The sequence below is a fragment of the Acinetobacter tjernbergiae DSM 14971 = CIP 107465 genome, from assembly GCF_000374425.1.
GTDB classification, from domain to species: Bacteria; Pseudomonadota; Gammaproteobacteria; order Pseudomonadales; family Moraxellaceae; genus Acinetobacter; species Acinetobacter tjernbergiae.
The window spans coordinates 1-186,284 of the sequence record NZ_KB894357.1; the positions used below are offsets into that span (position 1 = coordinate 1).

Genomic DNA, 186,284 nt, shown 5'->3' on the forward strand with positions numbered 1-186,284 from the left:
AATACTAGTTACAATACAGACCAATTATCTAATCCGTTAATAACTCTTTGGTTCGTAAGTAAGGCATACATTATTAAGTAATGTGAATAAGACCCCAAAGCACCACAACAGTTTGCTGGCGACAATAGCAAGAGTGAACCACCTGATCCCTTCCCGAACTCAGAAGTGAAACCTCTTCGCGCTGATGGTAGTGTGGCGTTTGCCATGTGAGAGTAAGTCATCGCCAGCTTTTAAACTCTAACACCCCCTAACCTAGCGGTTAGGGGGTGTTTTTTATTGGGGCAGAATTAAAAATATATTATATTAATAAAAAAATTATTGTGAATTGATATTTAAAACTCTCGTAAATGCTCATTTTAATAAAATACTTTGATTAAGTTCGCTTTAATATTTTTTACTTAAAGATAAAGTATATTTACATAAAAGCGATAGTATGATTACATTAGACATATTTTTATAATTAGAAATCTTATCCTGTTTTAGGTTAGATTGGGGATATAAAGGAATGATGATGAATAAAAAACAACTTACTTTAAAGTTGTCTACAGTTGCTATGTCAGTAATCTTAGCTAGCTGTGGTGGTGGTGGTGGATATTTTGATAATTCAAGTGGATCAAGTTCTTCAGGTGGCGGAGAGACAACTACTCCGAATCAGATATCCGCGGAATTATTATCTGTAGGGCAGAGTAAAAGTAGTCTAAATGCAGGTGGTCAAGATAGCTTAGATTTGACGATTCGAACATTGGATAAGACTGGCGGTATCATACCTAAAGCAAATATCAAAGTTGAAATTAAAGATGCTGAAAATTCTGGCGCAAGTTTAAGTACTAAAAGTAATCTTGTAAGTGATGAGAATGGATTAACTAAAACAACATTGTCTTTAGTGAACACCACGCTTAATCAACAAATGAATAGAACAATTACTGTTGTTGTAACATCTGGTCAAACAAAACAAGAATTAGCTATTCCAGTGAATGGTACGGCTATTACTATTTCTTCAGATATGAATTTATTAGAGGAAGGAGCTACTGCTAATATTACATTAATTGGATTGGATGCGGTTGGTAAACCATTAAGCGGAGCTAAAGCAAGTTTAGTTGATGCATCAGGAAAAACTGTTTCAGATGTAATTGCAACAGATCTAAATGGTCGTGCTATTTTTAAAGTCCCTTATGCGACTGTTTTAAATTCAACAAATCATAAATTGAGTTTACTTGGTAAATTGACAGTTGAAGGTTCCAATCAAACAGTTACAAATATTTTGACAACTGATGCTGTTGTTTTAACTGCAAATGTTGCAAATAATGCATTACAGTTAACTTCAAATACAAATCCAGTTGGTGTTGATATACCTAAGCTTCTTACTTTCAAAGTAAGTGCAGCTACTCAAGCAGAATTAAGCGGAAAAACTGTTAAATTTGCAACAACAAATGGCACAGTTACTTCTCAAATTGCCATTACTAATATTAGACAAGAAAATGGTATGTGGGTCGGTGATGCTACTACTACTTTCTCAGGTGCTATAGCATCTATAGCAACTATATCTGCAACTTTTGGTACAAATGTTGTATACGTTGCCCAACGAGTGAGTCCTGGTGTGCCAGCCATGATTTCAATACAATCTGAGTCTAGTGTGTTGGCACCGGGCGCAAATACTAAAGTAATTGCTTTGGTTAAAGATAAAAATGGATCCCCAATACCAGATACAGAAGTATCTTTTAATATTATTAAAGATACTTCATCAACGGGTCAAATTTCTCAACCAACAGCTATTACTGATAGCGCTGGACGTGCAACAGTCATTTATACAGCTGGCGCTGCACAGACACTAGGTGGAGGGGTTGAGATTAATGCTTCCGCTGGTGATGCAAAAGTTCAGCAACCAGTCTATTCTCCAACTCTCAAATTGACGGTTGCAACTCAATCAGCATATATTACAATTGCTCAAAATCATTTAGTCAGTACTGATCCTGATAATAATACATATTATAACAAAGACTTTTCAGCATCTGTTGTTGATACTGCAGGAAATCCTATTCCTAACCAAAAAATCAGTATTTCATTAGAACTTGTGAGTTTTATGAAAGGGCAATTTAACTGGGTGCGTGACTATACATATGCACAAACTAGTGATGGTATGTGGTCATGGCTAGGTATTTGGCGTTGGTCTCGTGATTATACTATTTATGAGAATAGCCTTCCAAAACGAATTACTACTTTTGTTGAATGCCCATCGAATGAATATGCAAGTAATCTTGCGATTTTAGGTATGAATAATTCACCTCTTGGAACTAAAGCCACTTTTATTACTGATTCACAGGGTAAATTTGATTTTAAAGTTCGTTATGGTAAGAATTATTCAAATTGGTTACGTGTAAATCTAAATGCATCAACTACAGTATCAACCAAAGATAATACTATGGCACTATCTTTTGTACCTCCTGTTGCAGCGGTTGATGTAGATGATACAGATGGAAAATGGAGACCGGATGAGACTAGTCCATTTGGTACAGATATCAGCACTTGTAATAATTATAAGTAACGATCTGACATACTATTAGTACTTGAAGTACAATATTATGCTTTTTATATAATAAAAGACCCAGGCTTCTAAGCCTGGGTCTTTTATAAGTATTCAGTTCACTTTAATATATTAATCTGAATATTAAATGAATAGTTTATTGGCATTTTATTGACTTAGTAAAGAGCAGATTTTTATCTGAATTAAAAATACATACGTTTATTAGTTGGTGCCGTGTAAAATATATTTTATATCAAATTGGGCTCTTAGTAAGTTAAGCATATTAAGAAGTATCGTAACTTCCTTATATGAAAGTAAAAAATAGATACTATTCCCATTCAAGAATCACAGAGACAAAACTCAGGAAAATCATTCGCTTTTTTGCCATGGATTGTAGTGCATCTGATAGTGCTAAACTTAACAATATTTCTGTTCGCTCCATCAATACAATTTATATCAAATTGCGTAAAAAGATTGTTATCCAATGTGAAGAAATATCTTTCTTCAATGGTATCGTTGAGCTGGATGAAGGTTGCTTTGGTGCTCGTCGTAAGCGAGGTCGTGGGGCAGCAGTAAAGACTATTATATTTGGGCTGCTCATGATGGAAATTGTACCAAATTGCTCAAAAATATTCTGAAAGTCATTATCCGTGCGCATGTAGAACTTGATTCAGTCATCAATACAGATGGATGGAGAGGATATGATGATTGAGTTGATATTGGCTTTGATAAGCACTTAAGAGTAAATCAAAGTGATAATCAATTTGTCTGCAGAGAACGTCATATTAATGGCATAGAATCATTTGAGGGGGATGCAAAAAAGCGATTCAATAAGTTTACAAAATTAACAAGTATATAGATGTCTATTTTCATCAAAGTTGGACACTTTAACTACCTTATTCGTAAATAAAAGTGTCGTTTAACTTGGATAAGATTCAAAATTAAAAGACTTTTTTCCCTATTTAACTTTCTAAGCCCCTATTCATTAATAGATAAGTCTTTATTTATCATAATGATGCGAATCTTTATTATGCAACTCGAGGTTTTTGTAGTTTATTAAAAATATAAAGTTTTGTTTTAAGGGCACATTTATAGATAAGTTAATAGTATTTAGAGATATTTTTTTACTTTGAATTATGCCAAGCGCTTGCTTGGTTTTTCTGGTTTTGATACCTTAGTACTCATAGAAATATTTTAAAACAATGATCAATAATTGCTAGGAAGCAGAAAATGCAGCTTAATCCGATCTACTATAATGAACAACATCAAGCTTTCGCGGATAACGTTCGTCGTTTTGTACAAAAAGAAATGGCGCCATTTGTAAATGAGTGGGATGAAGCAGAGACATTCCCACGAGAACTTTATAAAAAAGCAGCAGAGATTGGCTTATTGGGACTAGGCTTTGGTGAGGAATATGGAGGTATTCCAGATGCTGATCCCTTTTATTCGTTATTGGCTGGTGTTGAAATGGCGAAGGCTGGCTCAGGTGGTGTGCATATTTCTTTGATGGTGCATACGATTGGCGCCCCACCAATTCAGCATTTTGGTCGTGAAGAATTAAAAGCTAAGGTGTTACCAAGTATTATTTCAGGGGAAAAAATTTCGGCTTTAGCAATCACTGAACCAGGTGGTGGGTCGGATGTAGCTGCATTACAAACTAAAGCGATTCGTGATGGTGATGATTATATTGTTTCAGGTGAAAAGACTTTTATCACTTCTGGTATTCGTGCGGATTATTATACGGTTGCGGTACGAACTGATCCGACAAAGACTGGTGCTGAAGGTATTTCAATGTTGTTGATTGATGCGCATAGTGAAGGGATTACAAAAACACCTCTAAAGAAAATGGGTTGGTGGGCATCGGACACAGCCCATCTTCATTTCGATCAAGTTCGTGTCCCTGCATCGAATTTGCTTGGCCGAGAGAATGCTGGTTTTAAAGTGATTATGAATAACTTTAATATGGAGCGTTTTTTCTTAGGTGTTATTGCTTATGGATATGCGCAAGTCTGTTATGAAGAAGCTTTAGATTGGGCACAACAGCGTAAAACGTTTGGTAAGCGACTAGTTGATCATCAAGTGGTTCGTCATAAGCTTGTAGATATGGCAACTCAACTTACCACGACACGAGCTTTACTCGAAGAAACCGCTTGGAAAATGACACAACCACAATTGCAAGGTGCTGAGCTAGTTGCACAGATTTCAATGCTCAAGAATGTGGCAACACGTACTATGCAATTCTGTGCTGATGCTGCTGTGCAAACTTTGGGTGGCATGGGTTTTATGCGTGGAACGAAATCTGAGCGTATCTATCGTGAAGTCAAAGTGAATATGATTGGTGGTGGTGCTGAAGAAATTATGAAGGATCTAATCAGTAAGCAGCTAGGCTATTAATACCTTCATGACGAATAAAAAGTGCGGTTTATTTCCGCACTTTTTATTTTCAAATTTATTCTAGTTCAGCTAATTCTTCTAAAGAGATTTGGCGGATTTCAAATATGGGTTGTTTCAAAAATGAGTTCAAAGTTTTTATATCGATAAATTTTATATTATCTAGGGCAATACCCTCGATGCTGTCTTTTTCAGCATCGTAACGAATATCTGGAGTTTGTTCGATAAATTGTTTGAATAACAGCGGACTATCACTTAACTCTGCAAGTGGTTTGTCCATCAAATCTTCAAACTCATAGTCCATCGCATAAATATTGGCTTCCCACGACACATCACTAAAGTTTTCATCTTGGCTAGAAATGATGCTGCCAGTTTCATAGCCTGAAAAATAATCTTCTTCAGAGTTGATCCAGAGTACATAGCAAGGTTGGGTTGCATCAACTTCCAGTAGCTGATACCAGACAATACCTGAAATTTTGGCAAATTCAAAAGCATCATCTTCATCGAGCTTTGGAATTTCACCATCTTCTATATCAAATTTTTTGCCCGTTTTTTCTAATACAAGAGCTTCAAGTTTTTCATAGATTTCATCACTTACTTCGCCATTACCGATGTCATAGTTACATAGTTCATCATAATATAAGCCTTCGATAACTAAGCTCTTGTATGCCTTTTCAGCTTCCGCTTTATCCGTATAAATCTGCTTGATAGCCCCAGTTGAAACGCAATTGGTCAGATGCCATTCATCATTGTAAGCAAAATCATTTTGGCGAATCACGTATTGGATATTGCTCATGTTTATTTCCCCTTTAATTAAGCAATTTTAGTTTTTAATTCTTGCAGTTTGGCTGCACTTGGCGGGACGGCCATTCCATTGTCCATCCAAAGCTCAAAACGCATCGGATTGAAAAAGAAGTCTGGACTAATATCAAAATCAATAAATTTAGCTTCACCTTTTCCCATCATTGGAAGAATGGTATTGATAAACCAACTATTGTGAGTGATTAGTAAAGATTTGAGTTGTCCTGTCACAGATAATGGAGAGAGTAATGTTGCTGAGATTTTTGGGTCATTAATCACATCTGAGTGGAATTTTTCGAGGCGTTTAGCCAGCCCATCTGTAGGAATATCCTGCATTGCAGCAACGAAGTCTCCAATCGTTGGAATAAAGCGATGGTGGAAATCCACCAGTAAATGATCTTTTTCACAAAGGTCTTTAACTTCAATGCTGTTCCCAGCACTATTTTCAAAGTGATGTCCAAAAATCGGAATGATCACCTCTTGAACGCTCCAAAAGGTATGCAAGATACGATGACGGTTGTCGGTACAAAGCATTTTGGTACTGTCGATTAGAGCATGAATATCAATATAATCTTCAAGCTCGCCCCCACGACGTTTCACCGAAATATTGGCATGTTGGACTGGATTCATTTTTACTATTTCTTTTAATATTTTGATGTTTAAGCAGAATAGCAGTTTTTAATTTGAACGAGAATAGATGAAAAAGGTGAGGCGTTAAGTTGTGTCGTTGGAAGACGATGTATATTAAATTACAGGCTATTTTTATTTAGATTAAGATCTTTTAAAGGCTAATTTCTTTTGTAAAAATATCTAAAATACGAGTTTGAGAATTCTCTAATGTGATTAATATCTGAGACAGAGAAATTTGTTGAAGATCTTCAATCCACCATATAGAGGGTGGGCTTCTATGTATTTCAAAATGTTGAGAACTTTTTTGATCATATTGATAAGGGGTAAATGGTTCTTGAATAAAGTAAATGATTAGTCCGCATCCCCCTATTGCACACCACTTCTCATTTTGATCAATAATAGCGATTTCTGGATTGCCATAAAAATCACCTATCTCGATGTATCCATTTATACAGTTAGATTGTAAAGGTGCTATGTATACGCTTTCATGAATATGAATAATTTTGTAGTTCTTAGATTGGGTCATCTGAATATAACCGGTATTCATAATTATAAGATTAGTACTTAGTTTTATATAATTGATAGTTAATGAATTTGTGCTAGTAAGGATGCATAGTATTCTATATTTTTCAATACTTGTTCTGGCTCTAGATCAAATCCTGTGGCTGTTCTTCCTGTCCAATTAGTTCCTACGAGTAATTTATCCTGTCTTAAGCCAGATAGCCATGAGGTTTGAAATTTGTTTAAATCAATCGAGCTAGATTGAAATTTATGATAGGCAGGAACATTACGAATAATATTTTCTGCTCGTGTTTGAGATGACCAAAAAGGCATTGTTCTTCTCCCATCAGTTCCCAAAGGTGCTGGAAAACCACTGTCATCTTTAATTGTCCAAACTACCCCATATTTGGTAATTTCAGTGAAGAACTGTATAAGTTGAGCAGAAGATTGAGACATTTCTATTTAGCCTATAATTAGTTCACTTTAAAATTTATTTAAGCGCCATTTCCCAAACCATTTCAGTTAGTTCATCCACTTTGACTTTACCATCTGGGTTATACCATGTGACCGACCAAGAAATAGAGCCACCGACTAAACGACGCCAAATAAAGGCATCATGTTTGACTTTGCCTTGAGCACATAATTTTTCAATTACATTGAGCCAAACTTGTTCATATTCATTACGCATCTTCAGAAGATAGTCTTGTTTTTCTTTTGATAGGGCAAACCACTCATGAACGAGTACTGCCATTGCTGCGCCTGTATCGCCTGTAATAGAAATCAGTTCAGCTTTGATTAAATCACGTAATTGTTGTTCTGGTTCGTTTGAACGTTCGGCTGCTTCTTTTAAACGGGCAAAATTATAAATAATGGTTTGTTCCATGACAGTCGCTAGAATGTCATCTTTGCTTTTGAAATGATGGAAAAGACTGCCAGACTGGATACCAATAAATTCACCGAGTTGGCGAACTGTGGTTTTGTCATAACCTTGTTTATAAAATAGATAAGCAGCACCAAGCAATAAACGCCCACGTGGACTATCGTCAAAACATACAATTTTAGGTATTTGCTCAATTGAAGTTGCGATCATGCCAGTCCGTCTATCCTATTAAATCTAGTCAGCATTGTAACAAAATTCATTTCATGAATTGTCTTATCTTTTTATAACAAGCATTTGCTTGAGTTTGTCTATTTTTGCCAATACAGCATATCATTATGTACTTTACAAACCAAGCACTTGCTTGGTAATGTTGGAGCAACTTAGAAATAACAATGAGAAAACTCATGACAAGCGTCAAGCAAGATGATCAGAAGGTAATCAAGATTGGGTGTGCATCAGGTTTCTGGGGCGATACCAATACAGCCGCTTTTCAGTTGGTGCATCTGAGTGATATTGATTATTTAGTCTTTGATTATTTGTCAGAAATTACTATGTCTATCATGGCAAAGGCAATGATGACTGATCCAAATCATGGTTATGCATTGGATTTTGTTAGCCGTGTGATGTCACCTTTGATCAAGAAAATTGCTGAGAAAAAAATCAAAGTCATTAGTAATGCAGGGGGTGTTAATCCTCTAGCTTGTCGTGATGCTTTACAAAAAATCATTGATGAAAAAGGATTAGATTTAAAAGTTGCTGTGGTACTTGGGGATGATGTGCTGCCAAAGCATGCGGAGTTACAGCAAAAAAATATTAGAGAAATGTTTAATGATGAAGTTTTACCACATGATGTAGCCAGCAGTAATGCCTATTTAGGAGCGGTTGCGATCCGCGATGCCTTGGATTTAGGTGCAGATATTGTGATTACAGGTCGAGTGGTTGATTCGGCGGTGGTACTTGCACCATTACTGCATGAATATAAATGGTCATTGGATGATTATGATAAGTTGGCTCAAGGCTCATTGGCAGGGCATGTGATTGAATGTGGAGCTCAATGTACAGGTGGGAACTTTACTGATTGGCGCTTAGTACATGGCTTTGACAATATGGGCTTTCCAATCGTTGAAGTCAGTGCAGATTCCTCTTTTGTTGTGACTAAACCACAAGGTACAGGTGGTTTGGTATCGACTGCAACGGTCGCAGAGCAAATCATTTATGAAATTGGTAATCCGCAAGCTTATTTACTTCCTGATGTGATGGCTGATTTTAGCCAAGTTCATTTAGAGCAAGTCGGTGAAGATCGAGTAAAAGTTACAGGTACAACAGGTCGTGCGCCAACGCAGCAATACAAAGTCAGCGCCACTTATGCGGATGGTTATCGTGTTTTAGTGAGCTTCTTAATTGCAGGTCGTGAAGCACCTGAAAAAGCTCAAACCATTGCCAATTCAATTCTGAATAAATGTGAACGTGTATTGGCTTTACGTTCCGTTCCGCCATTTAGTGAAAAATCGATCGAAATTCTGGGTATCGAAAGTACCTATGGTCCGCATGCCAAAGTGAAAGATAGCCGTGAAGTGGTCGTCAAGATTGCTGTGAAACACATGTTTAAAGAAGCTTGTATGTTTTTTGCTTCGGAAATTGCACAGGCATCGACAGGTATGGCACCTGCATTAGCGGGCATTGTCGGTGGTCGTCCTAAAGCATCTGCAGTCGTGAAATTGTTCTCTTTCCTTATTGATAAAGATCAAATCAAGGTTGAGGTCGATTTTGCAGGCCAACGTCATCCAGTTCAGATTCCAACAGGCTTAGCTCCACAAGATATTAACCTGCATTCAGTGGGTGAAGTTGCAATCTATCAAGGTGATGAAATTGAAGTCCCTTTGATTGAAGTGGCACATGCACGTAGTGGAGACAAAGGAAATCATAGCAATATTGGAGTGATTGCACGAAAGGCTGAGTACTTACCTTGGATTCGAGCAGCACTCACTGAGGAAAATGTTGCTGATTATATGCAGCATGTTTTAGATGCTGAAAAATCAAAAGTGATTCGTTATGAATTACCTGCTATGAACGCATTGAATTTTATGCTTGAAAATGCACTGGGTGGGGGGGGAATTGCTAGTTTGCGTATCGATCCACAAGGTAAGGCTTTTGCACAGCAATTGTTAGATATGCCAGTCAAAGTGCCTAGAAAAATAATTGTCTGATCATCAATATCAACTAGTATATGAGTTTCGCTTGCACGAGACATTGCAAGCGAAATCAATACGTCTTTTTATAGTATGTCTAGTCCACAAGAAATGAGATAGTTATAGATTGAGTCATAGTGCTTTTGAGGTCTTGTAGGGTCTGTTCCATCTACAGCCGGAATAAAAATAACCATACCTTGTCGAGCCCGAGTCAATAGCACTCTATAAGCATTGAGAAGGTAATTCCTAGTCGAGTCTTTATTAATATTTTGCCACTTTGAGCCTTTAAAACTTTGAAATTGCCAATTTTCATCATAATAAAGATTAATATCCCAAGTTACGCAGGTATAGTCGATTTCAAGCCCTTGGATATCGAACTCAGTCGCAATATCCTCTAAATAATAAGATGACCGAGTATCATCCTGATGATTTAAGAACCAATCAGTTGGAGATATATCATTTTTAACATAGATACCTTCTGCTTTTAGTCTTTTAGCGCCTGAACTTGCAATAAGCCCAATTCTTTCAGAACCTCTTGCTTGATTTCTTAACCAGGTTTTTGCCTGGGCTAAGTCTCTGGTAACTTTAATTGGATAATTATGTTTGATTTCTTGATAAATTTTAGTGGCTTGATCATTTTGATTTTCTAAAATAAATTGGATTAATGACGCAACTTTTTCACTCCGAAATGAGCGGACAGATGTCGATAAATGTAGATCGCTTCTTTGATGCCCGTGTTCTCTGACCCAATTCGATAAATCTAAATCATTCAGGTAGGTATTTGGTTCAGCCAAAATCTTATCGGAGTAATAAATATCCCAAGCTTGATATTTTGTTTTTAGCGACTCGATCCACTCTGAGACACCAGCTTCACCAGTATTAATTTCTTGACCACCGCCGATTAAACATATAATTGTGCACCAGTCATCATGTCGATTCATCACACTGATTAGATATTCTGGTTCAGACATATCAAAGTTTGGAATTCCTTTTTTCTGTTGCATGAACTTGGAGACTTGTTCTTTTTGCCAAGCTCTTTGTGCTTCATCGAAAACGACAACCTTTTCAATAGGAGCATGAGGTGTTCTTAAATTATCATCTCTAAAATGATGAATGTTTTGAATAAAAGCCTTGGCTTTTCGTTCAGCCTCTGTACGTGAAACTCTCTGGCCACTTTTTTTAGCAGATTCTACGGAATCTCTGGTGAGGGCTTCTCGCAATACATCTACCAATGGGCCATTGCCAGATAAAAATACTGAATGTTCTGATTCATCTGTTTTAAGTCGTTCATTCGCGATATTTAGGCCAGCAAGAGTTTTCCCGGCCCCGGGAACACCTGTCAAAAAGCAGATTGATTTTTTATGTTGGGTTTTAGAGTCTTCGATAATTTTATTTATTAAATGAGAGGTATTTGATAGGTTAATTGTACCAGCATCACTCCTTGAAATTTCTTTAACACTATGACCTTTATATAAGGCTTGAGCAGCCTCAATAATCGTTGGTGTCGGCTTATAAACGCTATTTTCCCAACTATGAATATCTAAGCTTTCTGTAGTTTTTGCTTGGTCTAAAATTTGAAGTAGTATCTCTTTAAAATTTTCTTTATTGCATAAAATGCAATGGGTCAAGTTCATTGAGCCATTTATATCAGATGGCTTACTGGGAGCATTTGTAGCAATAAGAATGGGAACAATCGTCTTATTATGGCTGCCTTCATGAAAATTCTGTAAGTCGAGACAATAGTCGATTGTCTGATTCTGAGCATAGTTTGAATAACTTCTGTCACCTACTTTGAACTCAATTACACAGATCAAATTATTAATAATTAAGATGTTATCTACTCGTTTTCCCATTCTGGGAATAGAAAACTCGAAATATAAATGTCCACAAATATCATTAAGCTCTTGTTGTAGAAATTCAATTTGTTCTAGCCAAGCATTTTTCTGCAAATCTTCTAAATCATGTTGGTGGTGGCGTGCCAGTTGTCCAAAAATTGTATTTTTATTTTCAGTTAAAAAAGAATCTATCGAACTTTGATAATAACTTGTATTCATTGTGAGTTTTTAAATTTTAAAAATCTTAAATTGAACAATATCTTAGCATCAAAAATAATCAATTACTTAAAATACTACGACTTCTGCTCTGAGTCACAATATGCACTTTACAAACCAAGCACTTGCTTGGTAGTGTATAGGCATTCAAAAATAATACATGAATGGATCTTATCAAAATGGCTTACCAATCAATTTTCAGGGCAGATGCATTTGCTGACAAAGTGATTATCGTGACAGGCGGAGGTTCTGGTATTGGTCGTTGTACCGCACATGAACTAGCATCTTTGGGTGCACAAGTAGTGATTACAGGGCGAAAAATTGAAAAGCTAGAAAAAGTCAGCCAAGAAATTTTAGAAGATGGTGGCAAAGTCCATTGTATCGTCTGTGATAATCGTGATGAAGAACAAGTCAAAAACATGATTGCTGAAGTTATTGAAAAATTTAGCAAATTGGATGGCTTAATCAATAACGCAGGTGGACAATTTCCATCTGCGCTTGAAAGTATTTCTGCCAATGGCTTTGATGCTGTAGTACGTAATAACCTGCATTCAACTTTTTACCTGATGCGTGAAGCCTATAACCAATGGATGGCAAAACACGGAGGTAGCATTGTTAATATGGCTGCTGATATGTGGGGTGGTATGCCGGGAATGGGACATTCTGGCGCAGCACGTTCAGGTGTGGATAACCTGACCAAAACCGCTTCAGTTGAATGGGGACGTTCAGGCGTTCGGGTCAATTGTGTCGCACCGGGTTGGATTATTTCTTCTGGTATGGATAACTACAGTGGTGACTTTGCCAAATTCATTATTCCAAGTTTGGCTGGTAACGTCCCTTTAAAACGTATGGGGACAGAATCTGAGATCTCTTCAGCGATTTGTTATTTACTCTCTGATGCTGCTGCATTTGTTTCTGGGGTGACATTAAGAGTTGATGGCGCTGCTTCACAAGGAACACGGATGTATCCGTTAGCAGATGCAAGCAATAGTCAATCTTTTAATGGCTTCCACCGTGCATTTATTCCTGATGTACTCAAAGATCAGATTGGAAAAGCAGAGCAACATTCTGCCCAAGCGCAAGATGCAAACAAGGATTAAGCCATGACCATTCTTCAATCTGAAATTGCAGTCGGTACTGAACAATACCAACAAAATCGAGACGCTTTATTAAGCCAAATTGCAGAAGTACGTGCCGTACAGCAAAAGGGCATTGATAAGTCTTACGCAGCAAAACCAAAGTTTGATAAGAAAGGCAAAATTCTGCCACATGAGCGAGTGCGTTTACTACTTGATGCCGATTCACCTTTTGTCGAGCTATGTGGTCTAGTTGGTTACAACATGCATGATGATAAAGATGGTTCTGAAGCGGGTGGAGGTATTATCGCGGGAATTGGTTTTGTCAGTGGCGTTCGTGCTTTGGTCACTGCCAGTAATAGCGCAATCAAAGGCGGCACCATGTCACCGATGGGGGTACAGAAAACCTTACGCTTGCAAAAGATTGCGCTTGAGCAAAAATTGCCGATTGTGACATTGACCGAAAGTGGCGGCGCAAATTTAAATTATGCAGCCGAAGTGTTTACTTATGGTGGTATGACTTTTGCCAATCAGGCACGAATGTCTGCTGCAGGAATTCCACAAATATCAGTTGTACATGGTAATGCCACCGCAGGTGGTGCATATCAACCAGGTCTATCTGACTATGTGATTGCCGTCCGTAAGCAAACAGAAATGTTATTGGCTGGTCCCCCATTATTGTTAGCAGCAACAGGTGAAGTGGCAACGGCTGAGGAACTCGGTGGTGCTGAAATGCATACTCAGGTTTCTGGTGTAGCTGAATATTTAGCTGAAAATGATGCTGATGGCATTCGTATTGCTCGTGAAATTTTTGAGCATTTGAACTGGAAAGAACAAACCAAAAGTCTCGATCAGGATTATAAAGAACCTCGTTATTCTGCCGAAGAACTGCTCGGCATTATTCCCGCTGATCCAAAACAGCCACTGGATATGAAAGAAATCGTGGCACGGATTATTGATGATTCAGATTTTCTGGAATTTAAGCAGGAATACGATGCTTTAACCGTGTGTGGTTGGGCAAAAATGGGCGGTGTGCATGTTGGCATCATTACCAATAATGGCCCAATTACGCCACAAGGTGCAGTGAAAGCTGCACAGTTTATTCACCTTTGTGAACAAACTCAGCGCCCACTTTTATTCTTGCATAATACTACGGGCTTTATGGTCGGAACGGATGCTGAACAAAACGGCATTATCAAACATGGCTCAAAGCTGATTCAAGCAGTTGCCAACGCCACTGTGCCCAAAATTTCGATCATTGTTGCTGGTTCTTATGGAGCGGGTAACTACGCCATGTGCGGACGTAGTTTATCGCCTAACTTTATTTTTGCATGGCCAAATTCGCATGTGGCGGTGATGGGTTCAGCGCAGGCAGGAAAAGTGTTGCGTATCGTGGCTGAGGGTAAACAGAAAGCTTCAGGTATGGAACCGAATCCACAGATGTTGGATTTTCTAGAACAAAGTACTGCGATGAAATTGGAACAGCAATCGACGGCTTTATTTAATACAGCGATGTTGCATGACGATGGCATTATCGATCCTAGAGATACACGTAAAGTATTGATCTTCTTGTTGCAAACTATTTATGAAGCACAACAACGTGAGTTGAATCCAACGCGTTTTGGTGTGTCTAGATTTTAAGAAATCTCTCCTGAGGAACATCGTTCCGCAAGTCTCTTTAAAAGAGGGGGAACTCCTCCCTTTGAAAAAGGGAGGTTGGGAGGGATTTATAAATATTTAATGTTTAAGGAACAAAAACAATGAAATTTACCGCAGAGCATGAAGCATTACGCCGTACCGCACGTCAGTTTGTAGAAAATGAACTCAACCCTTTCATTCCTGAATGGGAAGCAGCGGGACGTTTTCCGATTCATGACGTCTTTAAGAAAATGGCAGATTTAGGTTTGCTAGGTATTTGTAAGCCTGAAGAAAATGGGGGACTTGGTTTAGATTATTCGTATAACCTCGTGGTGGCAGAAGAATTAGGACGTGCAGCATGTGGTGGTGTGCCGTTGGCGATTGGTGTGCAAACCGATATGGCAACACCTGCACTTGCTCGTTTTGGTAGTAAAGAACTGAGAGAAGAGTTTCTGAATCCTGCGATTCGTGGTGAATATGTGGCATCAATTGCAGTTTCAGAAGTACATGCAGGTTCAGATGTTGCTGCAGTCAAAACCACAGCAAAAAAAGAGGGCGATGATTATGTGATTAATGGCAGCAAAATGTGGATTACCAATTCACTGCAAGCAGACTTCTTTTGCCTGCTTGCCAATACCTCTGATGACAAACCACATGTCAATAAATCGATGATCATTGTTCCTGCGAAGACTGCAGGCATTAGTTTCTCAGAACCATTGAATAAGCTAGGAATGCGTTCAACCACAACCGCCCAAGTTTATTTTGATAACGTTCGTGTACCACAGCGCAATCTGGTGGGTGCTGAGGGTATGGGCTTCATGATGCAGATGATGCAGTTTCAGGAAGAACGTATGTGGGCATGTGCAAATGCTGTCGGTGGTTTGGAAAATGTGATTCAACAAACGATTGATTACACGAAAGAACGTACCACCTTTGGTCAGCCACTGATTAATAATCAATATGTACATTTCCGTTTTGCTGAGTTGATGACTGAAGTTGAAGCATTAAAAGCGCTGACTTATCAAGCTTGTGAACAGCACATCGCAGGGGAAAATGTCACGATGATGGCTTCGATGGCAAAACTTAAAGCAGGTCGTTTAACACGTGAAGTCGCAGATAGCTGTCTGCAATATTGGGGCGGTAATGGCTTTATGTGGGATAACCCTGCTTCTCAACTTTATCGTGATGGTCGTCTAGGTTCGATTGGCGGTGGTGCCGATGAAATTATGCTGGGAATTATTTGCAAACTTATGGATATTTTGCCAAAGAAACAGAAAAACTAGCTACGTTGCTCTTGCAGCGTTAAAAATTGGCTCAAAATGCTCAAATATGAGCAAGGAGATAGCGAAATATATTTCGCCCTTGCGCAAGATATTCTGCGCTTTTTCGCCAATTTTATGCCTTGCAATAGCTACCTCGCTATACGTTTTTCTTATTGGATTTAGGACTTATAAAAATGCTAAATAATTTACAAGTAGATGAAAGTATCCAGCTTGAACAACAAGGCAGTATTTTAACGCTGTGGCTAAATAGACCTGAGAGTCGAAATGCCATGAGCCTCAATATGGTCAATGCGATTCAACAGGTTTTTACCCACATTGCAGATGATGTATCGATTCGTGCTGTGATTTTGCGTGGTAAGGGTGGGCATTTCTGTGCAGGTGGTGATATTAAGGATATGGCGGCTTTGCGTGTTGAAGCGGTGAATGCAGGTAGCCTACAACCCTATGTGGATTTTAACCGCCGTTTTGGCGCCATGATTGAACAAGTTGATCAAGCTCCGCAAACGGTTGTTGCAATTTTAGAAGGGGCAGTGCTTGGCGGTGGTTTTGGCTTAGCTTGTGTCTCTGATATCGCGATTAGTCGAGACAATGCCCAGTTTGGTCTACCTGAAACAGGTCTTGGGGTATTACCTGCACAAATTGCACCGTTCGTGGTGAAACGGATTGGACTGACTCAAGCGCGTCGTTTGGCGTTGTTAGGTTCACGTTTTAATGGTGAGACTGCGCAGAAGTTAGGTGTAATACATGAAGTTGTGCGTGATGACGTTGAGCTTGAGCAATTGCTTGCTGATACCATTCAACAGATCAAACGTGCTGCGCCGTTGGCATCTCGAAATACCAAAGCATTGCTACATCGAACTTTAAATGAGCCTTTAGATTCTTTACTTGACGATGCTGCACAGCAGTTTGCTCAAGCGGTTGGCGGAGTAGAGGGTCAAGAAGGTACGATGGCATTTATTCAAAAACGTTTACCAACTTGGACTGAGCAATAATGAAATTTTCAAAAGTTTTAGTCGCAAATCGTGGTGAAATCGCAGTTCGTGTGATGCAAACGGCCAAAGCAATGGGTTATCAAACTGTTGCGGTGTATTCAGATGCAGATGCAAATGCACGCCATGTTCAAGTTGCCGATGAGGCGGTTTATATCGGCGCATCTAAAGTTTCAGAATCTTATTTGTCGATCGCCAATATTATCGAAGCCTGCAAAAAGACAGGCGCAGATGCAGTTCATCCTGGTTATGGTTTCTTATCTGAAAATACCGATTTTGCCCAAGCTTGTACCGACAATGGTATCACCTTTATTGGGCCAAACGCCGCTGCGATTCATTTAATGGGCAGCAAACGTTTATCCAAAATTGCCATGATTGCAGCAGATGTGCCGTGTGTGCCTGGTTATGAGGGTGATCAACAAGATATTGAATACTTGGCTGAGCAAGCAGAAAAAATTGGTTTCCCATTGATGGTCAAAGCATCTGCTGGTGGTGGTGGGCGTGGCATGCGCTTGGTACACCAGTCTGTTGATTTGTTGGAAGCTTTAAAAACAGCACGCTCTGAGGCTGAAAATGCCTTTGGTTCAGGTGAATTAATTATTGAAAAAGCGGTGATTGCACCTCGTCATGTGGAAATCCAAGTGTTTGGTGACACACATGGCAACTATGTTTATCTATTTGAACGAGATTGTTCAATTCAACGCCGTCATCAAAAAGTGGTGGAAGAAGCGCCTTGTCCAGTGATGACACCTGAGTTACGTCAAAAAATGGGAGAAGCTGCGGTGGCGGCAGCAAAATCCTGTGATTATATCGGCGCAGGTACAGTTGAATTTTTACTGGATCAATCAGGTGAGTTTTATTTCCTTGAAATGAATACTCGTTTGCAAGTTGAGCATCCTGTGACAGAAATGATTACGGGACTAGATTTAGTTGAATGGCAACTCCGTGTCGCCAATGGTGAAACTTTACCCTTGCAGCAGCATGAGCTTACTTTAAATGGACATGCGATCGAAGTACGCTTATATGCCGAAGATCCACGTCAGGATTTCTTACCACAAACAGGCAAAGTGTTGCGATGGCAACCTGCTGAATTACCTAATGTGCGTATTGATCATGGCATGTTAGAGGCGGGCGAGATTAGCCCATTCTACGATCCAATGGTGGCGAAGGTGATTGCTTATGGCAAAACTCGTCAGGATGCAATTCGTCTGTTAGCTCGTGCAGTAGATGATTGTGTCTTACTCGGTGTAAATAGCAATAAACAGTTTTTGGTTAATTTATTACGCCATCCAATTATTGTGGCAGGGGATACCAATACCGCATTTATCCAGCAGCATTTTCAGGATGACGTCAGCCTACATCAACAAGTTCCAACCCTTGAAAGTCTAGCGATTGCAGCAACACTATTTGCGCAACACAAGGCTTCAAAAACGGCATGGCAAACAGGTATTGCAACGCCGCTACCTTTAAAGTTGAAATGTGCAGATCAACAATTGTCACTACAAGTCGATATGGATCAGCAGCAAGTCACCGTACGATTATGTGATCAACACTGTACGATTCAGGTTGTAGAAATAACTGATACTCAGATTATCTATAACGTTGATGGTGTGCGCCGTAAATTGAGTTATGTACTTGATCAAAATCAACTCTATTTAGATGCAGCAAATGGTAATTTAGTGATTGAAAATATCACTTATGCCGCACCTGAAGCTGCTGAAGTAGTAGGGGATGGTAAAATCCGTGCACCGATGGATGGGGCGATTGTGAATCTATTGGTTAATGCTGGAGACACTGTTAGCAAAGGGCAAACCTTATTGATTTTGGAAGCCATGAAAATCCAACAACAAATCAAGTCGGATGTTGATGGTGTAGTGGATGAGCTGATTGGTCAAGTCGGTCAACAAGTGAAAAAACGACAATTACTGTTAAATGTTGTGCTTTCATAAAGCATATAAATTAAAAAGCTAGGTTCTATGCCTAGCTTTTTAATAGTTTTTCAACCGCGACAAGTGAGCTTGTCGAATTTCCCTTTAATTCTTGGGTTGCAAATTCAGCTAGTGCTTGCTCATGTGCCAATAAATATCGAAGAAATTCTTGAGTCGTTGCATCGGCATGTTGATTCATTCGCTCAAACGTTTCCATAAAAGGTTTTGTACCTTGTTTGAGTAAATGCATTGCAACTTTCCAAGGAAGCTTTGCCATCGCAATACCTGATGCTTTCGCTTGCAACTTAATGTGTGGTCGAATTGAAGCAGTATGACCCTGTTGCACTAAGAAATCTTCTAAACGTTGAAGTGTTTGAGTTTCCAGTTGTGCCAATGTTTTCCATTTTTGCTGCTGTTCTATAGAACGAGCATGTTGAGCAGCATTCAGAAAAATTAATTCTCCTAAGATTTCTGATTCAAGTGCAATATTTAAGTCATGTTGAAATTTTGGATAATTCATTCCTTTGATTTCCATCAATAATCTTAGTTTTCCTTCTTATAAATATCACAATATTTGGTTAAAACGTATATTAAACCATCCGTGTTCATGACATAGATGGTTATTAAAAATAATGATTAAGAAAACATCTTGAGACGTAAATCTTGCAAACGGGTTTCATATTGTTTTTGCCATTCTGCATCAGAAAGCTGTGATTTTAAGGGCTGCATTTGTTGTTGGAGCTGTTGCACGGCTTGCTGATATTGATTAACCTGCTGCTGCTGTTGAACTTCACGTTGATCACGAAGTTGAATATCGTGTCGTTCTTGTTCGGTTAAATACTGCTGCTGCAATTTTTGTTTCAAACTTGCAATCTCAGCGAGATTATTTGAACTTTGATTCAGTAATTGAATCGCTTGTTCATAAAGCCCCATTTTGTTTTCCTGTTTCGTTGCATCAGGATATTGACGCTGTAATTCCTCAAAAGCTTTTAGACGCTGTTCCGCACTCAGATTTTGATTCTGAACCAAATCATTATAGGCAAAACGATAGTCTGCATAATTACGTTCTTGCCCAAAACCAAGCATTGCTTCGGCTTGCCCTAAAGTCTGTTCTCTGAGTTTCCACAATGCTTCGAAACGTTGTTTAGGCGATAAAGAAGTCGATAAGACTGTACTTTGCATTTGTTGCTCATATTGCGGCATACGCTTAAGTAAATTTTCAACTAAATGCGCAAACGCTTGATCAGGATAATTGGCTAATGCTTTTGCTAAAGCTGCATTACAATCAGTCACTGTACAATTCGCCTTAAAATTATTAAGGAATTCTGTGATATTGCCAGGCTGCTGCTGTAATACTTTCAGTTGCTTTAATAAAGCGTCTTGCAGCAATTCATCCTTATTTTTATTTGACATATTTGCATCGTTCATCTGTACAGATGAATTTTCAGATGATGAGGTGGATTTGGTTTGCTGAATTGCAGCGGAAGAGGCGGTGCTCTTCCAAACTACAATTCCGACCAAGACCACTAAAACAATAATAATTGTCAGCAATAGTCTTTTATTCATACAGCATCCTGCTTATGGACTGTAATTAAATTGTCCCATTACAGGGAAATGGTCTGAGAGATCCCAAGTCATGTATAAAGGATCAGCTGTGGTACGTAAAATACGAACATCGTTACGAGATTGTGTAGGTTGGCGATGTGTATTGGAAGCCACCACATAATCTAAATATTCAACGGCAGTGCCACCTGAACCAGCCGCACCTGCTAATTTATTGACACGTGGATCAAATGTCGATGCGGTATAACCTGTACTTGGCGCTGCTGTTGCGTTGAGATTAGTCAGCATATTTTGATAATCTTGAGGCCATAACAGCTTATTGACATTGAAATCACCACCCATCAATACTGCATCAAAACTTGGAATATTTTGTTGATTGACTAACTGGCGAATTTGCTGGAATTGGACTTGGCGAAGGGCACGTGCTTCATCGGTATCAAATGATGCGGTGTGTGTTGAAGTCACATGATAGGCTTTACCATTTTTAATGATTTCAGCATACAACACACCTTTATCAGCAAAACAATCCGTTCCTGTACAGTCTGGATAGATTAATTGTGCAGTTTTCACGATTGGGTAGCGGCTGACGATCACGAGACCACTATCAAATAAGTTATATCCTGAACCCACAGGGATATGAGTTTGATATGGATATTGCTGAGCGAGTTGATTCAGCATACCTGTACGAGAAGAAGCAAAAGCCTCTTGCATCATAATCACATCGTAACCATTCAAATGATTCGGTAGTTCAGCTAAACGCTCACTAATTTTGCTTGCGACCATCGGCAGAGCATAAACATTATAAGTCAGTACTTTTAATTCATCTGCGCTACTGGATACAGGTTCTTGCACTGTATTTTGATGAATCGTGTAATGGAAGTCATCATATCCACCTGTATATTCAGCTTTCACAGCAGCTTGTGCAGATAACCCCGCATAGTTGGTATTGATACGATGCACATCACGATCTGAATACCAAGGAGATGTGGTGGTCGCTGTTTGAATCCCATGTTTAATCGTACTGCCAGACCATGTACCTGTCATGGTTTGCTTTAAGGTTACTTGGGAATTACCTGTACTCACGACAGTATCGAAATTATAAGTTTTTCCAGACTTTAGACCCGTATAACGATTGATACGCAACACACGCTTGGTTTCGTATGGAGCAATTTGTGTTGCTTCCTGTGCCCATTCATTCCCTTGTTGTAAAATATGTGTACCTGTTTGATTAATTTGAACAGATACTGTTTGTGGTGTGGTATTGGTCACAAATACATAAGAATCAGCTAAAGCATTTTGCGTTGCAAAACTTCCTACCAGTAGCGCTACTCCAGCGCTAAGTTTTAAGCTCGTCAGCCCCATAATACATCTCTCCATAGTGCATAATTTTTGATGAACAAAGGACAATTGATAATTATAAAATATTCATTTTCGAAAATTTAACGATTGTTATTTGTTCAAAATAAATAATAATGAAAATATGTTGCTAACGCATGTAAATAGCTAACCATCTGTCTGAACTTATTGTTAATTATTTGGTTTTATTTTTTATTAACGAGACTTTTATCAAAGTATGTGGATAAATTGATGAGTTAATATAGTGCTATTATTTTCTTAAATGAAATAATTTGGTGCTATTTTGAATTATGGTGGTGCGTTTTTATTATATGGACATAACTAAAAATATATGTTTAAGGCAATTATAACCATAAGAATTTGGTTAGATTGAATGTTCTACTCTGAAAATGAAAAAATCTGAAAGGATTGATCACTTTCAGATTTCTATAAGAGGAAAATTAAGCTTGATCTGCATCAACAATTGCTGCACTAGCTTGTTTTAAGCTGTAAAGTAACTGTCCTAAAAGAACATCTTTATTACTTAGTGTTACCATCACCATCGGGTGGTGAGGTGCGGGAATGGAGGTCAGAATTGCTTTCCCATTTTCAGCATCAAGGGTAATACTTTGACATCCTGTCAGTTGGATTTCATTTAGGAATGCACTGACCATTGCCAAAATAGAACTACTAACAGCTGCTAGTTTTGTGCTGTTGTAAGGATTCTTTTTGTAAATAGAAGCGAGCTCAAATCCATCTGTCGAGCAAAGCATAATATAATCAATACCTCGGATATTGGTTAATATTTCGCTTGCTTGAGCTTTTGCCAAATGAATAAGTTCTTTTGGCGCTGTACGTTGTTGACTTGGAATACTGAACATAATTCTTCTCTTTATAAAGTTATTAATTAGTTGCTCGTAAATTCACTTCCAGAGCTGCAATCAGTGATTCGACCATAAGTAAAATGTGTTCTTGTTTTCGTGCATCAATAAAAAATAAAGGATATTGATACTCATTTTGGATTAACCAATCTCTGTAAATTGAGGTTGCTTGCCCTTTGTTCTCATCAATATGAGTAATACCAATTGATATGTTTTTTGTATAGTCTTTAAATGTATCTAGATATCCTTCGAGTTCTTCAAGTGCAACCTTACTGTTATGGTCAACCAAAATAATTGCGCCTAAGGCACCTTGGCAAATCACAGGCCAAATAAAGTCAAAACGTGCCTGACCTGGTGTTCCGTATAGTCCAATTTTCGCACCGTCATCAAGTGTAATTTCCCCATAATCAATACCTACTGTCGTTTGCATTTTATTATGAGCCTGACTGTCCGTATTAAATGCTTCAGTTGCGAGTACAGGGACTTCTGAAAGTGACTTTATTGCCTCAGTTTTTCCTGCACCCATACTTCCAGCAAATACGATTTTATATTGTTGTAGAATCATAGAGTTCCTTAAAGCCCAAATCGGCGTCTAATTTTGCCGAAAAATTTATTCAAAAAATTATCTTGTTCAGTGGGTTGTTCAGGAGCTTCTGATTTTAAATAATGGCTCTCTATTGCTGGAATAATACCACCATTATTAGAAATGATGCATGCAGAAACAAATTGCTGAACCGTTTGTATCGGGAGTTTTAATTGTGTTGCCACCTGAGAAATCTGAGCTCCTTGTATAAAACATGCTGAAAGTAGCAATGTGATTTTTCGATCTACACTTTGAGTTGGTTGAGGCCAATATTCAATTTTAAAATATTCGTTTTCATGAGGTGCAATCTGTTGGAACTCTAAAGAATGCCAAAATAAATTCCATAACCAGTCTTGTAGGTCATATTCAACTTTACGCGAGACCTTAGTGAAATCAAAAGTAGTCGCAAATTCATAATTGAAGCTATGGTTAGTTTGGGTTTGTGTGCGTGTTGGTTCCAACCAAGCAATTTGACTACGGGTATCAATAATCGCTAAAGTTCCGTGATCATCAAACACATGAAGTCGTGCATTTTCAGGATTTAACATTTCTGTTAAGAACTTTTCATTTATAGCATTGTGTGTTGATGTTGTTTTAATTTCAGTTTGTTGTGCCTGTTGATGTGAAAGATAACTAAGAAGCCGAAGATGAATCCAGTTTTTTAAGGCATCTGTTTGTTGAAAAGGCAGGTAGAGCGTATTATTTTCCTCTATATTGCAAACACCGTGTCCTTTTGAAACTCTTAAACAAGGTAGTTTTTTTTGCTCAATTAGGCGTTGAATACCATCAGTATCGAAAAAATTTTCATTTATTAATAATAAGTCTATATTTGGATCGGCAATGTTAATCCAGTTAATGCCAAATTCATTCGGTATTGTTTTTCTAAGTTCTATTTTTAATTCATCTGAAACTTTTAAACTTATACCTGAAATTGCGATATTAATGCAATGTCCATTCATAGTATCACTTTAATATTTTATAAAACATTGGAATGTAAAAAATTAGTCTTAACCTTAGAGACTAATAATAGACCTCTTGTAAATTTTTATTTATTTTAGTTAAATATAAAATATACAAGAAGTCTAATATATTAAAGATCTTACAGTTGCTAATTAAGCAAAGTCTAATTCTTTTTCGAATGTTTTCAGTTCGTGACGAGCCATTGCTAAATTTGATTTACTGCGGTCTAGTACGAGGTAAAGGAAGAGATTACCATTGCTTTCCAATGGGCGAATTAAGTGATATGCCTTACCAAGTGTAATAAGGATATCTTCAATATCATCGTTAAGTTTAAGTGAGTTTGCAACACGGCGTTTTGCTCGAATAACTTCGGTATTACCCGCTGCTGCTAGTTCTAAGTCGATTGAACCCCCACCTTGGGTTGCCAACGCTAAGCCGCTTTCCGTGTCTACTAACGCTGCTGCGACGAAACCATCAATATTTGTTAAGCTTTCTAATGAAATTTTAGCCATGATATTATCTCTACTTATGCATCTTTGTTTATGAATTTATATTCCCTACTTTTGCTTTAGATTATTTTTCAAAAGTAGTTAATCTCATTATAGGAAACTCTTTTATTAAATCAATAATGCTTTTTTATGATTAAAAGAAAACGAGTGCTAGTAATTGACAATTTTTGTCAAAAAAATAATTTAAAAGACGAAGTAAGGATGGTATTTTGTTTTTATTGTGATTTTTATCACATTAATCGGTTGTTTTGAATGGTATTTTGGATTGTAAATAAATGTAAAATATTTTTATTAATATGATTTAAAAAATATTTTATTAAATTTTAAATGGTAGTAAGTTAATGATAAAGAAAGGTTTTGATTTCCTTTATCATTTTGGTGAAATTTAGTTTGTAATCAATTGGGTGTACGAACAATATAAAAATAAAAGGATGAGTAATGCAACGAAGGGTGCAGCAATGCAAGACCATATAGGGGTAGTTTGTTTTTCTTCTTCAAATGCTAACGTATACTCAGTGTTAGGCTGCGCATGTTGTACCATTTGATTAAACTCCTGCATTGTCGATTCTAAAGAAATTTCTTGTTGTACAGATGGTTTTGAACCAATCAGCTCAGTTAACTGATTGGTTGACCATACCCAATCTTCGGCTTGCCCTGACAAGTGTTCAATTTGTCCTAGAAGTAATTCAGTTAAACCTATTTGACCAAAGCTTCCTGTTTTATCAAGCTGGTTTAATTCTGAGAATTGAAGGGCTAGTACTTCTGAAATCGTTGACTCTAGTTCTGAAGCACTCAAAGTAGATTGATTATGCGCGGAAGTGGTCAGGTGGCGCGCAATCCCTTGAATATAAAGTGGATCAGATGTTTTAATTTCTTGGTACAATTTATTCTTATCTTGCTTCCATAGGCTGATGAGCTGCCCAAGTACAAGCGTATTTACTTCATCAATAAACAACAGCTTTTCTTTGCTAGAATATTGATTGAAGAGTTGTGGTTTTTGAATTTTAATTTGTTCTGAAAAATATTGAACTAAGTCAAATGCCATCGTATATATCCTCGTTTTAATCTAGAATTCTTAGAGAAGGTTTTTTCTTACTTGGTTTAACTTCTTTTTCTATTTCGATGGTTTGAGTCTCAGGTAAAGTTTGAATATCGACATATTCATTTGGTTCAAAAAATAGACCTTGACCATTTTCCCTTGCGTATATACCTAGAACAGCACGAATAGGGACATAAATTTCTTTAGATACACCGCCAAATCGAGCTGAAAAAGTAATTGCTTCATTACTCATATGTAGTTGATGAACTGCATGAGGTGCGAGATTTAAAACAATTTGCCCATCTTTTACGAATTGTTGGGGTACTTCGGTATATGGTTGGGTTGCATCAACCAATAGATAAGGAGTGAGTTGGTTATCGCAGATCCATTCATAAATGGCACGTGCAAGATAGGGGCGTGTAGGCGTGAAGGTTGGTTGCTCAGACATGATGTATAAACTAACTAAATCATTGAAATTAATTCATTGTAGCTGTTTTTTTCTTGTGCTGTCATTGATTTAATAAAAGAGGGGCGGTTAAAGATACGATGACAATACAAGAAAATAGGGCGGCAATGCTGTTGAGGAAGATCAATTCCCATGCTTTTTAGGCGTATAAAAATAGGTGCTAACATACAATCCAAAATAGAAAATGTCTCGGACATGAAAAAAGGGAAATGTTGAAATAATGGAGTGAGTGAAATGAGAGTATCTCTTAGTTCTTTTTGAGCTTTTTGCTTTTGTTTGAAATCTAGAGTATCAGAATGTCTAAGCATTTGATCAGCGAGCTTGAACCAATCTTGCTCAAATCTCCAAATATACTGACGTTGTTCCGCTCTAGCCATAGGTGCATCAGCATAAAGCTTATTTTGACGATAACGATCATCTAAATATTCAGCAATGACATTACTTGAAAATAATTTTAAGTTTTGTTCAATCAACATCGGAAGTTGATTGTATGGGTTGAGATCGGCTAAATCCTCATCTTCGTGATCTGTAATAATCAGTTGATATTTGATTTGTTTTTCTGCTAATAAGAAACGAATCCAGTGTGAGCGGAAATCATCTGCATGACTGTAAAGCGTAATGCCTTGAACTTGCGTATTTTCAACCGATGACATATCACAAAGCTAGAGATATAAACGGTTTAGCATACTAAAAAAATGCCTGAAAAGCATCTTAGAATTATTAAAGTTATCTAAAATAAAAAACCTCGGAAAAATCCGAGGTTTTTGTCCAATTCGTAAAACGATTAACGTTTAGAGAATTGAGGACGTTTACGTGCTTTACGTAAACCAAGTTTCTTACGTTCAACTTCACGAGCATCACGAGTAACGAAACCAGCTTGACGAAGAGCAGGTTTTAAAGTTTCGTCAGCAGCGATCAATGCACGAGTAATACCGTGACGGATTGCGCCAGCTTGACCACCGATACCACCACCTTTAACAGTGATGTAAAGGTCAAATTTTTCAGTAACTTCTAAAAGCTCTAAAGGCTGACGCACAACCATACGAGCAGTTTCACGACCGAAATATTGCTCAAGTGTACGGTTGTTAATTACGAGTTTACCTGTACCAGCTGATAAGAAAACACGTGCAGTTGCGGTCTTACGGCGACCTGTACCATAATTAGTAGCCATGTGCTGTATCCCTTAGATGTCCAAAACTTGTGGCTGTTGAGCAGTATGTGGGTGCTCAGTACCAGCGTACACTTTCATTTTTTTGATCATTGCATAACCAAGAGGACCTTTTGGTAACATACCTTTAACAGCTTTTTCTAAAACTGCTTCAGGTTTATGAGCAATTAACTTTTCGAAGTTAGTCTCACGGATACCACCAGGGAAACCAGTATGGCGATAATATTTCTTATCAAGCGCTTTTTTACCAGTCACTTGAACGTGTTCAGCATTGATCACAACGATATAGTCGCCAGTGTCAACGTGAGGAGTATAAGAAGTTTTGTGCTTACCGCGTAAACGACGAGCGATTTCAGTCGCAAGGCGACCTAAAGTTTTGCCAGAAGCATCAACAACATACCAGTCATGTTGAACTTCAGCTGGCTTAGCGCTGAGAGTTTTCATTAAACCACTACCTATTATAGTTGGTTTGGACGGTGGAATCTGTCCAAACAAAAGGAGACGAAATTCTATATTAATTTATAAAAGCACACAAGGAAAATTCACGCTAGACGCCATAATTTGCTCTAATGTGACTGTTTTGGTAAATAAGACGACCTTAATTTTAGGCAACATTTTTCACCTTGTGAGTGAACCTAATTTCCCCTATTATTTTTCTACCAATTATTTGAAATAAATAGAAGTATTTACCTCTTCTCTCGGGGAATTTGATGGATTTGTCGTTTTCTACAAAAATTGTTGTAGTGACATTGCTAATAGGGGTTTGTTCTACACAGACAAACGCACGACGATTATATAAATGGGTCGATCAGGGGAGTGTCACCAATTATTCAGAATTTCAGCCTAAAGAAGGATCAAGCCGTAAAGTTGAAGTATTAGAAAGTCGTGGGGAACATGTTGATCCAGCCATGATGGTGACAGCAGAGATGAAAGCAATAGAAATTCCGGACGATCAAACTAATTTACTAGGGCAGCCGTCTAATCCTACGGCTCAACATGCACAAACACCGCAACCTACAACACAGACAGTGGTAAAACAAGGGGTAATAGCGGCGACGCCTTATGCACGTCCACAAAATACCGTGGCTCCTGTAACACCTACAACAGAAAAGAAAGAGCCACAGCAAGTAGCGCAACAGCTTCATCCTGTTGAAAAGAAAGAAGTCGTTGCGAACCCTTTCATTGAAAAGCCAAGTAGCACAGTCGCTGCCATTGAAAAAAAAGAAGAAGTTGTCGTTGCTGTACAGCCTGAGAAAAAGGTGCAACTTAAAATTAACCCTTGGACACGTCAGGTTGAATTTGTACCTTCTAATCTAGTACCAGAAAATTTGCCAAAGACTAAAAATCATCCATAGTGTCATGCAGTTCTAAAAAGGAAAAGCTATAGCTGATTTTAGATTTTCGTTACACTATGCAGAAATCAAAAAATGATTGGCGGTTTGTATGCTTCCTTTGTATGTCACGTCAGGTGAGCCTGCTGGAATTGGACCTGACATTTGTCTGAGTTTGGCAGAGCGCGTAGATTTACGTCCTATTGTTATTCTTGCTGATATGGAAATGTTGCGGCAACGTGCGTATCAGTTGGGGCTAAATGTTGAATTGATCCCTTATCAAGGACAGGCCGAATCTAGTTTGCAAGGACAATTATTGGTTGAAGATGTTCCTTTAGCTGAAAAAGTTATATTAGGACAATTAGATTCTGCAAATGCAGCCTATGTACTCGAACAATTGCGTCGTTCCGCAGATTATGCGATGTCAGGGCGGAGTGTTGGTGTTGCAACAGCACCAGTACAGAAGTCGATTATTAATGATGCAGGCATTGTATTCAGTGGACATACTGAATATTACCAAGAGTTTGCAGATGTTGATCGTGTTGTGATGATGTTGGCAACCAAAACGCTTCGTGTTGCCTTAGCCACAACACATTTGGCTTTGCGTGATGTGCCTGATGCCATTACCAAAGAACGCTTACATCAAGTGATTGATATTCTGATTCATGATTTAAAAACCAAATTTAAAATTGCTGAGCCACGTATTTTGGTTTGTGGCTTAAATCCACATGCAGGTGAAGATGGTTATTTAGGGCGTGAAGAAATTGATGTGATTAATCCCGTCTTAGAAACCTATCGGGCGCAGGGGGTTCATATGAGTTTGAGTTTGCCTGCTGACACCTTATTTACTCCCGAAAACCTAAAAGATGCTGATGCCGTTTTAGCGATGTATCATGATCAAGGCTTACCTGTGCTAAAATCACAGGGTTTTGGTGAAGCAGTAAATATTACTTTGGGCTTGCCATTTATTCGAACTTCTGTCGATCACGGTACGGCCCTTTCTCTTGCAGGCACTGGACAAGCAAAAGCATCGAGTTTGCATGTTGCGGTGGATTTAGCACTTGATTTAGCAAGAACTTCCTTTACGAAGCTATAATCGCTTCTCACCTCTTTATAAAAGAGGGGGGATTAAGTTTCAAATATTGAGTATAAATGTATGTATCAAATTAATGCCCTAAACCCTAAAGATGAAGGGCATCAGGCTCGAAAACGTTTTGGTCAAAACTTTTTACATGATCAACGTGTGATTGCCAAAATTGTACGCTCAGTGAATCCACGTACAGGCGAGAATATCGTTGAAATTGGTCCTGGTTTGGCTGCATTAACCTCTCCATTAATTGGCGAGTGTGACGCTCTGACTGTGGTTGAACTTGACCGTGATTTGGCAGCAGGTTTACCAGGTCGTGTGCCACATCCTGAACGTCTAACTATTATCGAAGCTGATGCATTAAAATACGATTTCACTGCGCTATTTAAAGATGGTCATCCACTTCGTGTTGTCGGTAATCTGCCTTATAACATTTCTACGCCTTTGTTGTTCCATCTCTTGGAGTTTGGTGACAAAGTCAAAGACATGCATTTCATGTTGCAGAAAGAGGTGGTAGATCGCATTACGGCTGTACCCAATACGAAAGAATACGGTCGTTTATCGGTCATGATTCAGTATTACTGTAAACCAACATTTTTGTTTGAAGTACCACCAGGTTCATTTAATCCACCACCTAAAGTGACCTCTGCGGTCTTCCGTTTAGAGCCTTATGCAATCAAACCGATTGTGGCAAAAGATGAAAAGGCATTAGCTCGTTTGGTTGGACATGTATTTACCCAGCGCCGTAAAACTTTACGCAATAGCTTAAAGGGAATGTTGGCTGAAGATGGCTTTGAAAAAGCAGGGGTTGATCCGATGGCACGACCAGAAACCTTGAGTTTGGCTGATTTTGTTGCCCTATCTGATCAGATGGTATCTTAACAATGTCTAAACGCTATAACTATGTCATTGGTGATGTTCAAGGCTGTTTCGACGCATTAAAAGTGTTATTGAAAGAAATACGTTTTGACCCAGACCAAGACTTTTTATGGTTTGCGGGTGATTTGGTTGCACGTGGTGAAAATTCGGTAGGGGTGCTGCGCTTTGTTAAGAAGTTAGCAGATCGTGGGACTGCGGCAACCGTTCTCGGCAACCATGATTTGACCTTGATTGCCTGCGCCCGCGGATTCAAAAAAGCCAAAGCCAAAGATCATACTCAGGATATCATTGATGCAATTGATGGCGATGAGTTGATTGATTGGCTGCGTAAACAGCCATTGAGTTTAACCCCAAATGAACAAACTTTGATTACCCATGCAGGTGTTCCATGTATTTGGAATGCAGAAAAAACCATTGCGCTTGCTCAGGAAGTTCAATACGCGGTAGGACATGAGGATTTATCTGTTTTAGATGCATTCTTGGTTGAAATGTATGGTGCTCAACCTGATTTGTGGTCGGATGATTTAACAGGCTCAGCTCGTTTGCGTTGTATCACCAACTATTTAACACGTATGCGTTTGACGGATGTTGATGGGCGGCTAGAGTTTGAATTTAAAGATGCGTTAGACGCACCGATGCCAACAGGGTTTAAGCCGTGGTTTGAGTTTGAAAGTCAAGCAGCCCAAACCCATCAACTGATTTTTGGACATTGGGCGGCGTTGCAGGGCAAAACCATTAGCCAGAAAATTCAAAATGTCGATGGTGGTTGTGTTTGGGGGCAACAATTGGTGGCTTATCGTTTAGAAGATCAGCAGCTTTTTGCAGTTGATAATCCTTTAGTAGAATAAGAGTTTGAATTATTATTTTATTTAATGCCCCATCTAGATTTTTAAGATGGGGTCTTTTTATTTGGATTGTCAATAAACTGTCATGTGCTGATCATTAAAGTGTCAAAAAACATTTATAAACTAAAAAGTATGAAAATAACGACACAAATGGATGGCGATATGCAAAGTACATACGCGACATCTCTATTAAAGAAAGGGGAGTTTCCTGATAATTTTAAATTTTACTTTAAAAGGAAACAACTTAAAAATACACTAAATGAATTATCTGAACTTCGTGATTTAGTTCGTCCTCGTTTAAGAATTGCAATCGTCACTGAAACATGGCCGCCTGAAATTAATGGCGTAGCTCTGTCAATGATGCAGTTATGTCAGGGCTTGCAAAAACTTGGGCATAAAATTTTATTGGTACGACCTGTACAAAAGGAAGAGTGCACGGAGTTTCGTCCAGAACAAGAATGTTTGGTGCTGTCTCAGCCCATTCCTAAGTATCCGAGTCTTCAATTTGGTTGGCCGCAATATCTTAAAATTTCAAAAGCTTTTGAAAAGTTTGCTCCAGATGTGGTGCATATCGTCACAGAAGGGCCTTTAGGACTGACTGCTTTACAGGCAGCTAAGAGCAGAAAAATATCAGTATCAAGTGGTTTTCATTCTCCATTTCAGGATTTTAGTCGATTCTTTGATTTGGCATTTTTAGTAAAACCAATTCAACGCTATTTAACATGGTTTCATAACAGTACCGATGTGACCTGTGTTCCTAGTCAATATACTGAACAAGCTTTGCGTAGTTTTGGTGTGACTTGTCCTTTGGTCGTAGTTGGTCGTGGGGTGGATACCGTTAAGTTTTCGCCAAAGTATCGTTCACAACAACTACGACAACAGTGGGGTGTCGATACCAATACGCGTGTGATGTTGTATGTCGGACGTTTATCACCAGAAAAGGAAGTGGATGTATTAATCAAAGGCTTCCATGCATTACAAGCACAACAAGGTACAAATATTAAGTTTGTGATTGTCGGGGATGGGCCTGATCGCGTTCGGTTGAGCAAATTGACAACATCTCATGATGTGATTTTTACAGGAAGCCTGAGCGGTCGTGAACTTGCAATGGCTTACGCAAGCGCAGATGTATTTACCTTTGCAAGCCAAGCAGACACGTTTGGTAATGTGGTTTTAGAGGCAATAGCGAGTGGTTTACCCGTGATTGCCTATGATTATGTATGCGCGCATCAGCATGTTAAGCAAGGCGTGACAGGGTGGTTGACGCCACTCGGGCAGACTGATGCATTAATTCAATCCATTTGCGATCTTCCTGAATTGCCACAATTGAGGCAAATGGGGCAACTGGCGAGTGAAAGTGTGCAAGAAACCAGTTGGCAGTTTCCTGTACAACAATTAGAACAAGCGCTTTATCAGGTGGTGAAGGAGTCTCCCATGACTTTTACCTGACGTATCCTCAGAAAGGAGAACAGTATGAATTTTCAGAATGCAAAAATAAAAATACTCGATCTTGATTTAAAATGGTGCGTATACCTCAATCATCTCTCACAGTCGCAACGTGTCGCCTTGTTTTTTAAAACGATTAGTCGTTTAGGTGATGGGCCATTTTGGTATGCCATGTTGTTATCAGTCTGGATAAAGCAAGGTTTGGCATACGGTCTGCAAATTTTATATTTGCTGGTTGCTGGTTCTGTTGGCACGGTGATCTATAAATTTTTAAAACATCAAACTACACGTCCAAGACCTTATCAGGTTCATCAAGTGATTATCTTGGGCGATCGACCGCTAGACCACTTTAGCTTTCCATCAGGTCATACTTTACATGCGGTAATGGTCACCATTACTTTAGGTTATATCCAACCATTTTTACTTACGTTAATGTTGCCATTCACCATCTTGATTGGGTTGTCACGTATGGTTTTAGGTTTGCACTATCCAAGTGATGTTGTCGTTGGTGCAATGATTGGGGCATCGGTTGCAAGTGGAATTATTTTATTCGCACCGAGTTTGAATATCATTCTATAAGTGTTTTAACGAAAATTTAGTCATAGAACACTATTTCTTAAATCTTGTGATTTGTTAAAGTACGCTCAATCACACTCATTTATTTAGGTTGTTGTATGGGCTTACGTTGGACAGATACGATTGATATCGCAATCGAACTTACTGAAGCACACCCAGATGTTGATCCACAATGGATTCGTTTCACTGATTTGCATGCATGGGTTTGTGCTTTGCCAGATTTTAAAGATGACCCAAATAAGTCGACGGAAGGTTTGCTTGAAGGCATTCAAATGGCTTGGTTGGATGAAGTTCGTTAAAAAATTATCAGAAATCGCTGAACTTTTACAGATTCAAGCTGATTATTAGCGATGACATCGGTATAATGCGGCAAATTTTTTAGTTTACCCATAAATAGGAGTCAATCATGGCGATTGAACGTACTTTATCTATCGTAAAACCAGATGCAGTTTCTAAAAACAACATCGGTGATATTTTTGCTCGTTTTGAAAAAGCGGGTTTAAAAATTGTTGCAACTAAAATGAAACACCTTTCTCAAGCTGATGCTGAAGGTTTTTATGCTGAACACAAAGAACGTGGTTTCTTTGGTGATCTAGTTGCATTCATGACTTCTGGTCCAGTTGTTGTTTCAGTTCTTGAAGGCGAAAACGCAGTTCTTGCTCACCGTGAAATCTTAGGTGCTACAAACCCTAAAGAAGCGGCTCCAGGTACAATTCGCGCTGACTTCGCTGTAAGCATCGATGAAAATGCTGCTCACGGTTCTGACTCAGTTGCTTCTGCTGAGCGTGAAATCGCTTACTTCTTTGCTGATAACGAGATCTGCCCACGCACTCGTTAATCCAAAGTATTCAAGCCAGATAAGTGGTATACTACTTATCTGGTTTTTTATTTTTTATAGATTGAGTTGTGTGAAAACTGCACAACATTTTCTAGCGCTGATATCGTTTAGGTAAATATACATGAGTTCTGTAGTGGTCGTTTCATCAGAAAATTTAGATGAAAAACAACAGTCTTTAACTACGTCTGTCGTTCAAGCTGCCGATAAGAAAGTAAATTTACTTGGCATGTCGCGAGCTGAACTAGAAAAATTCTTTGAAGACTTGGGTGAAAAGAAGTTTCGTGCGAGTCAAGTCATGAAGTGGATACACCAGTTTTTCGTAACTGATTTTGCTGAAATGAGCAATATTTCAGGCAAGTTACGTGAAAAATTAGAAAAGATTTGTGAAATTAAAGCGCCTGAAGTTGTACACCGTAATTATTCTAAAGATGGTACACGTAAGTGGGTGTTCCGTGTTGGTGAAGGTGAAGGCTCTTTAGTCGAGACGGTACTGATTCCCGCAGAAGATAAAACAGGTGCGCGTAAAACCTTATGTATTTCTTCGCAAGTGGGCTGTGCGTTGGATTGTTCATTCTGTTCGACTGGAAAGCAAGGTTTCCAACGTGACCTAACTCCCGCAGAAATTATTGGTCAACTTTGGATGGCAAATTATTCCTATATGGAAGATGTGCCCGTTGCAGAGCGTGAACGTACAGTGACCAATGTGGTGATGATGGGTATGGGTGAACCTTTACTTAATTACGATGCCGTACTCAGTTCAATGCGGTTAATGTTAGATGATTTTGCCTATGGCATGTCTAAACGCCGTGTAACTTTATCGACTTCTGGCGTTGTTCCAAAGATTGATCAGTTGGCACAAGATATTGATGTCGCTTTGGCAATTTCGTTACATGCGCCAAATGATGAATTGCGAAATGAACTTGTTCCAATCAATAAAAAATATCCATTACAACAATTGATTGCTGCTTGTCAGCGTTATTTAACCAAAGATGGTAATGAAAGTGCACGCCGACATGTCACGATTGAATATGTGATGTTGGAGGGGGTGAATGATCATCCAGAACATGCACAGCAACTGTTAAAATTATTGAAAAATTTACCAAGTAAAATAAATTTGATCCCATTTAACCCATTTCCACATGCACCTTATGGGCGTTCAAGTCGTAACCGAATTATTGCATTCCAAAAAACTTTGTCGGATGCAGGATTTGTGTGTACGATTCGTCAGACACGTGGTGATGATATTGATGCGGCGTGTGGTCAATTGGTAGGGCAGGTTGCTGACCGTACTCGCCGTGCTGAACAGTGGCAGAAGAAAGTGGCGCAACGACAAGAAATTTTGCGCACACAAGGATAAAACTTGGGGATAAAGCGTTGAATACAACTCGACTAAAATCGATTATAGCACCAACTGTTGTATTTACAGTATTAGGCTTAACAGCTTGCCAATCTACAACATTAAAGAAAGACCCTGAAAAGGCAGTACAAGTTCGCACTCAACTCGCTGCTGAATATATTCGTACCCGTGAATTGGATTCAGCCAAGCGTTCTCTTGATCAAGCTCTAAAAATTGATTCGCGTGATGCAAATGCCAATATGATGATGGGAATTTTACTGCAGCAAGAAGGCAGTAAGCTAAATATGGAAAAAGCAGAAGCTTATTTCAAGCGTGCCATCTCATCTGAACCCGATAATGCTCAAGCTCGTAATAATTACGGTACATATTTGTATCAAATGCACCGTTATAATGAGGCAATCGAGCAGTTTAGCCACGCAGGTGCAACCTTGGGTTATGATCAGCGATTCCAATCACTGGAAAACCTTGGGCGAATTTATTTGAAATTAGGCGATGTTGCGAATGCTGAAAAGTCATTCAAGCAAGCATTGCAAGCGAATCGAAATGCAACGATTTCAATGTTAGAGTTGTCAGAAATTTTCTATTTGCAGCAAAATAATAGAGATGCATCGCAGCTATATGAACAATATGTTCGTAGTGTGGGACAAAAAAATCAAGGGGCGAGAGCACTTTGGATTGGCTTGCGCATTGCTCGAGCGAATGCGGATCAATTAGGAATGCAAGTATTGGTAAATCAATTGCGTGCATTATTTCCTGATAGTCCAGAATATCAACGTTATTTGCAATTACAGCACAGTACTGAGGCCGTATGGAAATAAATCCAAATTCACATCAGCCAACTGGTTCAAACTCATTTTCTTCAACATTAGGGAATATTCAACGACCTGGTGAATATTTGCGTCAAATTCGTATTGCACAAAAGAAAGAACTTGAAGAGATTGCAAACCTACTGAATATGCCGATTAAAACTTTGACGGCATTAGAGCAAGATGATTATAAGTCATTACCGGAAGCAACTTTTATCAAAGGCTATTATCGTGCCTATGCGAAATGTTTAAATGCTGATGCGAGTGCTATTATCCAGCGTTTTGATGAAATTTATGTCAATGATACTGGATTAAAAGCGAATCATGCCTTAAATAATTCTCCTATTAAAATTATGGGGAAATTGTCTGGTTCGAAAAGTGTACGTAACCGTAAGTGGTTGAAACGTATTTCTATTTTTGCTGTTATTGTGATTCTTGGTTGGTTGGCAGTCATGGCTGTTCAGAATTGGACATCAAGCCATAAAGATGAAGCGGATGTTCCAAAGGTCAAGAGTTCAGATGTTGAAATTCTTCCAATCGGAAATAGCTCAACAGTAACATCAGGTGATCAATTAATTTTGAATTTTAGTCGACCAACCTCGGTGCATATTGTAGATGCAACAGGTAAAGTATTGGCAACAGGTCGTCAAGCATCTACATTAACTTTGAGTGGTGAGTCACCATTCCAAATTCGTTTAGATGACGCAACAGCCGTATCCTTGACTTTGAATCAGGAGCAGATATCTTTGGCTCCATATACTGTCAATGGAAAAGCAGAATTCCGTTTGTCTCGTTAATGCCAAAGAGTAGAGCTATACGATGATTGTGAATCCAATTAAACGCCGTCCAACTCGTAAAATTCGAGTGGGTTCGGTGTATGTCGGTGGTGATGCCCCGATCAGTGTCCAAAGTATGACCAATACTGAAACCTGTGATGTCGATGCAACAGTGGCGCAAATCCAGCGTTGTGCAGATGCGGGCGCAGATATCATGCGCGTGTCTGTGCCGTCAATGGAAGCCGCAGAAGCATTTGGTGCAATTCGTAAACGTGTTTCGGTACCTTTGGTTGCAGATATTCATTTTGATCATCGTATTGCACTCGCTGTAGCTGATTATGGCGCAGACTGTTTGCGGATTAACCCTGGCAATATTGGCTCGGATCAGAAAGTACGTGAAGTGGTTGCCGCAGCCAAACATCATGGTATTTCGATTCGTATTGGGGTCAATGCAGGGTCATTGGAAAAAGATTTACAAGTCAAATATGGTGAGCCAACAGGACAAGCTTTGCTTGAATCTGCAATGCGCCATATTGATATTCTAGATCGTTTAGATTTTCATGAATTCAAAGTTAGCGTCAAAGCATCAAATGTGTTTTTAACCATGGACGCCTATCGTTTATTATCTCAACAGATTGATAATCCATTGCATTTGGGTGTCACTGAAGCTGGGATTTATCGTACGGGTACGGTGAAATCAGCGATTGCGTTAGGTGGATTATTGATGGAAGGCATTGGAGATACCATGCGTATTTCGCTTGCTGCTGAACCTGAAGATGAAATTAAAATCGGTTTTGATATTTTAAAATCGTTGGGCTTACGTTCCAATGGTATTAACTTTATTGCTTGCCCAAGCTGTTCACGTCAAGAATTTAATGTGATTCAAGTGATGCAGGCTTTGGAAGAGCGTTTAGAAGATATTCGTACGCCGATGGATTTATCTGTCATCGGATGTAAAGTGAATGGTCCTGGTGAAGCGAAGGAAGCGGATATTGGGATTGTGGGGGCTTCTCCGCGTTCACTGGTCTATAGAAATGGTGAGAAAAGCCATTTAATTGATACAAATCAGTTGGTTGATGAAATTGAAACAATGGTTCGTCAACGTGTTCAAGAGCTTGAAGAAGCTAAATCTAAAGAAATTATTCGTAGTTCATCATGAGTTCAATCGTCGCAATCAAAGGTTTTAATGACACCCTTCCAACACAAACTGCTGCTTGGAGAAGTCTTGAACAACAATTGGCATCTTTGATGGATGCTTATGGCTATCAACAAATTCGTTTACCGATTGTTGAGCAAACTAACTTATTTAAGCGTGCGATTGGTGATGCCACTGATATCGTTGAAAAGGAAATGTATACCTTTTTCGATAAAGGTACGCCACCAGAATCATTGACCTTACGTCCAGAAGGTACGGCAGGGTGCGTGCGTGCAATGTTGGAACATAACTTACTCCGTGGTGCAACGCCGCGAGTGTGGTATGTGGGTCCAATGTTCCGCTACGAAAAACCACAAAAGGGTCGTTATCGCCAGTTTCACCAATTTGGTGTTGAAACTTTTGGCGTCGCAACGCCGGATATTGATGCTGAAATCATTTTAATGACAGCACGTTTATGGAAACGTATGGGTGTTGCAGCCAATGTCCGTTTAGAACTCAATACGTTGGGTGAAACGGATGAGCGTGCTGAATATCGTGCCGCTTTAGTTGAATTCTTGAATCAACATAAAGATGCACTGGATGAAGATTCACAACGCCGTTTAACCACCAATCCATTGCGTATTTTGGATTCTAAAATTGAATCAACGCAACAGATTTTAGAAAATGCGCCGAAGTTGCATGACTTCTTAAAAGAAGATTCAATCAATCACTTCCAACAGTTACAACAGTATCTCACTGATGCGGGCGTTGAGTTTGTGATTAACCAAAAACTAGTCCGTGGTTTGGACTACTATAACAAGACTGTTTTTGAGTGGACAACAACGATGTTGGGTTCGCAAGGAACAGTTTGTGCGGGTGGTCGTTATGATGGTCTGGTTGGACAGTTAAAAGGTAAAGCTGATCAATCTGTTCCTGCTGTTGGTTTTGCAATGGGTATGGAACGACTATTGTTATTGCTTGAGCAAGTCGAACAAACTAAAGACGTGCGTGATTGTGAAATCTTCTTATTGGCTGAACCTGCATATCAAGCAAAAGCCTTGGTTTTGGCAGAGCAAATTCGCGACCAGCTAGAAGCTGCAAATAGTAAGATCCGTTTGAAAACAGGATCTCAAGGCAGTATGAAAAGCCAGATGAAAAAGGCTGATCAATCTGGTGCGATTTATGCTGTGATTTTGGGTGAGCGTGAGTGGGAATCACAGCAGCTTTTAGTCAAAGAGCTTGCAACTGCTGAACAGGCGCAAGTATCTTTGGCTGAACTTACGCCATTTTTTATCGAAAAATTTAAACAATAAATTGTAAAATATTTAGGAAAAGGACAGTCACATGAGTTTAAGTGATGAAGAACAATTCGACCAATTAAAGTCGGTTGCTAAAAAATATGGTTCTGCCATGATTAGCGGGATTCTCATTGCATTGATTGCCTTTTTTGGGTGGGAATACTGGCAGCAGAAAAAACTTGCTGATGCTCAGAATGAAACAGCCAAAGTACAGAAGTTAATGGATGAAGCTAAAGTTGCATCTGGTCAACCAAATGCTTTGGCAACAGTTTCTGAAGCAGCCGATAAGATTGTGAAGGATGATGCAAATTCGGTTCACGCAATTCAAACCCAATTTATTTTGGCGAAGCTTGCTTATGATAAACAAGACTATGCTGCTGCTGAAAAAGCATTAAAGAAAGTTGAAAACTCAAAAGTCAAAGATGCGGGTCTATTGCAAATTGTCAAAATACGCTTAGCAGATTCACAATTAGCACAAAAGAAATATGATGAAGCACTGAAAACCCTATCAAATGTAACCGAACCTGCATTTAAGGCAACAACAGAAGAGCTACGTGGTGATATCTTTGTTGCGAAAAAAGACACAGCATCAGCTCGAAAAGCGTATCAAAGTGCATGGGATAGCTTGATTGAACGGAAACAAGAGCGTCAGCTTTTACAAATTAAACTCGAAAGCGTTGGTATTTTAGTAGATGATCCTGAAATTGAACGCCCGATCTTAAATACCAAAGTGGATGAGTCTTAATGCAGAATAAACTAAAACTACCTTTGGCAATTGCAATTGCGTCAGCTTTATTGGTTGGATGTTCAACCAATAAAGTAAAAGAAGCGAAACCTAATCCATTGCCAAAAATTGCCCAAGCACAAAGTTTAAACCTTGTATTTTCACAAAGTGTTTCGTCGACTGATGCAGCAGAAGCTTTACGCTTGCAGTTGGATACAGACAATGGTGTAATTTTTGCGATTGACCCTGATGGTCAGGTTTCTGCTTATAAAGGCAAACAACGTCTTTGGAAAAGTAAAATTACCAAACAAGAACTTACTGCTGGTGTAGAAGCAAGCCAAGGGATTGTGGTGATTGGTAATCGTAAAGGTGAGTTATTTGCTCTAGATCAGGCAACAGGGGCTCAAAAATGGACTGCAAAATTATCAGGTGCCATTTTATCTCCATCTTTGATCCAAACTGGGCGTGTGATTACGATTGCGAATGATGGGACGGTATTTGCTCATGATGCGGTAACAGGACAGCAAGTTTGGGCATATAAACTTCCCAATGTTCAGTTTAGTTTACGTGGTCAACCTGCACCTGTTCGTTTAGATGATCGTACGGTTATCGTTGCCTCTGCGAATGCTTATGTTTATGCATTGGATGTGATTAGTGGCGTACCACGTTTCCAACGTCGAGTTGCAATTAGCGATGGTCGCTCAGATATTCAACGTTTGATTGATATTGTTGGTGATCCAGTCGTTTCTGGGCAATATCTAGTAACAACAAGTTTCCAAGGTCAGGTTACGGTGACTGATCTCGCAACACAGCGTGTGGTGTGGAGTGAAGAAGCGAGTAGTACCAATAGCCCTGAAGTTGTAGGCGATAAAGTATTTGTTTCGACCACTGATGGTAAATTGAATGCTTATAACTTAGCTACCGGTGAACTACTTTGGCAAAATGAAGAATTACTCAATCGTCAGCTGAGTAATCCAGCAGCACTTGGGCAAAACCTTGTTGTAGGGGATTTAGATGGTGTGATCCATTTGATTGATCCAAGCTCAGGCAAGTTGATTGGTCGTGCTAAAACCAGCGGCGAAGTTCGTTCATTGCGTGTGATTGACAATCAGCTTTATGTCGCAACTCGAAAAGGTACACTAAGCATTTGGCAGAATCGTTAATTTTGCCTTAGCTTGTGCTAAAATGCTTAATTAGCTATTGCTAATAAAAGAATGATCGGGGTATTTGTTTAAACAAAACCCCGAATTTTTATTGTGATCCATTCATCACAAAAATCTTCCATACTGTTTCTGATACGATGTCATCAACGATGGCTCGTCTGAATTAAGGTTAATTTATGAAACCCGTTATTGCGCTCATTGGTCGTCCAAATGTCGGAAAATCAACGCTATTTAACCAAATCACCAAAAGTCGTGATGCTTTGGTTGCTGACTTCGCTGGTTTAACACGTGACCGCAAATATGGTGATGCGGTTTTTCAAAATAAATCTTTTATCGTTGTTGATACGGGCGGTATTGGTGAAAATGAAGGTGGCATTGACACCTACATGGCAGAGCAGTCAAAAACTGCGATTCATGAAGCAGATATCATTATTTTTGTGGTTGATGCGCGTGCTGGTTTGTTGGCTTCGGATGAACAAATTGCACGTGAACTGCGTACACTCGGTAAAAAAGTTTACTTGGTTGCCAATAAAGTGGATGGTGTTCATGCTGAGGCTGCGCTAGTTGAATTTTACAAGCTTGGAATGGGTGAGCCTTTGCAAGTGGCGGCGAGTCATGGTCGTGGCGTGCAACAGATGCTTGAAGATGTTTTGGCTGAAGTGCCAGAAGATGAAAACCCAGAAGAGCATAATAAAAATACAGGTTTACGTTTAGCGATTATTGGTCGTCCGAATGTAGGTAAGTCGACATTGGTTAACCGTTTATTGGGTGAAGATCGTGTGGTTGCATTTGACCAACCTGGTACAACACGTGACTCGATTTATATCCCTTATGAGCGTGATGGTCGTCAATATACGTTGATCGATACTGCAGGTGTACGTCGTAAAGGTAAAGTCGATGAAATGATTGAGAAGTTCTCAATCGTGAAAACATTACAAGCCATTAAAGATGCACATGTGATTGTGGTGGTGCTTGATGCGCGTGAAGGGGTGGTTGAACAAGATTTACATTTAATTGGTTATGCGCTTGAAGCTGGGCGTGCCATGGTGATCGCCATTAATAAATGGGACAACATGACTGAATATGACCGTAAACAATGTAAGTTGGATGTCGATCGCCGTTTTGACTTTATTCCTTGGGCGAAAGTACATTTAATCTCGGCATTACATGGTACAGGTGTTGGTGAATTATACCCAACTATCCATCGTGCTTATGATTCATCACATTTAAAAGTTTCACCAGCAAAATTAACTCAAATCTTAAATGACGCCACAGAGGCACATCAACCGCCAATGATTGGTGGGAAACGCATTAAAATGCGTTATGCGCATATGGGTGGACAAAATCCACCAACGATCGTAATTCACGGTAATAAAGTGGATAAAACCCCTGCTGATTATCGTCGTTATTTGGAAAATGTGTTCCGTAAGGTATACAAACTGGAAGGAACGCCAGTTCGTGTTGATTTTAAGACCTCTGAAAATCCATTTGAAGGTCGTAAATCGATGGTAGATGAGCGTGTTGCCGCACGTAAGCGTCGTTATGTACAGAAGTTCAAAAAAGCTGAGAAAAAAATGAAGCGTTAATTTTTTCAGCTAGTTAAAAGCCCAAGCGTTGCGTTGGGCTTTTTTTTACTCAAATTTTAAGTGGTTTAGTTTAATAATAATTATCATTTGTTTAGATTATCTTAATATTTATAGTTGTTACGATATTTATTTCGTGAATTTTCTCTTTAAGATTATGATATTTAATGGGAATTATTTTTTGTGAAATGTGGTGCGAGTGCTATAATGCCTGCGCAAAAAGATCATTATTTGTATATTTTTACACCAGATTTGGAACTTGCATTGCATGTTAAAGTTACATCTAACGCAGCCTCAGCTTGTATATGCTCAGCAGAATTATGCTGCGCTCGAAGCGATTCCTGCAATGCAACGCCGCCGTTTATCTTCGCTAGCAAAAATGGCATTGCATAGTGCTTTGGTGAGTTTAGATGGGCAGCCTGTTGATTATATTGTGTGGGCGTCTAAGTTTGGTGATGAAGAAAAAACACTGAGTATTTTACAAGACGTACTCAAGGCTCAAGTTCCTTCGCCAACACAGTTTTCAACCTCTGTGCATAATGCGATTGCAGGCTTGTACTCTATCTTATGTCAGGATCATACACCTTCGACGAGTTTAAGTTGTGAATGGACTGAGGCTTTGATTGAGGCTTATGCGCTTTTAAAGTCACAACCTCGTGGGAAACGTGTATTGGTTATTGCCTATGATCAAGCCTTACCCAAACTTTATGCTGATGCGCATGATTTCCCGGCATACGCGCTTTCAACGATTGTGAGTTTAGAGCAACCGAATTTAGAGATTGTCGCGTTATCGGGTTCTGACTCAATGGAAAGTTTGGACTTTTATGCGTTTTGGCAATCTACGCAGCTCAATCAAGTTACACCGAGATGGAAGGGCAGAGTAAAACTTGAAGTGCGACATAAACCACCTAATTAATTTAAAGGGTTTATGGAGTATATAAAATTGTCATACCATCATCTGAATTTTGAAGATCGTACTGCATTAATGCTTGAGTCAAGAAAAGAAGGCTTTTCAGCCAGAAAATTTGCTGAACTCATTAAAAGACATCCTAGTACGATCTATCGTGAGCTTAAAAGAAATAGCATCAATGACGTTTATCAAGCTCGATATGCTTCTGATAACACCTTCGCTAGACGTAGACGTGGTCACAGAAAACTCAAAATCGATTCAATCCTCTGGAAATTTATTGTTGAAGCGATCCGTTGTTTATGGTCTCCTCAGCAAATATCAAAGCGTTTAAAGAGATTTCCTGATTTGGATCAAACAATGAATGTAAGCCATACAACAATTTACTCAACGATACGAGCATTACCCAAGGGCGAGTTGAAAAAAGACTTATTATCCTGTCTGCGTCATGAAAATAAAAAGCGAAAAGCTAATGGTGAACCTAAAAAAGATTCTATATTACAGGATATTAAAACTATTCATGAGCGCCCAGCCGAAGTTCAAGAAAGAAAAATACCGGGTCATTGGGAAGCCGATTTAATTAAAGGTAATATTATGATGAGCAATAACTTTGCCTTTGGCGGAATTAATACCTCACTTATTTTTAAACGCTTTACATAACAAGGAGCACAATAATGTCAATTAAACAATTATTTTTGGTTGCGGCACTTGCAACAGGTTTTACAGCATCTGTTCAAGCTGCCGATGTAACACATAATTTCGATTTTAAAGCAGCAGTCGATCGTGCTGTGGCAGATGGAACTTTAGATGGTACGGTCAAATTTTACCTCAAAGGAAATAAGTCTGGCGGTAAAGTTCTAGAGCAAGATATTGTCACCAACCAAAAAACCAATGGTTTTGGTAAATCTGCTGAAACATCATGTGACTGGGTACTTCGCTCGGCACTTCTTCAATTAGACAAAGCAGCAAAAGCACGTGGTGCAAATGCGGTGACGAATATTGTGAGCTACTACAAAAAGAATGAAACCAAAAGTACGACAACTTATGAATGTCATAAAGGTGTAGCGGTTGCAGGTGTTGCACTGAAAGGCGATCTTGTTAAATTCTAAAAATTTTTATAAGCCACTGTTTTATTAAATAGCGGCTTACTGAGTGAAGCTGATGATGACACGTAAAATTGAAATACATATTCAAGCATTGGCTTCACTTCTTAAACGAGATAGAACAGAGTTTTCAGATTTTAGATCATTCAACGATTATAAAAAACAACAGATCAGAGCCTATCGCAATCAACTTTTGGCAGATCAATTAAAGTGTTTAACTACGGATTTACAGTTTTCAAAACATGAATATGGCAAGCCATTTCTAAGCTCTCATACCTTGGAATTTAACCATTCACATAGCCAACAATACTATGCTTTGGCGATGAGTGAGCGTATGAAAGAGGTTGGTGTGGATGTTGAGGAATTAGATCGTAAAGTCCGTTTTGATGCCTTAGCGCAACATGCTTTTCACGCAGAAGAATATCAAACTTGGCAGCAACAAGATCAAGATCCTGAATACTGGCTACGTGTATGGACAACGAAGGAAGCAATTTTAAAAGCTTCAGGTCTAGGAATCCGCTTAGACTTAAATAGTTTAAATACTCAAGTTCATGCCACGAACTATGGTGGAATGTGTTCCCATCCCTTGATTGGGACGTTTGCTTACCAAAACTTTATTTTAAATCAGAAAATTGTGCTCACTGTGGCATGGCGATCAGAACAATCTTGTCGCGGATTTCAGTTTCCACAGATTCAAATTGTTCAGCATCAATAAACGTGCATAAATGATGCATGCTGCTTTGCTCCAATCGTAATAAAAAATGCCAGCATATTGCTGGCATTTTGTTTGAATCTAAAGCAGGGCGAGATTAAGGAATCTCTTCTTCATCAAATTCAGGTTTAACTTGGACAATAAAATCTTGACGGTTTAGACCACGCCATAAAGCAAATGCAGTACCGATATAGATAGATGAATAAGTACCGATAAAGACACCTACACACATAGCAATAGAGAACCAATGCAAACCATCACCACCTAAGAACATCATTGCAAGTACCACGAGCAATAAGGTCATTGAGGTATGAATGGTACGACGTAAAGTTTCTGTTAAGGCAATATCGACAATTTCACGAGGTGTTGCACCGCGAATTTTACGGAAGTTCTCACGGATACGATCCGATACAACGATGTTATCGTTGAGTGAGAAACCCATCACCGCGAGTATCGCTGCAAGTACGGTTAAATCAAACTGCCATTGAAATAATGCAAATGTTCCGATGATAATCACGATATCGTGGAATAATGAAATTACCGCACCCATCGCAAGTTTGAACTCGAAACGAATGGTCACATAAATCAGCATTAAGATCAAAGCAAGTGCCAGTGCGCCAGCAGAGCGGATATAAAGCTCATTACCGACTTGCCCACCAACGGCATCTACTTTATGAACTTCTGCTGCATTATTCGGTAATTGAACCGCTTTGGTGATGGTATCACTCAGATCATCAACTTTCAGATCTTCTTGAACGGGCATACGTACAATCAGGTCTTTGTTACTTCCCAATGTTTGTACTACGGCATCTTTAAAGCCCGCACGGTCAAGTGCTTGAGCGACTTGGGCTGGTTGAACTGCTTGTTTATAGTTCAACTCGGCAGACACACCACCTGTAAAGTCCAAACCGAGGTTTAAGCCTTTGGTCACAATAAAGAAAACACTCGCAAGGGTAATCAATATTGAGAAGATTGCAGCAGGCTTAGCAATCTTCATAAATGGAATGATTTTTAGATCATCTGGGCGACCGTATTGCTTTGAGTCTTGTTGAGTCAGATCAGTCATGTGAATCTCCTTAAATACTCAACTTGGTCAAATTACGGCGTTTGCCATAAATGAGCTGTACGATGGCACGGGTCACGGTAATCGCAGTAAACATTGAGCAAACGATACCGATCATTAATGTTACAGCGAAGCCTTTGATTGGACCTGTACCAATTGCGAACAAAATAAATGCCACGATAAAGGTGGTTAAGTTCGAGTCAAAAATGGTGTTATAAGCACGGTCATAACCCGCAACAATCGCTTGTTTCGGTGATGCACCCCAGAGCATTTCCTCTCGGATACGCTCACAGATCAGTACGTTGGCATCGACTGCCATACCAATACCAATCACAATACCTGCAATACCAGGTAGGGTGAGAGAAGCACCGAGCCATGACATTACAGTTAAAATCATGGCAAGGTTAAAGACTAATGCAAAGTTTGCGATTAAACCGAATAAGCGGAAGAATGCCACCATCCAAATTGCAACAAGTAAGAAACCAATTTGAGTTGATAAAACACCTGCATCAATATTTTCTTGACCAAGACTAGGACCAACCACACGTTCTTCCACGAAATACATTGGTGCAGCCAAAGCACCTGCACGAAGCATCAATGCAAGTTCAGCCGCTTCTTGTGGGGAGTCCAAACCTGTAATACGAAATTGAGAACCTAAAACCGCTTGAATGGTTGCAGCATTGATCACCAAAGACTCTGTATAAGGTGTACGAACTTCAGTTTGTGCACCTGTTTTAGGATCGGTGATATGAGTGATTTTTTGTTTATTCTCAATGAACAATACAGCCATACGTTTGCCAACAGCATTACGTGTTGCATCTGCCATGAGCTTGCCGCCCGCAGTGTCTAAGGTAATATTAACTTCAGCACCACCAGAGTCTTGGCTAAAGCCAGAGCTAGCATTTTGAACACGTTCACCAGTCAAGATACGATTACGATTGAGTAGTAATTGACGACCATTCTCTAAAGATTCATAAGCAAAAACTTCTGTACCTGGTGGAAGTGGTTGACCATTATATTTACCTGAATATGGATCAATATACTGATCATTACTATCTGCTACTAAACGGAATTCTAAGTTTGCTGTACGCCCTAGAACACGTTTTGCCTCAGCAGCATCTTGTATCCCTGGTAATTCAACCACGATACGATTACTACCTTGCGTTTGTACCAGTGCTTCGGCCACGCCAAGTTCATTGATACGATTACGTAGTGTCGTTAAGTTTTGGTTGACGGCATAAGACTGAATTTCTTGACGACGAGCATCGCTATAATTCAGTTTTAGGGTTGCACCTGATGAGGTTGCAACAGCTTGTTGTGTAAACTCATTCCCGTTACGACGTAAAAAATCAATCGCTGCATCACGGTCTGCATTATCAGCAAACTGGATGGTAATGGTGTTATTGTTTAAAGCAAGATTATTAAACTTAATTTTGTTGTCACGAAATTGACGACGCAAATCAGTTACAGATGTTTCCATGCGTTGACTGATTGCTTTATCCATGTCGACTTCAAGCAAGAAATGTACACCGCCACGTAAGTCCAAACCAAGTTTCATTGGTTTAGCCCCAATCTTTCGCAACCATTCTGGTGTTGTTGGTGCAAGGTTGAGGGCAACCACATAGTCTTCACCTAAATCACGGCTGAGTACTTCTTTAGCTTTTAATTGTGCTTCAGAGTTACTTAAACGTAATAAAGCCGCATTGTTAGCGAAGCTATTGTTGTGACTGCTGATGTTGGCAGTTTTTAAAATCTGCTCAGCTTTTTGCACCATGGTCTGATCTATTTTTGTGCCTGCTTTTGCCCCTGAAATTTGGACAGCAGGTTCATCTGGATACAAACTTGGAAGTGCATATAACGTACTGATCACAAGGACAACAAGGATCAGTAAATATTTCCATGCAGGGTAACGCATTCGCTTTCTTCTTAAATGAAAAAGTCGTGCTTAGGCACGACTATCTTATGATTAAAGGTTATTTAGTGTGCCTTCAGGTAATACTGAAATGACACTCGCACGTTGAATTTTTACATCGACACCACGGCTGAGTTCAACTACTGCAAAGTCACCATCAAGTTTGGTGATTTTTCCCATCAAACCGCCAGCAAATACGATTTCACTGCCCACACCCAAGCTTTCGATTAAAGAACGGTGTTCTTTGGCACGTTTTGCTTGTGGTCTCCAAATCAAGAAATAGAAAATTGCGATAAATACCGCGATCATCAATAAGTTTGTCATCAGGCTAGGGCCTTGTGCAGCCGCAGGGGCAGCGTGAGCAGTAGAGATTAAAAAGCTCATTTCGATTTCCTAAAAGTAAAAAGTAATAATAAATTCCAATTCGTTTTGCAATGTACCTTGTCTTGCGGTCAGGCGCAAATCTTGATGCAATTCATTCACATTAGTCTTCAGGACAGGCTGGCACATCTAAGCCACGACGTGAATAAAAGTCCTGAACATATTCATCAAATGTGCCGTTATCCAAAGCATCACGCATCCCTTGCGTTAGGCGTTGGTAGTAACGCAAGTTATGAATGGTACCAAGCATGGATGCCAGCATCTCACCGCACTTCTCTAAATGATATAAATAGGCACGCGTAAAGTTTTTACAAGTGTAGCAATCACAATGAGGGTCTAAAGGTCCTTTATCATGGCGATATTTACTATTACGGATTCTTACCAGACCATCCGTGACAAAATAATGACCGTTACGCGCATTACGGGTTGGCATGACACAGTCGAACATATCGACACCACGGCGAACCGCTTCAACGATGTCTTCTGGTTTTCCAACACCCATTAAATAACGTGGTTTGTCTTGTGGCATCTTGTTCGGTAAATAATCAAGTACTTTGATCATTTCATCTTTGGGTTCACCCACCGATAAGCCACCAATTGCATAACCATCAAAGCCAACGTCTAATAAACCTTTAAGTGATTCATCACGAAGGTCTTCATACATTCCGCCTTGAATAATGCCGAATAAGGCATTTTTATTCTTAAGCTCATCATGGTGATGTGTTTTACAACGTTTTGCCCAGCGTAAAGAAAGCTGCAATGATTTTTGCGCCTCCTCATGGGTGGCAGGGTAAGGCGTACACTCATCAAAAATCATTACGATATCTGAATTGAGTACTTGTTGAATCTCCATTGAAATTTCTGGAGACAAAAACACTTTTGAGCCATCAATAGGAGAGCGGAAGGTAACACCTTCCTCTTTGATTTTACGCATTGCGCCCAAACTAAATACTTGGAAACCACCTGAATCGGTCAAAATCGGTTTATCCCATTGGATAAACTCGTGTAAACCGCCATGCTCTTTAATCACTTCCAAGCCTGGACGTAAATATAAATGGAAGGTGTTACCTAAGATAATTTGTGCCTGAATTTCTTCAATGTCACGAGGTAACATACCCTTAACCGTACCGTAAGTACCCACGGGCATAAACACAGGTGTTTCAACCACACCATGCTCTAACGTAAGTCGACCACGACGGGCACGTCCCGACTGACCTAATTTTTCAAATTTCATGACACATCCTGAGCAAGATCGAAGCACTGCTTTGAGCGCAGCGCAAGGCGAAAAAACAGTTCGCTGATCAAAAGCGGCTATTTTCCTTGATTATGGCGTGTAGTTCTACTACTAAATGTAGCTAGAAATGAAATTGATAAAATTTTAATTTTCTTTCCGATAATTAAAAAAAGTCATAACCTCAATATTTTTCCAAGAAAAGATATCTTTTGTATAGGTAGACCTTACTTTTCAAGGATGAAAAGTAACAAAAATCCTTTGTAGGGCTGACGGTATGTCCATATACCGCAGCCCTACCAGCGGCATCCATGCCGCTTCACGATAGCGAATACCTTATGACGATAAGAGGAGGGCTTTGTTTGATATTTAAAAATTCGGTTTATAGTCAAAATTTTCAGTTGCCAGATTATCCTTAAATGGACGAATAGCTTTTTTAGATAAGGTTAGGGTATTGATCAGATTGTTGGGGAACACTTCGATCTGGTTATTAAACAATTCTACGTTACGGTTAAAGATCGTGATTGCCGCACCGACATTTTCGTTTTGTTCTTGAATATCGTCCATCATTTTGCTATACAGTGCATCAGCTTTCAGTTCAGGATAGTTTTCCACCACTACATTGAGGCTACGAATCAATTCCTTACTCATTTTCTCAATCTGTTGCAACTGAGAAATATCGGTATCATTGACATTCAGATTCAGGATTTGTTGACGTAATTCGGTGACTTTTTCCAAAGTTGATTTTTCAAACTGCGTGTATTGATCTAATGTCGCTTCCAATGCTTCTAAGGTTTTTACTTTTTGACGCTCAAAGTTAGCCACTTCTGACCAAGCACGTTTGGTAGCATTAAAATAACGGACAATGTTGTTGCGTGTATAAATCGCCCATACCACGATTACAACAAAAATCCCAAAAAAGATCAGTAAACCTGTCATCGCCATTCCCCTTATTGTTATTTCCCTTAAATACTCTCTTTGCTAGAAAGAGGGATCTATTGAATTAGATTGAGCATCAATTGTTGAAATTTATGATATTGCGGCATGGTCATGGTGCGTAAATGTCCACGTAATGCAGAAATATCATCAATGTCGCTGCGTTTACTGGCGGTTTGGAAAAGATTTTGTTCACCGAGGTAACACAGAATTTGCTCTTGATGATGATAAATTAAATCACCTGTAAAATGTTGAAAAAAATCATTGAGCTTCAATGTGCGGCTTGGACTAATTTCTTTCGCCAACTGATGTTGATCCAACCCGAAAATATTCAATTCTTGGTTAATTAAAATATCGCTACTTTGCCATGAACTGGTATAAGGCTCAAAAAAACGTGAACGTTTATTGCTGACTGCGATTCCTAATGAAGGTATTTGAAAAACAAACGCTCCCCATAAATCTTTATGAATTTCTTTGGCAATTTTCTGATTGCTATTTTCTTCCTGAAAAATAGGGAGTTCATTGACATAGTGATATTGAAACAATAAAACTTGATGCTCTGTCGTGCCATCATGCCAAGTGGTTGACGCATATTGGCTGATTTCGTTAGATTCCGTTCCACGATTAAACAATGGAAAGAATTGCTTTAATTTACTGATCACCAATAATGGTTGTGCCTGAATCGGTAAATAAGCAGGTAGTTGTTGAAACTGTAAACCATAACGCAATACCGTCATGCGCTGTTCGAGATACGTGATGACCTGTGTGAGTGGTTCTTCGGGTTCATAGAGCAGATAAGCCAAAAATCCAGTTAGAAAGGCTGCGAAAAGGCTGAAGATATACTGAACATGTGGGTGAAGAAAATAGCCAAAGACTAAGGTACACACACTCACAAGACCTAAAAGATAGGGCAGTACATTAAAAAAACGTAGGCTATGATCATCACGCCACGGGTGTAGGGCATCCAGTAAATCTTGATCGCTATGCGATTTCTGCCCGACTTCCCAAAGCCGAGCAATATTGCGAAAAACCTGCGCATTTTTTTTTCGTCTTATATGTAAGGCTTGTTCTACAGTATCAATCGGCATCGTTTTATTTAAATCAGGCGTTTAATTGATCCACTAGCATAGCATCACCATAGCTAAAGAAACGATAGCGTTGTTCAACTGCATGTTGATAAGCCGCTAAAATATGATCTCGATTCGATAATGCAGAAACCAGCATCAGCAGGGTTGATTCGGGTAAATGGAAATTGGTAATCAAGCGATCGACGATACAGAATTGATAACCAGGGTAGATGAAGATTTGTGTATCACCTGTCCAAGCTGCAATTTGTCCTTGATTGGCCTGTGCAGCACTCTCTAAGGCACGGGTCGCAGTTGTTCCCACCGCAATCACTTTGTTACCAAGTGCCTTGGTCGCTAAGATGAGATCAATCGTGGCTTGTGGTACGTCACACCATTCACTGTGCATAATGTGGTTGCTAATGTCCGTGGTACGAACAGGCATAAAAGTTCCTGCACCTACATGCAAAGTCACAAACGTTTTTTGCACGCCTTTAGCTGCTAACTTTTCTAATAAGTTTTGGTCGAAATGTAAGCTTGCAGTCGGGGCAGCAACACTGGCAATTTTTTCAGGATCATGAAATACGGTTTGATAACGCTCGGTATCAATCTCTTCGGCTTCACGATTGAAATAAGGTGGGATCGGCAACTGACCATATTGATCCAATACCGATAAAATTGGTTGTGAAAACTCCACCACAAATAGGTTTTCATGGCGACCTTGTACCGTTACAGGAATGGCATCTGCGCCAATATATAGCTCTGCGCCTGCTTTGGGTGAGTTGCTCGATTTGATATGGCAATGTGCTGTGTGGGTATCCAACATCCTTTCAACTAGAACTTCGATTGCACCGCCTGTAGCTCGTTTACCTTTAAGCCGTGCTTTCATGACTTTAGTATCATTGAGCACTAGCAAATCGCCATCTTCGAGTAAATCGAGAATATCTGTGAAAGCATGGTCATGATACTGACCTTGAGCATCGATATGGAGCAGGCGAGATGCGCTACGGCTGTCTAATGGGTAGCGAGCAATAAGTTCATCAGGGAGATCAAACGAAAAGTCGGAGAGTTGCATACATCTAAAACATCGCAAAAATTGGGCGTAGTATAGTCTTTTTTGCATTTTCTCGCTGAGTTCGTGTGTTTATTGATATAAAAATATCTGAATGATTTAAAAGTGAGCAATAAGCTGGAGTTAGGGTTTGACAATAAAATCAAACAGGTTATTATACGCAACACAAAGCATCGCACTCTTCCCGAGGTGGTGAAATTGGTAGACGCGGCGGACTCAAAATCCGCTGTCAGAGATGACGTGTCGGTTCGAGTCCGACCCTCGGGACCACAGATATAAAATTATATGCCAACATACAGCATATAAGCTTCGAAAGCCCTGATAATTCAGGGTTTTGTTGTTTTTAAATGCCGAAACATACAAACATATACCACTATACAGCGTAAAATAATAAGGATACATTTGAGGATATATCCACTGCGGTCAACTTCCGTATCCTCATTCGGAGTGAAATCCTTATGGCTAAACAGATTAAGCCACTTTCTTCTACTCAATGTGATAGCGCAAAACCTAAAGAAAAAGATTACAGCTTATATGATGGGCAAGGGTTAATTTTATTCGTCCGTAAGAATGGCTCGAAAGTTTGGCGATTCAAATATAAAAGACCTAATGGTAAAGATGGATTAATGACATTAGGTAACTATCCAGCATTAACACTCAAAGAAGCTCGGGAACGTAGAGCCATTTATTTAAATCAATTAGCCAATAACATTGACCCAATAAATCAAATAAAAATTGAAGAAGCCAAGAATAGTGATGAGTTCAGTTTTGAACGTATTGCACGTGATTGGCATGAGGCTTATGTAGCTACTGGCAAGTGGAATCAAGCTACGGCAAGAAAAGCCTTAAGTAATTTTGAAATGTACGTTTTCCCAGTTATTGGTAGCAAGCCAATAGACACGATTAAAACCCGAGATTTGTATAATGTCCTGAGTAAGATTGAAGAAAAGGGCTATTTAGAAATCGTGAGTAAAACACGCCAAAGATTTTCGGGTATTTTCGCTTATGCCATCACTAAGGGTTATATCGACCTTAGCCCAGCCGTGGCATTGAGTGATGCAATCACGATTACAAGAAAAACTAAGCATTATCCTAAATTACCATTGGCACGATTACCTGAGTTTTTCAGCCGTTTAAGAAATGATGGAGGCAACCCAATTACTAAGTTGTGCTTAGAATTTGCCTTACATACTTTTGCCCGATCTAGTGAGCTGCGCTTTGCACGCTGGACTGAATTTGATTTTGATAAAAAGATATGGACCATCCCGCCTACAAGGGAATTGATTGTTGGATATAAAGATTCTCACAGGGGCGCAAAGATGAAAGAAACGCATTTAATTCCTTTATCTCCCCAATCTTTGAAGTTAGCTAAAGAAACTCACGTTTATAGTGGTATTTCTTTAAATGTATTTCCTAATAGCGTGGATATGGGCGGTTTTCTCAGTGAAAACACGGTCAATGACATGATTAGACGCATGGGATATAGCACCCAAGAGGATGTATGTATTCATGGCTTTAGAGGTATGGCTTGCGGTGCATTGATTGAAAGCACTTTATTTACTGAGGATGCAGTCGAGAAGCAAATGAGCCATCAAGAACGTAACGGCGTTAGACAGGCTTATATTCATCATGCGGAGTTTATGGAAGAACGTAGGATGATGCTTTGTTGGTGGAGTGACTATTTAGAGGCTAACCAAGAGAAATTTATAAGTCCGATGGAATTTAGCCTTACTTTAATTGAGCAAGCCAAACAAGGAATAATCAATATCAAATATGCAAGGCTGATTAAATTGAAATTAGCCGAAATGACAAATTCATATATCGCCTAGTGGACATAGGCAAGAAAAGATTTTTTATTATAAATTTTGCCCAAACTCTAATTTTTATGTTTTACGGATATAGTGTTTTTTTGAGTGTTACAGGTGTTACTAGGTTACATCATTGTTTTATAATGGTTTAATTTTTAAAAGCTGTAACACTTTTTATTCTATAGGTTACACATTTGTTTTTATTGAATTATTTTGAATTTTAAAGCCTTTGTTTTGTGGCTGTAACCTACTTTTGAACAGGGTTTTGCAGCATAAAATAAATGTATTTTGTTTTGTAAGATGTTGTTTTGTAATTGGTAAAATTAAGATTGAGACTGTAACCACTTTTGTAGCCTATTTTTTCTGAATTTTGTATAGGGTGAATGAGTTACTAGATAAGATATTGCCAGCCATATGAATGATGGAACATCTAAATGCTTGGATGAATAATGAATTGATTGACCAGAATGACATTTTAGAATGTGAATTGTTTATAGGCAGCATAGGCAATATGGGTGATTTAATTTTTTACTGAATATATCCAATCTATGCCACTATACCGAAATAAATTTATACTATTTATCGTTAAAACCGAGTATCAATACTGATGGAAATTTTAACTAGAGAAGAACAAATTAATTTAATTAATGACCTACCCGATGAACTTTGGATCGAGTGGGTTTTATTGATGGGTGATATAACTAGTTTTTATTCTGGGCTAGACTCCATGAGACTCACCAAAGTAGGTGATAAAAGCATTGATGATGGGGTCTTTAGAATCCTATCGTTACTCCATATGAATGAAGCCAACTTAAATATTGATTTTTTTAGAGATTTTTTTAAACACGAGGTAGAGAGTATTGGTGGTAAATTCAAGAAGTTAAAACCATTTCCCACATATTATAATCCTAGAGATAAGTTGCTATCAAAAAGTGAAGATATTGAACTAACATTCTATTTTGCTGTAAAGAACTGTATTTTATATAAAAATAGTAAAGATATTTATAATTTACTGACAGCAACACGTTTACGAGGTTACGCGGTTGGATTGAGTGGTATAAAGGGATTACTTTTACCCAAATATCATGATGATATTAAAATACACGACTTAGGAGGGCAAGCAGTTGCAAATAAAGCAGATTTAGCTAAACAGCAAGTAATAGCTTTATGGCTAAACAGATTTGATAACCCTAAATTAAAGCCTAAACATAAGAAATTTAAAGCACAACTGGCACAATGGATAATAGAAAACCCACAAATCATTATTGATCAGCAAGGTAGTCCTCTTACTAAGAATAATGGTGAAGCTTGGTATACGGATAAAAATACTATTAGTGGGATTTTAGTTGGTTATTAAATACCTGAATGGCTAGCCTTTCATAGGACACTCTAGTTATTCACGTCACAAGCAAGCCTCTCTATTTTTATTATTAAAAATCAATAACAAAATAGCCTCATAAACGATATGAGGGCTTATAAATGCAAATTCATGCTTTACCTACTCATGCACAACCGCTACGAGTATCCCAAAAAACTACTTGTCAGATGCTAGACCTTACAGCAGAGGGGCTGCGCAAACTGATAGCAAAAGACCCGACATTCCCTAAGCCTTACAAAGCTGGAACTACACGCCAAGCCCCTGTTTATTTTGATTATGTGGAATTGGTGCAATGGCATAACAATCAAAAACAAGCACATGATGCGCAGTCGGTTTAGGTCGGGGAGTTGTCATGATTGAAAAAAATCAGATCATTGAAAACCCACAGGCTAAGGAGCATTTTTACCGTATGAGCGACCTTGCCAATATTCCTGAACGCCCTGCACGTATTCATCAATATAAATCAGGTATTAACAAGGGCAGAACCCGAGTGATTGGCGAACGCAGAGCCAGCAAGGGGTTAATCGGCGTATCTGAAAAAACATTATGGGAATGGGTGCGTAAAGGTGAATTTCCCCAGCCAATCAAGCTGAGTCCGACCATTACCGTATGGCGAGCAACAGATATATCTGAATGGATGAAATCAAAAGAAGTGGAGAATTAACTATGACTATTTATTTTCCTTCAGATTACAACCCAAGTTTACATAAAGAAATAGTACCAATTTATTGCCCTCATAAGTTTTCATGGCTAACGATTATTTGTTACCACCAAACTGATGAAAATAATAATCGTAACCCACTCTTAAATGTGGATGGTGACATGCTTTTTATTAGAGATGTAATCGCAACAGATCAATATATTGACTTGAAGCCATTGATTGAAAGCTATACTGAACACAATGATGTTGTATTTATCTCTTTCAATGCACTTATGTTGAGATATATTTCACTCATAGCGCAAATTAAACCAACAGGAATAAAAATACTTTGTGCGAATAAAGACTTTAACGAACAAACCCCTTATTTAACTATTGATGGACGTGATATGGAGTTTTATTGCCAAGAAATCACGCCTGAATGCTTTGATTTTAATAAAGCCGTTGATTGGTTTAAGGGTAAATATAGTTCAGCAAGCATCATTGAATTCAGTGGATTAGCAATACGCCAATTGGTAGCACTTGGCAAGCAGATTAGTGAGGGTTGCCATGAAAACAATCCTTTTTAAGTTCAATGATCTTGCAAATCAAGTTAAAGCTTTATATCCTAAATATGCCCAACAAAAAGCAGTTGGGTTAGCTTTGGTCGGCTATCAATTCTCAAAGCGCACAGTCCGCTATAAGGACTTTTTTTGTGCGTACAATCTCTATGCTTTTTGCATCTCTATGGTGAAGCTGGGGAGGGACACATTTATGTGTGCAAGTGACTTTGAGAGCTTGTCGACCAACCCTTTTCAGCTTTGCCACCCTCATTTGGTCGTGAATGGTAAAGCTCTTTTAAATCTCAAAGGAGCGCATAATCATGCCTAATCAAACCATTACTACTCAAAATAAAATATTTCAGGTCCTTTCAGAGCTGGATAAACCAGTTAAAGATTATTTCTTTTGCTTGAAGGAAATTCAGGCTTTACATGATGCTGTGATCTATTCCATAGGCTGTGAAAGTAATCACCAGTTTAAAAATGAAATCAAAACAGCACATTCAGTTTTATATGCTTCACTTCAAATTATTAATCCGTGGATTATCCAATTAGATGAGCGAGCAGATGCTATTAGTGATCTTGCAAAAAATGACAATCCAACAGCTTTAATTCACACCATTCTGAATGATTTTCAAAAACTTGATGTCGATGCACAGCATTTGATAAATCTTGCCAAAATCGCTTGTGATCAATCATTACAGATTGATCCAGCAACATTTAAAATTTCGGGGATGGGTTTTAGCACTATTCAACTTATGATCAGTGCAATCCAACGCATGACCATCCAATTACAATCCGATATTTTCGCTGAATGTGATGTTTTAGGTGAGCTATACCCTACGATTTTTAAAGTAGAGGTGTAGTCTTATGAAAAAAGCGCACCCTACGCTAGGGAAACACCGAAACACCAATACCGATAAACCAAAGAAATTTGGCTTAAATCGGGCACTACTTCCTGATCCTATCGAATATTTAAATGCTAGAGGCTACGCCGTAAAAGGTCGTGGCGAATGGCGAGAAATGATTTGTCCTTTCCATGATGACAGTACCCCAAGCCTACGCATAAACAGCCGTAAAGGTTGTTTCAAGTGTATGGCTTGCGAAGCCAAAGGCGGTGATTTGATTGCATTTCACCAACTGCTTACAGGCAAGTCTTTTATCGAGGCGTGTAAAGACTTGGGCGCATGGGAGAATGACAAATGACTGAATTTTTAGATTATCAGGAAGTACAGGAACAAGCTTTTATCCATGCTCAAAAGCTGGCAGAGCGTGAGGTTAAAAACGGTTATCAGTTTGAGTATCTATTCAGCTATACCAATGGTCACGGCATGCCTGTTTATTGGAAAGTGAGAGCCAAAAATCACCATACTGGTGATAAATGGATACGTGTATTCTCAAGTGGTGAACGTGGTTTTAAATTTGGTGATCCTAATTTCACGGAATTGTACCCAATAGGGCAAGGTAAAAAGCCCTTATATGCCTTAGAACAAGTGCTAAATATCCCCGAAAAGCAGCCTATTTATATCGTTGAGGGTGAACAAAAAGCCGACTTTATCAATTCATTGGGCTTAACTGCGACCACATGCGGAGGCAGTGGCAACACGGACAAAACCGACTTAAAACCACTTGCGAAGCATTCAATTATCATATGGGCAGATAATGATAAGGCTGGGACCAAGTTTTTTAATGAAATTGCCCAGCAACTTGATGTATTGGGCTGTGATGTTCGATATATCGTTTTAGATGGGCTGAATTTGCCCGAAAAAGGCGATGTAATGGATTGGGCAGAGTTACGCAAGCAACAAGGGCTAAATACCACGGCAAGCGATATTGCAGCCTTAATCACAGCACATTATCAACCACCATCACCAAGCGATAATTTACCTGATGGTATGCTTGCAGAGCCAATGGAGTGGGAAAACGGCAGTTTTGAGGTACACGATAAAGGCGTGTTCTATATCGAAAAGCTAAAAAATGGTGAATATCGGGAACGCTTTATATCCAGTCCAATTCTAGTAACAGCCAAAACAAGGGATAACACCAGTAATAACTGGGGACGTTTATTGCAGTGGCAAGATGATGCTTTCATTCACCACAATTGGGCTGTGCCGAATGAGCTATTTCAAGGTGATGGCACAGAGTCACGAAAAGCACTATCTAATCAAGGCGTGATTATTACGCCTGACCGCAGAGGCAGAGAGCTTTTTCAAATTTACCTTATGAGCTATCCAGTCGATAAATTTGCTTTATGTGTGGATAGTGTCGGGTGGCATGGTCATCGTTATGTATTGCCGACTGAAACTTATAGCAATCCAGCCACTAAACATGATGAAGTGATCGTTTATCAGCGTACAGATGGACTGGATAACCGCTTTCAATTCAAAGGTGAATTAGAGACGTGGAAAAATGGTGTAAGTCTATTACTTGAAAGCCATTCTAAACTTGTATTTAGTGTGGCATGTGCCTTTGCTGGGCAATTGCTAGAACCATTGAATCAACAAGGTGGTGGCTTTCATATCAATGGCACATCATCAAAAGGCAAAAGTACCGCTATTTACCTTGCATGTAGTGTATGGGGGCATCCTAAAGAGTATTACCGTACTTGGCGATCTACAGGCAATGCATTAGAACAAACAGCCTTTATGCACAATGATGGTTTTTTGGTATTAGATGAAATTGGCGAAGCCAGTGCAAAAGATATTGGGCAAACCGTGTATATGCTTGCCAATGGTCAAGGTAAGGCACGTATGGCAAGAACAGCGATTACCAAAGCTCCACAGCAATGGCGTGTTTTGTTTTTATCCAGCGGCGAAAAGACTTTTAAAGAGATTCTAAACGAGATTGGGCAAACAGCTAAACTTGGGCAAGAAATTCGATTACCTGAAATTAGCTTAGATGCTTGTGAATATGGCGTATTTGATCTTGTGGATTTTGCCCCTGATGCTTCACAGCAAGCCAATATGCTGTATGAAAATTCAATCAATGCTTATGGTGTAGCTGGTAAAGCATGGCTTGAATATTTGACCAATGATAAAGGTCAAATGACTGAAACAGCTTTAAAACTGTATCAACAATATAAAGCAAAACTTACTCCCGATAATGCACAAGGGCACATTGCTCGAGTGGCTTCACGTTTTGCTGTTGTCGCCGTGGCTGGCGAGCTGGCAACACAAGCCAATATTACAGGCTGGAAAAAGGGCAGGGCTTTAGAGGCTGTAATCAGTGTATTCAAGACATGGTTAAATAGCTTTGAAATGGTCGGGGACTTCGAAGATCGGCAGATACTCCAGCAAGTTAGAGCATTTTTTGAGGCGAACGGAAATAGCCGTTTTGATACCTTAATTGAGGGTAATAAGCGGGCAAGCTATGGCAATTCAGATCATGCCGATGATGCAAGCACCGATACCAAGAGCTTTAGAGAAAAAACCATGTATCGAGTGGGCTATAAGGTTGTAAATGCCCAACAGCGTGAAACCTTGCGTTATTTGTTCTTTAAAGAGCAATTTAAACAGGAGCTTTGCACTGGTTTTGATCCTAAAAAAGTAGCAAAAGTGCTTAAAAAACACGGCTGGTTAGACTGTGCCAATGGCAAAACAACCAAACAGGAACGTACTCCTGAAAGTAAGAATCCAGTTTGGCTATATGTGTTCAATACTTCAATGTTTAGCTATGACATTGAGAAAGCCACCAATCCATATACGGATGACGTAAACACAGGCACAACCTTAGATATTTAACTCAATTACAGGCTGTACGAGTGTTTAACGCCGTGCAGTCTTTTTATTGGTGATCTTAAATAATGAATATTGCACAGTTAATTAGCCAAGTTTTACAGCACTATGGCGCAAGTCTTGAGTTAATCAATAATCAAGTTTTACGTTTACATCATTCTGATGATATACCCCAGCAAAGCACAGACCTTGTACGTAAATACAAACCACAGCTAATACACCGTTTACTGCTTCAATCATGTTATGAGCTATTGGAGCATATCCAGCAAGAGGGTGCAGAAATAGAGCTAATAGACAGTCAAACCGTGCGTTTACATCATGCAGAGCGCATCACAGATATGGACATACAGCGAGTAAAGCAGTCTAAAACGGAAATTATCGAAATACTGAGTAATTCGACTGCATCAAATGCAGAAAGCTTGGACCAAGATATACAGCAAGAAGTTATACAGACCTATTTTGATCGACTGGAGCGATACCGTAGCAACTTGCGTAAAATTAATAATCCTGTAGAAAATGCCCTTGTTAAGCCTGAGCATGTACGACAAGACCTGATACAGAAATTTCTAGTGAATCAAGAGCAAGCCCAGCATTTTATTAATGCCTTAATTGAACAGAACATCTTTTATTACGACAGCAATTTTAGATTCTATTTATTCCCTAATTTCACCCATCCAGCAATGACTGCTTTTCAGCACCACAACCACTTTGCCCAAGCTAACTAAAAACAATTTTAGTTGAAAATTTGCGCTGTGAGGTGGCAAGGGCGAGGTTACTCATTCCGAAATTTTGGCACTGTTTTGTAATGTAGTTTACAAGCCCAGTTATGCCAGCCATGAAAGTACATCAAATTTATTCAGAATCGCCAAAATATAAACTATTCAGCCTAAATCACTTCAATGTTTATTTACTTTTACCCTAAACAGGAATTTTTTTATAAATGAGAGAGAGGGCGGTGTCCGCTATATGGCGAAATGTTAAGTTTTTTTAGTCCCCCCATGCCCTGAGCTGTACCCCATGTAACAGTATTCAATGCCGAAATTTGTTACAGATAATTTTATATAAAACAATGTTGTAACCTATGTAACACTTGTAACCACTCATAAATAGTGGTTATGGGTATGGAGATAAATATAATAAGAATTAAGTAATGTAAGATATTGATATATATGATATTAATTAAAATAAAATAGTTTTTATATCCTATTGATATTCATAGTGATTTATAGATAAGTAGTGAAAAATTAATATAAAACAGTCTTGTACCCTATGTAACACCTGTAACATCATCAAAATTGGTGATTTTAAATAGTGGCAAAACATGCCATTTTTTTAGTGATTCTATATTTTTGCACCAATGTAAACCGCAAAAATGATACCCCCTCCCTACGACTTTTGACCAAGAGAAAATTTCATGGGGGGACGGTCTTTTTATATGTGAGGTTAGCGACTTTTGACCCCATATCCCCTTGATCGGTCAATCCAATAGGTGTGCTGGGTAAGTGCATCACAGTCAAAAAATTTGGAAAGGTATTTCCCCTTGCCAAAGGGAATACCATGGCAAAACATGAATGCTTATATAGGGGTGAGCATTGGCAGTAAATATTTTGAAATCTGAACTATAATTCAAAGTAATTATTAAAAGAGATGCATTGATGACATTAATGAATAAAGATTTAAATAAAGAACTTCCTATGAAAAAGAAAAATAAGTACTCAAAGAGAAGTGCTCGACTATGGCTTGAGCAAGCGATTGCATACTATGAGAGTTCTAAATTACTAGTAGATTCAGGGCTAGGGTTGGCGACTTATCCTATTATTACATTGCAAGCTTTTAGTATCGAGTGTTCACTTAAATGCTTACTTCTTTGTTGTAATGGAGAGCCTGAATCAGGGCATCATCTAATTAAACTTTTTAGAAGTCTGCCTAACAAGGTTCAAGCAAAAATTTGCAATGATTTTCACACTACACATCATTATGAATTTGTTAAATGTATTAAATTAATTAGCCGTGATTTTATGGACTCAAGGTACTTTATAGAAAAGCTGGAGGAAAAAGGTAAAAGTAGGGCTTTTTATTCAGGATATATTGAGCTGATTGGAATCTTTCTAATCGAATTTGCAAAGCAGAATGAATATTTTTTAAGATCATTTAATAAAAACTAATTTAATTAAGCCTATCATTAGACTATACCCAAAAGATAATTTGATAATTATATTTGGTTATCTATCATTTAACCTATTTACTTGGTTAAATGATAGTTTTATCATAATTCATATTAAATGATAGCTATATGATAAAGGCTAATGATATGACAATTAGAATATATGTAAGAGCAAGTACCAAAGATCAAGATGCAGAACGAGCATTGAGTGATCTTGTCTCATTCAGCCAAAGCTATGGCGATCAATACAACACATACATAGAAAACTATTCGGGTACGAAGCTAGAACGCCCAGCATTAAACCAATTACTTACAGAGGCAAATAAGGGCGACGTTCTTTTAGTTGAAAGTGTGGATAGACTTAGCCGACTATCACAGGATGATTTTGCAATTCTAAAAGATAAGATAAAGGCTAAAGGTTTACGTTTGATCGTTGCAGATCTGCCGACCACACATACAACCAATGGCGGAATGACAGGTGAGATATTAAATGTCATCAATGCAATGCTCATTGATCTATTAGCAACAATGGCGAAGTTAGACAATGACAAACGCAAGGAGCGTATTAAACAAGGTTTAGCACGCTCGGGATATGTACCGACTGGAAAGAAAGCCAATACAGCGAAGCATGAACGAATTAAACAATTATTGAGCAAAGGTGATATGACCAAAGAAGAAATTGCAAAGGCTGTAAGTGTAGGAATTGCAACGGTTTATAGAGTTTCAAAAGATGGGAAATAAAATAATGCAAAGAATGAATAAATCCTTTGATTTTCACACTACTTTAATAATTATTTATCTAGCTTTGGTTGCGGTATCCATTGCTTTATATGCCCTAATACAAATTTTTGTTGATGACAAATCAACCGCATCAAACTTATTGGGATGGTCTGCTACATTATTTGCAACCATCGCTTTGCTTTATACATTCAATACTTGGAGAGAGCAAAAAGGAAGCGAGGCATTATCTAAATTAAGTGAAAATCTTTACTCAGATCTAATTGATTTAAACAAAAAAATTAATCAGTTACATCGAGAACTCTCTGAGAGATTCCCAGTTATTGCCGTTAATAAGGAGACAATGCAGAAGTTTCCTATAGTCAATCGAGAGCTTGAAGAGTTTGGAGGAAAGCTCAATATAATAGTTACATATAAAAATGATGAAATCCTTGAACAGCAATTGAGCTTCATAAAAGAATTAATAGAGATGAATCAGGAAGTTTTAAGCAAGTGGGTTGCTGATAATGATGATTTAAATAAATATAATAGTGATTTAAATCAACAGATTGTAAAGTTTTTTGAGGAATTTAATGCTTTTAAAATGAGAGTAGATAAAGTGCTGATGGACTACATTTTTCATAAAAAGTAATAAGGATATGGTTAAGGATATAACTTTATTGGTATAGATATAGTTTATAAATATCAGTTATTTATTGATATTGCCGAGTCCGACCCTCGGGACCAAGATTCAAAGACCCCAAGCTGGTATTAAAGGCTTGGGGTTTTTTAATGGCTCATAAAAAGTAAGAGTGTATTGGGCTTACTCAATGATTTTTTAAACTCAAAAACCTCTTTTGCTATAGCTTCATCTTTGGTCTTACTCCCTTTACTTCACAAATCTACTCTATAATCAAACTACCATTTTTAACGTAGGTAATAGCAGTAGCTTTTCCAACACATTCAGCAATCCTTCAATTTCATCTAAAGTTGCAGTTCTAATGTTTAGCTTGGTGTTGAGACGTTGTAATAGAAAGGTTTAAATAATCCACTAGATATGCTTAATCAGAACAGTGGTGGCACTTATTGTTGAAGTCTTAGTCACTTTCATTTCAGGAAGATTATTTCTGAGTTTGGACGTATTGATTGAGATATATGATGATTTGAAAGTTCAGCAAATTTCCAAAAATTAGATTCTCTACAGAATTTACTTAAGTTTAAATTTAATGAAATTTCACGTTTTGTTGCGAATTGATTGAATCAAGAATTGCCTTTTATGTTAAAGTTTGTTAATACTAGGTGATGGTTTTGATCTTTTTTCTTAATAAAACGTAAACAACCGTATAACGATAATATTCGAGAGGCGGGCATGGCGATTCAATTATTAGAATTACAGCAAGCCGATAAACTAAGTGCTTGTAAGATTTCACTTTCTTTAGGCTTAAACTCTGAGCAGAATTTGCTTAAACAATTTTTACAGTTCAATCATAAATTGATGCAAACGGGTACTGCTTTGCTTGCATTTCACCAAGAACCTTATATTTGGCATTTTTGCCCTGAAAAACTACAAGCCGTTGATGTTTCAAAGATTGCTAAAAGCTTAAATACGCTATTTGTAAATGGCGACTTAATTGATTGTGAACATCCACAATATCAAACCTTGTTGGCTTTTTTAAGCCCTTTCAGTCGAAAAATACACACTGCAATTGCAGTGCATCTACGACATCCTGACCAAACATCACTTGGCTATATTGTTTTATTTGATGAAGTTGCACAAAGTTTTACTGAACTGCAAAAACAATTGCTTCAAGCCCACTGTCGCAATTTTATGCAACAACTTGAGTTGAAGCTTAATCATGATGAATTAAAAGAATTATACGAGCAAGAAGCAGCACTTAATTTTAGCAAGACTAAATTCTTTTCGATTATTTCTCATGATTTACGTGCACCGTTTCATGGTTTATTGGGCTTCTCTGAGATATTGGCAAAAGAGCGTGATACGTTAGATGAGTCTAGTATTCAGAATATTGCAGATTATCTTTACGATACTTCACAATCGACTTATAACTTATTGGAAAGTCTGTTGAATTGGGCGATGGCAGAGGGTGGGCGCTTTGTCTACCATCCAATTAATTTTAAGTTACGACAGATCACTAATATTGTTACTGATATTCTAAAAACATTGGCAATCAAGAAAAATATCCAACTGGTTAATGAGGTGGATGAAAACTTAAAAGTTTATGCTGATATCAATATGATTACTTCGGTAATTCAAAATTTAGTCTCGAATGCACTGAAATTTACCGATGTTGATGGTTTTGGAAAAGTCTATATTCAAGCACAGCATAAAGGGACTTATGTTGAGATTTACATTAAAGATACAGGTTTAGGTATGACACCAGAACAGATTGAAAATCTGTTTCACCCGCGTATTACCATGAGCTTGAAAGGTACGGCAGGGGAAAAAGGTGCGGGTTTAGGTCTGACTTTGTGTAAGCGGTTTGTGGAGATGAATCTTGGTGAGATTAATGTGACCTCACATGAGGGTGAGGGGACTGTTTTTACCGTACTTCTGCCGATTGAGCGTGAGCATGCTGATTTATGTACCGAACAGCATAAAAGTAAAGCGAAATTAGTCTAAAGAAATTTTAAAGATAAGCTTGTAACTGATATAACTAATCTAGATGACATCAGTCGAGCCTTTTTATGAATGCGGAACAGCTACAAAAAACCTTAATTGCAAGTCAATATGCTGAACAAGTCTTAAATTTATATCAAATACAATTAGAACAAGATTATGGTGAAGATCAATTTCTTCAATCTCTTTCTACAGAAAATATTCATCAAAAAGTTCAGGATGTGCTTGCCAACTTAACAGATGAACAGGCTTGGATGAAAGCTTTACGAGCTTTACGTGCCAAGTTGATGTTTCGTTGGATTTGGCAAGATGCCAATCAACTCACCAATGTGGTGACATTAACGCGTGAACTCTCTGACTTCGCCGATGCGAGTATTTGCGCTGCAAAGGCTTTTGCATTACCACCGCTGTTAGCCAAACATGGCGAACCGATGGGTTATTCAGGTCAGTTTCAAGATTTAATCGTGATTGGTATGGGGAAACTGGGGGCGCAGGAACTCAATCTTTCCAGTGATATTGATCTAATTTTTGCCTTTGATGAGCAAGGTGAAACCAATGGTCGTAAATGTATTGATGTACAGCAGTTCTGCATTCTATGGGGGCAGAAGCTGATTTATCTGCTTGACCATATTACTGCGGATGGTTTTGTATTTCGTGTGGATATGCGTCTACGTCCGTGGGGAGATGGTTCAGCCTTAGCGATTAGCCACAGTGGTTTAGAAAAATATTTAAGTCAGCACGGCCGTGAATGGGAACGTTATGCTTGGATCAAAGCACGTGTGATTACAGGTGATCAAGCAGGCGCAGATTTATTGGATATGTCACGTCCTTTCGTATTCCGTCGTTATGTTGATTATTCTGCCTTCGCTGCGATGCGTGAAATGAAAGCGATGATTGAGCGCGAAGTCATGCGCCGTAATATTGAAGATGATATTAAACTCGGTGCAGGTGGTATCCGTGAAATTGAGTTTATTGTTCAAGTTTTTCAGTTGATTTACGGTGGTTCAAAACGTGAATTACAAGATCGTCAATGTTTGGTGAGTCTGCATCACTTAGGAAATGCTGAATTACTTGATCAACAAGCTGTGATTGATCTTGAAGATGCTTACTTATTTTTAAGGCGTGTCGAGCATGCGATACAAGCATTGAATGACCAGCAAACGCAATCTCTCCCAATCGAAGCTGAATTAAGACAACGGATGTTGGATACGCTGGGCTTTAGCGATTGGTCATCATTCTTAGAGCGACTTAATCAAAAGCGTGAAAAAGTTAAAGTTCAATTCAAGCAACTCATTCAAGAAAAAGAATTCTCAGCACCGATTGATGATTTTGTGGAGCTTGAGCAAAAACTGAATACCGTATTGGATGATGGTGCAAAGAATCTAATTCAAAATTTTTGGCATGGGCAAGCCTTACGCAAAATACCAGCCAGTGCTTTAGAGCGTTTAAAGAAATTCTGGCCACATTTGATTGAAGCGATCTTGCAGTCTGATCAACCACAAGTTGCTTTGTTGCGTTTGATGCCTTTGGTTGAATCTGTACTTCGTCGTACCGTATATTTGGTCATGCTCATGGAAAGTCGTGGTGCTTTACAACGATTGGTCAAAATGGCGACGGTCAGTCCGTGGATTTGTGAAGAGTTAGCGCAATACCCCGTTCTATTAGATGAATTTCTTTCTATGGATTTTGGTTTACCGCAGCGTAAAGATCTAGAAGATTCGCTACGTCAACAATTATTACGCATCGAAATTGATCAAGTTGAAGATCAAATGCGAGTTTTGCGTCTATTTAAGAAGAGTAATGTTTTAACCGTTGCTGCAAGCGATGTCTTAGCTGAAAGTCCATTAATGAAAGTATCTGATGCACTGACAGATATTGCTGAGGTCAGTGTTCAAGCGACTCTTAATTTAGCTTATGAAGCGGTTGCTGAGCGACATGGCTATCCTTTGGGGAATAATGGTCAGCGCTGTAGTTTAGACAACAAAGGCTTTGCCGTGATTGGATATGGCAAGCTTGGAGGAATCGAATTAGGTTATGGTTCAGACCTAGATCTGGTTTTTATCCATGCTTTTGAAGAACATAGTGAAACTGATGGTCGTAAGAATATTAGTGGGGCTGAATTTGCAATTCGTGTGGCACAAAAGTTTATGTCTTTGATGACGACACAAACTTTGGATGGGCGTGTTTATGAAATTGACACTCGATTACGTCCATCGGGTGAAGCAGGCATGTTAGTCACTAGCTTAAAAGCCTATGAACAATACCAACAAAAAAGTGCGTGGTTATGGGAACATCAAGCCTTAGTTCGTGCTCGTTCAATTGCAGGTGAGGCAGAATTATGTCAGCATTTTGAAAAAATCCGTTGCCAAATTTTGACCCAAACCCGTGATGAAAATGTTGTACGTGATGAAGTGCTGAAAATGCGTCAAAAAATGAAAGACCATTTGGGATCGTCTTCTGAGCAAAAAAAACATGGCATTTTTCATTTAAAACAGGATGCAGGTGGTATCGTTGACATCGAATTTATGGCACAGTATGCAGTGCTTGCATGGGGTGGGAGAAATCAAGATCTCGCCCATTATTCTGATAACGTAAGAATTCTTGAAGATGCTGCTCGAGCAGGCTGCTTATCCAGTGAAGATGCCACAGCACTCATCCATGCTTATCTCCGTGAACGAGCTGAGAGCCACCGTTTAGCGCTTGCAAATCAATCTATGCAAGTCAATGCTGCGGATTGGCACGATACCCGAGAGATCGTTTGCAAGTTATGGCAAAGGTTAATTGATCCAACTGCAATAGCATTGGAAAGTGAATGATTGTGTAAAAATTTGGAGTATGTGCCATGAATTTGGCTGATCGTGATGGTTTTATTTGGCAAGATGGAAAATTAGTTGATTGGCGTGATGCAAAAATTCACGTCTTAACACACACATTACATTACAGTATGGGTGTTTTTGAAGGCGTCCGTGCTTATGAAACCCCAAATGGTACAGCAATCTTCCGTTTGCAAGACCACACTAAACGCTTATTAAATTCAGCAAAAATTTATCAAATGAATGTACCATTTGATCAAGCGACTTTAGAGCAGGCACAAATTGATGTCGTGCGTGAAAATAAATTGGTTTCAGCTTATTTACGTCCTCTCATTTGGATTGGCTCTGAGAAACTAGGAATTGCTGCAACAGATAATACCATCCATGCTGCTGTAGCGGCTTGGTCGTGGGGTGCATATCTTGGTGAAGAAGCGATGGCACATGGTATTCGTGTTAAAACTTCATCATTTACTCACCATCATCCAAACGTGACGATGTGTAAAGCAAAAGCATGTGGTAACTATACCGTATCGATTTTGGCACACCAAGAAGTTGCGCGTTCAGGTTATGACGAAGCAATGTTGCTTGACCCTCAAGGCTTTGTTTGTCAAGGTGCAGGCGAAAACGTATTCTTAATCAAAGATGGCGTTTTGCATACACCTGATTTAGCAGGCGGTGCATTAGAAGGGATTACTCGTCAAACCGTAATTACCATTGCCAAAGATCTTGGTTATGAAGTGATTGAGCGTCGTATCACGCGTGATGAATTCTACATTGCAGATGAAGCATTCTTTACCGGTACGGCTGCGGAAGTGACGCCAATTCGTGAATATGATGACCGTGAAATCGGTTGTGGTTCACGTGGCCCGATTACCACTGTTATTCAAAAAACCTTCTTTGATGCAGTACAAGGTCGTAACGATAAATATGCACATTGGTTGACTTACGTAAAATAAGATCAAACCAGATCAATTAAGCGAAGCTCAGGCTTCGCTTTTTTTATTGCTGAACTGTCAATAGATTGCAACTAAATCATCATCAATCTTTCATTTAACTTGATTACGGTGAACTTTAAGTGCAATTAAAACAATAGAGAAGCAATGAAAATTACTGTCGTAGGTGCAGGTTATGTCGGCTTATCCAATGCTTTATTATTTTCAAAACAACATGATGTGATGGTCTTCGATATTGATAAAACACGCGTAAAGAACATAAATCAGCGCGTATCACCGATTAGCGATACCTGTATTCAAAGCTATTTATCTGAATCTAATCTTGAAGCAACTTGTGATCAAGAGCTAGCTTATCAACATGCCAAATTGGTCATTATCGCAACCCCCACCAACTATAACCCTGAAACAAATTACTTCGATACATCGAGTATTGAAACTGTTATTCATGATATTCAAAAAATAAATCCTAAAGCGTTGATACTGATCAAATCTACAGTTCCAGTCGGCTATACCAAGGAACTTTCTAAAAAACTTGCCTTAAAGAATCTTATTTTTTCTCCTGAATTTCTAAGAGAGGGGCAAGCTTTACAAGATAATTTATACCCGTCACGAATTATTGTGGGGGAAAAGTCAAAGCGAGCTGAGAAAATTGCCAAGCTTTATTTGAAAGCAACCATAAAAAAAGATGCGGTACTGTTATGTGTTGACTCAACGGAAGCAGAAGCAATTAAGCTGTTTTCAAATACTTATTTGGCGATGCGCGTTGCTTTTTTTAATGAGTTGGATACCTATTGTCTAAAAAATAAATTAAGTGCTTTAGACATCGTTACAGGCGTTGCTTTAGACCAGCGTATTGGTGATCACTATAACAATCCATCCTTTGGTTATGGCGGTTATTGTTTGCCGAAAGATACCAAGCAGCTTTTAGCTAACTATCATGACACACCACAAGAGTTGATCTCGGCAATTATTCGTTCTAACCAGACTCGCAAACATGCCATTATTGAAGATATTCTGAGTCGTAAAGTATCGATGGTGGGCGTATATCGCCTCACGATGAAGGCAGATTCTGATAATTTTAGAGAGTCAGCCGTGCATGATGTTTTACAAGGATTAGCTGATCAGGGTATTCAAATTATTATTTATGAACCAACTTTAGACGTAAAAGAGTACTTGGGTCACCCAGTTGAGTCTAGTTTGCAAAAATTCAAATCTAAATCAGATTTAATTATCGTCAATCGTATGGTGCCGATGTTCAGTGATGTCATGGAAAAAATATATACACGAGATTTATTTGGGATAAATTAGAGCTGTAATTGTTAAACAAAACTATAAACAATCATCCTTGTTTGGTGAATTAATAATAATTTTTTTGATAACGCCTATGCTAAGATACCCCGATATTCAGTGCATATTGTTTTAAAACACTTGGTACGAAAATCGCAACGCGAAAAATAATATCTAAGGCATTAAGGTTATCAGATGGCAGACATTCAACAAGATTCAGCAACTCATGAAGACAATATTATTTTGTGCATGAAATGGGGAACGAAGTACGGTCCAGAATATGTTAATCGTCTGTATAACATGGTCAAACGTCATCTGACCTTACCTTTCAAAATGGTTTGTTTGACGGATCGTAGCGAGGGCATTGATCCAAATGTCCAGTGCTTTCCGATACCACCTTTAGATTTGCCTGCAGGTAGTCCAGAACGTGGTTGGAACAAACTTTCCACTTTTGAACCAGATTTATATGGTTTAAAAGGTAATGCTTTATTCTTAGACCTTGATGTTGTGATTGTGGATAACATTGACTGCTTTTTTCAAGAGAAAGGCGAGTTTTTAATTATTCATGATTGGAAGCGACCTTGGCGTATCACGGGCAACAGTTCTGTTTATCGGTTTAAATTAGGTAGTTTTCCTGAAATTCTGCCGTATTTCCGTGAGCATTTTGATGAGATTCGTCAAAAATTCCGTAATGAGCAAGCCTATTTGTCATGGTTTGTCGATTCACATGGTACTTTAAGTTATTGGAATGAAGATTGGTGTAAAAGCTATAAATACCATTGTTTACAGAAAATTCCATTGGCATATTTTAAGCCACCTGTAAAACCGAAAGGTGCAAAAATTATTATTTTCCATGGGGAAATTAATCCACCTGATGCTGTAAATGGTGGCGGTGGTAAATGGTATCGTTATGTATTGCCTTCAGATTGGATTAAAGAGGCTTGGCAGTAATTTTATGTCGTCTGTATTAAATCAACAACCTCGACCATTCCGCTTAAGCGTCGTGATGATGGTAAAAAATGAGGCAAAAAATTTAGCAATATCATTACCTGCGTTAAAAGGCTGGATTGATGAGCTTATTGTTCTTGACTCTGGTAGTACTGATCAGGGGCAGCAATTGGTTGAGTCTGCTGGTGGTCAATGGTTTGTAAATACAAATTGGCAAGGTTTTGGCAAGCAAAGACAATTGGCACAGAGCTATGCAACAGGTGACTGGATTTTAGCACTAGATGCAGATGAAGAAATCACTCCTCAGTTGAAGCAAAGCATTCTTGAGGTGATTGCACATCCACCTGCCAATACAGTTTATGGTATTAAACGAATCGATTGTATCTTTGGTCATGAAATTGATAATTCATATTGGGCATTAAAAGCACATTGGCGTTTATACCCAAAGACGTTCCAATATAATGATAACTTAGTACATGAGTCAGTTGAACTGAATGGTGCAGTAACACAAACCTTGAAAGGAACAATGTTACACCATACGGCAGATACACCTCAGTTTTGGCTAGATAAACGTTTACAGTATGCAAAAGCATGGGCTGTTGATCGACATCAACGTGGCAAAAATGTTTCAATATTTTCTGTTATATTACATGCAAAGTGGGCGTTTATTAAACAATACCTGATTGATGGTCGGTTTTTAAAAGGTCGATATGGTTTTATTTATTCATTGTTGTTTACGCAATACACATTTAATAAATATGCCATTTTATACGATTTAGAAAACAACCAAGCGGAACAGGCATTTCAAGAATCAATTAATTTATATAAAAATTTAGTACCTATTGATAAATATAACAAGAAATCAACATTATCTTTGGTTATGATTTGTAAAAATGAATCTAAACATTTGTCTGCATGTTTAGAGACAGTTAAAGATATTGTTGATGAAATTATAATTTTAGACTCTGGAAGTACAGATCAAACACAACAAATTGCTGAAGAATATGGTGCAAAATGGTATGTCAACTTGGATTGGCAGGGTTTCGGTAAGCAAAGACAATTAGCTCAGACTTATGCGACTGGAGATTATGTTCTTGTCTTAGATGCGGATGAGCGTTTAGATCAGAACTTGCGTAGAAGTATTGTAGAAATATTGGAACAACCTGTTCAAACAGATAAAGTGTTTAGTTTTGCAAGAATAAACTATTTTTCTGGGATTCCTACACATTTAAGAGGGTGGTATCGGGACTGGGAGAATCGAATGTATGCTCGCAAAACTTTTAGTTATTCGGATTTAGAAGTGCATGAGTCTGTTAATACATTTTCCGCCAAAATTATCAAATTAAAAGGTTTGCAATTACACTTTACAAGCGAAAGTTTATATCATTATCTTGTGAAGAGGATTCGTTATAGTGAAGACTGGGCTATTGAAAAATATAAATGTGGAAAGAAAATCAGTTTGTTGGGAATCTTGTTCCGCATCTGGTTCTCTTTTATACGTGAATATTTAATACGTGGTGCATTTCTTTATAGTGCCTATGGGTATATTTCTTCAATTGTTTTAATGTGGTATACCTTTAATAAATACTTAATTTTATGGTATAGCTGTAAGATAACGGATACAAATGATTCGGTTTAACCAAAAATTTTTCCTTTAAATTTTGCCCAGAATGTGGTCTTTGGTGGATTGGCAATACTGTCTTCTCCACCAATATGTTGACAAATATTTTCTTTTAAAAATAAATTATGCATATTTTTTTTGCGCAAATAACGTGACACATGTCGTTCCTTTTTAAATTGTGAGAATCCTCCTATATCTTTCCATAATTGTAAGGAGGTAATATGTGGATTAAAGGTATAACCATACCATTGTTCATGTAAATTCGTTAAGATTGCTGTTGCAATAGGTTGTGTTTCTTGAAACTGAATTTTCTCTTTTTCTTCGAGAGAGTGAGGAAAGTCATTTAATTTTCTTAAACAGAGAGCAGTGGCTTTTTCATCATTTTCTAAAAGCTGAATGTACTGATCAATATATAAAGGTTGATCAAAAAACCAATCATCCTCACAATGAAATATATATTGGGTTTTCACTTGAGAATACATTATATCTACAGCTTTATGATGACCTACTTGTTCATTGAGATTAATAAGTGTTCCTTGTGGGCAAAGCTCTCTGAAAACTTGATTTGTTTCTTCATCTCTAAAATCATTAATTGCAATAATATCTGCGAATTCGACTTTATCTAGTAAGCTCTGTAATGTTTGGCGTAACAATTCTGGGCGCCGACCAATAGTTAAGCAAAGTGTTAAGTTACATGCTTTCACAATGTGATCCTTTGGTGGAGAATGACGTAAATATTACCAATTATATTCGAAAAAATAACCAGTCTACAGATTCATTTAGTGTTTTCTTAACAATATCATGCATTGCTGACCATTTAGCATACTGGAAACGATGGCATGCAGTAGGAAATAATATAAAGATAAGTTTATAGAATATAACTTTAATTTTAGATTTTAATAATAACCGTTTAATGAGTTTTTGAAATTGGGTCTCATCAAAATGTTTATAAGCAAAAAGTAGCTGAGATTTATACCAGCGGAAAAAAAAGTCATAATTTTGATAAGGTTCACTAGCTCCTCCCTTATGATAAATTTTAAGTTCATTTAATTTGATTAAAGGGTATCCTCGTTTTTTGATGCGTAAACACAGATCTTCATCTTCGCAATACATAAAAAAATCGGGATCAAATCCAGCAACTTCTTGATAAACTGCTTTTGAAATCAATAGTAAAGCACCACTAAACCAGTTTGTTTGGTTGTTCCAACCAAAAGTTTCATGAAATTCAAAAGTGTAAAATTCTGATTTATCTTCATTTAAATCATTAATTAATTGTGTAGTTATAATTCCATAGGTATGGATTTGAGCTTGTGCTAATAACTTTTCCAAATAATCCGTTTGCATCATACGCAAATCAGGATTTGCAATTAAAATGTGTTGCCCTTGAGCGTGTTCAGAAGCAAGATTCATTGCTCGACCAAAGCCAATATTTTGTTCGGACTGAATAATCACTATGTTTAATTTTTGTGATAAATTGAGGTCGTCTAATATGTCCTTTAAAATGTTGTTTTGCACATTATTGGTAATAATAATTTCATAATTATCAATAGTTAAGGTCTGAATTGATAGGTCTTGTAAAAAATTTGCAATAAATTGTTCAGTATTATAATTTACCATTAAAATAGATATTTTCATAAAATAGAAGCACAGCTAACAATAGAAATATAGTATTATTAAGCCTAACATTTTTTTGTGAATGAGTCAGTACAGAGTCTATAAATGGCAGTAAATTTGTATCAACTTCAATATGATGATGAAACGTCAGCCTTGCCAGAGTCTGGTTTTTTAACATATGACTGTAGAGCTACTCCTGAGTTCTTGAAGCGAGAAGTTGCTCATTTGATACGTTTTTATGATGATGTCGTGGTTGATGCAGATGTTAATGATTATTTTGCATTGTTATCCCCAAAATTTAATTATAAAACGGGATTGACAGCATCAGATATTACAGCATTTATTCGTGAGAATGATCAGCAGGATATTTATTTATTCAATCCATATCCTATGCATGTATACAATTTTATGAATGTATGGGAACAAGCTGAAGTTAATCATCCAGAAATTATTTCAATAGTTAACTATTTATTTTGTCAGGCTAGAATTGGTTTTAGGGCGAGTGACTTACATAGAAATAGTTTGAATCAAGTTGTCTATTGTAATTATTGGGTTGCAAAAAAAAGTTTTTTAGATGAATTTATAAAATTTTTAAAAAAATTAGACCATACTATTGAATTAATGCCTAGTTGCCAAAAAAATATTTATTTCAATAGAACAGAATACAAAGTAGATGCTTGTTTCTATCCATTTGTTTTTGAACGTATGATTACTACTTTTTTATTCATTAATCATCAATATAAATCCCTGTCATATATTTATGATAGGAACTTTAATGGATATAATACTTTGAATCGTATTGAAAGAAAATTCTACTATGGGGAATCTAGAAAAATATTTGACCTTTGGGAAAGTAATAATGAAAGAGGTGTTGAGGAAATAGAGAGGATTGTAAATATTCTTTCTAATGTTTTTCAGCCAAAGATATATGTTCCATATGTTGGGAAATTATTACGTTCATTGGTTAAAACTTTAAATGTATATCGAATTGATAATATTGTTAAGGAAAATATAAAGTCATAATTTTTAGGTATTAAGAAAATTTTGAATTATGGTTTTAGGTTGAAGGTAATTGTTTAATATTAGGGTTTTTTGATGAATATATTAATTACAGGTGGGGCTGGTTTTATTGGATCAGCAGTAATTCGTCATGTTATTGAAAATACAGAGCATTATATATTAAATGTAGATAAGCTTACCTATGCAGGTAATCTTGAGTCTTTAATATCAATCTCAAATAATGAACGTTATCAGTTTTCTCAAACTGATATTTGTGACCGTGCTTCTTTAGATCAACTTTTTGCAGAATTTCAGCCTGATGTAGTGATGCATCTTGCTGCGGAATCACATGTAGATCGTTCGATCACAGGTTCGGCAGCCTTTATTGAAACAAATATTTTAGGAACATATCATCTTTTAGAAGCGACCCGACATTATTGGAATTCACTCGATGATATAAAGAAAGTAGCATTCCGTTTTCATCATATTTCGACTGATGAGGTCTATGGTGACTTAGAAGGAACAACTGATTTATTTACAGAGCAAACATCTTATTCACCAAGCTCACCATATTCTGCTTCAAAAGCAAGTTCAGACCATTTGGTTCGCGCATGGTATCGTACTTATGGATTACCAGTAATAATAACGAATTGCTCGAATAATTATGGTCCATACCATTTTCCTGAAAAATTAATTCCATTGGTCATTTTAAATGCATTAGCAGGAAAGGCTTTGCCTGTATATGGAAATGGTGCACAAATTCGTGACTGGCTATATGTTGAAGATCATGCACGTGCACTATATCAGGTAGTAACTAAGGCAGCAGTTGGAGAGACCTATAATATTGGTGGGCACAACGAACAAAAAAATATTGATGTGGTACATGCCATTTGTCAATTGCTTGAAGAACTGGTACCAAATAAGCCCGAAGGTGTTACCTATTATCAAGATTTGATTACTTATGTAACAGATCGTCCAGGGCATGACTTACGTTATGCGATTGATGCAAATAAAATTAAAAAAGATTTGGGTTGGGTACCACAAGAAACATTTGTGACAGGCTTACGTAAAACGGTTGAATGGTATTTAGCAAATCAAGAATGGGTAAAACATGTGCAAAGTGGCGAATACCAAAACTGGGTGAAGCAACAATACCAACCTGAACAAGCTTAAAAAAATAGCGGATAAATTTGATGAAAATTTTATTGTTGGGTAAAAATGGTCAAGTCGGTTGGGAGCTGCAACGAGCATTACAACCACTTGGTGAAGTTATTGCATTAGACCGTTATGTAAATGAAGTTGGACTATGTTGTGATATTGCTAATTTTGCCACAATGGAGCAAACACTATCTTCTATTAAGCCAGATATTGTTATTAATGCGACAGCCTATACTGCGGTAGATAAAGCGGAAAGCGAGCCTGAGCAAGCAGATTTGGTCAATCATCTTGCAGTTCAATCTTTGGCTGAACAATGCAAACAGCGACAAGCTTTACTCATCCATTATTCAACAGACTATGTGTTTAATGGTGAAGGTCATATACCTTGGCGAGAAGATGATGCAACTGCACCACAAAATGTTTATGGTCAAAGCAAACGTAAGGGAGAAATTGCACTAGAACATAGCAATGTCAACTTTATTAACTTTAGAACCAGTTGGGTTTACGCAGCACAAGGTAATAATTTCATTAAAACCATGTTGAAGTTAGCAAAAAGTAAAGATGAATTGAGTATTATTGCCGACCAAATTGGTGCACCAACAAGTGCAGCATTGATTGCTGATATAACGGCACAAGCTATTCGCTATTATCGTTTGCAGAGTACGGAACAGCAAAAAATATTGCATGGTCATTATCATTTAGCAGCGGCAGGTGAGACTTCTTGGTTCGATTATGCTAATTATATTTTTGAACAAGCGAAAGCATGTGGATTGGAATTACAGCTTCAGCACGTTCATGCAATTGCAACGGCTGCATACCCAACACCAGCAAAACGTCCATTAAATTCACGCTTAAATACCCTAAAATTACAGCAAAATTTTCAGCTACATTTGCCAATGTGGCAACAAGGTGTAGCACAAGTAATTAAAGAGATCATTCAATGACACAAACAGTAAAACGTAAGGGAATTATCCTTGCAGGTGGTTCTGGTACACGACTTTATCCGATAACGATGGGCACATCTAAACAACTGTTGCCAATCTATGATAAGCCCATGATTTATTATCCATTGTCAGTGCTCATGCTAGCAGGGATTAATGAGATCCTTATTATTTCGACACCTGAAGATTTGCCGAACTTTGAAAAATTACTAGGTACAGGCAAAGAATTAGGTTTAAAGCTATCTTATAAAGCTCAACCATCTCCTGATGGACTGGCGCAAGCTTTCATTCTGGGTGAAGATTTTATTGGTACTGATAATGTCTGTCTCATTTTAGGGGATAACATCTTTTATGGGCAGAGTTTTGGGCAACAGCTTAAACGAGCTTCAGCGCAAGAATCAGGTGCCACAGTGTTCGGTTACTATGTAAATGATCCTGAGCGTTTTGGTGTTGTTGATTTTGATCGTGATGGATGTGCTCTGAGTATTGAGGAAAAGCCTAAAAATCCAAAATCTAATTATGCTGTTACAGGTTTATACTTTTACGATAATAGTGTCGTTGATATAGCAAAGGCAGTTAAACCTTCAGAGCGTGGTGAATTAGAAATTACGGATGTAAATAATATTTATCTAAAACAGCAGCAATTAAATGTTGAAGTGCTTGGGCGTGGTTTTGCTTGGTTAGATACAGGAACGCATGATTCTTTACTTGAAGCTAGTCAATTTGTGCAGACTATTGAACATCGTCAAGGATTAAAAGTTGCATGTTTAGAGGAAATCTCATTTCATAATGGTTGGATTAATAAGGACCAATTATTAGAACGTGCTGAATTTTTTAAGAAAACAGGTTATGGGCAATACCTGTTAAAATTACATCAAGAACAGTGATTTTTTATTTTAGGTTTAAAAGATGAATATTGTTGAAACAAAGATTCAAGGTTTATTAATTATAGAGCCAGCGATATTTGAAGACGATCGTGGCTGGTTTATGGAAAGTTTTAATCAGCAAAAATTTGAAGCTGCATTATTAGATCGAAACCAGCCAGTACCAAATTTTGTTCAAGATAATCATTCTTTTTCTAATAAAGGTGTATTGAGGGGATTACATTATCAAATTGCTCCTCATGCACAAGGGAAATTAGTTCGAGTAGTTCAAGGTCGGGCTTGGGATGTAGCTGTTGATATTCGGAAAGATTCTAGTACATTTGGGCAATGGGTTGGAGTTGAGTTGACAGAGCAGAATCATAAACAATTTTGGATTCCTGCTGGTTTCGCTCATGGTTTTATTGCATTAGAAGATAATACGCAATTTCTGTACAAAACAACTGATTACTATTCTAAAGAATGTGAACGTAGCATTATTTGGAATGATGAAACCTTGGCTATTGATTGGAAGCTTGAAGAGGGTATTGAGTTGAGATTGAGTGATAAAGATCAGCTAGCAGAGTTATTTGATATATTTAAGAAGAAATAATGATGCATATCTTCATTTATTGCTACCCTTATAATGAAAACTCTGGTGGTGTGATTGCCTTACATAGATTATGTCATTTAATTAATGAGGCAACATGCCATAAAGCATATCTTGTACCACATCGTAAATTCGGTCTTAGGCATGATATAAAGAATATTTTTAAAAAAAAGGAATTTAATTTACATGGTGAATGGAATACACCTATTTGGCGTAAATTTTTTTTTCCAAATAAGTCGAGTTGTATAGTTATTTACCCTGAAATTGTGAGTGGTAATCCATTAAGAATTAACCGAGTTGTACGGTGGTTTTTACATAATCCTGGATATTTTACTGGTGAAATTAATTATGGTGAAAATGAACTATATTATAGATACTCATCAGGATTCTTTTATAAGGTAGAGCATAATTCCACGCTATCTAACTTAATTTTAAATGTTAAATATACCCCATTTGATATATATTTTGAGAATATAATAAATACAAAGGATATAGAGTCATGTCATATGGTAAGAAAGGGAGGGGGGAAAAAGATTGTACACTCCAATGATAGTATTTGCCTAGATAATAAAAATCATAAAGAGATTGCAGATATTTTTAGGCGCGCAAAAAGATTTATTTCATATGATCCTTATACCGCATATTCTCATTTTGCAGTTCTTTGTGGATGTGAGTCTATAATTGTACCAGATGAAGGTGTTTCAGTGAATAACTGGTATTCGGATACCTCTGATAGATTTGGTTTATCTTATGGGTTTGATCAAGACCAGCTTAACTGGGCTTCTAATACTCGACAAGACCTAGTGGATAAATTAAAAGCATCTGATTCTATGTGTGTTGAGTCGGTGAAAGAATGTTTAAATGAAATGTTAAGTCATTTTAAATAAATTGCGATTATATTTATTAGGTATAGTTTTAGTATGAATGATTTTATATATGTAACACAACCATATCTTCCTGATTTAAAAGATTTTATTCCTTATCTTGAAAAGATATGGGAAAATAAAATATTAACTAATGGTGGTCCATTGCACTTAGAGTTGGAAAAACAGCTTGAAAATTATTTGAATGTTCCATATGTTACATTATTTAATAATGGAACGAATGCATTAATTACGGCAATTCAAGCCTTAAATTTGAGTGAAGGGCAAGTTATTACTACGCCTTATAGTTTTGTAGCAACAGCTCATGCAATATTGTGGAATAATTTAGAACCAGTATTTGTTGATATTGAACCTTATTCACCAAACATTAATGTTTCTGAGATAGAAGCCAAGATTACAGATAAGACTGTCGCGATCTTGGCAGTGCATTGCTATGGTATACCTTGCAATGTAAAAGAGATAGAGGTTTTGGCTGAGAAATATAATCTTAAAGTAATTTATGATTCAGCGCATGCATTTGGTGTTAATATCAATAATAAAAGTATACTTGAATTTGGTGATCTAAGTGTAGTTAGTTTTCATGCTACAAAAGTTTTCAATACTTTTGAAGGTGGTGCAGTAATCTGCCATACTAAAGCAATGAAAGAAAGGTTGGTTCAACTTAAAAATTTTGGTATTGTTGACGAAGATACGATTTATGAAATTGGTTTGAATGGGAAGCTAAGTGAAATACATTCGGCAATGGGGTTGCTTCAATTAAAGTCTTTTCCTGTTATATTATCTCAAAGAGAGAAAATTGACTCGTTTTATAGGAATGCTATAAATAATATTAAAGGAGTTCAATGTATTAATAGAGGATTTGTTTCTCAAGATAATTATTCATATTTTCCAATAATAGTAACTTCTGAATATTCTTTAAGTAGAGATCAATTGTTTGAGAAATTAAAATCAAAAGGAGTTATTGCTCGTAAATATTTTTATCCTTTAATTAGTGATTTTGAAATTTATAGTAAATATAATTCATTTACTCCAAATGCTAGCGATTTAGCAAAATCAGTTTTGTGTATTCCATTATACCCAAATTTAGAAATGAATATTTGCCAAAAAATCATTGATATAATCATAGAGGGATAAAATGAATAAATTAATAATCATCGGAGCTGGAGGCATGGGAAGAGAAGTTGCTTGGCTTGCAAGAAGATGTAATAGAAAAATTGTTGGTTTTTTAGATGATACTATTGAAAAGCAGAACTTGGTTTTCAATGAAGTGCCTGTATTGGGTTTGGTTGAATCATATGAAAAATACTTGGATTGTGATTTTATCTTAGGTATAGGGAATCCAAGAGCTAGAGAAAAAATAATTAATAATGTGTTAAAAAAGGTAAAGAATTTTGCAACTTTAGTTGATCCTACTGCATTAATTGGTGAAAATGTGAATTTAGGGGAAGGTGTTATAATTGGCGCTGGTTCAATTCTAACATTGGATATTAAAGTTGGTAATCATGTAATTATTAATATCAATACTACTATTAGCCATGATGTTATAATAAAAGATTACGTCACGATTGCACCAAATGTTGCACTTTCAGGAAATATTGAAGTTGGAAAATTAGTAGAAATTGGTACTAATGCTGCTGTTAGAGAAAAGCTCCATATCAATAATGGTGCGATGATTGGTATGGGGGCTGTAGTTACGAAAGATATATCTAATAATAAAATAGTAATTGGCAATCCTGCAAAAAATTTTAAAGAATACTAGAGTATGATATTAGTAGGCTAAATTCAAAATATAATCTGTTATTCTTTCATTAGTTATAGGTGCCTTTGTTGCACAAAGCCTCTTCAAGGCATAGTTTATGCTAGTCTACCTTTAGGTGAAATTTACATCGGCATTTGTTCAACCATTAGAGAAAATGTTGAACGAGATATGCCTGTATAATGCCTAAACTGAGAATCAGAAAGATTTTTTGAGTCTAGATATTTCATACACAGATTATGCACGAATACTAGGAAATCTGCGGTACAAATATAAATCAAAAAGATGATCATTTTTTGATTTATGAAAGAGATCTATTCTACTTTATAAGGTTTTTGATTTTATATAGTATACGATAAAGCCACCATTTAATATTAAACCTTAATAAAGTAAATATTGTTATGTTGTTTTTAAATTCTTCTATATATATATTAGCTTGAGCTTTATTTTTTTTCTATAACTCTCTTTAATAATTTTTTTATAGCTAATATTTAATTTATTTGTGTAGAATTTCTTAATATTTGTTATTGGTGTTTTATCTTTGTTGTTTTTTAGGCTATTAATAATATTTTTTCTAAAAATAATTAACTGTTCTTCAAGATCAAATTTTTTGTGGTTCAAGTTTTCTTGAACTTGAGCAATAACACTCTTATCGTGATAACGGAAATAATTAAGTGGTTCTGAATTAAAATAAATATCTCCATTAGTTACAATTTTTGTCCATATATCCCAATCTCCAATATATTTCAAACTAGTAACTGCTCCTCCAACTTTTATGTATGTATCCTTTTTAAATAACACAGCACTGGCATTGGGAATAGTATTTTCATGGCATAAAAACCTTTCAATATAGTGTAAGCCATCTTGGGTGAAATCTTGATTAAAATATTCAAGATCAAGTGGGTCTGTTTGGCTTTTCCATGTGCCTGTAATTTCTCCAGTTGCATTCATTCTATAGGATTGACTGTAAGCTAAGACCAGTTGAGGATTTTTTTCAAACTGTGGAACTAATGTAGCTAAAAACTCATGATCTGCAATATCATCGGATTCCGCAATCCAGATTAACTCGCCTTTTGCGAGTTCTAAGCCCTTATTCCATTGGAAAAATGTAGAACCTGAATTTTTTTTATTAATAATACAATGGCTGACTTTGGGGTGATTTTCATATTTTTTAATAATTTTGTGACTATCATCAGGGGATTTATCATCTAAGATAATCATTTCAAAATTCTGAAAGCTTTGATTTAAAATACTTTCTATGCGTTCTTGTAAATAAAGGGCGTGATTATAACTTGGTATTATTATACTAACAAACATAAAGAAATATCCAAAAATTTAACTTGAGGTAAGAAATTTTGTTCTAGTCAAGTATAAAATAAATCCTAATTAATTAAGAAGAATAACTTTTTAAATATAAGTCATCTGTATTATTTTTAAACCGCTTATACCCCCACATATATTCAGTTGGGAAACGGTTGATCATGTTCTCAACGGCTTTGTTGAGTGCTGTTGTTGCGATTTCGATATCACGATCATAGAGTTGAGGATCATTGAGATCATCACAATACACATCAAAACCTTCACCATCTTCACGGCGGAAACAACTTAAACCGACAAGACGACATTGCGTTTTTTGTGCCATTTTACTGGCAAGGGTACTGGTTAAACACGGAATTCCAAAAAAAGGAACAATCACTCCGCCCGAAGGCTGAGGAACATGATCAGGTAAAATAACGCTAAATCCACCTTGTTTTAGGTTCTTAAATAAAGCTTTGACACCATTAGCATCGGTTGGCACTAAGGTTGCATTCAGTCTTTGGCGAGCATGTAACGCAAAAGCATTAAATCCACTGTCTTTCATCGGTTTATACATAATGGTTGGTGTACCATATTGATTGACCCATGCATTCATCATTTCCCATGTACCAAGGTGAGGAGTAATGATCAGCGCACCTTTGGGATTGTTCAATGCATCCGTTAAGACTTTTAAGTGATGTACGGTGTGAATCTGTTCAATGCTCCATTCAGGCGGCATTGCCCAGCATTTTCCAGATTCAACATAGCTCAAGCATTGCTTAGTCACACTTTCTCGAGCAAGTCGTTCTTTTTGTTCTTGACTCAGTTCAGGGTAAGCCAAACCAATATTGACTCTGGTTTTCCAAAGCATACTTTTATTAGGGTTTTGATTAATAAAATATGCTGCCACTTTTGCAATACTGCGCAAAAATGCTAAAGGTAAAATACGAAGTAAGCTAACGTAAAATGACATTTAGATTAATCTTTTTGATCGGCATTGCCTTTGAGCACCATATAAATCAGTGCTACAAAAATGAGTAACGCACCAGCGAGACTACTTATGCAGAAATATAAAATGCGTTGGTTGGTGGTAATATTAAAGAGCTCATTTGCCAAGATATAACGCATGAAAAACCATTGAGCAAGTGAAAACACAATAATTACAATCGTGTGTCGACGTACATTAGGACGCATTGCCATAAGACTGACCTCTCAATAAAAAAAGCAGCCTATTATGCCATTACACAACATGATCGCAAAGTAAAACCATGTAATATAAAAAACCCTGCATTGAGCAGGGTCTTATTCAGCAATAAGTTGAAAAAATTACTTTTCTTCAGCTTTTGCTTTCTCGCGTAAACGAATGCCTAAGTCACGTAATTGATTTGCTTCAACTGGTGCAGGTGCTTGTGTCAATGGACATTCAGCAGTCTTGGTTTTCGGGAATGCAATCACATCACGAATTGAAGATGCACCTGTCATTAACATGACAAGACGATCTAAACCGAATGCTAAACCACCGTGTGGAGGCGCACCATAACGTAATGCATTGAGTAGGAAACTGAATTTTTCTTCAGCTTCTTCTTCACCAATACCAAGTGCTTCAAAAATGGCTTTTTGCATTTCTAAATTATAGATACGTAATGAACCACCACCAACTTCTGTACCATTCAATACCATATCGTAAGCAACAGATAACGCAGCACCAGGGTTATTCTTCACTTCTTCAACAGTTGATTTTGGTAGTGTAAATGGGTGATGAACAGACGTCCATTTGCCATCATCTGTTTCTTCAAACATTGGGAAGTCAACAACCCACAGTGGCGCCCACTCACATGTTGAAAGATTCAAGTCATGACCAATCTTGACACGAAGTGCACCCATTGCATCATTTACGATCTTGGCTTTATCTGCACCAAAGAACACGATGTCGCCATTTTCAGCACCAACACGTTTGAGTAGATCAAGTACGATTGGTTCGATGAATTTAACGATTGGTGATTGAAGACCTTCGATGCCTTTTTCAAGTTCATTGACTTTGATATACGCCAAGCCTTTTGCACCGTAGATGCCTACGAATTTGGTATATTCATCAATTGCACTACGTGGTAATGCGCCTGCGCCTGGTACACGTAAAGCAACGATACGACCTTTAGGATCTTTAGCAGGACCAGCGAATACTTTGAATTCAACCTCTTGCATCAAATCTGCAACGTCGATCAGTTTCAATGGAATACGCATATCTGGCTTATCAGATGCATAATCACGCATTGCATCTGCATAGGTCATACGTTCGAATTTATCAAATTTAACACCAAGAAGTTCATCGAACATCTTCACTGTTAAAACTTCCATTAAATCCATGATGTCATCGTCACTCATGAACGATGTTTCAACGTCGATTTGGGTAAATTCAGGTTGACGATCCGCACGTAAATCTTCGTCACGGAAACATTTAGCAATTTGATAGTAACGGTCAATACCACCCACCATAAGCAATTGTTTGAACAATTGTGGTGATTGTGGCAGTGCATAGAAGCTACCATTCGAAACACGGCTTGGAACTAAATAGTCACGGGCACCTTCAGGAGTTGCACGTGTCAAAATCGGTGTTTCTACATCTAAGAAACCATTGTCTTCGAAATAGTTACGAATGAGGTTGGTTAACTTAGAACGGAAACGTAAACGATCGAGCATTTCTTGACGACGAATGTCCAAGAAACGATATTTCAAACGAATTTCTTCAGAAATATTGGTATTTTCATCATTCAGTGGGAATGGTGGTGTTTCTGAAGCGGCAAGAACTTCGATTTCTTTACCTAAAACTTCGATTTGACCACTGACGATGTTGGTATTTTCTGTGCCTTCATAGCGACGACGAACACGACCTGTAATTTTTAATACAAACTCAGAACGTGATTTATCCGCAGTTGCAAATGCTTCTGGTGTATCTGGGTCGATAACGACTTGTACTAAACCATCACGGTCACGCATATCGAGGAAAATTACACCGCCATGGTCACGGCGACGGTGAACCCAACCGCATAGAGTCACTGTTTGATCGATTTGGGCTTCAGTTAAAGAGCCACAGTAATGAGTGCGCATCATATTGAATTATATATCCAAACTATATTGGCTGTAGACGGTGAATGCGTAAACAGCGCACCACCAATGAAAGGGAGATTATGCCTTGTTGTATAAAATGCTACAAGGGTAAGACTAGGAAACTCCAAAATTTGCAGTCACAGCTGTTTAATAATTAGGTTGAGTTGCATTTTCGTGTGAAATATAAAAAGATCATACAGCCAAAGCTAAAACTGATGATTGCACCTTGTGTAAAGGTCTTCATAAAAAAGCCAATCCACATATATAAATCTGTTGATAAATGTATGGGAAAGGTGGATAGCTGCATAAAATAAGACAATAATCCACATATAAAGGTTAGGCTAAACAATAGGATTGATAAACTCTTAACTTTTCTGTTGAGCGCTATGTTCAGTCGGTATTTTAAAAAGAATTGAAGATACATCCAGAGGACAACTGGCAAGGCAAGGATGGAAGAACCAATTTGTAAAATACGATGCATGGGGGAGTTATATGGACCCAATGTCACTGATTGGGCTAGAAATTCATGAAAAGCGAAAGTTCTAAAATCTAGATGAGTGAGACCATCCCAAATGATATGTGTGGTGGTCCCCAGTAAAATGGCAAAACAGACTTTCAGACTAAAGCTGAGAAAAGAATAAAAATGAAATATGGGGAGTGGATGGGATAGAACCAATATTTTAAAAAGCGTGGGGCGATATAGGCCATACCATAACAAGCAGAAAAATAGCCCTACAAATAAATCAGGATAGAACAGCCCTTGCCATTGATGATTAAGATGAATTTCAGTTTTAACCAATAAGCGATATAAATCAGGTGTCATACAACCAATCGCCAAGGCAGCAATAGGTAACTGACCTTTACTTAATTTGGATAAGGGCGGTGCAAGTACCGCATGGGAAAGCGTAAAAGGCATATCCTTGAAGTATTCAGGTCATTAACAGAATGGATAAACAGTGTAGCAAATGTTTTTTGTTGAGATATTTTTTATTGCAAAATAATTGAAATGTTATAATATAACAATAATGTTTAAACTAATTTGAGACATGGCATGTCATTTTCTAAAAATATTTTGACTTTATCTATTCTAGCAATAGCCAGTAGCGCTACCTTTGCAGAAGAACAAGCAAAGGTTCAACAACTTGCCACGATTGAAATTAAAGCTCATCCATTAGAGCGTAATGCTGCTGATTTTGCTGTGGCAGATCATGTAATTGAACAAAAGGATTTAGCTGAAAGAAGTGTAACTTTAGGAGATGCTTTGAGCGGTGAGATGGGTGTACATACCAATCAGTTTGGCGCTGGCTCAAGTCGACCTGTCATTCGTGGACAAGATGGTGCCCGAGTTAAAGTTTTACAAAATGCCTCTGAAAATATTGATGTCTCAACATTATCTCCTGATCATGCTGTGACTGTTGATCCATTATTGGCGAAGAAAATTGAGATTATTCAAGGGCCATCCACTTTACTGTATGGTGCTGGAACGGTTGGCGGTTTGGTTAATGTCACAGACAGCAAAATTCCGACACAGATGCCAGAAAATGGTTATGAGGGTAATGTTGGTTTACGTTACAACACGGGCAGTGATGAAAAGCTTGCGAGTGCAGGTGTCACAGTCGGTTTAGGTGATCAAGTGGCGTTACGTGTTGAAGGTCTCAAACGTGAAGCCAATGATTATATTGCACCTGATTATTTCCATGAAGGTGAAAAAGAACGTCGAGTTGATAATACCTTTGCCAAAGGCCAGACGGTCAATGTGGGTTTATCGTGGATTTACGATCGTGGTTTTACGGGTATTTCATATAGCAACCGTCAAGATCAATATGGTCTGCCTGGACATAGCCATGAATATGAAAGCTGCGATGCACATTTGAGTGGTAGACCACATTTACATTGTGGTGATCACGACCCTGATGATGGACATGATCATGACCACGAGGAACATGAGCATGCACATGATGCAGGTCCTTGGATTGATTTAAAATCGGAGCGTTATGATGTTCGTACAGAACTGGACAACCCATTTGCAGGTTTTAAAACTTTACGTGCACAAGCCAGTTATACCGATTATCAACATGATGAAATCGAAGAAGAGACCATCGCGACTCGTTTTAAAAATAAAGGTTACGATGGACGCCTAGAGTTGGTACATAAGCCACTGGGTGTATGGGAAGGGGTGATTGGCACACAATACGGACAACAAAAATTAAAACTCACAGGTGAAGAAGCATTCTTGGCACCAAACACCACTAAAAAATGGAGCATGTTTGCATTAGAACATGCGCAATTTAATCATGTCCATGTTGAATTAGCCGCTCGGGCAGAACAGCAGAAAATTGATATTGATGATGCAACGAAAAAAGATTTCGATGGTTCAGCCTTTTCTATTTCAGGTGCAGCCAATTGGGAGTTTGCACCGAACTACAAACTTTCTTTGGTTACGTCACACCAAGAGCGTTTACCTTTAGCACAAGAGTTATATGCCAATGGTGGACATTTTGCGACTAATACCTATGAGCTAGGTAATGATCAGTTGAAAAAAGAGCAGTCAAACAATATCGAACTTGGCTTCCATTATGATGATGAGAAGTTGGATTATCATGTGCATGTCTACCATAACTGGTTTGACGACTACATCTATGCACAAACTTTAGATCGTTATAAAGATTTCCGTTTGGTTCAGTATGCTCAGGATAAAGCTAAATTCTACGGTGCTGAAGCAGAAGTGGGTTATCAAGTCTCTTCGATTTATAAACTCAGTGCATTTGGTGACTATGTACGCGGCAAGATCGACAATGAAAATGCACCACGTGTACCAGCGGGACGTTTAGGTACGAAAGTGAATGCAGACTTTGGTGATGGTTTTAGTGGTTCGGCTGAGTACTATCATGTTTTTCAACAAGACAAGATTGCAGCTTATGAAACAGATACACAAAGTTATAACATGTTGAATTTGGGTGTGGCGTATTTAGGTAATTACAGTAATGTTGGTGATTATCGTGTATTCCTCAATGCCAATAATTTGTTAGATGATCAAGTTTATCAACATGCATCGTTCTTATCGACGATTCCACAAGTTGGACGTAATTTTACCGTTGGTGTGAACTTTAGTTTCTAATTTGTCACTCAAATCTTATTGAAAAATCAAAGTATAAGCTCTAGCCTTAGTCCATTAGGCTAGGGCTTTTTCTGTTTATATGCGTATCTTCCAAAGAATTCATCAAAAATTAAACTGGTCAGGTCGACGTTACATGGCAGTCATATTGAGTATTTTTGCGATTGGGTATATTGCTTCGGCAATTTACCATACTGTAAAACCACTCCCAAAAGGACTGGATTTTACGGGGCAACTTCGCCATGCCAATGTGAAATTTTTGGCAGATCAGACCTATCTTGATGCACAAGGTCAACAGCAAGTTGATCAACACATTTTCAAAGAAATTTTTCAATTGATTGATGAAGCACAGACCACGATTGTGTTGGATATGTTCTTATTTAATCAGGAAGTGGGTGCATCTAAGGTTAAGCAATTTCCATTGACGCAGCAATTAACAGATGCACTGATTTTGAAACGGAAGCTTTATCCGACAGTTCAAATTGTGGTGATTACCGATCCAATTAATTCGGTTTATGGTGGTATAACGCCTCAGCACTATCGCCAACTTCGCCAAGCAGGCGTAGATGTCATTGAAACTGATTTAAAACCTTTGCGTGCTTCAAATCCATTGTGGTCGGGTTTTTGGTATATCTGCTGTCAAAATTTAGGCAATAATCCTGAAGGGGGTTGGCTAAGTAATCCTTTTGGAAATGACAAGGTGACTTTGCGTAGTTATTTGGAATTGTTCAATTTTAAAGCCAATCATCGCAAAACCTTGGTGGTAGATACTGCTCAGGGTTGGAAGAGTTTGGTCACCTCAGCCAATCCACATGATGGGAGTTCACATCATAGCAATGTAGCACTAGTCGTCGATGGGCCAACAGCAATTGATGTTCTGCAAACAGAGCAAACCGTTGCCAATATGTCACAAGGCTCTAGCCCATTTGTGATTATGGGGGGATTGGCTGAAGATAAAAGCTTGCCACAAGTTCAGGTACTGACTGAAAAAGCGATTTATGATGCTGTGTTGAACATGATCCAATCTGCAAAACGTGAAGAACATTTGGACATGGCAATGTTCTATCTATCTGAGCGAAATATTATTGCGGCATTAAAACAAGCAAAACAGCGTGGAGTGAATATTCGCATCATGATTGACCCGAACAAAGATGCGTTTGGTCGTCAAAAGAATGGTATTCCAAACCGCCAGGTGGCATCAGAACTCAATGCCGTCGGCATTCCGATTCGTTGGTGTGATACGCGTGGTGAACAGTGCCATAGTAAGATGCTATTTAAATACAATGCACAGCAAGCTGAGATTATTTTAGGTTCAGCCAACTTAACTGCAAGGAATCTGAAAAACTATAATCTTGAAACTGATATGCGTGTGTTAGGTTCAGCGCAAGCACCAGTTTTTAAAGATGCAGGACAGTATTTTGATGCGGCTTGGACAAATGCACATCGACGCCAAATTACGGTTGATTATGCAAAATATGCGGATGAGTCAAAAGTGAAATACTGGCTCTATCGCTTTATGGAATGGTCGGGTTTATCGACTTTTTAATTCAGCATCAATAGGATTCTACGCAATGGCGAAAATTAAACTAAATATTAGACAGGATGAGCAGATTGATTTAGATGTGCATCAATTTAATCATTATGCAGATATTGTTGAAATTCAAAGTTGGGCAGAACTCTTGGAAAGCTATCTCTTCCTTAAACAGGACGTTCATCCTAAAAAAGTGTTTTTGGTTTTGGATGATCAGCGCAAGCCCAATATACTTCTATGCATGCTCAATTGGGTGATAAACTTTATTTTGACGATAGCCTATATTTTCAAGGAATCGAAGATATTGGCAGTCGAGAGAGTCATCTGATTGAAAGTAATATTGTCACGCCGTTAGTGTTTCAGCATCATGTTCAACAACTGAGTCATCTAGACCATCAGCGAAGCTTTGAAAGCCTAGCTGGCAAAATGCAGCATTATGATGAGAATGATTTAGAGGCATTGGTTTATTTTAATCAACATTTATTGATTTCAATAGATAGCGAAATTGCGGTTAAAGTCGCAAATATAGAAACAGAAGCACTTAAATTAGCGATGATGCCGAATGGCTATTTTTCGTGTGATTTTGACGTATTTGAAAACTTTGCGATCATTCAGCAGATGCAGCATTATGGTTTTGAGTTTATAGGGCTAGGCGCATCTTTATTGGGATGGATTAAAACATCAGACTTTAAAGCGGATAAAATTGAAGATTTAATTCAGGATCTCGCTGTAATTTATCCTTTAGATTCATCTCATCAAAAGGCAATGAAAGCCCTAATTTTAAAAAATAACTATCTGATTTTGCCTTATTCAGAGTCGCCACAAGAGTATTTAGATTACGATCTGTAATCATTACTAAATTGATTTCAAAAAGCTTAATTGGGATGTTTGCTCCGTATTAAGCTGATTGAAAAAATATCATCAATAAAAAAATTAAGGATTGGGTGGAATCAACTGATCTAAGTCTTTATCTGCCATCTGATCCAGTTCACTTAAATCTGTTTTAATTTTCCACTGACTTTCATCTTCAACAGGTGTTGGCAGTCGTGCTTCCAACCAATCGCAGACCACATCAGGATTGAACTCTGGATGGTTGCATTGAATCACCCAAGCTAAAAAGTCTTTTGCTTCGCCATTCATATAGGGCGGTGGTGAAACTGGGAAAAATTGAGTAGGTAAGCGTTCATTGGTGGACAAATAGTTGAGCACATGACCAAGTTCTTGAACGGTTTGCCATGCAAGTGGGTGAGCAACATCAATATTAAATTTAAACCACCACGCATGTTGACCATCTGTACCATGTGCAACGATACGAGCCTCTTGCACACTTGGTACTTTACAGAAGAATTGATAAAGACGATCAAAATTCATTTCAGCCACAGATGTTGTCTCAAAACCAAAAAAGTTATTTTAACATATCTCTTTGGATGTATATGCCGATGTAATCGGTCGAGGGAAAAGAACAATTGATCTGAAAAAATATTATTACAACAGTCATGCTTGGTTTTTATTCTAAAATATAAAAATACTCTGATTCCTAGGGCGATAAGGATGAAGCAATCTAAATTGTATATTTATGGCTTGGCAGGTCTTTTGGGCTATCTCCCTATCATGAGTTATGCCGATAATGCATGGGGAGGGTATAGTGGTGTCGAACGACGTTCATATCCCCAAACACCTACTTATCAGCCACCCGCACAAGATCCTTTTGCATTTTCAAATCAGCGCTACACGCCGACTGCACCGCCGAAAGGCTATTATTATCAACCGAATCAAAATAATTATTATCCTTATCCGAGCCATCGGCCAGGTGTTCGTATTGAGTACTATCCCGAAACTCAATATGAGCATAGCTATCGCCGTGAGTCTTTTGTGGTTGGAAATGAGTTACCTAGTGAATTTCGAAGTGAGCGTTATGTGATTCGAGATTGGGATTCATATTCATTGCGTGAACCACCAAGAGGTCGGCACTGGGTGATCGTTGATGGTCGTTATCTTTTAGTGACAGATGATAATTTTAGGATTGAAATTATTCGCTGATTTTAAATGAATTTTTAAATTTACCCTGCATTTAAATCTCCATAATTTCTTGGTTTTCATTACAAAGCTTTGCAATGTCGTGGGTTTTATTCATGCTTTCTCCTTGAGTTTTTCTTAATCTAATTTTAGATCGAAAAACAGAGGATTAAACAATGAAGAAGACAGTCGTGTTATTGGTATCAACGATGATACTTGGTGTATCTGCTTCAGCAATGGCAGATTCAAATCGTTGGAATCAAGATCATAAAGATCGCTATGATAACCGCTATGAGCACCGTTACGATCATCGTGAACAACCACGTTGGTCGAATGGCGACCGTGGTCATCATTATGGTCAACGTATCAGCCTTAAACGTGGCGAGCGTTTACCGTCAGAATTCCGTAGTAACCGCTATGTGATTTCTAACTATCGGACTCACCGTTTGTATGAACCACCGCGTGGCTATAACTGGATGCAGGTACAAGGTAAATATGTTTTAGTCGACTCGAAATATCGCGTGTTGAGAGTGGCTTAAACTAAGTAATAAAAAACAGGCATCTCACCTTAACGCCAGTCAGTTAAGCATTTTTAATCTCCCCCTTACGAAGCGAAACTTCTCACCTTTTTCAAAGGAAGGCGATTTCGAAATTCAATGGCGTTCCCCTCTTTTCAAAGAGGGGTTAGGGGAGATTTATCAATCCGTAATAATGAAATTACGCTTAACTGAGCAGCATTAGGCATCTCGCCTGCTTTTTTATTTATGCTAGCTCATCATCTTGTGGTCTTGGTGTTTTATTTGCAGGAAGTTGTTGTTCATGGTCTTTACCTCGGATAACAGAAGGGTAGTTCCATGAAGCAAAACGTACCACCCAAATTGCCAAAGCTAAGATCAGAATAGAGCCTGTAATGATGACCAAATCCATAGAGGCTTTATGGTTGTGTTGAATATCAGCAATCAGTAAACGAGTTAGTGCGGTAATTGCCACATAGATGAGAAAGCGTACGGGCATGTGATTGGTTTTAAAGTAGATACCAACCATTGCACCCAATTCTAAATAGATGAATAACAATAGAATGTCATCAATCGTGGCGTACTGTTTGACGGTCAAAATTTCAATGACAGTATGCACTGCTGACCAAGCGACCATACAGCCGATAATAAACAGGGCTAAATAATGAAAGGCTTCTACGGCATAATGACCTAAACGATCAAACAGGCGTTGTAGGTTCTCAAGTTTATCTTTGGAATTTGACATATAGATTAAAAAATCTCAGAACAATAACGAAAATATACAGCAAATTTCATGCGCAATAAGTATTGAAATAACTACAATCTAAGTTAAAGCTGAAATATTTTTGAATTTCGCTTGTGCATAATTTTCGTTGCTATTATAAGAGTTTAACTAAAAATTAAATAAATAGGAACAAATCATGTTTTTATATCGACCTATTGGTCTATTTGAATATCAACTCATTGAAAAAAGTCAATTTAAACAATTTCCACCGCGCTTGTACTGGCAACCTATTTTTTATCCTGTATTAAATCAAAAATATGCGGAAAAAATTGCTTTAGATTGGAATACTCAAGATCAAGCGAGTGGTTATATTGGCTATGTTACGCGGTTTGAATTGGATGATGCGTATTTAGCACAATTTGAAGTACATGTTGTTGGGGATGATTTTTGTCAAGAGCTTTGGATTCCAGCAGAGCGGCTAAATGAATTCAATCAGCAAATTATAGGACAAATTGAGGTGGTCAAGATATTCAAAGGTGATTTATTTAATGAAAATGCTCAGCTACCTGATCTATTTAAACATAGCCCTGATGGATCTTCTGAATATTAAATTTATAATTAATATAAAAAAACGCCTGAATATTCAGGCGCTCTTTTGTACTTAATGAATTAAGCTTGATTTGTAAAATAGTCTTCGCTGAAGTTCATGATTAAGTCAGAACCTGATTTGATCTTCGCAAGGCGAGAATCAAGTTCTGGCAAAATACGGTCAACGAAGTACTGTGCCAAAGCAAGTTTGTTTTGGTAGAAATCGCCAGACTTGTCTTTTGCAGCAGCAGCAATTTTCGCGAACATATAGCTGAAGCTAAGTAAGCCAACTGCGCTTAAGTAATCTACTGCAGTCGAGTTCGGGAATTCTACATTTTCAGCCGCTTGTTCAATGATGAATTGAGTAATTGCTTCGATTTCAGTTGCAGCATCTAAAGTTGCATCTTTAATGAAGTTTAAGTCAGTGTCTAATGCATTGGCAAAATCACGGATCTCAGTGATATATTCAGCGATGAAAGCACCACCACATTTAATGGTTTTACGACCAATTAAGTCTTGAGATTGAACGCCGTTTGTTCCTTCGTAAATTTGAGAAATACGAAGATCACGGATGCACTGTTCCATACCCCATTCACGAATATAACCGTGACCACCAAATACCATTTGCGCATCTAAAGTTGCTTGGAATGCAGTATCCGTGAGGTAAGCTTTTGCAATCGGCGTTAACAGTGCAACGCGGTCATTGGCTTTCTTCACTGCTTCTGCATCAGTAGAGAATTTAGTGATATCGAGTTGCTGACCAACATAGACTGCAAATGCACGAGATGCTTCATTGTTCGCACGTGCATTTAACAACATACGACGTACATCACCATGAACTAAGATGCTATCCGCAGGTTTGCTTGGCGATTGAACACCAGAAGCACTACGACCTTGTAAACGATCAGTCGCATATTGTGCTGCATTTTGGTAAGCAAATTCAGAAGCACCAAGACCTTGGATACCCATTGATAAACGTTCATAGTTCATCATCACGAACATTGCTGCAAGACCTTCGTTTTCTTTTCCAACGAGGTAACCTTTTGCAGCATCAAAATTCATCACACAAGTTGCAGATGCTTTGATCCCCATTTTGTGTTCAATTGAACCAGGACCAGCAGGGTTACGCTCACCTAAAGAACCATCTGCATTTACAATGTATTTCGGAACGATGAATAAAGAAATACCACGTGAACCTGCAGGCGCATCAGGAGTTTTTGCAAGAACCAAGTGAATGATGTTTTCAGCGAGGTCGTGATCACCACCTGTGATGAAGATTTTAGTACCTGTAATGTTATATGTACCATCTTCATTTGGTTCAGCTTTAGTTTTGATAATACCTAAATCTGTACCTGCATGTGGCTCTGTTAAGCACATCGTACCTGACCATTCACCAGAATAGATTTTTGGTAAATACGTTTCTTTTTGCTCTTGTGATGCATAGCTATTTAACGCCATACCAGCACCGACAGAAAGAAGCGGGTAGAGCATGAATGATGGATTGGTTGCGAACAACATTTCATCAGAAAGAACAGTCAGCATTTTTGGCATTGCTTGACCGCCCCATTCCTCATCAGCACCTAAGCCAATCCAACCACCTTCGGCATATTGACGGAATGCTTCTTTGAAACCTGCAGGTGTGAAAACTTCACCGTTAACCCAACGTGCACCTTCTTCATCACCAGTACGGTTAAGTGGGTGAGTTACGTTTTGAGCAAATTTAGCCATTTCTTCTAAAATTGCTTCAGCAGTTGCAGCATCTACATGAGCAAGATTCTCATTAGACTGCCAAAATTGTTCAGCTTTAAATACATCATTTAAGATGAATTTCATATCTGCTAAAGGTGCGTTGTAAATTGGCATAATCGTTTCCTTTTAATCTCCCTAACCCCTTTTTTTAAAGAGGGGGACCACACGAATTTATGATTTTATCAGATTTGTGTAGTCCCCCTTTAAAGGGGGATTTAGGGGGATTTTAGATGTGTTAAATAATATAAATTTTACCTTGCTTCAACAAAAAAAGGACGGTCAAAACTGACCAGTCCTTTTTTTGTGATGAACGTTGCATCTCATTCTAAACTATGTTTAGAAAGCGAAATGTTCTGCATCAAGTTCAAACAATGGCGCAACGCCAGTTGAAAGTACATCTACGTGCGAACGAATACGTGGCAAGATCTTCTTGAAGTAGAAGCGAGCAGTCGCTACTTTCGCATTGTAGAAGTCAACCTCAGTTGTACCTTCAGCCAATTTCTCTTGAGCAACAAGTGCCATACGTGCCCATAGGAATGCAAGTGTTACATAACCAGAGAAGTACATGTAGTCAACCGCAGCTGCGCCAACTTCATCAGGGTTTTGCATTGCACGCATACCGATTTGCATCGTGATATCGCCCCATTCTTTGTTTGCAGCAGCCAATGGTGCAAGGAACTCTTGCATTGCAGCATTGTCTTTGTTTGCTTCAACAAATTTATGGATGATCTTGGTGAAGTCTTTCAACATTGCACCTTGAGTTTGCAATACTTTACGACCTAACAAGTCAAGTGCTTGGATTTCAGTTGTACCTTCGTATAAGCAAGCAATACGTGTATCACGTACGATTTGCTCCATACCGTGCTCAGAAATGAATCCGTGACCACCAAATACTTGCACACCGTGGTTTGCAGATTCATAACCAGTTTCAGTCAAGAACGCTTTAGCAATAGGTGTTAACACAGACAAGATGTTGTCAGCAAACTTACGCTCTTCTTCAGTTTCGCCTTTTTCAACGACATCTGCATATTGAGCAAGTAAGTAAACCAGCGCACGACCACCTTCAGCAAATGCTTTTTGAGTTAAAAGCATGTTACGAACAGCAGGGTGAACAATAATTGGGTCTGCTTCTTTTTCAGGTGCTTTAGGGCCTGAAAGTGAACGCATTGCTAAACGGTCTTTCGCATATGCTAATGCACCTTGGAACGAACCTTCAGACGCAGCAAGACCTTGAACAGCAGTACCAATACGTGCAGTGTTCATGAATGTGAACATGCAGTTCAAACCACGGTTTTCAGGTCCAATCAAGTAACCTTTTGCTTGGTCAAAGTTAATGACACAAGTTGCGTTACCATGGATACCCATTTTATGTTCAATTGAACCGCAGCGAACAGTATTGCGCTCGCCGATAGAGCCATCTGCATTTACATGGAATTTCGGTACGATGAACAGCGAAATACCTTTAGTGCCTTTAGGTGCGCCAGGTAAACGAGCAAGTACGATATGGATGATGTTTTCAGCCATGTCGTGTTCACCAGCAGAGATAAAGATTTTCTCGCCAGAAATTGCATAGCTACCATCAGCATTTGGTTCAGCTTTGGTTCGGGTAATACCTAAGTCTGAACCTGCATGAGATTCAGTTAAGCACATTGTACCTGTCCAAACACCTGAAACAAGGTTTGGCATGTAAATCGCTTTTTGCTCATCAGAACCGTGATGTTCAATCGTACGAACAGCACCGTGAGAAAGACCAGGATACATACCCCAAGACCAGTTCGCTGTACCCACCATTTCAGAGATCGCAATCCCTAAAGAGTTTGGTAAAGCTTGACCGCCAAACTCTTCATCAGCAGAAAGAGATGGGAAACCAAGTTCGATATATTTTTGATATGCTTCTTTAAAGCCTGTAGGTGTTGTAACAACACCGTCATTCCAAGTACAACCTTCACGATCGCCTGATTGGTTGATAGGAGAAAGTTCATTCTCACAGAAATCAGCCGCTGCTTCTAAATATTGATCAACCAATTCGCGGCTTACGGTGCCTTGAAATGCAGGAAGTGTTGCGTAATGTGCTTCAGCATTTAATAATTCGTGCAATACGAACTGCATATCACGTAAGGGTGCTTTGTATTGTGGCATAGCATTTTCCTCAATACTGGTTAAACCAGAGTTATAATCTTAGTCAATGATAAATGTGCCTAATGGCACCATTTTGTACTGCTAATCGTGCAACAAGTTATAGTTCGGTACAAGCTATTACAGGTCATTTCTTAGTGACTGTGAAGTCAAAGATTGTCGTATTGCCTGTATAAGCGTATTGATTGTAGGTAGTTTCCCTTGAATCTGCTTGTAATAATATGCAAAAAATCGTAAGCAGCTGTGTAGGACAGATGAGACTTTGAGGTCTGTTGATCATTTCACTGAGTCATAATATTTGTCAGCATTCATAAAAAAGGCGCTTAAAAGCGCCTGTGGGTCGAACAAAGAATTAAGTTGTAGCGTTGGTCTGGCGTTTGAACTGTGATTGGTCAGGTGTAAAACGAATTTCACAACTGCCTTCTATTACACGATTATTCAATTGAATGCTCACGCGTTCACCAGTGCGCTTTCCTTGACAAGCTTTTTCAATTTGGGCTCTTTGTGCTTGATGCTCTTCACGCATTTGTTCACGTTTTTCTGAGCGTTGTTCGCGTTTCGCTTGCCACTCTGCGCGTTGTTCAGGTGTCAGTTGCTCACGTTGCATATTTGAATGACGGTGGTCATGCTTCATTCATTGTTCTGGAGGCATCGTTGACTGACAGGCAGCTAAACCTAAAACAGAACTGAGCAGTGTAGTCATCAATATGATTTTTGTCTTGTTCATTGTTTTATCCAGTGTCAGCAGTTGTGATTTGATGGTTAAAGATTAGATAATAAAGATGAAGAAACAATGGAGAGTTTTTTTCGACCATGTTGGTTACAATTCATAAATAGAACACTATTGAGATTGCGCTTTTGAATGTTCGTCGCGTGCCCTTAGCCTTACGTTTATTTTTAACGGTATTACTCACGACTTTAGTTATTGCCACCATTAGTTTGGGTGTGTTGCATTGGACGATGCAAAAGAACTTTGCCCGTTATGTTGCTGATGTCGAAATGCAAAAATTAGATCGTCTGATTGCCAATTTAGGTAATGTTTATACGGTTTATCATGATTGGGGTAATGCCATTCAGGCACAAATTTTACAAATTGAAGGAACAGCTGCATCAGATGATTATGATCGTTTATCGCAGTGGTGGTTACGTCGACAATATGATATTGCATTACAACAGCGTTATTTCAATGATCATACTTTGTTAACGCTTTCTCCGACTTTGGCACAAAATAATACAGAAATGAAAAACCGCCAAATTTTTAATGATGAAGAGTTAAAAATTTTAAAGCAAAATTTACCCTCTGAATATCAACCTTTTGAAGGTTTACGATTTCCTTTGAGTCCTAGCCAGTTTCGTTTGAAAAATGACCCTAAAGATGAAAAGAAACAGCCTCAATTAAACAATTCAAATGAGCATGTGAAAAAACGTTTTGTTTCTATTCCTGATCGTTTAGGTTTGAGCTCAAGACTATCTTTGTATGATCAACAGCATCAATTTATTGTGGGGGAACCTGCAACAGATCAAATTTCTTATCGACCAATAATTGTGGGCCAAGAGGTCGTTGGTTATTTGGGATTAAAGCCTGTTTTAGATCAGGATGATGCCTCAAGTATCAATTTTTTTAGTAATCAAAAACGATATCTACTTTTAGTTTATGCACTTACTGTATTATCAAGTTTGGTTGCAGCCTTATTGATGGCGACTTATTTTAAAAAGCCAATTCAATGGCTATTGAATGCAACCTCAGAACTTACACGTGGTAATTATCAGCATCAAGTGAAGATTCGACGGAATGATGAATTGGGTGATTTATCAAATCAAATTAATAACTTGGCCGATATTTTACATCAGCATGAAGAGTCGCGCCGTCAATGGGTCGCGGATACCTCACATGAGTTGAAAACCCCTTTGGCTGTTTTACAAGCTCAAATTGAAGCAATGCAAGATGGAATTCGTAAGGCGACACCTGAGCATTTAAGTGCGATGATGCGTCAAGTCGCAAGTTTGAAAAAGTTGACTCAGGATTTAGCAGATTTAGCACAGGCTGATGCACAACAACTCAAATGTTATTTTGCGGAAATCAATCCGTGGGATGTGGTATTGCAGGAAGTAGAGAACTTTAAGCCTACTTTTGATCAAAATCATCTCGAGGTGAACTTGTTTGGTGAGGGCACAGTTTTATCTTTGGATTTAGATCGCTTTAAACAGATTATCGTTAACTTATTGGGCAATTGTGTTCGCTATACCGAGCAAGGTGGAAAAATACAGATTCATACTCAACAAAATGAGCAACAATGGATAATGTATGTCGATGATAGTCCATTTGGCGTGAGTGATGAGCAGTTAGCGCATCTGGGTGAGCGTTTCTATCGTGTAGATGATTCACGTACACGAAGTACAGGCGGTACAGGTTTAGGCTTGGCATTGTCATGTAAATTGGCACAAGCATTAGGTGGTTCACTGACTTTTGATCATTCACCTTTGGGCGGATTGCGTTGTGTACTGACTTTCCCAAAATCAATCAAATAACTTTTAGAACCTCTTTTCTAGAGGATGATGGATAGGATGAAAACCATGAAACATATTATGTTGGTTGAAGATGAAGTTGAACTGGCGCAGTTGGTTCGTGATTATTTAGAAGCAGCTGGTTTTGAAGTCAGCATGTTTCATGATGGTCAAGATGCTTATACTCAGTTCCAACAACGTAAACCCAGTCTCATGATTTTAGACTTGATGGTTCCTCGTATGGATGGTTTAACTATCTGCCGTAAAGTCCGTGAGCAATCTGATCTACCGATTATTATGGTGACTGCACGTACTGAAGAAATTGATCGTGTCTTAGGTTTAAATATGGGTGCAGATGACTATATTTGTAAACCTTTCAGCCCGAAAGAATTGGTTGCTCGTGTTCAAGCTGTTTTACGCCGTTTGGAGCGTAAGGCAGAACCTGATCAAAATGATTTATTTCGTATAGACAAAGCGCAGCAACGGATTTGGTATCAACAAAAAGCATTAACTTTAACGCCAACTGAATTCCGTTTATTGGAATTATTTTTGGAGCATCTCGGTCAAGTTTATTCACGTGCGCAACTGTTAGATCATATTAACCCTGATAGTTTTGATGTGGCCGATCGTGTGATTGACAGCCATATCAAAAACCTACGCCGTAAGATCACAGATGCTGCCGAAACAGGTAATCGTCATGAATGGATTCAAGCCGTTTATGGTGTGGGCTATCGTTTTGAATATCCAGATGATTGAGTTTATTCAATAAAATAATAATCCACATCTAAACTCAAACCTAGCGTAAACAATTGTTGAATATTGGATGTGCTGGCGAGTCGATGATGTGGGTTTTCAACATACCCAGTTGCACTGATACCGAGTGAATATTGGGGATTAAAAAAGAGCTGCTGTAAGGTACTTTGATAAGGTTGTAACTGTTCGAGTAGATCACTGATATGCTCATTCAGTTTTACTGTTTCTCGATTTAAACGAGAACATAATTTAAGTAATGAATTTCGATGTTTTAATTGTTGTTTGGTTTCTAATTTAAGTCCTTGATCAAAACCCACTTCAAAAGTTAATTCAGGAAATAATTGTTGTAACTCCTTTGCTGGTAATTTAGACCAAATACAGAAATAAGCATATTCACTACATGGTCTTGATTCTTCTATTGTTGCGATTGGTTTTGCATATGGATAATCGTGTCCATCATCTTGATCTAAATAACCATATAAATGAAACCTAGCATTTAATTCGCTCAGCTCCCGTAATAGATCAATATTAAGATGAAATCCTGCACCTTGCGTATTTCTATCATGCGTAACTAAATGCAAAGTTCGATGAAATGATGCGGGAAGCTGTAATATATTGGTGCTGGTTTCAAGATAAGTAAACCAATGCTGTATTTGCTCTGTATTGTTTAAATTTGGATCAATATCAAAACGGATGCACATCTGCTGAAATTGATGTGTACCATCATCACTGATTTGACCTTTATTCCAAGCTTCATAGCCACACATTCGATCAAAATGATATTGTTCAATAATTTGTTGAACATCTTGTTCACTGTCTTGGGTAATGGTGAAATAAAAGTATTCACTATAGCTTTGTTGTTGGGACATTTTTTATCAATCTCATTTTATCCTGTGGATAACCACAATATTATCCACAGAAAATGTGGATAGTTTTAAAAATTTATGGGTGAATATTGATCTTTGTCTGATTGGAGACGAGTGCCCATATTTCATCTATATCTGAATTAGTGACAGCAATACACCCCAAAGTCCAATCTTTACGAGGTATATAAGTTGCACTTGATGGCAATGATGCTGCCCGTGTAGGCACTGTTCCATGAATCATGACATCTCCACCTGTAGATTGATGCTGCTGTTTGGCGAAAGCCAGATCGTTTTGATTCGGGTAGGAAATATGTAGCGATTTATAATATGAACTTTGAGGATTGCGCCAGTCGATTGAATACGTTCCCTCAGGTGTTTTGCCATCACCTTCAAATTGTTTATGCCCGATTGGGTTAAAGCCTAAACGAATCGGATAGCTTCGAATCACTTCATCTTGATGTTTCAATTGTAGAAGTCGTTGGCTTTTAAACACTTCAATTGAAGTCACGGGTGTGGTTTGATTGAGTCGTTGTATATCTTGTGCTGAAAGAGGTTTGTGTGTTGGTGTGAATGTAGGCAGAAACTTTCCATACTGATAAAAAGCCAGTCCATTGAAAAGAATCAGTATTATAAATCCAACCACAAACCTGAGTTTCATCATTGATCTTCTACGATGAACAACTTACTGAAATTTCAGGCACATCACTTGGTAAAGGTGCAGTATCTTGTTCAGTTTCCAACTCAGGCTGTTTTTGATAAGGCTGATTGAGGAGCTTAAATAAACGATCAACTTCACTAAAATCACCACGTTCGGCTAGTTCAATCGCTTTTTGTGCCATGTGGTTGCGTAAAATATAATGAGGATTAGCGCTTTGCATAACTCGATCTAACTCATCCGTATCCTGATTGTTACGTATGCCCTGATATTGATGTAGAAAAGCATCAAACTGACGTAGATCTAAGCAGTCATCACGGAGTGCTTTATATGCCTTGTTTTGTAGGCGAATAAAACTTTGCGTATAGTCGAGTTGTTCCGTTTGTAAAATTCGTAAGAATGCAAAACTACAATCTAAACTGTCTTTATGAAAATGGGGGAGTCCAATCTTCTCGCAGAGTCCTTGACCATAGTGGTGTAAGAAGGTCGGCTCAAACTGTTCTAAGCAAGTTGCTAAATCGTGTTTGAATTGTTCTTTATGCTCAGGCTTAGCTAAAGGAATAAGATTGTTCAACCATGTCCACAAATTCCAATGTCCAATGCTCGGTTGGTTTTGATAGGTATAGCGACCTTGGTAATCGGAGTGGTTATTAATCCAGTTTGGTCGAAAGCGTTCCATAAATCCATAAGGACCAAAATCTAAGGTTGAGCCTGTAATATTTAAATTATCGGTATTCATTACACCATGCGCAAAACCGACCAATTGCCATTTGGCGATCATGATTGCTGTACGTTCAATGACAGCTTTAGCAAACGCAAGGTTTGGATTGTCAGCTTCTAAACATTCTGGATAATGCCATTCGATACATTTTTGCGTAAATTCAGTTAAAAGTTCAGGTGCATATTGATTGATCCACTCAAAATGACCGAGGCGAATGTGACATTCTGAAGTGCGTAACAACATTGCACCAAGTTCTAAGGTTTCACGTTGTACACCTTGTGTAGATGTGGTGAAACCAACCGCATGACTAGATGCTACACCAAGTGCATTAAGCGCATGTCCAGCTAAATATTCTCGAATAACTGAACGAAGTACGGCACGACCATCGCCCATACGAGAGTAGGGGGTAGAGCCAGCACCCTTGAGGTGTAGATCAATGGTTTGCCCATGTTGATTTAGAATTTGTCCAATCAATAAACCGCGTCCATCGCCCAATTGACCTGCCCATTGACCAAATTGATGACCTGCATACACCATTGCCAAGGGAGTGAATTCAGCAAAAGTTTTTTGCCCACTACAAATCTCGACCCAATTGGCTTTATCTTCTTCACTCCATTGCAATTCATCTGCCAAGGCCTCGTTAAAATGACCTGCTTTTGCACCACGTAAAGGACTTGGTTGTTGCTGATGATAGAGCTTTGAATTAAGAGATGGATAGCGAGGATTGAAATGCATAGGTCAATATCATGGCAAGGAACTGAATGATGACTATAACAAAGATAGGTCTAAAATAGTGAATTGTGGTTATGAGCTGAGTCTTTAAATAGGCATAAAAAATGGCCTCTAAAGAGACCATTTTATTGAATATGTTTATTCCGAAACTGGTGCTTTTTTGATATTACGCACTAATGTTTCTAAACATTCGCGATGGTGTGCAAGGCGATGTTCAAGCAGTTGGAAATCAACTTTAAGCTTATGATCCATTTGATGGATTTTTTCAGCCATTGCCGCTTTTTTCGCTTGTAGTTCTTGCTCTTTCAATTTAGCCCAATCATTTAATGTATTGGTAAATGCTTCATATTCTTGAGCAATACGTTGTTTCATCTGAGCGATATCAGTATTTACATCGTGACCATAAATTGCAAGGTCTTGTTCAGCATATTTAAACTTCATCGCAAGCTCGGCTTTTTGAATATTAAAGCTTGGAATACGACGTAGATTTTTGGCTAAACCTAACTTAGAACTTGTCCAAATTAACCATTTTGTAGGGTCATATTGCCACCATTTTACGCCGTTACGATAATCGTATTGGAAAATATGGTGATAGTTATGATAACCCTCACCCCAAGTGAGGATGGCTAAGATGAAATTATCACGTGCGGTATTTTCGTCAGTATAAGGGCGTTTACCCCACATATGACAGAGTGAGTTAATGAAGAAGGTGACATGGTGGCTGAGGAATAGACGAACTAAACCACCTAAAAGCAACACGCCCCAAATATCATTCACTAACCATCCAATCGGTAATAAAATACCTGCATGAACAGCAATGACTAAGGGAACATAATATTTATCTTGGAACATAACTAATTTGTCATTCAACAAATCAGGTGCATTTTTATAATCTGGTTCAGCGGCAGGATAGTTACGTAACATCCAACCCATATGTGCGTACCAAAAACCATTATTAATCGAATACGGGTCTTGGTCTACATCGTCAACATGACGGTGATGTGTACGATGACCTGAAGCCCAAAATAGGATACTATTTTGAACGGCAAAGGTTCCCATGATCATGAGAATAATTTTTAAAGGTAGTGTCGCTTCATAAGCACGGTGTGCCCATAAACGGTGATAACCAGCAGTAATACCTAAACTGCTTACACCCAGTAGGACAAACATGCTAATCCATGCGCCCATACTAAAGTCATGATGATAGGTATAAATTGGAATCGAAATGAGTGCAACAACTGGTAAAAATATCAATGCAAAAATTGCAATCCAATTAATGGGTGCTTTCTTGAGTGGGGCGGAAGTCATATCCGTCAGCGCTCCTAAAAACCTTGTTTACACAAGATATAAAACCAAACGAGATAGCAAAACCAATCATGACGATATATTGCTATTTTATGCCTGATATTAGCATGCTCAGATTAGTTAGCACTAGTATTATTCTACAGTTGTATTGAAAGAACAGTAACAGAATTCATTTGTTGAATTAATCAATGAATCAAAAGGCGAAATAAATCAATGTCTGAACAAATAAGCGTGAAAAATACAATTTATTCTTTGAGCAAGTTTTTTCACAAAACTTTAATATTATCTGTCGCTTTCATAGTTGTTGCATGTCAAAGCCAACCAACTCAAGTCAACAAAAATAGCCTACAGCCAAAGCGTGTAAATCAATTGCCATCCATGCAAATTCGCAAGAGTAACGATGGCGTTCAAGATGTAAGTTGGCAAATTACCATGATTCAAAATAAACGTGCTTTATTCTTCAACCAATATCCAAGTTTTTCGCTGAATTCTATTGCTAAAACCGTTTCAGGTCATACAGGCTGCAATATTATTTATGGGACGTATCAATATGATCTTAGCCAAAGGAAAATGAGTTTTGATGTGAGAGCGCAGCACTTTAGCTGTGATAAAGCATTAGCACAAGAAGCAGAGCTGATGGATGCGATGCAGCGGATTGAACGCTTTCAAATTGAAGGGACGAATTTGTATTTATTAGATGCAAAAGGGCAGCGTTTAATTCAGGCACAATCTAAAAAATAAAATCAGTTGGCGGAATAAATTCCGCTCTTTTATAAAGTCAGATGTTGCAACATGGTACTTGGTACATCGGTGATCAAGCCTTGAATGCCTAATTGTTGTAGGTGTTTGGCACGTTCAACCTCATTGACTGTCCAAACACTGATGGCAAGCTGAGCTTGCTGAGTGAGCTGAATGATTTCATCTGTTGCAAGTTGATCTTTCCAGCCAATTTGGCAGCATCCGTATTGATGTGCGAGTTCGATGGCATATTCCCCAATCGGAATTTCAACTAACAAGCCACGTTTAAAATGACTTTGATGTTGTTGCAATGCCGCTAAAATTTTCACATCAAAACTGGTAATCGTAGCAGCCTGTTCAAAGTCGAGTAAATCTTGATGTAATTGCAGAACTAAACGCTCAGCAGCAGCTTCATCTGCAACGGCTTTAATTTCAACTTCAATATGTTCAAAGTCAGTTAAACAAGCCATCACATGGGGCAGGCTAGGTGTGTATTCCTCAAATGCCCAAGCATGCCATTGATGACGATGATCGAATTGCTGAGCCTCGTGTAAATTACAGCTTTCAACATGCTGTAATTTACCCGTGGTACGAACAAAATCATCATCATGAATCACCACCAATTGGTCATCTTTAAGTTGACGTACATCAAACTCGACGGCACGTATACCTAGATTATGTAGATAACGAAAGCCACCTAACGTATTTTCAGGAGCTTCGCCACGTGCACCACGATGACCAATGATTCGCATTTTGATTTACCTTAGAATAATTATGCTTGATCAATACTATCATTAATGTTTTTTTGCCAAAGCACTTCACTACCGCCTTCCGCACGCTGCAAAGCACGCGAAGCAACAAATAACCAGTCAGATAAACGGTTTAAAAGTTGTAATGCAGTAGCTTGAATGTTTTGATCACGATTGTGTACTGACATTAAAGCACGTTCTGCACGGCGGCATACGGCACGAGCTTGATGTGCATAACTACATGCTAAGCTACCCGAAGGTAAGATAAATTCTTTAAGCATCGGTAGCGATTCATTCATGTGATCAATTTCTTTTTCGAGAAATTCGATACAAATTGGTTGGAGTAAATGATAGTTCGGAATACAAACTTCACCGCCTAAATCGAACAGCCAATGTTGAATCAAGCTTAAACTTTTATCCCAATCAGCTTTATTTTCAATTTGAGATGCGCTGATTTGTGCCCGAAGTACGCCAATCGTGGCATTGAGTTCATCTACATCACCTAGTGCATTAATTCGTAAGTCATCTTTAGCAACACGTGAACCATCCCCAAGCCCCGTTGTGCCTGAATCACCTGTGCGTGTATAGATTTTACTTAAACGATGTCCCATGAAACTGTCCTACAAATAAAAAGGGGATAATGTCGGTCAGAACATTACCCCGAAATTGGAGTTAAGAAAATATTTTTGTTGTCTAGATTGCACGATTAATAACGTAAGGTGACACCCACAGAAGCTTGGCGACCACCGTTGATGTACCAATCTGTTGCAGATCGAGATACTTGGTGGTACTGATTATCCCAAAGGTTTTGAATGTTGGTAAAGATTTTTACATTTGGATTAATATTCCAAAAGGCGTTGAAATCCATCGTCGCATAGCCAGGTACTTGAATAGGATTTGCAGTATTTGATGCATTTGATTTTGAACGAGCAATCGCTGAAATATTGATACCGTAGATAGAGTTCTCTAAACCAGTTGTTAGGGTAACAGTATTTTTTGGTCTGTAAGCTATTTCTAACCCAGTTTCTTTATTTTCAGTTTTTACATAGGCATATTGGGTTGAAATGAAGTAATCATCTTGTTGCCATTTTAAACCTAATTCACCACCTTTAAATGTGGCTTTATCAACGTTTAAGTTTTGATAAACAGGAAAAGTTGTTACCCAATCACCATCACAGGTTGCAATACATTGAGATGAAATTAAATTCTTAACTTCATTTTGATAAAGTGAAATATTTGCAAGTAAATTTTGATTCAATTGATAGTCAGCACCAATTTCATAAGAAGTACTTTCCTCTGGTTTTAAATCAATATTTCCTCCCCATTGTGAGTACATTTCATTGAGTGTTGGTGCACGGAATGCACTTCCAATATTCGCATACATACTTGCATTCGGTAAGAAATGATAGCGAACAGCAGCTTGACCAACGGTATGATCACCAAAGCGCTCATTGTCTTCTAAACGCACACCCACTTGCGTATCAAATTGTTCATTTTTAAATTGGTGTTGGAGGTAATAGCCTGTGCTATCAACACTCTGATCACCTTTTAAAATTGTGTTGGTTTGATAATTTGCATCCGTATATGTTGCACCAACTAAGATATTTTGATTTGGGGTGAATTTCCATTTTAGGCTTAAATCACCTTCATTATTTTCAGTGTCGTAGCGTGAGCCATAAGAAGGTACATTTTGCTTATCTTGCGCATTTGAATAACGTGCATTTACGATTAAATCAGGCAAAATATTGTAGGCAAGCTTTGCATTAATGACACGATTCTCAAATTGGCGTTGTGCTGTATTGCTAATATAGTTATTAGTGAAAATATTGGTTCCCTTATTTTCACTAATCGAAGCAGAAGCATCTATTGTATTTTCTTGATAAAAACCGACTTTGGCGTGATAGCCCTTTTGATCATAACTGGCTTTTTCATTTTTAGGTTGGCTTTCTAGAATGCGTGTGCCATCACTTTCTAAGCGTTGACCACCGACTTGTGCATAAAAACCTTGATCAGTCACTAAATTGGCATTGGCGATCGTTTTATAAGTGTTATTTTCCCCATAAATGCTTGTTAAATCTGCCCCTGTTTTTTCAGGTTTTTTTGAAATTAATTGGACAACACCGCCAATTGCATCACTGCCATATTGTACAGATGCTGGTCCTTTTAAGATTTCAACTTGTTGAACATCAGTTGTATCTAAAAATGCAGGATAGAGTGGGGCAAGTTCATTTTGACTGTTTAAGCGAGCACCATCTTTAAGAACTAAAGTATGAACTGATTTCGCGCCGCGAAGTGAAATCTCAGAAATTTGTCCTAAGCCACCGCTTTGTTTTATATATACCGATGGATCACGTTGAATTACATCAGAGATATTTAATAAAGGATTTTGTTCAATCGTCTTTTGATCAATCACAGTTAGACGTGCAGGAACATTCTTTAACTTTTCTTCAGAACGAGATGCCGTTACAACAATCGTATCAAGTGTTGCTGTTTTATTCGTTGATTGATCTTGAGCAAAAGTAGTTGAAGAAAACCCCATCGCAATAGCGATAGCACCAACTAAACGTGTCGGTTGAAAAATAGTAGACATGATGTCGCTCCATACATTCACCCGTCGTGAATGTTAACGTGGAAATAAACAACAAGCAGGTCTCCGGACTTCACTATATCATCACAATGATGATGCTATTAATCATCTTCCCACATCATTCAGATGCAGTGATTTGGCGTTTAGCTGAGATTAATAATTCGGTGTTACCGTTGCGAGGGCAGTGTTGGACTTACACCAACTTCCCTATAAGCAAAAGAATTTGCTTTAGACTTGTTGCGAGATGGCGCGAAGTATAGAGTGTTAACGTTTTTTAAACAATTGCATTTGGAAATGAACTTTGACCAAAGTATGTCAAATTGCTTTACAATGTGAGAGTAGTAAATAGTCATCTCAAATTGGACATCAAATGCGCCAAACCCAACTCCGAACTCGTGCCAAAATTTGTGGAATCACGCGGACTCAAGATATTGATGCTGTTGTGCAAGCAGGAGCAGATGCGATTGGTTTTGTATTCTTTCCTCCAAGCCCACGTCATGTCAGTATTGAACAAGCGCAAATCTTGGTAAGCTTAGTACCCGCTTATGTTCAGTTGGTTGGTTTATTTGTAAATGCAAGCGCAGAAGAAATACAAACAGTGCTTGATTCAGTTCCTTTAGATGTATTACAACTGCATGGTGATGAAACACCTGAACAATGCCAACAGATTGCTGTGCAATGTAAACGTCGTTGGTACAAGGCTATTCAAGTTAAACCTGATTTAGATATTTTGACCGAAATTCAACGCTATCAAGCTATGGGAGCCAGTGCGGTTCTACTTGATGCGTGGCATCCTGATTTAAAAGGTGGAACAGGCCACTGTTTCGACTGGAATAAATTTCCAAAACTCGATATTCCACTAATCTTGGCAGGGGGCTTAACCCCTGAAAATGTGAGTGACGCTATTGATACTACAGCCGCTTTTGCTGTGGATGTCAGCGGAGGCGTCGAGTCCGCAAAAGGTATAAAAGACCAACAACTCATTGAAAAATTTATGCAAGGAGTCCAACGTGGATCAGCAAAACCTTAGTCAACAAAATCAGGCGATTGACTACACCCAGTTTCCAGATGCTCAGGGGCATTTTGGTATTCATGGTGGGCGTTTTGTGTCAGAAACGCTTATGGCTGCACTTGAAGACTTAGAAAGTCTTTATGGTCGTATGAAAAATGATGCCCAGTTTTTAGCAGAGTTTGACCGTGATCTTGCGTTCTATGTTGGTCGTCCGAGTCCACTTTATCATGCTGAACGATGGTCTCAGCACCTCGGCGGTGCGCAAATTTACCTGAAACGTGAAGACTTGAACCATACAGGTTCGCATAAGGTCAACAACACGATTGGTCAGGCTTTATTGGCAAAACTGTCGGGCAAAAAACGTATTATTGCAGAAACAGGCGCGGGTCAACATGGTGTTGCGACCGCGACGATTGCTGCACGTTTAGGTATGGAGTGTGTGGTGTACATGGGTGCTGAAGACGTAAAACGTCAGGCAATGAATGTATATCGTATGCGTTTGCTTGGAGCGACTGTAGTCCCTGTGCAAAGCGGTTCAAAAACATTAAAAGATGCCATGAACGAAGCAATGCGTGATTGGGTGACTAATGTTGATACGACTTATTATGTGATTGGTACGGTTGCTGGCCCACACCCATATCCACAACTTGTTCGTGATTTCCAATCAATTATTGGTCGTGAAGCACGCCAACAAATCCAGACGCAAGCAGGGCGTTTACCTGATGCCTTGGTCGCTTGTGTTGGTGGTGGTTCAAATGCAATGGGCTTGTTCTATCCATTCCTGAATGACCAAGATGTGAAAATGTACGGTGTTGAAGCCGCAGGCTATGGTATTGAAACAGGTAAACACTCTGCTCCATTAAATGCAGGGCATGTGGGTGTATTACATGGTAACCGTACTTATCTCATGTCGGATGAGCAAGGTCAGATCATTGAAACACATAGTATTTCAGCAGGTTTGGACTATCCAGGTGTTGGCCCAGAGCATAGTTTCTTAAAAGATATGCATCGTGTTGAATATGTGCCGATCAGAGATGATGAAGCACTACAAGGTTTCCGTGATTTAACACAAATTGAAGGGATTATTCCTGCGCTTGAAAGTTCACATGCGATGGCTTATGTGACGAAACTTGCGCCAACCATGTCGAAAGATCAAATCATTATTGCAACAGTTTCAGGTCGTGGAGATAAAGACTTGATGACCGTTGCTAAAATTGATGGTATTCCGATGGTCGACTTATAAAACTGAATATTTGTGTGATATTATTGAATAAATAGTGTGCTAAAACAGAATTGATTTTTATGCTCTGACTAGCTATACATGGACGTATAACACGATAATAATCACACAGGATTGTAGGGGATGAAATACTCCTTACCCATATATATTAGTAAAGCCTTTCTTGTCATTTTGGATTGGGATTTAGTCAAAAAATCCCAATCTATACTTATTTATGCCAGCTTTACTGCGGTTGTTATATATTTTATGCAAATAAAGTATATGTACCACCCTTTAGCAAATACTGAGCTACTCGTTAAGCTCGAATGGTTATATCCCAGTATATTTGTTTTAAATACATTTTTAATCTTATTTGGTTTTTTTATTAAGAATAAGCCAAAATTTCATATTTATTATGTATTATTTCTATCTGTCTATTACCCATTTTCACTGTTAGGTTTGCCAATAGGAATTGGTTTGCTGAATATTCTTAATGGGATTATTTTTATGGGAATTGCTTTTACGGCATTATTGTTGTTCCCTCGGTTTGTTGTTTATTTTGGTTTGGCTTCTTATATCATTGCATATTTTCTTTTGTCTGGACTCACTGTGCTTGGTTATCTAGATTATGCGATGGCCTATAAGCCATATATATTGCTGCATAAAGATGTTCAGAATACCCAGATTGTTTATTCAATGTTTTATACGACTTTATATGCAGCATTTACCATAACTTTATTTGATATTAGTGTAGAGCGTTGGCGTAGATATAACTCAAAAATAGAGAAACTTAGTTGCACTGATGAATTAACGAATCTGCTTAATCGTCGAGGGGTTAATCAAATTATTGATTTACAGATGCAGCAGGCACAAATTACTCACCGTGAAACATCATTAATTATGGTCGATATTGATAATTTTAAAAAAATTAATGATCAGTATGGACATCATCAAGGTGATTTGGTTTTAAAACATGTCGCCGATATATTGCGGAAAAATTTGCGAGCCAGTGATGTGATTGGACGTTATGGTGGTGAGGAGTTTGTTATTTTATTGCCATTTACTTTAATTGAAAATGCGGTTGCAGTAGCAGAAGTTTGTCGTAAAGCATTAGAGCAAAGTACAATTAAAGTTAATGAAACGGAATTTCTTTATGTTCAAGCTTGCTTTGGGGTAAGTAGTACAGTTCATAGCGGTTTTGATTATATGAGTTTATTTGAACAAGCAGATAAAGCATTATATGAAGCCAAGCATAATGGAAAAAATCAGGTTAGAACAGTTCATACACTGTAATTTATTTGAGGGAATATTGTGAAATTGATACAAGAGAATGGTCAGCCTCGTTATGGGCGTTTTGATCAGATACCCTCAAAAATTAATCTAGATGACTATATTTATAAAACACCTTATGGTCAGGTGCTAAAAGGTTGGCGTAAGCAACTTAAGTATAAGAAATTTAAGTTTTGTGGTTTACAACATGAGCATTACAGTATTGGTATTGCGATTGTCGATCTATCATGGGCAGGGCATGGCTTTTTCTATGTTTATGATCACCTTTCTGAAAAAGTAATCGAATGGAATGCGATTCAGCCATTGGCGTTGAAAACTCAACTCGATGAACAACCTTTATTCAGTCAAAGTTATTTTAAAAAATCGGCTTATCAATTTGATATGCAACACGCCAATGGTGTGCGTTATATCCAAGTGACCAAACATGGTGAAGTACAACTGAAAGCACGTATTTTCTGTGCTGGTACGGATGCACTCAGTTTATGTAGCCCAACAGGGATTAATGGTTGGACATATACACAAAAACAAACCACTTTGGCAGTAGAAGGCTTTTTCATTAGTCCAGATCAACAGCAGATCGAATTTAATTCTCACAGCCTAGCTGCACTCGATGATACCTGTGGTTTTTTACGACCTGAAACCGCTTGGTTTTGGTTGTCGTGTCAATTTCGAGATGCAAATGATCGCCGTATTGGTTTGAATCTCGCATCAGGTGTGAATGAAAGCTTTGGTAATGAAAATGCGTTGTGGGTTGATGGTCGTTTATATCCACTGACTGATATTTTATTTGAACAACAAAATGAAAACTGTTGGTCAATTCGTTCTTTAGATGAGCGATTAAATTTATTGGTTGAAACAGGTTGGTGTCGTTTTGAAAATATTAATCTGCGTTTGATCGGTAGTCAGTTTAATCAATGGCAAGCGAAAGTCAGCGGTACGATTGAACATGAAAATGTTGAATTGGTGTTATTAGATAATGAATATGGATTATTAGAACAGCACTATGCAAAGTGGTGATTGTTAGAATATGAGTCTGTTTAATATTTTATATCTAGGTGGGGTGGGTTGAAGATATAAAATCAAGTAGTTGGTATCCAGCAGTATAGCAGATGGGGATGGAGGATATAATGAAATATATAGTATTTTTGATCACTATTTTGCTAACTGGCTGTATAGATTCTTTGGAATACGTGCAATTAGAAAATAAATCTAATTATAATATATATCCATGAGGATGATGGCAACTTTATTAAGGTAGCTCCAAATTCTAAAGCAGACGTAAAACTAAATGATCTATTTACTGATAAGGTAAAAGGAGATGGGTTTATGATCTCTATTGTTGATAAGGGGGCGGAATATGATTATTATTTTAATTTAAATAATAATGAGTTCAGGAAGAAATACATTAAAGCTGAATTTTTTAATAAAGATAGGTATTTGTTTAGGTATAAAATGAATAGACTGTATCTTTTTTCACCGAAAGAGCAAAGGTATAAGCAAGTGCAGTTATGGGTGAGTTAAATATTAATCATGAGGGATACACCTCGTTGCACCCTTTTAGAACGCAATGTTAAACTATTTAAAATATGATTTTAACTGAGATTGGTTTAATTCGCTTAAGCTAGTTCGGTACTCCATCGTAGAGAAAATAGGGTAAGAAATTTTTAGTTGATTGGGTTGGTTTTTTAAGATATTTTTTTATCAATTAGATGCTAACCATAAGGATATTATTCCGCAACATTCCACCGCATAACAGATCAATAGCAGTGGAACGTCTCAGAAGATTTTTATTTAAAAGGAATTAAAGTCCTGCTTGCCAAAAAGCTTCACCAGCTGCAATTGGGTCATTGGTCTTGGCTAAAGTATCAATCCAAACATCATATTGACGAATGACAGGATGTTGATTTGGATGAAAGTCCTTTTTAAACCAGTCACTATATTGAGACCTTTTTGCAGTCAAAATACCATTGCGACCAAAGAACCACGGCAAACCTTTACGTGCCATATCAAAGCGTTGTCTTAAATTAAAACCATCAGTTTTTAACATCACATCAGTACGATATAAGGTAAAGCCAAACATCATCACTGTGGTAAAGAGCAGTGCAAAGCGTCGAGTTGTTTCAGGTACTTCACCCACTTCACGCATGACATCAAAAGCAACATCACGATGTTCCATTTCTTCAATCGCATGCCAAGCAAATAACGCACGAACAAAAGGATCGGCTTCCGCTAAAGTTTCCTTTTTACTGTAAAAGGTATCTGCCATTAATGCGGTTAAATGCTCTGCGGCTGCGGTCATGGCAATGTTGTATTGAGCTGAGCGATTTTTTAATTCAAATCTAAAAATCTTTTTCAACCGAGTGGTGAATTGATCAACAGGCATACCTTGTTCTTTCATGATCTGATTCATTTTGTCATGTGCCATGCCATGTTGTGCTTCTTGGCGGATAAAATCAGCCACACGTTCTTGCAAATCAGGATCATTAATTTTGTCGCGGAATAAACGCACACATTCAATAAAATAGCGTTCACCATCAGGGAAAGTTAGGCTCAACGCATCAAACATACGAGTACGGAACGGATCACCACCAAACCAAAAACGTGGTGCCTGATCTAAATGAAAATCTAATTTTGTTCTTACAACGGGTTCAACTTGATAGGAAACGTGTGCATTCATTTTTACCATTCCTTGTCTTTTCTTAAACTCAGTATGAAAAAAGTTCGATGAAATGTTTTGACAGTTACAGCCAAGTTTTATACAAATAACGACAGATCAGGATGAGATCGGGATATGTCAGTTAAAATTATCATTGGATATTTACGATTGTTTAATCGTGTTTTACAACAAGAACAAATTGATTTGTCTAAAGTTGTTGCACCTGAGCTTTGGCAAGCTTTTCATGCTTGTTTGGAAAATCCAGATGAGCAGGATTTTGATGTCGAACGTTATGCATTGCTTTTGCAATCGGCACAGCCTTATTTCCCTCGACCGATTACATTGGTGTTAGCCGAACATGCCAATTTGCAAGATTTGGGTTTAATGGGGTATTTGGCTTCAACCAGTTTAGATCTACAACAGGCTTTACAGCTTTTACAACGTTACTATTCTCTAGTTTTTAAACAGACCAATTTAGAACAACTGAATGTTCAGCAGTTTACTGAATATATTCAAATTGTTTGGGGGGCGTCTTATCGTGATTATCGGGAAATGTATGAGCTGAATTTAGCGTTGATCTTTAAAATTTCTCAATCAATTGTACAAGATGCTCTCGTTCCACCACAGATGATTCAATTTGGATACATGCCACACACGGCTTTATATCACTTTGAAAAATTTTATGGCTGTCCGATTCAAATTCAAGCTGGGCAATATGCCATTCGCTTTTCCAATCAAATTTTAAAAGCAAAAAGTATTGCAGCAGATCAGCAGTTGAATCATGTGTTATCTAATCAGGCACAGCAATCATTGGATAGCATTGCTTCTTTTGATATTCAGCAACAACAGTTTCGCCAAAAAATACAGAGCTATATTGAGCAAGGTTTATTACAACAGGAAGAGTTGTTACTGAGCTATGTGGCAAAGCGTTTGCATTGTTCAGAGAGAACCTTGCAGCGTCAACTCAAAACCTATCAGCTTAATTTTCAAGATATTTTAGATCAGTATCGTTTAGAGCAAAGTAAGCTTTATTTACAGCAAGGGAAATCATTCTCTGAAATTGCTGAACGTTTAAATTATGCAGATCAAAGTGCATTTGGTCGAGCATTCAAACGCTGGACAGGGGTTACACCCAAGCAGTTTTTAAAATCTCTTTAGTTTTTTAGAGCATGACTAAAGAGACGTATATCGGTTTTAAGGCATTTTTAAACGTGGGTAATTAAACACAATTGCAAGGACTGCACAAATCGCAAGAATCCAGCAGTAGTAGATCGTGCCAATCAATTCGACTGGAGAGAGTTTGGCAATTGAACATGCGAGTAAGAGCTGTGCGCCGTAGGGAATAATCCCTTGAATGACGCAAGAAAAAATATCGAGCAAAGCCGCACTTCGTTTAGGATCAACGCCATATTCTCTCGCCACTTCACGTGCCATATCGCCAGATAAAATAATGGCTACAGTATTATTGGCAACGAATAAATTTGAAAAAATGACTAGAAAACTAATGCCTAATTCACCTGCACGCTGTTTACCGAATTTAAAGAGGCGCGTAATGGCATAGATACGTTGAATCAGCCACTGCAAGCCACCTTCTTTCTGCATTAATGTTGAAAGGCCACCAAGCAACATGGAAAGTAATGCCACTTCAAACATACTGACAAAACCATCATAAATCGTGCTGTTCAGTTTAAGTAAGTCAAAATCTGGCTTTTCAATCAGACCCATCAGTCCAGATAAAATCACGCCGATCATGAGTACAGCTAAAACATGTAATCGGGTAAAGGCGAGGAAAAACACAGCCAGATAAGGCAGAATCAGCAAGAGGTCATAAGGCTTTGCTTGAATTGCTTCTGCTTGATGGCTTAGTGAAATATAAATCATCAAGGTCATGATTGCTGCGGGTAGGGCAATCCAGACATTGACCCTAAATTTATCTCGAAGTTCCACATTTTGGCTACGTGTGGCTGCAATGGTGGTATCTGAAATCATGGATAAATTATCACCAAACATTGCACCGCTGACTACAGCCCCAATCGCATAAATTGGTGCAATATCGGTGGCTTGAGTAAAGCCAAAGGCAATTGGTGCACAGGCAGCGATTGTTCCCATGGATGTTCCCATCGCTGTGGCAATAAATGCCGCAATGATAAACAGCATGGGCAATACAAATTCTGTTGAAATGAGTGAAAGCCCTAACTGAACAGTCGCATCCACGCTACCAATTGCACTGGATACACTTGCGAATGCACCTGCGAGCATAAAGACCATAAACATCAAAATCAGATTAGGATGGCTAGCACCTTCTAGAAACGTTTCAATCGCCGTATTTAGGTTTTGTTTGTAGAGTAGTAGTGCCAGAATAATAGCTGGAATCGCAGCAATGGGTGCTTTGACTTGATAAAAGGCAAATTCTGTCCCAATCATTGAATGATAGAGACCACTCCCGAGAAAGATGATCAAAAATATCAATAACGGCAGCAAAGCAAAGGCATTGCTTTGGGCTTTTTCCTGAGTGTGGGCAGACATAAAAATAAAAAGCAAACTTAAAAATGATGGGTAGTATAAGGGAGCGAGACTTATTTCTAAAATGCACTGCGATGAGGCAAAAATTAGGAAGCTTTGATCATTGAGAAAAAGCTGAAAATATAGATAAATGTATCAGGGCTGTTGTAAGTAGCAACATTCACTGTTGCAATCACGTCAAACTCTGTTCAATGAACAAAAAATAGCGTTACAATGCAGTGTTCTTGTATGACTACAAACAACTCCTCAATTTATATAAATCAAGGAAAGCATAATCCTATGTCACGTCTTGCCACTCGTTTTGAACAGCTTAAATCTCAGCACCGTAAAGCGCTTGTTTCTTATGTTATGGCAGGAGATCCGCATCCACAAGTCACGGTTCCATTGCTTCACCAGATGGTTGAAGCAGGCGTTGATGTTGTTGAGTTGGGTTTGCCATTCTCAGACCCAATGGCGGATGGTCCAGTGATTGCCTTAGCTGCTGAACGTGCTTTAGCAGGTGGAACGAGCACGCTTGATGCTTTGAATATGGTGAAAGAATTTCGTGAAAAAGATCAAACAACACCCGTTGTTTTGATGGGGTATCTAAACCCTGTTGAAGTGATTGGTTATGAAAAGTTTGTAGCTTATGCGAAGGACTGTGGTGTTGATGGTGTGCTTTTGGTGGACTTACCGCCAGAAGAGTCAAAGCAGTTCGGTGAAATCTTAAAACATAATGAGATGGATCAGATTTTCTTACTCGCACCAACGTCAACTGATCAACGTATTCAGCATGTTGTAAATCAAGCCAGTGGTTTTGTTTACTACGTGTCTTTAAAAGGTGTAACAGGCGCAGCAACATTAGATACCTCTGAAGCAGCAGCTCGTATTGCTAAAATTAAGAGCATGACCAATGTCCCTGTTGGGGTTGGTTTTGGGATTAGTGATGCTGCATCTGCAAAAGCCATGGGTCAAGTTGCTGATGCCGTAATCGTAGGAAGTGCTTTCGTTAAATCTTTTGCAACATTGCCAGCTGATCAAGCTGTGCAACAGACGGTGAATAAAGTGAAGGAGCTTCGAGCCGCGCTCGATGAGTTAGTATGAGTCAAGAGTCAACAGCTGGGAAGGTTTTGAGTCCTTCAACACCTTGGACGGAACGTCAAGTACCAAGTATTCAGATTGCTAATCAACAGCAAATATTTAAAGCGACATTTACAGAGCCGACCATTGAATGCCCTGAGTGTCATGCATTAGTGACACGTACGGCAATGTCATTTAATGCCTATGTGTGCCCACAATGCGATGAGCATTTGCGTATGCGTGCACGTGATCGTTTGAATTGGTTCTTTGATCAAGTGAATACCGAATTAGGTCAAGAATTTAGTGCCAAAGATCCATTAAAGTTTGTCGATAGTAAGCCTTATCCAGAACGTATGCGTGAAGCACAAGACAAAACTGGCGAAACTGAAGCATTAGTTGCGATGCAAGGTTCACTCAAAGGATTGGACTTGGTGGCTTGTGCATTTGAGTTCGATTTTATGGGTGGCTCAATGGGAACGGTCGTGGGTGATCGTTTTGTACAGGCAGCTGAACGAGCAATTCAACTACACCAACCGTTGATTTGTTTTGCTGCTTCAGGCGGTGCACGGATGCAAGAAGGCATGTTGTCTTTGATGCAAATGGCGCGTACTTCCGCTGCGATCCAAAAAATGAAAGAAGCACGTGTCCCATATCTTGTGGTACTGACTCATCCTGTATACGGTGGTGTAACAGCATCATTGGCAATGTTAGGCGATGTGCATATCGCGGAACCGAAAGCGATGATTGGTTTCGCAGGTAAACGCGTCATTGAACAAACGGTACGTGAGAAATTAGAAGAACCATTCCAACGTGCAGAGTATTTGCTTGATCATGGTGTGGTCGATCAAATTGTTCATCGTCATGCATTACGTGATACTGTATACAGACTCGTGGCTAAACTGATGAACTTACCTTGAAACCCGACGCTCCACATTCTACAGATACATTAACAACATGGCTCGATTATTGGGGCCATGTTCATGTTACAGGCATTGATTTAGGTTTAGAGCGCGTTATTCCCGTTGCTGAAAAGTTGGGGGTAATGCAACCGCAAGCAAATGTATTTACCGTCGCAGGAACCAATGGTAAAGGTTCGACTACAACGACTTTGGCTGCGATTTTGAATGCGCAAGGCTATAAAGTCGGTTTGTACCAGTCACCGCATATTTATCGTTTTAATGAACGTGTAAAACTTGCAGGATTGGAAGTTGATGATCAAAGCTTAGTTGATGCCTTTGTGTTGGTGGATCAAGCCCGTCGAGAATGTGGTTTATCACTCTCTTTCTTTGAAGCAACCACTTTGGCTGCTTTTGTCATTTTTAAGTTAGAACAATGTGATATTTGGGTGCTTGAGGTTGGTCTTGGTGGTCGCCTTGATGTGGTGAATGTGATTGATCCTGATATTGCTGTGATTACCAATATCGGTTTAGATCACATTGATTGGTTAGGTGATACAGTAGAAAAAATTGCTTTCGAAAAAGCAGGGATTATTCGTCCAAATATTCCTGTGATATTTGCGGGTCAACAGCAATTGCCACAAGCCATTCAAGACAAAGTCACTGAAACCCAATCGCATTTATATGCATTAAATCGAGATTATTTTTATCAACTCAATGACGATGGTCAAACATGGTCATTTGCATCCTCTGGCACAACGCTAAAACTGCCAATCGGTCAGCTTGCATTAGATAATATTTCGACTGCTGTTGCTGCGGTACTGGTGAGTGGTATTGAGGTCTCTCAGGCAGCGATTGCAACAGGTATTCAGCAAGCACGTTTGCAAGGTCGTTTTGAAATACGACAAATTCAAGACAAAACTGTTATTTTCGATGCTGGACATAATGCACATGGTGTCGAATTTCTATTGAATCAGTTGCGAAAATTCTTAAAATACAATAAACAGTACACAGATGTTGTCGCAGTATTTTCAATGCTGGCAGATAAAGATGTTTCATCTGTCACTGATTTACTTAAAACAACTGTAAAAGATTGGTTTATTGCTCCTTTAAATGTACCTAGAGCAGCAGCGTTGCCGCAGCTGCATGATGCATTACAAGGTCAACAGGTACATGAGTACAGCAATATCCAGCAAGCTTTTGAAAATGTGCTGAAACAAAGTAATAACAATCAGCTAATTTTAGTCTGTGGTTCGTTTCATACTTTAGAAGCGGTCTGGGAGTATTTAGAATAATGTCAATGAATAATAAACAACGCTGGATGGGTGGTGTTGTTCTACTAGGGGGTGGTGTTTTATTGACCGCATTGCTTCTTAAAGGTAATGATGAAATAGCGCACGATAAAACGCAAGCTACGATTACACACCCAATTCCTAAAAAAGAAGCTCAATCCCAAACAGCTCAGTCGAACCAAAATGGTGAGATGGTATCATTACAGCCATTAGCGGTCGATGTAGAAACAGAAAAACGTTTACTGGAAGAGCAACGTCGTTCCCGTGAGAAAGCCGTGGCTGAACAAGAAGCGCGTGCGGCTGATTTTCTAAAAATGCAGCAAGAAGCAGAAGCAGCTGCGGCACGCAAGGCTGCGGAAGAATATGCTGCAATTAATGCACGTCGTACAGCGGAACAGGAAAGCTCTGATAACATTCCGCCAGAGCTTGGCGAAGATGATAAAGCTAAAGCACAACGACTTGCTGAAGAAAAGAAAAAAGCTGAACAGCAAAAAGTCGATCAGCAGAAAACGGATACCGAAAAAAAGTTAGTTGAGGATAAACGTAAGGCAGACGCTGAAAAAAAGTTAGCCGAAGAGAAGCGTAAGGCTGAAACTGAAAAAAAGGCTGAGGAAGAAAAACGTAAAGCAGAAGCTGACAAAAAAGCGGCTGATGAAAAGCGTAAAGCAGAAGCCGAGAAGAAAGCGACTGAAGAGAAACGCAAAGCAGAAGCTGATAAAAAAGCGGCTGAAGAAAAACGTAAAACAGAAGCTGATAAAAAAGCGGCTGACGAGAAAAAACATAAAGCGGAAGCTGATAAAAAAGCTGAGGCTGGAAAGGCTCGTGAGCTTATGGAAAATGGCGATAAAAAATGGATGGTACAAGTTGCTTTGGCAGCCAACCAAGCCAATGCCGATGCAGTTGTTTCTAAGTTACGCGCGAAAGGTTATAAAGTGACCACTAGCCCTACATCTAAAGGGGTTCGTATCATGGTCGGTCCATCGAAAGACCGAGACGTTGCAGATGCAGCACGTAAGAAAATTACGTCTGATGAAAGTCTAAACATGAAATCCGCTTGGGTAATTGATTGGGTTCCGCTTGATCAGCGATAAAAGGTAATTATCTGCTAAATCAAAGCAGGAAAACGTCAGGTTTTGATCTTGTTGTAAGTGTTCTATTTCTAAGGGTGGTGATTGCATGATGAGTCGCGATTTTAAGATATTAGAACACTTTATTTTTTCAAAAGATTCTAGCATTAGCGCACTTTCTGGTGTTGTTTGTGTGGGCAATGATCTTTATTTGGTTGGTGATGATGTGAGCTACTTACTCAAAACCAATCAAAAAAAGAGTATCAGTCGTGCGACTGTTTTTGAAAAAATTCCATTATTTAAATCATCTAAGCAAATATCACTAAGTGCATTCAGTAAAGAAGCTAAGCCAGATTTTGAAGCGTTAAGCTCGATCATCTTTGATGGACAACCCCAGCTATTAGTTATGGGGTCGGGTTCTACAGAAAATCGAAAAAAGGCATTATTGTATAATCCAGTCAATCATCAAATTAGAATTTTGCTCGATGCCGCTGATTACCATTTTTTAGAACAAGCTTTTGAATTAACGGGTGGAGCTGATCTGAATATAGAAGCTGTATGTTCAAATCACAATGATCTGTACATCTTTCAACGCGGCAATATTAATCGTCATCATGGGGTTTTAGTCTTTGATCTGGCTAAAATTCAAGCGGGAAAATCTTTAGAGAATGCACTCAAAAATTCATTCAATCTAACATTACCAACACTTGAGGGTTCAGCAAGTGCTATTTCTGATGCTTGTTTTTTGGTGGAGAAAAATCTAATTATTGCCACCGCTGCGGTCGAGCAAACATTAAATACCTATGATGATGGCGTGGTGTTGGGTAGTTTTATTTTGCTGTTCTCACCTGAGGGTGAAACGTTATATACGCATTTGATTCAAGATACGAAAGGGCAAACCCTTCCCATTAAAGTAGAAGGGATTACTTGGCTAGAATCGACGTCCGATGGTGAGGTATTTTTATTGGTCACGGATAGTGATGGGGGTGATTCTGAGGTTTTGAAAGTATTACTCAGCAACTCTATTTTTGCAAACCAGTAACTTAGATCGTATTTCTTAGATCATCATATGACTTATAAAAGTAGGTTTTTCTAAGCGTAATAATCAATGGACAAAACCTAAGAAATTAAATAAATCGTGCAATTTAACAATTTATTGATCTTAAAAATTAGATTTTATCCAAATTTAACCTAACACGCTCTATTTAGGTGGATTTGACAGTTGCTGTTGAACCCATTGTACATTTTCAGTGGTGAAGAGTTGGTCAATATTTTTCCAAATCACATGAAAGCCATAGCCACCTTGTTTCATTTCCTTAACTGCATCCTCAATCGACCAATGCTCAAACACAATTCGATACATGGCAATGGTTGCACCCGTACGATCCGAACCATGATAGCAATGCACTAAGACTTTTTGCTTGTTCTGTTTGGCGGTTTGAATGGCACGCATCGCTTGTAATAAGTCTTCACGATTGATTGCCCATGTGTAAATTGGAATATGCACTAGATTAAAAGGTTGATCTTTTAAAACTTTAGCATCTTCATTTCTAGCTCTCAAATTGATGATCGTCTCAATTTGATACTTTTCTAAACTTGGAATTAAATCAGTACTGGGTTGCTCACTGCGAAAAATATCAGGACTAATTTGATAAAAATTATGCGTATTGGAAATCAGCGTTCCCCAGTTTTGGGGACGCTGTTCATCATCTAAGCTCGGATGTTTCATACACCCGCTTATATTAAGTGTTGAAACAAGTACAACGGTAATAAGTATTTTTTTCATATTACTGATAACGATTAAATTCGACAGGATCATGCGCACAAATTAACTCAATACTTGGCTCATGTTGAGCGAGATATTGTAACCGTTTCAGGTTATGTAACCTTTGTTGATTATCTTCTGCCAATAAACGTTCAGTCAGATCCAATGCTCTGAGTTTATTCTTTGGGTCGAGTTCCAAATGAGAAAAATAAGCATCACCACAGAAGAAAATCCAGCCATCTTGCTTTTTAATCGCAATGCCACTGTGTCCCAGTGTATGACCGAGTAGTGGAACCATCAGAATTTCATCTTGAAAAAAAGGAAGACCTTGGACTTTTTGCAGATTAAACCAGGCCTCACCATCTGTATGTTCAGCAAAATTCCAATGGCGATGCTGTTTAAATTGTTCTGTTTTATAGCGTAGCTTCCCTTTAGCAGAGAGCGATTGCGTTGCATTAAACTCAGAAGCCAAAACATGTACCGTTGCATTGGGAAAATCTGAAATTCCCCCAGCATGATCAAAATCAAGATGCGTGACAAAGATATGTTGTACATCTTCAGGGCGTAAGCCTAATTTTCGAATTTGTTCGATGGCACTCAATTTGAGGTTGGGCACAATTGAACCGAGTTGGGTGAGTAATGAACCTAAGCGTTGTTCGGTATGTAAATAATCTTGTGTACCTAAACCCGTATCAATTAAAACGAGCCCTCGATCTGTTTCGATAAGTAAGCAATGGCAAACGAGATGTGCTTTCCAACCTTTTTGACCAAATAGGGGCGCACAAACAGGGCAGAAGCTTCCGCAATGGAGATGATGGATGTTATAGATCATCGTGATTGTTATTCTATTTTGAAGATAATTATTTTTATAACGTATTGATGCGAAAATACCAAGATTAAAAATCCCCTAAATTTGATTGAATCTAAGGGATCGTTCCAATACGACGTACTTCGTTTGTCTTGCGCTGCGTTTGAAGCCTTTAGTCGGCTTCAATCTTTTAACTCACAGCATAGCTGTTCGACTTGCGTTCGTAACGAGCGTTGCTCGTTTTGTGTACTACGCACTTCGTTTGTCTTGCGCTGCGCTTGAAGCCTTTAGTCGGCTTCAATCTTTTAACTCACAGCATAGCTGTTCGACTTGCGTTCGTAACGAGCGTTGCTCGTTTTATCCTCACTCAGGTTGTGGTGTTAGACGTAAATAAGGTTTCACTGCAGTATAGCCTTGAGGAAAGCGTTGTTTGATTTCATCTTCATCTTTTAATGAAGGCACAATCACCACATCTTCACCATGTTGCCAATTGGCAGGTGTTGCCACTTTATGTTTATCGGTCAACTGTAATGAATCAACAACACGCAGTACTTCATTAAAGTTACGACCTGTTGACGCAGGGTAGGTAATAATTAAGCGGACTTTTTTATTGGGGTCAATGATCACCAACGAACGTACCGTTAAGGTTTCACTGGCATTCGGATGAATGAAGCCATACAACTCAGAAACTTTACGGTCTTTATCGGCAATAATTGGGAAATTAACGGTAGTATTTTGTGTTTCATTAATATCTTGAATCCAGCTTTTATGAGATTCAGCATCATCAACGGAAAGTGCAATTGCCTTTACGCCACGCTTTGCAAATTCATCTTTAAGCTTCGCTGTAAAGCCAAGTTCTGTGGTACAGACTGGGGTGAAATCTGCGGGGTGTGAAAATAAAATCCCCCAACCACTGTTTAAAAATTCATAAAAATCAATGGGGCCTTCACTTGAGTCTTGTTGGAAATTGGGGGCAATGTCGCCTAAACGGAGTGTCATGATTTATCCTCAATATATTCTTGATGTTCTCTGTGTATATTCAATATGCAGGAATCACGTTATAAATAAAATTATTGTTTTTTCATTTTGTTATGAGGATTTAAGATAATAGAATGAAGTGAAGCTAAAAAATTGATCATAAATTCACATGCAAAGCCGTGTAAGTTAAATGCAAATTTGCTACATTAACGCTGCTTAGTTGTGTGATGTCAGAGTCGCCTCGCAGTTTTTTTACCTGTTTGGATGCAAAGCCCTTGTAGTTCTTATTTCTGACTCCATAATAACAGCTAAGAAAAAATTACTTATTTAAACAAACAGGATTAGAGAGTTTATTCATGTTGGCAAGTCTGATCGGAGGTATCTTCGGTACAAAAAATGAGCGTGAGCTCAAACGCATGCGTAAAATTGTTGAACAAATTAATGCGCTTGAACCGACGATATCTGCTCTAAACGATGCAGACCTCTCTGCAAAAACTCCAGAATTCAAACAGCGTTTTAATAACGGTGAAAGTTTAGATAAATTGATGCCTGAAGCCTTTGCGGTTTGCCGTGAAGCAGCGAAACGTGTCATGGGTATGCGTCATTATGATGTGCAGCTCATTGGTGGTATTACCTTACACGAAGGTAAAATTGCTGAGATGCGTACAGGTGAAGGTAAAACCCTCATGGGTACTTTAGCGTGTTATTTGAATGCATTGAGTGGTCAAGGCGTTCACGTGATTACGGTGAATGATTACTTGGCACAACGTGATGCTGAGCTGAATCGCCCATTATTTGAGTTTTTAGGTCTGAGCATTGGTGTGATTTATTCAATGCAAATGCCAGCCGAAAAAGCTGAAGCTTATTTCGCCGATATTACTTACGGTACTAACAACGAATTTGGTTTCGATTATCTACGTGACAACATGGTGTTTTCTCTACAAGAGAAAAAACAACGTGGTTTAAGTTACGCGATTATCGATGAAGTTGACTCAATTTTAATTGATGAAGCACGTACCCCATTGATCATTTCTGGGCAAAGTGAAGATTCATCTCATTTGTACCAGTTAATCAATAGTATCCCACCAACATTAAGCCCACAGAAAGAAGAAAAAGTGGCTGATGGCGGACATTTTTGGGTAGATGAAAAGCAACGTTCAGTTGAAATGACTGAAGTTGGTTATGAAACGGTTGAACAAGAATTGATTCGTATGGGGTTATTGGCTGAAGGTGAAAGCCTTTATTCAGCAACCAACTTGAATTTGGTTCACCATGTGACTGCCGCAATTCGCGCACATTATTTGTATCAGAAAAACGTACATTACATTATTGGTGTCAATCCACAGACTCAAAAAGAAGAAGTCATTATTGTGGATGAAAGTACGGGTCGTACCATGCCTGGTCGTCGTTGGTCAGAAGGTCTGCACCAAGCGGTTGAAGCCAAAGAGAATATGGAAATTCAACCAGAAAACCAGACATTGGCAACCACAACATTCCAAAACTATTTCCGTCTGTATAAAAAGCTTTCAGGTATGACAGGTACTGCTGATACTGAAGCTTCAGAGATGAAAGAAATTTATGGCTTAGATGTAGTACTGATTCCAACACACCGTCCAATGGTACGTGAAGATCATAACGATTTAATTTATTTGAATCGTAATGGTAAATACAATGCCATCATTGAAGAGATCAGCAATATTCGTCAGAAAGGTGTTGCGCCTATTTTGATTGGTACGGCAACGATTGAAGCTAGTGAAATTTTATCTTCAAAATTGCTGCAAGCAGGGATCCATCATGAAGTTTTGAATGCAAAACAACATGAACGTGAAGCAGATATTATTGCGCAAGCAGGTAGCCCAAATGCGGTGACAATTGCCACCAACATGGCAGGTCGTGGTACGGATATTTTGCTCGGTGGTAACTGGAAAGCGAAACTTGCCAAAATTGAAAATCCAACGTCTGAAGATGAAACTCGTTTACAGGCACAGTGGGAAAAAGACCACGGAGATGTTTTAAGTTCTGGTGGTTTACATATCATCGGTTCTGAACGCCATGAATCACGTCGTATTGATAACCAGTTGCGTGGTCGTGCAGGTCGTCAAGGTGACCCTGGTGTATCACGTTTCTATTTGTCGCTTGAAGATGATTTGATGCGTATCTTTGCGGGTGATCGTGTGGTTGCCATGATGCGTGCAATGGGCTTACAAGAAAATGAAGCCATTGAGCATAAAATGGTCAGTCGTTCGATTGAGAATGCACAACGTAAAGTTGAGGCACGTAACTTTGATATTCGTAAAAACCTATTGAAGTACGATGATGTCAATAACGAACAACGTAAGATTATTTATACTCAACGTGATGAAGTCTTGGCAGAAAGTACCTTACAAGACTATATCGAAGAAATGCATCATGAAGTCATTAAAGGGGTGATTGCCAACTTTATCCCACCTGAATCGATTCATGATCAATGGGATATTGAAGGCTTAGAAAATGCACTGCGCGCAGATCTAGGTATTGAGCTTCCTGTTCAACAGTGGCTTGATCAAGACCGTCGTTTAGATGAAGAAGGTTTGATTGCACGTATTTCTGATGAAGTGATTGCTCGCTATCGTCAACGTCGTGAGCAAATGGGTGATGAGTCGGCTGCAATGCTAGAACGTCACTTTATGTTGAATTCACTTGATCGTCATTGGAAAGATCATTTGGCGGCGATGGATTACTTACGTCAAGGGATTCATTTACGTGGTTATGCACAGAAGAACCCTGAGCAAGAGTATAAGAAAGAAGCTTTCAACTTATTTGTGAATATGTTAGGTGTGATCAAGTCGGATGTCGTGACGGATTTATCTCGTGTGCATGTACCGACAGCAGAAGAGCTAGCTGAGCTAGAGGCACAACAACAACGTCAAGCTGAATCGATGCGTCTTTCTTTTGAGCATGACGATGTGGATGGTTTAACGGGTGAAGTGACTGTTTCTGAAGAGACGGGTAGTTTATCTGGAAATACACTCTTCCCAGTTCCAGAAAGCCGTAATGCACCATGCCCATGTGGTTCTGGTCTTAAATATAAGCAATGCCACGGTAAGATTTAATCATTCTCGACTTGGTTTAGACTTGAGTAAAGAGCAGAGCATTGGCTCTGCTTTTTTACGAGAAGTAACTTGAGTCTAAGCCAACTTTGTAGTTTTATTATGGAATTATAGTCCTTGATTGGATTCGCATTAAAAGCGGGAAGACAATGAAAAAGCCATTACAACTTTTAATTTTAGCGAGTGCGACAGTATCTGGTTTCGCAGTTGCAGAAAATATTCCTCAAACCACAACGGTGGATAAAGTACTTGCAGCAAAAGGGCCAACAACCGCTGAAGCTCAAGTGAAACGTGAGGTTACGACCGTCATTAGTCCACGCACAGGTATTCGCTATACTTTAGGTGATACAGGTAATCGCCCAATTGTGTTGCAAACAGCGGCAATCGCACCTGCAAATTCTGCCAATATTAATCGCATCGTGGCAACAAACCCAGCATTGTCGGCAAGAAGCCAAGAAAAAGCCAAAGTTGCGCTGATTGGCGAAGCTGCGGTACAAACAGCAAGTGTTCAAGCACCTAAATAAATGGTTTATTCTGGTGTAAAAAAAGAGATGCTAAGCATCTCTTTTTTTATGTAAAAATCTGATTATAAAAAACTTGGAAGTAGAATTAAGCCAATAATAATACCGAATAGTAGCCATTTAGAAACATAGTATAAGCGGCGATTACGCTCTTTTAGCCCACGACCATAATGGTGAACTGCATAACCATATTTAAAGATACGGTTAATAAATCCAGTATTGTCTTGATCATCATTGGGTGAGCTTGCAGCAGACATGACATTGCGTCCAAACCAATGATTGATTTTCTGCGCCCAACCCCATTTCATCGGGCGTTCAATATCACAGAACAGGATGATACGAGTTTCATCAGTTTGATTATGTGCCCAATGTACATAGGTTTCATCAAAAACGGTTGCTTCACCATCTCGCCAACTATAGCGTTCTTGATCGACCTCAATAAAGCAATCATCGCTATTAGGGGTGACTAAACCTAAGTGATAACGAACAGAACCTGCATAAGGGTCACGGTGTTTACCTAAGTAGCTGCCTGATGGAAGCTCGGTAAACATGGCTGCTTTTACAGAAGGAATACTTTCGAGTAAAGCCACTGTTTTTGGGCAAAGCTGTTGTGCCGAAGGGTGACTTTCTTGATACCATTTCAAGTAAAAACGTTTCCAACCCCGTTTAAAAAACGTATTAAAACCAGCATCATTATTTTTTTCAGAGGCTTTAATTTGATTTTGAAGTTGAATGGCTTCTTCTCGAATGACTTGCCAATTGTCTTGAAGCGGTTTTAGCTCAGGAAATTGTGCGACGTCAAAAAAAGCTTGGTTTGGCAATTTAGAAAAACCAGTCATAAACATGTTAACTGGTGCTAGGAATGTAGAATGGTCGAATAATTGCCGAGATGCTTTTAATCGTTCCTTACCACGGTAATAAGTATATAAAAAACTGATTAAAAATACGACAACGATAATCACTGCGTACATAAATACAGACGTCTAAAAATAGGAGAGAATTATTTTAGCACAAAAAATATTTTGCAGAATGCTCTTGTCAAATCAACTACAAAAGATGGGAGATCTTATCAGATCAGTGGCTTTTCGGGTGATTGCTAAATGAATCACCCGAAAGAATCGAACTATTAGATTTGGTTATTTACATCATCATTTTTGGTTTCACGGATCAGTAAAAATGCAATTAAAGATAAAATTGACGCTAAGCTGAGATATAAACCTACAGCACCTAGACCATAACTTTCTGCAAGTTTAGTCGCGATATATGGGGCAAAGGATGCACCAAAAATACCCGCTAAATTAAAAGTTAATGCTGAACCTGTATAACGGACTGAGATTGGAAAAATCTCGGAAAGTACGGTTCCAATCGGCCCATAGGTGAGCCCCATAATCGAGAGTCCGATACATAAGAACAAGAAGACCAATATCGGGCTACCTGAACCGAGTAAAGGGGCGAAGCATAGCCCAAACAAAGCTGACAAAACACATACGGCAATTGATGTGGTTTTGCGTCCAAATTTCTCAGCTAAAATGGCTGAAACTGGAATAAATGCGGCAAAACATAAGGTTGCAACCAGTTGTAGTTGCAAAAACTCACCTCGTGTATAGCCTAATTGAGTTGTTCCCCATGTTAGAGCGAATACCGTCGTGAGATAAAACACCACAAAAGTACAGATTGCCGCAATCGTACCGAGAATTAACATCGGTAGATGCTTGGTCATGACTTCTTTAAATGGCACATTGACTTCTTTTTGCTTATTTAGCACCTTTTGAAAGGCAGGTGTTTCATGCAGTTTCAAACGAATGTAGAGACCAACAAGAACCAATACAGCACTGGAAATAAATGGAATACGCCATCCCCAAGTCATAAAATCTTGTTCGGACATAAACGCATTCAATAAAAGAAATGAGCCTGTTGCCAAAATGAAGCCAATCGGTGCACCGAGTTGAGGGAACATGCCATACCAAGCGCGTTTACCTTCTGGTGCATTCTCAGTGGCAAGTAAAACAGCACCACTCCATTCACCGCCCAGACCTAAACCTTGCCCTAAACGACATAAGGCGAGCAGTAGTGGTGCTGCAAGTCCAATTTGTGCATAGGTTGGCAATAGCCCAATACACACGGTTGAAATTCCCATGGTGAGTAGGGCTGCAACCAGTGTTGCCTTACGTCCAATTCGATCACCTAAATGCCCAAAAATTGCTGCACCAATTGGGCGAGCAATAAAGGCGATAGCGAAAGTTGCCAGTGATTTGAGTACCGCAGCGCTATCGCTACTTTCAGGGAAAAAGAGATGTGGAAAAATCAGTACAGCGGCGGTGGCATAGATATAAAAGTCAAAAAACTCAATCGTAGTGCCCACAAGGCTGGCAAATAATACCCGTACTTTTGAATTGCTTGCCACCTCAGTGGTGACAGTCGTAGTACTTGACGACATATATAACCTTAATTTTATTTATTCAAGAGACAGAATTGCTGCCTTGAAAATTCCTTTTGAATGCGGAGTTTACTCAGCAAACTTGATGTGATGTATTATCTTATAATACATAACAATAGATCGCTAAAAAGTGTAAACCTGCCCCTAATAGCACAAAAACATGCCAAATTGCGTGGGTATATCTTACCTTTTTTAACGCATAAAACAATGTGCCGACAGTGTAGGCGAGTCCACCTGCAATCAAGAGTTGTACCGCATCTTTAGAGAGATAGCGTTGCATATCATCCATGACCAAAACCGCCAGCCATCCCATCAAGAGATAAGCTGCCAATGAAACTTTTTGAAAGCGATGGATAAAAACGAGCTTAAACAGCGTGCCAATCAGTGCAATCACCCATAAAGCGATCAGTAAATAGTGGGCTTTGGCAGTTGGAATTGCGATACTGAGAAAGGGAGTATATGTCCCTGCAATCAGATAATAAATTGCAGTATGATCTAATTTTTTATACCAATAGCGTTTGCGTTCATCTTGAGCAAAGTGATAGAGCATTGAACTACTGAGTAATAGTACTAAGCTAAATCCATAGACCCATAAACTGATCCATTGCCCTAACGCTAAATCTTGCCCTTTAATAATCAGTAAAATAGAGACAACCAGTGCCAATGCTGCCCCAATACCATGACTATAGGCATTGATAAGTTCTTCTTTGGGGTCATAGCTTGTGAGAGTATTTGCAGTCATTAGATTTATCGTTTGCATAAAAATACAACTGTATCGTAATGCAATTTCCCTTTTAAAGTAAGACGCTTTAGAATTTAGTTTCTATTTGCTAGGTTTTCATTATGTTTGCGCCAAACTTTTCTTTTGAACAAGAACAGCAATTTTTCTTGGATATTCAGCAATCTATTGAAAATAAAGGCTTTGATCGGCTGATCATCAGTCAATACAAAGGTGAACAGATAGAATTAGAAAAGATGACTTTTCGGGTGATTGAATTGCAAGGGCAGGCAACACTCTCTTGTTTATACCATCATACGACCCAAGATATTACCAAAAATTATACCATTGCGGAGGGCTTGGAAAAAATTGCCGAGCTTTTGCAATTGTCTAAGCAAGCCAATTTATTTAGCTTAGATCAAGATATTCAGCTCAAGAAAAATAAAAAGAAAGCCATGTTGAATCGCCAAAAAAAGCAAGCCACAACGCTTAAAGTTGAACAGCAGCAACATAATCGTGAAAAGCAACGTTATGTACAGCAGCACAGTCCATTTTTAAAACATTTGGGTATCGCTGATGAAAAAGGGCAGATTGTCCCAAGTATGGCGCGGAAGTGGAAACAGATTAATAAATTTATTGAAATCTTTTCACATGCATATGAGCAGATAGATGCGACCCAGCAAGAGCTGAACATTGTCGATTTTGGTTCAGGCAAAGGCTATTTAACCTTTGCGTTGTATGATTATTTACAAGCACAACAGAAAACACCGTTGATTACGGGAGTTGAATTACGTTCAAACTTGGTTGAGTTCTGCCAAAATGTTGCTGATCAGGTAGGCTTCAATCATCTTGATTTCTTTGAAGGTGATGTACGTAGCTATCAGCCTGAGAAATTGGACGTGATGATTGCACTACATGCATGTGATATCGCCACTGATTTTGCGATTCATACGGGGATTCGCCTCAATGCATCCATGATTATGTGTGCGCCATGTTGTCATAAAGAGCTGCGTCCACAATTGCACAGCCCAGAAGTATTACAGCCGATGCTGCAATTTGGTATCCATGCAGGGCAACAAGCGGAAATGTTGACCGATACCTTACGTGCTTTATTACTGAAAGCGTATGGCTATGAAACCAAAGTCTTTGAGTTTGTGGCTTTGGAGCATACCAGTAAAAATAAAATGATTTTGGCGACCAAACGTAAAGAACTTCAGCAACCAGATCCTCAGATCATGCAGCAAATCCAAGCTTTAAAAGCGATGTATGGCATTGAAAAACAAAGTCTGGAATTATTGTTGCAAGATCAAATGCCGATCGAAAATTTAGGCTGTAAGTGTTAATCGAGTCTGAGAATAAGATGTATCACTTTAAACAGGGACGTTGGGATCAATTACAGCAAGATGCCAAATTGATCCGAACACAGGTTTTTATTGCTGAACAACATATTCCTGAAGCAGAGGAATGGGATGATCATGATGCCATTTCACAACATTTTGTGATTTATGATCAAGATCAGCCGATTGCTACAGCGCGTTTGTTGCAGAATCACAGTGTAGGGCGAGTGGCTGTTGTTAAAGCCTATCGGGGGCAAGGCATTGGGCGAATGATCATGCTCAAGATTATTGCTTATGCACAACAACAGGCTCGACCTCATCTGCAACTTTCCTCACAAATCCATGCAGTTTCATTTTATCAACAGCTTGGTTTTATCGTGCAAGGTGATGAATATGATGAATGTGGTATTCCGCATATTGAAATGACGATGTCTATTGATCGATAAGCTAAATCTTGAATTCTCATACTTCACTATATGGATGAACCATCGTCAAATTGATGCTATTGGTGGTGATCTTGTGTAGCCACTTCAGAGCTTGCAGAAGATGCTGCCTGTGAAAGCTCTTTTTGTTGTTGGGCTTTACGTTGCGCACCCGGCATATAATCAGGCTCTTGAGACATTGCTAGATAGAAAAAGCTGAGAAAAATCGTACTTAGTACACCGACAATAATGACAAACTTCCATCCTAATACGGTTTCTTCATTGGAGTCTTTTTGTGGGTATGGTTGATTGCTCATCATAAATTCCAAAAAATAAAAATGCTTAGCGTTACAGCATTCATGCATAAAATTAATAAAACCTTAAATATTATATGGCTTTCTGATTCATTTGAGTGGCGTTTATCCATTTATATTTTGACTGAATTAAACGTGTGGATTTACAAAACTCATTGCTTCGAATTCCATCTAAGATAAAAAATCACAGAAAGTAAATGATTTGATGAAGTGGGTGGGAAAGCCAAGTCTTAAATTGAGGTCATTCAAAACTTGGTTGTTACTTTATTTAAAGATTTTTCCAATCTTCAATTGCTTTTAAGCCTGTTTCGATCCCGATATCATAGCTATAGCGGATTTTTGCTTTATTTTGAGAAAGTCGACCAGCCATATTTTTTAAATCAGGTGGACAAACTTCAAGGATTTTTTGTCCTGATGCTGAACGTGAAAATTGTACAGAATCATTATAACGTTGAGTTCTTGACAGTAAGCTTTTTGCAAAACCACGTTTTTGTTGAAACACATATTTAGCGAGTAACTGATCACCTTTGCTACTGGCTTTATAATAATTTTTAGGACGTGTTCGCAGTACCATAAGTTTTGAAACATCATGTTGTTGAGCTGCCCAATGCACGGGTAGGGCATCTGCAACACCACCATCAAAATAGGGTTCTCCGAAGATATCAACGGCTTGACGTGTCAAAACGGGAATCGAACTGGATGCTCTTAATCCATCTAGAATATTGTCTTTAGATGCTTTGATATATGTGGCATCGCCTGAAACGGCATGGGTAAGTACCATATAAAATTCTGGATGATTGGCAAATAGATGCGCCTGATTCAGAGGATATTCTTTTTCAACCACATCCCACATCCATTTTAAATCCAGTAAATCGCCACCTTTAAAGAAACGACCATATTGAATAAATTCAGAACGAAGTGAGTGGTCTAAATAAATTTGCAAAGTACGACCTTGTTGTGCCGCTAAATAGTTCGCAACATTGGTCGAACCAGAGGAGACACCGACACAGAGGTCAAAAGGATTAAATTGTTGCTGTAAAAATGCATCTAAGACACCGCTGGTAAATGCGCCGCGCATTCCACCACCTTCAACGACCAGTGCCTGACGATTTTGGTGAAGCATTGAAAATCTCGAATATCATGATAAACCCCTGTTTAACATGGATTCATCATGATCGACAATAGTATTTTAGTTGTGATGTTGATGCTCTGAGTGTGTTGTGTCCGTGGTCATAGAAGACGGAGACATGTCATGCTGAGGTGCTGCTTTATTCTTGTTCATTGGCATATAGTCTGGCTCATTGTTCATGGCCAAATAGAAAATGCTCATGAAAACTATGCTCAAGATAATCGTAATAATTAATGCTTTCCAACCCCAAGGCGACGTTTCTGGACAGAGTTTTTCAGACATAGGATTTTTCCTAAAGAGAGAAAATAAGTAGCCTTATAACATAAAAATATTATCAACTCAGTGTGTAGATGTTAATTACTCAGCTAAAAGTCGACTTTTGTCGAATATGGATTGCATTATGAGATTGTTAAAATAGAAAGACTATTCAATCAATGAAGACAGATTCTTTCAAGGTAGATAAGAAGCTGAGCAGTATCAGGATAATGGTCTACTTTGAAGGTCATAACAAGATTGATGAAAAACAAAATATGATGGAGAAAAAAATGATTTTGGATTCAACAGATACGGATGTTTTTGCAGCTGTTACACAATTTTATGTGCGTTTAAGACGAGTGACGGGTCGTGTAGTTGATGTTCTTTATATGGTGGAAAATCAAGAATATGCTCAGCACCTGATTGATTATGCAAAAACGATCGATGATACAGAGCTGCAAAGTCATGTCAATCATTTAACACGGTCTTTCAATATTATTAAAGCACCTGTTGCCGCAGTGGAACAACCTAAAAAAGTGGTCGAAAGACCTGAGCCGCAACGCGTCTGGTTTTTAGGTTAAGCAATTTTTCTGAACTTAGTGCATAAAAATTGATATTCCTCCCTCTATGACGAGAGGGAGGAAAGACTTGCTGTTTAGTGTTGCCACATAGTGTTATTTAAATACATCACCTGATACGGCATGTGTTCTCAGTAACTTAGGTGCTGTAAAACGTTCACCATACTTAGCTGCTAATTCCTCTGCACGTTGTAGCGATTTCGCAACACCATTTTGATTCAAGAACTGAATCGCTCCACCTGTCCACGGCGCAAAACCAATACCAAAAATTGAACCAACATTGGCATCAATGACAGACTCCAAAACACCTTCTTCATAACAGCGTAAGGTATCGAGTGCCTGCACAAACAAGAAGCGATCAATGATGTCCTGTTCAGGAATCTGATTGTCTTTGCTCCAACGGCTGAGTCCATCCCATAAATGTTTTTTGCCATTTGCTGGGTAGTCGTAGAAGCCTGCACCTGCTGCTTTACCTTTACGATTCAGCTCATGAATCATGGTGTGAACCACTTCATCAACCGACGTTTTTGGTAGGTCTTTACCTTCAGCTTGTAGTGCTTTGTGCGTTTCGCTGGCAACATGTTCAGTCAAGGTTAAAGATACTTCATCCTGAATCGCAAGTGGGCCGACAGGCATACCTGCCTTGAGTGCTGCCATTTCGATTTTCGCTGGATGAACACCTTCGGCAAGAAGACGCATACCTTCCTGAATGAATGTGCCAAATACACGACTGGTAAAGAAGCCACGGCTATCATTGACAACAATTGGAGTCTTGGCAATTTGCTGAACAAAGTCATAGGCTTTAGCCAATGTTTCAGCAGAAGTTTCTTTGCCTTTGATGATTTCTACCAATTGCATTTTGTCTACAGGGCTAAAGAAATGTAAGCCAATAAAGTTCTTGGTATCTTTACTTGCAGTTGCCAAACCTGTGATTGGTAAAGTTGAGGTATTTGAAGCAAAAATACCACCCTCAACCAAATATTGTTCAGCTTCTTGAGTCACTTTAGCTTTGAGTTCTTGATTCTCAAATACCGCCTCAATGATCAAGTCACAGCCTTGTAAATCTGCCGCATCCGCCGTTGCAGTAATCAGTGCTAACACTTGATCGCGTTTTTCCGCTGACATACGACCTTGTGAAACACGCTTATCAAGAAGTTTTTGCGAATAAGCTTTGCCTTTTTCTGCATTTTCTACAGATACATCTTTGAGTACTACAGGAATACCTTTGATTGCGGTTGAGTAGGCAATGCCTGCACCCATCATGCCCGCACCTAATACTCCGACTTTGGTGGCTTGCCATTTTGCAACATCAGTAGGGCGGCTTGCACCTGACTTGATCGCATTGAGACCATGCCAGAATGTACCGATCATGTTTTTAGAAACTTGACCTACAGTCAGCTGAGTGAAGTAACGTGATTCAATCCGTAGCGCGGTATCGACATCAACTTGCGCACCTTCAACTGCGGCAGCCATAATTGCTTCAGGCGCAGGGTAACAGCCTTTAGTTTTGTCACGTAGCATTGCAGGAGCAATCGCAAGCACTTGCGCAACCGCAGGGGTTTTAGGATCACCACCTGGGATTTTGTAGCCTTTCACATCGTAAGGTTGTTGTGATTTTGGATTGGCTTTGACCCAAGCAATCGCTTTATCTAGCAGCTCTTGTTCATTTTCAGCAGTGTCATGTACTAAGCCGAGAGATTTTGCTTTATCAACCCCAAATTGCTTACCCTCCATGAGGAAAGGGAAGGCATTTTGTAAGCCTAGCAAACGCACCATACGCACGATACCGCCGCCACCTGGGAGTAAGCCCAAAGTTACTTCAGGTAAACCAAACTTGGTTTTTGGATCATTAATCGCAATACGATAATGACAACCTAATGCGATTTCCCAACCACCACCAAGTGCTGTACCGTTTAAAGCGGCAACGACAGGTACACCTAAAGTTTCGATCGTGCGTAAGTCACCTTTGAGTTTTTCAATCATTTTGAAAAATTCAGTCGCGTGTTCAGGTTGTACTTGAATGAGTTCATCCAAGTCACCACCAGCGAAGAAGGTTTTCTTCGCAGAACGGAAAATAATGCCTTTGAGCTCAGTTTCAGCTTTGAGCTTTTGGCTGACATCTTCGAGTGAGTCACGGAATTCTGCATTCATGGTGTTTGCAGATTGACCTGATGAATCAAGGGTAAGAATTACAATATTGTCAGCGTTTTTTTCGTATTTAATAGCGCTCATACATCATCGTCCAATATTTTATGAGCTTAATCGTAAGTGACCTGCATAAGTAAATATAAGCATCGCAGCGTCTTGTTAAGCTCTCATCTAGTTTTAGGATAAACCTTCGGTTCGACCTACCTTGCGAAACGTTGTTTCTCATTCGGCAAAAGTAGGCAAAACCATTGTCATTCGCAAAACCTGTTCAATTCTTTCATTTATACAATTTATCGCAGAAACAATATATTGTAGATACTATGCAGGTTGCGAATGACGTTTCCGAGTCTCATATTTCAGGGAGGTTTTGAGTGATTTACACCAACTCGATAATGGTAGCGATGCCCATACCACCACCCACACATAATGTTGCTAGACCACGCTTCTTGCCTTGACGTTCTAATTCATCCAATAACGTACCTAGAATCATAGCACCCGTTGCGCCTAATGGGTGCCCCATTGCGATTGCACCACCATTGACATTGACTTTCTCGGCAGGAACTTTCAATTCAGTGATAAACCGCATCACCACAGCAGCAAAAGCTTCATTGACTTCAAATAGGTCAATATCATCAATCGTCAAGCCTGCTTTGGCTAAAGCTTTGCGTGCAGCAGGAGCAGGGCCAGTCAACATGATGGTTGGATCTGTACCGACTAATGCAGTTGCAAGCACCTTGGCACGAGGTTTTAAACCTTGCTCTTTAACTGCTTTTTCAGAAGCCAATAACACCACCGCAGCACCATCGACGATGCCTGATGAGTTGCCTGCATGATGGACATGGTTAATTTTTTGCGCTTCAGGATACTTCTGTAAAGCAATAGCATCGAAGCCCATTTGACCCATCATTTCAAAGCTGGCATTCAATTTTGCCAAACCATCAACAGTGGTTGTTCCTTTGATAAATTCATCTTTTTCTAGGATTGTTACACCTGCATGATCTTTCACAGGTACAACTGATTTATCAAAATAACCATTTGCTTGAGCAGCAGCAGCCTTTTGTTGTGAACCAACTGCAAATGCATCCACATCTGCACGGCTATAGCCATCTAAAGTGGCGATCAAGTCAGCGCCAACACCTTGTGGCACAAAAGAAGATTTTAAGTTGGTTTCAGGATCAAGCGCCCATGGACCACCATCAGAACCCATTGGGATACGTGACATGGACTCCACACCACCCGCAACCACAATATCTTCCCAACCTGAACGAACTTTTTGCGCTGCCAAGTTCACTGCTTCTAAACCAGAAGCACAGAAACGGTTGATTTGTACACCCGCAACATCATCATTCCAACCTGCGGCAATCGCAGCAGTTTTGGCAATATCGCCACCTTGATCACCAATTGGTGTAACACAACCTAAAACGATATCATCGACTTTAGACGTATCGAGTTGATGACGTTGTTGTAATTCATTCAATAATGTTGTCAGTAAAGTAATTGGTTTTACTTCATGTAATGAGCCGTCTTTTTTTCCTTTTCCGCGTGGTGTGCGAATGGCATCAATAATATAGGCCTCGCTCATAGCTGTTCCTTGTATTGCCTTAAATTAAAAATCATTGTGCTTCGAGTGTACTCAATTTAAGTAGCAGTGCAATGATGATAAACATTGGCAAGTGTGATGTTTTTCGCCAATTTGATGGGTTAAGCAAGTGGTCCATCAAATTGTTAACTTTGGTGCTCTTTTACATGTCTAGCGACATCTTCGATTAGACTAATGTTTGGAAATGATTGATAGAAAAGATGGGCGGAAGCACATGATAAAACCAAAGTCTTACTATGCCCTGATAGCATTCATGCTGCCATTTTGTGGATGCGATTCATCTGGACGGAATATTGAAAATAACAAAGTAGTAGAGGATAAAAATAAAGTGAGCCAAACTTACTCAAATCAGCCCGCTGATGACAAAATGCTTTTAGTTTTGTCTGCACCCTCTATCCATGATCCGTATTACAAATCAGCCTTTCAGCGGATTGTAGATTTCCAGATTAATTATGCAAAATCGATTTTGGGCAATGACAATGTGGTGATTCTGATGGATGAGGATACCAAGCCTTATTTCAAGGGCAAAGTTCCTGAAGACATTTTATTGGTGGATGATGTCCGTGATATTTGGATGCGCGACTTCACCACGGTTAATCCAATACAGCCTGTGCAATTTACCTATACGTGGGCCTCGATGACCAAGAAACAAAGTAAAGATGTGCAAAAAAGTTTTAGTCAGTTTGCTGATCGTTATCAAATTCAAAGAGCCAAAACTGATTTGATGATTGATGGGGGTAACCTTGTTGATGACTATGCGGGTCGAGTGATCACCACTACACGTTTTATGGAAGATAATGACCTTAGCTATAACGAGGCCAAACAAGAGTTAAAAGCCACATTGGGTGCAACTGAAGTTGCTATTCTAGAACCAGATGAAGAAGTGCTTGCACATTCAGATGGGATGGTGAGTTGGGTTGATAAAAACACGTTGCTTGTGAATGATTATTCAAAAACACCATCATTTAGAACAACGGTGATGGATGAGTTGAAAACTTCATTTCCAAGTGCAAAGATTGTGGAAGTACCTGTTGAATATAAAACCAATCCAAAAGGTCAGTGGGATGGTTTTGAATCGGCATGTGGCGTGAATCTGAATGCTACGGTCACACATAACAATATTTATGTACCGACTTTTAATATGCCACATGACCAAAAAGCATTGAGTATTATTAAGCAAAATACCTCGAAGAAAGTGATTCCGATCAATGCGGAAAGTGTTTGTCCAATGGGAGGCAGTGTGCGTTGCCTGACTTGGCAAGTGACAGGTGAAAATGCTGCGAAACTGATTCAAGCGGCTAGAGATCGCTAATAATAGGTGTTTAGATTAAATTGAGTGATTGAAATTTCAAAGATAGCCTGAGCATATTTAGACTATCGTTTGGGCTCAGGGCGCGGCGCTTAAGCGCCGTCGGTCTCGCAGCGAATGGCTATAAGCCGTTACTGTGGACGACATACCTTGTCACCTACGGTCGCAATGGCATCAATAGCAAATTGCATGGCCTTCGTGACCTGTTTTTCTTCCAAGGGGCGAACGTAGGTTGCGCGCATCTTCAGATATTGCTTGTCCCCTGGGACGAGCCAAAGGAATGATCCGTAGTTAGTTTCTCCCTCAGACCATAGGAATAGACCGCCTTGCGCTTCAACTGAGGTACCGGCCACCCGCACTTGGCCTTTGCCGCTCATGACGAGTTCAGCATTTGAATGGGAGGAGAGAACCTCAGAGATAGCCGCCTTTAACTCTGCTAGATCATTAGTTGATGGGTCTCGGTCATAAATAAATAATGTGATTGCTGTGTGATATGGCATAGCGTTGTAGCCGGCCGAATGAGTATTCCGGTAGGTCTTGAGCGCCACCGCTTGTGCATCAGGAGTTAGGACTGTCTCAAAACCATTGATGGCGGTTGGAAAACACCGCACGGCGTTGCCATCGCTTTCGCTAGCCAGCGCAATAAATGGGCAGAGCAAGACCAGTGCGAATAGGAATTTTCTCATGTGATTCACTACGGCTGACTCCGCACTTTAATTTGGAAATATGATTTACAAATGCTGTCCATGTAGTTGGCGATATAAACCAGGCGTAACCCCCGTCCATTTTTTAAAGGCACGGTGAAAAGTACTGGTCTCACTAAAACCGACTTGTTGAGCGACATCTTCAAGGGTGAGATTAGGGGTGAGTAATAAGTGAATTGCAGCATCACGACGTAACGCATCTTTCACACCTTGATAGCTTTTTCCTTCCGCAGCTAAACGACGGCGCAACGTTTGTGGTGATAAATACAACATTGATGCAACATCATTCAGTGTTGGCATTTCTTCGCCAATTTGGCTTTTCAACACATCACGAATACGTGAAGTTAGGGAGTTGGTATTCTTAAATTTCACCAATAATTGTGCAGGCGCAGCTTTTAAGAATTCTTCTAAGGTTTTGTCATCTTGGCGTATCGGTAAATCGAGATAATCAGCCGCAAATGTAATTTCTGTACGTGGTGCATCGAACTGCATGACAGGTGCAAAGAACAGGGCATCGTATTCATCTGCATGGCTTGGACGTTCATAGCCAAAATGCACACGTTCCAAGGGTAAACGACGTTCGATTAACCATGAAGCAAGCCCATGCCAAATCATCAGCATACTTTCAGTAATAAAATGATCAGGGTCTAATGCTTTGGGAATGTGTGGCACTAAGCGGGCTTCGTGCTTATCACGTTCTAAGCTTACTGACCACTCATCTCCAAACAGTTTATAGAATTGAGAGGACAGTTCGAGTGCTTGCCCAAGCGTCTTGGAGTGGATGATCAATTGGCACATAATGGCAAATGTACCTAAACGACGGGGTTGTACATCAAAACCCACATGTTCGTCTTGAGTGACCATCCATAGCATTTTAACAAAGCGGGTATATTGTTCGGGAGAGATACGCGCTTTTGGCTGACGTAACAGTTCTGCTTCTATGCCGACATGTGAAAGTAATGTTTCAACGTCCATGCCTAGGCGTTTCACACCTGTTAAAGCCGCATTCACGAAGTGGATGCTGATCGTATCACGGCTCATATTGAATCCTTCAGTTTCTTTACTATTCACGATAATTGACCTAAATAACCGTCTAAAATATCAAATTGGGCAATTGACAAGAAAAATAACTGCTCAATACATACATGTTAAATTGCCGAAACTATCAAGGTAAATGGCTGAACATGACATTGTTTTTGTGTTTATCAGTACCTAGTATAAAAGAAAATTTAAACAAATTGAGTAAAAATTATTATGCCATCTGCTTTAAAAGGATTGAAAGTCCTCGATTTTTCTACTTTATTACCTGGGCCATTTGCAAGTATGTATCTTGCTGACATGGGTGCAGAAGTGATCCATGTTGAATCACCAACACGTCCAGATCTCGTGAGAATTATGCCACCCTATGCCAATGGACAAGCCACGGCACATAGTTATTTGAATCGCAATAAGCAATCTATTGCACTCGACCTCAAAGATGCAGCCAATATTCAACTGATCAAAAATAAAATTTCTGAGTTTGATATTGTGCTTGAACAATTCCGTCCTGATGTCATGCGCCGTTTAGGTTTGGACTATGAGACTTTGGCAGAGATTAATCCACGTCTCATCTATTGCTCGATTACGGGTTATGGTCAAACAGGAAGTTATAAAGATCGGGCAGGACATGACATTAACTATTTGGCGCTTGCAGGTGTTTCTGGTCATAGTGGTCGTCAAGATAGTGGCCCACCACCACTTGGAATTCAAATTGCAGATGTAGCAGGGGGCTCATTGCATGCGGTGATTGGTATCTTAGCTGCGGTTGTTGAGCGTCAACGTAGTGGTCTTGGACAATATATTGATATTTCCATGACAGATTGTGTGGCAAGTTTAAATAGTATGGCTGCTTCTGCAAGTTTGGCAGGGCAAACACCGCAAGCCCCTGAAGCGGGCATGCTCAATGGTGCAAGTTTTTATGATTATTATGAGACTCAAGATGGGCGTTATTTCTCTGTCGGTAGTTTAGAACCACAATTTATGGCAGGTTTGGCTGCCGCTTTAGAATTGCCATTACTTCTCGCCAAAGGCACATCATTTGATCCTGAAGACCGCCAAGCGGTGAAACAAGCATTACAAGAAAAGTTTAAAACTCAAGATTTTGTAGTATGGCAGCAGCTTTTTAAAACCTTAGATATTTGTGTGGAACCTGTTTTGAGTCTTGATGAAGCATTGGTTTCTCCAATTGCTGAACAACGTGGTTGGGTCGTGGATGTACCATTATCTGAAAATAGTGAACAAACCGAAGCGCAATTGGCATGTCCAATTAAGTTCTCACGTTCACAAATTAAATATGCCTTTATTGGTCAGGGTTTAGGTGAGGGCAAGTGGTAGATAATATGTGCGATTTATCACTGATTGTTAAAATGTTGTACAGTTTGTTAACATTTTAAATAAATTGTTATCAAAAAAATCAGAGTAACCTTTTATGTTAAGAATATGAAAGGTTACACAAACATGACAATCTCTCACGCTCAGATTGTTTCTTGTTTATCCGTTCTATCATTAAGTTTAGTTGTACAACATGCTCAAGCAACTTCAGCATTTGATCCAAAGGGTCAGTGGTTGTTTGGTGATTGGAACGGTCAACGCACTGCGTTACAAGAACAAGGTTATCGCTTTTCTGCAGATTACACAGGTGAATTTGCAGGAGTTTTAGATTCTAAACAGTCTTCTAGTCACGGTAATGAATTTACTGGGCAATTGGCTTTAGGCACACACTTCAATCTCAATAAAATTCTAGGCTGGCAAGATACTGAAGCACAAATCACGGTGACTTATCGTGATGGTCAATCGCTATCGCAAACGGCAGATGGCTTACAGGGTCATCAAAGCGCTGTACAAGAAGTATGGGGACGTGGTCAAACTTGGCGTTTAACGGATCTTTGGATCAAAAAGCAATTTTTAGATCAAGCCTTAGATATTAAAGTGGGACGCTTTGGTGAAGGCGAAGATTTCAATAGCTTTGACTGCGATTTCCAAAACTTGGCTTTATGTGGCTCACAAGTGGGTAACTGGGTCGGTGATCAATGGTACAACTGGCCTGTAAGCCAGTGGGCGTTGAGAGTTAAATACAATTTACAACCTGATCTTTATGCACAAATTGGGGCTTATGAATATAACCCTGAAAATTTGCAGCGTGCTAAAGGCTTTAATTTAAGTACTGATGGTTCTCGTGGGGCAATTATTCCAGTAGAACTGGTTTGGTCACCAAAATTAGGTCAGCACTCTCTTTCTGGTGAATACCGCTTTGGTTACTACTACAGTACAGCAGATGTTGTAGATATCAGTAATCCTGTCAAAACTTCACATAAACAAGGTGGGTGGTTTACAGCGAAGCAACAACTTATTCGTCAAGATATGGACTCAGATCGAGGGTTGAGTGGTTTTATAAATATCACAGTACATGATTCAAAAAATAACGCGATCAAAGATATGCAAAATATTGGTTTGGTCTATAAGGGATTATTACAACAACGACCACAAGATGAACTTGCTTTAGGTTTAGCACGTATCCACGCTAACGATGAAAATAATCCTCTATTAGATGAAGAATACAATACTGAATTGTATTACGGCATTCATGCAACCGATTGGCTGACCATTCGACCAAATATTCAATATGTACACCATGTAGGTGCATTGAAAGATGGTGATAAGACATGGGTTGGCGGAATTAAGTTCCAAACCATTTTCTAATTTCAATATTCAAGCAACTTTGCAGATGACGTTTATGAACATAAGTGACATTTGCAAATTTTCCATTTTGATTTGAACTCGACTATAAAGGGGATTGATCATCTTCTTTATGGATCTATAAATACAAAAGATGCAAGGTGATCGTATGAATCAATCTGCTTCAAAATCTGGACTAAGAACATTGACGGTGATGATCCTCACTGCAATTGGATTGTTCTTGCTGATTGGTGGTATCTGGCTCGCAGCAATCGGTGGGTCTTTTTATTATGTGATTGCAGGCGCGCTGTTACTCACTGTGGCAGTGCAACTCTATAAACGTGCTTCAGGCCCTTTATGGGTCTATGCTGCATTGATGTTAGGCAGCATCATTTGGGGTGTTTGGGAAGTTGGAACTGACTTTTGGGCACTTGCACCACGTCTTGATATTCTTGGAATATTGGGCTTGTGGTTACTCATTCCTGCGGTTACACGTGGTCTCTATAACCTGACATCAAGTAAAGTAGCATTATCATCGACATTGCTGATTGCAATTGTGGTGATGGTGTATTCGATCTTTAATGATCCACAAGAGATCAATGGCGTGATCCAAACGCCTCAACCTGCACAAGCGAAAGCCGTTGATGGGATTGCGCCTGAAGATTGGCCTGCTTATGGTCGTAGTCAAGGGGGAGAGCGTTATTCTCCACTCACACAGATCAATGATCAGAATGTCAAAGATCTCAAAGTTGCTTGGACATTTCGCACAGGTGATTTCAAAACTGGCAATGATTCAGGTGAAACCACCAACCAAGTCACACCAATCAAGATCGGCAACAATATGTTTATGTGTACGCCACATCAGCATTTGATTGCGATTGATCCTGTAACAGGTAAAGAAAAATGGCGTTTTGATCCTAAACTTAAAACGGATAAGACTTTTCAACACTTAACCTGTCGTGGGGTGATGTACTACGATGCTGCCAATACCACCGAATTTGCAACTAGTTTACAGGCGAAAAAATCGACTTCTACTGAGTGCCCACGTAAAGTCTTTGTTCCTGTGAATGATGGTCGTTTAGTTGCTGTGAATGCTGATACGGGTAAGGCATGTTCTGACTTCGGTCAAAATGGTGAAGTAAATTTACAAGAATTTATGCCGTATGCGTATCCAGGGGGCTATAACCCAACTTCTCCGGGTGTGGTTTCAGGTACAACGGTTGTGATTGCGGGTTCAGTCACGGATAACTACTCCAATAAAGAACCCTCTGGTGTAATTCGTGGTTATGATGTCAACACGGGTAAATTATTGTGGGTATTTGACACGGGCGCAGCCGATCCAAATGCGATGCCAGGTGAAGAAACGACATTTGTTCATAACTCACCAAATGCATGGGCACCTCTTGCCTATGATGCAAAATTAGACATCGTTTATGTCCCAACAGGTGTGGGTACACCAGATATTTGGGGCGGTGATCGAACTGAGTTAAAAGAGCGTTATGCCAATTCGATGTTGGCGATCAATGCGACAACGGGTAAGTTGGTCTGGCATTTCCAAACTACACATCATGATTTGTGGGATATGGATGTGCCATCACAACCATCTTTGGCGGATATCCAAGTTAAATCAGGTCAAACGGTTCCTGCAATTTATGTTCTAACTAAAACGGGGAATGCCTTTGTTTTAGATCGCCGTGATGGTCAGCCAATCGTACCGATTACTGAAAAACCAGTCCCGCAAACCGTGAAATGGGGACCTCAAACCAAAGGTGAGTTCTATTCAAAAACGCAACCATTCTCTGATTTTAATTTAGCACCTAAAGAGAAATTGACGGATAAAGACATGTGGGGTGCCACGATGTTTGATCAGTTGATGTGTCGTGTGAAGTTTAAACGTCTGAACTATGATGGTATTTATACGCCACCTTCTGAAAACGGAACCTTAGTTTTCCCTGGAAATCTCGGTGTATTTGAGTGGGGTGGTATGTCCGTCAATGCAGATCGTCAAGTTGCAGTGATGAATCCAATTGGCTTGCCATTTGTGAGTCGCTTAGTGCCTGCTGATCCCAATCGTCCTCAAACTGCAAAAGGTGCAGGCACAGAACAAGGGATGCAACCTATGTATGGCACGCCATATGGGGTAGAGATTAGTCCATTCCTGTCTCCATTTGGATTGCCATGTAAACAACCTGCATGGGGCTTTGTGACTGGTGTGGACTTAAAAACCCATGAAGTGGTTTGGAAAAAACGTATTGGTACGATTCGTGACAGCTTGCCGAAATTGTTCCAATTACCGCCAGTTAAAATTGGTGTACCGGGTTTAGGTGGTTCTATTTCAACTGCGGGTAACGTGATGTTCGTTGCAGCAACCCAAGATAATTATCTTCGTGCATTCAATGTTTCAAATGGCGATAAGTTATGGGAAGCACGTTTACCTGCGGGTGGACAAGCAACACCAATGACTTATGAAGCTAATGGTAAACAATACGTGGTGATTATGGCAGGTGGGCATGGTTCATTTGGGACTAAAATGGGTGATTATTTAGTCGCTTACGCATTGCCTTAAATCCCTCCCTTGCGGAGTACACGCCTCACCCTTTACGAAAGGGAAGAGTACTCTCTTTAAGCTTTTGCCACTTGAATTGTGGCTGAGAATGAATGGAGATTAAAAGCCCAGATTCGTCTGGGTTTTTCTTTTTATTGCCTAATCTAAGCTTATCAATAAAATCGTTATTAAATATGCAAAAAAAGCATTTTGTTGATGAATAAAAGCTCGCTATGCTAGTCGCCTTTATAATGAATGACTAGCCATACGCCATGTATTTATATACGGATTTCGATCAACAACTGATTAACCAACGTGTTGCTCAGTTTCGCGATCAAACAGAACGCTATTTAGCAGGAAAATTAACAGAAGACGAATATCGTCCACTACGTTTGCAAAATGGTTTATACGTGCAACGTTATGCACCGATGCTCCGTATTGCTGTGCCTTATGGCTTGATGAATACAAAACAATTAAGAAAAATTGCTGAAATTGCGACTGAATACGATCGTGGTTATGCCCACGTTTCAACTCGTCAAAATATTCAGTTGAACTGGCCTGCTTTAGAAAATGTACCTGATATTCTTGCTGAACTCGCAACAGTACAAATGCATGCCGTACAAACCTCTGGTAACTGTATCCGTAATACAACGACTGACCAGTTTGCAGGTGTGGTTGCAGGTGAAATTGCTGACCCACGTCCAACGTGTGAATTGATTCGTCAGTGGAGTACCTTCCACCCTGAATTTGCATTCTTACCACGTAAGTTCAAGATTGCTGTTTCTGCTTTGGAAGAAACAGATCGTGCTGCAACTGCATTTCATGATATTGGTGTTTATATCGTTCGCAATGAAGCAGGCGAAATCGGTTATAAAATCATGGCGGGTGGTGGTTTAGGTCGTACTCCAATTATTGGTAGTATAATCCGTGAGTTCTTACCACGTGAAGATTTGATTGCTTATTTAGAAGCGACCTTACGTGTGTATAACTTACATGGTCGTCGTGATAACAAATACAAAGCACGTATCAAAATTTTGGTGAAAGCATTAACGCCACAAGTATTTGCCGAAAAAGTTGAAGCTGAATTTGAACACACGCGTGAAGCCTTGAAGATTCAACCTGAAATCTTGAAAAAATTAGATGAGGAATTTACCCCATTCGATTATCACGATTTAGAAGATCAAGATTTCACAGCCTTGTTTGCTGAATATCCAAAATTCAAACAATGGTTCAATGTGAATACCAATGCACATAAAGTCAAAGGCTATCGTATTGCAACGATTTCTTTGAAACGTGCAGGGATTGCTCCAGGTGATGTCACCACTGAAGAAATGAACTTAATCGCGGATTTAGCGGATAAGTACACTTTTGGTGAGTTCCGTACGACACACGAACAAAATATTTCACTTGTGGATGTCCCACAAAAAGATTTATTTGAATTGTGGCAAACCTTAGAACAGAACGATATGGCGCGTGCGCATATCGGTTTTATTACCGATATTATTTGCTGCCCAGGTGGTGATTTCTGTTCATTGGCAAATGCGAAATCAATTCCAATTTCAGAAGCGATTAGCCGTCGTTTTGATGATTTAGATACCATCTATAATCTTGGTGAACTTGATCTGAATATCTCAGGCTGTATGAATGCTTGTGGTCATCACCATGTCGGTAACATTGGTATTCTTGGTGTAGATAAAAAAGGTGCAGAATTCTATCAAATCACTTTAGGTGGTAACGCGAATCATGATGCGTCTATCGGTGATATTTTAGGGCCATCTTTTGCTGCTGATGTAGTCCCTGATGTGATTGAAGAAATCCTCAATACTTATCTTGATCTACGTGCTGAAGGTGAGCGTTTCATTGATACGTATCGCCGTGTTGGCATCCAACCATTTAAGGAGCGTGCTTATGCTTAATACATCGCTACAAGTGCTGTTCAAAGATGGCACGATTGCTGACAATACTTATCAAGTGATTGCTGAAGATGGCGTGATTCCACAAGGTAATGTGGTTGTAACAACGGCTCAACTTGATCAGTTGGCAAATGTACAAGCTAAAAAAGCGTTATACATTACCGTCAATGATTCACCTGAAACGCATCAATTTCCATTGAATGAGTTGGATACAATCTTCATTGAGTTTGCTGGTTTCAATGATGGTCGTGGTTATTCGTTTGCAGCATTATTACGTCGTCAAGGTTATCAAGGCGAGTTACGTGCTGTTGGTGATATCTTCAAGGATGTTTTGAATTATTTAAAACGTTCTGGCTTTGATAGCTTTGTGGTTAAAGAAGGTAAAGATATTCATGAGGCCGCTGCAGGGCTTCAAGATTTTACCCATCCTTATCAAGCATCAACGGCTGTGCCACAAGCGAGTTACCAAACAGGTGCTTAAGCTCATTTAAATAAAAAAGCTGAACTCAGGTTCAGCTTTTTTATTGCGTATGATTTAAAATTTATAGATTGAAGAATAACAATCCTGACATTTATTGCAAAAATAAATCCTGGCGTGATTTGGTTGCTTTTCGCCATCGCAACGGATGTACTGTCAACTTTTTATTCTGCGAAGGCAAATGGATTAGTAAATAAACTCGATCAAGGAATCGCTTTGGTTCTGTATCTTGTTTTTTTTACTTGTGCTGCGATTGCATTGAAATATATGCAGGTTGGGATTTTATATGTGCTTTGGTCTGGGCTAGGTGTTATTGCGACAGCCGCTTTAGCTAAGGTTTTTTTAGGACAGCATATTGATTTAGCAGGGTGGGTTGGGATTGGATTTATTACAATTGGTCTAATGATTATTGCGCAGTATTCCAATATTGATGTTTGGTATTAAGAAGGGGTGACAGTGATTTTAGAATTTGTTATAAAAATAGATTGTCTTAATTATAACGAACATGTTTAAATTTTTAAAAAAGATATTTTGTTCGTCTGAGCCATATATAAATACAGCCGAAATATTGGCAGAACGCCAAGCACTTGAACAAATACATATATCGAATATTCCTCAGCCTGAACCAGAAATCGTAGATATTCCATTTATTAGAAAGAGTTTGGATGAGTTGATATGGTTACTGAGAGATTATGATGGCTATGCACGACAACGGACATTAGAACATTTAAAGGATTGCTACGAACAAGAATTGTTTCCTGCCTTATTATTTCGTTTAAGTGATTATGTAGAAATCAATCGAGAGTTGGCAGCACAGCATATTCAACGTTGGAGTCAGCGTCCTGAATTTGCTCAATTGTGTATAGACCATTTTTTACAAATTGCCGCAGTACAACAACGTGTACGAACTGTCCCTGAAATTGAAAATTTATTACTGAATACCGTCGCGGAAAATACAGATTATTTGCAGCACACAGTCAGTTCTGAGCAAGGTCAATTACCTCGTGTACTATCAATTTATATTGTGAAATATCAATGGATTGAACAAGAAAAATTGCTTGAATTATCTAAAGCTGCGAAAGATCAAATCGTGCGTAAATTTTGGTTAGATCATATTACTCAAAATGAATCAGCGCAAAAATTATTATTTGAATTAAAGCATAGCCAATTTAGAGATGTGCAATATCATTTATTCGATGTTCTATATCAACGAAAAATTCTAAATCCCGAAGATATCATTGAGTTATGGCATAGTCGTTTTTTATCTGTGATGGATTATGCTTATTTTGCATTAAGACAACAGAATTTTGATTTTGGAAATTATTTTAATCAGCATCCGATTGCGTTGCTCAGTTCTCAATAGGCGAAAATTCGAGCATATCAATGGGTTTTATTTAAAGGGGAACAAGCACAGTTTTTTGAAATTGTTGGAAAAATTGAAATTAAATCGATTGCGAATGCTTTGGTTTTATATGCGTTAAAACAAAACTTTATTCAATTTCACCAGTATTTAGATTATTTTGCATTGACTGAGCAGAAGTTATTACCACAGCAGTTTTTTAAAGCAAAAGCGTATAGTGAAACTCAACCAACTTTAGGTGAATTAGAGCAGTACCTTCAATTACTTAAAACCGATATCTCATTTGAGCAAAGACTTGATTTAACCCAAAATTATGATTTATGGGATCAGGTCTATTGGTTTGTCACACAACAAAAATATGTACAGACAGAAGAGGAGCGGCAGAATTTTGATGATCAAATCAAATCTCGTTTGCATTATTTGCACTATAAAACCTATCCGCCAAGCTGGACAGCTGTGCAAAAGGATGAGATGAAACAACATCTTCCTAACTTTGAGCAAAAGTATCCTGAAATTTTTAATGTGATGGATGTGAAGAGAGTGTTAGAAAAGTATTTTAGTTAATTTGATGAAGATGATGCAATATGAGACATATTGCATCAAAACTTTGGTGTGTTTTAAATCGTTGCATCAAGTTGACAATTCACCATCCATTTGATTCCAAACTGATCAGTAAAAGCCCCATAGAGTGCGCCCCAAAAGGTTTTTTCTAGTTGCATTTCGATATGACCATGCACAGAAAGTTGATTGAATAAACGACGTGCTTCTGTTTCATCATATTCAACATTGATTGAAATATAATGATTATTGCCTTGAGTGAAGACGCTATTTGGAGCACAGAATTGATCATTGACATCTGATCCCATCAACACCGTAAATTCATTGATGGGTAATGAAACATGCAAAATTAAACTTTTATTTGCTTCAGATAAGGTAACGCCTTCAGTAGGTGGCATATCGCCATAGCGACTCATGATTGCAAACTCACCACCAAATACGGATTGGTAAAAGATAAATGCTTGCTCAGTTTGTCCTTTGAAATTTAAATAATGATTTAGCTGCATTGTGATTAACTCCTTGTTGTTTTTTTATACAAAACATAACTTATCGGGATTTATCTTGTGCGTGCATTATTTTTTGTAATTCTGAAAATAAAAAATCCTGCACATGGCAGGATTTTCAGTTAATCGAATTAATGTTTAGATCAATTCAATCGCAACAGCAGTCGCTTCGCCACCACCGATACAAAGTGCCGCAACACCTTTTTTACCGCCAGTGCGTTTAAGTGCGTGAATCAATGTTAGGATGATACGAGAACCTGTAGAACCTACAGGGTGACCAAGAGCACAAGCACCACCATTGATATTTACTTTTTCTGCATCTAATTTGAAATCATCAATTGGGCACATCGTTACCATTGCAAATGCTTCGTTAATCTCCCAAAGATCTACATCTTGTGCATCCCAACCTGCTTTTTTCAAAGCTTTCTCAATTGCACCTACTGGAGCAATCGTAAATTCAGACGGATGTTGAGAGTTTGATGCCGTTGCAACGATTTTTGCTAAAGGCTGTAAACCACGTTGAGCAGCAACATCACTTGAGGTTAATACAAGTGCAGATGCACCATCAGAAATTGAACTCGCATTTGCCGCAGTAATTGTACCGTCTTTTGCAAAAGCAGGTTTTAGCGATGGAATTTTATCAATTTTTGCATTTAAAGGTTGTTCATCTTGATCAACAATCACATCACCTTTGCGGCTAGAAACAGTTACAGCAACGATTTCATCTTTAAAGTAGCCTTCAGTGATCGCTTTTTGCGCACGTTGTAAAGAACGAATTGCAAAATCATCCATTTGCTCACGCGTATAGCTACGTTTGTTCGCCATATCTTGTGCAAATGAACCCATCAAACGACCAGTTTCTGCATCTTCTAGACCATCAAGGAACATATGATCTTTGATTTCACCATGACCCATGCGATAACCCGCACGCGCTTTAGGTAAAACGTATGGGGCATTGGTCATTGATTCCATACCACCCGCAACGACGATCTCAGCACTGCCTGCTTTGATCATATCTGCTGCTTGCATCACAGCTTTCATGCCTGAACCACAAAGCTTGTTAATTGTCACTGCACCAGTAGAATCTGGTAGACCTGCTTTACGCATTGCTTGGCGAGCTGGACCTTGTTTTAAACCTGCTGGTAAAACACAACCCATGATCACTTCTTCTACGTCAGTTGGCTGTAGACCAGAACGAGCAATTGCTTCTTTGATTGTGATTGCACCTAATTCTGGTGCAGTTGCGCTTGATAGTGCGCCTTGGAAGCCGCCCATTGCTGTACGAGCGCCATTGACAATTACGATGTCAGTCATTGTGTGTCTCCAGACTTATAATTTGCAGAGAATGTTCAAAACCTATGCAGTATAGTAAAAAAAGCATGGGAATAAAGTGTTTTACATCGTTTAAGCTAGACTGAAGAGTTTTTAACAAGAAGGTATCTCCTGACTGCGGATTTGCCCCATATTACTGAGAATAACTTGTGTATGATGGCTAGAGTTATTCATACAATAGAAAAAGCTCCCATTAGAACCTCTTGGTAAGCCTGTATCACTCTGAAATGTTAGAGAGTTTATGCGTAGAGTCCCTCTCCAGTCTAATATTCCATATCGATGATGGAATGGCGTTGCATACAGAAGAGTTTCTGTTGATTCCCTTTGTCGATTACGGTTGTTATCAAGAAAACCAATAAATCCCTTATTCCAATCACTATGACAACTGATAAAATCAGAACTTGCGCACAAAGTCACATTTTTGTGATAAATTTGCGCATCAGATTTAGCTTTTTGTATATGAATTGTGAGTATTCTTTTGAGTTGATTTACTTCATTTGAAATCATTGTGTCATTGAAATAGGGCAAACCAAGACAGAGAATGATTGCGCAAATGGCAATAACAGTGACTAACTCACTGATTGTGAATCCTAAAAATTTAGACATTTTTTACCTTTAATCTAATTCTGTAATTTTTTTATTAACAAAGTGTTAAGTAATTACTGTATTTATTGAATTAAGTTTAGTATTGGAAAAACTAACGATTACTTCATTGAGCAAATGCTGCTAAAATCGAAGAAAGCGAACAATAAGCTATTCTGACTTTAGAGTTGAATTGAAAATTTACTGAACTACAACGGAAATTGTAAGAAATTTTGTCAATAATTTACGAGGTTAAAGTTATCAAGCACTTGGAAAATTCATCAAGTGTTTGTATGATTCAAAGTGAAGTGAATAGCTTAAAAATAATACTGTAGACATTTTATGTTCACAGGGCCAAAAATCATAGGCTAAGCTTGAACAACAAACAATTGTTATCTCTGGAGGATATCCATGAAATTGAGTCGTATTGCACTTGCTATGCTTGTTGCTGCTCCTTTAGCTGCTGCTAATGCGGGTGTAACAGTTACTCCATTAATGCTTGGTTACACATTTCAAGATTCTAAGCACAACAACAGCACTGAAAATTTAACAAACGGTGGTGAGTTACAAGACGATTTATTCGTTGGCGCTGCTCTTGGTGTTGAATTAACACCATGGTTAGGTTTTGAAGCTGAATATAACCAAGTTAAAGGTGATGTTGATAGCTCTGCTCCAAACTCTGAATACAAGCAACAACAAATCAATGGTAACTTCTATGTTACTTCTGATTTAATCACTAAAAATTACGATAGCAAAATTAAGCCTTATGTATTGTTAGGTGCTGGTCACTACAAATACACATTTAGCGATGCTACTGATGCTCAATTAGGTCGTGCTGGTCGTGGTCTGAAAGAAGAAGGTACTTTAGGTAATGCTGGTGCTGGTGTTTTCTGGCGCTTAAATGATGCTTTATCTCTTCGTACAGAAGCTCGTGGTACTTATAACATCGATGAAGATTTCTGGAACTATACAGCGCTTGCTGGTTTAAATGTGGTTCTTGGTGGTCATTTGAAACCTGCTGCTCCAGTTGTGGAAGTTGCTCCAGTTGAGCCAACGCCAGTTGCGCCTCAACCACAAGAGTTGACTGAAGACCTTAACATGGAACTTCGCGTATTCTTTGATACGAACAAGTCTGACATCAAGCCACAGTACAAGTCTGAAATCGCTAAAGTAGCTGAGAAATTGGCTGAATACCCGAATGCGACTGCTCGTATTGAAGGTCACACAGATAACACTGGTCCACGTAAGTTAAACGAACGTTTATCTTTGGCTCGTGCTAACTCTGTTAAATCAGCACTTGTTAACGAATATAACGTTAACGAATCTCGTTTGACTACTCAAGGTTTTGCTTGGGATCAACCGATTGCTGACAACAAAACTAAAGAAGGTCGTGCTATGAACCGTCGCGTATTCGCTGCGATCACTGGTAGCCGTACTGTTCTTGTACAACCTGGTCAATAAGCTCAGTAATTTGAGTTTTTGAACTGAATAAAAAAAGCGACTTGTAAAAGTCGCTTTTTTTATATGAATGATTTGAATATATAAACATTTTGATTACTCCTGAAAAATCATATGATGTATATGTTTAATTGGTATTGGCTATAGATTACCAAAGCTCTTTTTTAAGTTGCTGTTTAGCATTTTGTCTTTCACGACGATGCTGTGCTCTAGGTTTTTCTGTTTCATGAACTCCTCCCCTTTGTAGTAAAGGGGAGAGAGCAACAGGGTTACGGACTTTGATTTTAGGCATTGCTTTAAGTTTCATCTATTTAACCTTTTATACATAGAACTTGTTTAAGGGTGTGCACGATTTCGATTAAATCTGATTGGTTTGCCATGACTTGATCAATATCTTTATATGCACTTGGTATTTCGTCAATTACACCACTGTCTTTACGGCATTCAATACCTTGGGTCTGCTGAATCAAATCCTCTTGACCAAAGAGTAATTTGGCTTTACTACGGCTCATTTTTCGTCCTGCACCATGTGAACATGAGCAAAAGGATTCGGGATTGGCTTTGCCTCTCACGATATAAGAGCGTGCCCCCATTGAGCCAGGAATAATTCCAAGTTCATCCAAACCTGCTCGAATTGCACCTTTACGTGTGATCAGAAGGTCTTCACCAAAATGATTTTCTCGACTGACATAATTGTGGTGGCAATTAATTGCTTCTTTGGTCATTTGAAAGGGGGGAAGCAGAGGGCGAATAGCCTCTAAAATCAAGCGCATCATTTCACGCCGATTTTCAAAAGCGTATTCTTGTGCCCATTCAACTGCTTCAACATAGTCATCAAAGCTATTTGAACCTTCAGCAAAATAGCTCAAATCTTTATCTGGCACATGTCCAAAACGGTGTTGAGCTTCTTTCTTTGCCAATTCAATAAAATAAGTCCCAATTACATTGCCTAAGCCGCGGCTGCCTGAATGGAGCATGACCCAAACATCTTGGTTTTCATCAAGGCAGAGTTCGATAAAGTGATTGCCACCGCCTAAGGTACCCAGTTGTTTTTGCCATGTTGCATCAAATTTTCGCAGCATCCGAACCAGTCCAGAATGCTTTTTGATGATGGGTTGCAAGCGTTTTTCCAGTGGAATAATACTTGAGGCTTTCGCCTTAATTTGTTTATGTAACTCAAAACCTACAGGGACTTTACGTTCAATTGCATGACGTAAAGGTGCGAGATTATCTGGCAACTGTGATGCTTTGAGATTGAGTCGAATTGCATTCATGCCGCAACCAATATCAACACCGACAGCAGCAGGAATAATGGCATGTTTGGTTGGAATGACGCTGCCTACGGTCGCACCTTTACCGACATGTACATCAGGCATCACGGCGATATGTGAATAAACGAATTGCAGTTGTGCCATTTTTTTTAGCTGTTCAATGCTTTCGCTATCAATATCAGTCGTGAAAATTTTCACTGGAACGCCATATTCAGCATCAGCATTAAGTATTTTTTGTATGCCCATTTTCTTTTCTCGGGTATTTTAATATTGCGTCCGAATAGGCATAAAAAAACCTAGCGAATGCTAGGTTAAATAGAGCATTCGGACAAGTGATGATTGGATTTGTACACTTGTCCGTGAGTCGACAGTGCCAAACCTTAAGTTGTTGTTCCTTGTAGTGCTGGCATGATGTCATCCTCCTATATAATAGTGCAGCTGAAAATATGAGCTGCTGATTTTACTGATATTTGCCTTAGGGTCAAGTGAATTTTTGGCTTTTTATTCGCCTTCTTTCACATTCATATCCTGATACGCAATCAATTTGGTTTTGTACTTCCATTTATAACCCAACCAAATCACTAGAAATAATGGGATACTGATATAAGTTGAAACTAAGCCTAACCAGTCAATTTTTCCACCTAAAATCGCCTGATAGTTTTGACCTAAAATAATGATTGAACACAGAATAAAGGCAAACCACGGCGCAAATGGGAAAAACTTGGCACGGTAAGCCAAATCTTCTAATTTATAACCTTGAGCAATATAACCTTTACGGAAACGGTAATGTGAAATTGCAATTCCTAACCAAACGATAAAACCACACATACCTGACATGTTAAGTAACCAGTTAAACACCTGTTTCTCACCGATAAAGGTGGTCAAAAAACATAATGCAGCAACGGCAGTGGTTGCATAGAGTGCATTCATGGGTACGCCACGACCATCAAGTTTTGAGAACCATTTAGGCGCTCGTCCTTCTTTTGCCATATCAAACAGCATACGTGTCGATGAGTACATCCCAGAGTTACCCGCAGATAAAATTGCACTCAGAATAACGGCATTCATCAAGCTTGCAGCAAAGGCAAAGCCTGCTTTTTCATACAGTAAGGTAAATGGTGAGAGTGCAATATCTTCACTTTGTGCAGCTTTTAATAGCAGTGGATCATCATAGCTGACCAATGTACCAATGATAAAAATACACAAGATATAGAACAGTAAAATACGCCAGAAGATTTGTTTAATGGCTAAAGGAATGGTCTTTTTCGGATCTTTAGATTCACCTGCCGCAACACCGACCATCTCAGTCCCTTGGAAGGAGAAACCTGCAATCATGGCAACACCGATGAGGGCTTGTAAGCCACCTACAAACGGCGCATCTTTATAATGCCAATGTTGAAAAGTTGAGACATTGGGTGTCATCATGATTTTAGCAATCATCCAGATACCGATGATGATAAACACAATGATTGCAATTACTTTAATCAAAGAAAATAAGAATTCACTTTCACCAAAGCCTTTTACCGTCAACGCATTAATCGCAAAAATAATGGCGAGGAAGATTGCACTCCAGTAAAACCCAGGAATATCTGGGAACCAGAATTTCATGATGAACTGAACTGCGACCAATTCAAAAGCAACGGTGATTGCCCAGTTATACCAATAGTTCCAGCCTAAGGCGAAACCAAAACCATCTTCGACATAACGACTGCCATAGGTGAAGAATGCACCTGAGGTTGGATTATGTGTTGCTAACTCACCGAGACTGGTCATCAAGAAATAGATCATGATCCCGATGAGAGCATAGGCCAATAATGCACCACCAGGACCGGCTGTTGCGATTGTTGAACCTGAAGCAAGGAATAAGCCTGTACCAATTGATCCGCCAATGGCAATCATATTCAGGTGACGTGCTCCGAGCTGACGCTGAAGGTGTTGAGGAGCAGATGTATCGCTCATAAAAATTCCTTAAACTGTATAAGGGTCTGTTGACACTTTATATCTGGGTTGCGTTATAGGCTGAAATTTCATCAATCAAGGCATGAAACGAAAGTAATAGCGACTCTATTACTAAGTTTCATAACGAAGAGTGAGGGAATTTCAACCATAACCCTTCGGGGGCAGGAATATTTTTTGCCGCTATAGCGTTATGGCTGACTCATTTAGAATCACTAAATTTCATCAATCATGCCTTATACCGCCTAAAAATATTCTCTGCCGCAACCATAGATAAAGTATCAGCTGACCCTGTTTGCACAGGCATATAACACTTTGAATCCCTGTTGATCTGCCTTCACAAGACATTGACCAAAGCTTTGCTCAATCAGAGGCGGATAATTTAGAAAACGATTCGCCACGATCCATAGTTCACCTGAACTTTTCAGATGCTTTTTCGCCAATTGGCAGAGTTCTTCACTTGCATCGTAATTGGTATGAATGCCTTGATGAAAAGGTGGATTACTCACGATGGCATCTAAATCTTTAGGTGCATCAACAAAACCAGTGACAGGCTGTAGATGTAGCTGTGCTAAGTTCAGATCATTTTTTTGAAAAGTGAACTCAGTTGACCGTAATGCAAATGCATCAACATCAAGTGCAAAAATGTGCTGGTTTGGATTGAGTTTGGCTAAATAAGCACTAATAATCCCAGCACCGCAACCAAAGTCGGCAATCTTACCTGATTTTACTTGGCTCAGGTAAGGGAGCAGCACAGCTGTTCCGACATCTAAATGATCTTGACTAAATACACCTGGTAAAGCACAGATTTCTAACTGTTGTTGATTGACTTGCACAATATAGTTTTTTAACCAATGGTCAAGTGGTTTGTGTATTTCTGTCTTTTCAATTTTCATGTGCCAAAATTGGCAGTGACGTGCGCTATCAATTTTGAAAGCTTTGCCATATTGCAGCAGTTGTTTTGCAGCACGTTCAACACCGCCTTTTTTTTCACCCACTAAAAATACGCTTTGACCTAGTGTTAACTGGCTAACCACGACATGTAGAATATAGTTCAATAGTTCTTTAGATTTGGGAACGAAAATAACGACCTGATCAAAACTTGCTTGTGGAAACTCCACCGAAAAATGTGAGTTTATACCAGCACTTTGAAAACTTTGATGATCAGCATAACTCCAAGTCCAGACAGAGGCTTGCACTTGGCTAGGTAAATTTTTGGCGAGTTGATCGTTAGGCGCATTAATCAGTAAAACTTGCCCATTTAAATAATCTTGTTGTCGTATAACAACTTCACTACGTGGATCCATTTTGATCTCTCATCAAAAACAAAGCCCAGTGGTGAAACTGGGCAATTACGATGGTTAAAAGACTATTTTTGCGTTTCAGGTAAAACAACATTTAAAATCAATGCAGCAATACCTCCTGTTGCAACACCTGAGCTGAAAATGTTTTTGAATAATTCAGGAAGATGCTCAAGAATTTGTGGTACTTGAGCCACACCTAAACCCAATGCAAGTGAAATTGCAATAATTAGCAAAGCACGACGATCTAAATGGATACTTGAAAGAATATTAATTCCAGATGCAGCCACCGCACCAAACATCACCATTACCGCACCACCCAGTACCGCTTGAGGAACAGCCTGAATCACGGCAGCAACAGCAGGGAAGAGACCTAAAATAATCAGCAAGACCGCAATCCATATCCCGACATAACGACTTGCAACACCAGTCAGTTGAATCACACCATTATTTTGTGCAAATACAGAACTTGGGAAGGTATTGAAAATACCCGCTAGCAAAGAGTTTGCACCATTTACCAGTACACCACCTTTAATTCGTTGCATCCACACTGGGCCATCGACAGGCTGATTTGAAATCTTACTGGTTGCTGTGACATCACCAATCGCTTCGAGTGAAGTGACGAGATAGATGAATGCCATTGGAATGAACAAGCTCCAAGAGAAGCTAAGTCCAAAATGCATTGGCGTTGGAATTTGGATTAAAGGCGCATCGTGCAATACGGAAAAGTTTAAATGACCCATAAAGCCAGCAAGAATATAACCAATCACCAATGCGATTAAAATTGCTGAACTTTTCACCCAAATAATTTGAACACGATTCAACAAAATAATGACTGCCAACACTGTACAGGACATGATGAGATTGTCCGTATTGGCAAAAGTATGATCTTGCATGGCCATATAACCGCCTCCCATGCTAATCAGACCTTCTTTAATCAGTGTTAAACCAATTAATAGAACGACAATTCCTGTAACAAGTGGTGTAATAAGTTGTTTTACCCAAGGTAAAATTCGAGACACGCCCATTTCAATAAATGAACCTGCAATTACGACACCAAAAATGGCTGCCATCACTTGCTCAACAGGTGTACCTGTCGCAACCATAGCACTACCAATACCAATGATTGGACCGATAAAATTAAAACTTGTCCCTTGAACAATGAGCAGTCCTGCACCGAAAGGACCAACTTTTTTACACTGTAAAAAGGTTGCAATTCCTGAGATGATCAGAGACATCGATAAAATCATATTGGTATCTTCACGAGATACGCCAAGTGCTAAGCAAATGAGTAAGCCAGGAGTGACAATTGGGACTAAAATCGCTAAAAGATGTTGTAAAGCAGCTAAAAATGCGATGAACGGTTTTGGACGATCATTTAGTCCGTAGACGAGATCAAGCTGTTGTTGATGTTGAGAATTCGACATGGGAGTATAAGAAAAGCGATAAGCAATAGTGGAATATTCTAATAGAGTTAGCCTGCTTTACCAACGATTCTGTGACAGTTCGTCAGAAAAAAAGTGCTCTGTCAATAAACTGTCACTACTAAAGTTTAGTATTTTTCTGTATAATTTGCCCTCAAATTTAAAGCGTATCGAATTTTACATGTCAGATATTAAAACTCTCCGTAACATTGCCATTATTGCGCACGTCGATCATGGTAAAACGACTCTTGTAGACAAACTTTTACAACAATCAGGTGCTCTTGGTGATCGCGCAGGCGAGATTGAACGTGTTATGGATTCTAACGCGCTTGAGTCTGAACGTGGTATTACCATTCTTGCAAAAAACACTGCAATCAAATGGTTAGATGCACGTACAAACACTGAATACCGCATCAATATTGTAGACACCCCTGGACACGCCGACTTCGGTGGTGAAGTTGAACGTGTAATGTCAATGGTTGACTGTGTATTGCTTCTTGTGGATTCACAAGAAGGCCCAATGCCACAAACTCGTTTCGTAACGCAAAAAGCGTTCGCACGTGGTTTGAAGCCAATCGTAATTATTAATAAAGTTGATAAGCCAAGTGCACGTTGTGACTGGGTTATTGATCAAGTATTTGATTTATTTGATAACCTTGGTGCAACTGATGAACAATTGGATTTCCCAATTGTTTATGCATCTGGTTTACGTGGTGTTGCAGGTCCTTCTCCAGAAGAGCTTGCTGAAGATATGACACCATTGTTCCAAACGATCGTCGATATCGTTGAACCACCAGCAGTTGATGTTGATGGTACTTTCCAAATGCAAATTTCATCACTTGACTATAACAGTTTCGTTGGTGTAATCGGTGTTGGTCGTATTCAACGTGGTTCAGTAAAATTAAACACGCAAGTGACTGTAATTGATAAAGAAGGTAAGACACGTAACGGTCGTATCTTAAAAATCATGGGTTACCACGGTTTAGAGCGTATCGATGTTGAAGAAGCGAATGCTGGTGATATCGTATGTATCACAGGTATCGATGCACTCAATATTTCTGACACAATTTGTGATCCGAAAGCAGTTGAAGCTTTACCACCATTGTCTGTAGATGAACCTACAGTTTCGATGACATTCCAAGTAAACAACTCACCGTTTGCTGGTAAAGAAGGTAAATTTGTAACTTCACGTAATATTCGTGAACGTTTAGAGCGTGAGTTGATTCATAACGTAGCATTACGCGTTGAAGATACTGACAGTCCTGACCGTTTCAAAGTTTCTGGTCGTGGTGAACTTCATCTTTCAGTATTGATTGAAACAATGCGTCGTGAAGGCTTTGAGATGGGTGTTTCTCGTCCACAAGTAATCATGAAAGAAATTGATGGCGAGAAGCAAGAACCATACGAAAACGTAACATTTGATGTTGAAGATCAACATCAAGGTGCTGTAATGGAGCAAATGGGCTTCCGTAAAGGCGAGATGACCAATATGGAAGTTGACGGTAAAGGCCGTATCCGTATTGAAGCAACTGTACCTTCACGTGGTTTGATTGGATTCCGTTCAGAATTCTTAACCATGACTTCTGGTACAGGGATCATGACATCAAGCTTCTCGCATTACGGTCCTGCTAAACAAGGTACTGTTGCGAAGCGTCAAAACGGTGTATTGATCTCTATGGTTCAAGGCGTGTGCTTGGGCTATGCACTGTTCACACTTCAAGACCGTGGTCGTCTATTTGCTAAACCACAGTTAGAAGTTTATGAAGGTATGATTATTGGTATTAACTCTCGTTCAGATGATATGACAGTTAACCCAACTAAAGCAAAACAGTTAACCAACGTGCGTGCATCAGGTACTGATGAAGCCTTGACTTTAACACCTGCAATGGAATATACGCTTGAACAAGCGCTTGAATTCATTGAAGATGATGAGTTAGTTGAAGTAACACCTAAATCGATTCGTATTCGTAAACGTCATTTGACTGAAAATGATCGTAAACGTAATCGTGGTAAATAATTTTTCATCACTGAAAAATGAAAAAACCGCTAAATTTATTTAGCGGTTTTTTTTATTGCATAAAATAACGGAAGGATTCATGCTTAAATTCATATTTTTTATTAAAATAAAAAATGTTGTTAAAGTGTGAAATAACTTTCTTTTTTTTGTAAAAATATTAAATTATCAACATTATGTGGATCGCTGCAACTGTGTAATAAAGAATGCAAAAACAGGATGCAACCAAGTTCAACTCTGGAGAATTATAGATGAGTATTATTCAAGAATTTAAGGAATTTGCCATTAAAGGCAATATGATGGATTTAGCAATTGGTGTCATTATTGGTGGTGCTTTTGGGAAAATCATTGATTCCTTGGTGAAAGATATCATCATGCCACTTATTTCAGTTATTACAGGTGGTGGTGTTGATTTCACACAGAAATTTATTGTTTTGGGGGATAACCCAAATAATTTACAGTCTTTGGCTGAGCTAACCAAAGCTGGGGTTAATGTTTTGACCTATGGTAACTTCTTAACGATCTTTATTAACTTTATTATCTTGGCATGGGTTGTTTTCCTCATGGTTAAAGTGATGAATCGTATGCGTAAACAAGAGGAAGCTGCGCCAGCAGCACCAGCGGCTACACCAGAAGATATTCAATTGTTACGTGAAATTCGTGATTCTTTGAAAAAATAAAGTCAAATCACTTTGAACTAAAACGGTATTTTGAATGCCGTTTTTTTATTGGAAATAGATAATTCCATATTTGGAACGCAAGCTTTTACATGGAAAATTGCATGATTTGACTTTAAAATATTGTGCATATTTGAATGGAACAGCAATCATGAACCAACTATTTGTCTATGGCACACTTTGTCCAAATCGAGAAAATGCGCATATTTTGGGTGGAATCGGTGGAGATTGGCAAAAAGCATCGGTACACGGCACAATTCATATTTTAGATTGGGGGCCTGATCAAGGTTTACCTGCAATTGTTCTAAATGAACAAGATCCTTTGGTTGATGGCTATTTATTTATCACTGAAAAATTAGAACAAAACTGGCAAATGTTAGATGACTTTGAGGGATTTCAATACAAACGTATTTCTGTTGAGGTTATTTTAGAGTCTGGTGAAAAAACAGATGCATGGACTTATGTGATGAAGCCACAGGAATCAAAATGATTGGGGTGAGATGCATGAGCTTAAACATCTTTAAGCTCAAATCTTATCTTAAGCTATCCATACGGAACTTCACCTCAAGTAAATGAAAACCGAATTGGCTTTTGATCGGGCCATGTAAAACACGTTCTGCCGCAGTAAAGACCAGTTTATCAATGACAGGAACAAGCTGTCCTTTTTTTACTTCACCTAGCTCACCACCACGTTTGGCTGAGTTACAAGTTGAATACTGTTTGGCAATTTTGGCAAAATCTGCACCAGACTGAATCCGCTTTTTTAACTGTTCTGCTAAATCTTTATCTTTCACTAAAATATGTCGAACAATTGCAGTTTGCATGATGTTGCTTTCCTTCAATAGATTTGAATTCGTCTAAACTTTATTTAACTTTAATGGTTGGCATTGTGGACAGAACACACTGGCACGTTGACCTAACTTCAAGTTCTCTAATGTGGTTTCGCAGTTGACACACATTTCTCCAGCACGACCATAGGCCAAAAGTGTCTGTTGGAAATAACCATTTTCACCGATTGCATTGCTATAGTCACGTAAAGTCGAGCCACCTAATTCAATGGCTTGTTTTAAAATACGTTTCACTTCAATAACGAGTTTCTCCACCTGTTGTGGAGTTAAGGTTGAAGCAGGTTGTGCAGGATGGACACCAATATTGAATAAGCTTTCAGTTGCATAAATATTGCCCACACCAACCACGACATGATTATCCATTAAAGCAATTTTGATGCCGACATTTTTCTTATTCAATTTGTCTAAGAGATAGCTCGCATTAAAATCTGCACTGAGTGGCTCAGGGCCAAGCGTATCAATTAGTTTGCTTTGACTCTGTTGATCTAGCCATAAAATACATCCAAAGCGACGTGGATCATGATAACGGAGTTGCTGATCTTCGAAGTCGATGATGAGGTGATCATGCTTTTTGAGTTCATCATTGGGTTGGCATAGGCGAAAACTACCAGACATACCTAAATGCCAAAGCATGTGGTCTTGCTCAAATTCTGCCAAGATATATTTAGAGCGACGTTTAAGTTCGGTTAAACGTTGCCCGACCAGTTTTTCAAGATCATTGGGAATTGGCCAACGCAGGCTTGCATTCCGTACTTTCACTGCTTGAACGCGTTGTTGTAAAAGAGGAAATAGGCTGGTTTTTGTGGTTTCAACTTCAGGAAGTTCGGGCATCGCGTGAGCTCAAGTTGTTTCAACGACAATACAATGAGGGTAAATTTCTAACTTGCAATGATGAAGGTGTTTAATTTTATTTACAAATTATGATTAAGTGTCATTTTGGTTTTTTTAGCTAAGGTTAAATATGTAATCAGATTATAAAATAAGAAAACATGTACATTAAGAAAAATTAGCTCCTCAAATTTTGTGAAATAAGGAATTTTCATGTTTTCACCCAAAATTAACCTTTTGTACGGTTGTATTGTAATAAGTATGGGATTGAGTAATTCCTTTGTTTGGGCTGCTGAATCTAATGTAGAACAAGCAATACAGCTTCCAACGATAAAAGTTGAAGCCACTCGTACCAATACGACATCTATGGAAACACCTGCATCAATTTTTAGGGTAGATATGCCTAAAAATGATCAATCCGCACAGGTTAATTTAACTGAAGTGGTTAAAGGCATTCCAAGTGTTCAATTGCGTAATCGAGAAAATTACGCTCAAGACTTGCAGCTTTCTATGCGTGGTTTTGGTGCGCGTTCCACTTTTGGTGTTCGAGGTATTCGTTTATATACGGATGGTATTCCTGCAACCATGCCAGATGGTCAGGGACAAACTTCGAATATTGATTTAAGCGGTTTGAGTCATCTTGAAGTATTAACAGGCCCATTCTCTTCTTTATATGGTAACTCATCGGGTGGAGTTGTATTAGCGACGACAAAAGAAGGGCAAGGCAAAGACTCAATTGAAATGAGTTATGCGGGTGGTAGCCATAATAAAAATCGTGCAGGTTTGGTTTTACAGGGTGGTGCGAAAAATCAAAATGAACCAAGCTATATCATCAGTTCATCTTATTTTGATACCGATGGCTATCGTGACCACAGTCGTGCAGAAAAAATATTAAATAATGCGAAACTTACGTGGAATTTGGATGATGGCAGTAAAATCAATTGGGTCACTAACTATGTCAAGATTCATGCGGATGATCCACAAGGATTAAATAGAACACAGTGGCAACAAAATCCACGTCAAGTAAACGATGCGAATAATGTATATGACGTTCGTAAAGATATTGAACAAACTCAAACGGGTGTGACTTGGTCTAAGCCGATAAATGATCAGCATGAGTTGTATGCAATGGCTTATTTGGGCAGTCGTCAGGTGACCCAATATCAATCTATTCCTCAATCAGCTCAGGTTAACCCAAATCATGCGGGTGGGGTGATCGATTTTGAACGTAATTATTATGGTGCTGATTTCCGTTGGACAGGAAAAGAACTGTTGCCGAACACGACGTTCAGTGCAGGGCTTGCAGTCGATACGATGGATGAAGATCGTCAAGGTTATGAGAACTTTAATTTAGTCAACGGGAAGCCATCTTATGGTCTAAAAGGGGCATTGCGTCGCGATGAAAACAATACCCTGTGGAATGTTGATCCATATTTACAAGCTTCATGGCAGTTTTTACCCACGTGGCGTTTAGATAGTGGCGTTCGTTATAGCAATGTCCATTACAAATCTAAAGATCACTATTTAAGCAATGGTAATGACAGTGATAAAACGGATTACAATAAAGTCTTGCCATCAGCAACTTTAAGTTGGCAAATTTTACCTGAGCTATTGGCTTATACCAGTTATGCCAAAGGCTTTGAAACGCCAACATTTACAGAGATGGCTTACAATGCTGATTCGAAAATTACAGGCTTTAACTTTGGCTTGAAGCCATCACAAAGCAATAATTATGAAATTGGATTAAAATCCCAAAACCAGTTAGGTAATTTTACTTTCGCTGTTTTTCAGAGCAGTACCAAAGATGATATTGTGTCTGCTGGAACTTCTAATGGACGTTCAACCTTCCGAAATGCGGATAAGACCTTACGTAAAGGTATTGAATTTGCTTGGAATAAAAAGTTCTGGAAAGACCTAGAGATGAATACAAGTTATGGTTATCTAGATGCTAAATTTGATGCTGCTATTCCGGCTGTTGGAACAGTAAAGGCTGTCCAAAAGGGCAATACAATTCCTGGTATCGCAAAGAACCAAGCTTTTCTTGGTTTAGCATGGAAACCCGAACAGGGGTTCTATGCAGGTGTTGATGCAGAGTATATCGATAAGGTCTACGTTGATGACATCAATAGTGATACTGCCGCAAGCTATACGGTCGCTTCCGTTTATACTGGGTATATGTGGAAATATGTAGATTGGGGCTTTAACGGTTTTGCTCGTGTTGATAATTTATTTGATAAAAACTATGCAGGCTCTGTGATTGTCAATGATAGCAATAGTCGGTTCTTTGAACCTGCGGATGGACGCAATTGGAGTGCTGGGATTAAATTAACCAAGCAATTCTAAAGAAACGAAAGCAGCACTTTAAAAGATAAAGTGCTGTTTCTTCTTTTATTTTTTACTTGGTTTTGCCGAAGCTGCTTTTTTTGCAGCAATTGCTTCTTCAACTTTAGCTAGGGATTCTTTGGCATTTGGATAGTTTGCTGCGGCTAGGCGAGTAAAAATATTTTTAGCCTGTTCAAGATCTTGATCTACCATGCCACCATTAGCCAGCATATTTGCTAAAACCATAAGAGAGGGTGGGTAGCCTTTCTTCGCTAAAGATTGCAAACTTTCAACAGCTTGATGTTTCATCAATGGATTGTCATTTTTTACACCAACGCTTAAATCGTAGATCGCTTTAAGGTGTATAGCTGGGGAATAATCTTTCCTAAGTAATGGGAGTAACTTTTGCACTGCTAATTGATCGTATTCAGGTTTACCTTGTCGAAATAATAGATTGGCACTTTCAACAATCGCATCCTCTGAACCCTGATTAGATGCTTTATCTAAATATTCTTTGTATTTTTGCGAATCTTTAGTAATTCCTAAATCGGCATTATGGTACGCCTGAGCTAAGGTATAACTAGCTTTAGCAAATCGTTTATTAGATGCTTCTTGATAATAGTGTACGGCTTTTTTTTCATCTTTTGCCGTGCCTTGACCAACTTGGGTCATATAACCTAAATTATAAATTGCTTGTGCGTTACCAGCCTCAGCTAGGCGTTGCATTTCTTGAAAAGCAGCAGGGTAGTTTTTTGCTTCGTAGAGTTGTGTTGCTTTTGCAAACACATCTGGTTTTGCTATGGTTTTATTGTCTGCGGCAAATATTGAATGACTTATAGCAAGAATTAGACTGGCGATGAGTAATTTTTTCATCTGAATTTTTCCTTTCATGTAGGCCTGCTTCAATCCATTGTGTCGCAGTATTTAACAGCATAATCATAAAAGTTTGGTGAAAAATGTAAATAACGAGTTTGTATAAATCTTGCTTAAATACAAGATTGATACTTAACGGTTATATAAAATAAAACATTTTAAATCAAATTATTATGTCGTGGATGGTTTGAGGAGTGAAAATCACAAACCATCCATTTATTATCCATTATTTTTTCGTATGTGCTTCTTGTAGAAATTGCTCCATTTGCTGAGCATCTTGTGGTAGTCCAGAGAGTCGCATACCATTTTCTAAGAACATCGTTGGGGTTCCACTAATCTGTAAATTTTGCCCTAATATTAGGTTTTTCTGTATAGGTGTGTCACATGTTCCTGAATTTTGGGTTAATTTCTGATGCAACATATAGTCTTCCCAAGCTTCATATTGATTTTTAGCACACCAAATTTTATTTGCTACTATTTCAGCTTGAGGATGAAGTTTTTTTAAAGGAAACAAGAATAAATACACCGTGACGTTATCAACTGATGTCATGTGCTGTTCAAGTTTTTGACAATAAGGACAATCTGGGTCGGTAAAAACGTATAACATACGTTCACCTTTGCCTTTTACATATTTAATTGCTTGATTGAGAGGGAGTTGCTTGACATCAATTTTATTGAGTTCAGCAATACGGTCTTCAGTCAGATTTTTTTGATTTTTTACATCAAGTAAATTGCCAAACAAAAGGTATTTTGCATTTTCATCGGTATAGATAATTTTGCCCCCTACATAGACTTCATAAATTCCTGCTAAAGGAGATTGGCTTACGGAGGTCACGGGAATATCTGGATAATTTTGTTTGAAATTTTGTTCTAGTATTTTGCTATCAGCATGAACTGTTTGTAAACTTAAAAGACCGAGCGTTAAAGCAGAAAGCCAAGTTTTGATCATTATTTTCATTGGAGAGAGATATTGTTGAGAATAGTCGAACAATACCCCTCATTTGCATTTTCGACAAGAACTTGAGTTAAACTTTTAAATAGGGCTGCATCGCCAATTGAAGTAACTCGATCAGTTCATCATCCATATATTGATATTCATCAGGAATATCGAGTACAAATATTTTTTTATGCATGAGCTGCTTGGAGAATTTTTCTTTGATTTGTTGCTTGTGTCGATTTTCCATTACAAAAATTTGCTCAGCCCACGCAATGTCTTTTAATGAAATTGTATGTTTAGCATGACGACTTGTACCAGCTGAACGGGTATGAAGACCATATCCTTGAGCGAATAGACGTTCAGCTGTTGGACTACGCCATTGATTACGACTGCAAATAAAGAGAATGTTCAGTGTCAAAAAATCCAAGAGTTGAAATGAGCGTCAGCTAAATATTGAGTTTTAGAAAGATGAGGATATTCGATTCCTAATTGTTTAGTCTGGGCAAGTTTGATTTACTGCGTATATAAATATTTCGATTTCTTTGGAGGCTCTCATAAAAGTGTTATATGTCTACAATATCTCGACTTCGAAATAAGAAATTCTTGTTTACGTGGTGATACTTTAGTACGTTGTTCTGATACATCAGCTATTATAAAAAACTCATGAGTTAATTAGGTTTAGCAACCAAGATAACACATGAGTCTTGAATATAAAATTAAAGTCGATTTTTACAAAGACTTAGCTTGGTCGTGCTACATCACCATTTAATACTTCTGGTAAATCCAAAACAGCAACACTGAGTTGTTCTAAAGCAGCAGGTTTAGCAATCACAAGTGCAAGATAACCATCTTCAAATGCAATACTATTCACGACTTCAACATCTTTATTCAGTTGGGTTGCAGGGGCAGGAGCAACATCTTTTGCTTGGATCAAATGCAGCCAATGTTTAGGCTTTGCTTTAAACCAAAGACGTGCCACAATTTCCTGACCCAAATAACAACCCTTATCAAAATGTACACCATCACGCTGATGCAGGCGTAATTCTTGTGGTTGAAATAGATGTTCAGTTGTATGTGTAATCCAAGCCTGTCCTGACTGAATGGCTTGTACTTGCCAGATATGGATGTCAGTCTCTGTTGAAGAAAATTCGGTTTGAATACCAACTACAGTTGGATAGACTGAACCAATTTCATCTAATTTCATTTTGGAGAAAGCACCAAACTTTTTAATATGTTTGGAAAATTCTTCTGCTTGGTCTTGTACAGTAACAAGCTCAAAACTCTCAGGATTTAACTTTTTAATCCATAGACCAAAATGAATACGCCCTTTTAAATCACAAATAGCTGTATAGCGACTCTCATTTTCAGATAAGCGTTCAACATGAATAGTGACCTGACCTTGTAAAAATTTTTGTGCATCTACACCATTTAAGCTAAAAGCAGTAAAAGCAAGCTGACTCATAGATCAATCCTAAAGCTGCGTTCTAATCACTAAAATATGGAAGGCTATTTTGCGCCATTTTCTACAAAAAAGCAGCTTTAGATTTTCGATATTCGTACTCAAATGAGTGATCAAAAGTATAGCAATCGTTGTATTAATCGTTATGATATGGTGGTGAATAAAAAATAACCATACTGGAGAATAATAATGACCGGTACAGTACGATTACATCGAGTATTTAATGCGCCGCCTGCACGTGTTTTTAAAGCTTTTCTAGATCCCGATGCATTAGTTAAATGGTTGCCGCCACATGGTTTTACTGCAAAAATTCACCATTTAGATCCACAGGTGGGTGGCACGTATAAAATGTCATTTACCAATTTCTCAACTGGGCAGACACATTCATTTGGCGGAACTTATGTTGAAATCACTGCAAATGAGCGACTGCGTTATACAGATAAATTTGATGATCCTAATTTATCTGGTGATATTCAAGTCACAATTGAATTAAAGCCAGTTGTAGTCGGTACAGAAATCAATATTACTCAAGAGGGAATACCTGATGTAATTCCTGTTGAGGCATGCTATTTGGGTTGGCAAGAGTCGCTTTATTTGTTGGGATTGCTTATTCAAGCAGAAATTCCAGATGAATAAAACAATGGCATCAAGTCCAACGTAAAAGTAACTAGAAAAATAAAAACAGTTTTAATCATAATTTATTTGGGGATGTATATGTCTGTGCAAGTAATTATTGAAGAGCGAGAACAACTTGCACGTATCGCTATGTATAAAGCTTTAGAAAATCAACAAGCTGAAGATAGTGTAGAGCTGTTTATTCAGCATCATCTAGAGGAAATTGAACCAAGCTATTGGAAAAAACACTGTGGTATATCAACGCCTACTCTATTACAGGTTTTAGCATTATTGGTGCTTGATTATCAGTGGGATGATGGAGGTTTGGAAAGTTATGACATGTTAGATTTTACTTTACCTGATGAAATTACCAATTATGTTATTTGCGTTAGTTTTAATGAAAAAGGGCAGGTCATTGATATTTCAATGGAGAGCTGAACTTTTATAACTAGAGGAGAATAAAGTGCACATCGCAATTAAACGAATTTATGATCCTGTTACAAAAGCTGATGGTAAACGTGTGCTCGTTGATCGCTTGTGGCCCAGAGGAATTTCCAAAGAACGTGCACATTTAGATTTATGGCTCAAAGAAATAGCACCCTCCACTGAGCTGAGAAAAGAGTTTTGTCATAAGGCTGAGTATTGGCTTGCTTTCCAGCATGGTTATTATCAAGAACTTAAAGATAACCCGCATATCAGTGAGTTAAGAGAAATTGCAAAGCATGGGCAATTAACACTGATTTATGCCGCAAAAGACCCTGAACTCAATCATGCTTTAGTTCTTGAAAACTATTTGCTTGGAAAAGAGATAAAAGAGATAAAAGAGATAAAGGCTTGAAATTTTCTATTTAAGGGAAACTTTGAAAAAAAGCACTGATCGACGATAATAGGATTTTTGAGATTTTTTTATGTCTTTGCCAAATTGCCCACAATGCCAATCAGAATATACATATCAAGATGGTGAATTACTTATTTGTCCTGAATGTTCACATGAGTGGAAAGATGGGGAAAACATAGCAGCAGAAGTACAGGACATTATTAAAGATGTAAATGGTAATGTTTTGGTTGATGGCGATAGTGTAACAGTGATCAAAGATTTGAAAATTAAAGGTTCTTCCTCGGTTGTGAAAGTAGGTACAAAAGTCAAAACAATTCGTTTAGTTCCTGATGCAAGTGATGGTCACAATATTGATTGCAAAATTGATGGGGTGGGTGCAATGAAACTCAAATCTGAATTTGTCAAAAAAGTTTAACCTAATCTATTTCGATAAGGAGCATGCAAATGCTCCTTTTTTAATAAATAACTATATTACTAAAAATGAACAAAAAATAGCCAAATCAAACTCTAGGCTGATCTATATTGAGTAGATAACAAAATATTAATCTAAATAATAGAGGTTCTTATGGCTGGATGGTTTGAAATAAGTTTAGCAAGTGATGGTCAATTTCGCTTTGTTTTAAAAGCAGGTAATGGGGAATCAATTTTAAATAGTGAATTATATAAAACGAAGGCAGCAGCATTGAATGGTATTGCTTCAGTTCAAAAAAATAGTCCAGACGATGCACGTTATGAACGATTAACTTCAAAAAATGAAAAACCTTATTTTAATTTGAAAGCTGCCAATCATCAGGTGATTGGTGCAAGCCAATTGTACTCAAGTGAACAATCTCGTGATAAAGGGGTTGAATCGGTAAAAAATAATGGGCCTTCAGAAGTAATTAAGGATTTAACTATCTAAATTTTAATAAAAAGCCGTTTGAATTAAAACGGCTTTTTTACATCAAAAGTTTAGATTAGCGTGTGAGTTTCGCTGCTAATTCCTCTTTATTTAGATTACTTGCTTCAGCATCACGACGACCTTTGTACTCGAAAGTACCAGCATCCAAACCTTTCTCACCAATGACGATTCGATGAGGAATACCCATCAATTCTAAGTCGGAAAATTTTACGCCTGGACGTTCGTTACGATCATCAAGTAATACATCATAACCCTGTGCTTGTAGTTCAGCATATAGCACCTCAGCAGCTTCAAGTGTACGAGGTGATTTGTGCGCATTCATTGGCACAATCGCAACATCAAACGGTGCGATCGCTTGAGGCCAAATAATACCTTTGTCATCAAAGTTTTGCTCAATTGCAGCTGCAACCACACGTGTTACACCAATACCATAGCAGCCCATGGTTACCGTAAATGGTTTGCCATCTTCACCAAGTACTTTACAGCCTAGCGCTTCTGAATATTTTGTACCTAACTGGAAGATATGTCCTACTTCGATACCACGTTTGATTAAAATCGTACCTTTACCATCTGGAGAAGGATCACCTTCAACCACATTACGAAGATCAAATACTTCAGTGAATGTTGCATCACGATCCCAATTCACACCTGTTGCATGCTTGTCGACTTCATTAGCCCCAGCAACAAAGTCAGATAAAACTGATGCAGCGCGATCTACAATGACGGTTAAACCTTTTTCAACAAGTCCTTGAGGACCACAGAAACCAGCAGTTAAACCGTGCTGTTGTAGTTGTTCTTCAGTTGCAAAGACTAATGGTGCTGCAATCAATGGGTGTTTTTCAGCTTTAATCTCATTGAGTTCATGATCACCACGTAAGAAAAGGGCAACAACAGGTGTGTGACCCTTTTCATCGGTTTGACCTTGAACCAAGAGTGCTTTTACAGATTGTTTTGCATCAGTATTTAAGAACTGGCAAACATCCGCAATTGTTTTTTGATTCGGTGTATCGACTAAAGTGAGTGTTTGTGTTGCTTCAGCGCGCTCGCCTGTCAAAACAGCTTCAGCCATTTCAACGTTTGCTGCAAAGTCCGACTCAGTTGAGAAGGCGATGTCATCTTCACCACTTGCTGCAAGCACATGGAACTCATGTGATGCTGAACCGCCGATAGAACCTGTATCTGCTTGTACAGGGCGGAAATCTAGACCAAGACGTGTAAAGATACGGCTATAAGTTTCGTACATTACATCATACGTTTCTTGTAATGATGCTTGATTTGCATGGAAAGAATACGCATCTTTCATGATGAATTCACGTGAGCGCATTACGCCAAAACGTGGACGAATTTCATCGCGGAATTTGGTCTGAATTTGATAAAAGTTCAATGGTAATTGTTTATAACTTTTGAGTTCATTACGGGCTAAGTCTGTAATTACTTCTTCGTGTGTTGGACCGAGTACAAAGTCATTTGTATGGCGATCTTTAAAGCGCAATAATTCTGGACCGTATTGTTCAAAACGACCAGATTCTTCCCAAAGTGCAGCAGGTTGGGTGACTGGCATGAAAACTTCTAATGCACCTGAACGGTTCATTTCTTCACGAACAATCGCATCTACTTTCTTTAAAACACGTGTTCCTGTGGGCAACCAAGAGTATAAGCCAGAAGCTAGTTTACGAATCATCCCCGCACGTAACATGAGCTGATGTGAAATGACTTCAGCATCATTTGGGGTTTCTCTCAACGTTGCAAATAAAAAGCGGCTTGCGCGCATGGAAACTATCCTAAAGTTAAATGTTAACTAAAATATGGCTACAATAATGAACAAATAATATGCTCAATGTTGAATTGTTGGCATTATGACATGAATCATCTGATTTCGGGCAATCTAAACTATTGCAATTGCATTAAAACTATTAAGAATCATCAGATATGTTTTTAGAAGAACATGTAAGAGAGGTTAAGTGGATTTTTAATAGTAAAATCTTTAATTTTGCTCAAGAATTTTTAAGCGATTAATAATATCTGCATATTCAACCTCAGTCTTATGGTAAGCATTACGAAGACTTTCCACGGTTCTTTTTACATTATCAATATTTTTTGCATTATTCTCTAAATTATTCTTGAGCTGAGGTGGTAAAACTTCACCCTTGCGGTGATACTCCATTTCTTGCCTCTTAAAACCAATTTTATCCTGTTGTAATTGTTTAAGTTGTTCTTGTTGGTAATTTAGCTGTTTTTTTAAATTAGCAAGAATTTGGTCTCTTTTTACTGCTGCGATTTTAGTACTACCATAAGCGCGTTTTAATTTAATATCTTGCTCACGTTGACGTGCTATTGATTCACGATGTGAAGATTGCTGCACATCTGCTGTTGCATTATATGGACGATTTCGCTTTAGAACTTGCATATTACGATCAAGTGCTTCGTAACCATAACGAATATGTTCGGGAGTTACCGATGTGCTTACATTTGCAACCCCATTTTTATCATAATAACGATACCAAACGGCTTTGGGTTGTTCAGTTAGGGCAAAGCTTGTATTGCAAAAAACCAATAGGAAAAAAACACAAATGTAATTACGAGTAATCGTTATAAAGTGGCTAACGCGGAAACCGCACTTTAACGAACTAGACATTACATTCCCCGGAAAAAGTTAACTAAATCACTTATTTTTAAATAATAATCAGTTGTATATTAGTAGCTATTTATACAATTAAAAATAGTTAATATACAAAAAAATTAGGAATTCGATGAAAAGTGTGAGCTATTCGTTATTGTTTTGGAAAACTGATAGATTAGTTCAAAAAACCTCATTGATAATGCAAGTAAAGATATGTTAAAAATATCATCTAATCTGTATAAAACAAATTAAACCAACCATAATTTGTATTGAGTGAATGGGGCAGGACAATTAAATGGAAGACAAATTTCAAAATTTGAAGGTAATGGTGATTGACGATTCAAAAACGATTCGCCGTACAGCTGAAACATTGTTACAACGAGAGGGTTGTGAAGTGATTACTGCTGTTGATGGTTTTGAAGCTTTATCAAAAATTGCTGAAGCAAATCCTGATATCGTTTTTGTTGACATCATGATGCCTCGTTTAGACGGTTACCAAACCTGCGCATTGATTAAAAATTCTTTAAATTATCAAAATATTCCAGTGATTATGTTGTCAAGCAAAGACGGTTTGTTTGATCAGGCTAAAGGGCGTGTTGTGGGATCTGATGAGTATTTAACTAAGCCATTCAGTAAAGATGAGCTGTTAAATGCGATTCGTAACCACGTTAGCGCATAAAATTTAAATTGAGGAAAAAATGGCTCGTATACTTATTGTAGATGATTCACCTACTGAAACATTTCGCTTTAGAGAAATTTTGACTAAGCACGGTTATGAAGTTTTAGAAGCAACCAATGGTGCTGATGGTGTCACAATGGCACAAGCAGAATTACCTGATCTCGTACTAATGGATGTTGTTATGCCAGGAATGAACGGTTTCCAAGCAACACGTCAAATTAGTAAGGGTAAGGATACTCAGCATATCCCTGTTGTGATCGTAAGTACTAAAGATCAGGCAACAGATCGTGTATGGGGGAAACGTCAGGGTGCTTGTGATTACTTAACAAAGCCAATTGATGAGCAGCAACTTATTGATGTGATTAAACAATTGCTAAGTTAATTAATACGAGCCTTTTCATTACTCAATACGGGATAGGGTATGGCAGCAAATGGATTTATCGAATTGCTTCGCTTATCCAAGCGAGGCAATAAACAATATGCTTCAACTCAGAATGAAGTCAGCCGCTGGTCTGGTATCGCCTTTGAGATGTTAGGGCAATATTTTGTTGCACCATTAGGAGAGATTTCAGAGGTAATTTATCCTCCGAAATATACTCCTGTTCCAAATACTCAAGCGTGGGTACGTGGTTTGGCGAACATTCGTGGAAGACTGCTTTCCGTTTCTGATCTAACGCAATTTATTTCAGGGCAACGAAGCCAGTTTTCACCAACACAAAAAGTAATATGTGTAAGTCATCAAGATCATTATGTAGGCTTGGTCGTGGACCAAGTTCTAGGTATACAGCACTTTAATAAAAAGAGTTTCTTTTCTCAAAGTTCTGAACTAGACAATAAATTAAGAGATTATTGTCAAGGTTACTTTCACCAGCATAATCAGCAATGGCATGTATTCTTATTAAGTCGGTTATTGAGTAATCCTCAATACATGAATGCATCAATAAAATTTATAAACTAATTTGATACGCTACGGAATATAAACGCGTATTCGGGGAGAAGCTGATATGGGCTTTAAACTTAAAAAGAAAAATGGTAGTGGCAGTGATAGTACAGGTGCGAAGAAAAGTGGGGCGTTTTTAGAAAATATTCGAACGCAACTTGATCAGTTCTCACGCTTGTTTGGTGAAACTGAAAAGTCTAAGCCGATTCTCTACCGTGCTTTAATTGCTTTAGCTCTTGCAGTCATCCTCTTAATTTATTTATTTGTGAGTGTACCACGCTATAACCAATTAACTCGTAGTTTGGGTGAGTTACGTTTGTTATCTCAGATGATTTCTCGTCAGGCCACTGAAGCAACGGCTTCTGGTACACCAGAAGCGATGAAAAGCTTAGTTGAATCTGAAAAACGTTTCGCTGAAAATTTAGAAACAGTTGAAAGTGTTTATGGTAAGGGATCAGATGAATACAAGAAAGCCAATGAACTTTGGATGAATGTATCTAAAAATATTGAATTAATTGCGTCTCAACAAAAAGTTATTAATCAGCTTTATGATACGAACATTTCGATCAGTGAAACCATTCCTGAAATTCAGGCTGAATACAACTTAATGGTTGATCAGATGGTTCGTGAGAATATGTCGAGTAGTCAGGTAATTATCACTAAAAACCAAGTGTTTATTGCTGAACGTATTTTGCGTTCAATTAACTCGGTTTTAGTTGGTACAGATAACTCAAATGTATCGGCAAATGATTTTGGTGCAGACATTGATACCTTTGGTGTTTATTTGAATGCACAGTTAAATGGTAGTGCTGAACTTGGTGTGGATCGTATTACTTCACCTGATCTACGGGAGTCAGTAGATAGTATCAAGTCAGATTATGATGCTGTTTTGAAATCGGCAGCAGCAACCGTATTACAAAATGCGAATCAAATTGTTCGTGTACGTCAAGCATCTTCACAAATCTTTTCTCAGTCTGATGCATTATTAAAATCATTGAATGATTTATCTGATAAGGCAGAAGGTGGTTGGGGTAATGTTATCGCAGGTATAGTATTAATTGGTGCACTTGGCTTGTTAATCTTCTCAGCGTTACAATTACTTGCTTTACGTAGTAACACAGATAAAGAGCGTGTAACACGTTTACAAGATGAATATGACCGTAACCAAAATGCAATTTTACGTTTACTCGATGAAATTGCTGACTTAGCAGATGGTGACTTACGTTCATATGCAACAGTATCTGAAGATTTTACTGGTGCGATTGCCGACTCGATTAACTTTGCGATTGATCAATTACGTGACCTTGTATCTCGAATCACTGAAACATCTCAAGAAGTCGCTCGTTATACCCAAGATACTCAGGATATTACTAATCAATTAGCAGAAGCTTCTGAGCATCAGGCACAAGAGATTGCAGGTGCATCAGCAGCAATGAACGAAATGGCATTGTCGATTGACCAAGTATCTTCTAATGCATCTGAATCAGCTGATGTAGCACAACGTTCTGTACAAATTGCATCGAATGGAGCACAGGTCGTAAACCGTTCAATTGAAGGTATGGATCACATTCGTGAGCAGATTCAAGAAACCTCAAAACGTATTAAGCGTTTGGGTGAGTCTTCTCAAGAGATTGGTAACATCGTCTCACTTATTAACGATATTGCCGACCAAACGAACATCTTGGCATTAAACGCAGCGATTCAAGCATCGATGGCAGGTGAGGCTGGTCGTGGTTTCGCGGTTGTAGCCGATGAAGTACAGCGTCTAGCAGAACGTTCAGCATCAGCAACCAAGCAGATCGAGAGCTTAGTGAAAACCATTCAAACAGATACAAATGAAGCCGTTATTTCAATGGAACAAACGACTTCTGAGGTCGTGCGTGGTGCGAACTTGGCAAAAGATGCAGGTATTGCACTCGATGAAATTCAAACGGTATCAGGTGATTTGGCAAAATTAATTGAGAGCATTTCTGATGCAGCAAAATTACAGTCAGCATCTGCGAGTCATATTGCGACAACGATGAATGTTGTACAAGAAATTACTTCACAAACGACAACAGCAACTTTCGATACAGCACGTTCAGTTTCTGAACTGGCTAATATGGCTGAGTCATTGCGTGAATCAGTAACTGACTTTAAATTACCTGAATAAGGCAGCAAAGGGAGAGCAGATGGGGTATCTGTTTTTCCCTTTTTGTAGAGATGTAGAATATCGCCGCAAGATAGAAATTATGGAATTACATCTTGCGTGATAAATACACGTAATTTTTAACCACATCTTGTGGATAAAAACGAAAGAAGCCGCTATGAAAGAAATATTAAAAACGTTAGTTGAAACAATGACGCTTCCTGAAGATAGTTATCTTGAGCAAGATCCTGAAATTCTTGAAATTTTTATTGAAGAATTAGATGAAATTTTTGTTGAGTTAGAGCCATTACTCGTTCAATGGATAGAACAGCCTAATCAACAAGGCGTGCTCACAGATATTCGTCGCCATTTCCATACCTTAAAAGGTTCTGGACGGATGGTTGGTGCAAAATCTTCTGGTGAATTGGCGTGGACGGTAGAAGATACTCTAAATCGTGTTCTTTCAGGAACGATATTGTTGAATTTAGATATTCAGCAATATGTGCAAGTGATTTTTAATCTTTATCGCTTCAAACTTTCACATGATTTTAGATTGGTTCAAAAACATCAAGTGGATTTAAGGCCTCTCGTTTTATTGGGGCAGCAATTACAACAGCAGCAAAGTCTTGAGCCTGCATTGACTGAATTATTGAATCTAGCGAATATTTTGAATCATGATGATATTAATACAGGTCTTGAATATCAGGAAACTGAGAGTAATATTGAGCTTGATTTAGTCGTTTCAGTGGCGGAAAGAGCTCAAATTGAAGATGATGTTTTAATCAAAGAAACATTAGCAATTTTCTTGGAAGAGGCCGAAGATCATTTAGCGACTATAGATCAATTTCTTTCAAGTGATTATCCAACGAACGAGAGTTACAATACTTTAATTCGAGCGTTACATACCCTACGTGGTAGTTCAGCTATGGCACATGTTCATCAGGTGTTTGAAGCTAGTTCTAAAGTAGAAAATTTATTTAAAACGTTATTACAAGATGAGTTAGATTCTAGTTCTGATGAAACAGCGCTATTAATTCACTACGCACAATTTGTTCGTGATTATTTACACACATTAAAACAACAAAGCCCGCAGCCTAAATTTGACGAAATTTATAATACATTTAATGTCGCATGGGATAGCTACGACTTCCAATTAGAAGAAAAACATGGAGATGCGGTACGACCACAAGGTTTAGTTTCACAATTATTAGAACTTAATATCAATGATATTCTTGATGTTGAATTTGATTTTGAGAAACGTGCACGTACTGAATTTCCTCAATATATTCAAATGCTCAGCCAACAGGCTGAAATTCTATTAGAACATACACATCATCATGCCACGATTGGTATGTATCAATACACAAGCCTTTTGCGCTCGAGTTATCAGGATGTATTGTTCAAACCGAACTTACTTAACCTTGATTATGCTTTTGAATTATATTATCAAGTACATCAACAGTTTATTCAGTTATTTGATACTTTGGCGGCAGGGCAACGTGTTACTTTAACCAAAGTTCATGAGCATTTATTGAATGAGCTAAGTTCATTTACGCAACAAAATATTGAGTTCTTTGAGCAATCTGAGTCTGAAACAGTTAAACAGATTGATACAACTGTAGACGCAGAAGTTTTATCGAATTCTAATCAAGTTTATTCAACTGATTTATCGGCACAATTTGGATTAGATAAACAGCTATTACAATCGAGTGAATCAAATCGAGACTTTGACCCAGATTTATTAGATATCTTCTTAGAGGAAGCTGATGAATTATTGGTAGGTATTGATGCGGATTTAAATACGTGGGCTGCCGATCAGCAAAATATCAATGCACTGAAAAACTTGATGCGTTATTTGCACACCTTAAAAGGTGGTTCAAATATGATTCAAGCACGTCATATTGGTTTGATTGCACATGAATTAGAAACAATTTATGAGAAACTGATTAATCAGCAATTACAACCATCTTCACAGCTAATCGCAGTGATTCGTGCAGTACAGGATGATATT

The 186,284-nt window shown here is 38.6% G+C and carries 174 protein-coding genes, 1 tRNA gene, 1 rRNA gene, 6 pseudogenes and 1 riboswitch; of the genes and pseudogenes, 107 read left to right on the forward strand and 75 right to left on the reverse strand.

Going from position 1 to position 186,284, the window contains the following annotated elements; all coding sequences use genetic code 11:
* Positions 1-114: 114 nt before the first annotated feature.
* The 4 genes and pseudogenes from rrf (at position 115) to C502_RS0104645 (ending at position 4,915) form a co-directional block, all read left to right on the forward strand.
* Positions 115-229: ribosomal RNA gene (gene rrf / locus C502_RS0104630) — 5S ribosomal RNA — on the forward strand.
* Between the two features lie 282 nt (positions 230-511).
* Positions 512-2,542 (forward strand): Ig-like domain-containing protein, encoded by a 2,031-nt coding sequence (locus tag C502_RS0104635; protein ID WP_018677681.1) that lies wholly within the window; start codon positions 512-514, stop codon positions 2,540-2,542.
* A 287-nt stretch (positions 2,543-2,829) separates the two neighbouring features.
* Positions 2,830-3,359, forward strand: a pseudogene (locus C502_RS18075) (IS1595 family transposase); the annotation flags it as partial.
* Between the two features lie 392 nt (positions 3,360-3,751).
* Positions 3,752-4,915, forward strand: a complete 1,164-nt coding sequence (locus C502_RS0104645; RefSeq protein WP_018677683.1) for an acyl-CoA dehydrogenase family protein — start codon at positions 3,752-3,754, stop codon at positions 4,913-4,915.
* A 55-nt stretch (positions 4,916-4,970) separates the two neighbouring features.
* On the opposite strand, the gene C502_RS0104650 is transcribed toward C502_RS0104645, so the two are convergent.
* From C502_RS0104650 to C502_RS0104670, 5 genes are all read right to left on the reverse strand, one after another.
* Positions 4,971-5,708 (reverse strand): hypothetical protein, encoded by a 738-nt coding sequence (locus C502_RS0104650; protein WP_018677684.1) that lies wholly within the window; start codon positions 5,706-5,708, stop codon positions 4,971-4,973.
* A 17-nt stretch (positions 5,709-5,725) separates the two neighbouring features.
* Positions 5,726-6,343 (reverse strand): DUF6915 family protein, encoded by a 618-nt coding sequence (locus C502_RS0104655; RefSeq protein WP_018677685.1) that lies wholly within the window; start codon positions 6,341-6,343, stop codon positions 5,726-5,728.
* 151 nt (positions 6,344-6,494) lie between these two features.
* Positions 6,495-6,890 carry a hypothetical protein gene (locus C502_RS0104660; RefSeq protein WP_023274551.1) on the reverse strand — a complete coding sequence of 132 codons (396 nt, stop codon included), beginning with the start codon at positions 6,888-6,890 and terminating at the stop codon, positions 6,495-6,497.
* Between the two features lie 38 nt (positions 6,891-6,928).
* Complete coding sequence (locus C502_RS0104665; RefSeq protein ID WP_018677687.1) at positions 6,929-7,300, reverse strand: DUF2750 domain-containing protein; 372 nt, start codon at positions 7,298-7,300, stop codon at positions 6,929-6,931.
* Positions 7,301-7,334: 34 nt separating this feature from the next.
* Complete coding sequence (locus tag C502_RS0104670; protein ID WP_018677688.1) at positions 7,335-7,934, reverse strand: TetR/AcrR family transcriptional regulator; 600 nt, start codon at positions 7,932-7,934, stop codon at positions 7,335-7,337.
* A 194-nt stretch (positions 7,935-8,128) separates the two neighbouring features.
* Here C502_RS0104670 and C502_RS0104675 point away from each other — a divergent pair, with 194 nt between their 5' ends.
* Positions 8,129-9,931 carry an acyclic terpene utilization AtuA family protein gene (locus C502_RS0104675; RefSeq protein WP_018677689.1) on the forward strand — a complete coding sequence of 601 codons (1,803 nt, stop codon included), beginning with the start codon at positions 8,129-8,131 and terminating at the stop codon, positions 9,929-9,931.
* Between the two features lie 68 nt (positions 9,932-9,999).
* On the opposite strand, the gene C502_RS0104680 is transcribed toward C502_RS0104675, so the two are convergent.
* Positions 10,000-11,967, reverse strand: a complete 1,968-nt coding sequence (locus C502_RS0104680) for a DUF2075 domain-containing protein (protein WP_018677690.1) — start codon at positions 11,965-11,967, stop codon at positions 10,000-10,002.
* Positions 11,968-12,143: 176 nt separating this feature from the next.
* Between C502_RS0104680 and C502_RS0104685 the strand changes: the two genes are divergently transcribed.
* The 5 genes from C502_RS0104685 to C502_RS0104705 all read left to right on the forward strand — a co-directional run bounded on the left by C502_RS0104685 (position 12,144) and on the right by C502_RS0104705 (position 18,899).
* A complete protein-coding gene (locus tag C502_RS0104685; protein ID WP_018677691.1) occupies positions 12,144-13,064 on the forward strand; it encodes an SDR family oxidoreductase in 921 nt (306 codons plus the stop codon).
* Positions 13,065-13,067: 3 nt separating this feature from the next.
* Positions 13,068-14,681: an acyl-CoA carboxylase subunit beta gene (locus C502_RS0104690; protein ID WP_018677692.1), complete on the forward strand. Its 1,614-nt coding sequence runs from the start codon at positions 13,068-13,070 to the stop codon at positions 14,679-14,681.
* A 119-nt stretch (positions 14,682-14,800) separates the two neighbouring features.
* Positions 14,801-15,961: an acyl-CoA dehydrogenase family protein gene (locus tag C502_RS0104695; RefSeq protein ID WP_018677693.1), complete on the forward strand. Its 1,161-nt coding sequence runs from the start codon at positions 14,801-14,803 to the stop codon at positions 15,959-15,961.
* 173 nt (positions 15,962-16,134) lie between these two features.
* The gene (locus tag C502_RS0104700; protein ID WP_018677694.1) at positions 16,135-16,953 is read left to right on the forward strand and encodes an enoyl-CoA hydratase/isomerase family protein; all 819 of its coding nucleotides are present in this window, start codon (positions 16,135-16,137) and stop codon (positions 16,951-16,953) included.
* Positions 16,953-18,899: an acetyl/propionyl/methylcrotonyl-CoA carboxylase subunit alpha gene (locus C502_RS0104705; RefSeq protein ID WP_018677695.1), complete on the forward strand. Its 1,947-nt coding sequence runs from the start codon at positions 16,953-16,955 to the stop codon at positions 18,897-18,899. Before C502_RS0104700 ends, C502_RS0104705 begins: the two co-directional genes overlap by 1 nt.
* Positions 18,900-18,930: 31 nt before the next feature.
* Here C502_RS0104705 and C502_RS0104710 read toward each other — a convergent pair whose 3' ends face one another.
* The 12 genes from C502_RS0104710 to rplM form a co-directional block, all read right to left on the reverse strand.
* Positions 18,931-19,398, reverse strand: coding sequence for a hypothetical protein (locus C502_RS0104710; RefSeq protein WP_026315740.1), 468 nt, complete (start codon positions 19,396-19,398; stop codon positions 18,931-18,933).
* A gap of 116 nt (positions 19,399-19,514) precedes the next feature.
* A complete protein-coding gene (locus C502_RS0104715) occupies positions 19,515-20,444 on the reverse strand; it encodes a lipase secretion chaperone (RefSeq protein ID WP_018677697.1) in 930 nt (309 codons plus the stop codon).
* Positions 20,445-20,456: 12 nt separating this feature from the next.
* Complete coding sequence (locus C502_RS0104720; protein ID WP_018677698.1) at positions 20,457-21,803, reverse strand: sphingomyelin phosphodiesterase; 1,347 nt, start codon at positions 21,801-21,803, stop codon at positions 20,457-20,459.
* A gap of 434 nt (positions 21,804-22,237) precedes the next feature.
* Complete coding sequence (locus C502_RS0104725) at positions 22,238-22,657, reverse strand: roadblock/LC7 domain-containing protein (RefSeq protein WP_018677699.1); 420 nt, start codon at positions 22,655-22,657, stop codon at positions 22,238-22,240.
* 22 nt (positions 22,658-22,679) lie between these two features.
* Entirely contained in the window at positions 22,680-23,222 is a 543-nt protein-coding gene (locus C502_RS0104730) for a GTP-binding protein (RefSeq protein WP_018677700.1), read from the reverse strand.
* A gap of 8 nt (positions 23,223-23,230) precedes the next feature.
* The gene (locus C502_RS0104735; protein ID WP_018677701.1) at positions 23,231-24,199 is read right to left on the reverse strand and encodes a hypothetical protein; all 969 of its coding nucleotides are present in this window, start codon (positions 24,197-24,199) and stop codon (positions 23,231-23,233) included.
* Between the two features lie 153 nt (positions 24,200-24,352).
* Positions 24,353-24,712: a roadblock/LC7 domain-containing protein gene (locus tag C502_RS0104740; RefSeq protein ID WP_004802620.1), complete on the reverse strand. Its 360-nt coding sequence runs from the start codon at positions 24,710-24,712 to the stop codon at positions 24,353-24,355.
* Positions 24,713-25,094: 382 nt separating this feature from the next.
* On the reverse strand, positions 25,095-25,754 hold the full coding sequence (locus tag C502_RS0104745) for a hypothetical protein (protein WP_018677702.1): 660 nt from the start codon (positions 25,752-25,754) through the stop codon (positions 25,095-25,097).
* Between the two features lie 16 nt (positions 25,755-25,770).
* Complete coding sequence (locus C502_RS0104750; protein ID WP_018677703.1) at positions 25,771-26,196, reverse strand: ClpXP protease specificity-enhancing factor; 426 nt, start codon at positions 26,194-26,196, stop codon at positions 25,771-25,773.
* 14 nt (positions 26,197-26,210) lie between these two features.
* Complete coding sequence (locus C502_RS0104755) at positions 26,211-26,867, reverse strand: glutathione S-transferase N-terminal domain-containing protein (RefSeq protein ID WP_018677704.1); 657 nt, start codon at positions 26,865-26,867, stop codon at positions 26,211-26,213.
* A gap of 131 nt (positions 26,868-26,998) precedes the next feature.
* Positions 26,999-27,385, reverse strand: a complete 387-nt coding sequence (rpsI, locus tag C502_RS0104760; RefSeq protein ID WP_004640839.1) for a 30S ribosomal protein S9 — start codon at positions 27,383-27,385, stop codon at positions 26,999-27,001.
* A gap of 12 nt (positions 27,386-27,397) precedes the next feature.
* Positions 27,398-27,826, reverse strand: coding sequence for a 50S ribosomal protein L13 (rplM, locus tag C502_RS0104765; RefSeq protein ID WP_004802631.1), 429 nt, complete (start codon positions 27,824-27,826; stop codon positions 27,398-27,400).
* 266 nt (positions 27,827-28,092) lie between these two features.
* On the opposite strand from rplM, the gene C502_RS0104770 reads away from it, so the two are divergent.
* From C502_RS0104770 to C502_RS0104865, 20 genes and pseudogenes are all read left to right on the forward strand, one after another.
* A complete protein-coding gene (locus C502_RS0104770; RefSeq protein ID WP_018677705.1) occupies positions 28,093-28,737 on the forward strand; it encodes a hypothetical protein in 645 nt (214 codons plus the stop codon).
* A gap of 88 nt (positions 28,738-28,825) precedes the next feature.
* Positions 28,826-29,809 carry a 4-hydroxythreonine-4-phosphate dehydrogenase PdxA gene (gene pdxA / locus C502_RS0104775; RefSeq protein ID WP_018677706.1) on the forward strand — a complete coding sequence of 328 codons (984 nt, stop codon included), beginning with the start codon at positions 28,826-28,828 and terminating at the stop codon, positions 29,807-29,809.
* Positions 29,810-29,869: 60 nt separating this feature from the next.
* Complete coding sequence (gene rsmA, locus C502_RS0104780; protein ID WP_018677707.1) at positions 29,870-30,682, forward strand: 16S rRNA (adenine(1518)-N(6)/adenine(1519)-N(6))-dimethyltransferase RsmA; 813 nt, start codon at positions 29,870-29,872, stop codon at positions 30,680-30,682.
* A 2-nt stretch (positions 30,683-30,684) separates the two neighbouring features.
* The gene (locus C502_RS0104785) at positions 30,685-31,527 is read left to right on the forward strand and encodes a symmetrical bis(5'-nucleosyl)-tetraphosphatase (RefSeq protein WP_018677708.1); all 843 of its coding nucleotides are present in this window, start codon (positions 30,685-30,687) and stop codon (positions 31,525-31,527) included.
* A 129-nt stretch (positions 31,528-31,656) separates the two neighbouring features.
* Positions 31,657-32,973, forward strand: a complete 1,317-nt coding sequence (locus C502_RS0104790; protein ID WP_171067611.1) for a glycosyltransferase family 4 protein — start codon at positions 31,657-31,659, stop codon at positions 32,971-32,973.
* Positions 32,974-32,997: 24 nt separating this feature from the next.
* A complete protein-coding gene (locus C502_RS0104795) occupies positions 32,998-33,549 on the forward strand; it encodes a phosphatase PAP2 family protein (RefSeq protein ID WP_018677710.1) in 552 nt (183 codons plus the stop codon).
* 95 nt (positions 33,550-33,644) lie between these two features.
* On the forward strand, positions 33,645-33,845 hold the full coding sequence (gene iscX, locus C502_RS0104800; RefSeq protein ID WP_018677711.1) for a Fe-S cluster assembly protein IscX: 201 nt from the start codon (positions 33,645-33,647) through the stop codon (positions 33,843-33,845).
* 107 nt (positions 33,846-33,952) lie between these two features.
* Positions 33,953-34,384: a nucleoside-diphosphate kinase gene (gene ndk, locus C502_RS0104805; RefSeq protein WP_018677712.1), complete on the forward strand. Its 432-nt coding sequence runs from the start codon at positions 33,953-33,955 to the stop codon at positions 34,382-34,384.
* A gap of 121 nt (positions 34,385-34,505) precedes the next feature.
* Positions 34,506-35,741, forward strand: a complete 1,236-nt coding sequence (gene rlmN / locus C502_RS0104810) for a 23S rRNA (adenine(2503)-C(2))-methyltransferase RlmN (protein WP_018677713.1) — start codon at positions 34,506-34,508, stop codon at positions 35,739-35,741.
* A 17-nt stretch (positions 35,742-35,758) separates the two neighbouring features.
* Positions 35,759-36,559, forward strand: coding sequence for a type IV pilus biogenesis/stability protein PilW (gene pilW / locus C502_RS0104815; protein WP_018677714.1), 801 nt, complete (start codon positions 35,759-35,761; stop codon positions 36,557-36,559).
* Entirely contained in the window at positions 36,550-37,344 is a 795-nt protein-coding gene (locus C502_RS0104820; RefSeq protein ID WP_018677715.1) for a helix-turn-helix domain-containing protein, read from the forward strand. Before pilW ends, C502_RS0104820 begins: the two co-directional genes overlap by 10 nt.
* 22 nt (positions 37,345-37,366) lie before the next feature.
* Complete coding sequence (gene ispG, locus C502_RS0104825; RefSeq protein WP_004664888.1) at positions 37,367-38,482, forward strand: flavodoxin-dependent (E)-4-hydroxy-3-methylbut-2-enyl-diphosphate synthase; 1,116 nt, start codon at positions 37,367-37,369, stop codon at positions 38,480-38,482.
* The gene (gene hisS / locus C502_RS0104830) at positions 38,479-39,771 is read left to right on the forward strand and encodes a histidine--tRNA ligase (protein WP_018677716.1); all 1,293 of its coding nucleotides are present in this window, start codon (positions 38,479-38,481) and stop codon (positions 39,769-39,771) included. The genes ispG and hisS overlap by 4 nt, the downstream gene beginning before the upstream one ends.
* 31 nt (positions 39,772-39,802) lie before the next feature.
* Positions 39,803-40,501 (forward strand): YfgM family protein, encoded by a 699-nt coding sequence (locus C502_RS0104835; RefSeq protein WP_018677717.1) that lies wholly within the window; start codon positions 39,803-39,805, stop codon positions 40,499-40,501.
* Positions 40,501-41,643, forward strand: coding sequence for an outer membrane protein assembly factor BamB (gene bamB / locus C502_RS0104840; RefSeq protein WP_018677718.1), 1,143 nt, complete (start codon positions 40,501-40,503; stop codon positions 41,641-41,643). Before C502_RS0104835 ends, bamB begins: the two co-directional genes overlap by 1 nt.
* A gap of 176 nt (positions 41,644-41,819) precedes the next feature.
* Positions 41,820-43,229, forward strand: a complete 1,410-nt coding sequence (der, locus tag C502_RS0104845) for a ribosome biogenesis GTPase Der (RefSeq protein ID WP_018677719.1) — start codon at positions 41,820-41,822, stop codon at positions 43,227-43,229.
* Positions 43,230-43,494: 265 nt separating this feature from the next.
* A complete protein-coding gene (locus tag C502_RS0104850; protein ID WP_018677720.1) occupies positions 43,495-44,142 on the forward strand; it encodes a beta-ketoacyl synthase chain length factor in 648 nt (215 codons plus the stop codon).
* Between the two features lie 12 nt (positions 44,143-44,154).
* Positions 44,155-44,721: pseudogene (locus tag C502_RS18080) on the forward strand (IS30-like element ISAba125 family transposase); the annotation flags it as partial.
* Positions 44,722-44,807: 86 nt separating this feature from the next.
* Entirely contained in the window at positions 44,808-45,242 is a 435-nt protein-coding gene (locus tag C502_RS0104860) for a hypothetical protein (RefSeq protein ID WP_018677721.1), read from the forward strand.
* A gap of 52 nt (positions 45,243-45,294) precedes the next feature.
* Positions 45,295-45,951 carry a 4'-phosphopantetheinyl transferase family protein gene (locus tag C502_RS0104865; protein WP_023274554.1) on the forward strand — a complete coding sequence of 219 codons (657 nt, stop codon included), beginning with the start codon at positions 45,295-45,297 and terminating at the stop codon, positions 45,949-45,951.
* A 94-nt stretch (positions 45,952-46,045) separates the two neighbouring features.
* On the opposite strand, the gene secF is transcribed toward C502_RS0104865, so the two are convergent.
* The 7 genes from secF to queA all read right to left on the reverse strand — a co-directional run bounded on the left by secF (position 46,046) and on the right by queA (position 53,610).
* Positions 46,046-47,014, reverse strand: coding sequence for a protein translocase subunit SecF (gene secF / locus C502_RS0104870; RefSeq protein ID WP_018677723.1), 969 nt, complete (start codon positions 47,012-47,014; stop codon positions 46,046-46,048).
* Positions 47,015-47,024: 10 nt separating this feature from the next.
* Complete coding sequence (secD, locus tag C502_RS0104875) at positions 47,025-48,926, reverse strand: protein translocase subunit SecD (RefSeq protein WP_018677724.1); 1,902 nt, start codon at positions 48,924-48,926, stop codon at positions 47,025-47,027.
* A 51-nt stretch (positions 48,927-48,977) separates the two neighbouring features.
* Positions 48,978-49,307, reverse strand: coding sequence for a preprotein translocase subunit YajC (gene yajC / locus C502_RS0104880; protein ID WP_018677725.1), 330 nt, complete (start codon positions 49,305-49,307; stop codon positions 48,978-48,980).
* A gap of 100 nt (positions 49,308-49,407) precedes the next feature.
* Positions 49,408-50,538: a tRNA guanosine(34) transglycosylase Tgt gene (tgt, locus tag C502_RS0104885; protein ID WP_018677726.1), complete on the reverse strand. Its 1,131-nt coding sequence runs from the start codon at positions 50,536-50,538 to the stop codon at positions 49,408-49,410.
* A gap of 366 nt (positions 50,539-50,904) precedes the next feature.
* On the reverse strand, positions 50,905-51,474 hold the full coding sequence (locus C502_RS0104890) for a LemA family protein (protein ID WP_018677727.1): 570 nt from the start codon (positions 51,472-51,474) through the stop codon (positions 50,905-50,907).
* 56 nt (positions 51,475-51,530) lie between these two features.
* Positions 51,531-52,559 (reverse strand): hypothetical protein, encoded by a 1,029-nt coding sequence (locus tag C502_RS0104895; protein ID WP_018677728.1) that lies wholly within the window; start codon positions 52,557-52,559, stop codon positions 51,531-51,533.
* A gap of 13 nt (positions 52,560-52,572) precedes the next feature.
* Entirely contained in the window at positions 52,573-53,610 is a 1,038-nt protein-coding gene (queA, locus tag C502_RS0104900; protein ID WP_018677729.1) for a tRNA preQ1(34) S-adenosylmethionine ribosyltransferase-isomerase QueA, read from the reverse strand.
* Between the two features lie 180 nt (positions 53,611-53,790).
* On the opposite strand from queA, the gene C502_RS0104905 reads away from it, so the two are divergent.
* The 20 genes from C502_RS0104905 to C502_RS0105005 all read left to right on the forward strand — a co-directional run bounded on the left by C502_RS0104905 (position 53,791) and on the right by C502_RS0105005 (position 74,883).
* Positions 53,791-53,877, forward strand: a tRNA-Leu gene (locus tag C502_RS0104905).
* A gap of 188 nt (positions 53,878-54,065) precedes the next feature.
* Positions 54,066-55,436 carry a tyrosine-type recombinase/integrase gene (locus tag C502_RS18085; protein WP_018677730.1) on the forward strand — a complete coding sequence of 457 codons (1,371 nt, stop codon included), beginning with the start codon at positions 54,066-54,068 and terminating at the stop codon, positions 55,434-55,436.
* 586 nt (positions 55,437-56,022) lie between these two features.
* Complete coding sequence (locus C502_RS0104920) at positions 56,023-56,772, forward strand: hypothetical protein (RefSeq protein WP_018677732.1); 750 nt, start codon at positions 56,023-56,025, stop codon at positions 56,770-56,772.
* 122 nt (positions 56,773-56,894) lie between these two features.
* The gene (locus tag C502_RS0104925; RefSeq protein WP_018677733.1) at positions 56,895-57,131 is read left to right on the forward strand and encodes a hypothetical protein; all 237 of its coding nucleotides are present in this window, start codon (positions 56,895-56,897) and stop codon (positions 57,129-57,131) included.
* A gap of 14 nt (positions 57,132-57,145) precedes the next feature.
* Complete coding sequence (locus tag C502_RS0104930; RefSeq protein ID WP_018677734.1) at positions 57,146-57,457, forward strand: helix-turn-helix transcriptional regulator; 312 nt, start codon at positions 57,146-57,148, stop codon at positions 57,455-57,457.
* Positions 57,427-58,020, forward strand: coding sequence for a hypothetical protein (locus tag C502_RS0104935; RefSeq protein ID WP_228129322.1), 594 nt, complete (start codon positions 57,427-57,429; stop codon positions 58,018-58,020). The genes C502_RS0104930 and C502_RS0104935 overlap by 31 nt, the downstream gene beginning before the upstream one ends.
* Positions 58,001-58,321 carry a hypothetical protein gene (locus C502_RS0104940; protein ID WP_018677736.1) on the forward strand — a complete coding sequence of 107 codons (321 nt, stop codon included), beginning with the start codon at positions 58,001-58,003 and terminating at the stop codon, positions 58,319-58,321. Before C502_RS0104935 ends, C502_RS0104940 begins: the two co-directional genes overlap by 20 nt.
* On the forward strand, positions 58,314-58,856 hold the full coding sequence (locus C502_RS0104945; RefSeq protein ID WP_018677737.1) for a hypothetical protein: 543 nt from the start codon (positions 58,314-58,316) through the stop codon (positions 58,854-58,856). Before C502_RS0104940 ends, C502_RS0104945 begins: the two co-directional genes overlap by 8 nt.
* Positions 58,857-58,860: 4 nt before the next feature.
* Positions 58,861-59,196, forward strand: a complete 336-nt coding sequence (locus tag C502_RS0104950) for a CHC2 zinc finger domain-containing protein (RefSeq protein ID WP_018677738.1) — start codon at positions 58,861-58,863, stop codon at positions 59,194-59,196.
* Positions 59,193-61,730 carry a DUF927 domain-containing protein gene (locus tag C502_RS0104955; protein WP_018677739.1) on the forward strand — a complete coding sequence of 846 codons (2,538 nt, stop codon included), beginning with the start codon at positions 59,193-59,195 and terminating at the stop codon, positions 61,728-61,730. The genes C502_RS0104950 and C502_RS0104955 overlap by 4 nt, the downstream gene beginning before the upstream one ends.
* A gap of 62 nt (positions 61,731-61,792) precedes the next feature.
* Positions 61,793-62,449, forward strand: a complete 657-nt coding sequence (locus C502_RS0104960) for a hypothetical protein (RefSeq protein ID WP_018677740.1) — start codon at positions 61,793-61,795, stop codon at positions 62,447-62,449.
* A 930-nt stretch (positions 62,450-63,379) separates the two neighbouring features.
* Positions 63,380-63,889, forward strand: coding sequence for a HEPN domain-containing protein (locus tag C502_RS0104965; protein WP_018677741.1), 510 nt, complete (start codon positions 63,380-63,382; stop codon positions 63,887-63,889).
* Positions 63,890-64,035: 146 nt separating this feature from the next.
* Positions 64,036-64,629 (forward strand): recombinase family protein, encoded by a 594-nt coding sequence (locus C502_RS0104970; RefSeq protein WP_023274555.1) that lies wholly within the window; start codon positions 64,036-64,038, stop codon positions 64,627-64,629.
* A gap of 4 nt (positions 64,630-64,633) precedes the next feature.
* Positions 64,634-65,257 (forward strand): hypothetical protein, encoded by a 624-nt coding sequence (locus C502_RS0104975; protein ID WP_023274556.1) that lies wholly within the window; start codon positions 64,634-64,636, stop codon positions 65,255-65,257.
* Between the two features lie 717 nt (positions 65,258-65,974).
* Positions 65,975-67,246, forward strand: coding sequence for a sensor histidine kinase (locus C502_RS0104980; RefSeq protein ID WP_018677744.1), 1,272 nt, complete (start codon positions 65,975-65,977; stop codon positions 67,244-67,246).
* Between the two features lie 65 nt (positions 67,247-67,311).
* The gene (gene glnE, locus C502_RS0104985; RefSeq protein ID WP_018677745.1) at positions 67,312-70,059 is read left to right on the forward strand and encodes a bifunctional [glutamate--ammonia ligase]-adenylyl-L-tyrosine phosphorylase/[glutamate--ammonia-ligase] adenylyltransferase; all 2,748 of its coding nucleotides are present in this window, start codon (positions 67,312-67,314) and stop codon (positions 70,057-70,059) included.
* A 26-nt stretch (positions 70,060-70,085) separates the two neighbouring features.
* On the forward strand, positions 70,086-71,012 hold the full coding sequence (locus C502_RS0104990; RefSeq protein ID WP_018677746.1) for a branched-chain amino acid transaminase: 927 nt from the start codon (positions 70,086-70,088) through the stop codon (positions 71,010-71,012).
* A gap of 144 nt (positions 71,013-71,156) precedes the next feature.
* Positions 71,157-72,317: a nucleotide sugar dehydrogenase gene (locus C502_RS0104995; protein WP_018677747.1), complete on the forward strand. Its 1,161-nt coding sequence runs from the start codon at positions 71,157-71,159 to the stop codon at positions 72,315-72,317.
* Positions 72,318-72,491: 174 nt separating this feature from the next.
* Positions 72,492-73,247 carry a hypothetical protein gene (locus C502_RS0105000; protein ID WP_018677748.1) on the forward strand — a complete coding sequence of 252 codons (756 nt, stop codon included), beginning with the start codon at positions 72,492-72,494 and terminating at the stop codon, positions 73,245-73,247.
* A 4-nt stretch (positions 73,248-73,251) separates the two neighbouring features.
* The gene (locus C502_RS0105005) at positions 73,252-74,883 is read left to right on the forward strand and encodes a glycosyltransferase family 2 protein (protein ID WP_018677749.1); all 1,632 of its coding nucleotides are present in this window, start codon (positions 73,252-73,254) and stop codon (positions 74,881-74,883) included.
* On the opposite strand, the gene C502_RS0105010 is transcribed toward C502_RS0105005, so the two are convergent.
* Both C502_RS0105010 and C502_RS0105015 read right to left on the reverse strand, forming a co-directional pair.
* Positions 74,880-75,569, reverse strand: a complete 690-nt coding sequence (locus C502_RS0105010) for a glycosyltransferase (RefSeq protein WP_018677750.1) — start codon at positions 75,567-75,569, stop codon at positions 74,880-74,882. The two genes, C502_RS0105005 and C502_RS0105010, sit on opposite strands and share 4 nt — an antisense overlap.
* Positions 75,570-75,609: 40 nt before the next feature.
* Positions 75,610-76,500 carry a glycosyltransferase family 2 protein gene (locus tag C502_RS0105015; RefSeq protein ID WP_023274557.1) on the reverse strand — a complete coding sequence of 297 codons (891 nt, stop codon included), beginning with the start codon at positions 76,498-76,500 and terminating at the stop codon, positions 75,610-75,612.
* An 84-nt stretch (positions 76,501-76,584) separates the two neighbouring features.
* Between C502_RS0105015 and C502_RS0105020 the strand changes: the two genes are divergently transcribed.
* From C502_RS0105020 to C502_RS0105055, 8 genes are all read left to right on the forward strand, one after another.
* On the forward strand, positions 76,585-77,502 hold the full coding sequence (locus C502_RS0105020) for a hypothetical protein (RefSeq protein ID WP_018677752.1): 918 nt from the start codon (positions 76,585-76,587) through the stop codon (positions 77,500-77,502).
* A 72-nt stretch (positions 77,503-77,574) separates the two neighbouring features.
* Positions 77,575-78,651 carry a dTDP-glucose 4,6-dehydratase gene (gene rfbB / locus C502_RS0105025; protein ID WP_018677753.1) on the forward strand — a complete coding sequence of 359 codons (1,077 nt, stop codon included), beginning with the start codon at positions 77,575-77,577 and terminating at the stop codon, positions 78,649-78,651.
* Positions 78,652-78,671: 20 nt separating this feature from the next.
* Entirely contained in the window at positions 78,672-79,580 is a 909-nt protein-coding gene (gene rfbD, locus C502_RS0105030; protein WP_018677754.1) for a dTDP-4-dehydrorhamnose reductase, read from the forward strand.
* Complete coding sequence (rfbA, locus tag C502_RS0105035) at positions 79,577-80,464, forward strand: glucose-1-phosphate thymidylyltransferase RfbA (RefSeq protein ID WP_018677755.1); 888 nt, start codon at positions 79,577-79,579, stop codon at positions 80,462-80,464. Before rfbD ends, rfbA begins: the two co-directional genes overlap by 4 nt.
* Positions 80,465-80,486: 22 nt before the next feature.
* Complete coding sequence (rfbC, locus tag C502_RS0105040; RefSeq protein ID WP_018677756.1) at positions 80,487-81,050, forward strand: dTDP-4-dehydrorhamnose 3,5-epimerase; 564 nt, start codon at positions 80,487-80,489, stop codon at positions 81,048-81,050.
* Complete coding sequence (locus C502_RS0105045) at positions 81,050-81,934, forward strand: hypothetical protein (RefSeq protein ID WP_018677757.1); 885 nt, start codon at positions 81,050-81,052, stop codon at positions 81,932-81,934. The genes rfbC and C502_RS0105045 overlap by 1 nt, the downstream gene beginning before the upstream one ends.
* Before the next feature lie 33 nt (positions 81,935-81,967).
* A complete protein-coding gene (locus C502_RS0105050) occupies positions 81,968-83,065 on the forward strand; it encodes a DegT/DnrJ/EryC1/StrS family aminotransferase (protein ID WP_018677758.1) in 1,098 nt (365 codons plus the stop codon).
* A 1-nt stretch (position 83,066) separates the two neighbouring features.
* Entirely contained in the window at positions 83,067-83,690 is a 624-nt protein-coding gene (locus tag C502_RS0105055; RefSeq protein WP_018677759.1) for an acetyltransferase, read from the forward strand.
* A 417-nt stretch (positions 83,691-84,107) separates the two neighbouring features.
* On the opposite strand, the gene C502_RS0105060 is transcribed toward C502_RS0105055, so the two are convergent.
* The 5 genes from C502_RS0105060 to C502_RS0105080 all read right to left on the reverse strand — a co-directional run bounded on the left by C502_RS0105060 (position 84,108) and on the right by C502_RS0105080 (position 89,004).
* Positions 84,108-85,004: a glycosyltransferase gene (locus tag C502_RS0105060; RefSeq protein ID WP_018677760.1), complete on the reverse strand. Its 897-nt coding sequence runs from the start codon at positions 85,002-85,004 to the stop codon at positions 84,108-84,110.
* Between the two features lie 73 nt (positions 85,005-85,077).
* Positions 85,078-85,956, reverse strand: a complete 879-nt coding sequence (locus C502_RS0105065; protein ID WP_018677761.1) for a lysophospholipid acyltransferase family protein — start codon at positions 85,954-85,956, stop codon at positions 85,078-85,080.
* A 5-nt stretch (positions 85,957-85,961) separates the two neighbouring features.
* Positions 85,962-86,183, reverse strand: a complete 222-nt coding sequence (locus C502_RS0105070; protein WP_018677762.1) for a hypothetical protein — start codon at positions 86,181-86,183, stop codon at positions 85,962-85,964.
* A gap of 126 nt (positions 86,184-86,309) precedes the next feature.
* Positions 86,310-88,091: an aspartate--tRNA ligase gene (gene aspS, locus C502_RS0105075; protein WP_018677763.1), complete on the reverse strand. Its 1,782-nt coding sequence runs from the start codon at positions 88,089-88,091 to the stop codon at positions 86,310-86,312.
* A 151-nt stretch (positions 88,092-88,242) separates the two neighbouring features.
* Positions 88,243-89,004 (reverse strand): DUF4184 family protein, encoded by a 762-nt coding sequence (locus tag C502_RS0105080; RefSeq protein ID WP_018677764.1) that lies wholly within the window; start codon positions 89,002-89,004, stop codon positions 88,243-88,245.
* Between the two features lie 135 nt (positions 89,005-89,139).
* Between C502_RS0105080 and znuD the strand changes: the two genes are divergently transcribed.
* The 3 genes and pseudogenes from znuD (at position 89,140) to C502_RS18090 (ending at position 93,583) form a co-directional block, all read left to right on the forward strand.
* Positions 89,140-91,206, forward strand: a complete 2,067-nt coding sequence (gene znuD / locus C502_RS0105085) for a zinc piracy TonB-dependent receptor ZnuD (protein ID WP_018677765.1) — start codon at positions 89,140-89,142, stop codon at positions 91,204-91,206.
* A gap of 79 nt (positions 91,207-91,285) precedes the next feature.
* Positions 91,286-92,749 (forward strand): phospholipase D family protein, encoded by a 1,464-nt coding sequence (locus C502_RS0105090; RefSeq protein ID WP_018677766.1) that lies wholly within the window; start codon positions 91,286-91,288, stop codon positions 92,747-92,749.
* 25 nt (positions 92,750-92,774) lie between these two features.
* A pseudogene (locus C502_RS18090) lies at positions 92,775-93,583 on the forward strand (hypothetical protein).
* 84 nt (positions 93,584-93,667) lie between these two features.
* On the opposite strand, the gene C502_RS0105100 reads toward C502_RS18090, so the two are convergent.
* Positions 93,668-94,105, reverse strand: coding sequence for a hypothetical protein (locus C502_RS0105100; RefSeq protein WP_023274560.1), 438 nt, complete (start codon positions 94,103-94,105; stop codon positions 93,668-93,670).
* A gap of 180 nt (positions 94,106-94,285) precedes the next feature.
* Between C502_RS0105100 and C502_RS0105105 the strand changes: the two genes are divergently transcribed.
* Both C502_RS0105105 and C502_RS0105110 read left to right on the forward strand, forming a co-directional pair.
* On the forward strand, positions 94,286-94,774 hold the full coding sequence (locus C502_RS0105105; RefSeq protein ID WP_018677770.1) for an RcnB family protein: 489 nt from the start codon (positions 94,286-94,288) through the stop codon (positions 94,772-94,774).
* Between the two features lie 152 nt (positions 94,775-94,926).
* Positions 94,927-95,289, forward strand: coding sequence for an RcnB family protein (locus C502_RS0105110; RefSeq protein ID WP_018677771.1), 363 nt, complete (start codon positions 94,927-94,929; stop codon positions 95,287-95,289).
* Between the two features lie 223 nt (positions 95,290-95,512).
* Here C502_RS0105110 and C502_RS0105115 read toward each other — a convergent pair whose 3' ends face one another.
* Positions 95,513-96,010 carry a phosphate-starvation-inducible protein PsiE gene (locus C502_RS0105115; RefSeq protein ID WP_018677772.1) on the reverse strand — a complete coding sequence of 166 codons (498 nt, stop codon included), beginning with the start codon at positions 96,008-96,010 and terminating at the stop codon, positions 95,513-95,515.
* 175 nt (positions 96,011-96,185) lie between these two features.
* On the opposite strand from C502_RS0105115, the gene C502_RS0105120 reads away from it, so the two are divergent.
* Positions 96,186-96,599 carry a hypothetical protein gene (locus tag C502_RS0105120; RefSeq protein WP_018677773.1) on the forward strand — a complete coding sequence of 138 codons (414 nt, stop codon included), beginning with the start codon at positions 96,186-96,188 and terminating at the stop codon, positions 96,597-96,599.
* A 59-nt stretch (positions 96,600-96,658) separates the two neighbouring features.
* Here C502_RS0105120 and C502_RS0105125 read toward each other — a convergent pair whose 3' ends face one another.
* The 3 genes and pseudogenes from C502_RS0105125 to C502_RS18095 form a co-directional block, all read right to left on the reverse strand.
* Positions 96,659-98,440, reverse strand: a complete 1,782-nt coding sequence (locus C502_RS0105125) for an acyl-CoA dehydrogenase C-terminal domain-containing protein (RefSeq protein ID WP_018677774.1) — start codon at positions 98,438-98,440, stop codon at positions 96,659-96,661.
* Positions 98,441-98,662: 222 nt separating this feature from the next.
* Positions 98,663-100,465, reverse strand: a complete 1,803-nt coding sequence (locus tag C502_RS0105130; RefSeq protein ID WP_018677775.1) for an acyl-CoA dehydrogenase C-terminal domain-containing protein — start codon at positions 100,463-100,465, stop codon at positions 98,663-98,665.
* Between the two features lie 349 nt (positions 100,466-100,814).
* Positions 100,815-101,189: pseudogene (locus tag C502_RS18095) on the reverse strand (heavy-metal resistance).
* Between the two features lie 131 nt (positions 101,190-101,320).
* Here C502_RS18095 and baeS point away from each other — a divergent pair.
* Both baeS and C502_RS0105145 read left to right on the forward strand, forming a co-directional pair.
* The gene (gene baeS, locus C502_RS0105140; protein WP_018677777.1) at positions 101,321-102,991 is read left to right on the forward strand and encodes a sensor histidine kinase efflux regulator BaeS; all 1,671 of its coding nucleotides are present in this window, start codon (positions 101,321-101,323) and stop codon (positions 102,989-102,991) included.
* 45 nt (positions 102,992-103,036) lie between these two features.
* Positions 103,037-103,723: a response regulator gene (locus C502_RS0105145; RefSeq protein ID WP_018677778.1), complete on the forward strand. Its 687-nt coding sequence runs from the start codon at positions 103,037-103,039 to the stop codon at positions 103,721-103,723.
* A gap of 2 nt (positions 103,724-103,725) precedes the next feature.
* On the opposite strand, the gene C502_RS0105150 is transcribed toward C502_RS0105145, so the two are convergent.
* The 4 genes from C502_RS0105150 to C502_RS0105165 form a co-directional block, all read right to left on the reverse strand.
* A complete protein-coding gene (locus C502_RS0105150) occupies positions 103,726-104,589 on the reverse strand; it encodes a hypothetical protein (protein ID WP_018677779.1) in 864 nt (287 codons plus the stop codon).
* 73 nt (positions 104,590-104,662) lie between these two features.
* Positions 104,663-105,244 (reverse strand): L,D-transpeptidase family protein, encoded by a 582-nt coding sequence (locus tag C502_RS0105155; protein ID WP_023274561.1) that lies wholly within the window; start codon positions 105,242-105,244, stop codon positions 104,663-104,665.
* Between the two features lie 10 nt (positions 105,245-105,254).
* Positions 105,255-106,697 carry a protein adenylyltransferase SelO gene (locus tag C502_RS0105160; RefSeq protein ID WP_018677781.1) on the reverse strand — a complete coding sequence of 481 codons (1,443 nt, stop codon included), beginning with the start codon at positions 106,695-106,697 and terminating at the stop codon, positions 105,255-105,257.
* A 135-nt stretch (positions 106,698-106,832) separates the two neighbouring features.
* Positions 106,833-108,002 carry an acyl-CoA desaturase gene (locus C502_RS0105165; protein ID WP_018677782.1) on the reverse strand — a complete coding sequence of 390 codons (1,170 nt, stop codon included), beginning with the start codon at positions 108,000-108,002 and terminating at the stop codon, positions 106,833-106,835.
* A 210-nt stretch (positions 108,003-108,212) separates the two neighbouring features.
* Here C502_RS0105165 and C502_RS0105170 point away from each other — a divergent pair, with 210 nt between their 5' ends.
* Complete coding sequence (locus C502_RS0105170) at positions 108,213-108,740, forward strand: META domain-containing protein (protein ID WP_018677783.1); 528 nt, start codon at positions 108,213-108,215, stop codon at positions 108,738-108,740.
* 29 nt (positions 108,741-108,769) lie between these two features.
* On the opposite strand, the gene C502_RS0105175 is transcribed toward C502_RS0105170, so the two are convergent.
* The 3 genes from C502_RS0105175 to C502_RS0105185 form a co-directional block, all read right to left on the reverse strand.
* A complete protein-coding gene (locus tag C502_RS0105175) occupies positions 108,770-109,489 on the reverse strand; it encodes a glycerophosphodiester phosphodiesterase (protein ID WP_018677784.1) in 720 nt (239 codons plus the stop codon).
* A 20-nt stretch (positions 109,490-109,509) separates the two neighbouring features.
* Positions 109,510-110,097, reverse strand: coding sequence for a cob(I)yrinic acid a,c-diamide adenosyltransferase (locus tag C502_RS0105180; RefSeq protein ID WP_018677785.1), 588 nt, complete (start codon positions 110,095-110,097; stop codon positions 109,510-109,512).
* A 95-nt stretch (positions 110,098-110,192) separates the two neighbouring features.
* Positions 110,193-112,076, reverse strand: a complete 1,884-nt coding sequence (locus tag C502_RS0105185; protein ID WP_018677786.1) for a TonB-dependent receptor plug domain-containing protein — start codon at positions 112,074-112,076, stop codon at positions 110,193-110,195.
* Positions 112,077-112,113: 37 nt separating this feature from the next.
* Positions 112,114-112,326: riboswitch (cobalamin riboswitch) on the reverse strand.
* 117 nt (positions 112,327-112,443) lie between these two features.
* On the opposite strand from C502_RS0105185, the gene C502_RS0105190 reads away from it, so the two are divergent.
* From C502_RS0105190 to C502_RS0105205, 4 genes are all read left to right on the forward strand, one after another.
* Positions 112,444-113,103: a phosphoribosylanthranilate isomerase gene (locus C502_RS0105190; RefSeq protein ID WP_018677787.1), complete on the forward strand. Its 660-nt coding sequence runs from the start codon at positions 112,444-112,446 to the stop codon at positions 113,101-113,103.
* Positions 113,084-114,328 (forward strand): tryptophan synthase subunit beta, encoded by a 1,245-nt coding sequence (trpB, locus tag C502_RS0105195; RefSeq protein WP_018677788.1) that lies wholly within the window; start codon positions 113,084-113,086, stop codon positions 114,326-114,328. Before C502_RS0105190 ends, trpB begins: the two co-directional genes overlap by 20 nt.
* A 120-nt stretch (positions 114,329-114,448) precedes the next feature.
* A complete protein-coding gene (locus C502_RS0105200; protein ID WP_023274562.1) occupies positions 114,449-115,597 on the forward strand; it encodes a GGDEF domain-containing protein in 1,149 nt (382 codons plus the stop codon).
* Between the two features lie 18 nt (positions 115,598-115,615).
* The gene (locus C502_RS0105205) at positions 115,616-116,611 is read left to right on the forward strand and encodes a DUF2804 domain-containing protein (RefSeq protein ID WP_018677790.1); all 996 of its coding nucleotides are present in this window, start codon (positions 115,616-115,618) and stop codon (positions 116,609-116,611) included.
* 784 nt (positions 116,612-117,395) lie between these two features.
* Here C502_RS0105205 and C502_RS0105215 read toward each other — a convergent pair.
* A complete protein-coding gene (locus C502_RS0105215; RefSeq protein WP_018677792.1) occupies positions 117,396-118,271 on the reverse strand; it encodes a metal-dependent hydrolase in 876 nt (291 codons plus the stop codon).
* Positions 118,272-118,385: 114 nt separating this feature from the next.
* On the opposite strand from C502_RS0105215, the gene C502_RS0105220 reads away from it, so the two are divergent.
* The gene (locus tag C502_RS0105220) at positions 118,386-119,408 is read left to right on the forward strand and encodes an AraC family transcriptional regulator (protein ID WP_018677793.1); all 1,023 of its coding nucleotides are present in this window, start codon (positions 118,386-118,388) and stop codon (positions 119,406-119,408) included.
* A gap of 36 nt (positions 119,409-119,444) precedes the next feature.
* Here C502_RS0105220 and C502_RS0105225 read toward each other — a convergent pair whose 3' ends face one another.
* Positions 119,445-120,776, reverse strand: a complete 1,332-nt coding sequence (locus tag C502_RS0105225; RefSeq protein ID WP_018677794.1) for a Na+/H+ antiporter NhaC family protein — start codon at positions 120,774-120,776, stop codon at positions 119,445-119,447.
* Between the two features lie 276 nt (positions 120,777-121,052).
* Between C502_RS0105225 and trpA the strand changes: the two genes are divergently transcribed.
* The 5 genes from trpA (at position 121,053) to C502_RS0105250 (ending at position 126,129) form a co-directional block, all read left to right on the forward strand.
* The gene (gene trpA / locus C502_RS0105230; RefSeq protein WP_018677795.1) at positions 121,053-121,856 is read left to right on the forward strand and encodes a tryptophan synthase subunit alpha; all 804 of its coding nucleotides are present in this window, start codon (positions 121,053-121,055) and stop codon (positions 121,854-121,856) included.
* Positions 121,853-122,749, forward strand: coding sequence for an acetyl-CoA carboxylase, carboxyltransferase subunit beta (accD, locus tag C502_RS0105235; RefSeq protein ID WP_018677796.1), 897 nt, complete (start codon positions 121,853-121,855; stop codon positions 122,747-122,749). Before trpA ends, accD begins: the two co-directional genes overlap by 4 nt.
* Entirely contained in the window at positions 122,746-124,023 is a 1,278-nt protein-coding gene (gene folC, locus C502_RS0105240; protein ID WP_018677797.1) for a bifunctional tetrahydrofolate synthase/dihydrofolate synthase, read from the forward strand. Before accD ends, folC begins: the two co-directional genes overlap by 4 nt.
* On the forward strand, positions 124,023-125,111 hold the full coding sequence (locus tag C502_RS0105245) for an SPOR domain-containing protein (protein ID WP_018677798.1): 1,089 nt from the start codon (positions 124,023-124,025) through the stop codon (positions 125,109-125,111). Before folC ends, C502_RS0105245 begins: the two co-directional genes overlap by 1 nt.
* 88 nt (positions 125,112-125,199) lie before the next feature.
* On the forward strand, positions 125,200-126,129 hold the full coding sequence (locus tag C502_RS0105250) for a DUF6929 family protein (protein WP_026315743.1): 930 nt from the start codon (positions 125,200-125,202) through the stop codon (positions 126,127-126,129).
* Between the two features lie 159 nt (positions 126,130-126,288).
* Here the strand turns inward: C502_RS0105250 and C502_RS0105255 are convergent, their stop codons facing one another.
* The 3 genes from C502_RS0105255 to C502_RS0105265 all read right to left on the reverse strand — a co-directional run bounded on the left by C502_RS0105255 (position 126,289) and on the right by C502_RS0105265 (position 128,659).
* A complete protein-coding gene (locus C502_RS0105255) occupies positions 126,289-126,873 on the reverse strand; it encodes a dual specificity protein phosphatase family protein (protein WP_023274563.1) in 585 nt (194 codons plus the stop codon).
* A 1-nt stretch (position 126,874) separates the two neighbouring features.
* Positions 126,875-127,684, reverse strand: a complete 810-nt coding sequence (locus C502_RS0105260) for an MBL fold metallo-hydrolase (protein ID WP_018677801.1) — start codon at positions 127,682-127,684, stop codon at positions 126,875-126,877.
* Positions 127,685-128,023: 339 nt separating this feature from the next.
* A complete protein-coding gene (locus C502_RS0105265) occupies positions 128,024-128,659 on the reverse strand; it encodes a peroxiredoxin (RefSeq protein ID WP_018677802.1) in 636 nt (211 codons plus the stop codon).
* Between the two features lie 335 nt (positions 128,660-128,994).
* Here C502_RS0105265 and secA point away from each other — a divergent pair, with 335 nt between their 5' ends.
* Both secA and C502_RS0105275 read left to right on the forward strand, forming a co-directional pair.
* Positions 128,995-131,730, forward strand: coding sequence for a preprotein translocase subunit SecA (gene secA, locus C502_RS0105270; protein WP_018677803.1), 2,736 nt, complete (start codon positions 128,995-128,997; stop codon positions 131,728-131,730).
* 146 nt (positions 131,731-131,876) lie between these two features.
* The gene (locus C502_RS0105275) at positions 131,877-132,251 is read left to right on the forward strand and encodes a hypothetical protein (protein WP_018677804.1); all 375 of its coding nucleotides are present in this window, start codon (positions 131,877-131,879) and stop codon (positions 132,249-132,251) included.
* 62 nt (positions 132,252-132,313) lie between these two features.
* Here the strand turns inward: C502_RS0105275 and lpxO are convergent, their stop codons facing one another.
* The 3 genes from lpxO to trhA all read right to left on the reverse strand — a co-directional run bounded on the left by lpxO (position 132,314) and on the right by trhA (position 135,427).
* Complete coding sequence (lpxO, locus tag C502_RS18100; protein ID WP_023274716.1) at positions 132,314-133,219, reverse strand: lipid A hydroxylase LpxO; 906 nt, start codon at positions 133,217-133,219, stop codon at positions 132,314-132,316.
* Positions 133,220-133,374: 155 nt separating this feature from the next.
* A complete protein-coding gene (locus tag C502_RS0105290; protein WP_018677806.1) occupies positions 133,375-134,685 on the reverse strand; it encodes an MFS transporter in 1,311 nt (436 codons plus the stop codon).
* Between the two features lie 100 nt (positions 134,686-134,785).
* Entirely contained in the window at positions 134,786-135,427 is a 642-nt protein-coding gene (trhA, locus tag C502_RS0105295; RefSeq protein WP_026315745.1) for a PAQR family membrane homeostasis protein TrhA, read from the reverse strand.
* A 101-nt stretch (positions 135,428-135,528) separates the two neighbouring features.
* Here trhA and C502_RS0105300 point away from each other — a divergent pair, with 101 nt between their 5' ends.
* Together C502_RS0105300 and C502_RS0105305 are read left to right on the forward strand one after the other, a co-directional pair.
* Positions 135,529-136,746 (forward strand): class I SAM-dependent methyltransferase, encoded by a 1,218-nt coding sequence (locus C502_RS0105300; RefSeq protein ID WP_018677808.1) that lies wholly within the window; start codon positions 135,529-135,531, stop codon positions 136,744-136,746.
* Positions 136,747-136,763: 17 nt separating this feature from the next.
* Positions 136,764-137,186, forward strand: coding sequence for a GNAT family N-acetyltransferase (locus tag C502_RS0105305; RefSeq protein WP_018677809.1), 423 nt, complete (start codon positions 136,764-136,766; stop codon positions 137,184-137,186).
* A gap of 56 nt (positions 137,187-137,242) precedes the next feature.
* On the opposite strand, the gene C502_RS0105310 is transcribed toward C502_RS0105305, so the two are convergent.
* From C502_RS0105310 to C502_RS0105320, 3 genes are all read right to left on the reverse strand, one after another.
* Positions 137,243-137,479, reverse strand: a complete 237-nt coding sequence (locus C502_RS0105310) for a hypothetical protein (protein ID WP_018677810.1) — start codon at positions 137,477-137,479, stop codon at positions 137,243-137,245.
* 265 nt (positions 137,480-137,744) lie between these two features.
* Positions 137,745-138,599 (reverse strand): patatin-like phospholipase family protein, encoded by an 855-nt coding sequence (locus C502_RS0105315; RefSeq protein WP_018677811.1) that lies wholly within the window; start codon positions 138,597-138,599, stop codon positions 137,745-137,747.
* 66 nt (positions 138,600-138,665) lie between these two features.
* Positions 138,666-138,887: a hypothetical protein gene (locus C502_RS0105320; protein ID WP_018677812.1), complete on the reverse strand. Its 222-nt coding sequence runs from the start codon at positions 138,885-138,887 to the stop codon at positions 138,666-138,668.
* Positions 138,888-139,150: 263 nt separating this feature from the next.
* Between C502_RS0105320 and C502_RS0105325 the strand changes: the two genes are divergently transcribed.
* A complete protein-coding gene (locus tag C502_RS0105325) occupies positions 139,151-139,441 on the forward strand; it encodes a hypothetical protein (protein WP_026315746.1) in 291 nt (96 codons plus the stop codon).
* 93 nt (positions 139,442-139,534) lie between these two features.
* On the opposite strand, the gene C502_RS0105330 is transcribed toward C502_RS0105325, so the two are convergent.
* Entirely contained in the window at positions 139,535-141,670 is a 2,136-nt protein-coding gene (locus C502_RS0105330) for a 3-hydroxyacyl-CoA dehydrogenase NAD-binding domain-containing protein (RefSeq protein WP_018677814.1), read from the reverse strand.
* Positions 141,671-141,962: 292 nt separating this feature from the next.
* A complete protein-coding gene (locus C502_RS0105335; RefSeq protein ID WP_018677815.1) occupies positions 141,963-143,168 on the reverse strand; it encodes an acetyl-CoA C-acetyltransferase in 1,206 nt (401 codons plus the stop codon).
* A gap of 232 nt (positions 143,169-143,400) precedes the next feature.
* Here C502_RS0105335 and C502_RS0105340 point away from each other — a divergent pair, with 232 nt between their 5' ends.
* Positions 143,401-144,498 (forward strand): agmatine deiminase family protein, encoded by a 1,098-nt coding sequence (locus C502_RS0105340; protein ID WP_023274717.1) that lies wholly within the window; start codon positions 143,401-143,403, stop codon positions 144,496-144,498.
* A gap of 128 nt (positions 144,499-144,626) precedes the next feature.
* Here C502_RS0105340 and C502_RS0105345 read toward each other — a convergent pair whose 3' ends face one another.
* Complete coding sequence (locus C502_RS0105345) at positions 144,627-145,181, reverse strand: hypothetical protein (protein WP_018677817.1); 555 nt, start codon at positions 145,179-145,181, stop codon at positions 144,627-144,629.
* Between the two features lie 45 nt (positions 145,182-145,226).
* A complete protein-coding gene (locus C502_RS0105350) occupies positions 145,227-146,240 on the reverse strand; it encodes an AraC family transcriptional regulator (RefSeq protein ID WP_018677818.1) in 1,014 nt (337 codons plus the stop codon).
* 213 nt (positions 146,241-146,453) lie between these two features.
* Here C502_RS0105350 and C502_RS0105355 point away from each other — a divergent pair, with 213 nt between their 5' ends.
* The 8 genes from C502_RS0105355 to C502_RS19455 all read left to right on the forward strand — a co-directional run bounded on the left by C502_RS0105355 (position 146,454) and on the right by C502_RS19455 (position 155,773).
* On the forward strand, positions 146,454-147,572 hold the full coding sequence (locus tag C502_RS0105355) for a CaiB/BaiF CoA transferase family protein (RefSeq protein WP_018677819.1): 1,119 nt from the start codon (positions 146,454-146,456) through the stop codon (positions 147,570-147,572).
* Positions 147,573-147,716: 144 nt separating this feature from the next.
* Entirely contained in the window at positions 147,717-148,937 is a 1,221-nt protein-coding gene (locus C502_RS0105360; protein ID WP_171067614.1) for a carbohydrate porin, read from the forward strand.
* 145 nt (positions 148,938-149,082) lie between these two features.
* Positions 149,083-151,479: a glucose/quinate/shikimate family membrane-bound PQQ-dependent dehydrogenase gene (locus C502_RS0105365; protein ID WP_023274719.1), complete on the forward strand. Its 2,397-nt coding sequence runs from the start codon at positions 149,083-149,085 to the stop codon at positions 151,477-151,479.
* A 251-nt stretch (positions 151,480-151,730) separates the two neighbouring features.
* The gene (locus tag C502_RS0105370; RefSeq protein WP_018677822.1) at positions 151,731-153,374 is read left to right on the forward strand and encodes a nitrite/sulfite reductase; all 1,644 of its coding nucleotides are present in this window, start codon (positions 151,731-151,733) and stop codon (positions 153,372-153,374) included.
* On the forward strand, positions 153,367-153,852 hold the full coding sequence (locus tag C502_RS0105375; protein ID WP_018677823.1) for a DUF934 domain-containing protein: 486 nt from the start codon (positions 153,367-153,369) through the stop codon (positions 153,850-153,852). The genes C502_RS0105370 and C502_RS0105375 overlap by 8 nt, the downstream gene beginning before the upstream one ends.
* Before the next feature lie 81 nt (positions 153,853-153,933).
* Positions 153,934-154,293 carry a DMT family transporter gene (locus tag C502_RS0105380; RefSeq protein WP_026315747.1) on the forward strand — a complete coding sequence of 120 codons (360 nt, stop codon included), beginning with the start codon at positions 153,934-153,936 and terminating at the stop codon, positions 154,291-154,293.
* Positions 154,294-154,417: 124 nt separating this feature from the next.
* Positions 154,418-155,212 (forward strand): hypothetical protein, encoded by a 795-nt coding sequence (locus C502_RS19450; RefSeq protein WP_018677825.1) that lies wholly within the window; start codon positions 154,418-154,420, stop codon positions 155,210-155,212.
* A 99-nt stretch (positions 155,213-155,311) separates the two neighbouring features.
* The gene (locus C502_RS19455) at positions 155,312-155,773 is read left to right on the forward strand and encodes a hypothetical protein (RefSeq protein WP_018677826.1); all 462 of its coding nucleotides are present in this window, start codon (positions 155,312-155,314) and stop codon (positions 155,771-155,773) included.
* A gap of 53 nt (positions 155,774-155,826) precedes the next feature.
* On the opposite strand, the gene C502_RS0105390 is transcribed toward C502_RS19455, so the two are convergent.
* The 3 genes from C502_RS0105390 to C502_RS0105400 all read right to left on the reverse strand — a co-directional run bounded on the left by C502_RS0105390 (position 155,827) and on the right by C502_RS0105400 (position 158,208).
* Positions 155,827-156,273, reverse strand: coding sequence for a VOC family protein (locus C502_RS0105390; RefSeq protein ID WP_018677827.1), 447 nt, complete (start codon positions 156,271-156,273; stop codon positions 155,827-155,829).
* 135 nt (positions 156,274-156,408) lie between these two features.
* Positions 156,409-157,584: a thiolase family protein gene (locus C502_RS0105395; RefSeq protein ID WP_018677828.1), complete on the reverse strand. Its 1,176-nt coding sequence runs from the start codon at positions 157,582-157,584 to the stop codon at positions 156,409-156,411.
* Between the two features lie 111 nt (positions 157,585-157,695).
* Positions 157,696-158,208 (reverse strand): GspH/FimT family pseudopilin, encoded by a 513-nt coding sequence (locus C502_RS0105400; RefSeq protein WP_018677829.1) that lies wholly within the window; start codon positions 158,206-158,208, stop codon positions 157,696-157,698.
* Positions 158,209-158,595: 387 nt separating this feature from the next.
* On the opposite strand from C502_RS0105400, the gene omp38 reads away from it, so the two are divergent.
* Complete coding sequence (gene omp38 / locus C502_RS0105405) at positions 158,596-159,645, forward strand: outer membrane protein Omp38 (protein ID WP_018677830.1); 1,050 nt, start codon at positions 158,596-158,598, stop codon at positions 159,643-159,645.
* Between the two features lie 145 nt (positions 159,646-159,790).
* On the opposite strand, the gene C502_RS19235 is transcribed toward omp38, so the two are convergent.
* From C502_RS19235 to C502_RS0105430, 5 genes are all read right to left on the reverse strand, one after another.
* Positions 159,791-159,949, reverse strand: a complete 159-nt coding sequence (locus tag C502_RS19235; protein WP_018677831.1) for a hypothetical protein — start codon at positions 159,947-159,949, stop codon at positions 159,791-159,793.
* A 4-nt stretch (positions 159,950-159,953) separates the two neighbouring features.
* A complete protein-coding gene (locus C502_RS0105415) occupies positions 159,954-161,159 on the reverse strand; it encodes an RtcB family protein (RefSeq protein WP_018677832.1) in 1,206 nt (401 codons plus the stop codon).
* 255 nt (positions 161,160-161,414) lie between these two features.
* Positions 161,415-162,872, reverse strand: coding sequence for an amino acid permease (locus C502_RS0105420; RefSeq protein WP_018677833.1), 1,458 nt, complete (start codon positions 162,870-162,872; stop codon positions 161,415-161,417).
* Between the two features lie 278 nt (positions 162,873-163,150).
* Positions 163,151-164,176, reverse strand: a complete 1,026-nt coding sequence (locus tag C502_RS0105425; RefSeq protein ID WP_018677834.1) for a methyltransferase — start codon at positions 164,174-164,176, stop codon at positions 163,151-163,153.
* A 62-nt stretch (positions 164,177-164,238) separates the two neighbouring features.
* On the reverse strand, positions 164,239-165,597 hold the full coding sequence (locus C502_RS0105430; RefSeq protein WP_018677835.1) for a uracil-xanthine permease family protein: 1,359 nt from the start codon (positions 165,595-165,597) through the stop codon (positions 164,239-164,241).
* A 178-nt stretch (positions 165,598-165,775) separates the two neighbouring features.
* Between C502_RS0105430 and typA the strand changes: the two genes are divergently transcribed.
* The 3 genes from typA to C502_RS0105445 all read left to right on the forward strand — a co-directional run bounded on the left by typA (position 165,776) and on the right by C502_RS0105445 (position 168,775).
* Positions 165,776-167,611 carry a translational GTPase TypA gene (typA, locus tag C502_RS0105435; RefSeq protein ID WP_018677836.1) on the forward strand — a complete coding sequence of 612 codons (1,836 nt, stop codon included), beginning with the start codon at positions 165,776-165,778 and terminating at the stop codon, positions 167,609-167,611.
* Positions 167,612-167,859: 248 nt separating this feature from the next.
* The gene (gene mscL, locus C502_RS0105440) at positions 167,860-168,288 is read left to right on the forward strand and encodes a large conductance mechanosensitive channel protein MscL (RefSeq protein ID WP_018677837.1); all 429 of its coding nucleotides are present in this window, start codon (positions 167,860-167,862) and stop codon (positions 168,286-168,288) included.
* 148 nt (positions 168,289-168,436) lie between these two features.
* Complete coding sequence (locus tag C502_RS0105445; RefSeq protein WP_023274722.1) at positions 168,437-168,775, forward strand: gamma-glutamylcyclotransferase family protein; 339 nt, start codon at positions 168,437-168,439, stop codon at positions 168,773-168,775.
* Between the two features lie 43 nt (positions 168,776-168,818).
* Here the strand turns inward: C502_RS0105445 and C502_RS19355 are convergent, their stop codons facing one another.
* Positions 168,819-169,109 carry a peptidylprolyl isomerase gene (locus tag C502_RS19355; protein WP_018677839.1) on the reverse strand — a complete coding sequence of 97 codons (291 nt, stop codon included), beginning with the start codon at positions 169,107-169,109 and terminating at the stop codon, positions 168,819-168,821.
* 33 nt (positions 169,110-169,142) lie between these two features.
* A complete protein-coding gene (gene mutM / locus C502_RS0105455) occupies positions 169,143-169,964 on the reverse strand; it encodes a bifunctional DNA-formamidopyrimidine glycosylase/DNA-(apurinic or apyrimidinic site) lyase (RefSeq protein ID WP_018677840.1) in 822 nt (273 codons plus the stop codon).
* Between the two features lie 210 nt (positions 169,965-170,174).
* Here mutM and C502_RS0105465 point away from each other — a divergent pair, with 210 nt between their 5' ends.
* Positions 170,175-172,304: a TonB-dependent receptor gene (locus C502_RS0105465; RefSeq protein ID WP_018677842.1), complete on the forward strand. Its 2,130-nt coding sequence runs from the start codon at positions 170,175-170,177 to the stop codon at positions 172,302-172,304.
* Between the two features lie 45 nt (positions 172,305-172,349).
* Here C502_RS0105465 and C502_RS0105470 read toward each other — a convergent pair whose 3' ends face one another.
* The 4 genes from C502_RS0105470 to ygfZ all read right to left on the reverse strand — a co-directional run bounded on the left by C502_RS0105470 (position 172,350) and on the right by ygfZ (position 175,555).
* Positions 172,350-173,156 (reverse strand): tetratricopeptide repeat protein, encoded by an 807-nt coding sequence (locus tag C502_RS0105470; RefSeq protein WP_026315748.1) that lies wholly within the window; start codon positions 173,154-173,156, stop codon positions 172,350-172,352.
* Between the two features lie 226 nt (positions 173,157-173,382).
* Positions 173,383-174,114, reverse strand: coding sequence for a DsbC family protein (locus C502_RS0105475; protein ID WP_081401094.1), 732 nt, complete (start codon positions 174,112-174,114; stop codon positions 173,383-173,385).
* Positions 174,115-174,181: 67 nt separating this feature from the next.
* Positions 174,182-174,505, reverse strand: coding sequence for a low molecular weight protein tyrosine phosphatase family protein (locus tag C502_RS0105480; protein ID WP_026315749.1), 324 nt, complete (start codon positions 174,503-174,505; stop codon positions 174,182-174,184).
* Between the two features lie 327 nt (positions 174,506-174,832).
* The gene (ygfZ, locus tag C502_RS0105485) at positions 174,833-175,555 is read right to left on the reverse strand and encodes a CAF17-like 4Fe-4S cluster assembly/insertion protein YgfZ (RefSeq protein ID WP_018677846.1); all 723 of its coding nucleotides are present in this window, start codon (positions 175,553-175,555) and stop codon (positions 174,833-174,835) included.
* A gap of 180 nt (positions 175,556-175,735) precedes the next feature.
* Between ygfZ and C502_RS0105490 the strand changes: the two genes are divergently transcribed.
* From C502_RS0105490 to C502_RS0105510, 5 genes are all read left to right on the forward strand, one after another.
* Positions 175,736-176,188 carry an SRPBCC family protein gene (locus C502_RS0105490; RefSeq protein ID WP_409360629.1) on the forward strand — a complete coding sequence of 151 codons (453 nt, stop codon included), beginning with the start codon at positions 175,736-175,738 and terminating at the stop codon, positions 176,186-176,188.
* Positions 176,189-176,266: 78 nt separating this feature from the next.
* The gene (locus C502_RS0105495) at positions 176,267-176,605 is read left to right on the forward strand and encodes a DUF2004 domain-containing protein (protein ID WP_018677848.1); all 339 of its coding nucleotides are present in this window, start codon (positions 176,267-176,269) and stop codon (positions 176,603-176,605) included.
* 25 nt (positions 176,606-176,630) lie between these two features.
* Positions 176,631-177,005, forward strand: a complete 375-nt coding sequence (locus C502_RS0105500; protein ID WP_018677849.1) for a DUF488 domain-containing protein — start codon at positions 176,631-176,633, stop codon at positions 177,003-177,005.
* Between the two features lie 70 nt (positions 177,006-177,075).
* Positions 177,076-177,420 (forward strand): zinc ribbon domain-containing protein YjdM, encoded by a 345-nt coding sequence (locus C502_RS0105505; RefSeq protein WP_018677850.1) that lies wholly within the window; start codon positions 177,076-177,078, stop codon positions 177,418-177,420.
* A 150-nt stretch (positions 177,421-177,570) separates the two neighbouring features.
* A complete protein-coding gene (locus tag C502_RS0105510) occupies positions 177,571-177,906 on the forward strand; it encodes a YegP family protein (RefSeq protein ID WP_018677851.1) in 336 nt (111 codons plus the stop codon).
* Between the two features lie 55 nt (positions 177,907-177,961).
* Here the strand turns inward: C502_RS0105510 and C502_RS0105515 are convergent, their stop codons facing one another.
* Complete coding sequence (locus C502_RS0105515) at positions 177,962-179,677, reverse strand: proline--tRNA ligase (protein ID WP_018677852.1); 1,716 nt, start codon at positions 179,675-179,677, stop codon at positions 177,962-177,964.
* A 213-nt stretch (positions 179,678-179,890) separates the two neighbouring features.
* Positions 179,891-180,541, reverse strand: coding sequence for a hypothetical protein (locus tag C502_RS0105520; RefSeq protein ID WP_023274725.1), 651 nt, complete (start codon positions 180,539-180,541; stop codon positions 179,891-179,893).
* A gap of 280 nt (positions 180,542-180,821) precedes the next feature.
* Between C502_RS0105520 and pilG the strand changes: the two genes are divergently transcribed.
* From pilG to C502_RS0105545, 6 genes and pseudogenes are all read left to right on the forward strand, one after another.
* Positions 180,822-181,205 (forward strand): twitching motility response regulator PilG, encoded by a 384-nt coding sequence (pilG, locus tag C502_RS0105525; RefSeq protein WP_004652356.1) that lies wholly within the window; start codon positions 180,822-180,824, stop codon positions 181,203-181,205.
* Positions 181,206-181,224: 19 nt separating this feature from the next.
* Complete coding sequence (locus tag C502_RS0105530) at positions 181,225-181,587, forward strand: response regulator (RefSeq protein ID WP_004664659.1); 363 nt, start codon at positions 181,225-181,227, stop codon at positions 181,585-181,587.
* A 39-nt stretch (positions 181,588-181,626) separates the two neighbouring features.
* Positions 181,627-182,163, forward strand: a complete 537-nt coding sequence (locus tag C502_RS0105535) for a chemotaxis protein CheW (RefSeq protein ID WP_018677854.1) — start codon at positions 181,627-181,629, stop codon at positions 182,161-182,163.
* Between the two features lie 46 nt (positions 182,164-182,209).
* Positions 182,210-184,297, forward strand: coding sequence for a methyl-accepting chemotaxis protein (locus C502_RS0105540; RefSeq protein ID WP_018677855.1), 2,088 nt, complete (start codon positions 182,210-182,212; stop codon positions 184,295-184,297).
* A gap of 154 nt (positions 184,298-184,451) precedes the next feature.
* Positions 184,452-184,976: pseudogene (locus tag C502_RS19730) on the forward strand (Hpt domain-containing protein); the annotation flags it as partial.
* Between the two features lie 63 nt (positions 184,977-185,039).
* Positions 185,040-186,284: pseudogene (locus tag C502_RS0105545) on the forward strand (Hpt domain-containing protein); the annotation flags it as partial.

Coding starts and splice junctions, on each gene's coding strand:
- C502_RS0104635 (WP_018677681.1), top strand. CDS start 512: ATGAATAAAAAACAACTTACTTTAAAGTTGTCTACAGTTGCTATGTCA.
- C502_RS0104645 (WP_018677683.1), top strand. CDS start 3,752: ATGCAGCTTAATCCGATCTACTATAATGAACAACATCAAGCTTTCGCG.
- C502_RS0104650 (WP_018677684.1), bottom strand. CDS start 5,708: ATGAGCAATATCCAATACGTGATTCGCCAAAATGATTTTGCTTACAAT.
- C502_RS0104655 (WP_018677685.1), bottom strand. CDS start 6,343: ATGAATCCAGTCCAACATGCCAATATTTCGGTGAAACGTCGTGGGGGC.
- C502_RS0104660 (WP_023274551.1), bottom strand. CDS start 6,890: ATGAATACCGGTTATATTCAGATGACCCAATCTAAGAACTACAAAATT.
- C502_RS0104665 (WP_018677687.1), bottom strand. CDS start 7,300: ATGTCTCAATCTTCTGCTCAACTTATACAGTTCTTCACTGAAATTACC.
- C502_RS0104670 (WP_018677688.1), bottom strand. CDS start 7,934: ATGATCGCAACTTCAATTGAGCAAATACCTAAAATTGTATGTTTTGAC.
- C502_RS0104675 (WP_018677689.1), top strand. CDS start 8,129: ATGACAAGCGTCAAGCAAGATGATCAGAAGGTAATCAAGATTGGGTGT.
- C502_RS0104680 (WP_018677690.1), bottom strand. CDS start 11,967: ATGAATACAAGTTATTATCAAAGTTCGATAGATTCTTTTTTAACTGAA.
- C502_RS0104685 (WP_018677691.1), top strand. CDS start 12,144: ATGGCTTACCAATCAATTTTCAGGGCAGATGCATTTGCTGACAAAGTG.
- C502_RS0104690 (WP_018677692.1), top strand. CDS start 13,068: ATGACCATTCTTCAATCTGAAATTGCAGTCGGTACTGAACAATACCAA.
- C502_RS0104695 (WP_018677693.1), top strand. CDS start 14,801: ATGAAATTTACCGCAGAGCATGAAGCATTACGCCGTACCGCACGTCAG.
- C502_RS0104700 (WP_018677694.1), top strand. CDS start 16,135: ATGCTAAATAATTTACAAGTAGATGAAAGTATCCAGCTTGAACAACAA.
- C502_RS0104705 (WP_018677695.1), top strand. CDS start 16,953: ATGAAATTTTCAAAAGTTTTAGTCGCAAATCGTGGTGAAATCGCAGTT.
- C502_RS0104710 (WP_026315740.1), bottom strand. CDS start 19,398: ATGAATTATCCAAAATTTCAACATGACTTAAATATTGCACTTGAATCA.
- C502_RS0104715 (WP_018677697.1), bottom strand. CDS start 20,444: ATGAATAAAAGACTATTGCTGACAATTATTATTGTTTTAGTGGTCTTG.
- C502_RS0104720 (WP_018677698.1), bottom strand. CDS start 21,803: ATGGGGCTGACGAGCTTAAAACTTAGCGCTGGAGTAGCGCTACTGGTA.
- C502_RS0104725 (WP_018677699.1), bottom strand. CDS start 22,657: ATGTTCAGTATTCCAAGTCAACAACGTACAGCGCCAAAAGAACTTATT.
- C502_RS0104730 (WP_018677700.1), bottom strand. CDS start 23,222: ATGATTCTACAACAATATAAAATCGTATTTGCTGGAAGTATGGGTGCA.
- C502_RS0104735 (WP_018677701.1), bottom strand. CDS start 24,199: ATGAATGGACATTGCATTAATATCGCAATTTCAGGTATAAGTTTAAAA.
- C502_RS0104740 (WP_004802620.1), bottom strand. CDS start 24,712: ATGGCTAAAATTTCATTAGAAAGCTTAACAAATATTGATGGTTTCGTC.
- C502_RS0104745 (WP_018677702.1), bottom strand. CDS start 25,754: ATGGCATTTGACTTAGTTCAATATTTTTCAGAACAAATTAAAATTCAA.
- C502_RS0104750 (WP_018677703.1), bottom strand. CDS start 26,196: ATGTCTGAGCAACCAACCTTCACGCCTACACGCCCCTATCTTGCACGT.
- C502_RS0104755 (WP_018677704.1), bottom strand. CDS start 26,867: ATGTCATCGGTTGAAAATACGCAAGTTCAAGGCATTACGCTTTACAGT.
- rpsI (WP_004640839.1), bottom strand. CDS start 27,385: ATGGCTACTAATTATGGTACAGGTCGCCGTAAGACCGCAACTGCACGT.
- rplM (WP_004802631.1), bottom strand. CDS start 27,826: ATGAAAACTCTCAGCGCTAAGCCAGCTGAAGTTCAACATGACTGGTAT.
- C502_RS0104770 (WP_018677705.1), top strand. CDS start 28,093: ATGGATTTGTCGTTTTCTACAAAAATTGTTGTAGTGACATTGCTAATA.
- pdxA (WP_018677706.1), top strand. CDS start 28,826: ATGCTTCCTTTGTATGTCACGTCAGGTGAGCCTGCTGGAATTGGACCT.
- rsmA (WP_018677707.1), top strand. CDS start 29,870: ATGTATCAAATTAATGCCCTAAACCCTAAAGATGAAGGGCATCAGGCT.
- C502_RS0104785 (WP_018677708.1), top strand. CDS start 30,685: ATGTCTAAACGCTATAACTATGTCATTGGTGATGTTCAAGGCTGTTTC.
- C502_RS0104790 (WP_171067611.1), top strand. CDS start 31,657: ATGAAAATAACGACACAAATGGATGGCGATATGCAAAGTACATACGCG.
- C502_RS0104795 (WP_018677710.1), top strand. CDS start 32,998: ATGAATTTTCAGAATGCAAAAATAAAAATACTCGATCTTGATTTAAAA.
- iscX (WP_018677711.1), top strand. CDS start 33,645: ATGGGCTTACGTTGGACAGATACGATTGATATCGCAATCGAACTTACT.
- ndk (WP_018677712.1), top strand. CDS start 33,953: ATGGCGATTGAACGTACTTTATCTATCGTAAAACCAGATGCAGTTTCT.
- rlmN (WP_018677713.1), top strand. CDS start 34,506: ATGAGTTCTGTAGTGGTCGTTTCATCAGAAAATTTAGATGAAAAACAA.
- C502_RS0104820 (WP_018677715.1), top strand. CDS start 36,550: ATGGAAATAAATCCAAATTCACATCAGCCAACTGGTTCAAACTCATTT.
- ispG (WP_004664888.1), top strand. CDS start 37,367: ATGATTGTGAATCCAATTAAACGCCGTCCAACTCGTAAAATTCGAGTG.
- hisS (WP_018677716.1), top strand. CDS start 38,479: ATGAGTTCAATCGTCGCAATCAAAGGTTTTAATGACACCCTTCCAACA.
- C502_RS0104835 (WP_018677717.1), top strand. CDS start 39,803: ATGAGTTTAAGTGATGAAGAACAATTCGACCAATTAAAGTCGGTTGCT.
- bamB (WP_018677718.1), top strand. CDS start 40,501: ATGCAGAATAAACTAAAACTACCTTTGGCAATTGCAATTGCGTCAGCT.
- der (WP_018677719.1), top strand. CDS start 41,820: ATGAAACCCGTTATTGCGCTCATTGGTCGTCCAAATGTCGGAAAATCA.
- C502_RS0104850 (WP_018677720.1), top strand. CDS start 43,495: ATGTTAAAGTTACATCTAACGCAGCCTCAGCTTGTATATGCTCAGCAG.
- C502_RS0104860 (WP_018677721.1), top strand. CDS start 44,808: ATGTCAATTAAACAATTATTTTTGGTTGCGGCACTTGCAACAGGTTTT.
- C502_RS0104865 (WP_023274554.1), top strand. CDS start 45,295: ATGATGACACGTAAAATTGAAATACATATTCAAGCATTGGCTTCACTT.
- secF (WP_018677723.1), bottom strand. CDS start 47,014: ATGACTGATCTGACTCAACAAGACTCAAAGCAATACGGTCGCCCAGAT.
- secD (WP_018677724.1), bottom strand. CDS start 48,926: ATGCGTTACCCTGCATGGAAATATTTACTGATCCTTGTTGTCCTTGTG.
- yajC (WP_018677725.1), bottom strand. CDS start 49,307: ATGAGCTTTTTAATCTCTACTGCTCACGCTGCCCCTGCGGCTGCACAA.
- tgt (WP_018677726.1), bottom strand. CDS start 50,538: ATGAAATTTGAAAAATTAGGTCAGTCGGGACGTGCCCGTCGTGGTCGA.
- C502_RS0104890 (WP_018677727.1), bottom strand. CDS start 51,474: ATGACAGGTTTACTGATCTTTTTTGGGATTTTTGTTGTAATCGTGGTA.
- C502_RS0104895 (WP_018677728.1), bottom strand. CDS start 52,559: ATGCCGATTGATACTGTAGAACAAGCCTTACATATAAGACGAAAAAAA.
- queA (WP_018677729.1), bottom strand. CDS start 53,610: ATGCAACTCTCCGACTTTTCGTTTGATCTCCCTGATGAACTTATTGCT.
- C502_RS18085 (WP_018677730.1), top strand. CDS start 54,066: ATGGCTAAACAGATTAAGCCACTTTCTTCTACTCAATGTGATAGCGCA.
- C502_RS0104920 (WP_018677732.1), top strand. CDS start 56,023: ATGGAAATTTTAACTAGAGAAGAACAAATTAATTTAATTAATGACCTA.
- C502_RS0104925 (WP_018677733.1), top strand. CDS start 56,895: ATGCAAATTCATGCTTTACCTACTCATGCACAACCGCTACGAGTATCC.
- C502_RS0104930 (WP_018677734.1), top strand. CDS start 57,146: ATGATTGAAAAAAATCAGATCATTGAAAACCCACAGGCTAAGGAGCAT.
- C502_RS0104935 (WP_228129322.1), top strand. CDS start 57,427: ATGGATGAAATCAAAAGAAGTGGAGAATTAACTATGACTATTTATTTT.
- C502_RS0104940 (WP_018677736.1), top strand. CDS start 58,001: ATGAAAACAATCCTTTTTAAGTTCAATGATCTTGCAAATCAAGTTAAA.
- C502_RS0104945 (WP_018677737.1), top strand. CDS start 58,314: ATGCCTAATCAAACCATTACTACTCAAAATAAAATATTTCAGGTCCTT.
- C502_RS0104950 (WP_018677738.1), top strand. CDS start 58,861: ATGAAAAAAGCGCACCCTACGCTAGGGAAACACCGAAACACCAATACC.
- C502_RS0104955 (WP_018677739.1), top strand. CDS start 59,193: ATGACTGAATTTTTAGATTATCAGGAAGTACAGGAACAAGCTTTTATC.
- C502_RS0104960 (WP_018677740.1), top strand. CDS start 61,793: ATGAATATTGCACAGTTAATTAGCCAAGTTTTACAGCACTATGGCGCA.
- C502_RS0104965 (WP_018677741.1), top strand. CDS start 63,380: ATGACATTAATGAATAAAGATTTAAATAAAGAACTTCCTATGAAAAAG.
- C502_RS0104970 (WP_023274555.1), top strand. CDS start 64,036: ATGACAATTAGAATATATGTAAGAGCAAGTACCAAAGATCAAGATGCA.
- C502_RS0104975 (WP_023274556.1), top strand. CDS start 64,634: ATGCAAAGAATGAATAAATCCTTTGATTTTCACACTACTTTAATAATT.
- C502_RS0104980 (WP_018677744.1), top strand. CDS start 65,975: ATGGCGATTCAATTATTAGAATTACAGCAAGCCGATAAACTAAGTGCT.
- glnE (WP_018677745.1), top strand. CDS start 67,312: ATGAATGCGGAACAGCTACAAAAAACCTTAATTGCAAGTCAATATGCT.
- C502_RS0104990 (WP_018677746.1), top strand. CDS start 70,086: ATGAATTTGGCTGATCGTGATGGTTTTATTTGGCAAGATGGAAAATTA.
- C502_RS0104995 (WP_018677747.1), top strand. CDS start 71,157: ATGAAAATTACTGTCGTAGGTGCAGGTTATGTCGGCTTATCCAATGCT.
- C502_RS0105000 (WP_018677748.1), top strand. CDS start 72,492: ATGGCAGACATTCAACAAGATTCAGCAACTCATGAAGACAATATTATT.
- C502_RS0105005 (WP_018677749.1), top strand. CDS start 73,252: ATGTCGTCTGTATTAAATCAACAACCTCGACCATTCCGCTTAAGCGTC.
- C502_RS0105015 (WP_023274557.1), bottom strand. CDS start 76,500: ATGAAAATATCTATTTTAATGGTAAATTATAATACTGAACAATTTATT.
- C502_RS0105020 (WP_018677752.1), top strand. CDS start 76,585: ATGGCAGTAAATTTGTATCAACTTCAATATGATGATGAAACGTCAGCC.
- rfbB (WP_018677753.1), top strand. CDS start 77,575: ATGAATATATTAATTACAGGTGGGGCTGGTTTTATTGGATCAGCAGTA.
- rfbD (WP_018677754.1), top strand. CDS start 78,672: ATGAAAATTTTATTGTTGGGTAAAAATGGTCAAGTCGGTTGGGAGCTG.
- rfbA (WP_018677755.1), top strand. CDS start 79,577: ATGACACAAACAGTAAAACGTAAGGGAATTATCCTTGCAGGTGGTTCT.
- rfbC (WP_018677756.1), top strand. CDS start 80,487: ATGAATATTGTTGAAACAAAGATTCAAGGTTTATTAATTATAGAGCCA.
- C502_RS0105045 (WP_018677757.1), top strand. CDS start 81,050: ATGATGCATATCTTCATTTATTGCTACCCTTATAATGAAAACTCTGGT.
- C502_RS0105050 (WP_018677758.1), top strand. CDS start 81,968: ATGAATGATTTTATATATGTAACACAACCATATCTTCCTGATTTAAAA.
- C502_RS0105055 (WP_018677759.1), top strand. CDS start 83,067: ATGAATAAATTAATAATCATCGGAGCTGGAGGCATGGGAAGAGAAGTT.
- C502_RS0105060 (WP_018677760.1), bottom strand. CDS start 85,004: ATGTTTGTTAGTATAATAATACCAAGTTATAATCACGCCCTTTATTTA.
- C502_RS0105065 (WP_018677761.1), bottom strand. CDS start 85,956: ATGTCATTTTACGTTAGCTTACTTCGTATTTTACCTTTAGCATTTTTG.
- C502_RS0105070 (WP_018677762.1), bottom strand. CDS start 86,183: ATGGCAATGCGTCCTAATGTACGTCGACACACGATTGTAATTATTGTG.
- aspS (WP_018677763.1), bottom strand. CDS start 88,091: ATGATGCGCACTCATTACTGTGGCTCTTTAACTGAAGCCCAAATCGAT.
- C502_RS0105080 (WP_018677764.1), bottom strand. CDS start 89,004: ATGCCTTTTACGCTTTCCCATGCGGTACTTGCACCGCCCTTATCCAAA.
- znuD (WP_018677765.1), top strand. CDS start 89,140: ATGTCATTTTCTAAAAATATTTTGACTTTATCTATTCTAGCAATAGCC.
- C502_RS0105090 (WP_018677766.1), top strand. CDS start 91,286: ATGCGTATCTTCCAAAGAATTCATCAAAAATTAAACTGGTCAGGTCGA.
- C502_RS0105100 (WP_023274560.1), bottom strand. CDS start 94,105: ATGAATTTTGATCGTCTTTATCAATTCTTCTGTAAAGTACCAAGTGTG.
- C502_RS0105105 (WP_018677770.1), top strand. CDS start 94,286: ATGAAGCAATCTAAATTGTATATTTATGGCTTGGCAGGTCTTTTGGGC.
- C502_RS0105110 (WP_018677771.1), top strand. CDS start 94,927: ATGAAGAAGACAGTCGTGTTATTGGTATCAACGATGATACTTGGTGTA.
- C502_RS0105115 (WP_018677772.1), bottom strand. CDS start 96,010: ATGTCAAATTCCAAAGATAAACTTGAGAACCTACAACGCCTGTTTGAT.
- C502_RS0105120 (WP_018677773.1), top strand. CDS start 96,186: ATGTTTTTATATCGACCTATTGGTCTATTTGAATATCAACTCATTGAA.
- C502_RS0105125 (WP_018677774.1), bottom strand. CDS start 98,440: ATGCCAATTTACAACGCACCTTTAGCAGATATGAAATTCATCTTAAAT.
- C502_RS0105130 (WP_018677775.1), bottom strand. CDS start 100,465: ATGCCACAATACAAAGCACCCTTACGTGATATGCAGTTCGTATTGCAC.
- C502_RS0105145 (WP_018677778.1), top strand. CDS start 103,037: ATGAAACATATTATGTTGGTTGAAGATGAAGTTGAACTGGCGCAGTTG.
- C502_RS0105150 (WP_018677779.1), bottom strand. CDS start 104,589: ATGTCCCAACAACAAAGCTATAGTGAATACTTTTATTTCACCATTACC.
- C502_RS0105155 (WP_023274561.1), bottom strand. CDS start 105,244: ATGAAACTCAGGTTTGTGGTTGGATTTATAATACTGATTCTTTTCAAT.
- C502_RS0105160 (WP_018677781.1), bottom strand. CDS start 106,697: ATGCATTTCAATCCTCGCTATCCATCTCTTAATTCAAAGCTCTATCAT.
- C502_RS0105165 (WP_018677782.1), bottom strand. CDS start 108,002: ATGACTTCCGCCCCACTCAAGAAAGCACCCATTAATTGGATTGCAATT.
- C502_RS0105170 (WP_018677783.1), top strand. CDS start 108,213: ATGTCTGAACAAATAAGCGTGAAAAATACAATTTATTCTTTGAGCAAG.
- C502_RS0105175 (WP_018677784.1), bottom strand. CDS start 109,489: ATGCGAATCATTGGTCATCGTGGTGCACGTGGCGAAGCTCCTGAAAAT.
- C502_RS0105180 (WP_018677785.1), bottom strand. CDS start 110,097: ATGGGACATCGTTTAAGTAAAATCTATACACGCACAGGTGATTCAGGC.
- C502_RS0105185 (WP_018677786.1), bottom strand. CDS start 112,076: ATGTCTACTATTTTTCAACCGACACGTTTAGTTGGTGCTATCGCTATT.
- C502_RS0105190 (WP_018677787.1), top strand. CDS start 112,444: ATGCGCCAAACCCAACTCCGAACTCGTGCCAAAATTTGTGGAATCACG.
- C502_RS0105200 (WP_023274562.1), top strand. CDS start 114,449: ATGAAATACTCCTTACCCATATATATTAGTAAAGCCTTTCTTGTCATT.
- C502_RS0105215 (WP_018677792.1), bottom strand. CDS start 118,271: ATGAATGCACACGTTTCCTATCAAGTTGAACCCGTTGTAAGAACAAAA.
- C502_RS0105220 (WP_018677793.1), top strand. CDS start 118,386: ATGTCAGTTAAAATTATCATTGGATATTTACGATTGTTTAATCGTGTT.
- C502_RS0105225 (WP_018677794.1), bottom strand. CDS start 120,776: ATGTCTGCCCACACTCAGGAAAAAGCCCAAAGCAATGCCTTTGCTTTG.
- trpA (WP_018677795.1), top strand. CDS start 121,053: ATGTCACGTCTTGCCACTCGTTTTGAACAGCTTAAATCTCAGCACCGT.
- accD (WP_018677796.1), top strand. CDS start 121,853: ATGAGTCAAGAGTCAACAGCTGGGAAGGTTTTGAGTCCTTCAACACCT.
- C502_RS0105245 (WP_018677798.1), top strand. CDS start 124,023: ATGTCAATGAATAATAAACAACGCTGGATGGGTGGTGTTGTTCTACTA.
- C502_RS0105250 (WP_026315743.1), top strand. CDS start 125,200: ATGAGTCGCGATTTTAAGATATTAGAACACTTTATTTTTTCAAAAGAT.
- C502_RS0105255 (WP_023274563.1), bottom strand. CDS start 126,873: ATGAAAAAAATACTTATTACCGTTGTACTTGTTTCAACACTTAATATA.
- C502_RS0105260 (WP_018677801.1), bottom strand. CDS start 127,684: ATGATCTATAACATCCATCATCTCCATTGCGGAAGCTTCTGCCCTGTT.
- C502_RS0105265 (WP_018677802.1), bottom strand. CDS start 128,659: ATGACACTCCGTTTAGGCGACATTGCCCCCAATTTCCAACAAGACTCA.
- secA (WP_018677803.1), top strand. CDS start 128,995: ATGTTGGCAAGTCTGATCGGAGGTATCTTCGGTACAAAAAATGAGCGT.
- C502_RS0105275 (WP_018677804.1), top strand. CDS start 131,877: ATGAAAAAGCCATTACAACTTTTAATTTTAGCGAGTGCGACAGTATCT.
- lpxO (WP_023274716.1), bottom strand. CDS start 133,219: ATGTACGCAGTGATTATCGTTGTCGTATTTTTAATCAGTTTTTTATAT.
- C502_RS0105290 (WP_018677806.1), bottom strand. CDS start 134,685: ATGTCGTCAAGTACTACGACTGTCACCACTGAGGTGGCAAGCAATTCA.
- trhA (WP_026315745.1), bottom strand. CDS start 135,427: ATGACTGCAAATACTCTCACAAGCTATGACCCCAAAGAAGAACTTATC.
- C502_RS0105300 (WP_018677808.1), top strand. CDS start 135,529: ATGTTTGCGCCAAACTTTTCTTTTGAACAAGAACAGCAATTTTTCTTG.
- C502_RS0105305 (WP_018677809.1), top strand. CDS start 136,764: ATGTATCACTTTAAACAGGGACGTTGGGATCAATTACAGCAAGATGCC.
- C502_RS0105310 (WP_018677810.1), bottom strand. CDS start 137,479: ATGAGCAATCAACCATACCCACAAAAAGACTCCAATGAAGAAACCGTA.
- C502_RS0105315 (WP_018677811.1), bottom strand. CDS start 138,599: ATGCTTCACCAAAATCGTCAGGCACTGGTCGTTGAAGGTGGTGGAATG.
- C502_RS0105320 (WP_018677812.1), bottom strand. CDS start 138,887: ATGTCTGAAAAACTCTGTCCAGAAACGTCGCCTTGGGGTTGGAAAGCA.
- C502_RS0105325 (WP_026315746.1), top strand. CDS start 139,151: ATGATTTTGGATTCAACAGATACGGATGTTTTTGCAGCTGTTACACAA.
- C502_RS0105330 (WP_018677814.1), bottom strand. CDS start 141,670: ATGAGCGCTATTAAATACGAAAAAAACGCTGACAATATTGTAATTCTT.
- C502_RS0105335 (WP_018677815.1), bottom strand. CDS start 143,168: ATGAGCGAGGCCTATATTATTGATGCCATTCGCACACCACGCGGAAAA.
- C502_RS0105340 (WP_023274717.1), top strand. CDS start 143,401: ATGATAAAACCAAAGTCTTACTATGCCCTGATAGCATTCATGCTGCCA.
- C502_RS0105345 (WP_018677817.1), bottom strand. CDS start 145,181: ATGAGAAAATTCCTATTCGCACTGGTCTTGCTCTGCCCATTTATTGCG.
- C502_RS0105350 (WP_018677818.1), bottom strand. CDS start 146,240: ATGAGCCGTGATACGATCAGCATCCACTTCGTGAATGCGGCTTTAACA.
- C502_RS0105355 (WP_018677819.1), top strand. CDS start 146,454: ATGCCATCTGCTTTAAAAGGATTGAAAGTCCTCGATTTTTCTACTTTA.
- C502_RS0105365 (WP_023274719.1), top strand. CDS start 149,083: ATGAATCAATCTGCTTCAAAATCTGGACTAAGAACATTGACGGTGATG.
- C502_RS0105370 (WP_018677822.1), top strand. CDS start 151,731: ATGTATTTATATACGGATTTCGATCAACAACTGATTAACCAACGTGTT.
- C502_RS0105375 (WP_018677823.1), top strand. CDS start 153,367: ATGCTTAATACATCGCTACAAGTGCTGTTCAAAGATGGCACGATTGCT.
- C502_RS0105390 (WP_018677827.1), bottom strand. CDS start 156,273: ATGCAGCTAAATCATTATTTAAATTTCAAAGGACAAACTGAGCAAGCA.
- C502_RS0105395 (WP_018677828.1), bottom strand. CDS start 157,584: ATGACTGACATCGTAATTGTCAATGGCGCTCGTACAGCAATGGGCGGC.
- C502_RS0105400 (WP_018677829.1), bottom strand. CDS start 158,208: ATGTCTAAATTTTTAGGATTCACAATCAGTGAGTTAGTCACTGTTATT.
- omp38 (WP_018677830.1), top strand. CDS start 158,596: ATGAAATTGAGTCGTATTGCACTTGCTATGCTTGTTGCTGCTCCTTTA.
- C502_RS19235 (WP_018677831.1), bottom strand. CDS start 159,949: ATGAAACTTAAAGCAATGCCTAAAATCAAAGTCCGTAACCCTGTTGCT.
- C502_RS0105415 (WP_018677832.1), bottom strand. CDS start 161,159: ATGGGCATACAAAAAATACTTAATGCTGATGCTGAATATGGCGTTCCA.
- C502_RS0105420 (WP_018677833.1), bottom strand. CDS start 162,872: ATGAGCGATACATCTGCTCCTCAACACCTTCAGCGTCAGCTCGGAGCA.
- C502_RS0105425 (WP_018677834.1), bottom strand. CDS start 164,176: ATGGATCCACGTAGTGAAGTTGTTATACGACAACAAGATTATTTAAAT.
- C502_RS0105430 (WP_018677835.1), bottom strand. CDS start 165,597: ATGTCGAATTCTCAACATCAACAACAGCTTGATCTCGTCTACGGACTA.
- typA (WP_018677836.1), top strand. CDS start 165,776: ATGTCAGATATTAAAACTCTCCGTAACATTGCCATTATTGCGCACGTC.
- mscL (WP_018677837.1), top strand. CDS start 167,860: ATGAGTATTATTCAAGAATTTAAGGAATTTGCCATTAAAGGCAATATG.
- C502_RS0105445 (WP_023274722.1), top strand. CDS start 168,437: ATGAACCAACTATTTGTCTATGGCACACTTTGTCCAAATCGAGAAAAT.
- C502_RS19355 (WP_018677839.1), bottom strand. CDS start 169,109: ATGCAAACTGCAATTGTTCGACATATTTTAGTGAAAGATAAAGATTTA.
- mutM (WP_018677840.1), bottom strand. CDS start 169,964: ATGCCCGAACTTCCTGAAGTTGAAACCACAAAAACCAGCCTATTTCCT.
- C502_RS0105465 (WP_018677842.1), top strand. CDS start 170,175: ATGTTTTCACCCAAAATTAACCTTTTGTACGGTTGTATTGTAATAAGT.
- C502_RS0105470 (WP_026315748.1), bottom strand. CDS start 173,156: ATGAAAAAATTACTCATCGCCAGTCTAATTCTTGCTATAAGTCATTCA.
- C502_RS0105475 (WP_081401094.1), bottom strand. CDS start 174,114: ATGAAAATAATGATCAAAACTTGGCTTTCTGCTTTAACGCTCGGTCTT.
- ygfZ (WP_018677846.1), bottom strand. CDS start 175,555: ATGAGTCAGCTTGCTTTTACTGCTTTTAGCTTAAATGGTGTAGATGCA.
- C502_RS0105495 (WP_018677848.1), top strand. CDS start 176,267: ATGTCTGTGCAAGTAATTATTGAAGAGCGAGAACAACTTGCACGTATC.
- C502_RS0105505 (WP_018677850.1), top strand. CDS start 177,076: ATGTCTTTGCCAAATTGCCCACAATGCCAATCAGAATATACATATCAA.
- C502_RS0105510 (WP_018677851.1), top strand. CDS start 177,571: ATGGCTGGATGGTTTGAAATAAGTTTAGCAAGTGATGGTCAATTTCGC.
- C502_RS0105515 (WP_018677852.1), bottom strand. CDS start 179,677: ATGCGCGCAAGCCGCTTTTTATTTGCAACGTTGAGAGAAACCCCAAAT.
- C502_RS0105520 (WP_023274725.1), bottom strand. CDS start 180,541: ATGTCTAGTTCGTTAAAGTGCGGTTTCCGCGTTAGCCACTTTATAACG.
- pilG (WP_004652356.1), top strand. CDS start 180,822: ATGGAAGACAAATTTCAAAATTTGAAGGTAATGGTGATTGACGATTCA.
- C502_RS0105530 (WP_004664659.1), top strand. CDS start 181,225: ATGGCTCGTATACTTATTGTAGATGATTCACCTACTGAAACATTTCGC.
- C502_RS0105535 (WP_018677854.1), top strand. CDS start 181,627: ATGGCAGCAAATGGATTTATCGAATTGCTTCGCTTATCCAAGCGAGGC.
- C502_RS0105540 (WP_018677855.1), top strand. CDS start 182,210: ATGGGCTTTAAACTTAAAAAGAAAAATGGTAGTGGCAGTGATAGTACA.